Origin of the sequence: Pantoea anthophila (assembly GCF_006494375.1) — a bacterium.
Lineage (GTDB): Bacteria > Pseudomonadota > Gammaproteobacteria > Enterobacterales > Enterobacteriaceae > Pantoea > Pantoea anthophila.
In genome coordinates this window covers 1-229,224 of record NZ_VHIZ01000066.1, presented here as the reverse complement: position 1 = coordinate 229,224, position 229,224 = coordinate 1, and the positions used below count along the sequence as shown (strand labels likewise).

General features: G+C 58.3%; 209 protein-coding genes, 2 tRNA genes, 2 rRNA genes and 1 riboswitch (1 of these 214 only partly in view). Of the genes, 94 read left to right on the top strand and 119 right to left on the bottom strand.

Going from position 1 to position 229,224, the window contains the following annotated elements; all coding sequences use genetic code 11:
* Positions 1-1,169, top strand: the 3' portion of a protein-coding gene (locus FJW00_RS22180; RefSeq protein WP_140925665.1) for an ABC transporter ATP-binding protein. It extends 736 nt beyond the left edge of the window; only the last 1,169 of its 1,905 coding nucleotides appear in the window; its start codon lies off the left edge, out of view; it ends in the stop codon at positions 1,167-1,169.
* Between the two features lie 42 nt (positions 1,170-1,211).
* Here the strand turns inward: FJW00_RS22180 and tauD are convergent, their stop codons facing one another.
* The 4 genes from tauD to tauA are packed head-to-tail and all read right to left on the bottom strand — an operon-like array spanning position 1,212 to position 4,626.
* On the bottom strand, positions 1,212-2,051 hold the full coding sequence (gene tauD, locus FJW00_RS22175) for a taurine dioxygenase (protein ID WP_046100704.1): 840 nt from the start codon (positions 2,049-2,051) through the stop codon (positions 1,212-1,214).
* Positions 2,048-2,875 carry a taurine ABC transporter permease TauC gene (gene tauC, locus FJW00_RS22170; RefSeq protein ID WP_009087631.1) on the bottom strand — a complete coding sequence of 276 codons (828 nt, stop codon included), beginning with the start codon at positions 2,873-2,875 and terminating at the stop codon, positions 2,048-2,050. Before tauC ends, tauD begins: the two co-directional genes overlap by 4 nt.
* Positions 2,872-3,639 (bottom strand): taurine ABC transporter ATP-binding subunit, encoded by a 768-nt coding sequence (gene tauB / locus FJW00_RS22165; protein ID WP_009087632.1) that lies wholly within the window; start codon positions 3,637-3,639, stop codon positions 2,872-2,874. Before tauB ends, tauC begins: the two co-directional genes overlap by 4 nt.
* A 9-nt stretch (positions 3,640-3,648) precedes the next feature.
* Entirely contained in the window at positions 3,649-4,626 is a 978-nt protein-coding gene (tauA, locus tag FJW00_RS22160) for a taurine ABC transporter substrate-binding protein (RefSeq protein WP_009087634.1), read from the bottom strand.
* 238 nt (positions 4,627-4,864) lie between these two features.
* On the opposite strand from tauA, the gene FJW00_RS22155 reads away from it, so the two are divergent.
* Positions 4,865-5,845: a LacI family DNA-binding transcriptional regulator gene (locus tag FJW00_RS22155; protein ID WP_009087636.1), complete on the top strand. Its 981-nt coding sequence runs from the start codon at positions 4,865-4,867 to the stop codon at positions 5,843-5,845.
* Between the two features lies 1 nt (position 5,846).
* Here FJW00_RS22155 and FJW00_RS22150 read toward each other — a convergent pair whose 3' ends face one another.
* The gene (locus tag FJW00_RS22150) at positions 5,847-6,449 is read right to left on the bottom strand and encodes a LysE family translocator (RefSeq protein ID WP_009087637.1); all 603 of its coding nucleotides are present in this window, start codon (positions 6,447-6,449) and stop codon (positions 5,847-5,849) included.
* 58 nt (positions 6,450-6,507) lie between these two features.
* Between FJW00_RS22150 and FJW00_RS22145 the strand changes: the two genes are divergently transcribed.
* The 3 genes from FJW00_RS22145 to FJW00_RS22135 all read left to right on the top strand — a co-directional run bounded on the left by FJW00_RS22145 (position 6,508) and on the right by FJW00_RS22135 (position 8,678).
* Positions 6,508-7,524 carry a hydrolase gene (locus FJW00_RS22145; RefSeq protein ID WP_046100708.1) on the top strand — a complete coding sequence of 339 codons (1,017 nt, stop codon included), beginning with the start codon at positions 6,508-6,510 and terminating at the stop codon, positions 7,522-7,524.
* A gap of 4 nt (positions 7,525-7,528) precedes the next feature.
* Positions 7,529-7,747, top strand: coding sequence for a YheU family protein (locus FJW00_RS22140; RefSeq protein ID WP_009087640.1), 219 nt, complete (start codon positions 7,529-7,531; stop codon positions 7,745-7,747).
* A 61-nt stretch (positions 7,748-7,808) separates the two neighbouring features.
* Positions 7,809-8,678 (top strand): phosphoribulokinase, encoded by an 870-nt coding sequence (locus FJW00_RS22135; protein WP_009087643.1) that lies wholly within the window; start codon positions 7,809-7,811, stop codon positions 8,676-8,678.
* Between the two features lie 334 nt (positions 8,679-9,012).
* Here FJW00_RS22135 and FJW00_RS22130 read toward each other — a convergent pair whose 3' ends face one another.
* The gene (locus FJW00_RS22130; RefSeq protein ID WP_009087644.1) at positions 9,013-9,417 is read right to left on the bottom strand and encodes an OsmC family protein; all 405 of its coding nucleotides are present in this window, start codon (positions 9,415-9,417) and stop codon (positions 9,013-9,015) included.
* Positions 9,418-9,720: 303 nt separating this feature from the next.
* On the opposite strand from FJW00_RS22130, the gene crp reads away from it, so the two are divergent.
* Complete coding sequence (crp, locus tag FJW00_RS22125; RefSeq protein ID WP_003852956.1) at positions 9,721-10,353, top strand: cAMP-activated global transcriptional regulator CRP; 633 nt, start codon at positions 9,721-9,723, stop codon at positions 10,351-10,353.
* Positions 10,354-10,410: 57 nt separating this feature from the next.
* Entirely contained in the window at positions 10,411-12,498 is a 2,088-nt protein-coding gene (locus tag FJW00_RS22120; protein WP_009087646.1) for a YccS/YhfK family putative transporter, read from the top strand.
* Here the strand turns inward: FJW00_RS22120 and argD are convergent.
* The 5 genes from argD to ppiA all read right to left on the bottom strand — a co-directional run bounded on the left by argD (position 12,488) and on the right by ppiA (position 15,832).
* Positions 12,488-13,708: a bifunctional acetylornithine/succinyldiaminopimelate transaminase gene (gene argD, locus FJW00_RS22115; protein ID WP_140925664.1), complete on the bottom strand. Its 1,221-nt coding sequence runs from the start codon at positions 13,706-13,708 to the stop codon at positions 12,488-12,490. The genes FJW00_RS22120 and argD overlap by 11 nt on opposite strands.
* Positions 13,709-13,789: 81 nt before the next feature.
* Positions 13,790-14,365, bottom strand: a complete 576-nt coding sequence (locus FJW00_RS22110; protein ID WP_140925663.1) for an aminodeoxychorismate/anthranilate synthase component II — start codon at positions 14,363-14,365, stop codon at positions 13,790-13,792.
* 41 nt (positions 14,366-14,406) lie between these two features.
* Positions 14,407-15,000, bottom strand: a complete 594-nt coding sequence (locus FJW00_RS22105; protein WP_009087652.1) for a putative adenosine monophosphate-protein transferase Fic — start codon at positions 14,998-15,000, stop codon at positions 14,407-14,409.
* On the bottom strand, positions 14,990-15,160 hold the full coding sequence (locus FJW00_RS22100; protein WP_009087653.1) for a YhfG family protein: 171 nt from the start codon (positions 15,158-15,160) through the stop codon (positions 14,990-14,992). Before FJW00_RS22100 ends, FJW00_RS22105 begins: the two co-directional genes overlap by 11 nt.
* 99 nt (positions 15,161-15,259) lie before the next feature.
* Positions 15,260-15,832 (bottom strand): peptidylprolyl isomerase A, encoded by a 573-nt coding sequence (gene ppiA / locus FJW00_RS22095; protein WP_111207891.1) that lies wholly within the window; start codon positions 15,830-15,832, stop codon positions 15,260-15,262.
* 263 nt (positions 15,833-16,095) lie between these two features.
* Here ppiA and tsgA point away from each other — a divergent pair, with 263 nt between their 5' ends.
* Positions 16,096-17,274: an MFS transporter TsgA gene (gene tsgA, locus FJW00_RS22090; RefSeq protein ID WP_140925662.1), complete on the top strand. Its 1,179-nt coding sequence runs from the start codon at positions 16,096-16,098 to the stop codon at positions 17,272-17,274.
* 35 nt (positions 17,275-17,309) lie between these two features.
* Here tsgA and FJW00_RS22085 read toward each other — a convergent pair whose 3' ends face one another.
* Complete coding sequence (locus FJW00_RS22085) at positions 17,310-18,587, bottom strand: cytosine deaminase (RefSeq protein ID WP_140925661.1); 1,278 nt, start codon at positions 18,585-18,587, stop codon at positions 17,310-17,312.
* A 215-nt stretch (positions 18,588-18,802) separates the two neighbouring features.
* Between FJW00_RS22085 and nirB the strand changes: the two genes are divergently transcribed.
* From nirB to cysG, 3 genes are read left to right on the top strand one after another with little or no spacing between them, the layout of a single operon-like run.
* Positions 18,803-21,343: a nitrite reductase large subunit NirB gene (gene nirB / locus FJW00_RS22080; protein ID WP_140925660.1), complete on the top strand. Its 2,541-nt coding sequence runs from the start codon at positions 18,803-18,805 to the stop codon at positions 21,341-21,343.
* On the top strand, positions 21,340-21,666 hold the full coding sequence (nirD, locus tag FJW00_RS22075) for a nitrite reductase small subunit NirD (protein WP_140925659.1): 327 nt from the start codon (positions 21,340-21,342) through the stop codon (positions 21,664-21,666). The genes nirB and nirD overlap by 4 nt, the downstream gene beginning before the upstream one ends.
* A gap of 44 nt (positions 21,667-21,710) precedes the next feature.
* The gene (gene cysG / locus FJW00_RS22070) at positions 21,711-23,075 is read left to right on the top strand and encodes a siroheme synthase CysG (RefSeq protein WP_140925658.1); all 1,365 of its coding nucleotides are present in this window, start codon (positions 21,711-21,713) and stop codon (positions 23,073-23,075) included.
* A gap of 56 nt (positions 23,076-23,131) precedes the next feature.
* Here the strand turns inward: cysG and trpS are convergent, their stop codons facing one another.
* The 12 genes from trpS to pilM form a co-directional block, all read right to left on the bottom strand.
* A complete protein-coding gene (trpS, locus tag FJW00_RS22065; protein WP_009087666.1) occupies positions 23,132-24,133 on the bottom strand; it encodes a tryptophan--tRNA ligase in 1,002 nt (333 codons plus the stop codon).
* Between the two features lie 16 nt (positions 24,134-24,149).
* The gene (locus FJW00_RS22060; protein WP_140925657.1) at positions 24,150-24,827 is read right to left on the bottom strand and encodes a phosphoglycolate phosphatase; all 678 of its coding nucleotides are present in this window, start codon (positions 24,825-24,827) and stop codon (positions 24,150-24,152) included.
* Positions 24,811-25,494: a ribulose-phosphate 3-epimerase gene (gene rpe, locus FJW00_RS22055; protein ID WP_009087670.1), complete on the bottom strand. Its 684-nt coding sequence runs from the start codon at positions 25,492-25,494 to the stop codon at positions 24,811-24,813. The genes FJW00_RS22060 and rpe overlap by 17 nt, the downstream gene beginning before the upstream one ends.
* 67 nt (positions 25,495-25,561) lie before the next feature.
* Positions 25,562-26,377 carry an adenine-specific DNA-methyltransferase gene (gene dam / locus FJW00_RS22050; RefSeq protein WP_009087673.1) on the bottom strand — a complete coding sequence of 272 codons (816 nt, stop codon included), beginning with the start codon at positions 26,375-26,377 and terminating at the stop codon, positions 25,562-25,564.
* A gap of 93 nt (positions 26,378-26,470) precedes the next feature.
* The gene (locus FJW00_RS22045; protein WP_046100718.1) at positions 26,471-27,502 is read right to left on the bottom strand and encodes an SPOR domain-containing protein; all 1,032 of its coding nucleotides are present in this window, start codon (positions 27,500-27,502) and stop codon (positions 26,471-26,473) included.
* Positions 27,503-27,574: 72 nt separating this feature from the next.
* Positions 27,575-28,663 carry a 3-dehydroquinate synthase gene (aroB, locus tag FJW00_RS22040; RefSeq protein WP_009087678.1) on the bottom strand — a complete coding sequence of 363 codons (1,089 nt, stop codon included), beginning with the start codon at positions 28,661-28,663 and terminating at the stop codon, positions 27,575-27,577.
* A gap of 38 nt (positions 28,664-28,701) precedes the next feature.
* Positions 28,702-29,223: a shikimate kinase AroK gene (gene aroK / locus FJW00_RS22035; protein ID WP_003852989.1), complete on the bottom strand. Its 522-nt coding sequence runs from the start codon at positions 29,221-29,223 to the stop codon at positions 28,702-28,704.
* A gap of 363 nt (positions 29,224-29,586) precedes the next feature.
* Complete coding sequence (hofQ, locus tag FJW00_RS22025) at positions 29,587-30,855, bottom strand: DNA uptake porin HofQ (RefSeq protein ID WP_140925656.1); 1,269 nt, start codon at positions 30,853-30,855, stop codon at positions 29,587-29,589.
* The gene (locus FJW00_RS22020) at positions 30,797-31,177 is read right to left on the bottom strand and encodes a HofP DNA utilization family protein (protein ID WP_140029826.1); all 381 of its coding nucleotides are present in this window, start codon (positions 31,175-31,177) and stop codon (positions 30,797-30,799) included. Before FJW00_RS22020 ends, hofQ begins: the two co-directional genes overlap by 59 nt.
* Positions 31,167-31,655 (bottom strand): HofO family protein, encoded by a 489-nt coding sequence (locus FJW00_RS22015; RefSeq protein WP_140925655.1) that lies wholly within the window; start codon positions 31,653-31,655, stop codon positions 31,167-31,169. Before FJW00_RS22015 ends, FJW00_RS22020 begins: the two co-directional genes overlap by 11 nt.
* The gene (locus FJW00_RS22010; protein ID WP_140925654.1) at positions 31,648-32,187 is read right to left on the bottom strand and encodes a PilN domain-containing protein; all 540 of its coding nucleotides are present in this window, start codon (positions 32,185-32,187) and stop codon (positions 31,648-31,650) included. Before FJW00_RS22010 ends, FJW00_RS22015 begins: the two co-directional genes overlap by 8 nt.
* A complete protein-coding gene (pilM, locus tag FJW00_RS22005; RefSeq protein ID WP_140925653.1) occupies positions 32,178-32,996 on the bottom strand; it encodes a type IV pilus biogenesis protein PilM in 819 nt (272 codons plus the stop codon). Before pilM ends, FJW00_RS22010 begins: the two co-directional genes overlap by 10 nt.
* 116 nt (positions 32,997-33,112) lie before the next feature.
* Between pilM and mrcA the strand changes: the two genes are divergently transcribed.
* Complete coding sequence (gene mrcA / locus FJW00_RS22000; protein WP_009087693.1) at positions 33,113-35,662, top strand: peptidoglycan glycosyltransferase/peptidoglycan DD-transpeptidase MrcA; 2,550 nt, start codon at positions 33,113-33,115, stop codon at positions 35,660-35,662.
* Between the two features lie 54 nt (positions 35,663-35,716).
* Here mrcA and nudE read toward each other — a convergent pair whose 3' ends face one another.
* Positions 35,717-36,280: an ADP compounds hydrolase NudE gene (gene nudE, locus FJW00_RS21995; RefSeq protein WP_140925652.1), complete on the bottom strand. Its 564-nt coding sequence runs from the start codon at positions 36,278-36,280 to the stop codon at positions 35,717-35,719.
* 391 nt (positions 36,281-36,671) lie between these two features.
* Here nudE and FJW00_RS21990 point away from each other — a divergent pair, with 391 nt between their 5' ends.
* The 5 genes from FJW00_RS21990 (at position 36,672) to pckA (ending at position 42,829) form a co-directional block, all read left to right on the top strand.
* Positions 36,672-38,807 carry an intracellular growth attenuator family protein gene (locus FJW00_RS21990; protein ID WP_009087696.1) on the top strand — a complete coding sequence of 712 codons (2,136 nt, stop codon included), beginning with the start codon at positions 36,672-36,674 and terminating at the stop codon, positions 38,805-38,807.
* Between the two features lie 56 nt (positions 38,808-38,863).
* Positions 38,864-39,511: a GMP/IMP nucleotidase gene (yrfG, locus tag FJW00_RS21985; protein WP_140925651.1), complete on the top strand. Its 648-nt coding sequence runs from the start codon at positions 38,864-38,866 to the stop codon at positions 39,509-39,511.
* A gap of 13 nt (positions 39,512-39,524) precedes the next feature.
* Complete coding sequence (hslR, locus tag FJW00_RS21980) at positions 39,525-39,926, top strand: ribosome-associated heat shock protein Hsp15 (RefSeq protein WP_009087700.1); 402 nt, start codon at positions 39,525-39,527, stop codon at positions 39,924-39,926.
* Positions 39,927-39,975: 49 nt separating this feature from the next.
* On the top strand, positions 39,976-40,842 hold the full coding sequence (hslO, locus tag FJW00_RS21975; protein ID WP_009087701.1) for an Hsp33 family molecular chaperone HslO: 867 nt from the start codon (positions 39,976-39,978) through the stop codon (positions 40,840-40,842).
* 367 nt (positions 40,843-41,209) lie between these two features.
* Positions 41,210-42,829, top strand: a complete 1,620-nt coding sequence (pckA, locus tag FJW00_RS21970; RefSeq protein WP_009087703.1) for a phosphoenolpyruvate carboxykinase (ATP) — start codon at positions 41,210-41,212, stop codon at positions 42,827-42,829.
* Positions 42,830-42,865: 36 nt separating this feature from the next.
* Here the strand turns inward: pckA and envZ are convergent, their stop codons facing one another.
* A complete protein-coding gene (envZ, locus tag FJW00_RS21965; protein ID WP_009087704.1) occupies positions 42,866-44,236 on the bottom strand; it encodes a two-component system sensor histidine kinase EnvZ in 1,371 nt (456 codons plus the stop codon).
* Positions 44,233-44,952 (bottom strand): osmolarity response regulator transcription factor OmpR, encoded by a 720-nt coding sequence (gene ompR / locus FJW00_RS21960; RefSeq protein WP_003853014.1) that lies wholly within the window; start codon positions 44,950-44,952, stop codon positions 44,233-44,235. Before ompR ends, envZ begins: the two co-directional genes overlap by 4 nt.
* 536 nt (positions 44,953-45,488) lie before the next feature.
* Here ompR and yjbE point away from each other — a divergent pair.
* From yjbE to FJW00_RS21940, 4 genes are all read left to right on the top strand, one after another.
* Positions 45,489-45,737, top strand: a complete 249-nt coding sequence (yjbE, locus tag FJW00_RS21955; RefSeq protein ID WP_009087705.1) for an exopolysaccharide production protein YjbE — start codon at positions 45,489-45,491, stop codon at positions 45,735-45,737.
* A 179-nt stretch (positions 45,738-45,916) separates the two neighbouring features.
* Positions 45,917-46,390, top strand: coding sequence for a transcription elongation factor GreB (greB, locus tag FJW00_RS21950; RefSeq protein ID WP_009087707.1), 474 nt, complete (start codon positions 45,917-45,919; stop codon positions 46,388-46,390).
* Between the two features lie 103 nt (positions 46,391-46,493).
* Positions 46,494-48,821 (top strand): Tex family protein, encoded by a 2,328-nt coding sequence (locus tag FJW00_RS21945; protein WP_140925650.1) that lies wholly within the window; start codon positions 46,494-46,496, stop codon positions 48,819-48,821.
* Between the two features lie 128 nt (positions 48,822-48,949).
* On the top strand, positions 48,950-50,635 hold the full coding sequence (locus FJW00_RS21940) for an alpha-amylase family glycosyl hydrolase (RefSeq protein ID WP_140925649.1): 1,686 nt from the start codon (positions 48,950-48,952) through the stop codon (positions 50,633-50,635).
* Here the strand turns inward: FJW00_RS21940 and FJW00_RS21935 are convergent, their stop codons facing one another.
* Positions 50,636-50,905, bottom strand: a complete 270-nt coding sequence (locus FJW00_RS21935) for a YdgH/BhsA/McbA-like domain containing protein (protein ID WP_009087712.1) — start codon at positions 50,903-50,905, stop codon at positions 50,636-50,638. It abuts the gene before it with no gap.
* A gap of 170 nt (positions 50,906-51,075) precedes the next feature.
* Positions 51,076-51,852 (bottom strand): pimeloyl-ACP methyl ester esterase BioH, encoded by a 777-nt coding sequence (gene bioH / locus FJW00_RS21930; protein ID WP_140925648.1) that lies wholly within the window; start codon positions 51,850-51,852, stop codon positions 51,076-51,078.
* Between the two features lie 34 nt (positions 51,853-51,886).
* Here bioH and gntX point away from each other — a divergent pair, with 34 nt between their 5' ends.
* Positions 51,887-52,567 carry a DNA utilization protein GntX gene (gntX, locus tag FJW00_RS21925; RefSeq protein ID WP_140925647.1) on the top strand — a complete coding sequence of 227 codons (681 nt, stop codon included), beginning with the start codon at positions 51,887-51,889 and terminating at the stop codon, positions 52,565-52,567.
* Between the two features lie 58 nt (positions 52,568-52,625).
* Positions 52,626-53,201 carry a Fe-S biogenesis protein NfuA gene (nfuA, locus tag FJW00_RS21920; protein WP_009087718.1) on the top strand — a complete coding sequence of 192 codons (576 nt, stop codon included), beginning with the start codon at positions 52,626-52,628 and terminating at the stop codon, positions 53,199-53,201.
* 254 nt (positions 53,202-53,455) lie between these two features.
* Here the strand turns inward: nfuA and malQ are convergent, their stop codons facing one another.
* The 5 genes from malQ to glpE form a co-directional block, all read right to left on the bottom strand.
* Complete coding sequence (malQ, locus tag FJW00_RS21915; RefSeq protein WP_140925646.1) at positions 53,456-55,537, bottom strand: 4-alpha-glucanotransferase; 2,082 nt, start codon at positions 55,535-55,537, stop codon at positions 53,456-53,458.
* 9 nt (positions 55,538-55,546) lie between these two features.
* Complete coding sequence (gene malP, locus FJW00_RS21910) at positions 55,547-57,952, bottom strand: maltodextrin phosphorylase (RefSeq protein ID WP_140925645.1); 2,406 nt, start codon at positions 57,950-57,952, stop codon at positions 55,547-55,549.
* A 154-nt stretch (positions 57,953-58,106) separates the two neighbouring features.
* Positions 58,107-58,865 carry a DeoR/GlpR family transcriptional regulator gene (locus tag FJW00_RS21905; protein WP_009087722.1) on the bottom strand — a complete coding sequence of 253 codons (759 nt, stop codon included), beginning with the start codon at positions 58,863-58,865 and terminating at the stop codon, positions 58,107-58,109.
* Between the two features lie 30 nt (positions 58,866-58,895).
* On the bottom strand, positions 58,896-59,717 hold the full coding sequence (glpG, locus tag FJW00_RS21900) for a rhomboid family intramembrane serine protease GlpG (protein ID WP_009087724.1): 822 nt from the start codon (positions 59,715-59,717) through the stop codon (positions 58,896-58,898).
* A gap of 29 nt (positions 59,718-59,746) precedes the next feature.
* Positions 59,747-60,073, bottom strand: a complete 327-nt coding sequence (glpE, locus tag FJW00_RS21895) for a thiosulfate sulfurtransferase GlpE (RefSeq protein WP_140925644.1) — start codon at positions 60,071-60,073, stop codon at positions 59,747-59,749.
* A gap of 225 nt (positions 60,074-60,298) precedes the next feature.
* Between glpE and glpD the strand changes: the two genes are divergently transcribed.
* From glpD to mdcH, 9 genes are all read left to right on the top strand, one after another.
* The gene (glpD, locus tag FJW00_RS21890) at positions 60,299-61,804 is read left to right on the top strand and encodes a glycerol-3-phosphate dehydrogenase (protein WP_009087728.1); all 1,506 of its coding nucleotides are present in this window, start codon (positions 60,299-60,301) and stop codon (positions 61,802-61,804) included.
* A 302-nt stretch (positions 61,805-62,106) separates the two neighbouring features.
* Positions 62,107-63,762, top strand: coding sequence for a malonate decarboxylase subunit alpha (mdcA, locus tag FJW00_RS21885; protein ID WP_140925643.1), 1,656 nt, complete (start codon positions 62,107-62,109; stop codon positions 63,760-63,762).
* Entirely contained in the window at positions 63,763-64,623 is an 861-nt protein-coding gene (locus FJW00_RS21880) for a triphosphoribosyl-dephospho-CoA synthase (RefSeq protein ID WP_140925642.1), read from the top strand.
* Positions 64,624-64,631: 8 nt separating this feature from the next.
* A complete protein-coding gene (gene mdcC, locus FJW00_RS21875) occupies positions 64,632-64,931 on the top strand; it encodes a malonate decarboxylase acyl carrier protein (protein ID WP_009087734.1) in 300 nt (99 codons plus the stop codon).
* Entirely contained in the window at positions 64,924-65,757 is an 834-nt protein-coding gene (locus FJW00_RS21870) for a biotin-independent malonate decarboxylase subunit beta (RefSeq protein ID WP_058956977.1), read from the top strand. Before mdcC ends, FJW00_RS21870 begins: the two co-directional genes overlap by 8 nt.
* Complete coding sequence (mdcE, locus tag FJW00_RS21865) at positions 65,757-66,557, top strand: biotin-independent malonate decarboxylase subunit gamma (RefSeq protein ID WP_009087737.1); 801 nt, start codon at positions 65,757-65,759, stop codon at positions 66,555-66,557. Before FJW00_RS21870 ends, mdcE begins: the two co-directional genes overlap by 1 nt.
* Positions 66,558-66,687: 130 nt before the next feature.
* On the top strand, positions 66,688-67,647 hold the full coding sequence (locus FJW00_RS21860) for an AEC family transporter (protein ID WP_140925641.1): 960 nt from the start codon (positions 66,688-66,690) through the stop codon (positions 67,645-67,647).
* A 1-nt stretch (position 67,648) separates the two neighbouring features.
* Entirely contained in the window at positions 67,649-68,266 is a 618-nt protein-coding gene (locus FJW00_RS21855) for a malonate decarboxylase holo-ACP synthase (RefSeq protein WP_140925640.1), read from the top strand.
* Entirely contained in the window at positions 68,263-69,165 is a 903-nt protein-coding gene (gene mdcH, locus FJW00_RS21850; RefSeq protein WP_140925639.1) for a malonate decarboxylase subunit epsilon, read from the top strand. Before FJW00_RS21855 ends, mdcH begins: the two co-directional genes overlap by 4 nt.
* Here the strand turns inward: mdcH and FJW00_RS21845 are convergent.
* The 6 genes from FJW00_RS21845 to glgB all read right to left on the bottom strand — a co-directional run bounded on the left by FJW00_RS21845 (position 69,146) and on the right by glgB (position 79,710).
* Positions 69,146-70,081, bottom strand: a complete 936-nt coding sequence (locus FJW00_RS21845; protein WP_140925638.1) for a LysR family transcriptional regulator — start codon at positions 70,079-70,081, stop codon at positions 69,146-69,148. The two genes, mdcH and FJW00_RS21845, sit on opposite strands and share 20 nt — an antisense overlap.
* Before the next feature lie 199 nt (positions 70,082-70,280).
* Positions 70,281-72,728, bottom strand: coding sequence for a glycogen phosphorylase (glgP, locus tag FJW00_RS21840; protein ID WP_009087747.1), 2,448 nt, complete (start codon positions 72,726-72,728; stop codon positions 70,281-70,283).
* A 19-nt stretch (positions 72,729-72,747) separates the two neighbouring features.
* The gene (gene glgA / locus FJW00_RS21835; protein WP_009087749.1) at positions 72,748-74,181 is read right to left on the bottom strand and encodes a glycogen synthase GlgA; all 1,434 of its coding nucleotides are present in this window, start codon (positions 74,179-74,181) and stop codon (positions 72,748-72,750) included.
* Positions 74,182-74,244: 63 nt separating this feature from the next.
* Entirely contained in the window at positions 74,245-75,537 is a 1,293-nt protein-coding gene (gene glgC / locus FJW00_RS21830; RefSeq protein ID WP_009087751.1) for a glucose-1-phosphate adenylyltransferase, read from the bottom strand.
* Between the two features lie 10 nt (positions 75,538-75,547).
* Entirely contained in the window at positions 75,548-77,530 is a 1,983-nt protein-coding gene (glgX, locus tag FJW00_RS21825; RefSeq protein ID WP_140925637.1) for a glycogen debranching protein GlgX, read from the bottom strand.
* Positions 77,527-79,710, bottom strand: a complete 2,184-nt coding sequence (gene glgB, locus FJW00_RS21820; RefSeq protein ID WP_009087753.1) for a 1,4-alpha-glucan branching enzyme — start codon at positions 79,708-79,710, stop codon at positions 77,527-77,529. The genes glgX and glgB overlap by 4 nt, the downstream gene beginning before the upstream one ends.
* Before the next feature lie 118 nt (positions 79,711-79,828).
* Here glgB and FJW00_RS22410 point away from each other — a divergent pair, with 118 nt between their 5' ends.
* On the top strand, positions 79,829-79,990 hold the full coding sequence (locus FJW00_RS22410; RefSeq protein ID WP_158000247.1) for a hypothetical protein: 162 nt from the start codon (positions 79,829-79,831) through the stop codon (positions 79,988-79,990).
* Between the two features lie 80 nt (positions 79,991-80,070).
* On the opposite strand, the gene asd is transcribed toward FJW00_RS22410, so the two are convergent.
* Positions 80,071-81,180: an aspartate-semialdehyde dehydrogenase gene (gene asd / locus FJW00_RS21815; protein ID WP_009087755.1), complete on the bottom strand. Its 1,110-nt coding sequence runs from the start codon at positions 81,178-81,180 to the stop codon at positions 80,071-80,073.
* Between the two features lie 217 nt (positions 81,181-81,397).
* Between asd and FJW00_RS21810 the strand changes: the two genes are divergently transcribed.
* From FJW00_RS21810 to FJW00_RS21805, 3 genes are read left to right on the top strand one after another with little or no spacing between them, the layout of a single operon-like run.
* The gene (locus FJW00_RS21810; protein ID WP_009087757.1) at positions 81,398-81,991 is read left to right on the top strand and encodes a YhgN family NAAT transporter; all 594 of its coding nucleotides are present in this window, start codon (positions 81,398-81,400) and stop codon (positions 81,989-81,991) included.
* A 35-nt stretch (positions 81,992-82,026) separates the two neighbouring features.
* Entirely contained in the window at positions 82,027-82,158 is a 132-nt protein-coding gene (locus FJW00_RS22650; protein ID WP_258317062.1) for a hypothetical protein, read from the top strand.
* A 59-nt stretch (positions 82,159-82,217) separates the two neighbouring features.
* Positions 82,218-82,643 (top strand): hypothetical protein, encoded by a 426-nt coding sequence (locus tag FJW00_RS21805; RefSeq protein ID WP_140925636.1) that lies wholly within the window; start codon positions 82,218-82,220, stop codon positions 82,641-82,643.
* 190 nt (positions 82,644-82,833) lie between these two features.
* On the opposite strand, the gene gntU is transcribed toward FJW00_RS21805, so the two are convergent.
* From gntU to FJW00_RS21780, 4 genes are all read right to left on the bottom strand, one after another.
* Positions 82,834-84,174 (bottom strand): gluconate transporter, encoded by a 1,341-nt coding sequence (gene gntU, locus FJW00_RS21795; RefSeq protein WP_058956969.1) that lies wholly within the window; start codon positions 84,172-84,174, stop codon positions 82,834-82,836.
* Between the two features lie 2 nt (positions 84,175-84,176).
* Positions 84,177-84,713 carry a gluconokinase gene (gene gntK / locus FJW00_RS21790; RefSeq protein WP_140925635.1) on the bottom strand — a complete coding sequence of 179 codons (537 nt, stop codon included), beginning with the start codon at positions 84,711-84,713 and terminating at the stop codon, positions 84,177-84,179.
* A 140-nt stretch (positions 84,714-84,853) separates the two neighbouring features.
* On the bottom strand, positions 84,854-85,849 hold the full coding sequence (gntR, locus tag FJW00_RS21785; RefSeq protein ID WP_009087763.1) for a gluconate operon transcriptional repressor GntR: 996 nt from the start codon (positions 85,847-85,849) through the stop codon (positions 84,854-84,856).
* A gap of 103 nt (positions 85,850-85,952) precedes the next feature.
* Positions 85,953-86,648: a pirin family protein gene (locus tag FJW00_RS21780; RefSeq protein ID WP_009087765.1), complete on the bottom strand. Its 696-nt coding sequence runs from the start codon at positions 86,646-86,648 to the stop codon at positions 85,953-85,955.
* Positions 86,649-86,998: 350 nt separating this feature from the next.
* Between FJW00_RS21780 and FJW00_RS21775 the strand changes: the two genes are divergently transcribed.
* A complete protein-coding gene (locus tag FJW00_RS21775; RefSeq protein WP_111207904.1) occupies positions 86,999-87,493 on the top strand; it encodes a GNAT family N-acetyltransferase in 495 nt (164 codons plus the stop codon).
* A gap of 237 nt (positions 87,494-87,730) precedes the next feature.
* On the opposite strand, the gene ggt is transcribed toward FJW00_RS21775, so the two are convergent.
* On the bottom strand, positions 87,731-89,482 hold the full coding sequence (gene ggt, locus FJW00_RS21770) for a gamma-glutamyltransferase (protein WP_033736081.1): 1,752 nt from the start codon (positions 89,480-89,482) through the stop codon (positions 87,731-87,733).
* Positions 89,483-89,688: 206 nt separating this feature from the next.
* Between ggt and FJW00_RS21765 the strand changes: the two genes are divergently transcribed.
* Positions 89,689-89,976 (top strand): DUF2756 domain-containing protein, encoded by a 288-nt coding sequence (locus tag FJW00_RS21765; protein ID WP_009087771.1) that lies wholly within the window; start codon positions 89,689-89,691, stop codon positions 89,974-89,976.
* Here the strand turns inward: FJW00_RS21765 and ugpQ are convergent.
* From ugpQ to FJW00_RS21710, 10 genes are all read right to left on the bottom strand, one after another.
* Positions 89,973-90,716, bottom strand: coding sequence for a glycerophosphodiester phosphodiesterase (gene ugpQ / locus FJW00_RS21760; protein ID WP_140925634.1), 744 nt, complete (start codon positions 90,714-90,716; stop codon positions 89,973-89,975). The two genes, FJW00_RS21765 and ugpQ, sit on opposite strands and share 4 nt — an antisense overlap.
* Entirely contained in the window at positions 90,713-91,786 is a 1,074-nt protein-coding gene (locus FJW00_RS21755; protein ID WP_046100747.1) for a sn-glycerol-3-phosphate import ATP-binding protein UgpC, read from the bottom strand. The genes ugpQ and FJW00_RS21755 overlap by 4 nt, the downstream gene beginning before the upstream one ends.
* A 1-nt stretch (position 91,787) precedes the next feature.
* Entirely contained in the window at positions 91,788-92,633 is an 846-nt protein-coding gene (gene ugpE, locus FJW00_RS21750) for a sn-glycerol-3-phosphate ABC transporter permease UgpE (RefSeq protein ID WP_046100748.1), read from the bottom strand.
* Positions 92,630-93,517, bottom strand: coding sequence for a sn-glycerol-3-phosphate ABC transporter permease UgpA (gene ugpA / locus FJW00_RS21745; protein ID WP_009087778.1), 888 nt, complete (start codon positions 93,515-93,517; stop codon positions 92,630-92,632). Before ugpA ends, ugpE begins: the two co-directional genes overlap by 4 nt.
* Before the next feature lie 57 nt (positions 93,518-93,574).
* A complete protein-coding gene (gene ugpB / locus FJW00_RS21740) occupies positions 93,575-94,891 on the bottom strand; it encodes a sn-glycerol-3-phosphate ABC transporter substrate-binding protein UgpB (RefSeq protein ID WP_140925633.1) in 1,317 nt (438 codons plus the stop codon).
* A 578-nt stretch (positions 94,892-95,469) separates the two neighbouring features.
* The gene (gene livF / locus FJW00_RS21730; RefSeq protein WP_033736083.1) at positions 95,470-96,183 is read right to left on the bottom strand and encodes a high-affinity branched-chain amino acid ABC transporter ATP-binding protein LivF; all 714 of its coding nucleotides are present in this window, start codon (positions 96,181-96,183) and stop codon (positions 95,470-95,472) included.
* A gap of 1 nt (position 96,184) precedes the next feature.
* Positions 96,185-96,952, bottom strand: a complete 768-nt coding sequence (livG, locus tag FJW00_RS21725) for a high-affinity branched-chain amino acid ABC transporter ATP-binding protein LivG (RefSeq protein WP_009087785.1) — start codon at positions 96,950-96,952, stop codon at positions 96,185-96,187.
* Positions 96,949-98,220 carry a high-affinity branched-chain amino acid ABC transporter permease LivM gene (locus FJW00_RS21720; protein ID WP_009087787.1) on the bottom strand — a complete coding sequence of 424 codons (1,272 nt, stop codon included), beginning with the start codon at positions 98,218-98,220 and terminating at the stop codon, positions 96,949-96,951. Before FJW00_RS21720 ends, livG begins: the two co-directional genes overlap by 4 nt.
* Positions 98,217-99,143, bottom strand: coding sequence for a high-affinity branched-chain amino acid ABC transporter permease LivH (livH, locus tag FJW00_RS21715; RefSeq protein WP_009087789.1), 927 nt, complete (start codon positions 99,141-99,143; stop codon positions 98,217-98,219). The genes FJW00_RS21720 and livH overlap by 4 nt, the downstream gene beginning before the upstream one ends.
* 134 nt (positions 99,144-99,277) lie before the next feature.
* Complete coding sequence (locus tag FJW00_RS21710; RefSeq protein WP_009087791.1) at positions 99,278-100,390, bottom strand: branched-chain amino acid ABC transporter substrate-binding protein; 1,113 nt, start codon at positions 100,388-100,390, stop codon at positions 99,278-99,280.
* Between the two features lie 395 nt (positions 100,391-100,785).
* Here FJW00_RS21710 and panM point away from each other — a divergent pair, with 395 nt between their 5' ends.
* The gene (gene panM / locus FJW00_RS21705) at positions 100,786-101,208 is read left to right on the top strand and encodes an aspartate 1-decarboxylase autocleavage activator PanM (protein ID WP_009087793.1); all 423 of its coding nucleotides are present in this window, start codon (positions 100,786-100,788) and stop codon (positions 101,206-101,208) included.
* A gap of 54 nt (positions 101,209-101,262) precedes the next feature.
* On the opposite strand, the gene rpoH is transcribed toward panM, so the two are convergent.
* The 4 genes from rpoH to ftsY all read right to left on the bottom strand — a co-directional run bounded on the left by rpoH (position 101,263) and on the right by ftsY (position 105,708).
* Positions 101,263-102,120 (bottom strand): RNA polymerase sigma factor RpoH, encoded by an 858-nt coding sequence (gene rpoH / locus FJW00_RS21700; protein ID WP_009087795.1) that lies wholly within the window; start codon positions 102,118-102,120, stop codon positions 101,263-101,265.
* A gap of 240 nt (positions 102,121-102,360) precedes the next feature.
* Positions 102,361-103,344: a permease-like cell division protein FtsX gene (gene ftsX / locus FJW00_RS21695; RefSeq protein ID WP_009087796.1), complete on the bottom strand. Its 984-nt coding sequence runs from the start codon at positions 103,342-103,344 to the stop codon at positions 102,361-102,363.
* Positions 103,334-104,002, bottom strand: coding sequence for a cell division ATP-binding protein FtsE (ftsE, locus tag FJW00_RS21690; RefSeq protein ID WP_009087798.1), 669 nt, complete (start codon positions 104,000-104,002; stop codon positions 103,334-103,336). The genes ftsX and ftsE overlap by 11 nt, the downstream gene beginning before the upstream one ends.
* A 5-nt stretch (positions 104,003-104,007) precedes the next feature.
* Positions 104,008-105,708 carry a signal recognition particle-docking protein FtsY gene (gene ftsY, locus FJW00_RS21685; protein ID WP_140925632.1) on the bottom strand — a complete coding sequence of 567 codons (1,701 nt, stop codon included), beginning with the start codon at positions 105,706-105,708 and terminating at the stop codon, positions 104,008-104,010.
* A 232-nt stretch (positions 105,709-105,940) separates the two neighbouring features.
* Here ftsY and rsmD point away from each other — a divergent pair, with 232 nt between their 5' ends.
* Both rsmD and FJW00_RS21675 read left to right on the top strand, forming a co-directional pair.
* Complete coding sequence (rsmD, locus tag FJW00_RS21680) at positions 105,941-106,540, top strand: 16S rRNA (guanine(966)-N(2))-methyltransferase (protein ID WP_009087801.1); 600 nt, start codon at positions 105,941-105,943, stop codon at positions 106,538-106,540.
* Positions 106,530-106,802, top strand: a complete 273-nt coding sequence (locus FJW00_RS21675) for a DUF1145 family protein (protein ID WP_009087803.1) — start codon at positions 106,530-106,532, stop codon at positions 106,800-106,802. Before rsmD ends, FJW00_RS21675 begins: the two co-directional genes overlap by 11 nt.
* Before the next feature lie 26 nt (positions 106,803-106,828).
* Here FJW00_RS21675 and FJW00_RS21670 read toward each other — a convergent pair whose 3' ends face one another.
* The gene (locus tag FJW00_RS21670; RefSeq protein ID WP_009087805.1) at positions 106,829-107,185 is read right to left on the bottom strand and encodes a DUF2500 domain-containing protein; all 357 of its coding nucleotides are present in this window, start codon (positions 107,183-107,185) and stop codon (positions 106,829-106,831) included.
* Between the two features lie 145 nt (positions 107,186-107,330).
* Between FJW00_RS21670 and FJW00_RS21665 the strand changes: the two genes are divergently transcribed.
* Positions 107,331-107,960 (top strand): lysoplasmalogenase, encoded by a 630-nt coding sequence (locus FJW00_RS21665; RefSeq protein WP_009087807.1) that lies wholly within the window; start codon positions 107,331-107,333, stop codon positions 107,958-107,960.
* A 93-nt stretch (positions 107,961-108,053) separates the two neighbouring features.
* Positions 108,054-110,342, top strand: a complete 2,289-nt coding sequence (locus FJW00_RS21660) for a zinc/cadmium/mercury/lead-transporting ATPase (protein WP_140925631.1) — start codon at positions 108,054-108,056, stop codon at positions 110,340-110,342.
* A 52-nt stretch (positions 110,343-110,394) separates the two neighbouring features.
* On the opposite strand, the gene tusA is transcribed toward FJW00_RS21660, so the two are convergent.
* Positions 110,395-110,646 carry a sulfurtransferase TusA gene (gene tusA, locus FJW00_RS21655; RefSeq protein ID WP_009087811.1) on the bottom strand — a complete coding sequence of 84 codons (252 nt, stop codon included), beginning with the start codon at positions 110,644-110,646 and terminating at the stop codon, positions 110,395-110,397.
* Between the two features lie 204 nt (positions 110,647-110,850).
* Between tusA and FJW00_RS21650 the strand changes: the two genes are divergently transcribed.
* Together FJW00_RS21650 and FJW00_RS21645 are read left to right on the top strand one after the other, a co-directional pair.
* Positions 110,851-111,516, top strand: a complete 666-nt coding sequence (locus tag FJW00_RS21650) for a 7-cyano-7-deazaguanine/7-aminomethyl-7-deazaguanine transporter (protein ID WP_140925630.1) — start codon at positions 110,851-110,853, stop codon at positions 111,514-111,516.
* Positions 111,517-111,633: 117 nt separating this feature from the next.
* Positions 111,634-112,188: a DcrB family lipoprotein gene (locus FJW00_RS21645; protein ID WP_009087815.1), complete on the top strand. Its 555-nt coding sequence runs from the start codon at positions 111,634-111,636 to the stop codon at positions 112,186-112,188.
* Positions 112,189-112,240: 52 nt separating this feature from the next.
* On the opposite strand, the gene iolE is transcribed toward FJW00_RS21645, so the two are convergent.
* The 3 genes from iolE to iolD form a co-directional block, all read right to left on the bottom strand.
* The gene (gene iolE / locus FJW00_RS21640; protein WP_140925629.1) at positions 112,241-113,137 is read right to left on the bottom strand and encodes a myo-inosose-2 dehydratase; all 897 of its coding nucleotides are present in this window, start codon (positions 113,135-113,137) and stop codon (positions 112,241-112,243) included.
* Positions 113,138-113,184: 47 nt separating this feature from the next.
* A complete protein-coding gene (gene iolG, locus FJW00_RS21635) occupies positions 113,185-114,195 on the bottom strand; it encodes a bifunctional inositol 2-dehydrogenase/D-chiro-inositol 1-dehydrogenase (protein ID WP_140925628.1) in 1,011 nt (336 codons plus the stop codon).
* A gap of 62 nt (positions 114,196-114,257) precedes the next feature.
* Complete coding sequence (iolD, locus tag FJW00_RS21630) at positions 114,258-116,198, bottom strand: 3D-(3,5/4)-trihydroxycyclohexane-1,2-dione acylhydrolase (decyclizing) (RefSeq protein ID WP_140925627.1); 1,941 nt, start codon at positions 116,196-116,198, stop codon at positions 114,258-114,260.
* Positions 116,199-116,746: 548 nt separating this feature from the next.
* Between iolD and FJW00_RS21625 the strand changes: the two genes are divergently transcribed.
* Together FJW00_RS21625 and FJW00_RS21620 are read left to right on the top strand one after the other, a co-directional pair.
* Positions 116,747-118,660 carry a bifunctional 5-dehydro-2-deoxygluconokinase/5-dehydro-2-deoxyphosphogluconate aldolase gene (locus FJW00_RS21625; RefSeq protein WP_140925626.1) on the top strand — a complete coding sequence of 638 codons (1,914 nt, stop codon included), beginning with the start codon at positions 116,747-116,749 and terminating at the stop codon, positions 118,658-118,660.
* A gap of 399 nt (positions 118,661-119,059) precedes the next feature.
* Positions 119,060-119,902, top strand: coding sequence for a MurR/RpiR family transcriptional regulator (locus tag FJW00_RS21620; protein WP_009087824.1), 843 nt, complete (start codon positions 119,060-119,062; stop codon positions 119,900-119,902).
* Positions 119,903-119,978: 76 nt separating this feature from the next.
* Here FJW00_RS21620 and iolB read toward each other — a convergent pair whose 3' ends face one another.
* Together iolB and FJW00_RS21610 are read right to left on the bottom strand one after the other, a co-directional pair.
* Complete coding sequence (iolB, locus tag FJW00_RS21615) at positions 119,979-120,794, bottom strand: 5-deoxy-glucuronate isomerase (RefSeq protein WP_140925625.1); 816 nt, start codon at positions 120,792-120,794, stop codon at positions 119,979-119,981.
* Positions 120,795-120,921: 127 nt separating this feature from the next.
* A complete protein-coding gene (locus tag FJW00_RS21610) occupies positions 120,922-122,427 on the bottom strand; it encodes a CoA-acylating methylmalonate-semialdehyde dehydrogenase (RefSeq protein ID WP_009087827.1) in 1,506 nt (501 codons plus the stop codon).
* A gap of 420 nt (positions 122,428-122,847) precedes the next feature.
* On the opposite strand from FJW00_RS21610, the gene FJW00_RS21605 reads away from it, so the two are divergent.
* Positions 122,848-123,663 carry a TIM barrel protein gene (locus FJW00_RS21605; protein ID WP_140925624.1) on the top strand — a complete coding sequence of 272 codons (816 nt, stop codon included), beginning with the start codon at positions 122,848-122,850 and terminating at the stop codon, positions 123,661-123,663.
* A 46-nt stretch (positions 123,664-123,709) separates the two neighbouring features.
* Here the strand turns inward: FJW00_RS21605 and FJW00_RS21600 are convergent, their stop codons facing one another.
* Complete coding sequence (locus FJW00_RS21600) at positions 123,710-124,933, bottom strand: MFS transporter (RefSeq protein WP_140925623.1); 1,224 nt, start codon at positions 124,931-124,933, stop codon at positions 123,710-123,712.
* A 256-nt stretch (positions 124,934-125,189) separates the two neighbouring features.
* Here FJW00_RS21600 and FJW00_RS21595 point away from each other — a divergent pair, with 256 nt between their 5' ends.
* On the top strand, positions 125,190-126,245 hold the full coding sequence (locus FJW00_RS21595; RefSeq protein WP_009087834.1) for an AI-2E family transporter: 1,056 nt from the start codon (positions 125,190-125,192) through the stop codon (positions 126,243-126,245).
* Here FJW00_RS21595 and FJW00_RS21590 read toward each other — a convergent pair.
* The gene (locus tag FJW00_RS21590; RefSeq protein WP_140925622.1) at positions 126,234-126,917 is read right to left on the bottom strand and encodes a FadR/GntR family transcriptional regulator; all 684 of its coding nucleotides are present in this window, start codon (positions 126,915-126,917) and stop codon (positions 126,234-126,236) included. The genes FJW00_RS21595 and FJW00_RS21590 overlap by 12 nt on opposite strands.
* A 147-nt stretch (positions 126,918-127,064) precedes the next feature.
* Between FJW00_RS21590 and uxuA the strand changes: the two genes are divergently transcribed.
* The 5 genes from uxuA to FJW00_RS21565 all read left to right on the top strand — a co-directional run bounded on the left by uxuA (position 127,065) and on the right by FJW00_RS21565 (position 134,243).
* Entirely contained in the window at positions 127,065-128,249 is a 1,185-nt protein-coding gene (gene uxuA / locus FJW00_RS21585) for a mannonate dehydratase (protein ID WP_140925621.1), read from the top strand.
* A 288-nt stretch (positions 128,250-128,537) separates the two neighbouring features.
* A complete protein-coding gene (locus FJW00_RS21580) occupies positions 128,538-130,127 on the top strand; it encodes an EAL domain-containing protein (RefSeq protein ID WP_140925620.1) in 1,590 nt (529 codons plus the stop codon).
* A 435-nt stretch (positions 130,128-130,562) separates the two neighbouring features.
* Complete coding sequence (proP, locus tag FJW00_RS21575; RefSeq protein WP_009087842.1) at positions 130,563-132,068, top strand: glycine betaine/L-proline transporter ProP; 1,506 nt, start codon at positions 130,563-130,565, stop codon at positions 132,066-132,068.
* Between the two features lie 125 nt (positions 132,069-132,193).
* Positions 132,194-133,171 carry a porphobilinogen synthase gene (hemB, locus tag FJW00_RS21570; protein ID WP_009087843.1) on the top strand — a complete coding sequence of 326 codons (978 nt, stop codon included), beginning with the start codon at positions 132,194-132,196 and terminating at the stop codon, positions 133,169-133,171.
* A 103-nt stretch (positions 133,172-133,274) separates the two neighbouring features.
* Positions 133,275-134,243: a GGDEF domain-containing protein gene (locus tag FJW00_RS21565; protein WP_009087845.1), complete on the top strand. Its 969-nt coding sequence runs from the start codon at positions 133,275-133,277 to the stop codon at positions 134,241-134,243.
* A gap of 26 nt (positions 134,244-134,269) precedes the next feature.
* Here the strand turns inward: FJW00_RS21565 and FJW00_RS21560 are convergent, their stop codons facing one another.
* Complete coding sequence (locus FJW00_RS21560; RefSeq protein WP_140925619.1) at positions 134,270-135,292, bottom strand: alpha/beta fold hydrolase; 1,023 nt, start codon at positions 135,290-135,292, stop codon at positions 134,270-134,272.
* Between the two features lie 299 nt (positions 135,293-135,591).
* Between FJW00_RS21560 and FJW00_RS21555 the strand changes: the two genes are divergently transcribed.
* Positions 135,592-136,095: a helix-turn-helix domain-containing protein gene (locus FJW00_RS21555; protein WP_111207849.1), complete on the top strand. Its 504-nt coding sequence runs from the start codon at positions 135,592-135,594 to the stop codon at positions 136,093-136,095.
* On the opposite strand, the gene FJW00_RS21550 is transcribed toward FJW00_RS21555, so the two are convergent.
* A complete protein-coding gene (locus tag FJW00_RS21550) occupies positions 136,096-136,752 on the bottom strand; it encodes an epoxyqueuosine reductase QueH (protein WP_009087852.1) in 657 nt (218 codons plus the stop codon).
* Between the two features lie 261 nt (positions 136,753-137,013).
* Between FJW00_RS21550 and FJW00_RS21545 the strand changes: the two genes are divergently transcribed.
* A complete protein-coding gene (locus FJW00_RS21545) occupies positions 137,014-138,402 on the top strand; it encodes a sugar porter family MFS transporter (protein ID WP_046100768.1) in 1,389 nt (462 codons plus the stop codon).
* Between the two features lie 15 nt (positions 138,403-138,417).
* Here the strand turns inward: FJW00_RS21545 and FJW00_RS21540 are convergent, their stop codons facing one another.
* Entirely contained in the window at positions 138,418-139,095 is a 678-nt protein-coding gene (locus tag FJW00_RS21540) for an SDR family oxidoreductase (protein WP_111207848.1), read from the bottom strand.
* 509 nt (positions 139,096-139,604) lie between these two features.
* On the opposite strand from FJW00_RS21540, the gene FJW00_RS21535 reads away from it, so the two are divergent.
* Positions 139,605-140,687 carry a type I restriction endonuclease gene (locus tag FJW00_RS21535; RefSeq protein ID WP_140925618.1) on the top strand — a complete coding sequence of 361 codons (1,083 nt, stop codon included), beginning with the start codon at positions 139,605-139,607 and terminating at the stop codon, positions 140,685-140,687.
* 33 nt (positions 140,688-140,720) lie between these two features.
* Here FJW00_RS21535 and FJW00_RS21530 read toward each other — a convergent pair whose 3' ends face one another.
* A complete protein-coding gene (locus FJW00_RS21530) occupies positions 140,721-141,548 on the bottom strand; it encodes a hypothetical protein (RefSeq protein ID WP_033736088.1) in 828 nt (275 codons plus the stop codon).
* 1 nt (position 141,549) lies between these two features.
* The gene (locus FJW00_RS21525; protein ID WP_033736089.1) at positions 141,550-141,747 is read right to left on the bottom strand and encodes a hypothetical protein; all 198 of its coding nucleotides are present in this window, start codon (positions 141,745-141,747) and stop codon (positions 141,550-141,552) included.
* Positions 141,748-142,040: 293 nt separating this feature from the next.
* On the opposite strand from FJW00_RS21525, the gene FJW00_RS21520 reads away from it, so the two are divergent.
* Entirely contained in the window at positions 142,041-143,027 is a 987-nt protein-coding gene (locus tag FJW00_RS21520) for an aldo/keto reductase (RefSeq protein WP_140925617.1), read from the top strand.
* A gap of 7 nt (positions 143,028-143,034) precedes the next feature.
* Here the strand turns inward: FJW00_RS21520 and FJW00_RS21515 are convergent, their stop codons facing one another.
* Entirely contained in the window at positions 143,035-144,219 is a 1,185-nt protein-coding gene (locus FJW00_RS21515) for a BaiN/RdsA family NAD(P)/FAD-dependent oxidoreductase (protein ID WP_140029788.1), read from the bottom strand.
* Between the two features lie 243 nt (positions 144,220-144,462).
* Here FJW00_RS21515 and pitA point away from each other — a divergent pair, with 243 nt between their 5' ends.
* Positions 144,463-145,965, top strand: coding sequence for an inorganic phosphate transporter PitA (gene pitA, locus FJW00_RS21510; RefSeq protein WP_009087862.1), 1,503 nt, complete (start codon positions 144,463-144,465; stop codon positions 145,963-145,965).
* Between the two features lie 49 nt (positions 145,966-146,014).
* On the opposite strand, the gene uspB is transcribed toward pitA, so the two are convergent.
* On the bottom strand, positions 146,015-146,350 hold the full coding sequence (uspB, locus tag FJW00_RS21505) for a universal stress protein UspB (protein WP_009087864.1): 336 nt from the start codon (positions 146,348-146,350) through the stop codon (positions 146,015-146,017).
* 413 nt (positions 146,351-146,763) lie between these two features.
* Between uspB and uspA the strand changes: the two genes are divergently transcribed.
* Positions 146,764-147,201: a universal stress protein UspA gene (gene uspA / locus FJW00_RS21500; protein WP_009087866.1), complete on the top strand. Its 438-nt coding sequence runs from the start codon at positions 146,764-146,766 to the stop codon at positions 147,199-147,201.
* A gap of 304 nt (positions 147,202-147,505) precedes the next feature.
* A complete protein-coding gene (locus FJW00_RS21495; protein WP_058956944.1) occupies positions 147,506-147,748 on the top strand; it encodes a hypothetical protein in 243 nt (80 codons plus the stop codon).
* Between the two features lie 120 nt (positions 147,749-147,868).
* Here the strand turns inward: FJW00_RS21495 and rsmJ are convergent, their stop codons facing one another.
* From rsmJ to FJW00_RS21480, 3 genes are read right to left on the bottom strand one after another with little or no spacing between them, the layout of a single operon-like run.
* Positions 147,869-148,621, bottom strand: a complete 753-nt coding sequence (gene rsmJ, locus FJW00_RS21490) for a 16S rRNA (guanine(1516)-N(2))-methyltransferase RsmJ (RefSeq protein ID WP_046100774.1) — start codon at positions 148,619-148,621, stop codon at positions 147,869-147,871.
* Between the two features lie 8 nt (positions 148,622-148,629).
* Positions 148,630-150,672: an oligopeptidase A gene (prlC, locus tag FJW00_RS21485; protein ID WP_009087870.1), complete on the bottom strand. Its 2,043-nt coding sequence runs from the start codon at positions 150,670-150,672 to the stop codon at positions 148,630-148,632.
* An 11-nt stretch (positions 150,673-150,683) separates the two neighbouring features.
* The gene (locus FJW00_RS21480; RefSeq protein ID WP_058956941.1) at positions 150,684-150,866 is read right to left on the bottom strand and encodes a hypothetical protein; all 183 of its coding nucleotides are present in this window, start codon (positions 150,864-150,866) and stop codon (positions 150,684-150,686) included.
* Positions 150,867-150,978: 112 nt separating this feature from the next.
* Between FJW00_RS21480 and FJW00_RS21475 the strand changes: the two genes are divergently transcribed.
* The gene (locus FJW00_RS21475) at positions 150,979-151,821 is read left to right on the top strand and encodes a 23S rRNA (adenine(2030)-N(6))-methyltransferase RlmJ (protein WP_009087873.1); all 843 of its coding nucleotides are present in this window, start codon (positions 150,979-150,981) and stop codon (positions 151,819-151,821) included.
* A gap of 14 nt (positions 151,822-151,835) precedes the next feature.
* Positions 151,836-152,654 (top strand): CPBP family intramembrane glutamic endopeptidase, encoded by an 819-nt coding sequence (locus FJW00_RS21470; RefSeq protein ID WP_140029784.1) that lies wholly within the window; start codon positions 151,836-151,838, stop codon positions 152,652-152,654.
* Here FJW00_RS21470 and rnz read toward each other — a convergent pair.
* Positions 152,651-153,562: a ribonuclease Z gene (rnz, locus tag FJW00_RS21465; RefSeq protein ID WP_058956939.1), complete on the bottom strand. Its 912-nt coding sequence runs from the start codon at positions 153,560-153,562 to the stop codon at positions 152,651-152,653. The two genes, FJW00_RS21470 and rnz, sit on opposite strands and share 4 nt — an antisense overlap.
* 127 nt (positions 153,563-153,689) lie before the next feature.
* Between rnz and gorA the strand changes: the two genes are divergently transcribed.
* Positions 153,690-155,042: a glutathione-disulfide reductase gene (gorA, locus tag FJW00_RS21460; protein WP_009087879.1), complete on the top strand. Its 1,353-nt coding sequence runs from the start codon at positions 153,690-153,692 to the stop codon at positions 155,040-155,042.
* A gap of 63 nt (positions 155,043-155,105) precedes the next feature.
* On the opposite strand, the gene FJW00_RS21455 is transcribed toward gorA, so the two are convergent.
* Positions 155,106-156,236 (bottom strand): ROK family transcriptional regulator, encoded by a 1,131-nt coding sequence (locus FJW00_RS21455; RefSeq protein ID WP_140925616.1) that lies wholly within the window; start codon positions 156,234-156,236, stop codon positions 155,106-155,108.
* 298 nt (positions 156,237-156,534) lie between these two features.
* On the opposite strand from FJW00_RS21455, the gene FJW00_RS21450 reads away from it, so the two are divergent.
* The 7 genes from FJW00_RS21450 (at position 156,535) to FJW00_RS21420 (ending at position 163,587) form a co-directional block, all read left to right on the top strand.
* The gene (locus FJW00_RS21450; RefSeq protein WP_140925615.1) at positions 156,535-157,308 is read left to right on the top strand and encodes an inositol monophosphatase family protein; all 774 of its coding nucleotides are present in this window, start codon (positions 156,535-156,537) and stop codon (positions 157,306-157,308) included.
* A 282-nt stretch (positions 157,309-157,590) separates the two neighbouring features.
* Complete coding sequence (locus tag FJW00_RS21445; protein ID WP_140925614.1) at positions 157,591-158,691, top strand: ABC transporter ATP-binding protein; 1,101 nt, start codon at positions 157,591-157,593, stop codon at positions 158,689-158,691.
* Positions 158,688-159,554 carry an ABC transporter permease gene (locus FJW00_RS21440; protein ID WP_140925613.1) on the top strand — a complete coding sequence of 289 codons (867 nt, stop codon included), beginning with the start codon at positions 158,688-158,690 and terminating at the stop codon, positions 159,552-159,554. The genes FJW00_RS21445 and FJW00_RS21440 overlap by 4 nt, the downstream gene beginning before the upstream one ends.
* Positions 159,554-160,390, top strand: a complete 837-nt coding sequence (locus FJW00_RS21435; protein WP_140925612.1) for an ABC transporter permease — start codon at positions 159,554-159,556, stop codon at positions 160,388-160,390. Before FJW00_RS21440 ends, FJW00_RS21435 begins: the two co-directional genes overlap by 1 nt.
* A gap of 31 nt (positions 160,391-160,421) precedes the next feature.
* On the top strand, positions 160,422-161,525 hold the full coding sequence (locus FJW00_RS21430) for an extracellular solute-binding protein (RefSeq protein WP_140029777.1): 1,104 nt from the start codon (positions 160,422-160,424) through the stop codon (positions 161,523-161,525).
* Positions 161,526-161,562: 37 nt separating this feature from the next.
* The gene (locus FJW00_RS21425; protein WP_140925611.1) at positions 161,563-162,309 is read left to right on the top strand and encodes a glycerophosphodiester phosphodiesterase family protein; all 747 of its coding nucleotides are present in this window, start codon (positions 161,563-161,565) and stop codon (positions 162,307-162,309) included.
* A 198-nt stretch (positions 162,310-162,507) separates the two neighbouring features.
* Positions 162,508-163,587: a porin gene (locus FJW00_RS21420; protein ID WP_058956932.1), complete on the top strand. Its 1,080-nt coding sequence runs from the start codon at positions 162,508-162,510 to the stop codon at positions 163,585-163,587.
* Positions 163,588-163,691: 104 nt separating this feature from the next.
* Here FJW00_RS21420 and FJW00_RS21415 read toward each other — a convergent pair whose 3' ends face one another.
* From FJW00_RS21415 to FJW00_RS21400, 4 genes are all read right to left on the bottom strand, one after another.
* The gene (locus FJW00_RS21415; protein WP_033736095.1) at positions 163,692-164,609 is read right to left on the bottom strand and encodes an alpha/beta hydrolase; all 918 of its coding nucleotides are present in this window, start codon (positions 164,607-164,609) and stop codon (positions 163,692-163,694) included.
* Positions 164,610-164,776: 167 nt separating this feature from the next.
* Positions 164,777-165,121 (bottom strand): hypothetical protein, encoded by a 345-nt coding sequence (locus FJW00_RS21410; RefSeq protein ID WP_140925610.1) that lies wholly within the window; start codon positions 165,119-165,121, stop codon positions 164,777-164,779.
* A 22-nt stretch (positions 165,122-165,143) separates the two neighbouring features.
* On the bottom strand, positions 165,144-166,490 hold the full coding sequence (locus tag FJW00_RS21405; RefSeq protein ID WP_140925609.1) for a cation:proton antiporter: 1,347 nt from the start codon (positions 166,488-166,490) through the stop codon (positions 165,144-165,146).
* Positions 166,491-166,552: 62 nt separating this feature from the next.
* Positions 166,553-167,755 (bottom strand): MFS transporter, encoded by a 1,203-nt coding sequence (locus tag FJW00_RS21400; protein ID WP_009087904.1) that lies wholly within the window; start codon positions 167,753-167,755, stop codon positions 166,553-166,555.
* A gap of 93 nt (positions 167,756-167,848) precedes the next feature.
* Between FJW00_RS21400 and FJW00_RS21395 the strand changes: the two genes are divergently transcribed.
* A complete protein-coding gene (locus FJW00_RS21395; protein ID WP_140925608.1) occupies positions 167,849-168,805 on the top strand; it encodes a LysR family transcriptional regulator in 957 nt (318 codons plus the stop codon).
* A gap of 93 nt (positions 168,806-168,898) precedes the next feature.
* Here FJW00_RS21395 and FJW00_RS21390 read toward each other — a convergent pair whose 3' ends face one another.
* The 7 genes from FJW00_RS21390 to FJW00_RS21360 form a co-directional block, all read right to left on the bottom strand.
* The gene (locus FJW00_RS21390) at positions 168,899-169,396 is read right to left on the bottom strand and encodes a TIGR00645 family protein (protein WP_009087908.1); all 498 of its coding nucleotides are present in this window, start codon (positions 169,394-169,396) and stop codon (positions 168,899-168,901) included.
* A gap of 54 nt (positions 169,397-169,450) precedes the next feature.
* On the bottom strand, positions 169,451-172,126 hold the full coding sequence (gene kdpD, locus FJW00_RS21385) for a two-component system sensor histidine kinase KdpD (RefSeq protein WP_111207838.1): 2,676 nt from the start codon (positions 172,124-172,126) through the stop codon (positions 169,451-169,453).
* A 30-nt stretch (positions 172,127-172,156) separates the two neighbouring features.
* Entirely contained in the window at positions 172,157-172,723 is a 567-nt protein-coding gene (gene kdpC, locus FJW00_RS21380; protein WP_046100786.1) for a potassium-transporting ATPase subunit KdpC, read from the bottom strand.
* Positions 172,724-172,733: 10 nt separating this feature from the next.
* A complete protein-coding gene (kdpB, locus tag FJW00_RS21375) occupies positions 172,734-174,782 on the bottom strand; it encodes a potassium-transporting ATPase subunit KdpB (RefSeq protein ID WP_058956927.1) in 2,049 nt (682 codons plus the stop codon).
* The gene (gene kdpA, locus FJW00_RS21370; RefSeq protein WP_046100787.1) at positions 174,779-176,467 is read right to left on the bottom strand and encodes a potassium-transporting ATPase subunit KdpA; all 1,689 of its coding nucleotides are present in this window, start codon (positions 176,465-176,467) and stop codon (positions 174,779-174,781) included. Before kdpA ends, kdpB begins: the two co-directional genes overlap by 4 nt.
* Entirely contained in the window at positions 176,467-176,556 is a 90-nt protein-coding gene (kdpF, locus tag FJW00_RS21365; protein ID WP_009087918.1) for a K(+)-transporting ATPase subunit F, read from the bottom strand. Before kdpF ends, kdpA begins: the two co-directional genes overlap by 1 nt.
* A gap of 108 nt (positions 176,557-176,664) precedes the next feature.
* Positions 176,665-177,831 (bottom strand): HD-GYP domain-containing protein, encoded by a 1,167-nt coding sequence (locus FJW00_RS21360; protein ID WP_009087920.1) that lies wholly within the window; start codon positions 177,829-177,831, stop codon positions 176,665-176,667.
* 221 nt (positions 177,832-178,052) lie between these two features.
* Between FJW00_RS21360 and FJW00_RS21355 the strand changes: the two genes are divergently transcribed.
* The 3 genes from FJW00_RS21355 (at position 178,053) to FJW00_RS21345 (ending at position 180,066) form a co-directional block, all read left to right on the top strand.
* Positions 178,053-178,445, top strand: coding sequence for a hypothetical protein (locus FJW00_RS21355; RefSeq protein WP_258317060.1), 393 nt, complete (start codon positions 178,053-178,055; stop codon positions 178,443-178,445).
* Positions 178,446-178,535: 90 nt separating this feature from the next.
* A complete protein-coding gene (locus tag FJW00_RS21350) occupies positions 178,536-178,925 on the top strand; it encodes a hypothetical protein (RefSeq protein WP_140925607.1) in 390 nt (129 codons plus the stop codon).
* A 223-nt stretch (positions 178,926-179,148) separates the two neighbouring features.
* Positions 179,149-180,066, top strand: coding sequence for a sugar ABC transporter substrate-binding protein (locus FJW00_RS21345; RefSeq protein WP_140925606.1), 918 nt, complete (start codon positions 179,149-179,151; stop codon positions 180,064-180,066).
* Between the two features lie 35 nt (positions 180,067-180,101).
* Here FJW00_RS21345 and FJW00_RS21340 read toward each other — a convergent pair whose 3' ends face one another.
* A complete protein-coding gene (locus FJW00_RS21340) occupies positions 180,102-180,602 on the bottom strand; it encodes a GNAT family N-acetyltransferase (protein ID WP_009087926.1) in 501 nt (166 codons plus the stop codon).
* A 72-nt stretch (positions 180,603-180,674) separates the two neighbouring features.
* On the opposite strand from FJW00_RS21340, the gene FJW00_RS21335 reads away from it, so the two are divergent.
* Entirely contained in the window at positions 180,675-182,507 is a 1,833-nt protein-coding gene (locus tag FJW00_RS21335; protein WP_009087928.1) for an ABC transporter ATP-binding protein, read from the top strand.
* Here FJW00_RS21335 and FJW00_RS21330 read toward each other — a convergent pair.
* Positions 182,504-183,628: a GNAT family N-acetyltransferase gene (locus FJW00_RS21330; RefSeq protein ID WP_046100792.1), complete on the bottom strand. Its 1,125-nt coding sequence runs from the start codon at positions 183,626-183,628 to the stop codon at positions 182,504-182,506. The two genes, FJW00_RS21335 and FJW00_RS21330, sit on opposite strands and share 4 nt — an antisense overlap.
* A 140-nt stretch (positions 183,629-183,768) precedes the next feature.
* Here FJW00_RS21330 and FJW00_RS21325 point away from each other — a divergent pair, with 140 nt between their 5' ends.
* From FJW00_RS21325 to FJW00_RS21315, 3 genes are all read left to right on the top strand, one after another.
* Positions 183,769-184,668, top strand: a complete 900-nt coding sequence (locus tag FJW00_RS21325; protein WP_140029767.1) for a LysR family transcriptional regulator — start codon at positions 183,769-183,771, stop codon at positions 184,666-184,668.
* Positions 184,669-184,767: 99 nt separating this feature from the next.
* Positions 184,768-185,709 carry a glutathione S-transferase family protein gene (locus FJW00_RS21320; RefSeq protein WP_140925605.1) on the top strand — a complete coding sequence of 314 codons (942 nt, stop codon included), beginning with the start codon at positions 184,768-184,770 and terminating at the stop codon, positions 185,707-185,709.
* A 10-nt stretch (positions 185,710-185,719) separates the two neighbouring features.
* Entirely contained in the window at positions 185,720-186,325 is a 606-nt protein-coding gene (locus FJW00_RS21315; protein WP_258317059.1) for an alpha/beta hydrolase, read from the top strand.
* Here FJW00_RS21315 and FJW00_RS21310 read toward each other — a convergent pair.
* Positions 186,322-187,137, bottom strand: a complete 816-nt coding sequence (locus FJW00_RS21310) for a sugar phosphate isomerase/epimerase family protein (RefSeq protein WP_140925603.1) — start codon at positions 187,135-187,137, stop codon at positions 186,322-186,324. The two genes, FJW00_RS21315 and FJW00_RS21310, sit on opposite strands and share 4 nt — an antisense overlap.
* A 117-nt stretch (positions 187,138-187,254) precedes the next feature.
* Positions 187,255-187,632, bottom strand: a complete 378-nt coding sequence (crcB, locus tag FJW00_RS21305) for a fluoride efflux transporter CrcB (RefSeq protein WP_009087940.1) — start codon at positions 187,630-187,632, stop codon at positions 187,255-187,257.
* A gap of 87 nt (positions 187,633-187,719) precedes the next feature.
* Positions 187,720-187,795: riboswitch (Fluoride riboswitch) on the bottom strand.
* Between the two features lie 128 nt (positions 187,796-187,923).
* On the opposite strand from crcB, the gene FJW00_RS21300 reads away from it, so the two are divergent.
* Complete coding sequence (locus tag FJW00_RS21300; RefSeq protein WP_140925602.1) at positions 187,924-188,844, top strand: nucleoside hydrolase; 921 nt, start codon at positions 187,924-187,926, stop codon at positions 188,842-188,844.
* Positions 188,845-188,861: 17 nt separating this feature from the next.
* Here the strand turns inward: FJW00_RS21300 and FJW00_RS21295 are convergent, their stop codons facing one another.
* Positions 188,862-189,890 carry a zinc-binding alcohol dehydrogenase family protein gene (locus FJW00_RS21295; RefSeq protein WP_140925601.1) on the bottom strand — a complete coding sequence of 343 codons (1,029 nt, stop codon included), beginning with the start codon at positions 189,888-189,890 and terminating at the stop codon, positions 188,862-188,864.
* 137 nt (positions 189,891-190,027) lie between these two features.
* Between FJW00_RS21295 and FJW00_RS21290 the strand changes: the two genes are divergently transcribed.
* Both FJW00_RS21290 and FJW00_RS21285 read left to right on the top strand, forming a co-directional pair.
* On the top strand, positions 190,028-190,930 hold the full coding sequence (locus FJW00_RS21290) for a GntR family transcriptional regulator (protein ID WP_009087945.1): 903 nt from the start codon (positions 190,028-190,030) through the stop codon (positions 190,928-190,930).
* Positions 190,931-191,099: 169 nt separating this feature from the next.
* Positions 191,100-192,452 carry an MFS transporter gene (locus FJW00_RS21285; RefSeq protein ID WP_058956916.1) on the top strand — a complete coding sequence of 451 codons (1,353 nt, stop codon included), beginning with the start codon at positions 191,100-191,102 and terminating at the stop codon, positions 192,450-192,452.
* Between the two features lie 21 nt (positions 192,453-192,473).
* On the opposite strand, the gene FJW00_RS21280 is transcribed toward FJW00_RS21285, so the two are convergent.
* The 6 genes from FJW00_RS21280 to mntP form a co-directional block, all read right to left on the bottom strand.
* On the bottom strand, positions 192,474-193,865 hold the full coding sequence (locus FJW00_RS21280; RefSeq protein ID WP_140925600.1) for a hypothetical protein: 1,392 nt from the start codon (positions 193,863-193,865) through the stop codon (positions 192,474-192,476).
* Positions 193,858-194,769, bottom strand: a complete 912-nt coding sequence (locus tag FJW00_RS21275) for an alpha/beta fold hydrolase (protein WP_140925599.1) — start codon at positions 194,767-194,769, stop codon at positions 193,858-193,860. The genes FJW00_RS21280 and FJW00_RS21275 overlap by 8 nt, the downstream gene beginning before the upstream one ends.
* Before the next feature lie 186 nt (positions 194,770-194,955).
* Positions 194,956-196,311 (bottom strand): MFS transporter, encoded by a 1,356-nt coding sequence (locus FJW00_RS21270; RefSeq protein WP_058956913.1) that lies wholly within the window; start codon positions 196,309-196,311, stop codon positions 194,956-194,958.
* 38 nt (positions 196,312-196,349) lie between these two features.
* The gene (locus FJW00_RS21265; protein WP_140925598.1) at positions 196,350-197,282 is read right to left on the bottom strand and encodes an SMP-30/gluconolactonase/LRE family protein; all 933 of its coding nucleotides are present in this window, start codon (positions 197,280-197,282) and stop codon (positions 196,350-196,352) included.
* A gap of 613 nt (positions 197,283-197,895) precedes the next feature.
* Positions 197,896-197,973 (bottom strand): stress response protein AzuC, encoded by a 78-nt coding sequence (azuC, locus tag FJW00_RS22775; RefSeq protein ID WP_140925668.1) that lies wholly within the window; start codon positions 197,971-197,973, stop codon positions 197,896-197,898.
* 118 nt (positions 197,974-198,091) lie between these two features.
* A complete protein-coding gene (mntP, locus tag FJW00_RS21255; protein WP_046100803.1) occupies positions 198,092-198,667 on the bottom strand; it encodes a manganese efflux pump MntP in 576 nt (191 codons plus the stop codon).
* Between the two features lie 317 nt (positions 198,668-198,984).
* Between mntP and FJW00_RS21250 the strand changes: the two genes are divergently transcribed.
* Complete coding sequence (locus FJW00_RS21250) at positions 198,985-199,227, top strand: DUF1158 domain-containing protein (RefSeq protein WP_009087958.1); 243 nt, start codon at positions 198,985-198,987, stop codon at positions 199,225-199,227.
* On the opposite strand, the gene pdxR is transcribed toward FJW00_RS21250, so the two are convergent.
* Positions 199,217-200,662 carry a MocR-like pyridoxine biosynthesis transcription factor PdxR gene (gene pdxR, locus FJW00_RS21245; protein ID WP_140925597.1) on the bottom strand — a complete coding sequence of 482 codons (1,446 nt, stop codon included), beginning with the start codon at positions 200,660-200,662 and terminating at the stop codon, positions 199,217-199,219. The genes FJW00_RS21250 and pdxR overlap by 11 nt on opposite strands.
* Before the next feature lie 57 nt (positions 200,663-200,719).
* On the opposite strand from pdxR, the gene FJW00_RS21240 reads away from it, so the two are divergent.
* From FJW00_RS21240 to FJW00_RS21230, 3 genes are all read left to right on the top strand, one after another.
* Positions 200,720-201,175 carry a carboxymuconolactone decarboxylase family protein gene (locus tag FJW00_RS21240; RefSeq protein ID WP_009087962.1) on the top strand — a complete coding sequence of 152 codons (456 nt, stop codon included), beginning with the start codon at positions 200,720-200,722 and terminating at the stop codon, positions 201,173-201,175.
* A 510-nt stretch (positions 201,176-201,685) separates the two neighbouring features.
* The gene (gene mqo / locus FJW00_RS21235; RefSeq protein ID WP_140925596.1) at positions 201,686-203,299 is read left to right on the top strand and encodes a malate dehydrogenase (quinone); all 1,614 of its coding nucleotides are present in this window, start codon (positions 201,686-201,688) and stop codon (positions 203,297-203,299) included.
* A 126-nt stretch (positions 203,300-203,425) separates the two neighbouring features.
* Entirely contained in the window at positions 203,426-205,810 is a 2,385-nt protein-coding gene (locus tag FJW00_RS21230; protein ID WP_140925595.1) for a phosphoketolase family protein, read from the top strand.
* Here FJW00_RS21230 and FJW00_RS21225 read toward each other — a convergent pair.
* The gene (locus tag FJW00_RS21225; protein ID WP_140925594.1) at positions 205,807-206,394 is read right to left on the bottom strand and encodes a LysE family translocator; all 588 of its coding nucleotides are present in this window, start codon (positions 206,392-206,394) and stop codon (positions 205,807-205,809) included. The genes FJW00_RS21230 and FJW00_RS21225 overlap by 4 nt on opposite strands.
* 134 nt (positions 206,395-206,528) lie before the next feature.
* Between FJW00_RS21225 and FJW00_RS21220 the strand changes: the two genes are divergently transcribed.
* Positions 206,529-208,016, top strand: coding sequence for an aminotransferase-like domain-containing protein (locus FJW00_RS21220; protein ID WP_140925593.1), 1,488 nt, complete (start codon positions 206,529-206,531; stop codon positions 208,014-208,016).
* Here FJW00_RS21220 and FJW00_RS21215 read toward each other — a convergent pair.
* Positions 207,983-208,606: a glutathione S-transferase family protein gene (locus FJW00_RS21215; protein WP_009087970.1), complete on the bottom strand. Its 624-nt coding sequence runs from the start codon at positions 208,604-208,606 to the stop codon at positions 207,983-207,985. The genes FJW00_RS21220 and FJW00_RS21215 overlap by 34 nt on opposite strands.
* Positions 208,607-208,714: 108 nt before the next feature.
* Between FJW00_RS21215 and FJW00_RS21210 the strand changes: the two genes are divergently transcribed.
* On the top strand, positions 208,715-209,563 hold the full coding sequence (locus tag FJW00_RS21210; protein WP_140925592.1) for a PhzF family phenazine biosynthesis protein: 849 nt from the start codon (positions 208,715-208,717) through the stop codon (positions 209,561-209,563).
* A 46-nt stretch (positions 209,564-209,609) separates the two neighbouring features.
* On the opposite strand, the gene FJW00_RS21205 is transcribed toward FJW00_RS21210, so the two are convergent.
* Entirely contained in the window at positions 209,610-210,368 is a 759-nt protein-coding gene (locus tag FJW00_RS21205) for an SDR family NAD(P)-dependent oxidoreductase (RefSeq protein ID WP_046100811.1), read from the bottom strand.
* Positions 210,369-210,483: 115 nt separating this feature from the next.
* Between FJW00_RS21205 and FJW00_RS21200 the strand changes: the two genes are divergently transcribed.
* From FJW00_RS21200 to FJW00_RS21190, 3 genes are all read left to right on the top strand, one after another.
* Positions 210,484-211,383 (top strand): LysR family transcriptional regulator, encoded by a 900-nt coding sequence (locus FJW00_RS21200; protein ID WP_140925591.1) that lies wholly within the window; start codon positions 210,484-210,486, stop codon positions 211,381-211,383.
* A gap of 45 nt (positions 211,384-211,428) precedes the next feature.
* Positions 211,429-212,448 carry an inner membrane protein YhjD gene (yhjD, locus tag FJW00_RS21195; protein WP_009087977.1) on the top strand — a complete coding sequence of 340 codons (1,020 nt, stop codon included), beginning with the start codon at positions 211,429-211,431 and terminating at the stop codon, positions 212,446-212,448.
* A gap of 272 nt (positions 212,449-212,720) precedes the next feature.
* A complete protein-coding gene (locus FJW00_RS21190; protein ID WP_009087978.1) occupies positions 212,721-214,052 on the top strand; it encodes an MFS transporter in 1,332 nt (443 codons plus the stop codon).
* A 650-nt stretch (positions 214,053-214,702) separates the two neighbouring features.
* Here the strand turns inward: FJW00_RS21190 and ilvC are convergent.
* Positions 214,703-216,178: a ketol-acid reductoisomerase gene (gene ilvC / locus FJW00_RS21185; RefSeq protein ID WP_046100812.1), complete on the bottom strand. Its 1,476-nt coding sequence runs from the start codon at positions 216,176-216,178 to the stop codon at positions 214,703-214,705.
* Positions 216,179-216,339: 161 nt separating this feature from the next.
* Between ilvC and ilvY the strand changes: the two genes are divergently transcribed.
* On the top strand, positions 216,340-217,221 hold the full coding sequence (gene ilvY / locus FJW00_RS21180; RefSeq protein WP_009087982.1) for an HTH-type transcriptional activator IlvY: 882 nt from the start codon (positions 216,340-216,342) through the stop codon (positions 217,219-217,221).
* On the opposite strand, the gene ilvA is transcribed toward ilvY, so the two are convergent.
* From ilvA to ilvL, 6 genes are all read right to left on the bottom strand, one after another.
* Positions 217,222-218,769 (bottom strand): threonine ammonia-lyase, biosynthetic, encoded by a 1,548-nt coding sequence (ilvA, locus tag FJW00_RS21175; RefSeq protein ID WP_046100813.1) that lies wholly within the window; start codon positions 218,767-218,769, stop codon positions 217,222-217,224.
* Positions 218,770-218,771: 2 nt separating this feature from the next.
* Positions 218,772-220,622, bottom strand: coding sequence for a dihydroxy-acid dehydratase (ilvD, locus tag FJW00_RS21170; RefSeq protein ID WP_009087985.1), 1,851 nt, complete (start codon positions 220,620-220,622; stop codon positions 218,772-218,774).
* 62 nt (positions 220,623-220,684) lie between these two features.
* On the bottom strand, positions 220,685-221,614 hold the full coding sequence (locus tag FJW00_RS21165) for a branched-chain amino acid transaminase (protein ID WP_009087986.1): 930 nt from the start codon (positions 221,612-221,614) through the stop codon (positions 220,685-220,687).
* An 18-nt stretch (positions 221,615-221,632) separates the two neighbouring features.
* On the bottom strand, positions 221,633-221,890 hold the full coding sequence (gene ilvM / locus FJW00_RS21160) for an acetolactate synthase 2 small subunit (RefSeq protein WP_008926359.1): 258 nt from the start codon (positions 221,888-221,890) through the stop codon (positions 221,633-221,635).
* Positions 221,887-223,533, bottom strand: a complete 1,647-nt coding sequence (gene ilvG / locus FJW00_RS21155; RefSeq protein WP_058956896.1) for an acetolactate synthase 2 catalytic subunit — start codon at positions 223,531-223,533, stop codon at positions 221,887-221,889. The genes ilvM and ilvG overlap by 4 nt, the downstream gene beginning before the upstream one ends.
* Positions 223,534-223,683: 150 nt before the next feature.
* Complete coding sequence (gene ilvL / locus FJW00_RS21150) at positions 223,684-223,782, bottom strand: ilv operon leader peptide (RefSeq protein ID WP_072101316.1); 99 nt, start codon at positions 223,780-223,782, stop codon at positions 223,684-223,686.
* Positions 223,783-224,112: 330 nt separating this feature from the next.
* Between ilvL and FJW00_RS21145 the strand changes: the two genes are divergently transcribed.
* Positions 224,113-225,633 carry a YifB family Mg chelatase-like AAA ATPase gene (locus FJW00_RS21145; protein ID WP_140925590.1) on the top strand — a complete coding sequence of 507 codons (1,521 nt, stop codon included), beginning with the start codon at positions 224,113-224,115 and terminating at the stop codon, positions 225,631-225,633.
* A 24-nt stretch (positions 225,634-225,657) separates the two neighbouring features.
* On the opposite strand, the gene FJW00_RS21140 is transcribed toward FJW00_RS21145, so the two are convergent.
* Positions 225,658-225,996, bottom strand: a complete 339-nt coding sequence (locus FJW00_RS21140) for a MaoP family protein (protein WP_009087989.1) — start codon at positions 225,994-225,996, stop codon at positions 225,658-225,660.
* Between the two features lie 120 nt (positions 225,997-226,116).
* Here FJW00_RS21140 and hdfR point away from each other — a divergent pair, with 120 nt between their 5' ends.
* Entirely contained in the window at positions 226,117-226,950 is an 834-nt protein-coding gene (gene hdfR, locus FJW00_RS21135; RefSeq protein ID WP_140925589.1) for an HTH-type transcriptional regulator HdfR, read from the top strand.
* 120 nt (positions 226,951-227,070) lie between these two features.
* On the opposite strand, the gene FJW00_RS21130 is transcribed toward hdfR, so the two are convergent.
* The 4 genes from FJW00_RS21130 to FJW00_RS21115 all read right to left on the bottom strand — a co-directional run.
* A tRNA-Trp gene (locus FJW00_RS21130) sits at positions 227,071-227,146 on the bottom strand.
* Between the two features lie 8 nt (positions 227,147-227,154).
* Positions 227,155-227,231: transfer RNA gene (locus FJW00_RS21125), tRNA-Asp, on the bottom strand.
* Between the two features lie 99 nt (positions 227,232-227,330).
* Positions 227,331-227,446 (bottom strand): 5S ribosomal RNA (gene rrf / locus FJW00_RS21120).
* A 92-nt stretch (positions 227,447-227,538) separates the two neighbouring features.
* Positions 227,539-229,224 (bottom strand): 23S ribosomal RNA (locus FJW00_RS21115); the annotation flags it as partial.

Sequence of the window (229,224 nt, the reverse complement as noted above, 5' to 3'; positions counted from 1 at the left end):
AGTCGCTGTATGAGAGTCAACAGGAGAAGGTGGCGCATCTGCACAGCTACATTGACCGCTTCCGTGCCAAAGCCTCCAAGGCGAAACAGGCGCAGAGCCGCATCAAAATGCTGGAGCGCATGGAGATGATTGCGCCTGCCCATGTCGATAACCCATTCAGCTTCACCTTCCGTAAGCCGGAAAACCTGCCCAACCCGATTCTGAAGATGGAGAAGGTCACGGCGGGGTATGGCGATCGCATCATTCTCGACGCCATTAAGCTCAACCTGGTGCCGGGTTCGCGCATTGGTCTGCTGGGCCGCAACGGGGCGGGTAAATCGACCCTGATTAAGCTCCTGGCGGGCGAGCTGGAGGCGATGGAGGGCAGGATTGGCCTGGCGAAAGGGATCAAGCTCGGTTACTTCGCCCAGCATCAGCTCGAGTACCTGCGGGCCGACGAGTCCCCGCTGCAGCATCTGGCGCGCATTGCGCCGAACGTGCTGGAGCAGCAGCTGCGCGACTATCTGGGCGGCTTTGACTTCCGCGGCGATAAAGTCACGGAAATCACCGAACGCTTCTCCGGCGGTGAGAAAGCGCGCCTGGTGCTGGCACTGATTGTCTGGCAGCGCCCTAACCTGCTGCTGCTGGATGAACCGACTAACCACCTTGATCTGGATATGCGCCAGGCGCTGACGGAGGCGCTGATCGACTTCGAAGGCGCGCTGGTGGTGGTGTCGCACGATCGCCATCTGCTGCGCGCCACCACGGACGATCTCTATCTGGTGCACGACGGCAAAGTGGATGTCTTTGCCGGCGACCTCGAAGATTATCAGCAGTGGCTGAGCGATCTGCAGAAGCAGCAGGCGCAACAGGAGGCCGCGCCAAAGCAGGACAACGGCAACAGCGCCCAGGCGCGAAAAGATCAGAAGCGCCGCGATGCCGAACTGCGTGCGCAGACTCAGCCGCTGCGTAAAGAGATCGAAAAGCTGGAAAAGCAGATGAGCAAATGGCAGAGCCAGCTGGCCGATGCCGAAGCTCAGCTTTCGGACAGTGCCATTTATGATCCTGGCCGCAAAGCGGATCTGACCACCGCGCTGCAGCGTCAGGCAGAGAGTAAATCGGCGCTGGAAGAGGTGGAGATGGCGTGGCTGGAGGCGCAGGAGCAGCTCGAACAGATGATGGCGTCCTGACGGGCTGGCCTTCTCCCTGCGCGCAGGGAGAAGGCTGTGCGCTTAACGGGGTCTGTCGCCCAGGACGGTGGCCCGCTGCATAATCCGGCGCGCCGGATAGTAGTCGGCATTGGCGTAGTGCTGCGTGACCCGATTATCCCAGATAGCCAGATCGTTGGGCTGCCAGCGCCAGCGCACCTGAAACTCCGGTTTGGTGGCGTGAGCGAACAGAAAGCGCAATACCGCATCACTCTCCTTCTCACTTAACTCCACGATTCGCGTCGTGAACCCCTCATTCACAAACAGGGCTTTTTTGCCGCTGACCGGATGGGTGCGGATCACCGGATGCTGCACCGGCGGATGTTTATCGACCGCCTGCTGCCAGCGCTGATGCTCCTCCGGGGTTTTGCGGTACTTATACTCCTGAAAGGACTTTTTAAAATCGTGTTCCGCACTCAGGCCCGTCAGCAGTTGCTTAAAGGGTTCAGAGAGCGCCTCGTAAGCCGCTATCCCGCTGGTCCAGAGCGTATCGCCGCCCGCCGCCGGTAGCACCTTAGAAGCCAGCAGCGCAATCGCGGGCGGCGTGTCGATAAAGGTGACGTCGGTGTGCCAGTTATCATTATCCGGCGGGTTATCCTGGTGGGTATCCAGCACGATAATCTCCTCCACGCCTTCCGCATGCGGATAGACCGGATGAATATGCAGGTCACCGAAGCGCACTGCCAGCGCGCGATGCTGCTCCGGCGTAATCTGCTGATCGCGCAGAAACAGCACCTGATGACGCAGCAGGCCGTGATAGAGCTGCTCAAACTGCGCATCGCTCAGGGGGCGCGAGACATCCAGGTCAGAAACCTGTGCGCCAATATAGGGGCCAAGCGGGGTAAAACTGAGACGTTCACTCATGATTGTTCTCCACTCCAGGGCGTCAGACGGCGCTGCAATGCGCGGAGCCCGAGTTCTAAGCTAAAAGCGATAACGGCTATCACCGCGATACCTGCCAGCACCACATCGGTGGCAAGAAACTCTCCGGCCGACTGCACCATAAACCCCAGTCCTCGCGTGGCGGCAATCAGTTCAGCCGCCACCAGCGTCGACCAGCCCACGCCCAGACCGATGCGCAGTCCGGTCAGGATCTCCGGCAGCGCACCCGGCAGAATCACCCAGCGCAGCAGTTGCCAGCGGTTAGCCCCCAGCGAGCGGGCCGCCCGCAGCCGCACCGGCTGTGTGTTTCGTACCCCGGCCAGGGTGGAGAGCGTCACCGGTGCGAAGATGGCCAGATAGATCAGCAGAATTTTTGAGGTTTCGCCGATGCCGAACCAGATCACCATCAGGGGCAGATAGGCGAGAGGCGGAATCGGGCGATAAAGCTCAATCAGCGGATCGAGCAGTCCACGCGCAACCGGGCTGAGGCCCATCAGAATGCCGGTCGGAATACCGATGGCGGCAGCAGCGGTCAGCGCAATCAGCATGCGCGTCAGGCTGGCGGCCAGATGCTGCCAGAGCGTGGCATCCATAAACCCCTGTGCGCTGGCAATCAGCAGCAGCTTGCTGAACACCTGCTGCGGCGATGGCAGAAACAGCGGCGCGATCAGGCCCAGCGCGGTCACGCCCCACCAGAGCAGTAACAGCAGAGAGAGGCTCAGCAGGCTCAGCGTCAGGGCAGTTGAGAAAGGCCAGCGCAGCCGACGGCGCACCGGCAGAGATTTGTCGTTGATAAGCGCGCTCATGCAAATGCCTCCCGCTGATCAAACACCCGGCTCAGCACATACTCGCGCTGGGCGATAAACTGCGGATCGGATTTGATGCTGCGGCACGATTCACCCGCGGCAAAGCGCCGGCCAAAATCGGGGCGCAGCCGCTCGACAATGCGGCCCGGTCCGGGTGAGAGCAGAATCAGTTCGCTGGCGAGGAAAATCGCCTCTTCAATGTCGTGCGTAATCAGCAGGATCTGTTTACCGCTGTCACGCCACAGCGTCAGCAGCAGGGTCTGCATCTGTTCGCGGGTAAACGCATCCAGCGCACCGAAGGGTTCATCCAGCAGCAGCAGTTGCGGATCGGTCGCCAGCGCGCGTGCGATGCCTACCCGCTGACGCTGACCGCCAGAGAGCTGCCAGATGGCGCGCTTCTCCGCCCCTTCCAGCCCCACCTGTCTGATCAGGCGGCGCGCCACCGCCTCACGCGGCTGGCGGGGCATCCCGGCCAGCTGCAGGCCAAACGCGACATTATCCAGGACGTTGCGCCATGGCAGCAGCCCCTCATTCTGAAACACCACGCCGCGCTCCGCGCCCGGTCCGGTCACCGGCTGGTTATCCAGCGTAATGGAGCCCGACTCAACCGGCAGGAATCCGGCGACCAGATTCAGCAGCGTGGTTTTGCCGCAGCCGGAGGGGCCCAGTACCACCAGCAGTTCCTGGCTGTCCAGTTGCAGGTTGATATCCTGCAACACCGGCTGCCCGGCATACCGTGCATTAAGGTGAGCGATGCGCAGCATAGTGCCTCCTTACTGTTTAACGAGTGGCGCGACGAAGCGGGAAGTGACGTAGCTGCTGTAGTCGTTATCGGCCTGTGGCACTCGGCCCTGCGCTTTCAGAAACTGCGCGGTATCGACAATCGCTTTATTGACTGGCTTGCCCAGCTGCTCAACCTGCTGCTGCGCCGTCAGATAGGTATTCCCCTTCACCAGGTCCGGCACCTGCGCTTCCGGCACCCCGCTCAGGCGTGACAGTTTGCTGAGGTTTTCAGGCTGCTTCAGCCAGCTGTCGGGACTCTTCAGGTAGGCCTGTTGCGCCTCGATAGCGCTGCGGGCAAAGGCAGTGACGATCTCCGGATGCTGTTCGGCAAAATCTTTGCGTACGACCCAGACATCCAGCGTCGGTGATCCCCAGCTCCCCACCTGCGAAGAGTCGGTTAATACCCTGCCCTCTTTTTCCAGCTCATTCACCGCGGGTGCCCAGACATAGGCCCCGTCAATATCGCCGCGCTGCCAGGCAGCAATAATCGCGGGCGGCTGCAGATTGACCAGCTGAACCTGCGACGGCTTAATGCCCCAGTGTTTCAGCGCAGCCAGCAGGCTGTAGTGGGTGGTGGAGATGAACGGCACCGCGATGCGCTTGCCGATAAGATCTTTCGGGGAGGTGATGCTCTTTTTGACGACCAGGGCTTCCGAATTACCCAGCTGCGACGCGAGTAAAAAGGCTTCAATCGGCAGCTTCTGCGCCGCGGCCACTGCTAACGGACTGGAACCGATATTACCAATCTGGACGTCACCGGAGGCCAGCGCACGTAATACGCCCGCGCCGCTGTCAAACTTACGCCAGTCGACGCTGGCCCCGCTATCTTTGGCAAAACTGTTGTCCGCCTGCGCCACTTTTGCCGGTTCGGCGGAAGTCTGGTAGGCCACGGTGACATTCACCGCATCAGCCCGGAAAGCCAGCAGCGCCAGCGCGGCGGCTAAAAGTGTGAAACGTGTTGTTGCCATGATCGTTTTCCCCTGTTTTTTTATCGTGGGGGCAGTGTCTCTGCGCACTATAGTTTCATAAAGGAATTAAAAATTATCCCTAATAGAAATAAGTTCTTAGATCACTATCTGCAAACCTAAGTCAGAAATCGCAAATGCTGAAAATAGCTAAAGTAAGCAAAAATGTCAGGCGCTCACATTGTCCCTGTGATATTGATATGTGTTCCCATTCATTGCCTGTTAAGGTCTCAGTAACCCGATGTCGATTGAGAAAGTCGCTCAGCTGGCTGGCGTCTCCAAAGCCACGGTATCGCGGGTACTCAACGCGCATCCTGGCGTCAAGCCCGATACGCGTGAGAAAGTTCTGGCGGCGATCTCTGCCTGCGACTATCAGCCCAACTTACTGGCACGTCAGCTGCGTACGGCGCAAAGCCACATGCTGCTGGTGCTGATCTCAGATATCACCAATCCCTTCTGCTCTCGCGTGGTGCAGGGGATAGAGGCAGAAGCCGAGCTGCATGGCTATCACATCCTGCTCTGCAACTCCGCTTCGCAACTGCAGCGGGAAGCCGCCTATCTGAGTTTGCTGACCGGAAAAGTGGTGGATGGCGTGATTACCATGGATGCCGCGTCGGGCTTGCAGGATTTGCAGGCGCTGATCGCCGGTGCGCCGTGGGTGCAGTGCTGCGAGTTTGATCCGACGATCCCCGCCTCCTCGGTCACCATCGATCATCTTGAAGCTGCGCGTGACACCGTCCATTACCTGGCCGGTAAAGGACGTAAACGCATCGGGCTGGTGAATGGCGATATGCGCTACCTCTATTCACATCATCGTGAAAAGGGCTACCGGCAGGCACTGGAAGAGCTGGAGTATCCCTGGTCTGGCGTCGCTTATACCGATGAAATTTCCCCTGAGGCGGGCAGTCAGGCCGTGAAGGAGCTGCTGGCGCTGCCGGAACCGCCGGATGCGGTGTTTGCGGTTTCCGATGTGCTGGCGGTGGGCGTGGTGCATGCGGCACTGGAGGCAGGTCTGCGCGTACCGGAAGATCTGGCGGTGGTCGGTTTTGATGGGATTCCGTTCACCCGCAGCCTGAATCCGCCGCTGACCACCATCGAACAGCCGATGAACCAGCTGGGCGCTCGCAGCGTGCAGCTGCTGTTGCAGAAGATCCGTAATCCGAACGCGCCAGTAGTTCGCGAAGTGCTGCCCTGGACGCGCGTTGAACGCGCATCCAGTTAACTCAGTGCCAGATTAACAGCACGCAGGCGGCAGTCAGCAGCCCCATGGCGAGGTTGAAGATTTTCCAGGCGCGACGGCTGCGCAGAATGCGGCCAATCATCGCGCCGAATCCCATCCAGATTGCGCCCGACAGCAGATTGACCATAAACATGCCGATGCTTATCGCGGCAATCGAATGGCGATAAGCGTCCCCTGCCAGGCTGAAGCTGGCGACCGCACCCAGCGCCATCAGCCAGGCTTTGGGGTTGATCAGCTGCAGCACGCCCCCCTGCCAGAACGGCATCGGCGCGTCCGGGCCCTGGTCAGTTTCCAGCTTTTCATAGCTGGCTGTGGCGATTTTCCACGCCAGCCAGAGCAGATAGAGGCTGCCGGCGATTTTCAGCATCAGATGCAGTGACGGATAGAGCAGGATCAGGCCACCCACTCCAAAGGCCACCATCAGCAACATCACCTGCATGCCGATCATGATGCCAATCATCAGCGGAATGGTGCGCACAAAGCCAAAATTAGCGCCCGAGGCGGTGAGTAACATATTATTAGGGCCTGGCGTAATGGCAGCGACCCAGAGAAACCCTAACATCGATAAGAAAAGACTCAGTTCCATGGCAATCGGGTACTCCTTACCCCTGCAAGAAAAAACCTTTCGAAGCTAACAGTGTGATATGGAACAGACAAGCTTTTACCCCATGAAATTTACCGGACCCGGAAATGAGCGCTTTATCCCGCCGGGCTCACTGCGTAATGCGCATCTGCAGACCGTGCTGCCGCGCCTGTTGCGGCGCCATGTCACTCTCCAGCCCCACTGGCAGCGTCTCGATCTGCCGGATGGCGATTTTGTCGACCTCGCCTGGAGCGAAGATCCGCACACGGCGCAGCATAAACCGCGTGTGGTGCTGTTTCACGGTCTGGAGGGGAGTTTTCACAGCCCCTATATCCATGGCCTGATGGCAATCTGCCGTGCGCGCGGCTGGCTGGCGGTGGTGATGCATTTTCGCGGCTGCAGCGGCGAGCCTAACCGGCTGAACCGGATCTATCACTCCGGCGAGACTGACGATGCCCGCTTTTTCCTGCAGTGGCTGCACCGCCGCTGGGGACGCGTGCCCACCGCCGCCGTAGGCTTCTCGCTGGGCGGCAATATGCTGGGCTGCCTGCTGGGTCAGCAGGGTGCAGACGCCGGGGTTGATGCGGGCGTGATCGTCTCCGCCCCGCTGCAGCTGGAACCCTGCAGCCTGAGACTGGAGCGCGGCTTTTCCCGCGTCTATCAGTACTATCTGCTGGCGCAACTGAAGAAAAATGCCCGCCGCAAGCTACACGCCTGGCCGGATACGCTGCCGGTCAACCTGGCGCAACTGAAAGCCCTGCGGCGACTGCGTGATTTTGATGACGCGATCACGGCCCGTGCCCACGGGTTTGCGGATGCGACCGACTACTATCAGCGTGCCAGCGCCATGCCGTGGCTGAAGCAGGTCGAAACACCGCTGCTGATCATCCATGCGAAAGACGATCCCTTTATGAGCGATGAGGTGATCCCGCACAGCAGCCAATTATCTGCCACTATTACTTATCAACTGAGCCCACACGGCGGCCATGTCGGCTTTGTCGGTGGGACGTTACGTCAGCCCGAAATGTGGCTGGAACAGCGCATCCCCCAGTGGATCGCCCCTATTCTGGATAACTGATCGCGTGATTATTCCCTGGCAACAGGTCTCCCCGGAGACCCTCGAAAACCTGATTGAAACGTTTGTGCTGCGCGAAGGCACCGACTATGGCGAACAGGAGCGCAGCCTGGTCGACAAGGTCGCGGATGTGCGTCGGCAGCTGGAGTCTGGCGAAGTGGTGCTGGTATGGTCGGAACTGCATGAGTCGGTCAATATTATGCCGCGCAAAGAATTTCGCGGCTGATGCACCGGCGGGCATTTCATGATAACAATGCTCATTGCCCGACCACACAGGGAGCTTTTCTATGTCTGCTCGTCATCCCATTATCGCGGTGACCGGTTCCAGCGGCGCAGGAACCACCACCACCAGCCTCGCGTTTCGCAAAATCTTCCAGCAGCTAAATCTGCATGCGGCGGAGCTGGAAGGCGACAGCTTTCACCGCTTTACCCGCCCTGAAATGGATATGGCGATTCGTAAAGCGCGCGATTTAGGACGTCACGTCAGCTATTTCGGCCCGGAGGCCAACGACTTTGGCCTGCTGGAGCAGAGTTTCAAAGAGTATGGTCAAAGCGGACAGGGCCAGTCGCGTAAATATCTGCACACCTATGATGAGGCGGTGCCGTGGAATCAGGTGCCTGGCACCTTTACGCCGTGGCAGCCGCTGCCGCAGGACACCGATATTCTGTTCTATGAAGGCCTGCATGGCGGCGTGGTCACCGCGCAGCATAACGTCGCAGAACAGGTGGATCTGCTGGTGGGCGTGGTGCCGATTGTTAACCTTGAATGGATTCAGAAGCTGGTGCGGGACACCAGCGAGCGCGGCCACTCCCGCGAGGCAGTGATGGATTCGGTGGTGCGGTCGATGGAGGATTACATCAACTTCATTACGCCCCAGTTCTCCCGCACCCATATTAACTTTCAGCGCGTCCCGACCGTGGATACTTCGAACCCGTTTGCCGCCCGCGCTATCCCGTCACTGGATGAGAGCTTTGTGGTAATCCACTTCCAGGGATTGGAGGATATCGACTTCCCCTATCTGCTGGCGATGCTGCAGGGGTCGTTTATCTCGCACATCAATACGCTGGTAGTGCCCGGCGGTAAAATGGGGCTGGCGATGGAGCTGATCATGGGGCCGCTGGTGAAGCGGCTGATGGAAGGTAAACGGATAGAGTGAGCGGCCATAAAGGGCCTTTTCAAACGGATGACAAAACTGACACAGGGTAAATGTGGCAACCGCTGAGCAGGCTTCAGGGAGCATATAAGTTCAACACGCAGGGAACCGGGTCAGAAGAGGAAAGCGTCCCGCCGCCCGGATAAAAACGCCGGGAGCGTTTTTGAACAACGCAACGTGTTGGCCCGGCTACGGGCGCACCTCAGGGATGAGGTGCGTAATCGCGCGGGCCGAGCGGCCATGGATTGGCTCAAGCGACTTTCCGATCTGACCCGGTTTCCTGCGCAGGCACGGCCTCACACCGGACTGCCAGCAACTTTAAAAAAACCTGCGGCTATTACAGCTCAACCACCTCATAGCTATGCGTCATCGTCACACCTTTCCCCAGCATGATGGCCACCGAGCAATATTTTTCAGCAGAAAGATCCACCGCGCGTGAGACCGCTTTATCCTGGAGTGCTTTACCACTCACGATAAAATGCAGGTTGATGTGCGTAAAGATTCGCGGCGCCTCTTCACGACGTTCTGAGGTCAGTTTTACTTCACAATCAGCCACATCGTTGCGGCCTTTTTGCAGAATTGATACCACGTCGATCGCGCTGCATCCGCCCGCCGCCATCAGCACCATCTCCATTGGGCTGGGCGCTTTATCCCCTGAATTGCCATCCATCAGGATCTGATGGCCGGAGGATGACTCACCAAGGAATGTCATCCCTTCTACCCATTTCACTCTTGCCTGCATGATTTTTGCTCCGGAATACGCTGTTTTGTCGCCAGAGTACGCTTTCGCCTGATAAACAGCAATCCAGAGAAATCCGCCCTTAGCTGAAGCGAGACAACAGAAGACAGTCGGCAAAAGCTGTGCTACAAACAGAGCTGAAAATATTTTTCGTCACCCGATGGCGAAGCCGGGAAGAATGATGCGCACTGCGCCTGATGCGGCCCGAATAATTTCCTGAAAAGGAAACGCTTGAAGCTTTCACCGCCTGACAGGGAAAACTGCCCCCTGTATTTTGGGCACGATTACAACAGAGGATAATAGCGAATGGTTCTCGGCAAACCGCAAACAGACCCTACACTCGAATGGTTCCTGTCCCATTGCCATATTCACAAGTATCCATCCAAAAGTACGCTGATTCACCAAGGTGAAAAAGCTGAAACGCTTTACTACATCGTGAAAGGTTCCGTCGCGGTTCTGATCAAAGATGAAGAAGGCAAAGAGATGATTCTTTCCTACCTGAATCAGGGGGATTTCATCGGCGAGCTTGGCCTGTTTGAAGAAGGTCAGGAGCGCAGCGCCTGGGTTCGTGCTAAAAGCGCGTGCGAAGTGGCGGAGATCTCCTACAAGAAATTCCGCCAGCTGATTCAGGTGAACCCTGACATCCTGATGCGACTCTCGTCGCAGATGGCGCGTCGCCTGCAGGTAACGTCAGAAAAAGTGGGTAACCTCGCTTTCCTCGACGTGACCGGACGCATTGCACAGACTCTGCTTAACCTGGCGAAACAGCCAGATGCCATGACGCATCCCGACGGCATGCAAATTAAAATTACCCGTCAGGAAATTGGCCAGATTGTAGGTTGTTCACGCGAAACCGTGGGCCGTATTCTGAAGATGCTGGAAGATCAGAATCTGATCTCTGCACACGGCAAAACCATCGTCGTTTACGGCACCCGCTAATTCCTGTCATCCACGGCGTGATGTTCGCATCACGCCGTTATTGTTTGTGCTGAGCCGATGTGGCGTCGAATTATTTATCACCCTGAAGTGAACTATGCCCTGCGGCAAACGCTGGTGCTCTGCCTGCCGGTCGCGCTGGGCTGGCTGGCTGGCGACCTGCAAAAAGGTCTGCTGTTCTCGTTAGTTCCCGCCTGCTGCAACATTGCCGGTCTCGATACCCCGCATAAACGCTTCTTCAAACGTCTGATTGTGGGCGGCAGCCTGTTTGCGCTTGGCAGCTTCCTGATCCAATGGCTTACCCTGCATGCGGTTCCGCTGCCGCTGATCCTGTTTGCGATGCCCCTGCTGCTGGGCGTCACCGGGGAGATCAGCCCGCTGCATGGCCGCCTGCTCTCCGGCACCCTCATCGCCGCTATTTTTACCCTGAGCCTGACGGGCCGCATGCCCATCTATGTGCCACCGCTGCTCTATATCGGCGGTACCCTCTGGTATGGCGTGTTTAACTGGTTCTGGTTCTGGCTGTGGAAAGAGCAGCCGATGCGCGAAAGCCTGAGCCTGATCTACCGCGAGCTGGCGAACTACTGCGACGCCAAATATACCCTGCTGACGCAGCTGACCGATCCGGAGAAGGCCCTGCCACCGCTGCTGGCTCGGCAGCAGAAAGTGGTCGATTTGATCAACACCTGTTATCAGCAGATGCATATGCTGTCGGCGAGCCGCGACAACAGCCATAAACGGCTGACGCGCGCCTTTCAGGTGGCGCTGGATCTGCAGGAGCACATTTCGGTCAGCCTGCACCGGCCGGAAGAGGTGCAGAAACTGGTTGAGCAGAGCCATGCTGAAGCGGTGATCCGCTGGAACGCCAAAACCATCTCAGCCCGGCTGCGGGTGCTGGCCGATACCATTCTCTACCACCAGTTAGCCGATCGTTTTGCGATGGATAAACAGCTTGGCGCGCTGGAGAAGATCGCCCGTCAGCATCCCGACAATCCGGTGGGCCATTTCTGCCTTTATCACTTCAACCGCATTGCGCGGGTGCTGCGCACCCAGAAACCGCTTTACCAGCGCGACCTGATGGCTGACCGACAGCGCCGTCTGCCGCTGCTCCCGGCGCTGCGCAGCTACCTCTCATTTCGCTCCTCAGCGCTGCGCACTGCCGGTCGCTTTGCGGTCATGCTGATGCTGGGCAGCGCGCTGGCGCTCTTCTTCAACATCCCTAAGCCCTACTGGATTCTGATGACGATCATGTTCGTCAGCCAGAACGGCTACAGCGCCACCCGCGTCCGTATCCAGCACCGTGCGCTCGGCACCTTTGCCGGTCTGGTGGTCGCGGCGGCCACACTGCGTCTGGCGGTGCCGGAACCTGTCGTCCTGCTGGTGATGCTGGCGATTACCTTTATCAGCTATCGCTTTACCCGTCAGTTTTATGGCTGGTCGATGATTGGCTTTACGGTCACTGCGGTTTACTCGCTGCAGCTCCTCTCACTGAATGGCGCGCAGTTTCTGCTGCCGCGACTGATGGATACGCTGATGGGCTGTCTGATCGCCTTTGGCGGCATGATCTGGCTCTGGCCGCAGTGGCAGAGTGGCTTACTGCGGCAAAATGCCCATGACGCGCTGGAAACCTATCAGGATGCGCTGCGCCTCCTGCTGGGAGAGGAACAGGCACCCGGCAAGCTGGCTTATCAGCGCGTGCAGGTGAATCAGGCGCACAATGCGCTGTTTAACTCGCTGAATCAGGCGATGCAGGAGCCGGGTTTCAACGCCCAGTATCTGAAAGATATGCGGCTCTGGGTCACGCACAGCCAGTTTATCGTCGAGCACATCAATGCGATGACCATTCTGGCGCGTGAGCACACCATGCTGACCCCCTCGCTGGCGGAACGTTACCTGCAATCCTGTGAGATCGCGCTGCAACGCTGTCAGCAGCGGCTGGAATATGAGGGTGCCAGTTCGCAGGTTAATCTGCTGGATGAGCTGGGGAATATCAGTGAAGGACCGGTAACGGTGGTGGAGCAGCATGTGCGACGCATTCTCGATCATCTCAGCGTCATGCACACCATCTCCTCGCTGGCGTGGAGCCAGCGACCACAACATGGCCGCTGGCTGATCAGACACTTACGGAAGAAATCCGCTAGCCGTTGAGCACTTTGCCGACAGCCGTGGCAAAGCGGCTCATGCCCTCTTCGATGTCAGCAGGCTCGATGATCAGCGACGGGGCAAAACGCATCACGTCGGTGCCGGCGACCAGCACCATCACGCCTTCAGCGGCCGCGGCATTGAGGATATCGCGCGACCGTCCGGCATGCTGCGGTTTCAGCGCCGCGCCAATCAGCAGCCCCTTGCCGCGAATATCGCTGAACAGATCGTACTTCGCATCGATAGCCTGTAAGGCGTTCACAAAGTGCTGACGACGCGCCTCAACGCCTGACAGTACCTCTGGCGTATTGATGATATCGAGTGCGGTTTCGGCAATCGCACAGGCCAGCGGGTTGCCGCCGTAGGTAGTGCCATGCACGCCTGGCGCCATCGTCGAGGCGATCTCATTGGTGGTCAGCATGGCGCTGACCGGGAAACCGCCGCCCAGCGCTTTGGCTGAGGTCAGGATATCGGGCTGAACACCATAGTGCTCATAGGCGAACAGCTTGCCGCTGCGGCCCATACCGCTCTGCACTTCGTCCAGCACCAGCAGCGCCTGATGCTTATCGCACAGCTCACGCAGTCCCTGCATAAAGGCCTGCGTCGCGGGCATCACGCCGCCTTCGCCCTGAATCGGTTCCACCACGATGGCACAGGTGTGATCGTCGATAACCGCTTTTACCGCCTCCAGGTCATTGAACGGCACATGCACGATGTCCGCCGGTTTCGGGCCGAAGCCGTCTGAATATTTTGGCTGACCGCCAACCGTGACGGTAAACAGCGTCCGCCCGTGGAAGGCGTTATGAAAGGCGATGATCTTACTTTTGAAAGGGCTGTGACGTTTGCAGGCGTAGTAACGCGCCAGCTTAAAGGCGGCTTCGTTCGCTTCGGCACCGGAGTTAGCAAAGAAAACGCGCTCCGCAAAGGTGGACTGGATCAGCTTACTGGCCAGGCGCAGGGCCGGTTCGTTGGTGAAAACGTTGCTGGTATGCCACAGCGTTTCGCCCTGGCTTTTCAGCGCCTCCACCAGCGCCGGATGGCAGTGGCCCAGTGCGGTGACGGCGATCCCGCCGGAGAAATCGATATACTCTTTGCCCCGCTGATCCCATACACGACTGCCTTTGCCTTTTACCGGCACAAACTGCGCAGGTGCATAAACAGGCAAAATAACGTTATCGAACGTCTCCCGGGTAACCGCAATTTTTTCCGCCGCCATTGATGACCCCATTTGAATGATAGTTGTGCAACATTGAAATAATAATCACAAAATATGCATAAAAAATCACTCAAAGGCAACTTATTGCGTCAGGAAATTGCGCAGCAGCTGATGCCCCTGCTCGCTGAGAATGCTCTCGGGATGAAACTGCACGCCTTCCAGCGCCAGCGTTTTATGGCGGAAACCCATGATCTCGTCGGGCTCACCGTCGCGCAGACTCCAGGCGGTGACCTCGAACGTATCGGGCAGCGTCTCGCGCTGCACGATCAGCGAATGGTAACGGGTGACAGTCAGAGGATTGTTGAGATTGCGGAACACGCCTTTGCCGGTGTGCTGAATGGCGGAGGTTTTGCCGTGCATCACCTGACGGGCGCGGACCACCTGCGCACCATACGCCTGCGCGATAGCCTGATGACCCAGACAAACGCCCAGCACCGGCAGCTGCCCGGCAAAGTGGCGGATGGCCGCCAGTGAGATCCCCGACTCCGAAGGCGTACAGGGACCGGGAGAGATCACCAGATGGGTCAGCGGTAAGGCAGCCATCTGCTCCAGCGTGATGGCGTCATTGCGCACCACCTTAACCTGCGCATCCAGTTCGCAGAAATATTGATAAAGATTCCAGGTAAAGGAGTCGTAGTTGTCGATAAGCAGCAGCATGACTGATCCAGAATGATAAACCGCGCCGCTATTCTACGTGGTTAAGCCGCCTCACTCACCACTTTCGCAAAAACCGCCTCCAGCGGAGCCAGATCGCCCGCCACACCTGCCTGATTAGCCGCTTTCCAGCTCTCCGCATCGGTCTCTTCCCACGTCAGCAGATACCCGGCATGCAGCGCCAGCTGTTCGAAGAAGATGCGCTGGGCCCGCCCGTTGCCATGGCGGAACGGATGCAGCATGTTAATTTCACAATAGTAGTGGGCGATACGCGGGATAAAGGCGTCACGCGGGAGGTCAGCCAGCCCCTTCTCCTCTTCCAGCGCGGCCATCAGGGCGTTGCCCTCTTTTTCGATATATTCGAAATGACAGAACGGCGTCTCATCGCGCCAGATATCGATGGTGCGCAGTTCACCGGCCCAGCTGTAGAGATCCTGGAACAGGGTGCGGTGAATCTGACGCAGCCAGGGCAAACCGGGGTTGCGGGGCCCCAGTTCCAGCGTGGCGAGACGCGCCGCACTGAAGCTCAGCTCCGCCTTACGCAACTGGGCGGCATCGTGAATTTCGGCCAGATTTTTCAGCACATTGTCGTGCTGCCACAGGTAAGGGTCCTGGCTGACGGCGCTGTTAGAGTCCATATTGCCTCCTCAGTGACGCCAGACGCGTTTCCGCATCGTCACTCTTCACGCTGATCTCATTCGGTGTGAAGCCCTCCAGCCGACAGCTGGCCTGATAGCTGGCGCTGCGCCGCTGTTGCCACAGTGTGACCTTCTGTTTTTCGGTGAGTTTGTTCGCCATGCCGCCTCCTGCTCAGGTTTTTGCCCTAAGTATAAGAGCAAATTCTGGCTTTGCCGGAGGCGGCGGGCGATCGCCATCCGCAGATGGCGACAAAAGGCGTTAAGGCAGGACTTTCGCGGAGAGGATAACGACCGGTTTAGACGGGACATTCTGGTAAGGGCCAACATCTTTGGTCGGCACCTGAGAAATTTTTTCAACCACATCCTGGCCTTTCACAATCTTACCGAAAACGGCGTAGCCAAAATCGCGCTGTCCATGGTCAAGGAAGGCGTTATCCGCCACGTTGAGGAAGAACTGGCTGGTCGCGCTGTCTTTATCCGCAGTACGCGCCATCGAGATGGTGCCACGCAGGTTGCGCAGGCCATTATCGGCTTCATTTTTGATCGGCGCGTTGGTCTGCTTCTGCTGCATATCGGTGGTGAAACCGCCGCCCTGCACCATAAAGCCCGGGATCACGCGGTGAAAAATGGTGTTGTTGTAAAAACCGCTGTTAACGTAATCAACGAAGTTTTTTACGGTAACCGGCGCTTTCTGGTTATTCAGTTCGAGTTCGATATTACCGGCGGAGGTGGTAAGCAGAACGTGCGTGTCGCCTTTTGCGGCCAGCGCCTGGGCGGAAACAGATGAGAGCGCTAACAGGGTAATGGCCGCTGTTAAAGTACGTTTGAACATGAAAGGTTCCTTACCCTGGAGAGTGGGGATCGAAAAAAGTGATTAAGTGTAAAGAGCATGGAATACAAGAGCCAGCGTTTTACCTATATTTACGCTGCCTGCGCAAAAGCGAGACGCAAACGTTAACCCTCAGCAATTACGTGATTAAAATCACACAACACATGAAATTTGGATCTGTAGTTTCACTGCTTGTTTATTAAGATCACAGTTCCGTTTACACTTTCTGACACTTTTTGGCACCCGGTCCCTAACAGGTTCAGAACATGACAAACCGAAATCGTATTGGCCTTACCTGGATAAGCTTTTTCTCCTATGCGCTGACGGGCGCACTGGTAATCGTTACCGGCATGGTAATGGGCGATATCGCAAAAGATTTCCAGATCCCTGTCTCCAGCATGAGTAACACCTTCACCTTCCTCAACAGCGGCATCCTGGCTGCGGTCTTCCTGAATGCCTGGCTGATGGTGATTGTGCCCCTGAAGCGCCAGCTGATTTTCGGCTTCGTTCTGATGGTCCTGGCGATCGTCGGATTGATGACCAGCCGCGATCTGACCATCTTCTCGCTCTGTATGTTTGTGCTGGGCGTGGTCAGCGGCATTACCATGTCGATCGGCACCTTCCTGATCACCCATCTGTATGAGGGTCGTCAGCGTGGTTCCCGCCTGCTCTTCACGGACTCCTTCTTCAGCATGGCGGGCACGCTGTTTCCGGTCCTGGCCGGGATCCTGCTGGCGCGTCAGCTGCCGTGGTACTGGGTCTACGTCTGCATCGGCTTCATCTACGTCGCGATCTTCATCATGACGCTGTGTGTGGAGTTCCCGGTGCTGCGCAAGCCTGAAAACAGCCCGACGGTGGAAAAAGAGAAATGGGGTCTGGGCGTGCTGCTGCTGGCAGTGGCGGCTCTCTGCTACATTCTCGGCCAGCTGGGCTTCATCTCCTGGGTGCCGGAATATGCCACCAAAGTCATGGGCATGAACATCAATGATGCCGGACAGCTGGTGGGCAGCTTCTGGACAGCCTATATGGTCGGCATGTGGGTCTTCAGCTTCCTGCTGCGCTTCTTCGACCTGCAGCGCATTCTGATGGTGCTGGCGGGTCTGGCCACGGTGCTGATGTACTGGTTCGTCAGCAGCAACGATGCCGGCATGCTGAAATGGATCATCATGATTCTTGGCTTCAGCTCCAGTGCGATCTACACCACCATCATCACGCTGGGTTCGCTGCAGACCAAAGTCGCCTCACCGAAGCTGGTGAACTTTATCCTGACCTGTGGCACCGTCGGCACCATGCTGACCTTTGTGGTGACGGCGCCTATCGTTGAGAAAAGCGGAGTGCATACCGCACTGGTGACCGCCAACGCGCTTTACGCGGTGGTGTTTGTCATGTGTGCGCTGCTCGGCTTTGTCAGCCGTCATCGTACGCACGGTCACATCACGCATTAATGCTTCAGGGCGGCGATTCATCGCCGCCCTGCTCGTTAACGCCGGAAATCTATGCGCTCCCGCTCCCGCCAGTAAATTTCACTTTCCGCCGGTTTTGTTTCGGCCACGACGGTGCCACGCCGCACCGAGTAGCGCACCGGAACCTGCCTTCTCACCGCATCAAAGCCACTCTCAGCCGGCAGAATGATCAGGCTCGCCTCGTTGCCGCTCTGAATGCCATAGCCTGCAAGCTGCATCGTCTTCGCGCTGTTATGCGTAATCAGATCCAGCCCCGCATCAATCTGCTCGTAGCCCATCAGCTGACAGACATGTAAGCCCATGTGCAGCACCTGCAGCATGCTGGCAGTTCCGAGCGGATACCAGGGATCAAACACGTCGTCGTGACCGAAGCAGACGTTGATCTCCGCCTCCAGCATCTCTTTCACCCGCGTAATGCCGCGCCGCTTAGGATAGGTGTCGAAACGCCCCTGCAGATGAATATTGACCAGCGGGTTCGCGACAAAGTTAATGCCCGACAGCTTCAGCAGGCGGAACAGCCGCGAAGTGTAGGCACCGTTATAGGAGTGCATGGCGGTGGTGTGGCTGGCGGTCACGCGTGCGCCGTTGCCGTCGCGGTGGGCCAGCGCCGCCACGGTTTCCACAAAGCGCGACTGCTCATCATCGATCTCATCGCAGTGAACATCGATCAGCCGGTCGTAGCGGTTCGCCAGCGCAAAGGTCTTATGCAGCGACTCCACGCCATATTCGCGGGTAAATTCATAGTGCGGAATCGCCCCGACCACATCAGCACCCAGCCGCAGCGCCTCCTCCAGCAGCGCCTCCCCGTTGGGATAGGAGAGGATCCCCTCCTGCGGAAAGGCGACGATCTGCAGGGTTATCCAGGGGGCCACCTCCGCCTTCAGCTCCAGCATCGCTTTGAGCGCCGTCAGGGAGGGATCGGAGACGTCAACGTGGGTGCGAACAAACTGGATGCCGTTGGCGATTTGCCACTTCAGCGTCTGCATCGCCCGCTGTTTAACATCCTCGTGACTGAGCATCGCCTTGCGTTCCGCCCAGCGCTCTATGCCTTCAAACAGGGTGCCGGACTGATTCCACGCGGGCTGACCCGCGGTCTGGGTGGTATCCAGATGAATGTGTGGCTCAATAAAGGGCGCACAGGCCAGACCGCCCTCGCCGTCCAGTGACTGATCGGCCGGTGTCGCCTGCTGGGGCTGGGCCGAGAGGCGGACAATCCTGCCGTCGGCAATTTCGATCTGCCACAGACCTTCCCGCCAGGGTAAACGCACGTTGTTAATCCACTTGGGTGACCGCATTGCCAGCTCCTTATCCGGGTTTTGGTTAAAACTAGCACGAATCGTCGTCCCGGCCGCAATACCGGATTATCAGCGGGTTAGCTCTTCCGGATAAAATCAATTCAAATCAACCACCTAACTCTAAATAGGTATATGGCCGGGTGGTTGATGTACATCAATAAGCGCCAGAAAGGGCGCGCTATTGTAGCCGCAGAAATCGCAAATCTGAGGCAAAAATGAGCAAGCACAATGTCGTCGTTATCGGTAACGGCATGGTCGGCCACCGCTTCATAGAAGAGTTAATGGAGAAAGCGGAACCTGACCGGTTTTCGCTGACCGTCTTTTGTGAAGAACCGCGCGTCGCCTACGATCGTGTCCACCTCTCGGCTTACTTCTCCCACCACACCGCAGAAGAACTCTCGCTGGTGCGTAAAGGGTATTACGAGAAACATCAGGTCACGCTGCTGCTGGGCGAGCGCGCCATCGCCCTTAACCGTGATGAGAAACTGATCCACTCCAGCACCGGTCGCACGGTCCGCTACGACACGCTGATTTTTGCCACCGGCTCTTATCCCTGGGTCCCGCCGATTAAGGGAGCGGACGGCAGCGACTGCTTTGTCTACCGCACCCTTGAGGATCTTGATGCGATTGAGGCCTGCTCACGCCGCAGCTCACGTGGCGCGGTGATTGGCGGGGGTCTGCTGGGCCTGGAAGCGGCGGGTGCCCTGAAAAATCTGGGCATAGAAACCCACGTTATAGAATTTGCCCCCGTGCTGATGGCAGAACAGCTGGATCAGCAAGGCGGAGAGCAGCTCCGTCGCAGGATCGAAGAGATGGGTGTACGGGTCCACACCGGCAAAAATACCCAACAGATTGTGCATCATGCACAGGGCGGCAAAACGCTGCAGTTTGCCGATGGCAGCACGCTGGCGGTCGATTTTATCGTCTTCTCCACCGGTATCCGTCCGCAGGACGCGCTGGCGAAGCAGTGTGGCTTGACGCTGGGGCCGCGCGGCGGCATCGCGATTGATGACCAGTGTCGCACCAGCGACCCCGCTATCTACGCGATAGGTGAATGTGCCGCCTGGCAGAATCGGGCCTATGGCCTGGTGGCACCGGGGTACAAAATGGCCCAGGTTGCCAGCGACCATCTGCTGGGCCGCGACAATGCCTTTACCGGCGCGGACATGAGCGCGAAACTCAAGCTGCTCGGGGTCGATGTCGGCGGGATTGGTGATACGCGCGGCATCACGCCGGGTGCCCGCAGCGTGGTCTGGCTGGACGAAGGCAAATCGATCTATAAACGCCTGATTCTCAGTGAGGATCAGAAAACCCTGCTGGGGGCCGTGCTGGTGGGCGACACCCGCGACTTTGGCAACCTGCTGCAGCTGGTGCTGAACGCGATTCCGCTGCCAGACCAGCCGGAAGCGCTGATTCTGCCCACAGGCAGCGGTGAAAAACCGGCTATCGGCGTCGACTCTCTGCCGGAGAGCGCGCAAATCTGCTCCTGCTTCGACGTCACTAAAGGCGATATTGTGCAGGCGGTACAGGCGGGCTGCCACACCGTGGCTGCACTGAAAACCACCACCCGTGCAGGCACCGGCTGCGGCGGTTGTATTCCGCTGCTCACACAGGTGCTCAACAGTGAGCTCAGCCGCCAGGGGATTGCGGTCAGCGACCATCTTTGCGCCCATTTTGCGTATTCCCGTCAGGCGCTGTATCACCTGATTCAGGTGGAAGAGATCAAAACTTTTGATGAACTGCTGGCCCGCTATGGCCAGGGCTACGGCTGTGAAGTCTGCAAGCCCACGGTGGGTTCGCTGCTCGCCTCCTGCTGGAATGAGTATGTGCTCAAACCCCAGCACGCGCCGCTGCAGGACAGTAATGACCTCTGCCTGGGCAATATTCAGAAGGATGGCACCTACTCCGTGATCCCGCGCTCCCCCGGTGGGGAAATCACGCCGCAGGGACTGAAAGCGATAGGTGAGATCGCCGGGCGCTACCAGCTCTACACCAAAATCACCGGCTCACAGCGCATCGGCCTTTTCGGGGCGCAGAAAGACGATCTGCCCGCCATCTGGTCACAGCTGATCGACGCCGGCTTCGAAACCGGCCAGGCCTACGCTAAGGCACTGCGAATGGCGAAAACCTGCGTCGGCAGCGCCTGGTGCCGCTATGGAGTCGGCGACAGTCTCGCTCTGGGCGTGATGCTGGAGAACCGCTACAAAGGCATCCGCACCCCGCATAAGATGAAATTTGGCGTCTCCGGCTGCACCCGAGAGTGCGCGGAAGCCCAGGGGAAAGATGTCGGCATCATCGCCACCGAAAAAGGCTGGAACCTTTACGTCTGCGGCAACGGCGGCATGAAGCCGCGGCATGGCGACCTGCTGGCCGCCGATCTGGATCAGGAGACCCTGATCGCCGCGCTTGACCGCTTCATGATGTTCTATATCCGTACTGCCGATCGTCTGCAGCGCACCTCGCTGTGGCTGGAGAGCATGGAGGGCGGTATCGACTATCTGCGTTCGGTGATCATGGATGACCGGCTCGGTCTCAACAGCCAGCTGGAGCAGCAGCTGGCTGCGCTGCGCGCCACTGTCCGCTGTGAATGGAAAGTCACGCTGGAAGAGGAACCGTCCCTGTCGCGCTTCGCCCACTTTATCAACTCGCCGCAGCGCGACCCTGGCATACAGCGGGTGGCCGAACGCGACCAGCACCGTCCGGCCCGCGCCGATGAGCGTATTGCCATCACCCTGACAGAGGAGACGAAATCATGAGCCAGTGGCATCCGGTGTGCGCGCTGACGCAGATCCTGCCCGCCACGGGCGTCTGTGCGCTGGTCAGCGGCGAGCAGATCGCCATCTTCCGTCCACGCGATGATGAACAGCTCTATGCCATCAGCAATATCGACCCGTTCGCCGGGGCCAGTGTGCTGTCGCGCGGCATCATCGCGGAACATCAGGATGCGCTCTGGGTGGCCAGCCCGCTGAAAAAGCAGCGTTTTCGTCTCAGCGATGGTGTCTGTATGGAGGATGCCTCGCGCAACGTGGCCGCCTGGCCGGTGCGGGTCAATGCCGGACAGGTCGAAGTCTGCCTGTAACTCTCTTCACAGCCCGCTCCGGCGGGCTTTTTTAAGGATCGCTGATGGACTACTTCCCCCTCTTCTGCCGCCTGCAGGGCCGGCGCTGTCTGCTGGTGGGTGCGGGTGATGTGGCGGAGCGCAAAGCCCGCCTGCTGCTGGAAGCCGGTGCCGAACTCCGGGTGGGTGCCCCTGATTTTTCGCCCGCCTTCCGGGCGTGGGCACAGAAGCGTGCGGTTACGCTGCTGCCGGGACATTTCGATCCGCACTGGCTAAACGGCTGCTGGCTGGTGGTGGCCGCCACCAGCGACAACGCGGTCAATCAGCAGGTGGCGGAAGCGGCGGAAAGGCAGCAGATCTTCTGTAACCTGGTGGATGCACCGCAGCAGGCCAGCGCGATTGTGCCATCGATCATCGATCGTTCCCCGCTGATGGTGGCGGTGTCGTCCGGCGGACGGGCGCCGGTGCTGGCGCGCCTGCTGCGGGAGAAGCTGGAGGCGAGGCTGCCGCAACATCTCGGCCAGCTGGCGCAGCTGGCCGGTCACCTGCGCGCGCGGGTGAAAAAGCAGTATGGCGCGCCAGGTGCCCGCCGCCGCTTCTGGGAGCGCTTCTTTCACAGCGAGCGACTGGCGCAATCGCTGGCGAACGGCGACAGGCCGCGTGCAGAGCAGATCGCTGACGCGCTTTTTGACGCCGATCCGGCCCGCCAGGGGGAGGTGGCGCTGGTCGGTGCCGGGCCAGGCGATGCCGGACTACTGACCCTGAAAGGCTTACAGCTTATTCAGCAGGCGGACGTCATCGTCTATGACCGCCTGGTCTCCGATGCGGTCCTGGATCTGGTGCGCCGCGATGCCGAGCGTATCTTCGTGGGTAAACGCGCCGGACATCACTGCGTGCCGCAGGCGTCGATTAATCAGCTGCTCTGCGAACAGGCGCAGCGCGGAAAGCGGGTGGTACGGCTGAAAGGGGGCGATCCCTTTATCTTTGGACGGGGCGGCGAAGAGCTGGAGGCGCTGGCACAGCAGCAGATCCCTTTCAGCGTGGTGCCAGGGATCACCGCCGCGTCAGGCTGCGCGGCCTACAGCGGCATTCCCCTGACCCACCGCAATCATGCGCAGAGCGTCAGGCTGGTTACCGGCCATCTGCAGAAAACGGGCACCCTCGCCTGGCAGACGCTGGCGGCGGAACAGCAGACGCTGGTCTTTTACATGGGGCTGACGCAGGCCGCAGAGATAGCGCAGCAGCTGATCCGACACGGGATGCGCAGCGACATGCCGGTGGCGCTGGTGGAGAACGGCACCACACCGCGTCAGCGGGTGGTGACCGGCACGCTGAGCGAACTGGAGAGTCTGGCCGGACAGGTGAGCAGTCCGGGTCTGGTCATCATAGGCAGCGTGGTCAGTCTGCGCGAGACGCTGCGCTGGTTCTGAATCGACAAATAAAAACGGCGGACATCATGTCCGCCGTTTCATTGACTGCTCAGCCGTTACGGCATCGCAACGAAGCCCACCGCCTCATACACCTTTTTCAGGGTTTCCTGCGCCTGTGCGCGTGCTTTCGCCGCGCCATCACGCATCACCTGCTCCAGCAGTGCTTCGTCGTTGCGGAAGGTGTGATAACGCTCCTGCAGCTCAGAGAGCATGCCCGACACCGCATCCGCCACCGCGCCTTTCAGATGGCCATACATCTTGCCCTCAAACGCCTGCTCAAGCTCGGCGATACTCTGACCGGTCACGCCCGACAGAATATCCAGCAGGTTAGAGACGCCCGCCTTCTCTTTCACGTCGTAGCGCACCACAGGTGGCTCTTCAGAGTCGGTGACGGCGCGTTTAATCTTCTTCACCACCGCTTTCGGATCTTCCAGCAGGCCGATCACGTTGTTGCGGTTGTCGTCAGACTTGGACATCTTTTTCGTCGGTTCCAGCAGCGACATCACGCGCGCGCCAGACTTCGGAATGAACGGCTCCGGCACCTTGAAGATGTCGCCATACAGCGCATTGAAACGATGCGCGATATCACGGCTCAGCTCCAGATGCTGTTTCTGATCTTCACCGACCGGCACCTGATGGGTCTGATAGAGCAGAATGTCCGCCGCCATCAGCACCGGATAGTCGAACAGACCGGCATTGATGTTCTCTTCGTAGCGTGCGGATTTATCCTTGAACTGCGTCATGCGGCTCAGCTCACCGAAATAGGCGTAGCAGTTCAGGATCCAGCTCAGCTGCGTATGCTCCGGCACATGGGACTGAACAAAGATGGTGCTTTTTTGCGGGTCGATGCCGCAGGCAAGATAGAGCGCCAGCGTGTCCAGCGTCGCTTTACGCAGTGCGGCAGGGTCCTGACGCACGGTGATAGCATGCAGATCAACGATGCAGTAAATGCAGTGGTAATCATCCTGCATCTGCACCCACTGACGCAGCGCACCCATATAGTTGCCGATGGTCAGTTCGCCGGACGGCTGTGCGCCGCTGAAAACGATGGGTTTCATACTTAAGTCCTGATATTTACAGCCCCAGAGCGGGCAAAAGTTCGTCGAAAGAGTCGAGAGTTAAATCGGGCTGGCTGGTGGCAATCGGCTCGCCATAGTTATAGCCATAGGTCATGGCCACATTGGGCACGCCTGCCGCCTGCGCCGCCTGGATATCATTGCGGGAGTCGCCGACAAACAGCAGCTGATCCTGCAGCACCCCAAAGGTGCCAAGCACCATAAAAATGGCGGCCGGATGCGGTTTTTTAACCGGCACATCATCGCCACCAATAATCAGCGAAAACGCATCGGCAATCCCCAGCGATTCCAGCAGCGGCGCCACAAACGGCGTCGGCTTGTTGGTGACAATCGCCATCGGCAGTCCGGTCGTTTTAAGGGCTGCCAGCGTCTGCTTCACGTGCGGAAACAGCGTACTGCCCGCCTCCACGGTATCGGCGTAGTGCCGGTCAAACAGCGCCCGCGCATCGCGCTGCTCTTCCGGCTGCGGTTCGCGGCCCAGCGCAAAGGTCAGCGCGCGCGCCATCATGATATCGGCACCGTTGCCAATCCACGTGGAGACCCGCGCCAGGCCCGCCTGCGGCAGACGCAGGTCGTTCAGCGTGCGGTCGATAGCCTCGGCAAGGCCGGGTGCGCTATCCACCAGGGTGCCATCCAGATCAAACGCCAGCGCACGAATATCAGTGAAATGAGCCATTGGCCTTCTCCAGTTCGTTGCGCATGTCGTCGATGACTTTTTTATAGTCGGGATGACCGAAGATGGCGGAACCGGCAACAAACATGTCGGCACCGGCGGCGGCAATCTGGCCAATGTTGTCGATCTTCACACCGCCATCCACTTCCAGACGGATGTTGTAGCCGCTCTGATCGATACGCCGGCGCGCTTCACGCAGTTTATCCAGGGTGCCCGGGATAAATGACTGACCGCCAAAGCCCGGGTTTACAGACATCAGCAGAATGATATCCAGCTTATCCATGACGTAATCGAGGTAGCTCAGCGGGGTCGCCGGATTAAAGACCAGACCGGCTTTGCAGCCATGCTCTTTAATCAGCTGCAGGGTGCGGTCAACGTGTTCGCTGGCTTCGGGATGAAAGGTGATATAGGTGGCACCCGCTTTGGCGAATTCCGGGATCAGCGCATCGACGGGTTTCACCATCAGATGCACATCGATAGGGGCGGTGATGCCATAGTCACGCAGGGCTTTCAGCACCATCGGACCCATGGTCAGGTTTGGCACGTAGTGGTTGTCCATCACGTCGAAGTGAACCACGTCACCTCCGGCCGCCAGCGCTTTGGCTGTATCTTCGCCCAGGCGGGCAAAGTCCGCCGACAGGATTGAAGGGGCCAGCAAATATTGTTTCATCCGATTCTCCCACTGTTGTGCGCCAGCACTCAGGCTGGCGTAATGCGTTGGTCGCGGACGAAACAGACTAGCGATAAAGTGCCAGCAGTTCGTCGACCTTGGTGCGACCGGTTATGCTCCGGCTGATAGAACGCCGGGCTTTGACCACATGTAACACTGCATCCTGATACCACAGACGCGTCAGTGCAGTGTCGTGGTTAGAAATCAGTACCGGAATCCGGTGTTCCGACGCGGCCAGCTGTGCCGCCAGCATCGCCAGATTCTCCTGCTCACGCAGGCTGAAGCTGTTAGTGTGATAAGCCGTAAAGTTGGCCGTTGCCGACAGCGGCGCATAAGGGGGGTCACAATAGACCACCGAGCCTTTGCCGGCACTGGTCAGGGTAACATCGTACGATTCACAGACAAACGTCGCTTTTTGCGCTCGCTCGGCAAACCATAACAGTTCAGCTTCCGGAAAGTAGGGTTTGCGATAGCGGCCAAACGGCACGTTGAACTCACCACGCAGGTTATAACGGCAGAGGCCGTTATAACAGTGGCGGTTCAGATAGAGGAACAGCAGCGCGCGCTGGTAGGCATCCGTGCTGAGGTTAAATTCGGTGCGACGCTGGTAGTAACAGGCTTCGGTGTTCCCTTCCGGCGTGAACAGCAGTTGCGCGTCACGAATGAAATCCGCGGTGCGCAGTTTGACGATGTTATAGAGATTAATCAGGTCGCTGTTGATGTCAGCGAGATGATAGCGATCAAATTCGGTGTTCAGAAACACCGAACCCGCGCCAACAAATGGCTCGACCAGGCAGTCACCTTGCGGCAGATGGCGATGGATCTCTTCGACTAGGGGAAATTTTCCCCCTGCCCATTTCAGGAAAGCGCGATTTTTTTTCATGCTGTCGTGGTAATTACATCTTATTGTGAGGCTGTGGCTGGACCGACAGCAGATCTGCGCTTAAAACGGGGCCAGAGACTGGCCCCCTGTCCGCTATTGACTGGCTTCTTTCTTCACCTGGCTGACCGGTTTTACCCACGGGTTTTTCGCGCGTACGTCTGCAGGCAACGAGGCGACAGCGCGTTTGGCATCAGCCGGTGTGGCATAGGAGCCGCTCACCAGCACATACCACGCCTGACCATTACGGGTGGTTTTGTAGACGTGATAGCCGCTCAGATTCTGCTGCTTCGCCCAGGCATTCAGGCTTTCTGCTTTAGACGCGCCGCTCAGCTGCAGGGTGTAGCTGCCGCCTGGCAGTGATTTGCTGGCCGTGCTGCTGCCTGCTGCCGATGTAGCGGGCGCAGAACTGACGGGTGACCGTGCTGGCGTCGTGTGTGTTTTGCTGTCGCGGGTTGCCGGCTTCGCAGCCGCTTTGTGCGCGGTGTCGTGCGCCGGACGGGAGGCCGCGTTTGAGCGGGCTGGCGTCTGACGCGTCACCGGTGCGGTAACGGGATTTGCCGCCGTTCCGGCATTGCCGCTGACGGTGGCAGGCGCGGTCGGCAGTGAGCTGCCGCCCTGCGAGCCCATTGCCGCACTGTCGACCTGCTGCTGCTGATTGCTCAGCGCACTGTTCAGATCGCCTGGCAAGGTGACGCGCTGCTGATTCGCTGGGGCGTCAACCGGTGCAGCCTGGGTCGGCGTAGAGGCAACAGGCGGCATTGAGACGTCACGCGCCTGGCCGGATGCCGCCTCACCGCTGGCCGCCGCGTTATTGTCGGTGGTGGCCGGCGTGTTCTGAGCGCCAGACATGGAAGAGGAGCCGGTCAGGTCGATATTCTTCTCACTGCCGGTGCTGCCACCCGCAGCAGGCGTAGTGCCCGCTGACGCGGGTTTTTTCTCATCAGGGCCGTTCAGCGCGGAACCAATCCCCAGAACCAGTAACAGCAGAACCAGAATCCCGACGCCCATCATGATGCGCTGGCGCGAAACCGGTATTCTGGCTGCGGTAGACGACTTACGAGGGCGCGAGGGACGGCGGTCGCTGGCGTCAGGTTTTAACTCATCTTCCGGTTTAAACTCATCCATTTTGCCTCCTCCGTAAAGCGGCATTCCGCACTGCGCACCCTGCGCGCCGCGTCACCACTCAACTGCTTATTCTCAGGGTTGCTGACAATCGTTAATTGCAGCCAGCACCATATCATGTGCCACGCCGCCACGCACTTCAGAGCGGCCGATCGACAACGGCAGAACCAGCCGCAGTTCGCCCGCCAGAACTTTTTTATCGCGCATCATGTGCGGCAGGTACATCTCTGCACGCATCGCCTGTGGGCCATGCACCGGTAAACCGGCACGCTGCAACAGGGCAATGAGGCGTTCCGTCTCGTGCGGCTGGAACTGCCCCAGCCGTTCCGCCGTGCGGGCCGCCATCACCATACCTGCGGCAATCGCTTCACCGTGCAGCCAGTTGCCGTAGCCCATATGCGCTTCAATCGCATGGCCAAAAGTGTGCCCCAGATTGAGCAGCGCCCGCTGACCGTTTTCACGCTCGTCAGCCGCCACCACCTCTGCTTTCAGCTCACAGCAGCGACGAATGCAGTAGGCCAGCGCCTGTTCATCCAGCGCCAGCAACGCATCAATATTCTGCTCCAGCCACTGGAAAAAGGCGCCGTCGAGGATAACGCCATACTTGATCACTTCTGCCAGACCAGAGGCCAGCTCACGCGCCGGCAGCGTCTGCAGACAGGCGGTATCGATCACCACCGAGGCAGGCTGATAAAAGGCGCCGATCATGTTTTTGCCCAGCGGATGGTTCACAGCGGTTTTGCCACCCACCGACGAGTCGACCTGCGACAGTAAGGTGGTCGGAACCTGAATAAAGCGCACGCCACGCTGATAGCTGGCCGCAGCAAAACCGGCCAGATCGCCAATGACGCCGCCGCCTAAGGCAACCAGCGTCGTATCACGACCGTGCGGCTTCTGCAGCAGTGCGGTAAAAACCTGATCCATCACCGCCAGCGTCTTATATTGTTCGCCATCGGGTAAGATCACCTGATCAACTTTTACGCCTGCCGCCGTCAGCTGCGCCGTTATCCTGTCAAGATAGAGCGGTGCCAGCGTCTGGTTGGTCACCACCATGGCGTTTTCGCCCGCGGTCAGCGGCCAAAAAGAAGCCGGATCGTTAAACAGTCCGGCGGCGATAGTGATGGGGTAACTGCGTTCCCCCAGTGAGACGGTGATCTTCTCCATGATGCTCAATACCTGTCAGAGAGCCTTCGAACGTTGGATCAACTTTTTTCCAACATGTGGATAATCTGATTCGCCACGACTTTCGCACTTTGGTCGTCTGTACGAATGGTCACATCGGCGATCTCTTCGTAGAGCGGGTTACGTTCGCCAGCCAGCGCTTCAAGCACCTCACGCGGCGGGGAGTCCACCTGCAGCAACGGACGTTTTTTATCGCGCTGAGTGCGCGCCAGTTGCTTCTCGATCGTGGTTTCAAGATAAACCACAACACCACGGGCGGAGAGACGATTACGCGTTTCCCGGGATTTGACGGAACCACCCCCTGTCGCCAGGACGATGCCTTGCTTCTCGGTCAGTTCGTTAATGATTTTTTCTTCGCGATCGCGAAAGCCAGCTTCGCCTTCGACATCAAAAACCCAGCCCACATCCGCTCCGGTGCGTCGCTCAATTTCCTGATCGGAATCGAAGAACTCCATGTTGAGTTGCTGAGCCAACTGACGGCCAATAGTGCTTTTGCCGGCACCCATCGGCCCAACCAGAAAGATATTGCGTTTCTCTGCCATTTTGTCGGTATTACTAAGAATTCGTTAATGATACCCCGCGTTCAGCTTTTGCTGGCGGGACAGGAACTGAGACCTCATGAGCGTTAGCAAGAGTCAGATGAAAAATTATCTCAACACTCAAGGCTGTTTGGCAACCGATTATATTGCCTTCAGCACATCCATTTCTGAATTGGCCTGTGTTCGCGAAACTGTAACGCGCCAGCGCTGCGTCTTTTACCACGCTGCTTACAGAGGAGTTGTCTGATCTGTTAACCGGGATTTATCCGGTTCAGACGGTTACACCGTATTGAAAATCGCTAAACCTTGTAAGCTAATTCCTCTTCTGCGTCAACGCAGATGACCCCGAGGGCCTCATTTTCCGTTTTATCCCGTCGTAAGCGCTGCTTCCCTGACCAATCGCGGCGTAATAAAGATAACCAGCTCTCTTTTTTTGCGCTGCGCCGATTGCTGGCGAAACAGTCCGCCAATCAGCGGCACCTTTCCCAGCAGCGGCACCCTGTTCTCTCCCCGGTTTCGCTGCTGCTGAAAGATGCCGCCTAAGGCCAGCGTTTGTCCGTCGCTGACCGTGACCTGGGTCTCTATTTCCTGTTTATCGATGGATAAGATGTCGCTGTCACCGGTCCGGATGCTGCGCCCCGGCATATTCTGACTGATATGGATCTTCAGCCGGATACGGCCGTTTCCGGCGATAGTGGGCGTCACCTCCATGCCCAGCACCGCTTCTTTAAACTCAATCGAGGTGGCGCCGCTGTTGCCTGCCGACACTTCATAGGGAATTTCAGTGCCCTGCTTAATCGAGGCGGTCTGCTGGTGTGAGGTGAAAAGGCGCGGACTGGCGATGATCTCAATCTGGTTCTCCTGCTCCAGAGCGCTCAGCTCCAGATCCAGCAGGGCGCCGCCGATACGCGCCAGCGCCATCCCCGCGCTGATACCGGGTGAACTTACCGCCAGCGGAACAGCGAGCCGGGGATGATGCAGGCTCTCTGTCACCGCTGCATCTCCCGCCAGCATGCCCCACTGCACCCCCAGCTCCTGCAGATGCTCCTCACTGATGGTGACGATATGGGCAGAGAGTTCAATCTGCTCCAGTGGCCGATCCAGCCCCTGAATCCAGCGCGCCGTCTCTTTCAGTGCCGCGGCGGTATCGCGCAGAAGCAGCGCGTTGGTGCGTTTATCCACCGTCACGCTGCCACGCGGCGTCATCAGTGACTGGCGTTCACTCAGCAGGCTGGCATGAACGTCGCTGGCGCTGGCATAACGGAGTGTGACCGTGCGCTGTTGCAAAGGCGTCTGCTGTAACTGCGCCTGCCGCTCCGCCTCCCGGGCCGCGTCCTGCGCCTGCTGCCAGCGCAGCGGATAGACCAGCAGAACATTATCCTGCTCAATGATCGTCAGTTTTGCTATCCGCGCCACCAGCGCCAGCGCCTGACGCCACGGCAGGTTATCCAGCCGCAGCGATAGCGTCCCCTCAACCTCAGGCGCGATCAGCAGATTGACCTGCTGATAGTCAGCCAGCGCCTGCAGAATCTGCTCTACCGGTGCGTGGTCAAAAGCGAGGCTGAGCGGCGCCTCGTCAGCGGCGTAAGCCGGCTGCAGGCTGCTGATGAGGAGCAGGATCGCTATCCTTAACATGCGCATATCCTTTTAAATAAAATGTGGTTCGCTGAGCGTGACAGCTCGCTGGCACGGCAAGCGTGAGGCTGCGGGAGGTGATCGCCACCAGTTGCCAGGGCGTCAGCGGAAAAGGCGTGTCGCTACCCACCGTGACGCGCTCTCCCTGCGGGGTAAGCAGCCAGGCCTGATAGCGGGTTTCCCGCCCGGCAATCCCCTGCAGACGCCAGCCGGTGAGCGGGGCTACCGCCGCCTGACACAGGGAACCGGCAACAGGCCGGAAGGGATCGCGTGCCAGCACATCACCCCAGCACAACAGCAGAATCAGCAGGCTATGGCGCATCGGCTGGCTCCAGCCAGAGTTGCGCCTCCAGGTCGTGCGGCTGCGCCAGCAGCAGGAAATGCACAGGCAATGGCGAAGAGGCCTGGGCAAATTCAGCAAAGAGTGTCCGGAACGCCTGCCAGGGCAGATGCAGCGTCAGCAGGCGGGCGGGGCCATCCGGCTGCCACGCCTCCAGCTGGTGAGGGCGGCGCGCCAGAATATCGTCGATAGCCCCCTCTGATGCGGCTGCGCGAGTCAGAGCGAGCTGCATCGCTTCCCGCTGCGCCTGCAGCTGCGCGATGGCGGGATGCTGACGCCACTGCTGCTGGCGCTGCTGCAGAGTACGGGTTAACTGTGACAGCGCCGCCCGTTCAGCGGCCAGTGCCTGCTGCTGAGGCCGTAAGCCCGGCAGCCAGATAAGCAAAAGCAGACCCAACGCGAGAAGGAGCAGCAGGCCATAGCGCGGAACAGCCGCCATCTGACACCAGCGATCAATCATCGCGTCCCCCGGCTATCTGCGCCCGTAGCGAAAAATGGTAGCGGCCATCCGCCTGACGCCGGACCCCACCCTGCTGCACCTGACCCAACAGGGCGGCGGTAGCGAGCTGCTGGCGAAACTGCCGGATTGCTGCCATATCCTGCGCCTGCCCCTCCAGGATCAGGCGGTTATCACGCTTCTCCAGCCGGGTCAGCCAGGCAGTATCGGGCAGCATGCCGGGCAGATCGCGCCAGAACTGTTGCCACCCGGCCAGCTGCGCAGCCTTTTCACGCTGCTTCGCCTGCTGTTTTTGCAGAAGTGCGAGCTGTTCCAGCAGCTGCTTCTGCTGCGCTAAACGCGCAGCCATTGTCTCCAGCGCCTGCTCCTGCATCCTGCTCTCCTGGGCTATCTGCTGGCGCGCCTCATGGACCCGGTACGCCTGCTGCATCACCAGCAGCAGCAGACCGCCCATCACCAGTGCCAGCACCAGCAGGCTCTGCCGTCGCTGCCGTTGCCGCCGTTGCTGCCGCCACGGCAGCAGATTTACCGCCACGCCGGCTCATCTCCGCTGGTCAGTGCCAGCCCGGTCGCCAGTGCAAAGGCTCCCGGATTCGCGGGCAACGGGGGCTGCTGATAACGAAGCAGATCAAAAGGGGAAAACGCGACAGTGTCAGCGGGCAGCGCGGCTGGCGTGGCGGCACACCAGGCGATGGCCGTTGCATGGGGAAAGGCCTGCTGTTTCAGTGCACCCAGCGTGGTGGCGTCATCACACTCCGCTGCGGTCTGCGCATCACTCCAGAGCCAGCGCCCCTCCTGCTGCAGCACCAGCACCGTGCCGCCCGGCAGCCGCGCCTGCCGGGCCAGCCGCTTCAGCGCGTCGGTGGTCAGTTCCAGCACCTGCGGCCTGAATCCCGCCTGTAACAGGGGGATCATCCACTGGTCAACACTCTCCCGCCGGGCCGCCGTGACGCAGAGCTGACGGCTCCCGGCCTCCTCGTGATAGTCCAGCGCCAGCGTGTCAGGCTCCAGCGGAAAGAGACGACGCGCGGCCACCTGCACGTAGTGCCCCAGCGCAGGCTCTCTGAGTGACTGTGCGGGCAGCGGAAGCGGCCGCTGCAGCACCAGCCGGGCGGGGAACCCGACCCTCAGCGAGTAACGGCGCGGCAACTGCTGACGCCAGGCTGTCAGGACCGCCTGTAATTCAGGCGAAGATTGCAGCACGCCGTTTCTTAACGTATCTTGCGGCAGCCGTTGCAGCCACCAGTGGCGTAGCTGCCAGCCATCACGACGACGCTGGAGGGCCAGGCCACACATCTGCCTGTTCTGAATATCCAGCCCGATTTGCCAGGTATGAAAAGCCATGCGCGCGATCTCCTTATCGTCCGGGAAAATGGACATATCAAAGCGTCTGGCTTGCCTTTATACTACCGCGCGGTTGTTTATAAACTGCTCAAACGACAATAGATGGGAAACTCCAGGTGAAGTTCGTAAAGTATTTATTGATCCTTACAGTGTGTTGCATCCTGTTGGGAGCTGGCTCGATTTATGGCTTGTACAAGTACATCGAGCCACAGCTGCCTGACGTCAACACGCTGAAAGATGTGCGTCTGCAAACCCCTATGCAGGTTTACAGCGCCGACGGCGATCTGATCGCCCAGTATGGCGAAATGCGCCGTATTCCTTTGACCCTGCAGCAAGTGCCACCTGTGATGGTGAAAGCGTTTATTGCAACCGAAGACAGCCGTTTTTATGAGCACCACGGTGTGGACCCGGTGGGGATTTTCCGTGCGGCCAGCATCGCGCTGGTCTCCGGTCACGCCTCCCAGGGGGCAAGTACCATCACTCAGCAGCTGGCCCGTAACTTCTTCCTGAGTCCGGAACGCACCCTGATGCGTAAAATAAAGGAAGCGTTTCTGGCAATCCGCATTGAGCAGTTACTCAATAAGGATGAAATTCTTGAGCTCTACCTGAATAAGATCTACCTCGGCTACCGGGCTTATGGCATCGGTGCGGCTTCGCAGGTCTATTTTGGTAAGCCGGTTGACCAGCTGTCGCTGAGTGAAATGGCGATGATTGCCGGTCTGCCGAAAGCGCCGTCCACCTTTAACCCGCTCTACTCGCCGAGCCGCGCCCTGTCGCGTCGCAACGTGGTGCTGGCGCGTATGCTGGATCAGCACTACATCACGCAGCAGCAGTATGATGAGGCACGCAACACGCCGCTGGTGGCGAAGTATCATGGCCCGGAAATCGCCTTCTCTGCCCCTTATCTCAGCGAGATGGTGCGTCAGGAGATGGTGAAGCGCTACGGCGACAACGCCTACACCGACGGCTATAAGGTTTACACCACCGTGACCCGTCGCCTGCAGGAAGCGGCTCAGACTTCAGTGCGTAACAACGTCATCGCCTACGATATGCGTCATGGCTATCGCGGCCCGACCAGCGTGCTGTGGCGGGTGGGCGAGCCCGCCTGGGATCAGACTAAGATCGAGAAAGCGCTGAGTGCGCTGCCGGTCTATGGCCCGCTCTATCCGGCGGTGGTCACGGAAGCACGCAGTGATGAAGCAACCGTGATGATGAAAGATGGCAGCAATGTGTCGCTGGCCTTAGCGGGTGTGCGCTGGGCGCGTCCTTATAAGTCTGACACCGTGCAGGGCCCGACGCCGAAAAGCGTGACGCAGGTGCTGCAGCCAGGCCAGCAGATCTGGGTGCGCAAAGTGGGTGATGCGTGGTGGCTGGGCCAGGTACCGGATGTGAACTCGGCGCTGGTCTCACTGGATCCGAATGATGGTGCGGTGCGGGCGCTGGTAGGCGGCTTCGCCTTTAACCAGAGCATGTTTAACCGTGCAACCCAGGCACTGCGCCAGGTCGGCTCTAACATCAAGCCGTTCCTTTACACCGCCGCGATGGATCGCGGACTGACGCTGGCGTCGATCCTGAACGACGTGCCGATTTCACGCTGGGATGCCGGTGCGGGTGCCGACTGGCGTCCGAAAAACTCACCGCCCACCTACGATGGACCGATTCGCCTGCGTCAGGGACTTGGCCAGTCGAAAAACGTGGTGATGGTGCGTGCGATGCGTGCCATGGGCGTGGATTATGCCGCTGAGTATCTGCAGCGCTTTGGATTCCCGGCGCAGAACATTATTCATACCGAGTCGCTTGCCCTGGGGGCGGCCTCGTTCACCCCGTTACAGGTGGTGCGCGGCTACTCCGTGATGGCGAATGGCGGCTTCCTGATTGACCCTTACTTCATCACCCGGATTGAGAATGAACAGGGCGGCATTGTCTTTGAAGAGAAACCGAAGATCGCCTGTCCGCAGTGCAATCTGCCGGTAATCTACGGCGAAACGAAGAAAGCGCTGGCGCTGAACGAAGAGAGCGTTGAGAACGTGGCCGCGTCAGACAGCAATCAGAACCAGGCGGTGCCACAGCCGGCACTGGAGCAGGTTCCGGCCCAGGCACAGCAGGGCGAACAGCAATATGCCCCGCATGTCATCAACACCCCGCTCAGCTTCCTCATCAGGAGCGCACTGAACAGCAACATCTTCGGTGAACCGGGCTGGATGGGAACCGGCTGGCGTGCCGGTCGTGACCTGAAGCGTAATGACATTGGCGGAAAAACCGGTACCACGAACAGCTCGAAAGATGCCTGGTTCTCGGGTTATGGCCCTGGTGTCGTGACCTCCGTCTGGATCGGTTTTGATGATGCGCGCCGCAATTTAGGCCGCAGCACCCTTTCCGGCGCGATTCCCGATCAGATTTCAGGCTATGAGGGCGGCGCTAAGAGTGCGCAACCGGCATGGGATGAATATATGAAGAGTGCGCTGGAGGGGGTACCGGTGCAGCCGTTAACTCCGCCGGATGGCGTGGTCACGGTCACGATTGACCGCAGCACCGGCAAGCTGGCAAATGGCGGAGGCAATACGCGTCAGGAATACTTCATCAACGGCACCCAGCCGACCGAGTATTCCGTTCATGATGTGGGCACCACCATTATGGACAACGGCGAGAGTCACGAGCTGTTCTGATGTGACCCGCACACCTACCCTGTTAAAAGGCCGACATCAGTCGGCCTTTTTTATTCAGTAGCGCAGACGCCCCTGCTTCACCAGCCATTCGCGCGCCATAAAGAGCGCACTGACGTTGCGCGCCTCGCGAAAATCGGGCTCCTCCAGCAGCGACAGCATATCGCTCAGCGGCCAGCGGTGAACAATCAGCGGCTCCGGCTCGTCACCTTCCAGCTTATCGGGATAGAGGCTTTCTGCCACCACGATATTCATTTTGCTGGAAAAGTAGGAGGAGGCCATCGTGAGCTTGCCCAGCGGCGTGAGGTGCTCGGCCCCAAAACCGACCTCTTCTTTCAGTTCCCGCACCGCCGCCTCATTCACGGTTTCGCCTGCATCGATCAGCCCTTTGGGAAACCCGAGTTCATAGGTTTCCAGTCCGACGGCATACTCCTGAATCAGGATCAGATGGTCATCAATAATGGGCACAATCATGACCGCTTCACGTTCTGACGGCTTCATCCGCTCATAGACGCGACGCGCCCCATTACTGAAGGCGAGATCGACCGATTCGACGGTAAACAGCCGCGAACGCGCCACGGCGGTGATATTGAGGATGTCAGGTTTTTTTGGAATTTTCATATCAGCCTCAAAAGTTTCTGCGCCGGCTATCAGGAACGAATTAGCATACCTAACCCCAGGCAATTGTGCGACAGTCTCACCATAACGATATCGTTACATAGATTCCGGCAATTGAATAACAGCCTTTGGTTATCAGTTAAGACTAAATTTGCATTAGTCAATATGCTGCGATAAGTTTCAGATAATACCGATATTTAATCCAGTCTGAGCCGGTTACCATTCGGACAAGGCAGGGTTTAATAAATGCTAATCAGATATTCCCTGGCACTATTTAATCGGGTGTCTGACTCCTCAGGATTATATAATCTTCCGGAATGCCTCTTCAGAAGTGAGCATCCCCCGGAGCGTACGTTTAAAGTGAAGGCAGCATTTTGGCTGAATTGAGCAGAGCATGAGCACAATCTTTATGATCCTGGCCATAGTGCTGACCTGTTCAATCCTGGCAGGTATTGGGTTCTGGTACGCTATGCGGCATCGTCCGCCGTTGGCGAAACCGCTGCCATTTATCAGTCCGCCCTGCCGTAAGCTTTCCCCTCAGGAGCGCGAGGCGGTAGACAAATATGTCGCCGCACTGGCAAAACAGCCCCGCACCGCCGTGACGACCGACAAGCGCAGCGCGTCTGAACGTCTGACGCTGACCGCGCAGAGCAACAACGTCTATCCGGTGACCCGCGCCATTACCCGCTACGGCCTCTCAACGGACGATCCCCATAAATGGCGTTACTATCTGGATGAAGTCGAAGTTCATCTGCCGCCGCTGTGGGAGCAGTACATCACCGACGAAAACTACGTCGAGTTAATCCGCACCCAATCCATTCCGCTGGTGATTTCGCTCAACGGCCATTCGCTGGTGGATTACGCGGTGGATCAGCAGTCCCTGCCGACGCTGATGCGTCCGGTGTCGACCAACGCCTCAATCCGCAAAGCAGAAACGGAAAACGTTGAACTGCTGCAGGTGCGCAAAGAGACCCCGGAAGAGTATCGCCTGTCGCGGCCAGACGGTACGCGTGAAGGCGTCATCATCTCGCTTGCCTTCTTACTGTTCTTCTTCAGCCTGCTGGTGCCCACGACTCTGATGATCTGGCTGGTGCTGGCCGGTGCGGGAATGATCGCAGCCAGCCTGTGGCTGCTCTATCGCATTCCGGGTGAGCGCGGCCTGCGTGACATCCACTGCCTGCGCGGCGCGCCGAAGCGCTGGGGCCTGTTCAGCGAATCGAACCAGGAGCAGAGCAACATCACGCTGGGAATTATTGATCTCGCCTATCCGGCGCACTGGCAGCCCTATGTCGCGCACGACCTCGGTCAGGTGACCGACGTGGAGATCTACCTTAATCGTCAGGTGGTGCGTCAGGGCCGCTTTTTATCCCTGCAGGATGAGGTCAAAAATTTCCCGATTCAGCGCTGGCGGAAAAATGTGGTGCTGGCCTGCGGCTCGCTGCTGGTGCTGACCCTGCTGGTCACCTGGATTCCGCTCGGGATGCCGATCAAGCTCAGTCTCGCCTGGGCCAGAGGCACCGACAGCCTGGAGGTCAACAGCGTCGATAAACTCAGCAGCGTGGCCCTGAATATTGGCGACAGCCTGAAGGTGAGCGGTACTGGCATGTGTTCAGTGCCGGATAACTACCAGAGCAACCGGAGTTACGCCTTTATGCCGTTCGACTGCTCGGCCATCTACTGGAATAACGCGAAGCCGTTGCCGCAGCCGCAATCTGACATTATTGATAAAGCCGCCGCCCTGCTGGATACCACGACCCGGCAGCTGCACCCGGAAACCAATACCGATCCCAAACTGAACCCGCAGCTGGCGTCAGCGATCCAGAAGTCCGGGATGATTCTGCTGGATGACTTCTCCGATCTGGTCATGAAGACCCAGGATCTCTGTAATCAGCCGCAGGATTGCGTGCGCCTGAAAAACGCGCTGGTAAACCTGGGCAACGCCAAAGACTGGGAGGCGCTGATGCGCCGCGCCGACTCCGGCCAGCTAAACGGCATGAACGTGCTGCTGCGGCCGGTCAGTGCGGAAGCGCTGGAGAACCTGGTGAATACCGCCACCTCGACCTTCTTTTTCCGCGAAACCCGCCGTGCGGCTGAAAACCTCAACAGCCCGCCGCCGGGAGGATTCCTGATCGTCAGTGACGAGGGTCGCCAGCTGGTCAGTCAGCCTCAGCCTGCCGTGTCACTGTTCGATCTCGATCCGCCCGCTCAGTGGCATGAGCTGCAGCGCATCTCCGCCATGCTGCTGCATACGCCTTTCAGCGCCAGCGGCATCATCACCAGCATCACCACCGATGCCAACGGCACGCGTCACATCGCGCTGCACAATGAACCCGATGCCATGGCGCAGTGGCGCTATCTCGGCACCGTACTGCTGCTGATGGTGCTGCTGGCCTGCGGCGTGATCAACGGACTGCTGGCCCTGCGCCGCATGCACCGCAATCGCCAGCGCATGATCGACATCCAGCTCTATTACGACAAGTGTTTCAACCATAACCTCAGCACTTTGCAGAGCGTGCGCTCGATATTCTGAGCCCTGCCCTTCTGTGCTACCCTGTCGCCCGGTTTTTTTACAGGGTGAGAGCCACGATGCTCAACTGGTCTGAAATTGACACCGTGCTGCTCGACATGGATGGCACGCTGCTGGATCTGGCGTTTGATCGTCATTTCTGGCTGGAGCATGTGCCCGCGGTGCTCAGCCAGCAGCGCGGCATCACCCTGGCTGACGCTGACCGGATCATCACGGAAAAGTATCAGGCCGTCGCCCATACGCTAAACTGGTATTGTCTGGATTACTGGGCAGAGGCGCTGGCGCTGGACATCCGTGCTATGACCTGGGCGATGCGCAGCCGGGTCGCACTGCGTGACGATACCCTGCCCTTTTTGCAGGCGCTGCGTCGCGCTGGCAAGCGCACCATCCTGCTGACCAACGCGCATCCCTATAATCTCGACGTCAAACTGGCGCAGACAGGTTTAGCGCCACACCTTGATTTATTACTTTCCACCCATACCTTTGGGTATCCGAAAGAAGACCCGCGTCTGTGGCAGGCGGTACAACAGCACACCGGCTTTTCTGCGCCGCGCACGCTGTTTATCGACGATAGCGAAGTGATTCTGGATGCTGCGGCGTCATGGGGCATCGGCTGGTGCTTAGGCGTAAAAAATCCCGATTCGGGTCGTCCTGAGCAAATCTTTCAGCGTCACCGCGCCATCGGCGACTACCGGACGCTGATCTGAGTCAGGAGCAGCAATGAAAGAGAAAAGCAGCGAAGAGGTTCGCCTCGACAAATGGCTGTGGGCGGCGCGCTTTTACAAAACCCGGGCGATTGCGCGGGAGATGATTGAAGGCGGCAAAGTGCACTACAACGGTCAGCGCAGTAAACCCGGCAAGATCGTCGAGCTGAATGCGGAACTGACCGTGCGTCAGGGCAACGATGAACGCACCGTGGTGGTGGCGAATATCAGCGCTCAGCGCCGCCCCGCCAGCGAGGCACAGCAGCTCTACCGCGAAACCGATGCCAGTATTGAGAAACGCGAAAAAATGGCGCAGGCACGCAAACTGAATGCGCTGACTATGCCCCATCCCGATCGGCGACCTGACAAAAAAGAGCGTCGCGATTTGATGAAGTTTAAATTATCGGGCGATGAGTAATGCCGTCTTCGCGGACGCGCCATCGCCCCGTTCCAGTGAGAGAAAAAATATGTCAGTCCAGGATCAACTGCACCGTTATCTGTTTGAAAATGCCGCTGTGCGCGGCGAGCTGGTGAACGTCTCCGACACCTGGCGTGAAACCGTGAAGAACCACGACTATCCGGCTCCTGTTAAGACGCTGCTGGGTGAGATGCTGGTCGCCACCAGCCTGCTGACCGCCACGCTGAAGTTTGACGGTGAAATTACCGTGCAGCTGCAGGGTGACGGTCCGCTCTCTCTGGCGGTGATCAACGGCAACAACAATCAGGAGCTGCGTGGCGTGGCGCGCATAAAAGGCGACATCCCGGCCGACAGCACCCTGAAAAGCATGGTGGGCAACGGCTACCTGGTGATCACCATCTCTCCTGAAAAAGGTGAGCGCTATCAGGGCGTGGTGGGACTGGAAGGTGAAACGCTGGCGGAATGCCTGGAAGATTACTTCATGCGTTCTGAGCAGCTGCCTACGCGGCTCTTTATCCGCACCAGCGACCAGGGTGCCGCCGGTATCCTGCTGCAGGTTCTGCCGGCACAGGAGACAGAGAAAGAGGCGTTCGACCACCTGGCGACCCTGACGGAAACCATTAAAACCGACGAGCTGATCACCCTGCCGGCCAATGAGGTGCTGTGGCGTCTCTACCATCAGGAAGAGGTCACCCTCTATGATCCGCAGCCGGTCATCTACAAATGCACCTGTTCGCGTGAACGCTGTGGTGAAGTGCTGACCACGCTGCCGAAGGAAGAGGTGGATGAGATCATCGCGGAAGATGGCAAAATTGACATGCACTGCGATTACTGCGGTTCAGACTACGTGTTTGACGCGGTCGATATCGCGGCGATTCGCAGCCATTCTCACGGGAATGACGAGCGTCTGCACTGATTTACCGGGCGGCGTCTGCCGCCCCGTTTTCCTCTCCCCCTCCTATCCCCATAATTTCTCAGACAAATTATCTTTTTTTACTTTCATAACATCTTTAAAACGTTCGAAACATAGCCTTAACGCGCCCTGAGTCGCATTTTTAGATCGCTGCCCTTTTTCCCTCAACGCAGAAGAGTAAACTGCGCGCGATCGTGCAGCCGCCCGGAAGGCAGAGGCAGAAGCCCTGATAAGCCTGGTTGTGCCTGCAGGCTGAGGTGACGACGCGCTGTGACTTTTCAGTGCGTCGTCGCATCAGTGCAACAGCCGGCCGTACGATCCCAACCTATCTCTGCTTTGCAGAACAGACACCGATTTAAGGAGCAGTAAAATGCGCGTTAACGGCCTGACCTCGCAAGACCTTGCCGCTTTGGGCATCGTGGATACCACGGAAGTGGTTTACAACCCTGATTACGACACGCTCTTTCAGGAAGAGACGCGCCCGGACCTCGAAGGTTTTGCACGTGGCACCCTGACGCAGAGCGGTGCGATTGCAGTAGACACCGGGATTTTCACCGGGCGATCGCCAAAGGATAAGTACATTGTGCGTGACGACACCACGCGCGATACCCTGTGGTGGAACGACCAGGGCACCGGCAAAAATGACAACCAGCCCCTGTCGCAGGAGACCTGGAACGCGCTGAAAAGCTGCGTCACCCGGCAGCTCTCCGGCAAGCGCCTGTTTGTCGTGGATGCCTTCTGCGGTGCCAATGCTGACTCCCGTCTGAGCGTGCGTTTTGTCACCGAAGTGGCCTGGCAGGCCCACTTCGTCAAAAATATGTTCATCCAGCCGACCGACGCTGAGCTGGCCGACTTCACGCCCGATTTTGTGGTGATGAACGGCGCGAAATGCACCAACCCGGACTGGCAGGCGCAGGGTCTGCACTCTGAGAACTTTGTCGCCTTCAATCTGACGGAACGCATGCAGCTGATTGGCGGCACCTGGTACGGCGGCGAGATGAAGAAAGGTCTGTTCGCCATCATGAACTACCTGCTGCCGCTGAAAGGCATCGCTTCGATGCACTGCTCTGCCAACGTTGGCAAAGCGGGCGACGTGGCGGTCTTCTTTGGCCTGTCGGGCACCGGGAAAACCACCCTCTCGACCGATCCTGACCGCCAGCTGATTGGCGATGATGAACATGGCTGGGACGATGACGGCGTGTTTAACTTCGAGGGCGGCTGCTACGCCAAAACCATCAACCTCTCAGAGCAGGCTGAGCCGGAGATCTACCGCGCCATTCGCCGTAATGCGCTGCTGGAGAATGTGGTGGTACGCGAAGATGGCAGCGTGGATTACGCCGACGGCAGCAAAACCGAAAACACCCGCGTCTCTTACCCGATCAATCACATCGATAACATCGTGCAGCCGGTCTCAAAAGCGGGCCATGCGAAGAAGGTGATTTTCCTGACCGCCGATGCGTTTGGGGTGTTGCCACCGGTTTCCCGTCTGACGCCGGAGCAGACACAGTATCATTTCCTGTCCGGTTTTACCGCCAAACTGGCCGGAACCGAGCGTGGCGTGACTGAGCCGACACCGACCTTCTCTGCCTGTTTTGGCGCCGCATTCCTGACCCTGCATCCGACGCAGTATGCCGAAGTGCTGGTGAAGCGGATGGAGGCGTCCGGTGCGCAGGCGTATCTGGTCAATACCGGCTGGAACGGCAGCGGCAAGCGCATCTCGCTGAAAAATACCCGTGCCATCATCAACGCGATCCTGGCGGGTGAACTGGATGATGCGCCGGTAGAAACCCTGCCGATCTTCAATCTGCAGATGCCGGTGACACTGGGTGAGCTGGACAGTGAGACGCTCGATCCGCGTCGCAGCTGGGAGAGTGAAGAGAAGTGGACCGCCGCCGCCGAAGGGCTGGCGCAGCGCTTTATTGATAACTTCGATAAGTACACCGATAACGCAGCCGGTGCGGCGCTGGTAAAAGCGGGCCCGCAACGCTGACGGAACGGGCGCGGCAGTCACTCTGCCGCGCCGGTTTTATCCGCCTGAGACGCTGTTGCTGCCGTTGTTATGGCTCAGCGCCATATTTTCCGTTAACGGCAACCAGGCGCGAATACGCAATCCCCCGCGCTCGCTCTCGCCAATCTCCAGCGACCCCTGATGCGCATCAATAATACGCTGTACAATCGCCAGGCCGAGACCGGTTCCGCTGGTGCTGCGGGCACTGTCGCCGCGCACAAACGGCTGGAAGAGATGCGCCAGCTGATCGGGCTTAATACCCGGCCCGTCATCTTCCACCTGAAACCAGGCGCGATGCAGTTCCCGTCCGCTGCTGACTTTAATCCAGCCATTGCCGTATCGCGCGGCGTTGACCACCAGGTTAGCCAGTGCGCGCTTGATCGACAGCGGGTTGATATCCAGCATTAACTCTTCCGGCATCACCGCATTTTCGATCTCACGTTCGTAGCCACTCTCTGCGGCCACCACCTCGCCCAGCACGCTGTTCAGGTCGGCGCGCTCGGTCTGCATCTCCTGACCGGTGCGCAGGTAGTCGATGAACTGTTCGATGATGGCGTTGCACTCTTCGATATCTTTGTTAATCGATTCGGCCAGATAGCCATCCTGCTCGCTCATCATCTCGGTGGCGAGACGAATACGGGTCAGCGGCGTGCGCAGGTCGTGACTGACCCCCGCCATGAGCAGCGTGCGGTCATCCGCCAGCTGTTTTACCCCGGCCGCCATCTGGTTAAAGGCCCGGGTCACCGAGCGAACCTCGGACGCGCCATACTCGCGCAGCGGCGGCGGAATAATCCCGCGTCCGACCTGCAGAGCGGCGTGCTCCAGATCCACCAGCGGCCGGTTCTGGATGCGGATAAACAGCCAGGCGCCGCCAATCGCCAGCAGCATTATCGCCAGGGTATAGCGGAACAGCGGCGAGAAGTCGCCCTGATGGATTTCCGTCAGGGGCACCCGCACCCAGATATCAGGCGACAGCCAGGTTTTCAGCCAGACCACAGGCGAGTTTTTGTTGACCTCGACCCGCACATCGGTGGGCCCGCCCAGCTGCTGCCCCATCTGTTCACTCAGGAATTCATAGTGCTGCGCCCAACGCAATCCGCTCTCCTCTGCTGCTGCATTGGTGTAGAGCGAGATCCCCAGTTCGCGGTAGATTTCCCGGCGAAACGCCGGAGGCACTTCCAGCTGCGTACCATCCTCCAGCTGCAGCCGGTCGGTCATCAGCATACGTACTTCGTATGCCAGCACCTTATTGAACTGCTGCAGGCTGGGAAGGATGGCAAAGTTCAGCACCACCAGATAGGTCGTGACCAGGCTGACAAACAGCAGGGTCACGATCAGCAGCAGGGTGCGCGCAAACGAACTGCGTGGCGAGAAGCGCAGTCGCCTCATGCTTTACTGCCGTCCGGCACGAAGACGTAGCCCAGACCCCAGACGGTCTGGATGTAGCGTGGATGTGCCGGGTCCTCCTCCACCATGCGACGCAGGCGGGAGATCTGAACGTCAATCGAACGTTCCATGGCACTGTATTCACGGCCACGCGCCAGGTTCATCAGCTTGTCGCGCGACAGCGGCTCACGCGGGTGGCTCACCAGGGCTTTCAGCACGGCGAACTCACCGCTGGTCAGCGGCATCGGCTCATCTTCACGGAACATCTCGCGGGTGCCGAGGTTAAGTTTGAATTTACCAAAGGCGATAATCGCCTCTTCCTGCGACGGTGCGCCTGGCAGTTCATTGGCCTGACGACGCAGCACCGCGCGGATACGCGCCAGCAGTTCGCGCGGGTTAAAGGGTTTAGGAATGTAGTCGTCCGCGCCGATCTCCAGCCCGACGATACGATCGACCTCTTCACCCTTGGCCGTCACCATAATGATAGGCATCGGGTTGCTCTGACTGCGCAGACGACGGCAGATAGAGAGGCCATCTTCACCTGGCAGCATCAGGTCGAGCACCATCAGATGAAAGGATTCACGGGTTAACAGACGATCCATCTGCTCGGCATTAGCGACACTGCGCACCTGAAAGCCCTGCTCGGTGAGATAGCGTTCAAGCAGAGCACGCAGACGCATATCATCATCGACGACCAGAATTTTGTAGTTCTCTTGCATTTTCAACTCCCAAAGGCGCTATTGCCTGAGCCAACATTGTTAAAAAAAGATGCCTTATAGTGACAGTCATTAATGGTTTATATTCTAGCCAAAATTGTTACAAAGCATATTAAACAGGAGCTTATATTTAATTTCGGGCCAGTTTCGGGGCCAGGCTCACCCTTTTTACCGGCGACAGGGCAGGATACGGCAAATCTGAAAAAACGGCCCTGTTTCTCAGAATCGCTGGCGTCAGAAGCGGACCGGCATTTATTCGATGAATAAATTCAGCGGCTTAGCAGTTAATTTGGCTTAAAAGGGAGTCATCATTATGGATAAGCTCCAGATAATCTACCCTGCCCGCATTCAGACAGCATAATATTCCAGCAAAAGCGCCCGGGACGCCATCCTCATCTCGGATTAATTTCAGTGCTTCTAACAGCAAGGCCAGTTGAAATTAAAGTCCCATAAATCAATCAGTAAAGCCAACTTTTCGCCTTCTCCGTTTTCAACCAGACTGCTCAGGCACCATTCGACGTCTCAACGGGGATTACACAATGAAAAAAACGATTTTACTGCTGAGCGCGCTGGCATTAGGCAGCGTTAGCCCAGGTTATGCTGCCACAGCGACCGGTGAAGCGGCCGGTGCAGCGGCAACCTCAACCGCTAAAGGTAACTCTGACGCCATTGGCGTTGGCGCAGTCGCGGCCCTGCTGGGCGTTGCGCTGGCGACCATGGGCGGCGGCGGCGGTGACGGACATGGCACCGGCACCTCGACCACCACGGCGACTCACGCCGGAAAATAAGTCTGTTTTATTGGCCAGCGTCCTGTGACTGGCTCCAGATTACGCTTCAGCAGCACCCCTTTCGCCGCCGGGGAAGTCAACGCGGGTTTTTAGCTTTAAAAACCCCTTCCCCGACTCTTTTTTGCCGCGCCCTGTTTGCCTTACACTGTTTCTCTTTTGATTTGGCTGGCCGGATTAGCATGAAAACCCGACTGATTACCCGCGAAGGCTTCGATAAGCTGAAAGCGGAACTCGACTACCTCTGGCGTGAAGAGCGACCAGAAGTGACCAAAAAGGTGACCTGGGCTGCCAGCCTTGGCGATCGCAGTGAAAATGCCGACTATCAGTACAACAAGAAACGGCTGCGGGAAATTGATCGTCGCGTTCGCTACCTGACCAAAAGTCTTGAGCAGCTGCGCATCGTTGACTACTCGCCTCAGCAGGATGGCAAAGTCTTCTTCGGTGCCTGGGTGGAAATTGAAAACGATGCGGGTGACCTCAAACGCTTCCGCATCGTGGGCTACGATGAGATTTTTGGCCGCAAGGATTACATCTCCATCGACTCGCCGATGGCGCGGGCGCTGCTGAAAAAAGAGGTGGGCGATGCTGCCACCGTCGAGACGCCAGTGGGTCCGGCGCTCTGGTATGTCAACGCGATTGACTACCCGCAATAACGTTTCAGATTATGGCTGAAAGCCGCCCGCGTCTCTGGCAATTTTGACCATCAATCCGTATAACTGTCCGCTATTTCTCAACCCGGAAAGCAAGACAGTCCTGATGATGAACGTTCTGAGCCAGATAATAGCCAGTGAGCTGCAGGCGCGTCCCGAACAGGTTGACGCCGCCGTTCGCCTGCTGGATGAAGGGAATACCGTGCCGTTTATCGCACGCTATCGTAAAGAGGTCACCGGCGGGCTGGATGATACCCAACTGCGCCAGCTGGAAACCCGCCTCAGCTATCTGCGTGAACTTGAAGAGCGACGCCAGTCGATTCTGAAGTCGATTGACGAGCAGGGAAAACTCACCGACGACCTCGCCCGCGCGATCAACACCACCCTCAGCAAAACCGAGCTGGAAGACCTCTACCTGCCCTACAAACAGAAGCGCCGTACGCGTGGACAGATCGCGATTGAAGCGGGTCTTGAGCCGCTGGCGGACACCCTGTGGCAGGATCCGTCTCACACCCCTGAGCAGCTGGCTGCACAATATGTCGATGCCGACAAAGGGGTGGCTGACGTGCGTGCCGCGCTGGATGGCGCCCGCTACATTCTGATGGAGCGTTTCGCTGAAGATGCGGCGCTGCTGGCGAAAGTGCGTAACTATCTGTGGAAAAATGCTCACCTGGTGTCGCGCGTGGTGGAAGGGAAAGAGGAAGCGGGCGCGAAGTTCCGTGACTACTTTGACCACCATGAAGCGCTGAGCAGCGTGCCGTCACACCGTGCACTGGCGATGCTGCGCGGCCGCAACGAAGGCGTTCTGCAACTCTCGCTGAATGCCGACCCGCAGTTTGATGAAGCGCCGCGTGAAAGCCACGGCGAAACGCTGATTGCGGAACACCTGAACCTGCGCCTGAACAACGCCCCGGCAGACAGCTGGCGTAAAGCGGTCGTGAGCTGGACATGGCGCATCAAAGTGATGCTGCATCTGGAAACCGAGCTGATGGGCACGGTGCGCGAACGCGCAGAAGATGAAGCGATCAACGTGTTTGCCCGTAACCTGCACGATCTGCTGATGGCCGCGCCTGCGGGCATGCGGGCCACCATGGGACTGGACCCGGGCCTGCGCACCGGCGTTAAGGTCGCTGTCGTTGATGCCACCGGCAAGGTGGTCGCGACCGATACCGTCTATCCGCACACCGGTCAGGCCGCGAAAGCCGCCGCCGCCGTTGCGGCCCTCTGCGTTAAGCATCAGGTGGAGCTGGTGGCGATTGGTAACGGCACCGCATCCCGCGAAACTGAGCGCTTTTTCCTCGATCTGCAGAAGCAGTTCCCGCAGGTCACGGCGCAGAAAGTGATTGTCAGTGAGGCGGGCGCGTCCGTCTACTCCGCCTCTGAACTGGCGGCGCAGGAGTTTCCGGATCTGGATGTCTCTCTGCGCGGCGCGGTGTCGATTGCCCGACGTCTGCAGGACCCGCTGGCTGAGCTGGTGAAAATCGATCCGAAATCGATCGGTGTCGGTCAGTATCAGCATGATGTCAGCCAGAGCCAGCTGGCGAAGAAACTCGACGCGGTGGTGGAAGACTGTGTGAACGCCGTCGGCGTGGATCTGAATACCGCCTCGGTGCCGCTGCTGACCCGCGTCGCGGGCCTGACGCGCATGATGGCGCAGAACATTGTCGGCTGGCGGGATGAAAATGGCCGCTTCCGCAACCGCCAGCAGCTGCTGAAAGTAAGCCGCCTGGGACCAAAAGCCTTTGAACAGTGCGCGGGCTTCCTGCGTATCAATCACGGCGACAACCCGCTCGACGCCTCCACGGTCCACCCGGAAGCCTATCCGGTGGTCGAGCGCATTCTGGCCGCTACCGAGCAGGCGCTGAGCGACCTGATGGGTAATGCGGGCAGCCTGCGCAATCTCAGCCCGCGCGATTTCATCGATGACCGTTTTGGTCTGCCGACCGTAACCGACATCATGAAAGAGCTGGAGAAGCCGGGCCGCGATCCGCGTCCTGAGTTTAAGACGGCGCAGTTTGCAGAAGGCGTTGAGACGCTGAGCGACCTGACGCCGGGCCTGATTCTGGAAGGCAGCGTTACCAACGTCACTAACTTCGGGGCGTTTGTGGACATCGGCGTGCATCAGGATGGCCTGGTGCATATCTCCTCGCTCTCTGACCGCTTCGTGGAAGATCCTCATCAGGTGGTAAAAGCGGGCGATATCGTCAAAGTCAAAGTGATGGAAGTCGATCTGCAGCGCAAACGTATTGCCCTGACCATGCGTCTCGATGAGCAGCCCGGCGAAGGCAATGCGCGTGGCGGCGTGAAAAATGGCGCGCCGCGTGACGAGAAACGTCCGGCTGCCGCGAAAGGCCGTGCGCGTCCGGTCAGCGCCTCTGCGGGTAACAGCGCAATGGGTGATGCCCTGGCCGCCGCGTTCGGTAAAAAACGCTAAGCTTATCAGGGGGCCGCACGCTGGCCCCCTGTTCCCGCCGCTTTCCCCGGTTGAAAATCCCCGCCATAACGCTACGCTAAAAAGACGCCTGTCATAAAAACAACATCTGCTGTGGCATCCAACTCACGATGGAAACGATCACCGATCTGATTGATAAGATTTATGCCGGCACCTTTCCCCAGGCTACCCTGACGCGCCTGCTGAGTGAGATCGCCACCGCCCGCGACGCCATCAAGCTGCCGCGCAAGGCGCACTGGGACGAGCAGGATGTGGTGCTCATCACCTATGCCGATCAGTTTCGGGAAACCGGCAAGCCCACGCTCACGACCTTTTCCCGCTTCTATCAGCAGCATCTGCAATCCCTCTTTCCGCTGGTTCACCTGCTGCCTTTCTTTCCCTGGTCGTCTGACGACGGCTTTTCTGTTATTGATTACCATCAGGTTGATCCGCTGTGCGGTGACTGGCAGGATGTTGTCCGCCTGCATCAGGAAACCCGGCTGATGTTCGATTTTGTCTGCAACCATATGTCGTCGCGGAGCGCCTGGTTCCGTCACTTTCTGGCGCAGGACCCCGGCTGGGACGATTTCTTTATCAGCATGCCGCCCGCCACTGACCTCAGCGCCGTCACCCGTCCGCGAACCTCGCCGCTGCTGACCCCTTTTCAGATGGCCGATGGCGACACCCGCTTTATCTGGACCACCTTCAGCGCCGATCAGATCGACCTGAACTTTGCCAATCCTGAGGTGCTACTGCGCATGGTCGGGGTGCTGCTCGACTACCTGATACGCGGCGCGGACTACGTGCGGCTCGATGCGGTCGGCTACATGTGGAAAACGCCCGGCACGCGCTGTATTCACCTGGAAAAAACCCATCAGCTGGTGAAGCTGTTTCGCGCCATTGCCGACCAGGTCGCCCCTGGCACGGTGATTATCACGGAGACCAACGTGCCACATCGGGACAACATCAGTTACCTCGGCAACGGCCACGATGAGGCGCAGATGGTTTATCAGTTTTCGCTGCCGCCGCTGGTGCTGCATGCGATTCATACCGGCTCGGCGCGCGCGCTGCGGCAGTGGGCCAGCTCGCTGGATCTCAGCAGCAATGACACCACCTTTTTTAACTTTCTGGCGTCCCACGATGGTATCGGCCTGAATCCGGCGCGCGGGATTTTGTCGGAGGTGGAGATTGTGGCGCTGGTGCGCGACCTGGCGCTGGAGGGTGCGCTGGTCTCCTACAAAAATAATCCGGACGGCACCACCAGCCCGTATGAAATCAACGTCACCTATCTGGATGCGTTAAACCGTGAGGCGGACGACGACGCCACGCGGCTGAAGCGTTTTTTACTGGCCCATGCCATTCTGCTGGTGTTCCCTGGCGTGCCGGCCATCTATATCCAGAGCATTGTGGGTGGGCGAAATGATTACGATGGGGTGCGTGCCGCCGGACACAACCGGGCGATCAATCGCCAGAAGTATGATCTGCAGACGATTGAAGCGGCGCTGGCGGGGGAAGAGTGGCTGCGTCAGCAGATCTATACCCGGCTCGGTCAGCTGATCCAGCTGCGCCGTCGCCAGCCTGCTTTTCATCCCGATAATCCGATGACGATCTCAGAGAGCGAAAATGCCCTGCTGGTGCTCAGACGTCATTCGCCGGACAGCGATGAAGGATTGCTCTGCGTGTTTAATCTCAGTGGACGGCCGGTGGAGACACCGCTACCGGAGGCACGTATGTGGCAGGATCTGATAAGCGGAGAGAAGATGGATGGCACCCAGCCGGTTAAGCTGGATGCCTGGCAGTTCATGTGGCTACGCTGATTACTTGTAGACTTCAGCGGTGGCGCTGAATTTACCGTGTTCGCGACCCGCGATCACCAGGTAGTATTTACCGCCTTTCTCGTCAGCAAGCTGAGACAGCACTTTTTTAGCATCCATTGGCGAGGTGGTTTCCGCTGTGGTGTTAACAGTGCCAATCTTCTGCAGGTTCATTGATTTAACTTCTTCTTTGGTGACTTCCTTCGCTGCCATCGCAGAAAATGAAATCGCGCCCATCATCATTGAAGCCACAACCCATTTAAAAACCTTCATTATGTTTACCCTCATTCATGATCCATTGTGAGATGTAAGCAGCCGCTAAACGCGTAAGGCAGTATGGAACGGCATAGTCATTTCCGTGACTAATCACATAAATTTGCAGCGGCCTTGCTCACAGAGAGAAGTATTGCTGCTGCCAGCAATTTTGCCAACTTAAAGCCTCATTATCCCGGCAAATTACTGATAAAGTTAATAATATGCTGACAAAAAATGTCTGGATGGGAAATAAAAGGTGCATGTGCTGCCTTGTCGATAACGACTGAAGGCGAGGCTGGCAACATTTCATCAATCTCTGCAGCAATCCGGCGCGGCACCAGCCCATCGAGTGCGCCATAGAGACGCAGGAACGGCAGCCCGATCTGCGGTAACGCGCTGCGCAGATCGACCTGGCGCAGAATCTCCAGTCCGCCATCCAGCACCGCCACTTCCGGCATCGGTTGCGACAGTACCACCTCTTTCAGCTGCCGTGCATCGGCGCGCGCCGTTTCGGTGCCCAGCGTCTGCAGCGCCAGAAAGCGCTCCACCGTGCGCTGAAAATCGTTGCTGAGCATCTGCTGAAAGTTCTGCAGCGTCTCGGGTTTAATGCCGGGCCAGTGCTCTGTGGCGGTGAAACAGGGCGACGATGCAACGGTAATCAGTGCAGCCAGCTTTTCTGGCGCGTTCAGCGCCAGCTGTGTCGCCACCAGTCCGCCCAGAGACCACCCCATGACGATCGCCTGTGCGGGCAGCGCAGGCAGCAGCGCCTCTGCCATCTGTGTCAGCGTCAGGGCACCCGCATCCTGACTGCGGCCATAGCCCGGCAGATCGACCAGATGCAGGCGGTAATGCGGGCTGAGTCGCGGAATAATGCTTTGCCAGACTTCGGCATTCAGCCCCCATCCGTGCAGCAGCACAAGATCGCGTTTTCCTTCTCCGCAGGTGTGCCAGTAGAGCGAGGTCATCAGTTACTATCCCGAAAATGATAAGGAGGTCGCTATGCTAGCAATGCCTGCCCTGTGTTGGCTATGCCAGATGCCGTTACAGATCGCCCGTCACGGTCTGTGCAGCTTATGTCTGCGTGAATTACCGCCGCTGCCCCTGCTCTGTCCACGCTGCGGATTGCCCGCCGGGACGACGCGGGTCGCCTGTGGCCGCTGCCAGCGCAAACCGCCCGCCTGGCAGGCGCTGGTCTGCGTCAATGACTATCGCCCGCCGTTCAGTGAGTGGGTTAATCAGCTTAAGTTTTCTCACATAACCGCACTCAGGGTGATGCTGGCGCGGCTGCTTTTGCTAAGCTGGCTGGATGTCTGGCGGCACGGTCGTGTGGTGCGTCCCGACCTGCTGCTGCCGGTGCCGCTGCACTGGCGGCGACGCTGGCGGCGCGGCTACAACCAGAGCGCCCTGCTGGCCGCCCCGCTGGCGCACTGGCTGCGGTGCGAATGGCGTGACGGCCTCTCCCGCCAGCGAAGGGGAGCATTGCAGCATCAGCTCACTGCCCGCCAGCGCCGCACCAACTTACGGGATGCCTTCCGCCTTGAAATGGCGGTGCAGGGTCGCCATATCGCCCTGCTGGATGACGTCATCACCACCGGCAGTACGGTCGACGAAATCAGCCGTCTGTTACTGTCGCAGGGCGCGGCCAGCGTGCAGGTCTGGTGCCTGTGCCGTACCTTGTAGAGCGTCATTGATGGGCGTATTATAACCAACTAAATTAGTCAACTATTGAGCAATCGACATGATCCGAATTACTGACTCTGCCCAGGAACATTTTTCTAAACTGCTATCCAAACAAGAAGATGGCACCCAGATTCGCGTATTCGTGATTAACCCGGGTACGCCAACTGCGGAGTGCGGCGTCTCTTACTGTCCGCCTGATGCCGTTGAAGCGACTGACACCGAGCTGAAGTTCGAAAAGCTCTCTGCGTATGTTGATGAACTGAGCAAACCTTATCTGGAAGATGCGGAAATCGACTTCGTGACCGACAATCTCGGCTCACAGCTGACGCTGAAAGCGCCGAACGCCAAAATGCGGAAGGTGTCTGACGATGCGCCGATGGTAGAGCGCGTGGAGTATCTGCTGCAGGCGCAGATCAACCCACAGCTGGCCGGTCACGGCGGACGCGTGTCACTGATGGAGATCACCGATGACGGTTACGCCATTCTGCAGTTTGGCGGCGGCTGTAACGGCTGTTCGATGATCGACGTCACCCTGAAAGATGGTATCGAGAAAGAGCTGCTGGCTGCCTTCCCGGAACTGAAAGGCGTGCGGGATATTACCGAGCATCAGCGTGGCGAACACTCCTTCTACTGATGTTAACGCGGGGATGAGCAGTAATACGCTGCTCTCTTCGCTGTGAGATTGAGGCGGCTCAGGAAACACGGGCAGATCGGAAAGACGCAAAAGCCGCCATCCATGGCATGCTCTGCCCGCGCCATCCATGGCGCGAGACGCTTTCCTCCTCTGCCCATGTTCCCTTCGTGTTGAGTAGAGACGTTGCTGCCAGCTTTCCTTTGAGTCAGTTTTTAATCAGTCAGAAACGCGGCAGTCAGACTGCCGCGCTCTTGTTACTTCTCTTTCCTTCCTGACTGACGCTGCTGGCTGACCACCTTCAGCAGTGCATTCACTTCCTTATCCGCAAAGATCTCCTCCAGCGTTTTGCTCAGCTTGCGTCGCCAGTTCGGATACTGATCCACGGTGCCCGGCACGTTAACCGGCGTGGTCATGCCGAGCCAGTCCTCCGGTTGCAGGCCCAGCAGCGCACTGTCGGTGTCGGCCAGAAAACGGTGGATCGCCCGGTTCAATGCAGGCGTCATAGCCAGCTTCTCTGCCTTTTTCTGACTGCGAGCCGGCAGAGCTCCCGCCTGATGCAGGGCATCCAGCAGCGCCTGCTTCTGTGTCGCCCGCTGCTCATGCAGTGCCTTCACCGCGTCGCCCGGATAGAGACCCAGTTTCTCGCCCAGCGCCAGGTCGCCCTGCTCCCAGAAACCGGTGAGGGTGGGCAGATCGTGCGTGCTGGCGCTGGCAATCGACTGACGCGGATAGTCCTGCGGCGCGCGATAGCGCTGATCTTTCTCCTGCTCAAACCACAGCACCTTCCATGAAAAGACGCCGCTTTTGCGCAGCAGGCTGACTATCGCCTCCGGCACGGTGCCCAAGTCTTCGCCAATCACCATGCAGCGCAACCGGTGGCTCTCCAGCGCCAGAATACCCAGCAGATCGTCGACCGGATAGGCGACATAGGCCCCTTTATCCGCCGTCTCCCCGGCGGGCACCCACCACAGACGCAGCAGCGACATCACATGATCGATACGCAATGCACCGCAGTCACGCATGTTGGCTCGCAGCATGTCGATAAAGGGCTGATAGCCGCGCGCCTGCATCACATGCGGGTCCATTGGCGGCAGGCCCCAGTTCTGCCCCAGCGGACCGAGGCGGTCGGGCGGTGCGCCGACAGAGGCTTTAAGGCGGTAGAGCTCCGGGTCGTGCCAGGTTTCGGCGCTGCCTTCCGCCACGCCAACCGCCAGGTCCCGGTAGAGACCCACGCTCATGCCCAGCGCCTGGCTGTGCGCCCAGCAGCCCGAGAACTGCTGCTGCGCCAGCCATTGCAGCCACTGCCAAAAGGCAATCTCCTCTTCGTGCTCCTTACACCACTGCTGCACCTCCGGCTGCTGGCTGTTGCGCCATCCTTCCGGCCACGCGGGCCAGCCCCACTGTTTTGCATTCTCAGCCCGTCGGGCCTGCTGTATGCCGTCGTAGGCCGCCTGATAACGCAGGCTGTCACCGCCTTCACGCACAAACTCAGCCCAGGATTGCTGCTCGTCGCTGGCGCGGTCACGGGCCTGAAAGTGTGCCCAGGCGTGGCGCAGTGCAGCGAGCTTCAGCGCCATCACCGCTGCGTAATCAACATGCTCCGCCTCGCGGGCTTTGGCCAGCGCCTTCTGCGTTCTGGCACTTTTCCACCACTTCTGTGCCGCCGCGCTTTGCTGAAAATCGGCTACCTGGCTGACATCGATATAGATGCTGTTCAGCCAGCGGCGTGATGACGGACTGTAGGGACTGGCGAAATCGGCGCTGGCGGGATAGAGCGCATGCAGCGGATTCAGCCCGACGAAATCGCCTCCGCGTGCGGCCAGCTGTACCAGCAGCTGGTCGAGATCGCCGAAGTCACCGATGCCCCAGTTCTGTTCAGACCGCACGGTATAGAGCTGCACCAGTGCGCCCCAGCGTTTCTCTCCCGCCTCCAGCGCCGGCGGCAGATAGCAGCGGCGTGGGGCAACAATGACCCGCGTCTGCCAGCTTTTCTTCCCTTTGCTGAGCGTCAGCTGGTGATACCCCTGCGCCAGCGGCGTGGGCAACGTAAAGGGTTCGCCCGCGGTTAACTCGCCGCTGAGCAATTTGCCCTTCTCTGTCTGCAGCTGCCAGCGATAGACGCCACGGCCCTGCGGCGTCAGCTGACGTTTGCCTCTGCCGCTGAAGACGGCGACTGGCGGCAGCGGCGATTTACCCGCCTCCTGCGGATCGCCCATCACCGCCAGCAGTGCACGTTTGGTTTCGTCGCTGATCGCCTCTTTCTCGCCGTTAACGTTGATGTAATCCAGTGAAATACCCGCAGCACGGGCGGCCTGATCAAGTGAATCCTGTTTCATTGCTGCTCCTTAGCGGGGTGCCTGCCAGATACGTTGCTGATAGTCACGAATGGACCGGTCCGAACTGAACATGCCGGTCCGGGCCGTGTTGAGGATGGCGGCGCGGGTCCAGCCTTCCGGGTCGCGCCACAGGGCTTCCACCCGTTGCTGCGCCTCGATGTAAGGCTGGAAATCGGCCAGCACCAGCCAGGGATCGCCGTGTTTCGTCAGGCTCTCCAGCATCAGGTCAAACGCATGCTTGTCCCCGTCGCTGAATTTGCCCTTCTCCAGCGATTTCAGTAAATCATCCAGCGCCTTGTTCTGCCTGCGCACCTTTTTCGGGTTGTAGCCTTTGGCCTTCAGCGCTTTCACCTCCTCCACGGTGTGACCGAAGATAAAGATATTCTCCTCGCCCACCTGCTCAGCGATTTCGACATTGGCCCCATCCAGCGTGCCGATGGTCAGCGCGCCGTTCAGCGCCAGCTTCATGTTGCCGGTGCCCGAGGCTTCATAACCGGCGGTAGAGATCTGCTCAGAGAGGTCGGCCGCCGGGATCATCATTTCGGCGACGGTGATGCGGTAGTCGGGGAGAAAAACCACTTTCAGCCGGTCGCCGATGCGGGGATCGTTGTTCACCACCTCCGCCACCCGGTTAATCGCGTAGATAATGTTTTTCGCCAGGTAGTAACCCGGTGCGGCTTTTGCCCCGAACAGGAAGACCCGCGGCGTGAAGGTGACATCCTCCGGGTTATTGCAGAGCTGCTGATAGCAGTAGAGGATATGCAGCAGGCTGAGGTGCTGGCGCTTGTACTCATGCAGTCGCTTGATCTGCACATCGAACAGGGCCGCCGGGTTGACGATAATCCCGGTGTGCCGGGCGATATAGTCGGTCAGCTGCACTTTGTTCTGCTGCTTGATGCTGCGATAGCGCTGACGAAACGCCGGGTCGTCGGCGTAAGGTTCCAGGCCGATCAGCGCGTCGAGATTGCTGGCCCATTCGGTTTTCAGCGTCTCATCAATCAGCCCGGCCAGCGCCGGATTGCACTGCTTCAGCCAGCGGCGCGGGGTAATGCCGTTGGTGACGTTATGGAATTTTTGCGGCCACAGCTGGTGATATTCCGGGAAGAGATCGCTGACCACCAGCCGGGAGTGCAGCGCCGCGACGCCGTTGACCGCAAACCCGCTGACGACGCAGAGATTCGCCATCCGCACCTGACCGTCCGCAATCACCGCCAGCTTATGCCACATCGCTTTGTCATCCGGCCAGCGCTGCTTCACCACCTTTTTCAGCCGCTGATTGATCGTTTTGATGATCAGCAGATGACGCGGCAGCAGCGCGCGCATCAGCTTCTCATCCCAGCGCTCCAGCGCCTCCGGCATCAGGGTGTGGTTGGTGTAAGCAAACAGCCGACTGGTGATCTGCCACGCCTCATCCCAGCCGAGCTGGTGCTCATCCAGCAGCACGCGCAGCATCTCCGGGATGGCGATGGTGGGATGGGTATCGTTGAGCTGAATCACTTCGAAATCGGGCAGGCTGTGAATGCTGCGTCCCGCCTGATGGTGGCGGCGCAGAATATCGGCCACCGCACAGGCGCACTGAAAATATTGCTGCATCAGGCGCAGCCGCTTGCCCGCCTGATGATTGTCGTTGGGATAGAGCACTTTGGTCAGCTTTGCCGCCTCGATGCCGGGCTGCTCCGCCTGCAGGAAGTGACCGTCGTTAAACGCCGTCAGGTCAAAAGGGTGCGCACTCACCGCCTGCCACAGACGCAGCGGCAGTGTGACGCCATTGCGGTAGCCGGTGACCGGCAAATCCCAGGCTTCACCGCGCAGCGTAAACCCGGGCTGCCAGCGCACCTCGCCGTTCTCCTGCTTTTCGACCCGACCGCCCATCGCCACCTCCACATCCAGCGCCGCGTTGTGGCGGAACCAGGGATAGTGCTCGCGCTGCCAGTCGTCGGGCGCCTCCTTCTGCTGGCCCGCCTGAAAAGACTGGCGGAACAGGCCGTACTGGTAGTTAAGTCCGTGACCGGTTGCAGACTGACCGACCGTGGCCATCGAATCCATGTAGCAGGCAGCCAGTCGCCCCAGTCCGCCATTGCCGAGTGCCGGATCGACCTCCTGCTCCAGCAGCGCCGTTAAATCGAACTGCTGCTCTGCCAGCGCCGCCTGCACCTCGTCATACCAGCCGAGATTAAGCAGATTGTTGCCGGTCAGCCGGCCAATCAGAAACTCCATCGAGAGATAGTTAACGTGACGCTGCTGCTGCGCCGGACGCGGGGCCGGTTGCGCGGCCAGCAGTTCCGCCAGGGCCGCACTGACCGCCTGCCACGCCTGGTGCGGGGTCATCTGCTGAGCGGAAGAGAGGCCGAGATGTTGCCACTGGCGGGTAAAGGCGGCGTTAAAACGGGCTTTATTGAATTTCTGCTGTGGCATATCACTCCCTTCTGTTACGCAATGAGGTGAAGCAAAAATGGCAAGCGCACGGGCTGGCAGGCGGGGCCAGCAATCGTTAAGTAAAGACGGGAGTGGGGAAAAAAGCGACAGCAATCAAATAAAAACGCCAGCCCGGAGGCTGGCGTGGCAGGAATCAGCAGAGTTCGAGGTGCACCTCATGCTGCTCAATCACCTTCATGACGCTGGCGGGCGGCATCTTGTCGGTGTAGATGTAATCCAGCAGACTCATATTGCCGAGGTTAACCATGGCGTTGCGGCCAAACTTCGAGTGGTCCACGACCAGCAGCGCACAGCGGGAGTTTTCGATAATCGCGCGCTTGGTCCGCACTTCGTGATAGTCAAACTCCAGCAGCGAGCCATCCATATCGATGCCGCTGATGCCGAGAATGCCGTAATCCAGCCGGAACTGCGAAATGAAGTCGAGCGTCGCCTCTCCCATTACCGCCCCATCGCGGGTGCGCACTTCGCCCCCGGCAATAATCACCCGAAAATCGGGTTTGCCCATCAGCAGCATCGCCACGTTGAGATTGTTCGTCACCACACGCAGATCGCTGTGGTTGAGCAGCGCATGCGCCACCGCTTCCGGCGTGGTGCCGATGTCGATAAACAGCGTGGCCCCATCCGGGATCTGGCTGGCGACCCGCTGAGCAATGCGCGCTTTCTCCGCCGACCACATCATTTTACGATCGTGCCAGGCGGTGTTCTCAGAGCTGGAGGGGAGCGCCGCGCCGCCGTGGTGGCGCTGAATTTTGTTCTGATCGGCCAGATCGTTGAGATCGCGACGGATGGTCTGCGGGCTGACCTCAAAATGATCCACCAGCTCCTCAGTACTGACATATCCCTGACGACGGACCAAATCGATAATCGCGTCATGACGTTGCGTCTGCTTCACATTCCTCTCCTGTTAACCCGCAAAATCTCTTTACCGACGCGTAACGTTACGCGTATCCACCAGCGCCATCGCCAGCCCGACCAGCAGACCGGCGACGTGCGCTGCGTTGGCAATGGCCAGGCCAAAGACGCCGAACCAGCCAATCACCAGCCAGACCAGCGCAAAACCGATCAGGCCACGTTCAAGATAGACGCCGCTGTCGGGATCGCGCTCGCCGCGCAGCCAGCAGTAGCCCATCAGGGCATACACTACGCCCGACAGGCCGCCAAACCAGATGCCGCTGAATTTCGCCTGCAGCCAGCCGCTGAGCAGCGCGGAAATCAGCATAATGACAAAGAGTTTGCCGCTGCCGAGCCGCTTCTCAACCGCCCCGCCCAGATACCACCACCACATCAGGTTAAACAGAATGTGCAGCAGCGAGAAGTGCAGCAGCGCATGGCTGAACCAGCGCCAGACCTGAAAATGCTGGTCATCGTCCGGCCAGGCGAGCCAGGCCATCACGGTCTGATCGCCCATCACCTGCATCAGGATAAAAACGGCGATACAGAGCACCATCACCGTCATTGTCAGCGGCCCGGCGCGCTCACGAATGTTTGCCCAGATGTTACTGCGCTCATAGCGCAGCCCGCTGTCGGTTTTGCCGCTGTGCCAGCTGGCCGCCTGATAGCGTGGGTGATTAGGGTCATGCAGAAACTGCTGAAGTTCGTTTTCGACCACGGAAAACTGGCTCTCATCATCCAGCATGATGACATAGTGCTGGTCATGCTCAATACGCAGCGTCACGCCGCGCGTTGCCATGTAGTCCACAAACGCCTGCGCCATGCGCGGCTGATTAAATTGGGTAATGCGCATCAGTAACTCTCCGTGTGACAGGCGGCCACTTACTCACTGCCCAGGGCAACCTGCTGCGGAAAGGCCGCGCGCCAGGCATCGAAACCGCCATCAATACTGTAGGCCGCACTGAAGCCCTGCCCCAGCAGATATTGTGCTGCACTTTTACTGCTGTTGCCGTGATAGCACATCACCAGCACCGGCAGGTTGTGGTCTGCACGACTGATAAAGTCGCTGAGGTTGGTGTTGGTCAGATGCAGCGCACCCGCCGCATGGCCCATCGCAAAGCTTTGCGGATCGCGGATATCGACCAGCAGTGCCCCCTGCGCCAGACGCGCCTGCGCCTGCTGCACATCAATACATTCGAACGTTTCCATGGGATCTCTCAAAGTCGTCACAATAGCGCGTAGTGTAACCCGAGAAGCCACGCCGATAACCTGACAATCGTTACGGGTATCTGTTTTTTTGGTGGACATAATGTTAGCTATATCACGCAAAAATGTTTTTAGCGGGTTAAAAGCTGGCGCTAATGTTGGTTTGCGACTATGATAATGCTCGAAAACGAACATTAGTGAACTATTCCGAACATCGGAGGAGATGACGTGGAAACCAAAGACCTGATCGTGATCGGCGGCGGCATCAACGGTGCCGGCATTGCAGCAGACGCTGCAGGACGCGGACTGTCGGTGTTAATGCTGGAGGCGCGGGATCTGGCTTGCGCGACCTCCTCTGCCAGCTCGAAACTGATTCACGGCGGCCTGCGCTACCTTGAACATTATGAATTCCGTCTGGTCAGCGAAGCGCTGGCTGAGCGTGAAGTCCTGCTGAAGATGGCACCGCACCTGGCCTTCCCGATGCGCTTCCGTCTGCCGCACCGTCCGCACCTGCGTCCGGCGTGGATGATCCGCACCGGCCTGTTTATGTATGACCATCTGGGCAAACGCACCAGCCTGCCAGGCAGTAAAAGTCTGCGCTTTGGCGCGGATTCGGCCCTGAAGCCGGAGATCACGCGCGGATTCGAATATTCTGACTGCTGGGTCGATGACGCCCGTATGGTCGTGCTCAACGCGCAGGAAGTGGTGAAGCGCGGCGGCGAAGTGCGGACCCGCACCCGCGTGACCCGTGCCTGGCGTGAAGGCGGCCTGTGGAAGGTGGAAGCGGAAGATGTCGACAGCGGCAAAACCTACACCTGGCAGGCGAAAGGCCTTGTCAACGCTGCAGGCCCGTGGGTTAAGCAGCTGTTTGACGACAGCCTGAAGCTCAAATCCCCTTACGGTATCCGCCTGATCAAAGGCAGCCACATCGTGGTGCCGCGCGTCCACACCGAAAAGCAGGCTTACATCCTGCAGAACGAAGATAATCGCATCGTGTTTGTGATTCCGTGGATGGATGAGTTCTCCATCATCGGCACCACCGACGTGGAGTACAAAGGCGATCCGAAAAACGTCAACATTGATGACAGCGAAACCGACTACCTGCTGAAAGTGTTCAACGCCCACTTCAAAAAGCAGCTGACCGCTGACGACATCGTCTGGTCTTACTCCGGTGTGCGTCCTCTGTGTGATGATGAATCGGACTCACCGCAGGCGATCACCCGCGATTACACGCTGGATGTCCGTGATGACAACGGCCAGGCGCCACTGCTGTCGGTGTTTGGCGGCAAGCTGACCACCTATCGCAAGCTGGCCGAGCACGCGCTGGAAAAACTGGCGAAGTACTATCCCAACGCCGGTCCGGCCTGGACGAAGAACTGCGTGTTGCCAGGCGGGAACATCTCCGGCACCCGTGAGGATTATGCGGCCAGCCTGCGTCGTCGCTATCCGTTCATCAGTGAAAACATGGCGCGTCACTTCTCACGCACCTACGGCAGCAGCACTGAAACTCTGTTAGCCGGGGCGAAAAGCCTGAACGATCTGGGTGAGAACTTCGGTCACGAGTTTTACGAAGCGGAGCTGCGCTACCTGGTGCAGCATGAGTGGGTTCGCGAGCTGGATGATGCTATCTGGCGTCGTACCAAACAGGGTATGTGGCTGACGAAAGAGCAGCAGGCCCGCGTGGCAGAGTGGCTGGCTGCGAAAGCAAAACCGGCACTCTCGCTGGCCTCTTAAGCAGGCCGCAGTAAGCAGAAAGCAGGCTCCGGCCTGCTTTTTTTATGGGTGGCCGACCGCGAACTGAACCGGTTAAATCGTGCCGCGGCCCTTTCCCCTCGCACGCTCTCCTCCTGTCACCCTGCCGTTTCCCCCTCCCCGCCAGCCTGCAGCGCCTCGGGTTTCGCCTGCCGCCAGGCCGCTCATCATCGTTACCTTAAATCTAACGTTTCGCTTTTTTGCTTAATTGAACGCCGTATGCAGAACGCGCAGACTTTGTTCAGCAAAAACGTCAGTACCGCGATTTTAATCAGGAGGTTGAAATGAACACAGGCCAAACGCCTGCCCGGGAGTGGAACACACGCCGCAGTGAAAAAGCGCGTCGTATGGCCGCCTTCCCCCTCGATGGCAAAGTCATTCCTGTTGAACGAGCCACAGAAGCCCTCGAACACTTAATTGCCCCAGGCGACCGCGTGGTGCTGGAGGGGAATAACCAGAAACAGGCTGACTTCTTATCCCGCACCCTGGCGCAGGTGAATCCGGCAAAGATTCACGACCTGCACATGATTATGCCCAGCGTCGGCCGCAGTGAGCATCTCGATATTTTTGAAAAAGGCATTGCCCGCAAACTCGACTTCGCTTTTTCCGGTCCGCAGAGTCTGCGCATGTCGCAGCTGCTGCAGGATGGCCAGCTGGAAATCGGCGCTATCCACACCTATATCGAACTCTACTCCCGCCTTTATGTTGACCTCTGCCCGAATGTGGCGCTGATTGCCGGTTACAAAGCTGACCGCAAAGGCAACCTCTACACCGGTCCGGGCACCGAAGATACTCCGGCGCTGGTGGAAGCCGCCGCGTTCCGTGACGGTATCGTGATAGCCCAGGTCAATGAACTGGTCGATGACGAAACCGACCTGCCGCGCGTCGATATTCCCGGCTCCTGGATCGACTACATTGTCGTTGCTGACAAACCGTTCTTTATCGAACCGCTGTTTACCCGCGATCCGCGCCTGATTAAGCAGGAACATATCCTGATGGCGATGATGGCGATTAAAGGCATCTACGCCGAACACCAGGTGCAGTCACTCAACCACGGCATCGGTTTTAACACCGCCGCGATTGAGCTGCTGCTGCCCACCTACGGCGAACAGCTCGGCCTGAAAGGCAAAATATGTAAACACTGGGCGCTGAACCCTCATCCGACGCTGATCCCGGCAATTGAGAGTGGCTGGGTGGAGAGCGTGCACTGCTTCGGCGGCGAGCTGGGGATGGAAGAGTATATCCGCGCCCGTCCCGACATCTTCTTTACCGGCAGCGACGGCTCGATGCGCTCTAACCGTGCCTTCTGTCAGCTGGCCGGCCAGTACGCAGTCGACATGTTTATCGGGGCCACCCTGCAGGTGGACGGGCTGGCCAACTCCTCGACCGTGACCCGTGGCCGCCTCTCCGGCTTTGGTGGCGCGCCGAATATGGGCCACGATCCGCACGGCCGCCGTCACGCGACCCCCGCCTGGCTGAATATGATCACCGAGCCAGACCCGATGCAGCGCGGGAAAAAACTGGTGGTGCAGATGGTCGAGACCTTCCAGGCTGGCGCAAAACCCACCTTCGTTGAAACCCTTGATGCGGTTGATGTTGCCAAAACCTCGGGTATGCCGCTGGCTCCGGTGATGATCTACGGCGATGACGTGACTCATGTGCTGACCGAGGAAGGTATCGCCTATCTCTATCGCGCAGAGAGCCTGGAAGAGCGTCGCGCCATGGTCGCCGCCGTGGCGGGCATTACCGACATCGGTCTGGGTGTGGATGCGGCACGCGTCGCGGCCCTGCGTAAAAGCGGCAAAGTGGTCTATCCGGAAGATATGGGCATCCGCCGTTCCGACGCCACCCGTTCACTGCTGGCCGCGGGCAGCGTGGCTGACCTGGTCGAATGGTCCGGTGGTCTGTACAACCCGCCTGCTAAATTCCGGAGCTGGTAAATGAAACTCCTGTCACAGACTCAAGCCGAGGCGCAGGCCAGCCAGCTGGCGACGCTGGCGCGCGATTGCCTGATCGATGAAGCACGTCTGAGCCCCAAGCCGGGTCTGGTCGACAGTCGCGGAAACGGCGCGCATCAGGATCTGACGCTGGCGCTGATGGAGCGCTCCGCTCACAGCCTGGCACCGACCTTTCTGGCGCTGGCCCGTCACAGCTGGCAGCGTCCCGCCGATATCGCCCTGCGCGAAACGGTCGGGCGTCTGGGCCGCGACGGCGAGCAGCAGATGATGGCGGCCACCGGTGGCGTGAATACCCATCGGGGAGCGATCTGGGCGCTGGGCTTACTGGTAAGTGCCGCCGCCATGCATGGCGGTGCTGCCAGTGCCGACCCGCTGACCCGCACCGCCGCCGCCCTGGCCAGCCTGCCCGACCGGGCAGCGCCGAAACTGTTCAGCAAAGGGTTAAAAGCGACGCACCGCTATCGGGTGCCCGGCGCACGCGAAGAGGCGCAACAGGCGTTTCCTCACGTGATGAAGCTGGCGCTGCCGCAGCTGCTGATCAGCCGGGCGGTGGGGGCCAGCGAAAGCGAAGCCCGCCTGGATGCGCTGATGGCGATCATGACCTCGCTCAGCGATACCTGCGTGCTGTCACGGGCAGGGATGGCGGGGCTGACGGCGATGCAGCACGGGGCACAGGCCGTACTGCTGGCGGGCGGCTGCCGCACCGCAGGCGGAAAGCTGGCGCTGGCGCAGCTTGATCGCCGGATGCTGGCCCTCAACGCCTCGCCGGGCGGAGCCGCCGATTTGCTCGCGGCGACGCTGTTTATCGATCGGGTCTGTTCGCCTGAACACACATATTTTTAGAGGCCATTATGGAACACATCACATTATCTTTACCCGCTAACCGCCTGCTCAGTGGCAGAGCGCTGGCCGGGGTCGTGGGTTCCGGTGATATGGAAGTACTGTACACCGCAACCCAGGGCGACACGCTGAACGTTGATATCACCACCTCACTGGATAACAGCGACGCCCGCTGGAAGGCGCTGTTTGACCGTCTGAATTTGATCAACGGCCTGCCGGCCGGCGAACTGATTATCCACGATTTCGGTGCCACACCCGGTGTAGCACGTATCCGTCTTGAACAGGTTTTTGAAGAGGTGAGCCATGCGTAACGACGCCAGTTTTATTGAATTACGGGCGCGTGAACGCGCCCGTACGCTGCTGGATGCCGGCAGCTATCGCGAACTTCTTGACCCCTTTGAAGGCATCATGTCGCCGTGGCTCGCGCCGCAGGGCGTGGTGCCGCAGTCCGATGATGGCATGGTCGTGGCACGCGGCACGCTGAACGGTCAGCCTGCGGTGGTTATCGCCATCGAAGGCACCTTCCAGGGCGGCAGCATGGGCGAAGTCTCCGGGGCGAAAATGGCGGCGGCGCTGGAGCTGGCGGCGGAAGACAACCGCAACGGCATCCCGACGCAGGCGGTACTCTGCCTGGAAACCGGTGGCGTGCGGCTGCAGGAGGCCAACCTGGGGCTGGCAGCAATCGCCGATATTCATGCGGCGATTGTCGATCTGCGTCGCTACACCCCGGTGATCGGCATCATCAGCGGCACCGTTGGCTGCTTCGGCGGAATGTCGATTGCCGCCGCGCTGTGCAGCTACCTGATCGTGACACGGGAAGCGCGCCTGGGCCTGAACGGCCCGCAGGTCATTGAGCAGGAGGCGGGCATTGAAGAGTATGACTCGCGCGATCGGCCCTTTATCTGGAGCATGACCGGCGGCGAAATCCGCTACGCCAGTGGACTGGTGGATGCACTGGTGGATGACGGCATCAACGCCGTAAAAACCGCGATGCATGACTTCATTGCCAGAGGCGTACCGGCGCAGCACCGCAGCGACAACTATGCCGACTTCCTGTCACGTCTGACGCAGTTCGACACCCGCCAGCAGGCGGACACCGCCCAGATCAAACAGCTTTTCGCCCGGGAGGAGAAATAATGACCCAGACAAGCAGCCGCGGTGCAACCTGGCTGGAAAAACTCGCACCTCATGCACAGCGTCTCAGTGGCCTGTGCGCCTCTGTTCAGGTGGCTGACGGCCAGCTGAATGGCGAAAACGTCCGCTTCATCGCCGTGGTGCCCGATGCACAGAACCACTATCCGCGCGCCGCGCAGGGGGAAGTGGGTCTGCTGGAGGGCTGGACGCTGGCAAAAGTGGTGAATGAAACGCGGGAAGAGGATAAAAACAGCGCCGTGAAACGCCCGATTGTGGCGGTCATCGATGTGCCGAGTCAGGCCTATGGTCGCCGTGAAGAGGCATTTGGTATTCATCAGGCGCTGGCGGGCGCAGCGGGTGCTTATGCTAACGCGCGCCTGGCCGGCCATCCGGTCATCGGACTGATTGTCGGCAAGGCGATGTCCGGTGCGTTCCTGGCACACGGCTATCAGGCTAACCGCCTGATTGCGCTTAACGATCAGGGCGTGCTGGTTCACGCCATGGGCAAAGCGTCGGCGGCACGTATTACGCTGCGTTCGGTGGAGTCGCTGGAGAAACTGGCCGCCACCATCCCCCCCATGGCCTATGACGTGAGCAACTTCGCCACGCTGGGTCTGCTCTCCGATCTGCTGAACGTGGGCAATCCCGATGCGCCGTCTGACGCCGACGTGGCGATGGTGGAAATCGCGCTGCACAAGGCGATCGGCGATGCCCGTCAGGACCCGAGCCTGAAAAACCGTCTGGGTGCCTCCAACCGTCACAGCTCTTCCCTGGTGCGCGAGCGTATGCGCGCGACCTGGTAAACCGATAAAAAAATAAACCTGCCGAATCCGGTCTGACGGGGCGTGTCACAGCGCCCCGGCGCAGTGGCCGTGTTCAGAATTATAAACATCGCTGTTTTTTGGAAAATTCTTTCTTAATAACAGGTGATTTATGATTTATATAATTGTGCATGCCCTTGCGCCTATTTTTGTCATTATGCTGCTGGGTTTCTGGGCCGGTAAGTGCGGAATGGTCAATAACAAAGACGTTTCGCTGCTGAATATTTTCGTGATGGATTTTGCGCTGCCCGCCGCGCTGTTCAGCGCCACGGTGCAGACACCCTGGTCGGGGATTGTGGCGCAGTCGCCGCTGATTGTGGTCCTGACCGGGGCGATGTGGATCACCTATGCGGCGATCTATTTCCTGGCCACCGGCGTATTTAAAAAGTCGCCACAGGATGCAGCGGTGCTGACGCTGACCGTCGCCTTACCCAATTACGCGGCGCTGGGCCTGCCGATTCTGGGCAGCGTGCTGGGCGAAGGCTCATCCACCTCGCTCTCGGTCGCTGTCTCTATCGCCTGCGGTTCGGTGCTGATGACGCCCTTCTGCCTGCTGATTCTGGAGCGGGAAAAAGCGCGCAGTGCGGGTGAGAATGTGGGGTCGACGCTGACCATGCTGCCGGTGCTCATGTGGCGCTCCGTTAAAAAACCGATCGTCTGGGGTCCGCTGCTGGGCGCGGTGCTCTCTGCGCTGGGCGTCAGAATGCCGGAGCTGGTGCTTTCAGCTATTAAGCCGCTGGGCCTGGCCGCCACCGCGGCGGCGCTGTTCCTGACCGGTGTGATCCTTTCTGCCCGTCAGCTGAAACTCAACGCCGTCGTGGGCGTCGGCACGGTGGCGAAACTGCTGATTCAGCCCGTGATTGCCTGGGGTCTGGTGCTGGCGCTGGGGCTGAACGGCTCAGTGGCGATCACCGCGATCCTGATGATTGCGCTGTCGGCCGGTTTCTTTGGTGTGGTGTTCGGCAACCGCTTTGGCGTTCAGTCGCCCGATGCTGAAGCCGTGCTGCTGTTAAGTTCGGTGCTCTCTATTCTGTCGTTGCCCCTGTTCATTACGCTGACATCAGGAATGTAATATGACCGCGCCCTGCCCCCACGATCTGCTCTGGCTGCGTGACCGCAGCGCATTAGCCACGATCTCAGCGTGCTGGGTCGGGACGTTCTGGCATCCCGGCCTGCCGGTGGTGGTGCGGCGCGATCATCGCGAATCCGGCCTGATCCCGATTGGAGTGCGCGGTGAACGGCGGGAGCAGCGTGCCGCCGGATGGGTTCATCCGGACGATATTGTCCGGGTGATAACGCCGGAGAGGCTGGCCGATCGCACCCTGCTGCAGGCTTCCCCTTTCAGCGCCTTTGCCCCGGTTCGCGCGGCGATCGTGCTGAGTGAGGCGGAGTGGCCGTGGCGCTGGGGGATCACCGGCAGCACCGGTTATGCGCTGGCGACGCAGCAGCCCACGCTGCACGCTGCCAGCGATCTCGATCTGGTGATCCGCGCCCCGCAGCCTCTGGACCGGGCTGCGCTGCAACGGTGGCAGAATCAGACCGACGCGCTGGCGTGCCGAGTGGATACCCAGGTGGAAACGCCTGCCGGTGCGTTTGCCCTCAACGAGTGGCTGCGCGAGGAACAGGTGCTGCTGAAAACCGACACCGGCCCCCTGCTGACCGCTTCACCCTGGAGCAGAGAAACCTCATGAAAATACTCTTTACCTTTCCCGGCCAGGGCACCCAGCGAGCCGGCATGCTGCAGCATCTGCCTGACGGCGAGGCGCTGTTAGCCCGCGTGCGGGCGGTACTGGGCGACGAAACTGACAGGCTCGACAGCGATGACGCCCTGCAGCACACCCGCGCCGTCCAGCTCAGCCTGCTGATCAGCGGGGTCGCCTGGGCGCACGAGCTGATACGTCGCGGGGTGAAGCCGGATATTGTCAGCGGTCTGTCGATTGGCGCATTTCCGGCGGCAGTGGTGTCAGGTGCGCTCGATTTCAGCGACGCCCTGCGGCTGGTGGCATTGCGCGGCGACCTGATGGAGCAGGCTTATCCGCAGGGATATGGCCTGACGGCGATCACCGGCCTGACGCTGACGCATCTGGAAACGCTGCTGCCTGGCAGCCACACTTACATTGCCAATCTCAATGCCGAAACGCAGATAGTGATTGCCGGTCGTGATGAGGATATGGCGAGGGTGGCGCAAAAGGCGCTGGAGGCAGGTGCCAGTAAGGCGATCAGACTGGCGGTTAGCGTGCCGTCGCACTGCGCGCTGCTGGACAAACCGGCGGCAGAACTGGCGCGTGCGTTTGAATCCGTGCGCCTCTCCCGTCCCGATTGTGCTTACCTCAGCGGCTCAACCGCACGGGTGATCCACGACCCGGAGAAGATCGCGGAGGATCTGGCGTTCAATATGGCACGGACCGTGCAGTGGTATGACACCATGGTCTCGGCTAACCAGCGCGATGCCCGTCTGGCGATTGAGATGCCGCCAGGCAATGTGCTGACCGGCCTGACCCTGCAGGCGGGCTGGCAGGGCGATGCAATCAGCCTGGAACGCAACGGCGTCGATGTGGCAGGTCATCTGGCTAAACGGCTGGAACGGTAAGGTTACGGGCATACATGCGCCCTTCTGCCGCCAGGGCCAGCAGGTCATTGTCGCGTTCGCGGCGATGCGAATAGACAATCGCAACCTGCTGCCGCATCTGGTAAGGCGCTGCGAGCGTCAGCAGCTGGATATTGTTTTCATAGACTTTCCGCATCCTTCCCGGGATCAGCGCCAGGCCGACGCCCGCCTGCACCAGACTGATCATGGAGAAGATGTCATTCACCTTCGTCACCATGCGTGGTTCAAATCCCGCGATCTGAAACGCCTCCTGCGAACCGGCATAGGTGGCAAATCCCTCGGCCAGTGAGACAAAATCGCGGTCGGCATAGTCACGCAGATTGACCGGTGCGTCGCCGCTGCCCGTTTCGCCAGCCGGCGCCGCCAGACAGATCGTGTCCTCGAACAGCGGGATCACATCAAACCGGGCCTCGCTGAGTTCGCCCTCATGGGTGGCAATCAGGATCGCGTCCAGCGCATCATCCTCCAGCATATTCAGCAGCATCTGGTTAGAGCCCATGGTCAGATCCAGTTCCAGCGTCGGCCGGCGCAGTTTCATGCCCATGATCAGCCGGGGAATGGTCTCCAGGGTCAGCGAGTAGAGTGTGCCAAGCCGCAGCCGCCCTCCGCCAATACCCGCCACTTTGCGGGCCTCCTCAATGCCTTTGCCCATCAGGGCCGTGACGTCGCGACAATAGTCCAGCAGCGTCCAGGCGGCGGGCAGCGGCACCAGATTGCGCCCTTTGTGGATAAACAGCGGGCAGTCGATGCCCTCTTCCAGCGTGTGCAGCGCGCGGTGCACGCTGACGCTGCTCAGCTCCAGCGCTTCCGCCGTGCGGGCGATATTGCCTTTCGTCATAAACATCATGAAGACGCTTAGCTTCCGGAAGGTAATTTCCTGATTGATATTGTCACTCATGGGCTGCTGTTGCCTGTAAGGTCATTTTGCTTTTCCGCATAGTAGCGATTCTCCGCCAGCCTGTAATGATCTGGCTCGCAGCCGGATGATTTACTGCGGCTGAAGGCGGAATCTGCGGAGGTCAGGGAGGAGCGGAACGGGCAGAAAAAAGTGCGGCCGGTTTCCCGGCCGCAGAGCAGATGAATTGACGGCGCGCGCCTTACAGCCTTATCGGTGAAATGTTCCAGATCTCATCGGCATACTCCTGAATCGTCCGGTCAGACGAGAAGTAACCCATGCCGGCGATATTTTTCGCCGCACGGCGCTGCCACTCTTCCGGCTTACGGTAGAGCGCATCCACCTTGTCCTGGGTATCCACATAGCTGCGATAATCGGCCAGTAACTGGTAGTGGTCGCCGAAGTTCACCAGCGAATCGAACAGATTGCGGTAGCGACCCGGATCCTGCGGGCTGAAGACGCCCGACGCGATCTGCGTCAGCACCTGATGCAGCTCTTCATCGCCTTCGTAATAGTCACGCGGGTTGTAGCCTCCCTGACGCAGGGCTTCTACCTGCGGCGTGGTATTGCCGAAGATGAAGATGTTCTCTTCGCCGACGTGATCCAGCATCTCCACGTTGGCACCATCCAGCGTGCCGATCGTCAGGGCACCATTCAGGGCAAACTTCATGTTACTGGTGCCGGACGCTTCCGTTCCGGCGGTCGAGATCTGCTCAGAGAGATCGGCGGCCGGAATGATGATCTGCGCCAGACTCACGCTGTAGTTCGGGATGAAGACCACTTTCAGTTTGTTCTTCACCTGCGGATCATTGTTGATGATGTTGGCGACATCGTTGATCAGATGGATGATGTGTTTGGCAACGTAGTAGGCGGAGGCCGCTTTACCGGCAAAAATATTGACGCGCGGCACCCAGTCCGCCTGCGGATCGGCCTTGATACGGTTGTATCGGGTGATCACATGCAGCACGTTGAGCAGCTGACGCTTGTACTCGTGAATACGCTTGATCTGCACATCAAACAGCGCATTCGGGTCGAGCACCACATCCAGGTTTTTTGCCACCCACTCGGCCAGCCGGCGCTTGTTCTGATGCTTGGCAATCGCCACTTTCTCGATAAACGCCGGGTAGTCGATCTGCGCTTTCAGCTCATCCAGCTGGCTGAGATCGGTGCGCCAGTTGCGGCCAATCTCCTCATCCAGCACCTCTGACAGCGCCGGGTTAGCCAGCGCCAGCCAGCGACGCGGAGTGACGCCGTTGGTTTTGTTGCAGAAGCGGCCCGGGAACAGGCGGGAGAAGTCTGCAAACAGCGACTGCACCATCAGGTTGGAGTGCAGCTCTGAGACGCCATTCACTTTATGGCTGACCACCACCGCCAGCCAGGCCATGCGTACCCGGCGGCCGTCGTTCTCGTCGATGATCGAAATACGCGACAGCAGATCCAGATCGTCAGGATAGTGATCCTGAATCGTCTTGAGGAAGAAGTCGTTAATTTCAAAAATAATGCTGAGATGACGCGGCAGAATCTTGCCGATCATATCCACCGGCCAGGTCTCCAGCGCTTCGGTCATCAGCGTATGGTTGGTATAGGAGAAGACCTGACAGCAGACGTCAAAGGCGCTGTCCCAGCTGAATTTATGCTCGTCGATCAGCAGGCGCATCAGTTCGGGGATCGCCAGCACCGGGTGCGTGTCATTCAGGTGGATGGCGATCTTGTCCGCCAGGTTGTCCCAGGTCTGATGCATGCGCCAGTGACGATTCAGAATGTCCTGCACCGTGGCGGATACCAGGAAGTACTCCTGACGCAGACGCAACTCGCGCCCGGAATAGGTGGAGTCATCGGGATAGAGGACGCGTGAGACGTTTTCGGAGTGGTTTTTATCTTCCACCGCCGCAAAGTAGTCGCCCTGGTTGAACTTACCGAGGTTGATTTCGTTACTGGCCTGCGCGCCCCAGAGGCGCAGCGTATTGGTGGCGTCGGTGTCGAAGCCCGGGATGATCTGGTCATAGGCCATCGCCAGGATCTCTTCGGTCTCCAGCCAGCGCACTTTCGCCCCTTCGTGCTGGACGCGGCCGCCGAAACGCACCTTGTAGCGGGTGTTGAATCGCTGAAATTCCCACGGATTGCCATACTCGAGCCAGTAATCGGGCGACTCTTTCTGCTCACCTTCCACAATGTTCTGTTTGAACATGCCGTAATCGTAACGGATGCCATAGCCGCGGCCCGGCATACCCAGCGTCGCCAGCGAATCGAGGAAACAGGCCGCCAGACGGCCCAGACCGCCGTTGCCCAGGCCCGGATCGTTCTCCTCCTCCATCAGCTCGGCCAGATCCAGCCCCATTTCGTCGAGGGCCTGGTTGAGATCGTCATAGATCCCCATCGCCAGCAGCGCATTCCCCAGAGTGCGCCCCATCAGGAACTCCATCGACAGGTAGTAAACCTGCCGCACATCCTGCGACAGCTGAGCGCGGCTGGAGCGCAGCCAGCGCTCGACCATCCGATCGCGAACCGCCAGCAGTGCAGCGTTCAGCCACTCATGCTTGTTGGCAATAGAGGGGTCTTTGCCGATGGTAAACATCAGTTTGTACGCAATCGAATGCTTTAAAGCATCAACCGTCAGCGTGGGTGAAGCGTAAGTGAAAGGTGCATTCATATCCGGTTTTCCCCATCCGTTACATCAGACGCTGGTAGAGATCGCGGTAGGCCTGTGCGGCCACCTGCCAGCTGAAATCCATGCCCATCGCCTGTCGCTGAACATAACGCCACAGTGAAGGGCGAGACCACAACACAAACGCGCGGCGAATCGCCCGCAACAGCGACCAGGCGTTAGCATCTTCAAAGCTGAAGCCACTGGCAATCCCATCCGCCAGGTTTTCCAGCGAGCTGTCGTTAACCGTATCCGCCAGTCCGCCGGTGCGGCGCACCAGCGGCAGCGTGCCATATTTCAGGCCATACAGCTGCGTCAGGCCGCAGGGCTCAAAGCGGCTCGGCACCACGATCACATCGGCACCACCGACGATGCGGTGTGAAAACGCCTCGTGATAGCCAATCTGCACACCCACGCTGCCCGGATGCTCTGCTGCCGCGGCCAGGAAGCCCTGCTGCAGTTCGGCATCGCCCTGTCCCAGCAGCACCAGCTGACCGCCCTGCGCCAGCAGGCCCGGGAGCGCCTCCAGCACCAGGTCCAGGCCTTTCTGTTTGGTCAGGCGGCTGATCACGCAGAACACCGGCGCTTTGTCATCAACCTTCAGCCCCATCGCCACCTGCAGCTGCCGTTTGTTTTCCGCTTTGGCTTCCAGCGTGTCGCGGTTGTAGCGCGCGCTGAGCAGCAGGTCGTGGGCCGGGTCCCAGATGGTCGGGTCGACACCGTTGAGGATCCCGCTCAGCCGCCCTTCCCGCATCCGCTGCGCCAGCAGCGTTTCCATGCCGTAACCAAACTCCGCAGAGGTAATCTCATGGGCGTAGGTCGGGCTGACCGCCGTCACGTGATCGGCGTAGAAGAGTCCCGCCTTCAGGAAGGAGATCTGCCCGTAAAACTCCAGCCCATGCATGTTAAAGAACGACCACGGCAGGCCAATCTGATCCATGTGGTGCGCCGAGAACAGTCCCTGATAGGCCAGGTTGTGCACGGTAAACACCGATTTGGCCGGCCGGCCGCGCGCTTCCAGATAGGCGCAGGTAAGGCCTGCGTGCCAGTCATGGGCATGGACGATATCGGGACGCCACATCGAATCCATACCGCACGCCAGTTCGCAACCGACCCAGCCCAGCAGCGCGAAGCGCAGGTAGTTATCGACATAGGCAAACTGCGACTCGTCATGATAAGGGCTACCGGGACGGTCGTAGAGGTCAGGGGCATCGATCAGATAGATGCCCACACCGTTAAATTCACCATATAACAGACGTATATGACCGGCAAATGTCTCTCGCTCTGTCACCATCTGGAGATCAGGTATGCCTTTGCGCAATGCAGGAAACGCCGGCAGCAGCACCCGCGTGTCTGTGCCGCCCGCAATCTGCGCCTGAGGTAATGCCCCGACTACATCAGCCAGTCCGCCCGTTTTAAGCAGCGGGAAAAGTTCTGAACAGACATGTAAAACCTGCATCCTCGACCTCATTAAGTTATCCGGCACGCTCCGCGTGCCGATTGCGTAAGTTCCGCTTATCGCTTACAGCCCCGCTTTGGCCAGCCTGGCCAGCATGGCGCGGGTGACCAGTACGATCCCTTCATCCGAACGGTGAAACCGGCGACTGTCTTCATCCGGATTTTCACCAATCACCATGCCTTCCGGTAACTCACAGGCGCGATCAATCACGCAGCGGCGCAGACGACACGAGCGACCCACCACCACATCCGGCAGCAGAACGGTTGAATCAATATTGCAAAACGAGTTAACCCGAACCCGGGGGAACAGCACCGAGTTGACCACGACCGAACCGGAGATAATGCAGCCGCCCGACACCAGCGAGTTCATCGTCATCCCGTGACTGCCGGAACGATCCTGAACAAATTTCGCGGGGGGCAGCGGCTCCATGTGGGTACGGATAGGCCAGGTGACGTCATACATATCCAGCTCAGGCATCACCGAGGCCAGATCGAGATTGGCGCGCCAGTAAGCTTCCAGCGTCCCGACGTCGCGCCAGTAAGGCGGCGCGTTGTCATCGTTCTGGACGCAGGAGAGCGCAAAGGAGTGCGCATAGCCTTCGCCGCTTGCCACCACTTTCGGCAGGATATCTTTGCCGAAGTCGTGGTTAGAGCCTGGCGTCTGCAGATCCGCTTCCAGCAGTTCATAGAGATAATCCGCGTTGAAGACGTAGATCCCCATGCTGGCGAGCGACTGCGTGTCATCACCTGGCATGGTGGGCGGTTTCGCGGGTTTCTCCACGAAGTCGATCACCATGTTCTCCTCATTCACCGCCATCACGCCAAACGCCGTGGCTTCATGCACCGGTACCGGTAAACAGGCGATGGTACATTTCGCCTCGTTCACCACGTGGTCCAGCAGCATGCGTGAATAATCCATCTTATAAATGTGGTCCCCGGCAAGGATCACGATGTACTGCGCCTGATAGCGGCGAATCACATCAAGGTTCTGCGTAACGGCATCGGCCGTGCCGCGATACCACTGTTCGGTCGAAAAGCGCTGCTGCGCTGGCAGCAAATCGACAAACTCATTCATCTCTTCATTGAAGATCGACCAGCCACGCTGGATATGCTGAGTCAGGGTATGGGACTGATACTGCGTAATGACGCCAATCCGCCGGATACCGGAGTTGACGCAGTTGGAGAGGGCAAAGTCGATAATGCGGAACTTGCCGCCGAAATGCACCGCCGGTTTGGCACGTTTGGCCGTTAAATCGACCAGCCGCGTGCCGCGTCCGCCGGCGAGGATCAGAGCAACCGTCTGTGTAGGGAGCTGGCGGGCCAGCATCAGGTGTTCTGTTCTATCTAACTTAACCATGTCTGACTCCTTATGATTGCTTTTGGAACACGCACACACCGTGTGCGGGACCATGCCAGACAGTTAGCAGGATGGGGTTGTCGTCCCCGGCGAAAGGAGGAAGGGCACGCCATTCTCCGTCTGGTAACACGATGTCATTCACCGTATCCGTGGCGTTTATTGTTATTAACCAGCGGCCAGACAGCAGGATCTGCAATCTGTGCAGCCCCTGTGCCCATTCATCGTGCTGCAGTGGCTGGCCACCGGCATTGAGCCACTGCACATTGCCATCACCCTCCTGCCACCAGCGATCCGCGGTCAGCGCCGGTATGCGCTGGCGCAGACGAATCAGTGCGGCGGTGAATCCGACCAATCCCTTCTCATCCGCCTGCCAGTCAAGCCAGCTGAGGGCATTGTCCTGACAGTAAGCATTATTATTGCCGCGCTGCGTGTGGCCACGCTCATCGCCCGCCAGCAGCATCGGCGTGCCCTGTGACAGCAGCAGCGTGGTGAGCAGTGCCCGCACGCTACGGCGGCGACGTTCCGTGACGTCAAAACTGACGTTCAGCCCCTCTTTGCCGTGATTGTGGCTGTAGTTATCGCCGTGACCGTCGCGGTTATCTTCCCCGTTGGCTTCGTTGTGTTTGCGTTCGAAGCTCACCACATCCCACAGCGTAAAGCCGTCATGCGCGGTGATCAGGTTAACCGTGGCGTGGGGCAGACGGTCATCGTGCTGGTAGAGATCGCTGGAGGCGGCAAAGCGACGGACAAACTCGCCGTTGCTGAGTGCGCCATGCAGCCAGTAGCGACGCGCGGTGTCGCGAAACTGATCGTTCCATTCGGCAAAGGGTGGCGGAAAACGGCCAACCTGATAGCCGTCAGGGCCGATATCCCAGGGTTCCGCAATCAGCTTGACCTGAGAGAGTAGCGGACAGGCGCGTATTGCATCGAAAAAAGGGGCATCACGCCGGTAATCGGGTGTGCGGCCCAGCACCGGCGCAAGGTCAAAGCGGAAGCCATCAACGTGACAGACCCGCACCCAGTAGCGCAGCGCCTCTAAGGTCCACGCCATCACCTGCGGATGGTGGATATTCAGCGTGTTGCCGCAGCCGGTCCAGTTCTGATAGCCGCCCTGCTCATTCAGCCAGTAGTAGCTGGCGTTGTCGATGCCGCGCATCGAGATCGTCGGGCCGATCTCATCCAGTTCGGCGGTGTGGTTGAAGACCACATCCAGCAGCACTTCGATACCGGCGGCGTGCAGGTTTTTTACCGCCTGCTGAAACTCCTGCAGCGGCGTGACGCCTGGCTGACCAGAGGCGTAACGCGGATCGACCGCCCAGAGCGCAAAGGGGTTGTAGCCCCAGTAGTTACTCAGGCCGAGCTGGAGCAGGCGCGGCTCGCTGGCAAAATGGGCCACCGGCAGCAGTTCCAGCGCCGTAATGCCCAGATCGCGCAGGTAGTTCACCATAACAGGATGACCCAGCGCCGCGTAAGTCCCGCGCAGCGTTTCCGGAATTTCCGGATGCTGCTTCGTCAGCCCGCGAACGTGCGCTTCGTAAATCACCGTGTTACCCCACGGCGTGCGCGGGGCGACATCGTCCTGCCAGTCGAAATCTTCCGCCACCACCCGTGACTTCGGCGCGATGGCCGCGTTGTCATGCGGATCGGGCTGCGCCTCGCCGCCCTGAAACAGCGGGTCATCCGGGACGTCACCCTCAACCGCGCGGGCGCAGGGATCGACCAGCAGCTTCGCCGGATTAAAGCGGTGTCCCTGCTGCGGCGCCCAGGGGCCATGCACCCGGTAGCCGTAACGCTGCCCCGGCTTCAGCGCCGGAACATAACCATGCCAGATATCCCCGCTGCGGCCAGGCAGATCAAGACGCTGTTCACGCCCCTCGTCATCAAACAGGCAGAGCTCGACGCGCCCGGCATGCTGAGAAAACAGGGTGAAATTGACGCCTTTACCATCGTAACTGGCACCCAGCGGTTCGGGATCCCCGGCAGTAATGGTCATTCCCCCTCCCGCACCAGCCATACCGTTGCCAGCGGTGGCAGATTGAGGCTCAGCGACTGTGGTCGTCCGTGACTCTCCTGCTCATCGGTATGCACCCGGTGATTACGCACATCACTGCCGTGATACTCATGCTGGTCGGTGTTCAGCACTTCGCGCCAGGTGCCAGGCTGATTGACCCCAAAGCGGTAGCCCGGACGCGGCACCGGCGTAAAGTTACTGACGACGATGATTTCGTTACCTTCGCGATCACGACGTACAAAGGCGAAGACCGAATGTTCCGCATCGTTGACCACCAGCCACTCAAAACCTGCCGGATCGAAGTCGAGCTGATGCAGCGGCGTGTAGTACTGATAGGTGTGGTTGAGATCGCGCACCAGACGCTGCACGCCGTGATGCCAGTTATCGCCGCCTTCCAGCAGATGCCAGTCCAGGCTGACATCGTGGTTCCACTCGCGGCCCTGAGCAAACTCGTTGCCCATAAACAGCAGTTTCTTGCCGGGGAAGCCCCACATCCAGCCGTAATAGGCGCGCAGATTGGCGAACTTCTGCCAGGCATCGCCCGGCATGCGGTCGAGAATGGAGCGCTTGCCGTGCACCACTTCGTCGTGCGACAGCGGCAGCACAAAGTTTTCGGTGTAGTTGTACATCATGCCGAAGCTCATCAGGTTGTGATGATGCTTGCGGTAGATAGGATCGACCTGCATGTAGTCGAGCGTGTCGTGCATCCAGCCCAAGTTCCATTTGAACCAGAAGCCCAGCCCGCCGCCCTCGGTCGGACGCGTTACGCCCGGGTAGTCCGTCGACTCTTCCGCCATCGTGACCGCGCCGGACGCCACGGTACCGAGCGTGCGGTTGGTGTGTTGCAGGAACTCAATCGCCTCAAGGTTCTCGCGGCCACCATACTGATTCGGCACCCACTGCCCTTCAACGCGGCTGTAGTCGCGGTAGATCATGGAGGCGACGGCATCCACGCGCAGGCCATCGATGCCAAAGCGTTCTGTCCAGTAGAGCGCATTGCCCGACAGGTAGTTACTCACTTCCCGGCGGCCAAAGTTGTAGATCAGGGTGTTCCAGTCCTGATGGTAGCCTTCTCGCGGGTCGCTGTGCTCATAGAGCTCGGTGCCGTCAAAGCGCGCCAGCCCGAAGTCATCGTTGGGGAAGTGACCCGGTACCCAGTCGAGCAGGACGTTGAGGCCGGCAGCATGGGCGCTGTCGATAAAGGCGCGGAAGTCGTCACGGGTTCCGAAACGGCGAGTCGGTGCATACATGCCCAGCGGCTGATAGCCCCAGCTGCCGTCAAACGGATGTTCGTTAATCGGCAGCAGTTCGATATGGGTAAAGCCCATCTCTTTGACGTAGGGCACCAGCTGTTCAGCCAGCTCTTTGTAGCTCAGCCAGAAATTGTTGTCGGTATGACGACGCCAGGAGCCCAGATGCACTTCATAGATGGAGATCGGCGCATCGAAACCGTTGGCGGCCTTGCGCTCCGCTTTCATCTCAACGGGCGCAGGCAGGCCGCAGATCATCGACGCGCTCTCCGGGCGCATCTGCGCTTCGAAGGCGTAAGGGTCCGCTTTGATACGCAGATCACCATTGGCGTCGATGATTTCATATTTGTAGAGCTGACCGTTGACCGCACCCGGCACAAACAGCTCCCAGATGCCCAGCTCCTGGCGCAGACGCATCGGGTGACGGCGGCCATCCCAGAAATTGAAATCGCCGACGACGGAAACACGACGGGCGTTGGGCGCCCAGACGCAGAAGCGGGTGCCGGTCACGCCATCAATCACGTCACCATGCGCGCCCAGGGTTTCGTACGGACGCAGGTGGGTGCCTTCCGCCAGCAGCCACAGATCCATCTCCTGCAGCAGCGGGCCAAAGCGATAGGCATCGTCGACCAGGTTTTGCTGGCCGTGCCAGTTCACCGCCAGCTGATAGCGGAACGGATTTTTGCGGCGGGGGATCACGCCGCTGAAGAAGCCGCGTGCGTCTTCACACGCCAGTTGAGCCAGCTTGCGCCCGGTAGAGGTCTCAATGACCCACACCTCAAGCGCTTCGGGGAGCAACGCCCTGACTTCAAGGCCTTGTGGCGTTCGGTGCATCCCTAGTAACGAAAAAGGATCGGCATAATTACCCGCAAACAGGGCATTGATCGCCTCGCGATCGGGAAGCTCTGACATGACTTTCTTCCTGTGATAACTGGCAGCCGAGATGCTCGCGACACGGCCTGTCGCGCGTCATCTGCGCTGCTCTTCATTGAGCCATACGTACGACGGCAAAAAAGTGTCAGGCCATTCCATGGAAAAAGTGTTTTGCCGTGTACCACAACCATTTAATCCGGAAAGCAAAAGCGAAACCTGTGGCACATCATGGTTAAATCATAGCTTGGTCGCAGCAGTTGCCATGGCTGAAAGCAAAATATTCTTTGCCGGCCGCCAAAAAGGGGAAGCTGATCACTGAGTAAGCGAACCGGCAGGTTGTTTCACGTACTGCAAAGCAAAAAAAAGGCCGGATAAATCCGGCCTTTGGCGATATTTTTCTTAGTCGATTAACAACCGCAGCATGCGACGCAGCGGTTCGGCTGCGCCCCATAACAGCTGGTCGCCTACCGTGAAGGCGGAGAGATACTCCGGCCCCATATTCAGTTTGCGCAGACGGCCAACCGGCGTGGTCAGCGTACCGGTCACGGCCGCGGGGGTCAGTTCACGCATCGTCAGCTCGCGGTCATTCGGCACCACCTTGACCCACTCGTTATGAGAGGCCAGCAGCTGTTCAATTTCAGACAGCGGCAGATCGCGTTTCAGCTTCAGGGTAAACGCCTGACTGTGGCAGCGCAGTGCACCCACACGCACGCACAAGCCATCAACCGGAATGACGTTGCGGGTCGCGAGGATCTTGTTGGTCTCCGCCTGGCCTTTCCACTCTTCGCGGCTCTGGCCATTCTCCAGCTGTTTGTCGATCCACGGAATCAGACTGCCTGCCAGCGGCACGCCGAAGTTATCGGTCGGCAGGGTGCCGGAACGGGTGAAGTCGGTCACGCTGCGCTCGATGTCGAGAATTGCTGAGGCCGGATTCTGCAGCGCAGGCGCAACGTGGTCGTGCAGCATGCCCATCTGGGTCAGCAGTTCACGCATGTGGCGCGCGCCGCCGCCTGACGCCGCCTGATAGGTGGCGACAGAAGCCCACTCCACCAGGTCCTGCGCGAACAGGCCGCCCAGCGACATCAGCATCAGGCTGACGGTGCAGTTACCGCCAACGAAGGTTTTGATACCCTGGTCGATGCCCTGACGGATCACCGCGTGGTTGACCGGATCGAGGATGATGATGGCATCGTCCTGCATGCGCAGCGTCGAGGCCGCATCGATCCAGTAGCCCTGCCAGCCGCTGGCGCGCAGCTTAGGATAGACATCGCTGGTGTAGTCGCCGCCCTGACAGGTGATAATGATGTCCAGCGCACGCAGCGCCTCAAGATCAAAGGCATCCTGCAGTGCGCCCTGCTGCTTGCCCGCAAACGACGGAGCCGCCTGACCATGCTGCGACGTCGAGAAGAAGACCGGATTGATTGCATCAAAATCGCGCTCTTCGCTCATGCGGGACATCAGCACGGAGCCGACCATACCGCGCCAACCAACAAAACCTACATTCTTCATGTCGTGTCCGTCTCAGGCAGATTTCACCTGCTTTCATTTCAGTGGAGAGAGCGGCGTGCTATGTTCACGCCGCTCTGCGTAATAATAGGATTTACCTCTGTCTGCTCACTCTACAAAATGCAGGCCTGGTGGCAAGTGAATTAATTCGATTACGCTAACTTTTTCAGCAGCGTAACTAATAACTCCGCTTTCTGGCGGACGGGATGGCGTTAAACCAATGACTGAAATGATTTCGGCGACAATATTATTGTTGTTAATTATGGATCCGCTGGGCAATCTGCCGATTTTTATGTCGGTTTTAAAGCATCTGGAGCCGAAACGGCGGCGGGTAGTGCTGATCCGCGAAATGCTGATCGCCCTGATTATCATGCTGCTGTTTCTGTTTACCGGCGAGCGCATTCTGGCCTTTTTAAATCTGCGCACCGAGACGGTGTCGATTTCCGGCGGCGTCATTCTGTTTCTTATCGCCATCAAGATGATTTTCCCGTCGGCCGAGAGCAGCAGCTCTGGTTTACCGGCAGGGGAAGAGCCGTTCCTGGTGCCGCTGGCGATTCCGCTGGTCGCCGGGCCGTCGCTGCTGGCGACGCTGATGCTGCTGTCGCATCAGTATCCACATCAGATGTCCCACCTGGTAGGTGCGCTGTTGATCGCCTGGGGCGTGACGGTCGGCATTCTGCTGATGTCAGGTCTGTTCCTGCGTCTGCTGGGTGATAAAGGGGTCAACGCGCTGGAGCGTCTGATGGGATTGATACTGATTATGCTGGCGACCCAGATGTTCCTGGACGGCATCCGCGCGTATCTGAAGTTGTAAGCGCACCGTTATCCTTTTACCCCGACAGGCCGACCATGCAGCCTGTTCAGGCAGCGATTCCGGTCGGTCGTTATGGCCATTCAGATGCCCGTTTTGTGGTGTCTGAGGGCGATAAAGGTGACGCGATCGCCACCAGAAAGTACGATGCAAAAAGTAAACAGGGGTGAGGGTGCCCGGAAAAAGCTGCCGCAGCGGATGCAGCATCAAAAACCCGGAGGGAGATACCATGAGGTTGTTATTACAGTTTTTTTTCGGCGCGCTCTATCTGATAACGGGTTACGTCTCTTTTCAGGCTGTCCTGCACTATGCCAGCTGCGGCCATTCAGGGGTGATCACAGGGATGCGCAGTTATCTGGTTGCCCCGCTACTCTGCGCGCTGTTCTGGCTGCTGTTTTATCTGGTCGCCTGGTGGAGCTTCAGGAAAATTGCCTTGCTGTCCGTGGCTAAAGAAACCGCCTTTCAGTCGCTATTCTTTCTGGCAAATAACGTTTGCTTAGCTGGCCTGACCTTATTCTCTGTCCCGGGCAGGAAAGCGGCGTTAAATACTGTGCAGTTGATGAAGATTGACGTCACTGATTTTGCCTGGATTTACCTGGCTTCCGCCGCCATCACGCTGGTTGTTTTTGCTCTGATAAGAAGAAGATGGGCATGAATCCGGTTTAATCCCGCTGCTGCTGTTTATTTTGCCGGTTTTTTCCTGCGCGGTGAGGAGAATAAATGACGCTGGCTATTCACGCGGCGTCATTCTCCTTCTGCTGGTGGCGCCTTATCTGCTGTTCCCGTTTTTACTCTTCCCCTGCTCGCGGGAAAAAACCTGACGGGCAGAGAGCCCGTCAGGCTGGTCAGGAAAGCAGTGCGAAAGCAATCATACCGACGATAGCCCCGGTCGTGCCGAGAATCGTCTCCATCAGCGTCCATGTTTTCAGCGTTTCCGCTTCGCTGGCCCCGGTAAAGCGGCCAAACAGCCAGAAACCGGCATCGTTCACATGACTGATGATGATGGAGCCGCCGCCGATACAGATCGACAGCGCCGCCAGCTGCGCGCCGCTGTAGTGCAGCGGTTCAATCACCGGCATGATCAGCCCGACCGTGGTCAGACAGGCAACCGTTGCCGACCCCTGAATGACCCGTACCGCACCTGACAGGATAAAGCAGGCCAGCGCAATCGGCAGGCCAGCGCCGGTCAGCGCGTTGCCCAGCACCGGACCCACACCGGAGTCCACCAGCACCTGCTTGAACACGCCGCCCGCGCCAATCACCAGCAGGATAATCCCCGCCGGTTGCAGCGCGCTGCCGCACACCTGCATCACCCGCTCTTTATCCATGCCCTGACGATAAGCCAGACCATAAATCGCCACCAGCAGCGCCAGCAGGATCGCGGTGAAAGGATGGCCGATAAATTCCAGCCACGCATACAGCGAGGTCCCTTCGGTGGTGAAGCGGGCGCCAATGGTTTTCAGGCCGACCAGCACCAGCGGAAACAGGATCAGAGAGAGGCTGAAGCCAAATGAGGGCAGCTGGTTCTCATCGACATCCGGCTGATGATCTTCCGGCGGGGCGCTGAAGGAGACGTGCTTCGCAATGAAATTGCCAAACAGCGGCCCGGCAATCAGCATCCCGGGTATCGCCGCACACAGCCCCAGCAGGATCATCCAGCCAAAGTCAGCGTGCATCTGTGAAGCCAGCAGCATCGGAGCCGGTCCCGGCAGCAGAAACGCGGCAGCAGCAGCCACCCCGGCAAAGAGCGGGATAACCAGCTTCACCAGATTGCCCCCGGTTCGCCGCGCCACGGCAAAAGCGATGCTGATCAACAGCACGACAGCCACCTCAAAGAAGAGCGGTAGCGCGCAGATCAGACCGGCAATCCCCATGGCGTAGTGGGCGCGGCTCTGACCAAAGGTTTTCAGCATCCGGATAGCAATCTGGTCCACGGCCCCGGTTTCATGCAGGATTTTGCCGAACATCGCGCCCAGCGCCACCACGATAGCGAGGAAGCCGAGCGTGCCGCCCATCCCCTTCTGCATGGTGTCCGCAATCTTATCCAGAGGCATGCCGGAGAACAGTCCGGCACCGATTGACACTAACATGAGTGCGACAAAGGCGTGCATACGCGCCTTCATCACCAGAAAAAGCAGCAGCAGGACGGAGCCTGCTGCGGTCAAAACGAGTGTTGCGGTATTCATCTCTAACCCTGGCTGATAGCGTCCCGGATAGTCGCAACCGTAGCCGCCACAACCTCATCCAGTGAATGCGTAATATCCACTTCCAGTACATCCGGCTCGTCGCTGCCTGGCGCTTCCAGCGTTGCAAACTGCGTCACCAGCATCTGCGGCTTGAAGAAGTGCCCTTTGCGCGCTTTCAGGCGGGCTTCAATGGTGTCGAAGTCCCCTTTCAGGTAGATGAAACGCAGGTTGTCATTTCCCTGACGCAGAATGTCGCGATAACGCTTCTTCAGGGCCGAACAGACAATGATGGAGATCGCCTGGGTGCGCTGCATGGCAAAAGCGGCATCGTTCAGGGCCTGTAACCACGGCTGACGATCGTTGTCATCCAGCGGGTGACCATCGGCCATCTTCAGAATGTTGGAACGGGGGTGGAGAAAATCGCCGTCAAGAAAGGCTGTATTCAGCTGGTGAGAGACCTGATTGGCGACGGCAGACTTTCCGCTGCCTGAAACGCCCATCAGGATAAAAACGTGATGCGACGGGGATTGCGTTGTCATTTTTCTGCTCCGGCAGGTGAGAATTTGCCAATGTTACCGATAACAATGTCGTTTCTCATTCTCCTGGCCGCTTAACAGCGTGGCAACCTTTTTACCCGGAAAAGCCTCAAAGTGTGAGCTGACTCATAAAAACGCCACAATCAGATGCTGCCGCCTTCACTGATCGCAAAACCGGTGTCGAGCATGCGCGTTTCGCGGCTTTCCCCGGCGATGCGCGCCAGCAGCAGCGCTGCGGCTTCGCGCCCGATGCGATCACGCGGCGTCAGTACCGTAGCCAGCTGAGGCGTCACCACCTGACTGATATCGTGACCATGGAAACCGGCAATCGCCATCTGATCGGGCACCCGCAATCCCTGGCGCTGGCACTCAAACATCGCGCCGACCGCCAGGTCGTCGTTGGTACAGAAGAGGCTGTCGGTTTCAGGATAGAGACGCTGCGCCTCACGCAGCAGATCGCCACCGGCACTGAATGAAGAGGCATCTTCCATCATGACGCTGCGCGGCGTTAGCCCGGCTTCGCGCATCGCGATTTCGTAACCACGCTGTTTCTGCAGGGTACGCTCATCCAGGCGTGCGCCAAGATAAACGGTGTGACGATGTCCTTTGCCGAGGATCGCCTGAGTCATCTGCCGGGCCGCTTCGACGTTATCAAAGCCGACCGCCATATCCAGGCAGGGCGTAACGCTGTCCATCATCTCGATGACCGGGATGCCCGCCACTTCCAGCATGCGCAGCGTGCCCGGGGTATGGGTGCGTTCGGTGAGGATCACCCCATCAATATTCCAGCCCAGCAGCGAGCGCAGTTGCAGCTCCTCTTTCTGTGGGTTGTAACCAAAGTGGGCGACGAGCGTCTGGTAGTTCGCTTCATCCGTGACGGCTTCAATGCCGCGCAGAACGTCAGCAAAGACCTGGTTGGTCAGTGACGGCAGCAGCACGCCAATCGCACGGCTGGTGGCGTTCGAGAGCATATCGGGGGCGCGATTAGGGATATAACCCAGCTCATCCAGTGCCACCGCGATCTTATCCCGCAGGGCAACAGAAACCTGCTCAGGATTGCGCAGGTAGCGGCTGACGGTCATCTTGGTAATGCCGACGCGATCGGCAACGTCCTGTAATACCGGTCTTTTCTTCTTCATCGTAGCGCCTGGGATCGCCCTGAAAGCTAAAGTACGATGAGTCTATCACTTTTCTGTCACAAAATTGCCAGCGGGGCGCACCGGGGTGCGCCCGTCAGTTTTCTCAGACCGGTGGCAGATCAAACAGCAGAACTTCTGCGGCCGTGCTGGCCTCCAGCGTAAGCGCGCTTTCATCCCAGATGGCAAGGGCATCGCTGGTGGTCACCGCGTTACCGTTTACGCTCACATTGCCTTTGACGACCTGGATCCAGATGCGACGACCGGGTTCAATCGCCACGTTATCCTGTTCACCGGCACCCAGTACCCAGCGCGACAGAGTCATGTCCTGATAGACTTTCAGCGACCCTTCACGGGCGTCCGGGCTGAGCACCAGCTGACGTCCCTGCACATCCGGGAAGCGGCGCTGATCGTAGCGCGGCTCAATGCCGGTACGCTCAGGAATGATCCAGATCTGATAGAGGTGCAACGGTTCGCTTTCGCTGGCGTTGTACTCCGAGTGACGCACGCCAGTACCGGCGCTCATGATCTGAAACTCCCCTGCCGGGATCTGCTCTTTGTTACCCATGCTGTCCTGATGCTCAACCGTACCGGAGAGCACGTAGGTCAGGATTTCCATATCTTTATGCGGGTGAGTACCAAACCCCTGACCGCCGTCGATCACGTCTTCATTAATTACCCGCAGCGCGGAGAAGCCCATGAAGTTCGCGTCGTAATAGTTGGCGAATGAGAAGGTGTGCCAGCTATCGAGCCAGCCGTGGTTTGCGTGACCGCGTTCTTCAGCTTTGCGTACATAAATCATTTTCAGATCTCCTCAATGTTTTTTCATAGTCTGTGCCTGAGACGGTCTGATTGATAGCTGAAAAACTTCACTCCTCTGTTCAAAATAGTTGAACAAGGGTTGCGCAGTGGCTGAAAAAGGCTGAAGGAGAGCGGGCAAAAAAAAAGCCAGCGCCCTGGCTGGCTAAATAATACTGGAAGCAATGTGAGCAATGTCGTGCTTTCTCAGGCTGTCGGGCGACCTCCCGGGAACGCATGACAATAATAATCATTATCATTCGCGTCTGTAAAGCGGTTTTCGCACTTTTTCACTTGATTAACGGATTGAATACCTTGATGTTTAAAAGGTTTTTAACGGCGAAAGGAGCGACCATGAGTGAAATCGTTGTCCGGCACGTTATACCCGAAGATGCCGCTGCACTGCACCGGATTTACAGCCAGCCCGATACCCAGGCCGGCACCCTCCACCTGCCCCATTCATCCCTGCAGGGGTGGCATACGCGCCTCGCCACGCCTCCGCCCCATTCATACCTGCTGGCTGCCTGCATTGATGATGAGGTTGTCGGGCAAAGCGCGTTAAAGGTGGAAGAGCGTCCCAGACGCCGTCACGCCGCTTCACTGGGAATGGGGGTGGATGCGCGTTACCGGCAGCGTGGCGTCGGCAGCGCACTGATGCGTGAAATGGTCGCCATGTGCGATAACTGGCTTCAGGTGAGCCGAATGGAGCTGACGGTGTTCGTCGACAACGCGCCGGCCATCGCCCTTTATCAGCGATTTGGTTTTGAGATTGAGGGAACGGCGCGCGGGTTCGCTATACGGGACGGTGAACTCATTGATACGTACTATATGGCGCGGATTAAACCCTGACCTGTAATGATGAAAAAGGGCACCTGCTGGTGCCCTTTGTGCTGAAAACCCTGGCACGTTTCGCTGTCAGTCAGCGCCTGCACAGGAAACGGGGTCAGATCGGAAAGACGCAAAAGCCGTCATCCATGACACGCTCGGCCCGCGCCGTCCTGGCGCGGGACGCTTTCCTCTTCTGACCCCGTTCCCTGCGCGTTAAGCTTATTTATTGCTGTCAGATTCACCTGGGTCAGGTTTGTATCAGTAACCCGCACTTAAATCATCGATGCTGCGCGGGTCAGACGCGCCATACAGCATGCCATCCGGCCCAATCATGATGCTCTGGGTACTGCCCATCGCAGGCAGCACCTTCACATGCTGACCTCTGGCTTCCAGCAGACGCAGCGTGTCCGGACTGAAGCCCTTCTCTACCCGCAACTGATCCGGCAGCCACTGATGGTGGAACCGCGGTGCGTTAGTCGCTTCTGCCACGTTCATGCCAAAATCGATGCTGTTAACCACCATCTGCAGCACGGTGGTGATAATGCGGCTGCCGCCCGGGCTGCCGGTCACCAGCCAGGTTTTGCCCCCTTTGGCCACGATAGTCGGCGACATCGACGACAGCGGACGTTTCGCTGGCTGCACCGCATTCGCTTCACCGCCCACCAGCCCATAGACATTAGGCGTTCCGGGTTTAGCAGAGAAATCATCCATCTCGTTGTTCATCAGAATGCCGCTCTTGCCTGCCACAATGCCGCTGCCGAAATAGGTGTTCAGCGTATAGGTCACCGCAACCGCATTCCCCTGCTTATCCACCACCGAGAAGTGGGTAGTCTGGTTGCTTTCATAGGGGTCGAGTTTACCCGGCTTGATCTCGCTGGAGGGGCGCGCTTTCGCCACATCGATCTGCTGCGCCAGCGTCTTAGCGTAGGCTTTACTGGTCAGCGCCTGCCACGGCACCTTCACGAAATCGGGATCGCCGAGATACTCTGAGCGGTCGGCGTAGGCATATTTTTCCGCTTCCGCCATCACCTGCATGGCATCCGCACTGCCAAAGCCCATCTTCGCCAGATCGAAATTCTCAAGAATATTGAGGATCTGCACGATGTGAATGCCCCCGGATGACGGCGGTGGCATGGAGAAGACCTCATAGCCACGGTAAGTGCCGCTAATCGGCTTGCGCTCGACGGCACGATAGGCCGCCAGGTCCGCTTTGGTGATCAGCCCGCCGTGCTGTGCCATCTCTCCGGCGATCTCATCCGCAATTTCGCCTTTATAAAAGGCATCCGGCCCCTGACGGGCGATCAGTTGCAGGCTGTGAGCGAGATTTTTCTGCACCAGCCGATCGCCCTTCTGCCACGGTGTGCCGTCTGGCTTGTAGAAGATCGCCTTGCTGTTGGGATGGGTGATCAGCACCTCTTTGCCGTAGGTTTTCAGGTCATCGGCCAGCGCATCGTTAACCGGAATGCCGTCCCGCGCCAGCCGGATGGCCGGAGCCAGCAGGGTGCTCAGCGGCAGAGTGCCATATTTGTGTGCGGCCAGCGCCAGACCCGCTACGGTGCCGGGGGTACCGGACGCGAGATGTGAGGTCAGCGACAGCTTGCTGTCGGCATTGCCCTGCTTATCCAGAAACATATCGCGCGATGCCCGTCCCGGTGCCATTTCACGGAAATCGATGGCGGTGGCACGGCCCGAGGCGGTGCGCAGCAGCATAAAGCCGCCTCCGCCAAGGTTGCCCGCCTGCGGATGGGTGACCGCCAGCGCAAAACCCACGGCGACGGCGGCGTCAACGGCATTGCCGCCCTGACGCAGAATCTCTACGCCGACCTGGGTCGCCATCGCGTCTACCGACGCCACCATACCGTGCTGCGCTTTGACCGGGTGAAACGTGTCGCTGTCCACGCCATAGGAGACGGGCGGCGCCTGCGTCGGCGCGGCATTAGCACCCGCCACGACGGTAAAGCTCATCACCAGCGACCAGCTAAGCTGACGCACCGTTTGCTGCATTTTCATCCTGTCACCATCCCGTGTTGTTATTTACATTTTTTTATCATTTCTGCAAGTGCTTACAAATACAGCAAAAGTGTCAGGGTTAAGTCAAATCAGGAATACATCTGAAAGTCAGGTCTGTGATATCGGGTAAACTTATGGATGCGACCCAGAAGCCGGTGTGCGCCGTTGTGCACCCATAACCCTGTCGCGTTCAGAAAGGAGGAGTGATGAAAAAGTGGATGATTGTTTTAGCCGCCCTGCTGCCTTTCGCCAGTCAGGCGAACACGCTGAACAGCACTAATGATCCGAACCGGCCGGGCTATAATCCCAGCCAGCAGCGGATGCAGTCACAGATGCAGACCCAGCAGCAGCAGCAACAGCTGAAGCTGCGCCAGGATCAGCAGCGTCAGACTCAGGATATGCAGCGTAAAATGCAGGAACAGCGCGACAGCGCCCGGCAGCGGGTAATCACCACGCAGCCGGGGCAGCAGAATCAGAATTCAAATCAGAACTAACCGAAGTCGGGGCCGATGATGTCGATTGCGTCGGTACAGATGGCATCGACGCCCCATTTCAGCAACTCCCGCGCCCGATCCGGACTGTTCACGGTGTAGACCAGAATCTTCAGGTCCGCGCTTTTCAGCTCTGCAACCCGCTCTGCGGTCAGCACTTTATGGTTGAGGTGGATGGAGACGCACGCCAGCGCCGTGGTCTTTTCCCGCCACTGCGGGTCCCAGCTGTGGGACAGCAGCCCTCGCGGCAGCTGCGGCTCTGCCTGCATGGCGGCTTCCAGCGCCTCAAAAGAGAACGACGAGAGCAGCGGCGCGGTCTGATCCTGCCACAGCATCGCCGCGGCCTGCGCCACGGCACGGCCGGTTTCGGTCTCGCTGCCGGTGGTGGGTTTGATTTCGATGTTGGCCATCATCTGATGCTGACGGCAGCGCGCCGCCACCTGATCCAGCCGCGCCAGCTTTTCGCCTGAGAAGGCGTTGCCAAACCAGCCACCCGCATCAAGCTGTGATAACTTTTCCCACGGCAGCTGACCCGCCACGCCCCAGCCGTTACTGGTGCGATCCAGCGTGTCGTCGTGCAGCAGAAAAATCTGCGCATCGGCCGAGAGTTTGACATCAAATTCAATCATCTGATGTCCAAACTTCGCGCCAGTGTCGATGGCTGCCAGAGTATTTTCGGGTGCCAGTTTACCGCCGCCGCGGTGGGCGACGATGCGGGGATAGGGCCAGTGTTGTGTGCTCATTCCAGACGCTTTCCATGGGTTGAATCGAAGAAGTGTAACGCATCTGACGGCAGATGCAGCCACAGCGTCGTGCCGGGTTCCGGCCGTTCACTGTGGGCTAAGCGTACCACCAGCGGCGTGTCGCCGATGCGGCCATGGGCCAGATTATCGGCACCCAGCATCTCCAGCGTGTCCACCCGCAGCGGGATGCCGCCCTGCTCGCGGCTGCTTTGCCGGATATGCTCTGGCCGGATGCCCAGCACCACCGGCCGGCCGGCCCATTTCGCCTTGCTCTCGCTCAGCGGCAGCGCGTGCGAGGCGTCGAGGTTAAAGCGCGACCCGTCGCTGCTGAACTGCCCTTTCAGCAGGTTCATGGCGGGAGCGCCGATAAACGCGGCGACGAACTGGCTGGCGGGACGCTCATAGATCTCCACCGGGGTGCCGAGCTGCTCGACCACCCCTTTATTCATGACCATCACCCGCTGCGCCAGCGTCATCGCCTCAACCTGGTCGTGCGTTACATAGAGGCTGGTGGTCTGCAGGCGGCGATGCAGCTGCTGCAACTCCAGCCGCATCTGCACCCGCAGACGGGCGTCGAGATTCGACAGCGGCTCATCAAACAGAAAGACCGCCGGTTCGCGCACGATAGCGCGGCCCATCGCCACGCGCTGACGCTGTCCGCCGGAGAGCTCCCGCGGCCGCCGCGTCAGCAGATGATCCAGCTCCAGACTGCGCGCCGCGTCGAGCACCCGCTGACGAATCTGCTCTTTGCCCATGCCGCGAATTTTGAGGCCATACGCCATGTTCTCCTCTACCGACATGTGGGGATAGAGCGCATAGTTCTGGAACACCATCGCGATGCCGCGATCTTTCGGCTCCTCCTGGGTGACGCGCCGGTTATCGATGTAGATATCGCCGGAGCTGACCCGCTCCAGACCGGCCACCATGCGCAGCAGGGTCGATTTTCCGCAGCCGGAAGGGCCGACCATCACCATAAATTCGCCGTCGTGGATGGTGACGTTCAGCGGCTGAATGATCTGATTTTTACCGTCATAGGATTTGGTCACTGCCTGAAGGGTTACGCCTGCCATCTTATTTCTCACTCTCAACCAGACCGCGCACAAAGGCACGCTGCATGACCAATACCACCACCAGCGGTGGGATCAGGGTTAATAACATTGCTGCCATCACTTCGTTCCACTGGGTCGGCGAACCGCTGCTGGAGATCATGCTTTTAATCCCCGCCACCGCCGTGCCGAGGCTGGCGTCATTGATAATCAGCAGCGGCCAGAGATACTGGTTCCAGCCGTAGATAAAGGTGATCACGAATAACGCCGCCAGATTGGTTCTGGAGAGCGGCAGCACGATGTCGATAAAGAAGCGCATCGCGCTGGCCCCATCGATGCGCGCCGCTTCGACCAGCTCATCCGGCAGCGACATAAAAAACTGACGAAACAGGAAGGTGGCGGTTGCTGAAGCCATCAGTGGCAGGGTCAGTCCGCTGTAGCTGTCGAGCAGATTGAGATCGGCAATCACCTGCACCGTCGGGAAAATACGCACCTCCACCGGCAGCATCAGGGTGATAAAGATCAGCCAGAAGAAGAGCGTGCGCAGCGGAAAGCGAAACCAGACCAGCGCAAACGCCGACAGCATCGACACGGTGATTTTGCCGAAGGTGATGCCGAGCGCCATGATCATGCTGTTAAGCAGCATCAGACCAAATGCCGGGCCGCTGCCGTTGACGCCGTGAGTCCAGATGCGTGAGACGTTCTCCCAGAGATGGGTGCCGGGCACCAGCGTCATCGGCACCTGATAGACCGCCTCGTTATCCAGCGTTGCGGCGACAAAGGCGACGTAGAGCGGAAACAGGATGGTGAGCACGCCCAGTACCAGCACGAGGTGGCTGAAGAGATCCAGCCCGCGTCGATTCTCAATCATTGGTATTGCACCTTACGTTCAACAAAGCGGAACTGGATGACCGTCAGCCCGATGACCAGCAGCATCAGCACCACCGACTGCGCCGCCGACGAGGAGAGGTCCAGACCGGTGAAGCCTTCGCGGTAGATTTTGTAAATCAGCGTGGTGGTCGCCTGCACCGGCCCGCCGCCGGTAGCCGCGTCGATCACCGGGAAGGTGTCGAAAAAGGCATAGATCAGATTCACCACCAGCAGAAAGAAGCTCACCGGCGCAATCAGCGGCAGGGAAAGGTTGAAGAAGCGTCGCACCGGCCCGGCACCGTCAATCGCGGCGGCTTCCACCAGCGATTTCGGGATCGACTGCAGAGCAGCGAAGAAGAACAGGAAGTTGTAGCTCATCTGTTGCCAGATCGACGCCAGAACAATCAGGAACATCGCCTGACCGCTGTTCTGCGCATAGTTCCACTCATAGCCGATGTGGTGCAGCAGGTAGCTGAAGAGGCCCAGACCGGGATTGAACAGAAACATCCACAGCACCGCGGCCACTACCGGCGCAACGGCGTAGGGCAGCAGCAGCAGGGTCTGATAGAGGCGGCGCAGCCGCACGACATAATCGACCAGCGCCGCCAGCAGCAGCGAAAACAGCATGCCGAACCCCGTGACCATGCCGCTGAATGTCAGGGTGGTCCAGAACGAATCGAGATAGTAGGGATCGGCAAACAGGCGTCTGAAATTTTCCAGTCCGACAAAGCGGCTGGAGAGGCCAAAGGGATCGAGGCTTTGCAGCGAGTACCACAGCGCTTCACCGGCAGGCCAGAGAAAGAAGACCGCGGTGATCAGTAACTGCGGCAGCACCAGCAGATAAGGCAGCAGGCTGGTGCGAAAAACCGGGCGAGAAGAAGACATAGCGCACTCTGATTCAGAAAGAGAGAGGGCCAGCCTGCACTGGCCCTGTCGGGCAGATTACTTCACCTGCTGCTGGAAGCGACGCAGCAGTTCGTTGCCGCGTTTGACCGCGTTATCCAGCGCGCTTTGCGGCGACTGTTTACCGGTCCAGACGCTCTCCAGCTCTTCGTCAATCACGGCACGGATCTGCGGCATATTGCCCAGACGTATGCCTTTGGTGAACGGCAGCGGCGGTTTGTTCATCATCTGACGGGTGGCGATATCTGCACCCGGATTTTTGTCGTAGAAGCCCTGCTGTTTCGTCAGCTCATAGGCGGCAGTGGTAATCGGCAGGTAGCCGGTTTTCTGGTGCCATTCCGCCGCGATTTCCGGTTTCGCGAGGAACTGCATGAACTCCGCGACGCCTTTATACGTTGCTGCATCTTTGCCTTTCATCACCCACAGACTGGCTCCGCCGATCAGGGCGTTCTGCGGCGCACCTTTTACGGTGTCGTCATAGGGCATCATGCCGACGCCGAAGTTGAATTTTGCGTAGTGACGGATATCGGCCAGCGAACCGGAGGAGGCGGTAGTGATGCCGCAGTCGCCGTTGTAGAACTTCGCCGTCGGCTCATCTTTGCGGCCAAAGTAGGTGAAGTCCCCTTTTTTGTTCATCGCTTCCAGCATTTCGATGTGACGCACCTGCACCGGTTTGTTGAACTCCAGCACCGCATCCAGGCCGTCAAAGCCGTTATTTTCCGTGGCGACCGGCAGCGCATGCCAGGCGCTGAAGTTTTCGATCTGAATCCAGCCCTGCCAGCCGCTGGCGTAGCCGCAGCTCATGCCCGACTTGCGCAGCGCGGCGGCATCCGTGGCCAGCTCCTGCCAGGTTTTCGGGGGCTGATCGGGATTCAGACCCGCTTTCTTAAAGGCATCTTTGTTGTAGTAGAGCACCGGGGTAGAGCTGTTGAACGGCTGAGAGATCAGCTGGCCTTTGCTGTCGCTGTAGTAGCCCGCAACCGTCGGTACGAACTGCTTTTCATCAAAGGGGATACCGGCATCTTTGAAGATCTGATGCACCGGCACAATCGCCTGTGAAGCCATCATGGTGGCCGTGCCCACTTCATAAACCTGCAGCACCGCAGGCGCTTTGCCGCTGCGCACTGCCGCGATCCCGGCCGCCAGGCTCTGCTCGTAGTTACCTTTGTAGGTCGGAACGATTTTGTAATCGGGATGGGTCTGGTTAAAGCGCTGAGCCAGCGAATCGACTTCTTTGCCTAACTCGCCTTCCATGGAGTGCCAGAAAGGGATCTCAGTGGCGGCGATGGCATGGCCGCTGAGGGTCAGACCGAGCAGCGCGCTCATCAGGCTACGGCGAAAGGTAACGACGGACATAGAATTTTCCTGTGCAGGTAAATACGCGTGAAATCACGGATTTCTGGTTCGCGAAGTAACATGACACGGGAAAATGACGGATTAATAACAGGCAGATGACAGGCGGGTGACAGGCGAAAGGGAAGAAAGGCGGAGCAGCTAACGACTTTGTTGACACAATCTGGCCAGGTTGCTGTAAGACTGAGCATGCACAAGGAACAAGGTCAGATCGGAAAGACGCTAAATCTGTCATCCATGACACGCTCGGCCCGCGCCGTCCATGGCGCGGGACGCTTTCCTCTTCTGACCATGTTCCCTGCGCGTTGAGTATATTTGTTGCGGCCAGATTCACACTGATTTGGGTTTGTCAGCAGTCTGAGCAGCTATAACATCATTACTACGTCGGATTGATTACCATAAGCTGAAACGGCCTCTGGCAAAGGCCATCGGAACTACCCTTCACACCAGTGCTCCAGGCCGTCGGCGGCGCAGGCAGGTTGCGGGCGGACAGCGCGCAGCCACCGGAGCGTACACGTAGTACGTGAGGATGGCGAGCACTGCCCAACCGGAACCTGGCAAGCAAGCCAGGCCGTGCCCCATCAGGCACCTAAGTAAGCGCTGCGGACGGCTTCGTTGGAGAGTAATGCTGCACCAGTGTCTTCCAGCACCACATGCCCGTTCTCCAGCACATAGCCCCGGTCCGCCAGCTTCAGCGCCTGATTGGCATTCTGCTCCACCAGGAAGATGGTCATCCCCTCGCTGCGCAGCTGCTCAATGGTGTCGAAGATCTGCTGAATAATGATCGGTGCCAGTCCCAGCGACGGCTCATCCAGCAGCAGCAGGCGCGGCTGGCTCATCAGGGCACGGCCAATGGCCAGCATCTGCTGCTCACCGCCGGACATGGTGCCGGCGCGCTGGATTTTACGCTCCGCCAGACGCGGGAAGAGTTCATACACGCGCTTAATCCGCGACAGGTAGTCCGGGCGGCTGGCAAAAAAGCCGCCCATCGCCAGATTCTCCTCCACCGTCATGCGCGAAAAGACCCGCCGCCCCTCTGGCACGATGGCAATCGCTTCACGCATGATGCGCGCCGTCTGCCAGTCGGTGATGGTTTTGCCATCAAAGGTAATGGTGCCCTGGGTCGCGCGCGGTTCGCCGCACAGCGTGCCGAGCAGCGTGGTTTTCCCGGCGCCGTTGGCACCAATCAGGGTGACGATTTCGCCCTGGTTGATGTAAAGACTGACGTTGTGCAGCGCCTGAATTTTGCCGTAATGCGCACTGACGTTCTCAATGGTTAACATCGCATTTGCCATCTCAGGCCTCTCCTAAATAGGCGCGAATGACATCCGGGTTATTACGAATCTCTTCCGGCGTTCCGTTAGCCAGCGGCGTTCCCTGATTGACCACGTAAATGCGGTCAGAGATGCCCATTACCAGCTTCATATCATGTTCGATCAGCAGCACCGAAACCTTGTGTTCGCCACGCAGTTCCGCAATCAGCGCATCCAGCTCGTGGGTCTCTTTGGGGTTGAGGCCCGCTGCCGGCTCATCCAGCATCAGGATCTCCGGGCGCGTCACCATGCAGCGCGCGATCTCCAGCCGGCGCTGCTGACCATAGGCCAGATTGCCCGCCTGACGGTTAGCCAGGTCGAGTAAGCCGACCCGCTCCAGCCAGGTCGCCGCGCGATCCAGCGCTTCGCTCTCACTGCGGCGAAACGCGGGCGTTTTCAGCAGGCCGGAAAACAGGCCGCTCTTCAGGTGCTGATGCTGTGCCACCAGCAGGTTCTCAATCACCGTCATCTCACGGAACAGGCGTACGTGCTGGAAGGTTCGCACAATGCCCATGCGCGCAATCTTCTGACCCGGCAGGCCTTCCAGATGCTGGTCACGCAATGTGATGCTGCCGCCGGTTGGCTTGTAAAAGCCGGTCAGGCAGTTGAACACCGTGGTTTTCCCGGCACCGTTAGGGCCAATCAGCGAAACGATCTCCTGCGGACGCAGCTCCAGCGCCACATTATTTACGGCTAACAGACCGCCGAAGCGCATCATCAGGCCTTCAACGGCTAATAAAGGCTGACTCATGCCTCTTCTCCTTGTTTACCGGTTCTGAGCTTCAGATGCGGACGCTTCATCGGCAGCAGGCCCTGCGGACGCCAGATCATCATCAGCACCATCAGGCCACCCAGCACCAGCATGCTGTACTCATTGAGATCGCGCATCAGCTCGCGGGAAACCACCAGCAGAATGGCAGCCAGAATCACCGCGAACTGCGATCCCATACCACCCAGTACCACAATCGCCAGCACAAAGGCGGACTCGACAAAGGTAAAGGATTCCGGGCTGACAAAGCCCTGGCGCGCCGCGAACAGGCTGCCGGCGAATCCGGCAAAGGCGGCACTGATAGTAAAGGCGGTCAGCTTGATGCGGGTCGGGCTGAGGCCCAGAGAGCGACAGGCGATCTCATCTTCACGCAGGGCTTCCCAGGCGCGGCCCAGCGGCATCCGCAGCAGCCGGTTGATCACAAACAGCGTCACCACCACCAGCAGCAGCGCCACCAGATAGAGGAAGATGATACGGTCGCTGGGGTCGTACTTCAGGCCAAAGAAGTTGTGGAAGGTATCCCAGCCGCCTTCGCGCGGGGTACGCCCGAACTCCAGGCCAAACAGGGTCGGTTTAGGGATCTGGCTGATGCCGTTAGGTCCGCCGGTCAGCGCGGTATTGTTCAGCAGCAGGATACGCACAATCTCACCGAAGCCCAGCGTCACAATGGCCAGATAATCGCCGCGCAGTCGCAGCACCGGGAAGCCCAGCAGCAGACCAAACAGCGCAGCCACGATGCCGGAGAGCGGCAGACACTGCCAGAAGCCAAGGCCGTAGTAGTGGTTCAGCAGCGCAAAGGTGTAGGCACCGATGGCGTAGAAGCCACCGTAGCCCAGCACCAGCAGGCCCGACAGTCCCACCACCACGTTCAGGCCCAGGCCGAGCATCACGTAGATCAGCGTCATCGTGGCGATATCCACGGTGCCGCGCGACACCAGGAAAGGCCAGGCGACGGCGGCGATAATCAGCACCGCCATCACCAGCTTCTGCTTCGGCGTTGAGCCATCAAAGCCCGGCAACACCAGCGACGGACCGGAGACTTTCTTCAGGCTGCTCTGCCAGACCGGACGCAGCAGCTGGAACAGAAACACCACCGCACAGCCTGCGGCGATCCAGTTCCAGCGCACGCTGCCCGCGTTCTGTACCACCAGATTTGTGCCATCCAGCGTCAGGCGCAGTCCCATAAAGAAGGTGGCCAGCACCAGCAGCATTACCGAGGCGATCAGGGCGTTGATAAACGAGGTCTTCATACTTTCTCAACCTCCGGACGACCCAGAATCCCGGTCGGCATCACCAGCAGCACCACAATCAGCAGGGCAAACGAAACCACATCTTTATATTCCGTGCTGAGATAGGCTGACGTCAGCGCTTCAGCGATACCCAGCACCAGTCCGCCAATCATCGCGCCCGGAATACTGCCGATCCCGCCCAGCACGGCGGCGGTGAACGCTTTCATCCCCGCCATAAAGCCGATGAAGGGGTTGATCGAGCCGTAGAACTGGCCCAGCAGCACGCCTGCTACCGCGGCCATCGCGGCCCCAATCACGAAGGTCAGCGAGATCACGCGGTCGGTGTTTATGCCCAGCAGACTGGCCATTTTCAGATCTTCAGCGCAGGCGCGACAGGCGCGGCCCATGCGGGAGTAGCGGATAAAGGTGGTCAGCGCCAGCATCGCCAGGAAGGTCACCACCCAGATAACAATCTGCATGGTTGAGATGGTGGCGGCAAACCCGTTGCTCTCCCCCACCGTCCACTGTCCGGTGATCAGGCTCGGCAGCGCCAGGTCGCGTGAGCCCTGGGTCAGGCTGACGTAGTTTTGCAGGAAGATCGACATCCCGATGGCGGAGATGAGCGCAATCAGGCGCTTAGAGGAACGTACGGGCCGGTAGGCCACGCGTTCAATGCTCCAGCCGTAAGCGCTGGAGATAATGACTGCCATCACAAAGCCAGCCGCAATCATCAGCCAGGTGGTGTCGATGCCCATCATCATCAGGGCGGCAATCACGATAAAGGAGACATAGCTACCGATCATGTACACCTCGCCGTGGGCGAAGTTGATCATGCCGATAATGCCGTAAACCATGGTGTAACCGATGGCGATCAGCGCATAGGTGCTCCCAAGGGTGACACCGTTAAACATCTGCTGAATAAAATAGAGGAACTGCTCGGACATACCTTAACCCTTACTTATCCGATCGCAGGCGATCGGGGTACAAAAAACGCCTGGCAGCAGCGTGCCAGGCGTTCGTGTCGCCGGTCAGTGGAGACCGCTTAGCTGGCCTCCGGCTCACCAGAAAACCGCCTGGTTTACTTCACTGCGGTCGAGGTACCATCGGCATGCCATTTGAAGATGCCGAATTCAAAGCCCTTGAGATCGCCCTTTTCATCCCAGTTCAGGTTGCCCATGACGGTTGGCACCGCAGCCCCTTCTTTAAGGTTCTTCACGATAGCGTCCGGCTCTTCGCTCTTGCTACGTTCCATGCCGGTGGTCAGCGATTGCAGCGCGGCATAGGTGGTCCAGACGAACGGACCGGTCGGATCAAGTTTCTTCGCCTTCAGCGCGTCAACGATCGGTTTGTTGGTTTCAACCTGATCGTAGCGTTTCGGCAGCGTGACCAGCATGCCCTCAGACGCCGCACCGGCAATGTTCGACAGGGAGGCGTTGCCCACCCCTTCTGGTCCCATAAACTGCGTTTTCAGACCGGCCGCGCGCGCCTGACGCAGGATCTGGCCCATCTCCGGGTAGTAGCCGCCGAAATAGACGAAATCGACGTTCTCTTTCTTAAAGCGCGCCACCAGCGTAGAGAAATCTTTGTCGCCTGCGGTGATCCCTTCAAACATGACGATGTTCGCGCCCTGCTTTTTCAGGCTCTCCTGTACGGAGCGCGCCAGGCCTTCACCATATTGCTGTTTGTCGTGCACCACGGCGATACGCTGCGGCTTCAGCTCGCTCATAATGTATTTGGCTGCGGTCGGCCCCTGGTCAGAGTCCAGACCGGTGGTGCGCATAATTAGTTTATAGCCGCGGGAAGTCAGGTCAGGTGCGGTCGCCGCCGGGGTAATCATCAGCACGCCTTCATCTTCATAGATGTCAGACGCAGGCTGGGTCGAAGAGGAGCAGAGATGGCCGATAACATAACGGATACCGTCGTTAATCACTTTGTTCGCGACCGCAACGGCCTGTTTCGGGTCACAGGCGTCATCATATTTCACCGCAACCAGTTTGTTGCCGTTAACGCCGCCTTTGGCGTTGATATCTTCAATCGCCTGAGTAGCGCCCGCGAACTGCATGTCGCCGTACTGCGCCACCGGACCTGACATTGCGCCAACAATCGCCACTTTAATATCTTCAGCCAGCGCCGCATGGCTCATCGCCAGTGCTACACATCCCGCCAGTAATGCGCGACCTTTCATTTTCATCCTGACTACCCCATCTGTTTTGTCGTGTATGTTGTGAGTGCGTGCATTGCCAGATAAAGTCGAAAACTGATTGATCATGAAGGAGTTAGCGTACTTTTCTGGCATTTTTTAGTAATAAGGCTTTATTTTTCAGGTTATTAAACAGGATGTTTCTTCTGTAAATCAACTGACATATTCAGAATTGACTGAGTGAAACAGCATAATACACTGGAGGCAATGGCCGGTTTTTCACCACTTTTCCAGCGCATTATGCTGGGTTGATCGCAGGCTTAACCTGTTTACACCTATTATCCTGGCACCCAGGCCATCTTTTGACCTGTTTTATTGATGAAAATGTGGTGGCGCTCTGGTTGTATACTTTCGCTGCACTTTCCCCTTTTTTAGAGGTTTTTGTTATGAAGCTGACTATCCAGCGTTTAACCACGCTGACGCCGCAGGACCACATCGATCTGGGCAAGGTCTGGCCCGATCTGAACATTCAGGAACTGGAACAGCGGCTGGATGAGCGCCATCGTCTCTATGCGGCGCGCTTCAACGATCGGCTGCTGGCGGGGTTACAGCTGGAAATCTCCGGTACGCACGGCAAGATCCACCGGCTGGCGGTGCGTGACGTGACGCGGCGACGCGGTGTGGGCCACTATCTGCTGGAAGAGACGATTGCGCAGAACGGATCGATAGCGGACTGGTGGATTGCCGATGATGGCAGTGACGATCAGCAGGTGCGGGCGGCATTTATGCAGGCGTGCGGTTTTCGGGCGCAGAGTGACGGCTGGATACGGGCAACAGATGACGCAGAGGGGATGGCGGAAGAGGCGTGACAGTCCGGGGTGACAGAAAGCAGCAGGGGCGACATGCTGTCGCCCCTGTGGGTATTACGCTTCGATCGCCATACGCAGTTTTTTCATGGCGTTCTTCTCCAGCTGCCGGACTCGTTCGGCTGAGACGCCATACTGATCGGCCAGCTCCTGCAGCGTGGTTTTGTTATCTTCGTCCAGCCAGCGGGCGCGGATGATGTGCTGACTGCGCTCATCCAGGCCTTCCATCGCATAGCTCAGCTTGTCAGCGGCGTGTGCGTCCCAGTTATCCTCTTCAATGCCATCAGCAAAGTCAGAGGTCTTATCCTGGAGATAGAGCACCGGGGCCATGGAGCGGCCTTCACTGCTCTCATCGTCGGCAGACATATCAAAGGTCATATCCTGCGCAGCCATACGCGATTCCATTTCACGTACGTCTTTGCTGCTTACGCCCAGCTCACGCGCAACCATCTCAACTTCGTCCTGATTGAACCAGCCCAGACGCTGCTTGGTTTTACGCAGGTTAAAGAACAGCTTACGCTGTGCTTTGGTGGTCGCGACTTTCACGATACGCCAGTTACGCAGCACGTACTCGTGAATCTCGGCTTTAATCCAGTGCACGGCGAATGAAACCAGGCGCACGCCAACTTCCGGGTTGAAGCGGCGCACCGCTTTCATCAGGCCGATATTACCTTCCTGAACCAGGTCAGCCTGTGGCAAGCCGTAACCGGAGTAATTACGAGCGATATGAACTACAAAGCGTAGGTGTGACAGGATCAGCGTCTTAGCTGCATCCAGATCGCCCTGGTAATGCAGCCGTTCAGCTAACGCTTTTTCCTCTTCTGCCGACAGCATCGGCCAGGTGTTGGCAGCCCGGACGTAAGAATCCAGGGTACCCGGAGAAGCAATAGCTAAAGTTTGCATTTCTTTGGTCATTCAAACCCTCACAAATTCAATGGAATTGCCGCACATTTCCCTGCGCAGACGATACAGTAAGTCAACGTCGCGCGAAATCCGAAAGCAATCTGTGCTACTTAGAGTGTGAAAGTTATCCACAAGTTCAATTATAGCAGTGAATATTTTACACACAGATGACAGGAAGGGAAGAGGGGAAAGGTCCTCTGCATACACTGTCGGTAGCAGAGGACCATTATAACAAAAAAATGTTGCAGGCGTTTACTGTGGCGTAAATCGGCGTAAATGTTGTACCGTGGCCAGCCAGGCCGCCACCCAGCCGATGATCGCCGCAATCAGCAGCAGCAGCAGCGCTTCATCCCAGGAGAAGCCTTCCAGCGAGAAGGTGGTGCCGAAGACGGTCGCCACGCTGGCAACCACCGACTGCAGGCGCAGCACCAGCACTTCTGACAACAGCAGTGACAGCACCGCGCCGCTGAAGCCCAGCAGCGCCCCGCCATAGAGGAAAGGCCGCAGGATGAAGCCATCCGTCGCGCCGATCAGCTTCTGAACGTTAATGGTGTCACGCCGGGCGAAGATGCTGAGCCGGACGCTGTTGCCGATCACCAGGAACACCGCCACGATCATCAGTACGCCAATCATCGACGCGATCTGCCCCACCAGCCCGGTCAGCGCGGCCAGTCGTGCAAACCAGCTGTCATCCATCCGGACTTCATCCACGCCCTGCACTTTCGTCACGCGGTCGCGCAGGCTTTGCATGGTGTCGGAGTTCTGGAAATTAAGCTTCGGCGTAATAATCGCGACGGCGGGCAGCGGATTCTGCTCCAGCATATCCATCGCGCCGCCAAAGCCTGACCAGTTACGGAACTCGTTCAGCGCCTCTTCGCGCGTCAGGTAGTTGACGTTATCCACCCCTTCCACCTGTTTGAGCTGCGCCACCACATTTTCGGCCGCGCTGTCATCCAGGGTCTTGGAGAGATAGACGGTTAACTGCGGTGCCGGATACCACTGGGTCGCCGCCTGGCTGACGTTTTTCCACACCATGTAGCAGACGCTGGGCAGCGTCAGGGATATAGCGATCACCATCACCGTCAGCAGCGTAGCCAGCGGCTGACGCCACATATCAGAGAGGGTGCCGCGCAGCGCATAGCGCCACTGCTCCTGCCAGCCACCCTTCAGCGCTTTACTCTTCGACGGCTGCTTTGCTTTCGGTGCCGCCGGACGTTTAATGCGTTTATTGACCATCGTGGCCTCCGTGCAGGCGTCCCTGATTCAGCGTCATCATCCGGTAGTTGCGTCGGGCGATCAGGCCGCTGTCATGCGTTGCCATCAGGACGGTGACGCCGACGCGGTTGAACTCTTCGAACAGGCGCAGAATATCTTCTGACAGCGCGTCGTCGAGGTTACCGGTCGGTTCATCCGCCAGCAGCACCGACGGTTTGTTCACTACCGCACGGGCGATGCCGACACGCTGCTGTTCACCACCAGAAAGCTGAATCGGATAACTTTTCGCTTTGTCGAGCAGACCCACCTTATCCAGCGCGGCCGACACGCGACGACGGATATCTTCGCCACTGGCGCCCGAGATAATCAGCGGGATCGCCACGTTGTCATAGACCGAGCGATCCATCAGCAGGTGGTGGTCCTGGAAGATCATGCCGATCTGACGACGCAGAAACGGCACTTCACTGTTCCGCAGACGGGAAATGTCATGGCCACTGAACCAGATTTTTCCGGCACTCGGGCGCTCAATGCCACAAATCAGCTTCAGCAGGGTACTCTTACCGGCACCGGAGTGGCCGGTGAGAAACGCCATTTCGCCGGGGCGCAGATGGAAATCTACCCCCTGCAGCGCCTGACGTCCGCCGAGATATGCCTTACTGACCTCTTCAAAGCGAATCATCCTAATTAGTCCTCTCGGGCAAACAGTGCCTCAATAAAATCGTCCGCCTTAAACGGTCGTAAATCTTCAATGCCTTCACCGACACCAATGTAGCGAATCGGAATACCGAACTGATCGGCCACCGAGAAGATCACGCCGCCTTTAGCGGTGCCATCCAGTTTGGTGAGCGCAATACCGGTCAGGCCGACCGCTTCGTTAAACAGCCGGGCCTGGCTGACCGCATTCTGTCCGGTGCTGGCGTCCAGCGTCAGCATCACTTCGTGAGGCGCGGACTCATCCAGCTTTTTCATCACGCGGGTGATTTTTTTCAGCTCTTCCATCAGGTGCGATTTGTTCTGCAGACGCCCGGCGGTGTCGGCAATCAGCACATCCACGCCACGCGATTTCGCCGCCTGAATCGCATCGAAGATCACCGAGGCGGAATCTGCGCCGGTGTGCTGGGCAATCACCGGAATGTTGTTGCGCTGGCCCCACACCTGCAGCTGCTCAACCGCCGCCGCACGGAAGGTATCACCCGCCGCTAACATCACGGATTTGCCTTCGGCCTGATACTGGCGCGCCAGCTTACCGATGGTGGTGGTTTTCCCCACACCATTGACGCCCACCATCAGGATCACAAACGGTGTTTTGCCTGAAACGTCCAGCGGCGCATCGACTTTGGCGAGAATCGACGCCATCTCCGCCTTCAGCAGGCCATAGAGCGCTTCCGCGTCGCGCAGCTGCTTGCGGTTTGCCTGCTGGGTCAGATGCGTAATGATGCGGCGCGTGGTATCCACACCCACATCCGCAATCAGCAGCTGCTCTTCCAGCTCATCAAACAGATCGTCATCAATCTTTTTGCCCCGGAACAGGCTGATAAAACCGGAACCGAGGTTCTGACGGGTTTTTACCAGGCTGCGTTTCAGGCGGGCAAAGAAGCCCTCTTTGGCGGGACGCTCCTGCTCCTGGGCGATAAATGGCGCAGCAGCCAGCGGCAGATCGCTGACGGTATCAGAGGCGCTCTCGTCCGCCGGTTCCTCAGCGATCACCTCCGCGTCGGCCAGCGCCAGCGCGGTCAGCTCCTCCTCGCTCAGCGGCGCGTCGGCGTCGCCAGGCAGGATTTCCGTATCTGCATCGTCCTCTGCCCGTGCGGCAGAATCCTGCTCGCTGTGCGGGGCATCCGCGTCGCTGTGCGGCGTGTCGATAATCTCTGCGTCACCCAGCGCCAGCGCGGTCAGCTCCGCTTCGCTCAGCGGAGCCACGGCGTCATCCGGTGTCGTTTCAACGACGGCGGCATCGCCCAGTGCCAGCGCCGTCAGCTCCTCTTCACTTAACGGTGCGTCTGAGGGGACGGCATCTTCAACCGGCATGACCACGGCGTCGGCGTCAATGACCGGCGCGTCGTCATGTTCAGGTGCAGCAGATTCAGTGATAGCGTCAGATTCAGTAACGACAGATTCAGCGTCATCCAGCGCCGCCGGTGCCGCTTCAGATGGCGCGGCCGCGGTTACGTCCGCCTCATGCTGCTCGCTGGCTACCGTTTCGGTAATGGCAACCGTCTCTTCCGCCTGTGCTTCTGCCTGACTTAAAGCCGGGGCTTCCTGTTCTGGCTGCTGCTGAGCGGGTTCTGCGACCTGTTGTGTCTGCTCTTCCGCTGCAGGTTGTTTCTCTTCCTCTTTGCCAAATCCCAGCCAGGAAAAAAAGCCACGTTTTTTCTCTTTTGCCATTGTGTGACTACACTCCTCGATGGCTTTGTCCCGGTCGCGCAGGGTTTCCAGGGGTAAATCAATGAAAGTTGGTCATCGCCAGACCGGCGTAAACCGCAGAATAATGCATGACTTCAGCAACTCAGTAGTCTAACACTTTCCAGCCAGCTCACCACAGCACCCTTTTTTAACGTTTCTTCTCACCGATTCGCCCGTTAAACTACGCAACAAATTATGACGAGTTGTGAGCAAGATGAATAAAAACCCCCGCAGTACAGGCGGAACCGGGCAGATCCGCATCATTGGCGGCCAGTGGCGCGGACGTAAATTGCCGGTGCCGGACAGTGCCGGACTGCGCCCCACCACCGACCGGGTGCGAGAGACGCTGTTTAACTGGCTGGCCCCGGTGCTGCCCGAGGCGCGCTGCCTCGACTGCTTTGCCGGAAGCGGCGCATTAGGCCTGGAAGCGCTGTCACGCTATGCTGGATCGGCGACCCTGCTGGAGCTGGAACGTCCGGTGGCGCAGCAGCTGACAAAAAATCTGCAGACCCTGCGCGCCAGCAACGGCACCGTCATCCAGACCAATACGCTAAACTGGCTGGCGCAGCCGGGCGAACCCTTCGATGTGGTGTTTATCGACCCGCCGTTTCGTCAGGGATTGCTGGCGCAGACGCTGCAGTTGCTGGAGCAGAATCACTGGCTGGCCGATCAGGCGCTGATTTATGTTGAGAGCGAAGTGGAAAATGGCGCACCGCCGGTGCCGCCAGCGTGGGATCTTTATCGCGAGAAAATAGCCGGACAGGTGGCTTATCGTTTGTATCAACGTCAACAGGAGACGCAGGATGTTACTTAATTTGGGGCGTCTGTTGATGCTTTGCGTGTGGGGATTTTTACTGGCTAACGTGGTACATCCCTACCCGAAACCGCTGACTTACTTTATCAACGTGGCGCTGTTCTTCATGATCATGATGCACGGTCTGCAGCTGGTATTGCTGCGCGCCACGCAGACTAAAGATGCGCCGCCTATCGATCGCGTCACCCAGATCAAAGTCTTTCTGTTCGGGGTTTTCGAGCTGGTCGCCTGGCAGAAGAAACATTTCCCGCGCAAAAAATAGTGCCGGGCGGGCGTCACGCCCGCCAGTTACTGCACGGGCGTGAAGCTGATAAAGCGCGTGCCCTGCATCTTCAGTTCGCCCCTCGCCCCTTTATCCAGCTGATGGTACTCCGCCTCTTTAATCTGCACCTTAATATCGCTGGCCCCGTTCAGCGGATGAAACAGGGCCTCATACCGCATCTCTTCGCCGGCGATCACTTCCCGCTGCCGTGAACGGCGATTGGGCGCCGGAAATTCCCGTTTGGTTCTGACTTCAGCCTGCAACGCCCGCACCGGTGACGCGTCATTGACCGCGCCTTCACGGCGTTGCTTGATGAACTGACGCGTGGCCAGCACGGCGATAACCGCCAGGACGATAATAAAAATCAGCGGGGGTTTACTCATGGTGAATCTGTGCCTGAAGAGAAGATGAAACAGGGGGCAAAGGATACAACCAGAGTTGCCTGATTGTCACATCTCTGAGGCGTAACCTAAACTGGAAGGGATATTTTGGGATCTTTCATCATTCTGAATAAAAAAGGGAGAAACAATGCTCTGGTCTTTCCTCGCTGTCCTTTTCTCCGGCTGGCTCTATGTCGATGCCACCTATCGCGGCCCGCAGTGGCAACGCTGGCTGTTTAAACCGGTCACCCTGCTGCTGCTGGTGGGTCTGGCCTGGCAGGCACCGGTGCTGCAGACCACGGACTACCTGATTCTGGCGGGGCTGATCGCAACCCTGATCGGTGATGCGTTGACGCTGCTGCCGCGTCAGCAGATGCTCTACGCCGTAGGGGCCTTTTTCCTGTCGCATCTGCTCTATACGCTCTGCTTCGCCGCCAGCATGACTATGACCTTCTTCTGGCCGATCCCGCTGACGCTGCTGATCATCGGTGTCGCCCTGATAGGCGTGCTGTGGAGCCGACTGGAAGATCTGCGCTGGCCCGTCTGCACCTTCATCGGCATGACCCTGGTCATGACCTGGATCGCCACCGAGCAGTACTTCTTCCGTCCGACGGATTACAGCTTCTCCATCATGGTGGGTTCAGCGCTGCTGCTGCTGGCAAACATCATCTGGTTTGTCTCTCACTACCGTCGTCGCTTCACCGCCGACAGCGCCATCGTCGCCGCCTGCTATTTTGCCGGTCACTTTATGATCGTGCGCTCCTTGTGGGTGGTGTGATAAAAGCGGCTTGACTCTGGAGTCCACTCCAGAGTGTAGGATAAGGGATGAGCTGCATGGCTCATCCCGCTCTTCTTACGCTCCGGAGGTCATATGCACCAACATCACGCCTGTGGCTGCGGCAAATCCCGTGCCAGTCACGCTGCAGCAAAACCGCTGTGCCAGGTTCGCCAGACCCGCCCCCTCTCCCTTTCTGTTCATGCTGCGACACCCGTAACGGCTGATACGGCAGGCTGCTGCTGTGAAAGCAACAGCAGCCCCGGCACGGAGGCCGACGTCGCAGAGGAAAGCGACCGGCGAGACGCCGGTTACCCCTTCAGCTGGCAGGTCAGCGGGATGGATTGCCCCGGCTGCGCCCGCACCATTGAGACGGCCGTGCGCCAGATAAGCGGCGTCACCGACGCCCGCGTCCTGTTCAGCAGTGAGAAGCTCGTCGTCAGCGCCAGCCAGGATGTCCGGAACGCTGTCGAACAGGCGGTCAGAAAAGCCGGATTTGAGCTGACGGCCTCATCAGCCTCCTCAGTCACTCCCGCCGCCCGTCCGGGCTGGCAGCAAAACCGGATGCTGCTTTTACTGGCGCTGCTGGTGCTGCTCAGCAGCGTTCTCGGCCAGTTCGCACCCGCCTGGGGCGATCGGCTGTTTGTGCTGACCACGCTCATCGGGCTGGCCCCGGTAGCCCGCGGCGCCTGGCAGCGCCTGCGCAGCGGTTCGCCGTTTACCATCGAAACATTAATGACGCTGGCGTCGGCGGGCGCGCTGATCATTGGCGCCCACGCCGAAGCGGCGATGGTGCTGCTGCTGTTTCAGCTGGGTGAACAGCTGGAAGGCTATGCCGCCGCCAGAGCGCGCAGTGGGGTGACCCGCCTGATGGCGTTACGGCCTGAATCTGCGATCCGCCTGCAACAGGGTCAGCGCACGGAAGTTCCCCTCGCGGCGCTGCGCCCCGGCGATCGGATTGAAGTGGCGGCGGGCAGCCGACTGCCGGTCGACGGCCGGTTAATCAGCCCGCTCGCCAGCTTCGATGAGAGCGCGCTGACCGGTGAGTCACTGCCGGTCACGCGAGCCAGCGGCGAAACGATTCCTGCCGGTGCCACCAGCGTGGATCGCCAGGTGGAGCTGGAAGTGGTGTCGGAACCGGGTGAAAGCGCTATTGACCGTATCCTGCAGCTGATTGAAGAGGCGGAGACACACCGTGCCCCGGTCGAGCGCTTTATCGACCAGTTCAGCCGTCTCTACACGCCGCTGGTGATGCTGCTGTCGCTGCTGGTGATGGTGGTGCCGCCCCTGCTCGGCGCAGGCGACTGGCAGCCGTGGATCTACAAAGGCCTGACCCTGCTGCTGATCGGCTGTCCCTGTGCGCTGGTGATCTCCACCCCTGCGGCCATTACCTCCGGGCTGGCGGCAGCAGCACGGCAGGGTGCGCTGATCAAAGGCGGCGCGGCGCTGGAGCGGCTGAGTTCGCTGCGCAGAGTCGCGTTTGATAAAACCGGCACCCTGACGCCGGGCAAGCCGCAGCTGACGCAGATCCTGCGGTTTGGCGCGGCCAGTGAAGCGGAGATGCTGGCGCTGAGCGCCGCAGCCGAACAGGGAGCGACCCATCCGCTGGCCAGCGCCATTGTGGCGGCCGCCCAGGCGCGTCATCTGCCGATGCCGGATGCACGGGATCAGCAGGTTCTGGCCGGACGCGGCATCCGGGCCCGGGTAGCAGAGCAGCAGATTGAACTGCTGACGCCCGCTCATGCGCCAGGGCTGACCGCACAGCAGCGCAGGCAGATTTCACAGCAGGAGGAGGAAGGTAACACCATGGTGGTGCTGATGCGCGACGGTGAGGCGCTGGGTGCGCTGGCATTGCGCGATCGGCTGCGCAGCGATGCAGTGGCGGCCATTCAGGGGCTGAACCGGCTCGGCATTGAGAGCCTGATGCTGACCGGCGATAACCCGCGCGCCGCCGCGACGCTCGCCCGCGAGCTGGGGATCGATTATCGCGCCAGCCTGCTGCCCGCCGATAAAGTGGCCGCTATCCGTGAGCTGAGTCAGCAGCAGCCGCTGGCGATGGTCGGGGATGGCATCAATGATGCACCGGCAATGAAAGCAGCAACGCTGGGCATTGCCATGGGCAGCGGCACCGATGTGGCACTGGAGGCGGCCGATGCGGCGCTGACGCGGAATCAGCTCACGCAGCTGGCCCCGATGATTGCGCTGGCGCGCCGGACACGCCGCATTATCCGTCAGAATATCGGCATTGCGCTGGGCCTGAAGGCGATTTTTCTGGTCACGACCCTGCTGGGCCTGACCGGACTCTGGCTGGCGGTGCTGGCGGATTCCGGTGCGACCGCGCTGGTGACGGCCAACGCGCTGCGCCTGCTGCGCCACCGTGACTGAGCGCGCGGCGCCGGCCAGGGGCCGGGGATAACAGCGGCCGGTGCGGCTGGGGTTATCCCGCCATCCCTTTGCGGATCAGAAACTGATAGGGCAGCGTCTCCGTCTGCTGCGCCAGCAGACCATGTTCCATAAAGCGGCAAAAGCCGGGAATATCGCGGGTTGTGGCGGGATCGTCGGCGATGATCAGCAAGGTCTCACCCTCCTGCAGGCCACGTACGGTTTTGCGCACCATCATCACCGGCTCCGGGCAACGCAGGCCGCGGGCATCCAGCTGATGGTCGGCAGAGGAAAAAAGATCGCTCATATTCAACTCGCTTCAGGTCAGGGGCGCTCATTCTAGCGCGTGCTGACCGTGACGCAAGGCGATAACGATTGCGCTAAAATTAACCATTGCATAAAAAGCACAACGCGGTAATATGCCGCCGCTTTTTGCTCATAAAACTGCCTGGCACCGCCCGAACGGTGTCCCGCAATGGGTTCCCTCACCCCAACATTAAAAAGGTTGACTATGCTCGCATTTTCTTCGCGTCAGCGCATGTATGCGCTTTTCTGGTTGTCGCTGTTTCACCTGCTGGTGATCACATCGAGCAACTACCTGGTTCAGCTGCCTGTTTCTGTCTTTGGCTTCCACACCACGTGGGGCGCGTTCAGCTTCCCGTTTATCTTCCTGGCGACCGATCTCACCGTGCGTATTTTTGGCGCACCGCTGGCCCGTCGTATTATCCTGGCGGTGATGATCCCGGCGCTGTTTATCTCGTACGGCGTTTCGTCGCTGTTTTATCAGGGAGAGTGGCAGGGCTGGCAGGCACTGAAAGAGATGAACCTGTTCGTGGCCCGCATCGCCTGCGCCAGCTTTATGGCCTACGCGCTGGGGCAGATCCTCGACGTTCACGTCTTCAACCGGCTGCGCCGCCTGCCGCAGTGGTGGGTCGCACCGGGCAGTGCCATGTTCCTGGGGAATATCAGCGATACGCTGGCCTTCTTCTTTATCGCCTTCTATAAAAGTCCCGATGCGTTTATGGCGCAGCACTGGGTGGAGATTGCGCTGGTGGATTACAGCTTCAAGGTGCTGATCTGCATGGTCTTCTTCCTGCCCGCTTACGGTGTGCTGCTTAACGCCGCGCTGAAACGTCTGGCTGAACGCCAGAGTGCCCGCCAGGTAAATTTCGGCTAATCCGCCATACATTTTTCCGCCATTACCCGCTAAGATCTTCTGACAATCATCAGGTTGCGTTTGCAGCCTGATTCCTGTTGTACTGATGCCTGACCGGAAATTTAAAAAGGGATTCTGATGCGTAACCTGGTGAAATATGTAGGAATGGGCTTACTGGTTCTGGGCTTAGCAGCCTGCGATCAGAAGAAAGATGACGCGGCGAATGACAACGGCGTCAGCGCCAGTCAGTCGGCGCAAACCGTGACGCTGATGGATGGCAAACTGAGCTTCTCACTGCCGCCAGGCATGTCAGACAAAAGCGGCAAACTGGGTTCGCAGACGACCAATATGCATGTCTATGCGGATGAAACCGGTGCCCGCGCCATCATCGTGATTGCCGGTGAGCCGACCAGCGAAGCGCTGGATGTGCTGTCGCAGCGTATGGAGCAGCAGCAGCGTAACCGCGACCCGCAGCTGCAGGTGGTGTCGAACAAAGCGGTAACGCTGAAAGATCAGCCTGCTCAGCAGCTGGATACGGTGATCTCTGCCAACAACCAGACCTCCTGGTCTTCGGTGGTGCTGGCGAAGGTCGACGGCAAGCTGGTGACGCTGCAGATTACGCTGCCAGGCGATAATCAGCAGCAGGCGCAGAGCGATGCTGACAACATCGTGAAGAGCATCTCGCTGAAATAAGCCGATCGCTGGCCTCTCTGCATTGCAGGGAGGCCAGCATTCTCAGAGCTGTTTATAACCCCGCATTCTCACGAATATATTTTCGCGCTTTGACCGCATATTCAAACGGATTGGCCAGTGCCGGGTCCTGCTCCGCTTCCACGACCATCCAGCCCTGATAGCCATACTCATCCAGAATTTTAAACACCGGCTTAAAGTCGATTACGCCATCGCCCGGAACGGTGAAGGTGCCCTTTTTCACCCCCTCCAGGAAGGAGAGATGATTCTCGCGAACCGCCGCGACCACCTTATCACGTACATCCTTGAGATGAACATGGAAGATGCGCGGCAGATAGTTCTCCAGCACCGCCAGCATCTGCTGCTGTGACCCCTCGGAGTAGTAGATGTGGCCGGTATCATAGAGCAATCCGACCCGATCGTCAGTCATGGCCATAAAGCGGTCAATCTCTTCGGTGGTCTGAATGCCGGTGCCCATATGGTGATGCAGCGTGACGCGCATCCCCTTCTCTGCTGCGAGGCGTGCCAGTTCGTTGTAGCCGTCGGCCGTTAACTGCCACTCCTCATCACTGAAAATGGGTTTCTGCTCAAACACCGCCAGCGGGGTGCCCTGAATACTTTTACTCTGCTCAGAACAGCCAATCACCCGCGCCCCCATTGCATGGAGAAAGTTCATGTGATTGATGAACTCATCGATGGTTTTTGCTTTATCGCCGTTGGCGAAGAAGGTACTGAACCAGGCGTTGCAGATTTCAATGCCGCGGATATCGAGCATCGGCTTCAGGATCGCCGGATCGCGCGGGTATTTGCTGCCCACTTCGCTGCCGGTAAAGCCCGCCAGCGCCATCTCACTGACGGTCTGCTGAAAGGTGTTTTCATGGCCGAGATCCGGCATGTCATCGTTGGTCCAGCCAATCGGCGCGATCGCCAGTTTTACATTTTCTTTGTTCATCATCTTATTCCCGGACGGAGCGCGGCGAGGCCGCATACAGGGCTGAATCAGCGATAAAAATCAGGACGTGGCGGCATCTCTACCGGCTCAATCGCCCCGCTGTTCTGCGCTTTGATGCAGGCATCGGCGGCTACCGAGGCGGCAAAACCATCCCAGGCCGAAGGACCGGTCAGCTGGCCCACTCTGATATCATTAATAAAGGCCTGCAGCTCCACGTCATACGCCTCGATAAAACGATCTTTCCAGTCGACCAGGATCGTGTTCGACAGGCGCGCCTCTTTGCGCAGCTGCACGGAGGAGGGTTCGGGCAGACGCGCAATGCCCTCCTCCCCCACCACTTCACACTGGATGTCGTAGCCGTAGGCGCAGTTCACAAAAATCTCGACGTCGATGCGCACCCCTTTCCGGGTTTCGAACAGAACAATCTGTGGATCTTTCAGCTGCCCATGCGTCTTCGATGTGACGCGCGGGAAGACCACCTGCACCGTTTTGTAGTCATCATTTGTCAGCCAGCGCAGCACATCCAGCTCATGGATCAGGGTGTTGGTGATCGCCATCGGCGTGGTGTAGTTCTCCGGCACCGTTGGGTTGCGGTGCGCGCAGTGCAGCATCAGCGGCTCACCAATATCGCCATCGGTGATCACTTTTTTCAGCGCGCGGTAGCCTGCATCGTAAGGCCGCATAAAGCCGACCTGCACCAGCCGTTTTCCCGCCTTCATCTCCGCTTCCACCACCCGGCGGCAGCCTTCGGCACTCATCGCCAGCGGCTTCTCGCAGAACACCGGCTTTCCGGCGGCAATCGCCGCCAGGGTGAACTCTTCATGGGTGGGGTCCCATGAGGTGACCAGCACCGCCTCGACATCCGGTGACTGAATCACGTCGTGACCGTTCTGGAAAACCTCCGCTTCAATGTTCAGGCGCTGCAGGGCGGCACGCGCACCCTCGACATTAATGTCAGAGACCGCCACCACCTGTGCCCCCTGCAGCACATGGCTGCAGCGACGAATATGTTCCTGACCGATTGCACCTGTACCGATGACGCCAAGTTTCAAAGTCATAATTACACCTGTGTAGGGTTCGTACGGAGAAGAGGAAAACGGGCCGCGATACGGCCCTGAAATTAATATTTTCGCGCCTGGCCGAGATGCGTGTTGAGCTTGTCCGCTACCGCCTGGGCGCGTTCGGTCTGCGAAGCCTGCGCTACCCCGACATGCCACCAGCTGAAATATTTGTGGATCATGGTTTTTGGCAGCACTTTGATGTCGATAAGGGTAGAAATCGTCTGGGTGCGGGCATCTTCCAGCGCCGCCCTGAGCTCTTCAAGCGTGGTAACCCGGTAGGTTTTACAGCCATAGCCTGCGGCAATCGCAGCGAAATCGACCGGGATAAAGCCGCCATCGAGCCTGCCCCCTTCCGGGTTGCGGAAGCGGAACTCGGTGGTGAAGCTGTCCATGCCATGTTCCATCTGCAGGTTATTGATGCAGCCGTTGGTCATGTTATCCAGCAGTACCACGTTGATCTTCGCCCCCTCCTGAATGGAGGTAACCAGTTCGGAGTGCAGCATCATGAAGGAGCCATCCCCGACCAGCGCATAGACCTCACGCTGCGGCTGAGCGAGCTTCACGCCCAGCGCGGCATTGACCTCATAGCCCATGCAGGAGTAGCCATATTCGACGTGGTAGGCGTTGTAATCTTTGGTGCGCCAGACGCGCTGCAGGTCACCCGGCAGGCTGCCCGCCGCCGCCACCACCACCGCCTCTTTGGGCAGCTGTTCATTCAGGGTGCCAAGCACGCTGCTCTGCGTCAGCCAGGAGTGGGTCAGCTGGTTAAACTCAGCAAACACCGCGTCGCGGTCGAGATGATCCGCAATCTCCGGCACAAAGTCGCCATCATGCCATGCCACCTGATAGACGCGCTGCGTCTCTTTCAGCAGCTGGCTCTGCGCCTCTTCAATCTGGCTGCCCCAGTCGTTACTGTAGTGCTGTGATGCCAGCCCGGCGGTGAGCGCCGTCAGCCCCTCACGGGCATCGGCCAGCAGCTGCACGCCATCCAGCTTGTAGCTGTCGAAGTTGCTGACGTTGATGTTCAGGAAGCTGACATCAGGATGGCGGAAAATCCATTTGGAGGCGGTGGTGAAGTCGGTATAGCGAGTGCCGATGCCGATCACCAGATCGGCCTCTTTCGCCAGCAGGTTAGCGGCCAGCGAGCCGGTTTCACCGACGCCGCCGACATTCAGCGGATGGTCAGAAACCAGCGTGCCCTTGCCCGCCTGGGTTTCCGCAAAGGGGATCTGATAGCGCTCGGCAAACTGGCGCAGCGCCTCACCCGCCTCAGAATATTTCACCCCGCCGCCGCAGATAATGAGCGGTTTTCGCTTGCGGGAAATCAGGGTCAGCGCATCCGCCAGCTGCGCGGCGACGGGCAGGCGGCGATCGAGCCGGTGCACCCGTTTCTGGAAGAAGTAGTCGGGGTAATCCCAGGCTTCGCCCTGCACATCCTGCGGCAGCGACAGGGTAACCGCACCGGTTTCAGCGGGATCGGTCAGCACCCGCATGGCGTTAATACAGGCGGACATCAGCTGCTCCGGACGGCTGACGCGGTCCCAGTATTTGCTGACCGCGCGGAACGCATCGTTGGTGCTGATGCTGAGGTCGTAGCTCTGTTCAATCTGTTGCAGCACCGGATCGGGCTGGCGCGTGGCGAAGACGTCGCCGGGCAGCAGCAGCAGAGGAATGCGGTTGGCCGTCGCGGTGCCCGCAGCGGTGATCATGTTGGCTGCACCCGGTCCCACTGACGAACTACAGGCGATAATCTGCCGGCGCAGCGACTGACGGGCAAAGCCCGTAGCGGCATGGGCCATCCCCTGCTCATTACGCCCCTGCCAGACCACCAGATCGCCGCTATCCTGTTCCAGCGCCTGGCCCAGCCCCAGCACGTTGCCATGACCGAAGATGGCGAAAATGCCTTTGACGAATTTCGTCTCAGTGCCATCAACATCGATGAACTGGTTATCCAGAAATTTAACCAGCGCCTGTGCCGTGGTCAGTCTGATTGTGCCCATATGCTTTTCCTTTACATGCTGGCGGACCCCGACTCCCGTAACACCGCGCCAGGCGCTGTCATCGGCGGAAAAGGCGACCGGAATAACTGAAACGTGAGGCGATTATAAACAAATATATTTTTCATAAAACACGCTTACAGAAGAAACATTTCATTTTGCGAGTGAGATCAAATTTAGCCGCTGCGACAGCCCCGGCGGGCTGTCGCGAGGGTGAAAAGCGGAACGTTTAGCCATGAGCCGGGTACGATAAAAAAATTCATTCCGTTTCCACCGCCTGGCTGAACGGCAAGCCAGCAGGTGCGTTCGCCTTCATACCCCTGCTGCAGCGGGCATCATCCTCTCAGCAAGCAGGCGGAGAGAGGAGATTCAGGATTTTTACCTGGTTCACAAATTTGCGATGGATATTTCATTTCACATTGAATGTGGAATTTTTATTCCTCATACTGCCCTCATCGCCAGTCAGGCTCTTACAGACCCGAACGCAGCGCGCATCTGACGTCGCGCGTTTTGCCCGCCGGCTCTGCCAGTCACAGAAGGAAACCACAGGTATGAATGCACAACAGAAGCCGCTTGATGTGATTTGTATCGGGCGTATTGCCGTTGATTTTTATGGTCAGCAGATTGGAGCACGGCTGGAAGATGTCACCTCCTTTGCGAAGTATCTGGGCGGATCGTCAGGCAACGTCGCCTATGGCACCGCGATTCAGGGGCTGAAATCGGCCATGCTGGCGCGGGTCGGGGATGAGCACAATGGTCGCTTTCTGCGTGAAGAACTGCAGCGCGTCGGCTGTAACACGGATGCGCTGATTACCGATCCGCGGCGCCTGACCGCGCTGGTGATCCTCGGCATCAAAGATGAAGAGACTTTTCCGCTGATTTTCTACCGCGATAACTGCGCGGATATGGGCCTGGTGCCGGATGACGTGGATGAGGCTTTCATTACCTCAGCCCGCGCCGTGGCGGTGACCGGAACCCACCTCTCCCATCCGCAGACCCGTGAAGCGGTGCTGAAAGCGCTGCAGATTGCCCGCCAGAACGGCCTTCGCACCGCGCTGGATATCGATTACCGCCCGGTATTATGGGGGCTGACCTCGCCGGGTGACGGTGAAACGCGTTTCATTGAATCCTCCCAGGTGACGCAGCAGTTGCAGGAAGTGGTGCACTATTTCGATCTGATCGTGGGCACCGAAGAGGAGTTTCACATCGCCGGTGGCAGCACGAACACCCTGACCGCGCTGAAAAATGTGCGTCAGGCGAGTCAGGCGACGCTGGTCTGCAAACGCGGTCCGCTGGGTTGCGTGGTGTTTGAGGGAGCGATCCCGGATAGCTGGGAAGAGACCCGCCTGCACACCGGCGTGCGCGTCGACGTACTCAACGTGCTGGGTGCAGGTGACGCCTTTATGTCGGGACTGCTGCGCGGCTGGCTGAATGATGAAGGCTGGGAGCAGGCGTGCCGTTACGCCAATGCCTGTGGGGCGCTGGTGGTCTCACGCCACGGTTGTGCACCCGCCATGCCGACCAAAGCCGAACTGGATGATTTCCTGAGCCGCGACGATGCGGTGAAGCGCCCCGATCTCGACAGCCGTCTGAATCATCTGCACCGGGTCACCACCCGCAAACAGCAGTGGCCGGAGCTGAATGTTTTTGCCTTTGACCACCGCAAGCAGCTGGCAGAGATGGCACAGGAGGCGGGCGTGGATGCCAGCCGGATCCCGCCGCTGAAGCTGCTGCTGCTGAAAGCCGCTCAGCAGGCTGCCGAAGAGGCGGGGTTAGAGAATAAAAGCGGGATTCTGGCGGATACCACCTACGGGCAGAAAGCGCTAAATGCGATTACCGGTAAGCAGTGGTGGATTGGCCGTCCGATTGAGCAGCCCGGCTCACGTCCGCTGCGTCTGGAGCATGGCAATATCGGTTCGCAGCTGATCGACTGGCCCGCCGAGCATGTGGTGAAGTGTCTGGTGTTTTACCATCCTCACGACAGCGCAGAACTGCGCAAAGAGCAGGATGATCTGATACTCGACGTCTGGCAGGGCTGTAACAAAAGCGGCCATGAGCTGCTGCTGGAAGTGATCCTGCCTGAGAGCAATCCGGACAGGAATGAAGCGCATTACGTGGACATTCTGCGCCATTTTTACTCTCTGGGCATCCAGCCTGACTGGTGGAAACTGCCGCCGCTGTCCGCAGCGTGCTGGGAGGCGATCGGGACGCTGATTGAGCAGCAGGACCCGTACTGTCGCGGCATTCTGCTACTGGGTCTGGATGCGCCCGAAGAGACGCTGAAAGCGGGTTTTGCCGCAGCGGCCAGCGCGCCCTGGGTAAAAGGCTTTGCGGTGGGCCGGACTATTTTTGGTCAGCCTTCACGCGAGTGGCTGCAGGGGGAACTGGACGATCAGGCGCTGATTGCGCGCGTCAAAGGAAACTATCTGCGGCTGATTGAATACTGGCGCGCGGCGCGCGCCTGATGCTGTTCTGCTAAAAGCCGCTTTGAGAAAGTGCAGACGCCGGGAACACGGTCAGATCGGAAAGACGCGACACCCGCCATCCATGGCATGCTCGGCCCGCGTCATCCCTGACGCGGGACGCTTTCCTCTTCTGACCGTGTTCCCTGCTCATCTGGCTGATGCGTTGTTGCCAGATAGATCCTGACCGCATTTCTCAACCGCCACAGATATTTAACGCCGGTTTTTACCCGCTTATCGCCTGTGAAGAGGCGCGTACCGGGCTCTCAAGCCAATCTGTGAACCATTTCATAAAGCCATGAAATAAACCGCGCGATTGACGCAAACAAATGAAATTTTCCATCCATCTGATACTATAGCGCTCATTATACAGCCATTATTCTAATTATTCGGGCAGAAGTGATGAACAATAATCCCACCCAACTTTCTCTGTTGCAGGACGATATTCGTCGCCGCTACGAAACGCTGAGCAAACGTCTTAAACAGGTTGCGCGCTACATTCTTGATAACAGTAACAGTATTGCGTTTGATACCGTCGCCTCGATTGCCCAGCAGGCCGATGTGCCCCCCTCTACCCTGATTCGCTTTGCTAATGCTTTTGGCTTCAGCGGTTTCAACGAAATGAAACAGGTTTTTCGTCAGCACCTGATGGAAGAGACGGTCAACTACACCGAGCGTGCGCGTCTGTTCCGTCAGACATCCACCGATGACAACGCCAGCGCCCCTGAGAGTCCGTCAGAGATCCTCAACGTTTTTACGATGGTAAACAGCCAGGCGCTGCAGCAGCTGGCGATGCAGGTGAATCCTGAACAGCTGAACAAGGCGGTAAAACTGCTGAGCGAGGCAGAGAACATCTATGTGATTGGCCTGCGCCGCTCCTTCAGCGTCGCCTCCTATCTGGTCTACGCGCTGCGTCATCTGGAGCGGCGCGCGTTTTTGATTGATGGCCTGGGCGGGATGTTTACCGAGCAGCTCAGCCTCGTTAACCCTAAAGATGTGGTGATTGCCATCAGCTATTCACCCTATGCGCGTGAAGCGGTCGAAGTGGTGGAGATGGGCGCCCGACGCGGCGCACATCAGATTGCGATTACCGACAGCCAGGTCAGTCCGCTGGCCGCCTTCAGCGACGTCTGCTTTGTGGTGCGTGAAGCCCAGGTGGATGGCTTCCGTTCGCAGGTTGCCTCTCTCTGCCTGGCGCAGACGCTGGCGGTGTCGCTGGCGCTCAACAACGCCGGCACCAGCTGATTTCAGGGCGCAAAAAAGGGCAGCGTGACCCGCTGCCCTTATAGCTGAGAGACTGCTTTTCTGACGCCGCCGTAGGCTAGGTGTTACGCGGATAATTCTCGCTGTTCACCCAGGCGTGATCTTTCTCCCAGGTAAACTTCCACAGCCGCACAGGCCCCGCCATCACGTTCAGATAGTAGTTGTTGTATCCCGCCAGCGTCGCAACCGGGTGATAGCCGCGCGGCACCATCACCACATCGCGATTGTAAGGTGCCATACAGGCATCCAGTGAGCGATCGTCGGTATAAACGCGCTGCATGGCGAAGCCGGGTTCCGGATCGAAACGGTGATAGTAGGTCTCTTCCAGAAGGGTTTCGTTTTCACTCTCTTCATCATGCTTGTGGCTGGGGTAAGAGCTGGTGTCGCCCTCATTGGTATAAACCTCGACCACCAGCAGGCTGTCAGCCGGTTTGTCATCGGGCAGAATATTGTGCACCAGACGCTGATTGCGCCCTTTGCCGCGATGCTCAACGCCCACGTCTGCGGGCGTAATCAGTCGTGCGGGCAGATGCCCGTGACCGGGCGCGCTGCAGACCGCCAGCTCCAGATCGCTGTCCGCGTAAACCACTACCTCATCATCGTGCGGCACATAAACGGAGTAAGGCGGCACGCGCTCAAAGGGCGACATACGCTGACCAATCCCGGGAAACGCCGCGTGACGGGTTTTCACCGAGGCGAGTCCGGCCACCAGCACCAGACAGAGCTCTTTATCCCCGGTGGTAAGGTGCAGGGTTTCCCCTTTTTTCAGCAGATAAGCATCAAACCCGACATAGCGCCAGCCGGCGCGTTCAGGCGTCACATGCTGAATACGACCCTGCGCATCAGGGGCCTGGGCTTTCGACAGTAAAGACATCCTGATCCTCCTCTCTGTCACGGTTGTCGCTGCAGTTGCCGCGCGGGCGTGACGTGCAGCCCGCCTGCGAACAGAAAGACCGGCAGAGTGATCTGCCGGTCGCGCATCCTGCCAGCGTGGAAATAAATCAGCCTAAGGTCGGCATACTGAATTCAGACACGGTCTGCTGACCGGATGGCCAGCGCACGGTGGCGGTTTTCATGCGGGTGTAGAAGCGCACGCCATCCGGCCCGTGCACGTTGAGCGCGCCAAACACCGAGCGCTTCCAGCCGCCAAAGCTGTGGAATGCCATCGGCACCGGAACCGGCACGTTGACGCCCACCATGCCCGCTTCAACGTTCTGCACAAAGTCTCGCGCGGTGTGACCGTTGCTGGTAAAAATGGCGCTGCCGTTGCCAAACTCATGGCTGTTAACCAGCTGCAGCGCACTGTCGTAATCCGCTGCGCGCATGATGCTCAGCACCGGACCAAAAATCTCTTCACGCCAGATCACCATGTCAGAGGTGACGTTATCAAACAGCGTGCCGCCGACGTAGTATCCTTCAGCATGCCCTTCGACCTGGACATGACGCCCATCGACCACCAGCTTCGCGCCTTCCTGTTCGCCTTTGTCGATGTAGCCCAGCACCTTTTTCTGGTGCGCCGCTGAAACCACCGGCCCCATCTCATTCTCCAGAGCCCCCTGATTCATACCGGGGCCGATGCGCAGTGCCTGCACCAGCGGGGTCAGGCGGGCAATCAGCTTGTCGGCGGTATCATCGCCCACGGCGACCACGACCGGCAGCGCCATGCAGCGTTCACCGGCAGAACCAAAGGCACCGCCCATGATGGCGTTGACGGTGGCATCCAGATCGGCATCCGGCATCACGATGGCGTGGTTTTTCGCCGCGCCAAACGCCTGCACCCGTTTGCCATGCGCGCTGGCGGTTTTGTAGATGTGCTCAGCCACGCCGGAGGAACCGACAAAGCTGACGGCGGCGATACGCGGATCTTTGTAGAGCTGCTCCGCGTCTTCATTTGAGCTGTGCACCACGTTGAAAACCCCATCAGGCAGGCCCGCCTCGGTCAGCAGTTCAGCCATCCGCACAGACGCCGAGGGGTCCAGTGCCGGTGGCTTGAGGACAAAGGTGTTGCCGCAGGCCAGGGCGATCGGGAACATCCAGAGCGGCACCATCGCCGGGAAGTTAAACGGCGTAATGCCCGCCACGACGCCGACCGGCTGCATCAGCGAATAGCTGTCAACGCCGCCGCCGACGTTAGGGGAGTATTCGCCTTTCAGCAGGTGCGGGATGCCGCAGGCAAACTCGATCACTTCAATGCCACGCGTCAGTTCACCCAGCGCATCAGACCAGACTTTGCCATGCTCAGACACAATCAGCGCCGCCAGCTCGTCACGATGCTGCTCCATCAGGGCCTTAAAGTTGAACAGGACACGGGCACGGCGCAGGGGCGAGGTTTTTGACCATTCGGCAAAGGCCGCATGCGCGACGCCAATCGCCTGAGCCACTTCATCGGCGGTACTCTGCGTCAGTTCACGTACCACTTTGCCGGTTGCCGGGTCGTAAACAGGAATGGTTTCGTTGCTGGCGCTGAACGTAATTTTGCCGCCAATAAAGTTACCTGTGATTGTCATGATGTTGCCTCTTTAGATGGTTAAGTTCCCTGCAGACGAACCATGCGACCTGCCGCGCTGCCTGACCAGGCAAAGCTGAAAGCGTGCTATGAAGCTATTGCATTGGAATAAATTTTTCAAATAATTCTTTTTGGAAGATTTGCTTTTAGCGGCACAGATCGCATTTTCTCCGTCGGCTTGCGCCTGGTGCGCTCCTGACGTCCGGAGAGCGCCCGTTGCCGCAATCCTCAGCCCGGCAGGCGCGGTTTAGGCCGATCACGGCGCGGTTCTCTGCGGGATAAACCCCGCGAGACAGCACCCGGCTGAAACGAAATATGAAATTAATGCGAGGCAGATCCAATAATCTCCATTTCATAATTCACTATTAATGAAATAAATGTTTTCTTTAGTCACAATCTTCTTCCGTTTCGGGGTAATCACATGGCTATCGATCCGACCCGTTTCTGTATCAACCGCAAAATTGCTCCCCGGCTCTCGCTGGAGGCCTTTTTTCAGCTGGTTCATCGCCTGGGGCTGAGCAAGGTTGAGTTGCGTAATGACATGCCGGGTGGCAGCGTGACAGACGATCTGACGCCCGAGCAGCTGCGCGCCCTGACCGACAGATATCAGATTGATATCGTCACCATTAATGCGCTCTATCCGTTTAACCGTATCGATGACGATCTGCTGACCCGCGCAGAGCTGTTGCTGCAGACCGCACAGCAGACGGGTGCGAAGGCGCTGGTGATGTGTCCACTGAATGAGGGGATTGCCCTGTCGCCTCAGGAGACGCAGGCGGCGATGCAGCAGCTGGCGCCGCGCTTTGAACATTATGGCATTCAGGGGCTGGTGGAGCCGCTGGGATTCCCGGTCAGCTCACTGCGCTCGGCCGCAGAGGCGCAGCGACTCATCGCCGCCGCCGGCGTACCCTTTAAGCTGGTGCTGGATACCTTCCATCACCATCTCTATGAAAAGGCGGAAGAGGAGTTCCTCACGGGTGTCGACGTGCAACAGATTGGGCTGGTGCACCTGTCGGGCGTGGAAGATCGGCGGCCCACCGCTGAGCTGACCGATGAGGAGCGCATTATGCTGAGTGACAGCGATGTGCTGAACAGCGTCGTGCAGGTTAAACGGCTGGAGATGCTGGGCTATAAGGGGATCTACGCCTTTGAGCCCTTCTCAAGCCAGCTCAACAGCTGGACACCGGATGAAACGGAACGGCAGATCCGCCACAGTATCGAACTGCTGCAGGCCTGAAGCCGGTGTTGGCAGGCGCTGAAAACATGGCCCGCCCGGGCGCGTTTTACGGCGCAGTCTCGTCGGCTGCCGGTGACAGCGCCTGACGCCGTTGCAGGCGCAGCGTGCAGACAAACGCAACGCAGACCAGCAGCGCTGTGAGCAGATACACCTGCGACACGCCTGCATAGTTCATGATAAATCCGGCGATCGGCCCGGTAATGCCCAGCGACAGATCCATAAACGCGGTGTAAGTCGCCAGCGCACTGCCCTGATTCTGCTGCGGCACCACCTTCACCGCGACGACTCCCAGCGCCGGGAAGACCAGCGAAAAACCGGTGCCGGTCAGAAACGCGCCCGCTTTTGCCATCCAGGGGTCGCCCGCCGCCGCGACCAGAAAGAGTCCGGCAGCTTCCGCCGCCAGGCAGAGGCTGGCAACGCGCAGGCCGCCGTGGCGGTTAATCGCGTTCGGGAACAGCAGGCGCGTGCCAACAAAGGCGGCACTGAACAGGGAGAGGGCAAAGGCGGCACCTTCCCAGCCTTTATCCTGATAGAACAGCGTTATAAAGGTGGCGATAACCCCGAACCCCGCCGATCCCATCGCCAGTATCGCGCCAAAGCCGGCAATTTTTCCCAGCACCGCACGAAACGGCAGCGGCCTGGCCCGGCTGGCTTTGACGGCCGGACGCGGCACGGCGCAGACAATGCCCGCCACGCAGATAGCGACAATGACCAGCGACAGCCAGAGCAGGCCACCCGCCCGGAAGATCACCACGCCGAGCGGCGCGCCAATCGCCATCGCGCCATAGGTAACGATGCCATTCCAGGAGATGACCTGGCCAATATGCAGCGAACCGACCCGCGCAACGCCCCACAACGAGGTGCCGGTGCCGGTAAAGCTCTGGCCCAGCCCCAGAATCACCCGCCCCACACAGAGCAGCGTCAGGCTTGTCATCGGCGAGTCGCTCAGCGCCGCCAGCAGAATACAGAGACCGCTGATCAGGCAGCCCACCAGCCCGATCACCACGACCTTCTTTGGCCCCCAGAGGTCGGCGTAACGCCCGGCGTGGGGGCGACTCAGCAGCGTCGCCACATACTGCAGGCTGATCACCACACCCGCCCAGAAGGCGCTGAATCCCAGCTGGTCATGTACCCATCCCGGCAGCACCGCCAGCGGCAGACCGATAGTGAGATAGCTGGCAAAGTTATAGGCCACAATAGAGAGGATCAGCAGCGTGAGACGGAGGTTGCCGGTTGGGGTGGCCGGTGCCACTGTAGGCTGTTCAGGCATGAGAGATCCCGCTCGTATTAGACTGAATGATAAGGTTTATCCGTCGACTATACCCGCTTTCACCGCTGACGTATCGGCGCTGCGCCGTCAACCGGCCGCAGCGTGCCGGACAAAACCCCTGCCGCGAAAGTGGAGTGTGGTGGCGCTGATTAAGACGCCCTTCTGCCGCCGCGCTTTACCGTTTCTCTGATAAATCAGATTGTTAATTTTCTTTCAGCTACACTGTCAACAGCCAATTTACGTCACGGGAGAGGGAATGAGCGAGCTGCAACGGGAAAAGATCGGACAAAATATTCTGATCAAACTGGCAATGCTGGTCATTATCCTCGCCGGGGTGCGGGCAGCGTCCGACATTCTGGTCCCGCTGCTGCTGGCGGCTTTCTTTGCCATTGTACTCAACCCGCTGGTGACGATGCTGATGCGGCGTGGCTTCCGCCGCGGGCTGGCGATCGGGCTGGTGATCACGGTGATCTTCTGCGTCATGGTGCTGCTGGGCGCCATCATCGCCAGCTCAATGAGCGAGTTTTCCGATCTCTACCCGCAGCTGCGCGCCACCATGGAGCAGAAAATGACGGTGCTGCAGCATCTGGCCGCAGGCTTTCATCTCAACATCTCAACCGACGTCCTGATCAAACATTTCGACCCCAACACCATGATGAATCTGGCCACAGTGGCGCTGAGCGGCTTTTCCGGCGCGATGACTAACACCGTGCTGCTGGTGCTGACCGTCGTCTTTATGCTGTTTGAGGTCCATCACCTGCCCTACAAAATGCGTAACGCGCTGGTGAATCCTAAGATTCGCATCGCCGGGCTGCACAAAGCGCTGAAAGGGGTGACCCACTATCTGGCGCTGAAAACCCTGGTGAGCCTGATCACCGGCGTGGCGGTCTGGCTGACGCTCTTTCTGCTGGATGTGAAGTTCGCGCTGCTGTGGGGTGTGGTGGCGTTTATCCTCAACTTCATTCCCAACATCGGCCCGATCATTGCCGGTATCCCGCCCTTTCTGCAGGCGCTGCTGCTGAACAGCCTGTTTGATGCTGCGATGGTGGCCGCCCTGTTTACGGCCATTCATATGGTGTTTGGCAATATGCTGGAACCGCGCCTGATGGGCCGGGGTCTGGGCCTGTCGACGCTGGTGGTGTTCCTCTCCCTGGTCTTCTGGGGCTGGCTGCTGGGCCCGGTTGGCATGCTGCTGTCGGTGCCGCTTACCAGCATCACGAAAATCCTGATGGAAACCACCCCCGGCGGCAGCCGTCTGGCCATTCTGCTGGGCACCGGGCGACCTAAACGGGTGCGGGGCTTAACCAAGTAAGCGCTGCTGGACGTGCCGCAGATGGTTCTCCATGGCCTGACGGGCAGCCGCCTCATCCCCCGCCACGATCACGCTGGCAATCTGCTGATGGTCAGCGTTCATCTCCAGCGCAAAGCTGTTATCAGCAAAATGGCGCTCCAGCCGCTCGACATGGGGGCTGTGGCGCTTGTTCCAGAGCTGTTCCAGCAGGTCGCGCAGCACATCATTGCCACTCATCTCGCTGATCAGCAGGTGGAAACGTTTGTCCTTAGCCAGAAAGGCGGCATCGTTTTCCTGATGCTGCTGCAGCTCAGCGGCCAGCGCCAGCAGGGCCGCCCGCTGTTCCGGCGTGCCGTTTCGGGCGGCAAATCCCGCCAGCATCCCTTCGAAGGCTTCACGGGCCTGCAACAGATCCTGCAGACTGCAGGCCTCACTCTCCTGCGTGTCCCCGGCCTGCGGCAGCGGCTGGGCGACAAACACCCCGGTGCCGGTGCGGATATCGACCCAGCCGGTCATCTCCAGCGCAATCAGCGCTTCACGCACGGATGATCGGCTGACGCCCAGCTGTTTTGCCAGCTCGCGCTCCGGCGGCAGCAGCCCGCCAGCGACAAAGTCACCACGCGTGATACCGGCCATAATGGCGTTGGCTATCTGACGGTAGAGCCGCTCCGTTTTAATGGCTGCCAGGGTCATTGTCCTCTCCTCCTGTCCTGCTCAATCGGCCCGCTGGCCGATGCAGTTTATGATGCTGCGATCCGGATCACGGCCTTGTTTTGCACACTATCATACTCTTGGTCCAGCGGCCTGACCACTGGGCCACATCACAGTTAAGGAGCAAACATGGAACATACCTGGCGATGGTACGGCCCGAACGATCCGGTTTCACTGGATGATGCGCGTCAGGCAGGCGCGACCGGCATCGTTACCGCACTGCATCACATTCCCAACGGCGAGATCTGGCCGGTTGAGGAGATCAAAGCCCGGCAGGCCCTGCTGGCGGAAAAAGGGCTGGTCTGGTCAGTCGTGGAGAGCATTCCGGTTCATGAGGCGATTAAAACCCAGCGCGGCGACTACCTGCGCTATATCGCCAATTATCAGCAGTCGATCCGCAATCTGGCCGCCTGCGGCATTGATACCGTCTGCTATAACTTCATGCCGGTGCTGGACTGGACGCGGACCGACCTCGCCTGGACGCTGCCCGATGGCGCTAAGGCGCTGCGCTTCGATGCCGACGCGTTCGCCGCGTTTGAACTCTGCCTGTTAAAACGTCCGGGTGCAGAGCAGGACTACAGCGCGGCCGAGCAGCAGGCGGCCAGAGCGCGCTTTGCCGCGATGAGCGAGGAAGAGAAAAACACGCTGGTGCGCAATATCATCGCGGGCCTGCCCGGCGCCGAAGAGGGGTACACACTGGAGCAGTTTCAGGCGCAGCTGGCGCAGTATGACGGCATCGACAAAGCAAAACTGCGTGAACATATGGCGACCTTCCTGCGCGCCATCGTGCCGGTGGCGGAAGAGGCTGGCGTAAAACTGGCGGTGCACCCGGACGATCCACCGCGTCCTATCCTGGGCCTGCCGCGCATTATCTCCACGCAGGAAGATATGCAGTGGCTGAAGGAAACCGTCGACAGCCTGCACAACGGATTCTGTTTCTGCACCGGCTCCTACGGCGTGCGGGCCGACAATGCGCTGGTTGAGATGGCGGAAACCTACGCCGACCGCATCAACTTTGTCCATCTGCGCGCCACGAAGCGTGAAGAGAATCCCGCCAGTTTCCATGAGGCGGCGCATCTGGCGGGGGATGTCGATATGGTGGGGGTGATCAGGGTCATTCTGGCCGAAGAGCAGCGCCGTCGTCGGGCGGGCAACCTGCGGGCCATTCCTATGCGCCCCGACCACGGCCATCAGATGCTGGATGACCTGCATAAACGCACCAACCCCGGCTATTCCGCCATTGGCCGCCTGAAAGGACTGGCTGAACTGCGCGGGGTGGAAGTGGCGCTGAAGCAGATCTTTTTTACTGATTAATTCTTCATTCACGCGCCCGCCCTGCGACCGTCCCGTGACGGCGCAGGGCCTTTCGCCCACCGCTGCGCATCGCCCGTTATCCCCCGCGTCCTGCCTGCTGAATTTGTGTCGCTGAATCGCAATAAAGACAAAACAAACGTCACATAAATGACACGCACTGTTCGATAATTGACCTGAGTCAGTCTGATTGATTGCAAAAACGCTAATCTGCTCCGCCCGGAGAGATGTTATTCTGCGCAGCGGATTAGCGCCTCCTGATAACACCAATAATATTCAGAGGATTTTGCGGTGCCGCTACTGAAACGAAAACGCGACTACGCCAGGCTGGTGATTATTATCTCCGGCCTGCTGCCTCTGGTTATTGGCCTGTTTTTTACCGCACTGGATGCGCGCCACACCGTTCATCAGCAGCAGATGAGCGCGGCAGAAACCCTGCTATCCCAGGCGGAGAGAATGAGCGACAGCGCCTGGAATATGATTACCGAGCTGCGCCAGTTTGATCAGGTGCCCTGCAGCCAGATTGAAAACCAGCTGCAGCGCATCGGCTCACTTAATCCCTATTTTCGCGCTATCGGTAAAATGGAGCAGGGAAAAATTGCCTGTTCATCGGTGTATGGTTCACGTCCTGCCCCGCTGAAAGCGATGATCCTGCGTGATGCCCCGGTCACCGGTAAAGCCTGGTGGAGCCTGTCGATTGCCGGTACCGCCGGTGTGCCGACGCGTCCCGCCGTGATTTTTGTGCGCGACCTGCCTGATGGCGAAAGTTTCTGGGCGGTGATCGATGGGCAGTATCTGATCGATTTTATGCGCGCCATCAGCAGCACCCATCGCTACCATTTCAGCATGGATTTCAGTGATGGTGCGCCCATCTCCTATGGCGATCCGCAAATCGCCGCCGACAGCTGGTTCAAACCGTCGATTTATCAGGCATCCTCCCAGCGCTATCCGCTGACGGTCACGCTGATAGCCTCGCCCACGGAGCTGATTTCGGCCTGGCGTCAGGTGATGTTTATCATTATGCCGATGGCGGCAATCTTCTCTATTCTGCTGATGATGATAATGGCGAACTGGCTGCAGCGACGTATTTCCTGGCGCGATGAGATCCGGCGCGCTATCGCCAGCGGCCAGTTCAGGGCGCACTATCAGCCGGTCTATGACAACCGGCTGCAGCGCTGCGTCGGTGTTGAGGCGCTGCTGCGCTGGACAACCCCGGACGGCAACGGCGTGCGGCCGGATATTTTTATCGGTGCCGCAGAAGCGGAAGGCATGATTGTGCCGCTGACCCGCCACCTGCTGGCGTTGGTCGCAGAAGATGTCCGGAGCTGGCAGGTAGAGCCCCATTTCCACCTGGGAATTAACGTGGCGGCGGAGCACCTGCAGCATCCTGACTTTGTCGACGATATGCTGCACTTCGCTGAACAGGTCAGGGATAAGCAGTTCCTGATCACGCTGGAGCTGACCGAGCGCAGCCTGATCAAAGAGGGCGCGGCAGTGGCACGCAAACTGGAACACCTGCGTCACTGCGGCATGAAAGTCGCGATTGACGATTTTGGCACGGGTCACTGTTCGCTGAGCTATTTACAGACCTTCACGCTGGATTATCTCAAGATTGATCGGGGCTTTATCAACACCATCGAGTCGCTTGAGGGCAGAACACCCGTTCTGGATGCCATTATCCAGCTCAGTCATGAGCTGGAGCTGGAAGTCCTGGGCGAAGGGGTCGAAACCGCCTTGCAGTTCCGTTATCTGCAACAGCGCGGCGTGGTCTTTATTCAGGGCTACTATTACGCGCGCCCGCTGGACAATGCGGGACTGATCGCCTGGCTGGCCGAACAGGGCGACCAGCCCGTGGAGCCGGACCTGGCCCTTACGACCTGACCGGCTACCGGCGTCTGACGACAGAACGCCGATAGCCGATCGGCCCGTCGCGGTTCTCCCTTTTGTCAGGGTCATCTCCTTCGCGCTCCCTCCCTCCTCCAGCCCGTCATTTCTCCCGTCCGGAAAAGCGTGAGGACCGCCGCTCAAGTGCTGAAAAAAGCGGCGATTGTCACGCAGAGTGATAATTTTTTTGCGGAGAGAAATAGCCTTATCAGTGGCAAAAAGAGGCTACATGTAGCCCAAACATGACAGATATCACACAAAAACGGTATACTCTGTCGCTGTTCGCAATAATCACAACAGTAATTATTGTGTTAACGGGCGCTAAAACAGCGCGTATTTACGGCTATGCTTAAATTTCTCAACGTGGCGGTCTGTACGATTCATCCGGCTCGCGCCGTTGAGAACTTTCGTGTTCCATTACAGGGTAATTCTATGAAATTGCGTAGGAAGCGTGTAAAACCAATTGGGATCAATGATGTCACCATCATTGATGATGCCCGTTTACGTAAAGCCATCACGGCGGCCTCTCTGGGTAACGCGATGGAGTGGTTTGACTTCGGCGTTTACGGCTTTGTGGCCTATGCGCTGGGTAAAGTCTTCTTCCCGGATGCGTCGCCAGGCGTTCAGATGATCGCGGCGCTGGGTACCTTTTCTGTGCCCTTCCTGATCCGACCGCTGGGTGGTCTGTTCTTCGGTATGCTGGGCGACAAATATGGTCGTCAGAAAATTCTTTCCATCACCATTATCATCATGTCGGTCAGTACCTTCTGTATCGGCCTGATTCCCTCCTATGCCTCCATCGGCATCTGGGCGCCGATTCTGCTGCTGTTAGCGAAGATGGCACAGGGCTTCTCGGTGGGCGGTGAATATACCGGTGCCTCGATCTTCGTGGCCGAATATTCGCCTGACCGCAAACGCGGCTTCATGGGAAGCTGGCTCGACTTTGGCTCCATTGCCGGCTTCGTGCTGGGTGCGGGTCTGGTCGTGCTGATCTCTTCCATTATCGGGGAAGCGAACTTCCTTGAGTGGGGCTGGCGTCTGCCGTTCTTCGTTGCGCTGCCGCTGGGCATCATCGGTCTTTACCTGCGTCATGCGCTGGAAGAAACCCCGGCATTCCAGCAGCACGTGGACAAGCTGGAACAGGGTGACCGCGAAGGTCTGCAGGATGGCCCGAAAGTCTCCTTCAAAGAGATTGCGACCAAACACTGGCGCAGCCTGCTCTCCTGTATCGGTCTGGTCATCGCCACAAACGTCACCTACTACATGTTGCTGACGTACATGCCGAGCTACCTGTCGCATAACCTGCACTACAGCGAAGATCACGGTGTGATGATTATTATCGCCATCATGATCGGGATGCTGTTTGTTCAGCCGATGATCGGCATGATGAGTGACCGTTTTGGCCGCCGCCCGTTTGTTATCATCGGCAGTCTCGCCCTGATGGTCTTCTCGATCCCTGCCTTCATGATGATCAACAGTGGCGTGCTGGGCATGATTTTTGGTGGTCTGCTGCTGATGGCGGTGATCCTGAACTCCTTCACCGGTGTGATGGCTTCGTCACTGCCTGCCATGTTCCCGACCCACATCCGCTACAGTGCGCTGGCCAGTGCCTTTAACATCTCGGTACTGGTTGCCGGTCTGACCCCTACGCTGGCCGCCTGGCTGGTTGAGTCAACCGACAACCTCTACATGCCTGCCTACTATCTGATGGTCGTGGCCGTGATTGGTCTGATTACCGGTCTGTTCATGAAAGAGACCGCGAACAAGCCACTGAAAGGGGCAACACCGGCCGCGTCAGATATGGAAGAAGCGCGCGAGATTCTGCAGGAGCATCACGATAACATCGAGAATAAAATCGAAGATATCGACGCAGAGATCGCCCGTCTGGAAGCGAAACGTAAAAATCTGGTGCAGCAGCATCCGGATATCAACGAGTAATCGTTCTGCTCTCCCGCCGCCCGGCGGGAGAGCATTTTCCCCCTCCCTACCGCACACAATCCTTCATGCCCTGCGGGCAAAGGGAGTAAACTGTTGTCACTTTTTTCACCTGCGTAAGAATGAAAATGTCTGATTATTCCCTTATCCAGCGCCCAAGAAGATTGCGCGCCAGCGCGTCAATGCGTGAAATGTTCCAGGAGTCATCCCTGAGCCTGAACGATCTGGCTCTGCCCATTTTTGTTGAAGAAGAGGTCGACGACTACAAACCGATTCAGGCGATGCCTGGCGTGATGCGTATTCCGGAAAAACGTCTCGCTTATGAGATTGAGCGTATCGCCAAAGCCGGTATCCGCTCGGTCATGACCTTTGGTATTTCGCACCACACCGATGCCACCGGCAGCGATGCGTGGAACGAAAACGGTCTGGTGGCCCGCATGTCGCGCATCTGCAAAGAGACCGTGCCGGAGATGATCGTCATGTCTGACACCTGCTTCTGTGAATACACCAGCCACGGCCACTGTGGCGTGCTCTGCGATCACGGTGTCGACAACGATGCCACCCTGGAAAACCTGGGTAAGCAGGCGGTCGTTGCTGCCGCAGCCGGAGCCGATTTTATCGCCCCGTCGGCGGCGATGGATGGGCAGGTTGAGGCGATTCGTCGCGCGCTGGACGCGGCGGGCTTCACTCAGACCGCAATCATGTCCTACTCCACCAAGTTTGCCTCCTCCTTCTACGGCCCGTTCCGTGAAGCCGCGGGCACGGCGCTGAAAGGCGATCGTAAAACGTATCAGATGAACCCGATGAACCGCCGTGAAGCGATTCGTGAATCACTGCTCGACGCGGCTCAGGGCGCAGATTCACTGATGGTGAAACCGGCAGGTGCCTATCTGGATATCCTGCGTGACATCCGTGAGCGCACCGAACTGCCTCTGGCGGCTTATCAGGTGAGTGGCGAATACGCGATGATCAAGTTTGCCGCTGCGGCCGGTGCCATTGACGAGCGTAATGTGGTGCTGGAAAGCCTCGGGGCGATCAAACGTGCCGGTGCAGACCTGATTTTCAGCTATTTCGCTCTTGATCTCGCCGAACAAAAGGTGCTCTGATCCCCTCCTCATAAAGAGCGTGATCGCGATGTCACGCTCTTCTTCTCCGCCAAAAGGCAAACACCAGAACCTGGCTTCGGCTAAACCAACAAAGGTCTCTGTGATGAAAGCACCTGACATTCCTGCCGACGAGGCACAACGTTTATCGCAGCTGCGTGCGCTGAACATCATGAACACCACCGCGGAGGAACGTTTTGATCGTTTAACCCGTCTGGCCCGCCGCCTGTTTGACGTGCCTATCGCGTTAGTCAGCCTGCTGGAAGCTGACCATCAATGGTTTAAATCGGCTCAGGGCTTTGCACCGCCGGGATCGCCGCGCAATATCTCCTTCTGCGGACACGCTATCCTGCAGGATGAGATCATGATTGTTGAAGATGCGCATAAAGATGAGCGTTTTCACGACAACCCGCTCGTCACCGGCGATCCACACATCCGTTTTTATGCCGGCTGTCCGCTGCGTGCACCGGGCGGCGCCAAACTGGGTACGCTCTGCATCATTGGACGCGAACCGCGCCAGTTTGATGAAGAGGATCAGGCTACCATGCGTGACCTGGCCGCGATGGCAGAAGCGGAGCTGGTCGCCTTTCAGACCGCCACCTGCGACGAACTGACGCAGATAACCAATCGCCGCGGCTTTATGACCCTGGGACAGATGGTGCTGAACGAGTGCCGGATGAAAAACCGGCCAGCCTCACTGACGTTTCTCGACCTCGACAAGTTCAAGCAGATCAATGACTCGCTGGGCCATCGCGAAGGCGACCGTGCGCTGATGGACTTTGCCGACGCGATGAAGGTGGTGTTTAAACACTCCGATCTCTTTGCCCGACTGGGCGGCGACGAGTTTGTGGTGCTGCTCAATGGCATGTCGCAGCAGCAGAGCGAAGCGCTGTTACAGCAGTTCGCCTGCTATCTGCGTCAGCAGTCGATCAGCCTGAATCGTCGTTACCACCTGCAGTTCTCTTCCGGCATCGTTGAGTTTGATCCGGCGCAGCCGCAGTCGCTGGAACAGCTGCTGCACGACAGCGATGAGCGGATGTACCAGCGTAAAAAGCAGAAGCGTGTCGCGGTGTAACCTCAGCCGCCGCCGCGGCTGAAGGGTCAGGGACGCGCCAGATCGTCGAGCAGGGTCTGATTAAACTTTGCAGGCTCTTCCATTTGCGGCGCGTGCCCCAGGCCCGGAAACTCAATCAGCCGCGCCCCCGGAATGCGTTTTGCGACCGCTTTACCGAGCACCCTGTAATCGCCCAGCCGCGCTTTCACCGCCGGCGGGGCGATATCGCTGCCGATAGCCGTGGTGTCAGACATGCCGATCATCAGCGTGGTCGGCACCTTCAGATCGCCGAACTCATAAAACACCGGCTGCGTGAAAATCATGTCGTAGATTAAGGCGGAGTTCCACGCCACCTTCTCATGCCCCGGCCCGCTGTTGAGTCCGGCCAGCATATCGACCCATTTGTCATATTCAGGTTTCCAGCGGCCCGCGTAGTAGGTCTGCTGCTCATACTTCTTAATGCCCTCTGCGCTGAGCCTGAGTTCCCGCTGATACCACTGATCGACGGAACGCCACGGCGCCCCTTTCGCTTTCCAGTCTTCCAGCCCTATCGGATTAACCAGCACCAGCTTCTGCGTCTGCTGCGGGTACATCAGCGCATAGCGCGTCGCCAGCATCCCGCCGGTGGAGTGACCCACAATTACCGCCTTCTCCACACCCAGCCGGGCAAGCAGCTGATGCGTATTGTCGGCCAGCTGCTGAAAGCTGTACTGATAGCGGGCGGGTTTGGTGGCGCTACAGAAGCCAATCTGATCGGGCGCGATAACGCGGTATCCCTGCTGACTGAGGGCACGGATGGTCTCTTCCCAGGTGGCACCACAGAAGTTTTTACCGTGCATCAGCACCACGGTTTTCCCGTTGGCACGCGCGACGGGTTTCACATCCATATAGCCCATGCTGAGCGACTGCTGCTGCGATAAAAAATCAAAATGGTGCAGAGGATAAGGGTATTGAAAGCCTTCCAGCTGTTCGCCATAGGTTGTGGCGGCACGGGTGGGGAGAGAGGTCAGCAAGGCCAGCGAGGTCAGCAGCACAGCAAGCGGTTTCTTCAGCAGAAATGTCGGGCCCATCCGGGATTCTCCAGGTTAAAGGTGAGTCGTAAGCCTGGCAGGTCGCGGAAAAAAATCTATTGATGCGCTGTGCGGTGGCGAAGTGCTCATCCGGGCTGGCGCTGCATCCGCGCCGGTTGCCGCCTTATTCCGCCAAAAAAACCAACAGATTAATTACATCTCATCTTATTTATTAATAAGCACCGTTTAAATGAACCTCATGAGAGGTTGCGATTCAAATCCTGAAGAATCTTTACGCAAAGAATAAGCACATTAAGATAAATAATTCAGAATGCCCGCACGTTAAACGGGGGGTGCCTATGAACGACAATAAATATAATGAAAGCGTAATTGTCTCCATCACTGAGTGGATTAATCACAATCTCGATCAGCGTTTAAGTATTGATGATATTTCGGAAAAGGCGGGTTATTCCAAATGGTATCTGCAGAAACTTTTTGCCCGCTATCATAATGAAACACTGGCGCGCTATATCCGCAGAAAAAAGCTTAACGCCTGTATTCATGATTTAAAAAACAGCCGTACACCCATTATCAGCCTGGCGCTGAAATACCATTTTGAAAGCCAGCAATCCTTTACCCGCTCTTTCAAACAGATGATGGGCTGCACGCCGAGCGCCTGCCGCAAGCGTCCGCTGAGTAATGGGAGCAGCACAGCGCTGGCAGACGCGCAGAATCCCTGTGCCCTGTGCGGCTACGCGCGGCCCGACGCGGAGATTCAGCCGCGCTGTGCCGTCACGGTGCGCCCTGTTACGCGCCCGGCACGCGGTTATGCGCAGGCCGACACTTTCCGCGATGCCGGTTAATCACTCATCCGGCTGATAATACTGCACACCAATCTGAATCCGCTCACGTCCCTGAGCAACGCGATGACGATTGGTGTCGCGCAGTGAATAGACACAGCCGCAATATTCCTGCTGATAGAAACTTTCGCGCTTGCTGATTTCAATCATGCGGGCCGACCCGCCACCTTTACGCCAGTTAAATTCCCAGTAGAGCAGATCGGGATAAGCGGCCGCTGCACGGACACCGCAGCTGTTAATCTGCTTCATGTCTTTCCAGCGTGAAATCCCCAGACAGCTGGTCATAACGGGAAAGCCATTTTCATGCGCATAGAGCGCGGTTCGCTCAAAGCGCATATCAAAGCACATGGTGCAGCGTTCACCGCGCTCCGGCGACCACTCCAGACCGCGCGCCCGCTCAAACCAGTTATCCCGGTCGTAGTCAGCATCAACAAACGGCACGCCAAATTTTTCAGCAAAACGAATATTCTCCTCTTTGCGCAGCTCATACTCTTTGAGCGGATGAATATTCGGGTTGTAGAAATAGATCGTGTAATCAATGCCGGATGCCAGCATCGCTTCCATCACTTCACCCGAACAGGGGGCGCAGCAGGAGTGCAGCAGGACTTTATTGTGACCGCCCGGCAGAGGCAGCGGCTGACGCTGGAAAGGTTCAGACATAAACACCTTCAATCAATAGCAGGAAAGCGGCAGTGTAATGCCGCCGGTGACGAGTTGCAAAATCTGCGCGGCTTTGTGTAATCGTGCCCCTGCCCCTGTTTTGCCTTCGTCGCCACCCCGTTGATATCTCATGCTTTATTTTGCGGCTCTGTCTGACTGAGCGGTAACAGTGGTCGGAAGTGTGATCGGCAACACACTGACGTCGACTATGTTTACATAACATTAACAATGTTGACACTGGACTACCGCAAGGAGACTCGCATGGGCGCGGCAAAAAAATCGGGAAGTACGCAGAACCGTTTTACCTGGTTCGTCTGTTTTATGGCTGCGCTGTCCGGCCTGCTGTTTGGCCTGGATATTGGCGTCATCGCCGGTGCCCTGCCTTTTCTGGCGAAGGATTTGCAGATCACCAACCATCAGCAGGAGTGGGTGGTCAGTTCGATGATGTTTGGCGCGGCGCTGGGTGCGCTGGCGGCGGGCTGGATGTCATCAAAGCTGGGACGCAAGAAAAGTATGCTGGCAGGCGCGACGCTGTTTGTGATTGGCTCGCTCTGGTCAGCCTTCTCACCGGATGTGACCTCGCTGGTCTGTGCGCGCGTGATTCTGGGCCTGGCGGTAGGCATCGCCTCCTACACCGCGCCGCTCTATCTGGCCGAGATTGCGCCTGAGCGTATTCGCGGCTCAATGATCTCCATGTATCAGCTGATGCTGACCACCGGCATCGTGGTGGCCTATCTCTCCGACACGGCTTTCAGCTACAGCGGTAACTGGCGCGGCATGCTCGGGGTCATCGCGATTCCGGCGGTGATCCTGTTTATCGGCGTGCTTTTTCTGCCCAACAGCCCGCGCTGGCTGGCGGCACACGGTCGGTTTAATGAGGCGCAGCGGGTTCTGGACCGGCTGCGTAACAGCAGCGAGCAGGCCCGTGAGGAGCTGGAGGAGATCCGGGAAAGCCTGCAGGTGAAGCAGCGCGGCTGGTCACTGTTCCGCTCGAATGGCAATTTCCGCCGCGCGGTGTGGCTCGGCATGCTGTTGCAGGTGATGCAGCAGTTTACCGGCATGAACGTCGTGATGTATTACGCCCCTAAAATCTTCAACATCGCCGGGTTCTCCAGCACCAGTGAGCAGATGTGGGGCACGGTGATTGTCGGGCTGGTCAACATGCTGGCGACGCTGATTGCCATCTTCTTTGTGGATCGCTGGGGCCGCAAACCCATGCTTACCACCAGCTTTCTGGTGATGGCCGTGGGGATGGGGGTGCTGGGCACGCTGCTGCACATCGGCGTTGAGACCGACTTCCGCAAATATTTTGCGGTGGCGATGCTGCTGATGTTTATCGTGGGCTTTGCGATGGCAGCCGGTCCGGTTGTCTGGCTGCTCTGTTCCGAGATCCAGCCGCTGAAAGGGCGTGACTTCGGGATTACCGCCTCCACGACCACCAACTGGGTCGGCAACATGATTGTAGGGGCAACCTTCCTCACCCTGCTCGATCAACTGGGGAATGCCAACACCTTCTGGTTCTACGGCGCGCTGAATCTGGTGTTTATCGTGCTGACGATGATGCTGGTGCCGGAGACCAAACATGTGACGCTGGAGCACATCGAACGCAATCTGATGAAGGGCAAAGCGCTGCGTGATATCGGGGCGTAACCGCCCCGACGCGGCTTACCACTGCAATGACTGGCCGGCGTAATCGACGTAGTGATGTCCTCCACGACCGCGCCAGTGGGTCAGCTGCCGGACGATACCTTCTGCGCTCTCTTCTGCCGTCAGGGGCGCGCTTTCGCCACCCATGTCGGTTTTTACCCAGCCGGGATGCAGCGTCAGCAGCGTTCCGCCCTGCGCGTCCACAGCAGCGGTCAGGGTGCGGCTTAACATGTTCAGTGCCGCTTTGCTGGCAGCATAAATCGGCATCTGCGCATCCGGGTTTTCATTCAGGCTGCCGAGCTGGGAGGAGGTCAGTGCCAGCACACCACTCGGCTTCAGCAGTGGCAGTAATATTTCTGCGCTGCGTACCGGCGCGATGGCATTGGTCAGGAAGAGCTGCGCCAGTTCCTGATCGTCACTCTGCGACAGGGTCTGGTGCGACGGCCCGGAAATGCCGGCATTAATCAGAATGGCATCGAACCCCTCACCGGTGAGCTGCCCAGCCAGCTCTTCCACCGCTGATGCCTGGGTCATATCCAGCGCGTGCCAGCGGATTTCGGGCCGGTTGCCCTGCGCCGGGATGCCGCTGCGATGGGTGGCCGTAACCTGCCAGCCCTGTCCGGCGAACGCCTGCGCCACCGCCAGGCCGATACCGCGTGAGGCGCCGATAATCAGTACCTTATTTTGCTGAGCCATATTCACTCCTCGTTAGTGGTCTCATCACAAGCTTAACGGCAAATCGGCGCAGAGCGCGGCCCGCCGTGCTTTTTCGCCGGGCCACCGCACGTCAGGTAACTTTTCACTGCTGGCAGAGGAGGTTGCCTCTGTCAAAAAAGTATTGCTACGCATATTGCAATGCGCATCAAGCCGCCATCGGGTAGCGGCTGAGTGTATGTTTTAGTGGGGACTGAATGAAGGCCTGGCACTTATACTGGATCAATCCGGCAAATCCTCCATTCATCTCAACAACTCTTGCGAAAAAACCTCGTTTCGATGATCACTAAATAGCCAACTTCATTTTTTTCTGATAATTTTTTCTTACTTTATTCTGAAGTTAAGGAAAGGCTCGACATAACCTAACTTTATCAACAATCTGATTAATATAAGAAAAAACAAACCCAATCCTTTTACATCCCGGCAACTTCATTACACAAGCTAATGAAGTCCAAACACACGGCTCAGGCCGAACAGAAACAGGGTGAGCAATGGATATTTTCAATAACCTCAATGGTCTATCAGCTAAGATTCAGCAACAGGCAGCAATTATTCAGACAGAAGAAGCTACTAAAAGCGCTTTTGTCATGCCCTTCATCAGCCAGATACTGGGATATGATGTTTTTGATCCCACAGAAGTTATACCTGAGTTCATTTGTGATGTCGGAACAAAAAAAGGTGAGAAGATTGATTACGCCATTTCTAAGGGCGGTGAAATTCAAATCCTGATTGAATGTAAAAAAATTGGCGAGCCTTTGAATGTTAAACATGCTTCGCAGCTGTTCCGTTACTTTCATGTGACTAATGCCCGGATTTCTATCTTAACAAATGGCCAGCTTTATAAATTCTTTACCGATCTCGATGCACCAAACAAAATGGACGAGAAGCCTTTTTTAGAACTGGATTTGTTGGATATTGACGAACACGTAGTGCCAGAACTGGTTAAACTAACTAAAACGGCTTTTGATGTTGATTCGATTGTCAGTGCAGCCGGTGAGCTTAAATTCATCAGCCAGATAAAAAAGATGATTTCCAGTCAATTCAGCGAACCCGATGAGGACTTCGTTAAGCTTTTTGCCTCACGTGTTTATGACGGCATACTCACACAAAAAGTCAGAGAACAATTTTCTGTTCTGACTAAAAAGGCTGCTACACAGTGGCTCAATGATCAGGTGAACGAACGACTCAAGTCGGCAATTAGTGGCGGAACCATGGTATCAACTCAATCCAGTGCCGATATTTCCAAAAGCAGTACTGACGAAAAAAGTGAGGCAGACAGTAGTAACATCGTTACTACTGAAATGGAAATTGAGGGATTTCATATCGTAAAATCGATAATCAGAAAAGTTATTGAACCTCAACGTATCACTTTTCGCGATACCCAAAGCTATTTTGGCATTTTGATTGACGACAATAATCGTAAGCCGATTTGCCGCCTTCATTTCAATCGGAGCCAGCTTTATATCGGGTTGTTTGATGGCGAGAAGAAAGAGACCCGCCATCCGATAACATTGCTAAACGATATCTACAACTTTACCGATCTGTTAAGAGAGACCGCACAGCAATACAGTTAACCTCAGGAAGCCAGGATGTTTTCCTGGCTTTACTTATCCCTGTGTGTCCCGGCTTTTATCATCCGGACTGTCGCCGTTCTCGTTCCCCTGGCTCTTCTCCACTTCCTGGGGATGGCCCATTGAGAGCGCCGTGGCGCTGGCCGGATCGAACAGTGACAGGCTTTCAATCTGATCAACCATGATCACCTTACGAAACGACATCGCATCTTTCGGTGTCGAGTCGAGCGTAATGCCATGCTCGGCATACCATTTGCTGTAGTTGTGCTCCACCGCCAGCTTCAGCGTCTTGCTGTCGCGATAGCCGCTCAGCATCGGAATCAGCACAATGTTTTTGGTGCTCTCATATTCGAACGTGGAGGCGTGAACCATGCCGATGTAGATGCGGCGGGACTTCAGCGTGATCCACGCCAGTTCACCCTCTTCCATGCACTGAAACAGCAGTTGCTCCACACCGTTAGATCGGGAGAGCCGCTGATAGAGATCTTTACGGCCTGAAACGTTCAGCCGTGCGCTGCCCGCCCAGTTGGAGCGGTAGAGACAGAGCAGGATCGCGAAGGCCAGCATAATGACAACCGGAGCCTGGATGCCGAGAAAGCTCCAGTTCATGAACTCCACCTGCCACTTCAGATGGGCGCCCGGTATGACCTGAACAGCATTTGCCAGCGCGGAGATGCCCAGCAGCAGCAGCCAGACAAGGCCGGTGGCAAAGACCCCCTGCAGGACAAAAATACAGCCATACAGCGCGACCAGGAAATAGACGTCCCAGCCTGATGAGCGGCGGATTTTAAAACGGCTGTTGAGATCGCGGCTGGTGTACCAGTAACCACTCACCATCAGGACCATGAATATTGCGGTACCCACCTCAGACTCCCTTTAACGCGTTCACATGGCGGGAAAAATCTTCGTGGACTTCCTCGCTCAGCGTGTTGACCGAGATATTGCCGTTTTCATCAATGATGATGCGTTCACCTTCGGCAATCGAGTCGTTGATATCCTGGCGGGTCATGATCTGCAGAAATTTCTCGGGACTGGCAAAGACCGACTTAATAAACCTGAACATAGCGATCCACTTGTGAGTCAAAAAAAGAAGTATGTGACTGAATCCACACTCTCGCCCAATTAATTTCAGGGGAAATTTCTTAAAATCAGCTAATTAGCGAAGCGGCAAGGCGTTGTTTCCGGCGATTTTTTCCTGAAAACCTCAACGTTACCAGCGGCCTGGCGTCGCAGACGCCTCCTGCTCTGTTGGATTGAGCTGCGGGGACGCGGCGCGCTCTCCCGGCCAGGAAAGACTAAGCTCAAGGGTCATCCACGTACTCTTACCCTGTCTGAAACGCATCGAGGAAAGTTTGCATGAAACTACGAACACTGGGCCGTACCGGTCAGCGCGTCTCTGAAATTGGCTTTGGCGCCTGGGCTATCGGCGGAACCTGGGGAGAGGTCAGCCTGGAGGATGCCAGAGCCGCACTGCATGCCGCGCTGGATGCGGGCGTCACCTTTATCGATACCGCCGACGTCTATGGCGATGGCCGCTCCGAAAAAATCATTGCCGAGGTGCTGAAACAGCGCGGCGGCGAACGCCCTTTCGTGGCTACCAAACTGGGGCGGCGCCTCTCTCCCAATGTGGCTGAAGGCTACAATGCGAAAAACCTCAACGATTTCATTGACCGCTCGCGGGATAATCTGCAAACCGACACGCTGGATCTGGTCCAGTTGCACTGCCCGCCCACCGAGGTCTATTACAGCCCGGAGGTGTTTGCGGTGATGGATGAGATGGTGGCCGCCGGAAAAATCCGTCACTACGGCGTATCCGTTGAGAAAGTCGAAGAGGGTCTGAAGGCGCTGGAGTTTCCCAACGTCGCGTCCATTCAGCTGATTTACAACATTTTCCGCCAGCGTCCGGCTGAACGGCTTTTGCATGAGGCGAAAAGCCGTGATGTGGCTATCATCGCCCGTGTGCCGCTGGCATCAGGCCTGCTGACCGGCAAAATGCATGCCGACAGCGTGTTTGCCGCTGACGATCACCGCACTTTTAACCGTCATGGCGAAGCGTTTGATAAAGGAGAGACCTTTTCCGGCGTGCCTTATGAGGTGGCGCTGGAGGCGGTTGAGGAGATTCGCCGCTTTGTTCCGGGCGACATCACGATGGCCCTGTTCGCGCTGCGCTGGATCCTGATGAACGACGATGTCAGCGTGGTCATTCCCGGTGCGAAAAACCGCGAGCAGGCGGAAGCAAATGCGCGTGCCAGCGGCGTTGACGCGCTCTCTGCGGAAACGATGGCGGCGCTGAAGCAGCTCTATCAGGAGAAGATCGCGCCCCACGTGCATCAGCGCTGGTAAACGGGCGTTACAACGCCTGGGCGCAGGCCCAGGCGGAACTCCAGGCCCACTGGAAGTTATATCCCCCCAGCCAGCCGGTCACGTCCGCCACTTCACCAATAAAGTAGAGTCCCGGCACCGCGCGCGCCTCCATGGTTTTTGAGGAGAGCTGCGTGGTGTCCACGCCGCCCAGCGTCACTTCGGCGGTGCGATATCCCTCGGTGCCGTTTGGCTGGATGCGCCAGGCGTGCAGGGTCTGCGCCAGTTCCGTTTGCTGTCGGCTGTTGAGCTGCTTCAGCGTGACATCCGGCACCACGTTCAGCGCCTGCAGCACTTCCACCAGCCGTTTCGGCAGGATTTTGGCCAGACTGTTTTTCAGGCTGAGGTTAGGATGGGCGTCGCGCTGCGCCGTCAGAAACGGTGCCAGCGGGGTGGCGGGCGACAGATCGACCGTCACGAACTCACCCGGCTGCCAGTAGCTGGAGATCTGCAACACCGCCGGGCCGGATAGCCCGCGATGGGTGAAGAGCATCGCCTCTTTAAAGCGGGTACCATCCTGGGCATCGATGGTGGTGTCCAGCGCGACGCCAGAGAGCGTCTGCAACTGCTCCAGCAACGGTTTATGCAGGGTAAAGGGCACCAGTGCGGCCCGCGTCGGGAAGACGCTCAGCCCGAACTGCTCCGCAATTTTGTAGCCAAACGGCGAGGCACCCAGACCCGGCATCGACAGGCCGCCGCTGGCGATCACCAGCTTTTCAGCCTGCACCGTGCTGCCGTTGAGTTGCAGCGTATAACCGCGCTCATCGCGCGTGACGCTGAGCACTTCACTGCGCAGCCGCAGAGTGACATTGCCCCTGTCACACTCGGCCATCAGCAGATCGACAATCTGCTGCGCAGAGTCGTCGCAGAAGAGCTGGCCCAGGGTTTTCTCGTGCCAGGCGATGCCGTGGCGATTAACCAGATCGATGAAATCCCACTGGGTATATCTGGCCAGCGCCGACTTGCAGAAGTGGGGATTGTGCGACAGATAAGCCGCCGGTTCCGTGTAGAGATTGGTGAAGTTGCAGCGCCCGCCGCCAGACATCAGAATTTTGCGGCCTGGCTTCTTGCCATTATCCAGCAGTAATACGCGGCGTCCCCGCTGTCCGGCCTGGGCGGCACAGAACAGGCCTGCGGCCCCGGCACCAATGATGATAACGTCAAACTGTTCCACTGCAGCTCACTCATATAACAGGAAAGGCGCAGATTGTAGTGATCTGCTCACTGAGACGCCAGCGTCAAAAAATTGCCGTAAATGTGTCATAATGTATCTGCTTAATATCTAACCCTTTTTCGCTGACTTACGCGTCAGGCTTACAACGAAAGGTCAAATTAGGGCTATATTTTCCTTTCCCATACAGCACGTTGTCGCGGATAATGCGCCGCGTTCATGTCCTCCAAAAATGGCGTAACGTTTATGCTACATCTGTTTGCTGGTCTAGACCTCAGTACGAGTCTGTTATTGGTTCTTGCCCTGCTGTTTGTATTGTTTTACGAAGCGATCAACGGTTTCCACGACACGGCCAACGCGGTTGCGACGGTCATCTATACCCGTGCCATGCGTGCCCAGCTTGCTGTGGTCATGGCAGGCGTATTCAACTTCCTTGGCGTGCTGCTCGGTGGATTGAGTGTCGCTTACGCTATTGTTCATATGCTTCCCACCGACCTGCTGTTAAATGTGGGATCGGCACACGGTCTCGCCATGGTGTTTTCTATGCTGCTGGCGGCGATTATCTGGAACCTCGGCACCTGGTATCTCGGTCTGCCGGCCTCCAGCTCCCATACGCTGATCGGCGCCATTATCGGTATCGGTCTGACCAACGCCCTGATGAGCGGCACCTCGGTCGTTGATGCCCTCAACATCCCGAAAGTGCTGAATATCTTCCTCTCTCTGATCCTGTCGCCGATCATCGGCCTGGTGATTGCGGGTGGCTTAATCTTTATTCTGCGCCGCTACTGGAGCAGCACCAAAAAGCGTGCGCGTATTCATATGACGCCTGCTGACCGTGAGAAGATCGACGGCAAGAAGAAGCCGCCGTTCTGGACCCGTATTGCCCTGATTGTATCGGCAATCGGCGTCAGCTACTCGCACGGGGCAAACGACGGCCAGAAAGGCATTGGTCTGATCATGCTGGTCCTGATTGGTGTGGCTCCGGCGGGATTCGTGGTCAACATGAATGCCTCCGGTTACGACATCACGCGCACCCGCGATGCGGTCAATCACCTGGAGCAATATTATCAGCAGCATAGCGCCTCGCTGACGCATATCATCCAGATGGCACCGCCAAAGCTGCCGACACCGGAAGAAGTGCCGGCCACCAGCCCGCAGGAGTTCCACTGTGACAGCGCCCGCGCGCTGCAGGCGGTTCAGCGTGCTCAGGGGCTGCTGAATAACCTGCAGAGCTACGATCAGCTGACGGTTGAACAGCGCGGTCAGATGCGTCGTCTGCTGCTCTGCATCTCCGACACTGCCGACAAGGCGGCGAAACTGCCGGAGACCACGCCCGATGACAAACGCTTCCTTGGTAAGCTGAAAAGCGACCTGCTCGGCACCATTGAGTATGCGCCGATCTGGATCATCATGGCTGTGGCGCTGGCGCTGGGCACCGGCACCATGATTGGCTGGCGTCGTGTCGCCACCACCATTGGTGAAAAAATCGGTAAAAAAGGCATGACCTATGCGCAGGGCATGTCAGCTCAGGTGACGGCCGCGCTGTCGATTGGCGTCGCCAGCTACACCGGTATGCCGGTTTCGACCACGCACATCCTCTCCTCATCCGTTGCCGGTACCATGCTGGTTGACGGTGGCGGATTGCAGAGCCGGACCATCAAGAACATCGCGATGGCGTGGGTCTTCACCCTGCCGGTCTGTATTGTGCTGTCAGGTTCGCTCTACTGGATTGCGCTAAAACTGGTGTAATGCAACTGGTGTAATGCCAGCTAAAAAGGGCGACTCCGGTCGCCCTTTTTTAATGCCAGATCGCCAGCGCCACCAGGCTGATAATGACCAGTCCGCACAGCGCGCTGGTCAGAATAAACTGCCCCCGCACCCGCTCGCAGCGCCGGATAAACTCATCGTCATGATGGTCGAGATAGCGCTTAGCCCAGATATAGGTCACCAGCCTCACCTGCTTGCTCGGCTGACCGTGAGAGGTAAAAAAGCCCGCGCCGTCGACATACTGATAGAGCAGTGGATCGCACCCCCGTAATACCGCCAGCAGTGCGCGCAGAGATGAAAAATAGCGCGCCATATTCACGATGCATACCACACAAAGCGCCCAGAAAAGCGCAACCGTGCTGATCATATTCTCCCCCTCCCGACTGGCGGCGCAGTCGCTGACCCAGCGATAAATCCCTGAGCAAACCTGCCGTCATCACCAGCCACTGAATCACCGGACTGCGAAAGTTTTCGACCCCCTGAGCGGTTGCGAATCGGACCGCCTTTTTTCAGTGTAGGAGAAATCTTTACGTTTTTTCCAACGATGATTTTCGTTCAGCGCGAGTAAATCCGGCACAGCCTTGATCTTATTCACAAGCCAGACGGCAACCACAGCATTTACGGTGAGAGAAGACTATACTCAGGGCATAACAACATCACCTGCAACGCAGGCAGATACTTTGGTGGCGCTCATCGCCCGCTCGCGCAAGGGATTTCGCTCAGCTGTGACGCGGCAGGAACACCGGATGCCATCCTTAATCTCGCGAAAGGAGTTTTATCATGGCTTATAAACATATCCTGATTGCAGTAGACCTTTCCCCCGAAAGTCAGTTACTGGTGGATAAGGCCGTTTCGCTGGCTCGCCCGTACGATGCCCGCATTTCCCTGATTCACGTCGACGTGAACTACTCCGACCTTTACACCGGTCTGATCGACGTTAACCTGGGGGATATGCAGAAGCGTATCTCGGAAGAGACGCACACTGCCCTGAAAGGATTATCAGAGGCGGCCGGTTATCCGATCAGTGAAACCCTGAGCGGCAGCGGCGACCTGGGTCAGGTTCTGGTCGATGCCATTAAGAAGTATGACGTTGACCTGGTGGTCTGCGGTCATCATCAGGATTTCTGGAGCAAGCTGATGTCTTCGGCCCGTCAGCTGATTAACACGGTGCATATCGATATGCTGATTGTGCCGCTGCGCGATGCCGACGACGAATAAATCCTTTTCTGAAAGCCGGCGTCAGCCGGCTTTTCTCTGCCGTCTCTTTCAGGTTCGGCCCGGCCCCCGCATTTATCCGCTTCGTTCCGCTTATCTGAACATCATATTAAAACCGGCGTTACATTAATGAATTATTGATTCGCTAATGCGAATCGTTTTATTACAGGCAGCGCGCTGTTTATCACAATTTTACTATGGGCAACCTTTTCCCATTCGCTATCTTTCGCCTGCTCTCTGACCTGTTTACATCAGAGAGAGCAGGAAAAAGATAAGCTGATCTATTTAATCAATAAGGACATTAACAATGAGAGAAATTAACGAGAAAGAAATTGCGGCGGTAAGCGGTGCTGGCCTGCCTGAATTTCTGGGTGACGTGAACAGCGCACTGACGGACGTTTCGGGCTTACTGGACAGCACCCTGACGTCGCTGAAGGAAAGCACCACATTCGGAGAGCGACTGAGTCTGACCTTCAGAGCCCTCGGCCTGAATGTGGCCAAAAGCTTTCTGACCGCCTTTTCCGGCTTCCTGACGACAATATCGGCCTGATTTATTTACCCTGTTTGTACGATTGCGCAAACAGGAGAGGCTGAAGCATGCCTGAAACGTTATCAGGCATGCTCTTTAAGCAAAAACAGAAAACGAAATAGCCACTCGCGCTGACATACGTTATTCGCTGAGCGGGGGATAAATATCAAAGCGATGGCTTTTAGTCACTACGGCGGCCTGCGTCACCACACCCGCCAGCGGCGGCGCATAGTCTGGCCGTTTTACCACAATGCGTTTTCTTGCCAGCCGGCGGGCAGGTTCCAGTAACGCATCCGCATCCTCATCCGGCCCCACCAGCGACTGAAAGACCCGCATCTCCTTTTTCACCAACGCACTTTTCTGGCGATGGGGATACATCGGATCGAGATACACGACATCAGGCGGTGGCGTGATATCACCCAGTGCCTGGGCACTGGCCGCATGAATCAGCGTCAGCCGCTCGCGCAGCCAGGGACCGATTTCCGCATCCTGATAGCCACGCTGCAGACCATCTTCCAGCAGTGCTGCCACCACCGGGTGGCGCTCCAGCATCCGTACCCGGCAGCCCAGCGCCGCCAGCACAAACGCATCGCGTCCCAGACCGGCGGTCGCATCGACCACATCCGGCAGGTAACTGCCTTTGATGCCGACCGCTTTGGCGACGGCTTCACCGCGTCCTCCGCCGAAACGACGGCGATGGGCCATGGCGCCGGTGACGAAATCAACAAAAATACCGCCCAGCTTTGGCTCATCCCGCTTGCGCAGTTCAAGATGGGTCGCGGTCTGCACCAGCGCCAGCAGCGCGGTGTCATCCTGCTCCAGCTGCCAGCGCTGCGCTAAACGTGACAAAGCGCCGTCTCCGGCGCCTGATTCATCGAGCAAACAGATTTTCACGAACCGACTTATCCCTGAATGCCGTAATGTTCCAGCATCGCATCGAGCTGCGGCTCACGGCCACGGAAGCGCTTAAACAGCTCCATTGGCTCTTCCGAACCGCCGCGCGTCAGGATGTTATCCAGGAAAGACTGGCCGGTTTCGCGGTTGAAGATCCCCTCCTCTTCAAAACGGGAATAGGCATCCGCCGCCAGCACGTCCGCCCACAGATAGCTGTAGTAACCTGCCGCATAGCCGCCCGCAAAAATGTGGCTGAAGGCGTGCGGGAAACGGCCCCATTCCGGACCAGGCACCACCGCCACGCGGCTTTTCACTTCACGCAGGGTTTCCAGAATCTGCGCGCCTTTTTCCGGGTTGAACTCGGTATGCAGACGGAAATCGAACAGGCCGAACTCCAGCTGACGCAGGATAAACAGCGCGGCCTGATAGTTCTTCGCGGCCAGCATTTTATCCAGCAGGGCTTTCGGCAGCGGTTCGCCGGTCTCATAGTGTCCGGAGATAAACGCCAGCGCATCCGGCTCCCAGCACCAGTTTTCCATAAACTGGCTTGGCAGTTCGACCGCATCCCATGGCACACCGCTGATACCGGAAACACCAGGCGCTTCGATGCGGGTCAGCATGTGGTGCAGACCATGACCGAACTCATGGAACAGGGTAATCACTTCGTCATGGGTGAAGAGCGCAGGTTTCCCCTTCACCGGACGGTTAAAGTTACAGGTCAGATAGGCGACCGGCTTCTGCAGGGTGCCATCGGCTTTACGCATCTGACCCACGCAGTCATCCATCCAGGCGCCGCCACGTTTGTGTTCGCGGGCATAGAGGTCGAGATAGAAGCTGCCGCGCAGTTCGCCGGTTTCATCGAACAGATCGTAGAACTTCACGTCAGGATGATAGACCTCAACGTCGTTACGCTGCTTCGCACTGATGCCGTAGATGCGTTTGACCACTTCAAACAGGCCAGCGACCGCACGCGCTTCCGGGAAGTATGGGCGCAGCTGCTCATCGCTGATGGTATAGAGATGCTGCTTCTGCTTTTCCCCGTAATAGGTGAGATCCCACGGATTCAGCTCTTCAACGCCATGCTCTTTTTTCGCGAAGGCGCGCAGCTGCTCCAGCTCTTTTTCCCCCTGCGGACGGGCGCGTTCGGCCAGGTCATTCAGGAAGTCGATCACCTGAGACGGGCTCTGGGCCATTTTGGTCGCCAGCGATTTGTCGGCGTAAGAGTCAAAGCCCAGCAGTTGTGCCAGCTCGTGACGCAGCGCCAGCTCTTCCGCCATGATCGGGCCGTTATCCCATTTCCCGGCGTTTGGCCCCTGATCGGAGGCGCGTGTCGCATAGGCGCGATACATCTCTTCACGCAGCGCCGCGTTATCGCAGTAAGTCATCACCGGCAGATAGCTTGGGATATCCAGCGTCAGCAGCCAGCCCTCCTGCTCTTTGGCTTCGGCCTGCGCTTTCGCCGCCGCCAGCGCACTTTCTGGCATACCGGCCAGCTCATTTTCGTCGGTGATCAGTTTGCTCCAGCCCATGGTAGCATCCAGCACGTTGTTGCTGTACGCCGAGCCCAGCTCGGAGAGACGCGCGGCGATTTCGCCATAGCGCTGCTGCTTCTCTTTCGGCAGACCGATACCGGAAAGCTCAAAATCGCGCAGGGCGTTATCTACCGCTTTCTTCTGCGCCAGATCCAGGGTCGCGTATTGATCGCCCTCTTTCAGGTCGCGATACGCCTGATACAGTCCCTCATGCTGACCCACCCAGGTGCTGTACTCCGACAGCAGCGGCAGCGTCTGCTCATAGGCTTCGCGCAGCTCCGGGCTGTTCTTCACGGCATTGAGATGGCTGACCGGCGAGAAGATACGGCTCAGGCGGTCATCCGTTTCAGCCAGCGGCTGAACCAGGTTATCCCAGGTGTAAGGCGCGCCGTGCGCCACGACCTTTTCAACTTCTGCGCGACACTGACTGAGCACTTCAGTCACGGCAGGCACCACATGTTCAGGCTGGATGGCAGAAAAAGGGGGAAGCGTAAAAGATGTCAGTAGCGGATTGGTCATAGCACAGTCCTTTATGGATGTATGGGGCGCAGCGGGTCGCGCAACGCAATCTCAATAACATGCGGCTTAGTGTAGCGAAAATCAATGGCAGGCAGGATGAGGTGAGGAAGAAACCGCCGGATGGCGCGCCCCGATTTGTTGTCACGCTTCTGGCACATCGCCCGCCCATCCCTGATATAATCGCGGATTCTCATGCTTTTCCTGCGTCGGGTGCTGTGCGTCGTTCTGTGGGTAATACGTGAGGTAATAATTGGTACAAATTGATTTCCCATCGATTAAAACCTTATACATTCAACAGGATAAACAATGCTGAGTTATCGCCATAGCTTCCATGCTGGCAACCACGCCGACGTACTGAAGCACACCGTGCTGAGTCTGATCATTACGGCGCTGAAAGAGAAAGAGAAACCGTTCTTCTACCTGGATACCCACGCAGGCGCGGGCCGCTATCAGCTCAGCGGTGAACACGCCGAGCGCACCGGCGAATATCTGGAAGGCATCTCCCGCATCTGGCAGCAGCCCGATGCGCCTGAACTGCTGCAACCTTACTTTGATGCGATTGCGGCGCTGAACCGCAGTGGCACGCTGCGCTACTATCCCGGCTCGCCGCTGATTGCCCGTCACCTGCTGCGTGAAGATGACAAACTGCAGCTTACGGAACTGCACTCCAGCGACTACCCGCTGCTGCGTAACGAGTTCAGCAAAGATAAGCGCGCGCGCGTCGATCGTGCCGACGGCTATCAGCAGCTGAAAGCGAAGCTGCCCCCGCTGTCGCGTCGTGGTCTGGTGCTGATCGACCCGCCATACGAGATGAAAAGCGATTATCAGGCGGTGGTGAAAGGCATTCAGGAAGGCCATAAGCGTTTCAGCACCGGCGTTTTTGCGCTGTGGTATCCGGTGGTGTTACGTCAGCAGATCAAACACATGCTGCGCGATCTGGAAGCCACCGGTATCCGCAATATCCTGCAGATTGAACTGGCGACCCGTCCTGACAGCGATCAGCGCGGCATGACCGCTTCCGGCATGATCGTGATTAACCCGCCGTGGAAGCTGGCGCAACAGATGGAAACTCTGCTGCCGTGGCTGCATCAGAAGCTGGTGCCCGCCGGAACCGGCCACGCGGTCGTGAACCAGATCGTACCTGAATAAGTGCGTCCGGCCTGATGTGGCTCCTGCTGGCCGGTGCGCTGGCCGCGTTGCAACCCGCCCGACGGCTGGCTCTCCTGCTGTTAGCGTTCGCCGTCGGAGTGGGGTTCTATCAGCATGTTCTGACGTGGCCGGTGCTGCCGCTGCTGGCCGGCACCGGGGTGCTGGCCGGGGTGCGTCTCTGGCATCCGGCCCCTTCCCGGCGGCACCGCCTCAGCGAAGCCCTGCTGGTTGTGATTGCCGTGGGGTTATTTCTCCATCTGTTCCCCGGCTTTGCTAATCCCCGCCAGGTGGATGAGGTGCGTGCTGGCGCGCAGAGCGTGCCTTTCAGTTTTTCCTTTAACTTCGATAAAGCCCTGGTTCCCTTTGTGCTGCTGGCCGCGCTGCCCACCCTCTTCCGCGCCCCTGCCCACCCGCCGCGCTTTCGCTGGCTCAGTGCGCTGGCGTTAATCGCCGCGGTTCCGCTGCTGCTCGGTAGCGCCGTGCTGCCGGGCGGCCTGGCGATTGAGCCTCACTTTCCGCCGTGGCTGGGGGCGTTTGTGCTGGCGAATCTCTTCTTTGTTTCGCTGGCCGAAGAGGCGCTGTTCCGGGGTTATCTGCAACAGCGGCTGAGAGAGGCGCTGGGGGGGATGCCCGCGCTGCTGCTCAGCGCACTGCTGTTCGGACTGGCGCACGCCCCCGGCGGCGTGCTGCTGGTGATTTTTGCCACCCTGGCGGGAGGATTGTACGGCCTGGCGTGGCACTGGAGCGGCCGCTTATGGCTGGCGACCCTCCTGCACTTTGCCCTGAATCTTACCCATCTGCTGCTGTTCACCTATCCCGCGCTGCAACACTAGACGGTGAAGACCGCCAGGTCGCTCGCCAGCTCGGTGCGGGGGAAAATCGTCTGGCACTCGGCCAGCAGGCGGCTCATATCCTTTGCCAGATAGCGGGAGCTGAAGTGAGTGGCGATCAGCCGTTTGGCTCCGGCGCGCTTTGCCACGTCGGCCGCCTGCAGGGTAGTAGAGTGTCCGCGTCCGTTGGCTTTCTCCTCCATCGCCGCCTCCAGCGTGGTTTCATGCACCATCAGGTCAACATCCGCCGCCAGCTGCAACGCGACATCGGTCGGCGCCGTATCGCCAAAGATGGCCAGCTTCTTGCCCGGCGTCGACGGGCCGAGATAATCCGCGCCATTGACCACCCGCCCATCTTCCAGCGTCACGCATTCTCCCTGTTTCAGCTGCTGAAACCATGGCCCGCGCGGAACCCCTTCCGCTTTCAGCCGCGCGGCATCGAGCAGGCCGGGTTTGTCGTGCTGCTCAATGCGATAACCAAAACACGCAACCGGATGGTTCAGCGGCCAGGCACTGATCCGGAACTCGCCATCATCCAGCGTCCAGCCCGCCTCAATCTCAACAATGTTCAGCGGATAGTCGGTGTAGGAGCCGCTGATCGCCAGCGCCGTTTCAACAAAGGTCTTTAGGCCTTTCGGGCCATAGACCGTCATCGGGGTGGTTAACCCGGCCATTGAGCGGCTGGTGAGCAGCCCCGGCAGACCAAAAATATGGTCGCCATGCAGATGGGTGATAAAAATCTTATCCAGCTTGCCCGGTTTCAGGCTGGAGCGCATAAACTGTAACTGCGTGCCCTCGCCGCAGTCGAACAGCCAGGTTTCCCCGCTCAGTGCGCGGGTGAAGGCGATGGCGGTGACGTTGCGTTGCAGGCTGGGCGCACCGCCGCCGGTGCCGAGAAAAGTAAGGTGCATGGTATGCTTCCCTGAAAGCGATGAAAAAACAGAACCCTATTACAATCATAGGCGCAATCTTTGCGTCATTTCGACCGACAGCGTTACACTCAACCCCAAATTTTTATGCAACCGGATGGATACTTCAATGACCCGACATTTCGACTATCTCGCCATTGGCGGCGGCAGCGGCGGCATCGCTTCAATTAACCGTGCGGCCATGTATGGCCAGAAATGTGCCCTGATTGAAGCCAAAGAGCTGGGCGGCACCTGCGTGAACGTAGGTTGTGTGCCGAAGAAAATCATGTGGCACGCCGCGCAAATCGCCGAAGCTATCCATCTGTACGGGCCGGATTATGGCTTTGACACCACCGTGAATCGTTTCGACTGGGCCACGCTGGTCAAAAACCGCAGCGCCTATATCGATCGTATCCACAACTCCTATGACAACGTGCTGGGTAAAAACAAAGTCGAAGTGATTAAAGGCTTTGCCCGCTTTGTCGATGCGCATAGCGTGGAAGTCAACGGCGAGATTATCACAGCCAGCCATATTCTGATCGCCACGGGCGGCCGCCCGGTTCACCCTTCGATTCCGGGTGCGGAGTACGGTATTGATTCTGATGGTTTCTTCGAGCTGGACGCCCTGCCAAAGCGCACCGCGGTGATCGGTGCGGGCTACATCGCGGTGGAGCTGGCCGGTGTGGTGAACGCGCTGGGATCGGAAACCCATCTGTTCGTGCGTAAACACGCGCCGCTGCGCAGCTTTGATCCCCTGCTGAGCGAGACGCTGGTAGAAGTGATGAACAGCGAAGGGCCGATGCTGCATACCGAAGCCGTTCCGAAAGCCGTGATTAAAAACGAAGATGGCAGCCTGACGCTGCAGCTGGAAAACGGCAGCGACTACACCGTGGACTGCCTGGTCTGGGCGATTGGCCGTGAGCCTGAAACGGACAATCTCAATATTCAGGCCGCGGGCGTGGCGCTGGATGAGAAAGGCTACATCCGCGTCGATAAGTTCCAGAACACCAATGTGTCAGGCGTTTACGCCGTGGGTGATAACACCGGTGCGGTTGAACTGACCCCGGTAGCGGTGGCCGCGGGCCGTCGCCTCTCTGAGCGCCTGTTTAACAACAAGCCGGACGAGCATCTCGATTACAGCAATGTCCCGACCGTGGTGTTCAGCCATCCGCCGATTGGCACCGTCGGTCTGACAGAGCCGCAGGCGCGTGAACAGTATGGCGACGATCAGGTGAAGGTCTACAAATCGTCGTTTACGGCGATGTACACCGCCGTGACGCAGCACCGTCAGCCGTGCCGCATGAAGCTGGTCTGTGTGGGTGCCGATGAGAAGATTGTCGGGATTCACGGTATCGGATTCGGCATGGATGAGATGCTGCAGGGCTTCGCCGTGGCGCTGAAAATGGGTGCGACGAAGAAAGACTTCGACAACACCGTAGCGATCCACCCGACCGCAGCGGAAGAGTTTGTGACCATGCGCTAGCAAGCTCCCCCCTGCGCATGACTGACCGTTACCCGCTGACACGTTGCTCTGCGGGTAACGGCTTTAATTAAAATAGGTTTCCCGCAACGGCGTTAATGCCGCACCCAGTGCCGAGCTGTCCCCCTCAATGGCGCTGAGCAGAATATCCGGATATTCCGCAGAAATGCCCCAGCGTTCACCCGAGCTCGTGCGCGGCATGGCTAAAAACATCTCGCCCAGCTGACGGGGAATTTCACCCCCTAATATGATGGCGCCGGGATCGATCACCGCATTCATGGCATCCATTGCCCGATGCAGATTTGGCGTTACGTCTTCTACCCACTGTTGCGCAATCGGCCAGGCCGGATCGAATTTATGATTGAGATCGTGTATATCTTTGATTTCAATACCGCCATCACGTAACCGATCGATCAGGATCCCCAGGGCCGGGCGTAGCTTGCCCTCTTCCGGCGTAAAAATACGGCTGATCTCCCCCGCATTCCCGAATGCCCCCTGGAACGGTTTGCCGTTAATCACGATGCCACCGCCAAAACCATAATTAAAAGAGAGATAGCCAAACGTATCGTATTTCAGCCCGGCGCCTAAAAAGGCTTCAGCGTGCGCCGCTGTTGTGGCGTTATTTTCAATCCATACCGGTCGGTCAAATAACATGGTAATTTCACGATGCAGATCGATGCCCATCCACGCTTTTAAAGGTTCAGGCGGATTGAAATACTTTCGTGATTCATAAAGAAAGCCCGCCATGCTGTATCCCACCCCACAGACTTTTTCTGGCGAAATACCATATTGTTTTAAGGTATCCAGATAGTGATGTCTGATATTCAGTAAGGTCCGGGCAGGATCGCGCGGGTGCGTATCCAGTACGCAGTATTCTGTAATGCCGCCCCGGAAATTAATCAGGCTGGCGGCCACGCTGTCTGAGTTAATCGAGATGCCGTAACCATAACGCGCGTTCGCATTGAGGGATAACGACGGGCTGGGCTTGCCTCTTCCCTGGGAGGGCGATTCCCCCAGGCTGAGAAAGCCGTTTTCGGTCAGCGTATCAACAATGCGGTGAACAGATGACTGATTCAGAATGGTTTGCGAAACCAGCGAGGAGCGGGAAATGCCATCGTTGCGGCGGACAAGCTCAAGAATGAGTTTTTCACTGCGATTAAGTTCGACTTCATGACCAGCGGAATATCCATAAACCACAGCGTTCTCCTCACCCTGTTTAATCATGCCTTCTGTTAACAACCTAGCATGCTTTTATGCATAGCGAATAGTTAAAGACCCTGCCTTTGCGTTTTCGTTAAATGTGCCGATATTCAGCCTCTCCTGCCCTGCCTTACACGATCATAAAAGCGTCATAATAGTGAAACATTACGAGGGGAGACTTCAATATCATGCAATGAGCATGATATTAAAACGTGCCTTATGTACGGACTGGCACTTTCACCGTGCACAGGGCTCTGCCTTCATTTACACACTTTTTTTGTGCATCAGGTGAACAATGGAAACGCGCTTAAAGGTTGCTGAACGCATCGCGCAGGAGGCCTCGCTTTTGGCTCTGGACTATTTCAGACGGCTAAGTGAGTCAGAGATCGGCGAAAAAAGGCCGCAGGATCTCTTCAGTGAAGCCAATCGGGAAGTGGAAAATCTGATTCGGCAGCGCCTGGAACATCACTTCCCACAGGATGCCATTATCGGGGAAGAGCATGGTGGTGAGCCCGGCGCCAGCTACTGGTCTGTTGATCCGATTGATGGTACGAGTCACTTCCTGCGCGGCTCATCCCTGTGGGGGATTTCTGTTGGCTATGTGATCGATGGCGAGCCGGTGATGGGCGTGATCGTCCATCCGGTTTTAAACCTCATGCTGAGCGGCGGCAAAGAGACAGGGGTTTATCTGAATGGCGAACCCTTTCAACGTCCTGTGGTCGCTGAAGCGCTGAAAACCGTGGCGATTGGCGACAGTCCATCATGGGATTTCACCCATCAGCTCTGTATTGAAAAGGCGTATCGGGACGACGGCTGGAATGTGGTGCGCTACCGCTGTACCACCGCAGGTTTAAGCTTTAGCGTGCTGGGTTACGTCGACGGTTATCAGGAATGTTTTAGCAGCATGTGGGACGTTTCTGCGGGTTATGCGCTCTGTAAGGCAGCGGGACTGGATGCACATCTTGCCGGTTCAGAGGAAAAGAGCAGAACACATGTTAGTGTCGGGACGGCCGAAATGAATCGCCTTTCCGCCCGGTTTATCCCTTACCCGCGTTTTACGCCCGCCTGACCACGCATTGCCTCCGGCTTACCTCATCACGGCATTTCAGGACAGCCTTTCCCCGCTGTCCTGCCCGCTATGCATGTTCACCCGGCCCTCTGCCCCGAATATTAATTACAATGCATGAAAATGGTTAGCGTGTTAAACGTACGATTCTAAAGTAAACGCCTAAGCAACTATTATATATAGGTTTTAAAAAGTTAATAAATTCTTAACCCGCCTGAAATTGCTTAACTCCGATACGCCAAATTATTATGCGCCTCGCATTAATTAAAAATTCCCTGGCACTCTATGACGGAGCCGCTCAACGTGAATACGCTAGAAATTCACAATGCCATGCTGACGTTCGACGATTTTGTCGCGCTGAACGGCATTTCCCTGCAGGCCAGAAAAGGGCAATTTGTTTCTCTGCTTGGCCCCTCTGGCTGTGGCAAAACCACGCTGCTTAAAGTTATTGCCGGCTTCTACACGCTTGATAGTGGCAACGTCCTGATCCACCAGCAGGACATGCATCATGTCAAACCTGAACATCGCGACACAGCGATGTGCTTCCAGTCCTATGCGCTGTTTCCTCACCTCTCCGTTGCTGAAAATATCGGGTTCGGCCTCAGGCAAAGGAAAATGGAAAAAACAGACATTCACGTTCGCGTCGCGCAGACCGCCGCGCAGGTTTCGCTGAATGCGCATTTGTCTAAACTGCCAGCGCAGTTATCCGGCGGCCAGCAGCAGCGCGTGGCGCTTGCCAGAGCGCTGGCCGTGCGTCCGGAAATCGTGTTGTTTGATGAGCCGCTGTCAAATCTGGATGCCAGATTACGCGACAAGGTACGACTGGAGATCAGACAGCTTCAGCGCGTCCATGGGTTTACCGCCATTTATGTTACCCACGACCGTGCAGAAGCCCTGTCGATGTCTGACATTGTGGTGGTCATGAATGCCGGAAAGATTGAGCAAACCGGAACGCCGGATGAGATCTACTATTCCCCGGTAAACCGCTTTGTCGCCGGTTTCGTCGGTCAGGCTAACGTCATGAAAGCCCGCGTACTGGAGAGCGACAGCAGCACCGGTATTTATCGCATTGCGTGCGTACTGGGCGAAATGGAAGTCCATAGCCCTGTACCGCCCGTATCGGACGAGGTCTATACCTTCTGGCGCCCTGAGGATGCCGTACTCAGCGAACAGCGTGCCGGAAAAAATACGCGGGCCTTTGAAATCGGCGCAGTGAGTTTTCTGGGCAACCTTTCTGAACTCCAGGTTCATCCGCTGGGCCATGAAGAAACGGAATATCAGTGGTGCATCCAGCTGGTCGGTAAAAGCGCCATCCGCGAAGGGGACAACGTTAATTTCTCTCTTCCGCCAGACAAGATCCGCTTTTTACGGGAAAGCTATTCATGAAAACGCGCACCCGGAACAGGCTCTGCTGGTTGCTGGTTCTGCCTGCGGTCGCGCCGGTCGTCATCACGCTGATGCTGATTGTGATCATGGCACTGGCGCAATCCGTTGGCCTGTTTAATTTTGGCGCCCCGGCGCGCTTTACGCTTCACTACTGGCAAACCATTCTGAATGACAGCCAGCTGTGGCGCGCGACAGGCTACTCGCTCAGAATCGGCGTGATCAGTGCGGTACTGTCCGTTGCCCTGGCGCTTCCGCTGGCACTCTGGCTGAGAAAGCCTTTCCCCGGCTCAATGCTGATGAGCGGCTTACTCAAAGCCCCGCTGATGGTACACGGGCTGGTGGCTGCGCTGCTGTTTATCAACCTGATTTCCTGGCAGGGCTTTATTAACCTGGGCCTGGTCCGGCTGGGGATCCTCTCTCATCCCATCAGAATGCAGAATGACCGCTGGGGCATTGGCGTGATTATTTTGCAGGTCTGGAAACAGCTTCCCTATGCGCTGCTGATCATGACCGGCAGCCTGCGCGCGATTGGCGATGAAATTTTCAATGCCGCGCGGGATTTAGGTGCCGGCAAGCGTGCCCGGTTGTTACAGATCATCCTGCCCTTATCTGTCAGATCCGTTCAGGTATCGCTGGTGCTGATCTTCATCGGCGCCCTGGGTGACTTTTCCTTCCAGGTCGTTGCGGGGCCAACCAGCGTATTCTCTCTTTCGCAATACATGCTGCGCTTCCCTGAAATCAGCGCACAGGGCTGGAATCTTGCGGCCGTTGTCGCGGTGATTTTAATGCTGGCGGCTTTTGTCGGTGCAGTCGTGCTTGCCGCCCTGGCGAAGTGGCTGCAACAAGCCGGAGAACAGAGATAATGAGAGCCAGAGAGACCTTATCCCCGCTGCGTATCGTCATGATGACCCTTATCGCCGCCCTGTTTATGCTGTGGCTGGTTATTCCCTTTATGCTGACCGTGCTGTGGTCCCTGGTCGATAAAACCCATCCGTGGGCATGGCCAGATGCCCTGCCGCCGGTTCTCTCACTGGGACGCTGGGTGGAGGTCTGGACTACGACCGCGTTACCGCAGGCGCTCAGGAACAGCTATTTACTGGCGGCAGCCGTCTCCGTCTGTACGCTGATGTTGTCTCTGCCTGCCGCGTGGGCGTTTGGCAGAATGTCGTTTACGGGCAAACACCTTTTACAGAATGCGATCTTATTGCCGCTTATCGTTCCGGGCTTTGTCGTCGCGCTGTTTTTTTCCATGTTGCTCAACGTAGTGGGCATTCACAGCCGGTTTGGCGGCATTTTGCTGGGGCATATGATTATCCTAATGCCTTATGCCGTGCGCATTCTGACCCTGTCGTTTTCGCAGATACGCCAGGACACGCTCGATGCGGCACGAGATATGGGCGCTTCGGCGATGAACCGGTTTTTAGTGGCCTGCCTGCCCACCCTCAGACCAGGAATATTTGCCGCATTAATTATTGTCTTTACATTATCCATAGAAGAGTTCGCCATAAGTTTTATTGTGGGCTCACCCGATTTTATTACCGTCCCTGCCATTCTCTATTCTTATCTGGGTTATAACTTTATCCGACCCAATGCGGCGGTCATTTCTTTAATGCTGGTTGTACCGAATGTCATTTTAATGTTGATTGCAGAAAAATTACTGACAAAAAATCCTGTCGCTTCCTTTGCGGGAAAAGGCTGACACTCTTTAATACGCGTTATTGGGGAAACATATGTTCAGACTCGCTGCTGCAATATTATTGCTGGCCGGGGCTTTCTGTAGCCCGGCTCAGGATTTAAACACAATGAACTGGGAACAGATTGTCGGACAGGCGAAAAAGGAGGGGAAACTGACCTGGTATCAATGGTATTACCAGGATCGGTTAAAAGAGCAGGTCAGCCTGTTTGAAAAACAGTACGGCATTAACGTTACCCTGTCTGAAGGCACACTTCAGGGCAACATTAATAAGCTCATGGCTGACCGCGGACGGGAAACGGGCGATATCGATCTGTTTTCGATTGGCGGGGGCGCATTCGGAACCGTCTCGCCTGAGCAGACGTTTTTTGGCCCGATTAACAGACTGCTGCCGGAAGGCAAAACCCTGAACTACACCATTGAGGGAACGGACAGTAAAGGCTATGGCGTGGCATTCTGGGGCAACCAGACCGGTCTGGCCTACGATTCGCGCCGCCTGAAAGAAAGTGAGTTGCCGCGAACTTTGCCGCAGCTCACGGCCTTCCTGCAGGCTCATCCTCAGGAATTTGGCTTTAACGTTGAAAACGGCGGTTCCGGCCCGGCCTTTATTGAATCGGTGACGCGCACGCAGGTGCCGGGTTTTGATTTCACCAAAGGCGACGCGGATGTAAAAAGCCTGACGGCTCTGCAGCCCGCCTGGAACTGGTTCAGACAGCAGCGTCCCAACTACATCATTACGGCCTCCAACGCCGACAGCGTCACCCGACTGGTCAGCGGTGAATTCCTGCTGGTTCCCGCCTGGGAAGATTACCTGGTGGGATTAGAAAACCACGGTGAAGTCCCGAAAACCATCCGGCTCTATGTCCCCGATTTCGGCATGCCCGGCGGCGGAAATATGGTGGCGATACCGCAAAATGCCCCCCATAAAGCGGCAGCGTTGCTGTTTATCCACTGGCTGACGCTGCCCACTACCCAGCGGCTGTTCCAGCAGGTTTATGGCATTACGCCGCAGAACAGAGAAGTGAATCGTGATGCCGGGCTGATCGACAGCAAAGAGCGCGTTCATGGCACCCAGTTCATGCCTAAACCGCTGGGTGATGAAGTCAGAACCGAATTCTCTAACCAGGTTTTGCTCAGGTAGACCTGCGATAAAACCCTAACAGAAGGTAAAGCCAGGAATGTCGACAAAAAAAACCCCTGCACGCGTAGTGAATTCACGCCTGATTGCCCATCGGGGAGCACCGCTGCTGGCACCGGAAAACACGCTGCCTTCGTTTCAGGCGGCTGTTAAACATGGAGCGACGTGGATAGAGGTGGATGTCAAACTCACCAAAGACAGACACCCGGTCATTATTCATGACGATTCCGTGGACCGGACAACAAATGGCAAAGGCTATGTGGCGAACTTAACCCTGGATGAGATCCGATCGCTGGAGGCGGGCGTGTGTTATGGCCACCTTTTCAGAGGCGTAAAAGTGCCGACGCTGGCTGAAACAGTGGCGTTTGTTCTGGATAAAGGCGTCGGGCTGCAACTGGAGATCAAACCCACCTCCGGACAGGAAGTGGAAACGGCGGAGATTGCTATCGCTCAGCTGAAGTCACTGTGGCCTGCAGGTGAGAAGAAGCTGTTTATCAGCAGCTTCTCGGAGATTTCGCTGCAGGTTGCCGCACAGCTTATGCCTGACGTCCCGCGCGGCCTGGCAGTTTGCGTCCCGCCCAAAGACCCCGAGGCGCTCCTCGCCAGAACGGGTTGCCAGATCCTGCATTTCCTGGGTGACTTCGCGACGGACGAAGACCTGACGCGACTGGCTCGTTCAGGTATTGAATTTGCGATTGCCACGATCAATGACCCGGTTCTTGCCAGAAAATATATTGATGCGGGTGCGCAAACGGTATTAAGCGATATACCCGACTTAGCATTCTGAATAAAAAATTGTTCAGGACGTTCTCAGCCACAAACCCGTAACACCAGGGAAATTCATTATAAAAATGGCCATAAACTTTATGGCCGCTATAACGCCTTTATTATTTAGCCATTCTGGAAGACGAAAGTCATAGTGAAATAAATGCCGCTCTGAGCGGTTACCTCCTCATGCTTAAGTTAACGGATAAGGGTAGATGATATGCACAATAAAATAAAAGCCGCCGCGCCGTATGCAATCTGTTTTCTGGCCTCATTTTCTGCATACTCCGCTGAGATTTATAATAAAGATGGAAATAAACTCGACCTGTACGGTAAAGTCGATGCGCGTCATGTTTTCTCAGATAATATTGCAGAAGATGGCGACAACTCTTACGCACGCCTGGGTTTTAAAGGTGAGACGCAAATTAACGATCGGCTTAGCGGTTATGGTCAATGGGAATATAACTTCCCGCTGAATCACAGTGAAGGCGGTAGCGACGCGCAAACGGGTAATGCCACCCGCTTAGGGTTTGCCGGTCTGAAACTGGCCGACTTCGGCTCGTTCGATTATGGCCGTAGCTTTGGGGTGCTGTACGTTGCCTCTGCCTATACGGATATGGCACCGGTCTACGGTTCCGGCACCATGACTACCAACGATAACTTCCTGTCAAAACGCTCAACCGGCCTCGCGACCTGGCACTCTCCGGCGTGGGGTGGGTTAAAGCTGACCCTGCAGTATCAGGGAAAAAATGACCGCGCCACCGCTAAAGTGGCTAACGGGGATGGCTACGGTGCTGGCGTGACTTACAGCATTACCGATGGGCTGAGCATTGCGGCGGCAGGGATGAAAGCAAAACGGACGCTGATCCAGCAAGCTGACGGTCAGGGAGACGATGCCACCGCCTGGGTCACCTCTGCAAAATATGATGCCAGCCAGCTCTATCTGGCCGCCATGTATGGCGAAGCCAGTGACGTTACGCCTTATGGACAGCTGGCACAGGTCGCCGACAAAACCCATAACGTTGAGGCGATTGCGCAGTACCAGTTCCTGAACGGTTTGCGCCCTTCTGTCGGTTTTGTCATGCAGCGTGGCGAAAACCTGCAGGGCGCAGGGAATTTTGCCGGAGGCAGCCAGACGATGCAGAAATATATTGCAGTGGGCACCTATTACTATTTCAACAAGAACATGCTGACCTACGTGGACTACCGCATTAACCTGCTGAAGGACAACGACTTTACGCGTGCCACCGGCATTACGACGAAAAACAGTATCGGTCTGGGCCTGACCTATCAGTTCTGACCCGGCTGCTCATGTTTTGTGCAGCATGGCTTCATACCTGACAACGCGCACTTAGCGAGGCTGGCTCATGCCAGCTTTTTTTACGTCAGCCGCAGGGGGAATTATTACAGGGCCGGGGACGCAGCCTGATGAGGGGTTTCCAGCCACTTAACATAGGCCTGATCCCATAACGCCGCCGGCGTTCCCGCTTTGCCCAGACCAAACCCATGCCCGCCTTTGCTGATCTGAATCAGCTCAACCGGCACACGATTACGCCGACAGGTGTCGCGCATCAGCTCGGTGTTAAACGGGTTGGAGGTGTGATCGTCTTCCGCCTGCGCCAGGAAGGTTGGCGGATAGCGCCGGGTCACAAAGTTCTGCACTGACCAGTTTGCCTCATCCTGTGGGGTGGCATTTTTGCCGACCATCATCAGATGCGTGCTGGTGTGCTGATAGGGCGCTTCCAGGGTAATGACCGGATAGATCAGGCCCACGCTGTCGACGGCGGGCACCACTTCATCCAGCGGGTCGATGGCCGGATAGGATTCAAAGTCCGGGCGCGCCGCCGCCAGCCCCAGCAGATGGCCACCGGCCGAGAAGCCCAGCACATGCACCCTGCGCTCAAACGATCGCACCAGCCGGATAGCACGCTGCGCATCCTGCAGCGGAGCCAGCCGCCCCGCCTGCCACTTCTCATGCGGCAGCCGGTAGCTGAGCACGTAGGCGGTGTAGCCATTGGCGTTCAGCCAGCGCGCCACCGGCCAGGCTTCGCGCCCCATGCCGATCCAGCGATAGCCGCCGCCTGCGGCGATCAGCACCGCTTCGCCGTTGGGATTTTCCGGTTTGAAACGCTGGATCGCCGGGCTGACGATATTGGACCACGAACCGCTGCTGTTAATGTGCAGCTGGCCCGACGGACCACCGCCGCCGGGCGGGTCGTCCGGCCAGAGGGGAATAATGTCATCGCGGGCAAATAATTTGCCGGTGGTCATGGAGAGCCCAAGCGCTCCCGTGCCGAGAATAAAGCGTCGACGCGTAATCATAGTGCCTGTTAAGTGATGCCAGTAAGAGAGCAGCCCGTTGCGGTGTGCTGCAAAAGAATCAACAGATGCAAGTCTGGTGCCAGACGCTGGCGATTATGTACGCAATGCCGGGTGAAAAGCCATAAAAAAACGCGCCCCGCAGGCGCGTTTTATACCGTGCGGCCCGGTTAATCTTCCTGCTGGAACTGCGCCATCACAGCCTGCTCACACTGCTGTTCGTTGACGCGCAGTTTAGCGCGTTCATCGTCACCCAGCTGCAGCCAGGCACTGGCAACTTCCCGCGCCGATTCTTCATCAAATTCGGGCTGATTTATCGCCGATGAGGATTTACTGCGCGCCACGTCAGATTTCATCTGCTCCACATACTGATCCGCGCTGGCGACCTTTTTTTCACTGCTGACGATGTGACACAGCTGACTGGCGTAGACATTCTGTTCAGTGTCAGCGTCGTCCGCCGCCAGCGCGCTGCCGGAGGCGAGCAGGCTCAGCAGGATAATCTGGGTTACTTTCATTCTTCACTCCTGTTTGTTCGGATTAAACTTTGCGCTGAAGGGCTTCGATGCGCTTCTGACGCCAGTTCAGCAGCGGCGACACGGTGGTGCCGTGGACAACCACGCTGCAGACCACCAGCGTTAACGCCATATTCGTCATGATTTCCATCTGCGGGCCTTCCATGCCGTGCGTCCAGGCATAGGCAATATAGTTCAGGCTGCCGATTCCGCGGATGCCCAGCCAGCCAATCAGCAGACGCTGACCCAGCGGCAGCCCGGCGCGCAGCGTGACCAGCCAGACGGCCAGCGGTCGCACCACCACAAACAGCACCAGGCCCAGCAGCACGCCGTAGATATTCCAGTGCTGTGCCAGCGTCACGCCCAGCACCACCATCATGCCAGCCGCCAGCAGACGTTCAATAGTATCGCCAAAAGAGAGGGCGTCGCCTACTACAAACCCAATCGACTTCACCATATTGTTATTGCCCTGATGCGCCAGCCGCTTATTGGGATTGACCAGCGCCTCAGAGGGGAGAACCCGTTCATCATCAGAGAGATCCTCCGGCTGATGACGACGAAACACCCCCAGCTCGGCGCGGCGTAGCCCCAGTCCGGCGGCAAAGGCGGCCAGGAAGCCGGAGGCGCCCAGCCACTCCACCAGCGAATAACTCAGCGCGATCAGCGCCAGCGCGAGGAAATCGTTGGGGGCCACATCGCCATTGGCATTGCGCAACCGGGTCGTCAGCACACCGATCATCTGCCCCATGACAAAGCCGATAAGCAGGCCGGCGCCAATCGCCCAGATCACCTCGACCGCGCCCCAGTGAGCCAGCATCCCCCCGCTCAGGCTCTCGCCATTGAACAGCAGCAGCGCCAGCACCAGCAGCGGCAGCGCGGAGCCGTCGTTCATGCCCGCTTCGCTGGAGATTGCCACCCGCAGCGAGTCATCATCCTGCGCATCGTTTACCGAGATGAGGCTGGCCAGCACCGGATCTGTCGGCGCGACAATAGCACCAAACGCCAGCGCAACCGGCCAGTCTAATCCCACCAGGAAATGGGCCAGCAGGGTCATTGCCGCCACGGTCAGCAGCATGGCGGGAAAGGCGAGTTTCAGCCCGGTGTGCCAGCAGTTATTCTGTAACGGCAGACGCAGCTTGAGTCCGGTGATAAACAGCGAGGCGGCCATGGTGATTTCGGTAATGTGGGCCACGGCTTCGGAATGGGTGACGATATCGATGTGGACCACATCAAACGCCCACGGGCCGCACAGTATGCCCGTGATAAGAAACAGACCAAATGAGGTGACTGGCCCCCGGTGAATCCAACCGGAAGCCAGCGACATCAGCAGCAGAAGGCCGCCCGTCGCTGCTGTCCAGGCTAAAAAGTTCATAATGCTCCAGCTTATTTCGGGTTTATCAATAAGCCTGGCACATTTTTTGAAGGGCGAGACGATCAGTTTTTCAGGTGGCGACTGGCGAAGCGCACCGCCAGCGCGGCCGCCCCGGCTAAGGTAGAGAGTGCAACCACCCCATTCCAGCCCCAGTGCGCCAGCGCCAGGCTGCCCAGTGCCGCCCCGCTGGCCATACCGATAAACACCACGGTGAACAGCAGCGCATTGAGGCGACTGCGTGCTTCAGGTGCCAGGCCATAGACCAGCGTCTGGTGCGCGACCAGCGTGGCCTGCACGCCCAGATCAAAGCCGATGGTACAGATCACAATCAGCGCCAGCTGCGCCGGGACAGGCAGCACGGGCAGCAGGAACATCAGCGCAAAAGAGAGCGTCACCAGGGCGGCACCGGCCTGGGTGACCCGCGCCGGGCCGATGCGATCGGCAAAGCTGCCCGCCAGCGGGGCCGCCATCGCCCCCGCTGCCCCGGCTAAGCCAAAGGCCCCGGCCACGGCGCTGTCCAGATGAAAGCGATCGCTGAGCATTAACGCCAGCGTCGACCAGAAGGCGCTGAAGCCTACCGACAGCAGTCCCTGAGCCAGAGCGGCACGGCGCAGCGTCTGGTGGTGACGCCACAGATGCACCAGCGACAGCAACAGGCGCGGATAGCTTACGGTGGTGCCCGGCGTAAAGCGTGGCAGCACCCGCCTGAGCGTCAGCGTAATCAGCAGCACCGACAGCGCCGCAATCAGATACATGGTGCGCCAGCCGAAATACTCCGCCACCACGCCACTGACGACCCGTGACAGCAGAATCCCCACCAGCAGGCCGGTCATCACCGTACCAACCGTTTTACCCCGGCTGCGTTCCGGGGCCAGCGCCGCCGACGCCGGGACAATATCCTGCGCCACGGTGGCGGTCAGGCCGGTCACAAAGCTGGCGATCAGCAGCGCGCTGAGCCCCGCGGAAAAGCCACACAGCAGCAGTGCGGCGACCAGCAGCAGGCCCTTGATAAAGATAATCGTGCGCCGGTCATGGCGATCGCCCAGCGGGGCCAGCAGCAGGATGCCCAGCGCATAGCCCGCCTGCGTCAGCATCGGCACCATGCCGACCGCGCCGATGCCCGCACTGAACTGCTTACTGATGATATCCAGCATCGGCTGACTGTAGTAAATCGACGCCACGCTGAGCCCGGCCCCGGCGGCCAGGGTGAAGACCAGCGGAGCGGAGAGCGGTTCGTTTCGGGTTGGGTTTTCTATTGCTGACATGGTGTCATCCTCATCATTTCGTGCCGCTATTTAAGCGCATTGCGGTTATACGCGGTAGACTGACGTCAGGCAAAACCGTTATGCGTGGAGCGTATGAATCATTCCAGTGGCAGCGACCGCATCGAACTGATGCAGACTTTTATCCGTATTGTTGAGAGCGGCAGCCTCTCCGCCGCGGCGGCACAGCTCGGCACCACCCAGCCTACCGTCAGCCGGCGGCTGCAAATCCTGGAGCAGCGGCTCGGCCTGAAGCTCATTCTGCGCACGACCCATGCGCTGAAGCTCACCGATGATGGCGAACGCTGCTACGCCCAGGCGCGGCAGCTGCTGGCCACGTGGCATGCGCTGGAAGATGAGCTGACCGGGGCCAGTGACGATCCCATCGGCACGCTGCGGGTTCGCGCCCCGCACGCCTTTGGTCAGGATCAGCTGATCGATCCCCTGGTGGACTATCTGCACCGCTTTCCCCGACTCAATATAGAGTGGATGCTGAATGACCGCACACCCGACTTCATCGCGGAGAATGTGGACTGTGCCATTCAGGTCGGCGCGCCCAGCGATCCGTCGGTCGTGGCGGTCCTGCTGGCAGAAGTGCCGCGTTTCGTGGTGGCGGCGCCGCGCCTGCTGGACCAGTTTCCGCCGATTGAGCGGGTGGAACAGCTGGGCGATCTGCCGTGGCTGGCGCTCACCAGCTTTTACCGTAATGAAGTGGCGTTGCAGAAAATAGATGACGGCCAGCCGCTGAACCTGCCGATTATGCCGCGGCTGAGCAGCGACAGCCTTTACGCCGTGCGTAAAGCGGCACTGGCCGGCATGGGGGCGGCGATTGTCTCATCGTGGGCGGTGCAGGAGGATCTGGCGGAGGGCAAACTGATTCAGCTGATGCCCGCGTGGCAGGCCCCGCCGCTGCCGGTGTGGCTGACCTATCCGTGGGCGAGTTACTACCCGGCCAGGCTGCAACACTTCTTTGCCATGATCAAAGAGGTGATGCCGCAGCTGACCGGCACCCGTCCGGCCTCACAACCGGCTCACTCAGACAGGGCGGAGTAACAACGGAGACAGCTAGCGGATTTGGGTAGAGAGACGCGGGAGGAGGAGGCAGAGCAGGCGCCCGCATTAGCGGCGCGCCGGAAAGGGAATGCGTTACTTTTTATCGTAGCGTGACAGCTTATCGAGCCAGCCCATGACAAAGGCGGAGAGCACGAAGGTCAGGTGGATAATTACGTACCACATCAGCTTATCATTATCGACGTTGCGCGCTTCCATAAACACCCGCAGCAGGTGAATCGAAGAGATGGCGACGATAGAGGCGGCTACTTTGTTCTTCAGTGAGCCGGAGTCCATCTTGCCCAGCCAGCTCAGCTTCTCTTTGTCTTCGTCGATATCGAGCTTCGAGATAAAGTTCTCATAGCCTGACAGCATCACCATCACCAGCAGACCGCCAACCAGCGTCATATCGACCAGCGACAACAGCAGCAGGATCAGATCGTTTTCCGCAATGCTGAAAATGTTGGGCAGCAGGTGGACTATTTCCTGGAAAAATTTAATCGTCAGCGCCAGCAATCCCAGCGAAAGTCCAATGTAAACCGGGGCCAGCAACCAGCGCGATGCATACATCAGGTTTTCGGTAAAACGTTCCATACAATCCCACACGTAATCAGACAGGTCCGGGAGTATAACCGATTCACTGTGAAGTTATTTCAGCTCGTCGTCAGAAATTTCCGGAACCGGCGGCAGGGGGAGCGAGAGACGAAAGGCCGCGCCGCCTTCGGTCCGATTCTCTGCCCAGATCTGGCCGCCGTGGCTCTCAATGATGGTTTTACAGATCGCCAGCCCCAGCCCGACGCCCGGTACGGCAGACTCCTTATCACCGCGCGAAAACTTATCGAATATCCGGCTTAAGTCCCCTTCAGCGATTCCCGGCCCGCCATCCCAGACCGAGATCTCCAGCCGGTTTGCGGCACGCCACGCCCGGATGCCGCGCGGCGCACAGTTACCGGCATACTTCAGGCTGTTTTCAATCAGATTAGTGAAGACCCGCTCCAGCAGTGTGCTGTCGCCTTTGATCAGCACGATATCGTCCGGCAGGTCGAGCTGCACCTCATGCCCTTTCAGCGACGGCGCCATGCTGCTCAGCGCCCCGCCAATCACCTCCTCCAGCGCCAGCCACTCTTCACGCAGATTGAGGCCGCCCGACTGAATGCGCGCCATATCCAGCATATTGCTGACCAGCCGGATGGTACTCAGCGTCTGCTCGCGGATCTGGCTGGCCTGCGGCACATATTTTGAGTTGTCGCTGGCCAGGTCGAGCATCAGCATTTCCGCCTGACCAAACAGCACGGTCAGCGGGGTGCGCAGATCGTGTGACAGGGCGGACAGCAGTGCATTACGCAGCTGTTCCCGCTCCGCCGAGAGCCGCGATGCCGCCTCGCTGTGCGACAGCGCCATCCGCTCCAGCGCGTTAGCAATCAGCACCGTGAAGGTTTCCACCAGCCGCTGCTGTTCAGGGATCATCAGCTGACGCAGATTCTGCGGCTCCACCACCAGCAGGCCCCGGCAGTGCCCGCCGCTTTTCAGCGGCAGGATCTGATAAGGCACCGCCGGTAACGTATCGGTGCCCGCCCCCGCCGGCTGGCCTTTGCTGTAGCTCCACTTCGCGATAGCGCGGTCCGGTTCGCTGGCCGGTAACGCCTCACCGACCGGCTGCAGTTCGCCCTGCTCATCCGGCAGCAGCAGCAGGCAGCGCGCCTGCAGGGTGGCATCCAGCACCCGCTGGCTGGTCGCCGCGATATCCTGCGGCGTTAAGGCGCTGCCCAGCGATTTCGCCATCTCATAGAGCTGTCGCGCACGCTGTTCGCGGTAGCGTGCCACCCGCGCCTGATAGCGGACGCCCGCCGTGAGGTTGCCGACGATGACTCCTACCGCCAGCATCACACCAAAGGTGACCAGATATTGCAGGTCGGAGACCGCCACCGTGCCGGTGGGGGCCACAAAGAAGAGGTCGAAGGCGACGATATTCATCACCGTGGCGATCACCGACGGCCAGCGCCCGTAGCGCAGCGCCACGATCACCACCGCCAGCAGGTAGATCATCACGCAGTTGGCGGGATCGAAGTTGATCAGCACCGACTGCCCGGCGGCGGTGACGGCGATGCAGAGCACCAGCGCCATCATCACGCCACGCAGCTGAATCCGCCATTTATCGCTGGTCGGGCGGCCATCCGGCAGCGGATGCGGCGCATCCTTCAGCGGTTCATCCAGCGCCACCACCAGCAGGTCGAGATCCGGCCCCAGCTGGCCGAGCCGCTCGGCAAAACTGTCACGCCGCCAGCGCCGCAGCGGACGGCGGCCGGTGACGATTTTGCCCAGATTATGTTCGCGCGCGTAGCCCAGCACCGCTTCGGCTTCATCCGGCTCGGAGAGGGTGGCGGTTTCCGCCCCCAGCTCCTGCGCCAGCTGCAGCGTGCGCAGAATCGCCCGCCGCCGTCCTTCCGGCAGCCGGTGAAGACGGGGCGTTTCAACATAGACCGCATGCCATTCACTGCCGAGCCGCGCCGCCAGCCGGGCGGCCGTGCGCACCAGCTTCTCACTGCCGCTGTCGTCACCGATGCAGAGCAGAATGGCGTCGCGGGTGTGCCAGACGCGATCCCGCCCCTGCTGATCGCGCCAGGCGCGCATCTGGTCATCCACCCGATCGGCGGTGCGGCGCAGGGCCAGCTCACGCAGCGCGAACAGGTTACCTTTGCGGAAAAAGTTTTCGATAGCGCGCTCTGCCCGGTCACCGATGTAGACCTTGCCCTCTTTCAGCCGCTGACGCAGATCGTCGGGCGGCAGATCGACCAGCACCACCTCATCGGCGCTGTCGAAAAAGGGATCGGGCACGGTTTCGCGCACCTGAATGCCGGTGACACCCCCGACCACATCGTTGAGGCTCTCAAGATGCTGCACGTTGACGGTGGTCAGCACGTCAATGCCCGCTTCAAGCAGCTCTTCGATGTCCTGCCAGCGCTTGGGATGGCGCGAGCCCTGCACGTTGGTGTGCGCCAGCTCATCCATCAGGATCACCGCCGGATGGCGAGCCAGTGCCGCATCGAGATCGAACTCCGCATGACGCGAGCGACCGGTCGCACGACGCGGCAACAGGGGTAATCCCGTCAGCAGCTGCGCGGTTTCCGGCCGTTCATGGGTCTCCACCACGCCGATCAGCACATCCAGACCCTGCGCGCGCAGCCGCTGCGCCTCCTGCAGCATGGCGTAGGTTTTGCCCACACCGGCACAGGCACCAAAGTAGATTTTCAGCTGACCGCGATGGGTTTCGCGGTTAGCCTGCAGCAGCGCGTCGGGATCGGGACGCTGGGGTTCGTGATTCATAGCTTCCTTAATGGCATAACAGAAACACCCTTACAGATCGTTGAGCGCCATATTGAGCTGCAGCACATTGACCGTCGGCGAGCCGAGGAATGGCATCAGCGGACGGTGCGTCTGCTGGTCGATCAGCGCCTCGACCTGCGCTAACGGCAGCTTCCGGCTGGCGGCGATGCGCGGCGCCTGCCATAACGCGGCGTCAGTTGAGATATCCGGGTCCAGCCCGCTGGCTGAGGTGGTGACCAGCTCAACCGGCACCGCGGCGGGCGCCTGCGGATTGGCGGCCCGCAGCGCCGCGACGCGCTCCGCGACGGCTTTGTCCAGCGCCGGGTTACTGGCTGCCAGATTGCTGCCCCCTGAGGCCAGCGGATTATCGGGTTTGTCGCTGGTGGCTGAAGGGCGGCCCCAGAAATAACCGGGCTGCGTGAAGTTCTGACCAATCAGCGCGGATCCGCGCACCACGCCATCCTCCTCCAGCAGCGATCCATTCGCCTGCGCCGGAAACAGCCACTGCGCCAGGCTGGTCGTGAGGAAAGGATAAACCACGCCGGTGACCAGGGTAAGCAGTAACAACAGTAAAATTGCCGGACGTAACTGACTCATTTTTTGCTCCTCAGGCCATGCCTGATAACACTAACAGCAGATCGATAGCTTTGATGCCGACAAACGGCACCAGCAGGCCGCCCAGCCCATAAATCAGCAGGTTGCGGCGCAGCAGCGCAGCGGCACTCAGTGGCCGGTAGCTGACGCCTTTCAGAGCCAGCGGGATCAGAAAGACAATCACCAGAGCGTTGAAGATCACCGCTGAGAGGATTGCGCTGGCGGGCGAGTGCAGCTGCATGACGTTGAGCATGTTGAGCTGCGGATAGGTCGCCGCAAACGCCGCCGGGATGATCGCAAAATATTTCGCCACGTCGTTGGCGATACTGAAGGTGGTCAGCGAACCGCGCGTCATCAGCATCTGTTTACCGATGTGCACCACTTCCAGCAGCTTGGTCGGGTTCGAGTCGAGGTCGACCATGTTGCCCGCCTCTTTCGCCGCCTGCGTACCGGAGTTCATCGCCACCGCCACATCGGCCTGTGCCAGCGCAGGCGCATCGTTGGTGCCGTCGCCGGTCATCGCGACCAGACGCCCTTCCGCCTGATACTGGCGGATCAGCGCCAGCTTCGCTTCCGGCGTCGCCTCAGAGAGAAAATCATCCACGCCCGCTTCCGCCGCAATCGCTGCCGCCGTCAGCGGGTTATCGCCGGTGATCATCACGGTTTTGATGCCCATCTTGCGCAGCTCGGCAAAGCGCTCTTTGATGCCGCCTTTTACGATATCCTTCAGCGCCACCACGCCCAGCACGTTTGCGCCCTCGGCGACGACCAGCGGGGTGCCCCCGGTGCGCGCCACCTCTTCGACCTGAGCATTCACCTCGGCCGGGAAACGGCCATGACTGGCTTCGATGTGGCGACGCACAGCATCCACCGCCCCTTTACGGATCAGCCGGTCCTGCACGTTGACGCCGCTCATGCGGGTCTGCGCCGAGAAGGGAATAAAGGTGGCTCCCATGCTGCTGAGATCGCGTTCACGCAGGTTAAACTGCTGTTTGGCCAGCACCACGATGCTGCGGCCCTCCGGCGTCTCATCGGCCAGCGACGCCAGCTGCGCCGCGTCGGCCAGCTGCTCTTCGCTGACGCCCGGCGCGGGCAGGAACTGCGTCGCCTGACGGTTACCCAGGGTGATGGTGCCGGTTTTATCCAGCATCAGCACATCCACATCGCCTGCGGCCTCGACGGCACGGCCGCTGGTGGCGATGACGTTAGCGCCCAGCATCCGGCTCATCCCCGCTACCCCAATCGCTGACAGCAGGCCACCAATCGTGGTCGGGATCAGACAGACCAGCAGGGCCACCAGCACCGTAACGCTGACCGGCGTTCCGCCCCAGGCCGAGAAAGGCCAGAGCGTCACGGTCGCCAGCAGGAAGACGATAGTCAGCGAAACCAGCAGGATGGTCAGGGCAATCTCGTTTGGCGTTTTGCGACGCTTCGCACCTTCCACCATGGCGATCATCCGGTCGAGGAAGGTTTCACCCGGGTTGGCGCTGCAGGTGATCACCAGCCAGTCAGAGAGAATGCGGGTCCCGCCAGTCACGGAGGCAAAGTCCCCGCCCGACTCGCGGATCACCGGGGCGGACTCGCCGGTAATGGCGCTCTCATCCACCGAGGCCCCACCCTCCAGCACTTCACCGTCGCAGGGAATGATGTCGCCTGCTTCCACCAGCACCGCGTCGCCTTTGCGCAGCTGATCGGCGGCCACCTGCTGCCACTCTGCGCCATAGCGCGCCGCTGACAGTTTTTTGGCAAAGCTGGTCTTTTTCACCCCTTTCAGGCTGCTCGCCTGGGCCTTACTGCGCCCCTCTGCCAGCGCCTCCGCCAGATTGGCGAACAGCACGGTAAACCAGAGCCAGAGCGCAATCGCTCCGGTAAAACTGGCGCTGCCGTCGATCCGGCCCGCCAGCATCGCCAGCGCCAGCAGCGAGGTCAGGATGCTGCCGAGGTAGACCACAAACATCACCGGGTTACGGAACTGCACCCGGGGATCGAGCTTTTTCACCGCATCCCAGGCTGAGGTGCGCAGCAGCGCTGCGTCAAATAACGCCTGTTGTTGACGACTCATGAGGATTGTCCCTGAACAAGTTGCAGATGCTCAGCCACCGGGCCCAGCGCCAGAGCAGGAATAAAGGTCAGTGCGCCGACCAGCAGCACCGTACCGATCAGCAGTGCGATAAACAGCGGGCCGTGGGTAGGCAGCGTGCCATTGCCCACCGGCTGCACTTTTTTCGCCGCCATCGCCCCGGCAATCGCCATCACCGGAATGATGATGCCGAAGCGGCCCAGCAGCATGCAGACGGCCAGTAACAGGTTCCAGAACGGCGTGTTGGCGCTGAGTCCGGCAAAGGCACTGCCGTTGTTGTTGGCCGCGGATGAGACGGCGTAAAGCACTTCGCTGAAGCCGTGAATGCCCGGGTTTGCCATAGCGCTGCGTCCGGCGTCGGTCATCATCGCCAGAGCGGTGCCGATCAGCACCAGCGCCGGGGTGACCAGAATCGCCAGGGCGGTCATTTTCATCTCCCAGACATCGACTTTTTTACCCAGAAACTCCGGCGTGCGGCCAATCATCAGCCCGGCGATAAACACCGCCAGCAGCACGAACAGCAGCATGCCATAGAGGCCGGCTCCGACACCGCCGAACACCACTTCGCCCAGCTGCATCAGCCACATCGGCACCATCCCGCCCAGCGCGGTAAAGGAGTCGTGCATGGCATTGACCGCACCGCACGAGGCTGCCGTCGTGATCACGGCGAACAGGCTGCTGTTAAGAATGCCAAAGCGCGTCTCTTTGCCTTCCATATTGACGGCGCTGTCAGCCCCCAGCTGGAGGAAATGCGGGTTGCCCTGCAGTTCGGCCCACATCACCACCGCCACCGCCGCCACAAACATCAGCGTCATCGCCCACAGCAGCATGTGGCCCTGACGACGGTCACGCACGCTTTCGCCAAACGCGAAGCAGAGCGCCGCCGGGATCAGGAAGATGCTCAGCATCTGCACGAAGTTGGTGAGCACATTCGGGTTTTCAAACGGATGGGCGGAGTTGGCGTTAAAGAAGCCGCCACCGTTGGTGCCCAGCATTTTGATCGCCTCCTGCGACGCCACCGGCCCCATCGACAGCGTCTGCTGCGCGCCTTCCAGCGTGGAGAGGCTGTGATAAGGCAGGACGTTCTGAATGCTGCCCTGACTGACAAAGAACAGCGCCATCAGCAGGCTGATGGGCAGTAAGACGTAGAGCGTGATGCGCGTCAGGTCGCGCCAGGCGTTGCCCAGCGTGGCGATGCTGCGATTCGCGAAGCCACGGATCAGGGCAAATGCCACCGCAATGCCGGTCGCGGCAGAGAGGAAGTTCTGCACCGTCAGGCCCACCATCTGACTGAAATAGCTCAGGGTGCTCTCACCGCTGTAGGACTGCCAGTTAGTGTTGGTAACAAAGCTGATGGCGGTGTTGAGCGCCAGATGCCAGCTCAGGCCAGGCAGCTGCTGTGGATTGAGCGGCAGCGCCCCCTGCATCAGCAGAATCGCCAGCAGCACGACAAAACCCAGCGCATTAAACAGCAGAATGGCCAGCAGATAGTGCGGCCAGCGCATGTCAGATTGCTGTGCCCCCAGCAGTCGCCACAGCGGCGCTTCAAGGCGGGCAAACACCGGCTTATCCGCCACTAACGACGCCAGACCCCGGCCGAGCGGCTGCGCCAGCACCATCAGCAGCAGCAGATAAACGGCGATAAGTAAGAAAGCATTGGCCGCCATCAGAAGGCCTCCGCATTTAACAGGGCATAGATCAGATAGCCCAGTAACAACACCACCAGCAGAATGCCGGTTATTACGCCCACGCTCACAGGAACCTCCAGAGGTTTGGATTTAGGGCATAGCTTGCGCGGAGGCGTATAAAGAAGGGGTTAAAATGCAGCGGGCGGGCGTAAAAATAGTGTAAAAATGGCGAAATATCAGGCGACTTCCAGCGCCCAGATACGATTAAGATCGACATTACCCCACAGCGTGCTGTCCTCTGCGCCGACAATGCTGTCAGTGCAGAAACTGTCGCCAAGGTCGAGCTCCTCCGGTTTGACTTCACGCTGGGCGTGCAGCGACCAGAACACATGCACACAGGGACGCATCAGCGACTTTTCACCCGCTCTGACTACCAGTGCCACCCGTCCGGAGGCGAGACGCACCAGCGATCCCACCGGATAGATGCCGATGGTGCGCACAAAGGTGTGCAGCAGGCCGGGGTCAAAATGGCCGCGCCAGCTCAGCATCTGATGCATCGCCTCAGCAGGGGTCCAGCCGTTGCGATAGGCACGGGTTGAGGTCACAGCATCATAGACGTCACACACCGCCGCCATGCGGGCATAGAGCGAAATCGCCTCCCCTTTCAGGCCGTGCGGGTAGCCGCTGCCATCATATTTCTCATGATGATGCAGCGCGATATCCAGCAGATCGTCATCGGCGTCAGCTTCTATCAGCATCTGCGTGCCAACCACCGGATGCTCGCGCATCACCCTGAACTCTTCGTCAGTCAGTTTGCCGGCTTTGTTGAGGATCGCCAGTGGCACGGCCGCTTTACCGACATCATGCAGTAAACCGCCCATGCCCACCCGCCGCAGCTGCTGGTCGTTCAGCCCGAGTGTTTTACCCAGCGCAATCATCAGCCCGCAGACCGCCATGGAGTGCAGGTAGGTATAGTCATCATGATTCTTCAGCCGCGCCACGCTCAGCATGGCGGAAGGTTCACGCGTGATCGATCCGGCGATTTCATCCACCAGATTCATCATATAGTCGAGCTTCAGGCCGTTACCCAGCCGCGCTTCGTTGAACATCGCCAGGACTTTCGGTTTGCCCTGCTGGAAGATCTGCTGGGCCTGATCGAGTTCCTGAAAAAAGGGGGTGCGACCAATGGTTTTTTTCGCGACCACGGTGGCGATCGGGGCCTGCACTGAACGATCGAGATCGATCCAGAGCTGGCGGATCCCTTCACTGCGTAACAGGGCGATTTGTCGTGGATCGGCGATCAGCATCTCATTACGAATGCGCTGGTCTTTGATCCACCAGACTTCCAGCTTGTGGATAAACATCCCCGGGCGCAGTTCATCAATGGTAATCAGCTTTATCACGCTATCACTCCTTAAGCTCAGCGAGGGAGATAAGGTGATATCGGCAGCTGGACAAATTTTCTTCAGGCTGTTTTGTGCGGCGGCGGTGTTCAGGAGAGTGGTCAGAGGAGAGGCGATTGCGCTTACTTACGCAAGCAGCAGGTTTTTTGCCTGGCCCGGCAGAATTATTTATATTTGCTCCGGGACGTTGACTTAACGGTGATATGGAAAGGGTCATAAACATGATGAAAACCGGCATATTACTGGCTGATACAGCGTTATTTTTTGGTGGGCTGGGCTGCTGCCTTCTGGTGCTGTCGCTTATTCTTTTTTTGATCAAAAGACAGGATTATTATGGTCTTGTTTCCTCTTATCGGGAAAAATATACCTTGCCTGGCCCCTGCGCCTTTTATTACACGACGGGCTTTTTCGGCGTATTTCCGCTTATACGATTTTTTATAAAATTAAGCCAAAGAAAGAAAATACGATTTATTTCCCTTAACGACCCCGGTTATGCCTTTTTTGATGACAAAAAACATCAGATTCATTCCTGGATGAAACTTTATTCGCTGCTGTGGTTTGCCGCTACGGCATGTTATATCCTGTTCGCTGTTTTTGGCCTGCTTTTGCCTTAAAGCCCGTACTCGCGTCAGCGTGACTCCCTGCGCAGCGCCTGCCGGGGAAGGCACAGCAGACAGAGGCCCCGAAAAGTGGTTAATCATTTTATGATGACAAATAAAATAATAGCGGAAATGGGACTTTTTTTTGCATTATCAGGCAGTGCAATGATATTGCTTTCTTTAACTATTTATCTCTTAAAAAGAGAAGAATATTATTATCTGATAGCACGATATAAAGAAAAATATCTTTTTCCTGCTCCGGCCTCGTTTCATCATATGACGGGATTTTTTGGTGCCATTATAGTGATACGCTTTTTTATCAGGCTATCGCATAAAAAAAGAATCTTATTTATGCGCCATGATGATCCTGCCTGCTCTTTCTTCAATGAACCTGATGTATACCTCCAGGCCTGGATGGTCTTTTTCTATTACCTTTGGGTTACCGCGACGGCATTTTTTGTTGCTGCCGGAATGTTGAGTCTGCTGCTGCCTTAATTCAGACAGGGCGCTGCACAAAAGCGCGAAAACCCTGTCTCTCTGCCGCAGTGCGCGCAGCAATAACGCCACGCTTTTCCGGCAAAGTGTGGCGGCGCCAGCAAGAGTGAAAAGAGGCGGTTGTCAAAGCTGGCTCTCCTTCATAAGCTGCAAATGATCTTATTTGTCCATTCTCAGAATAAATGAAAAATCCATTCCATCCGGTTAACCTCGGGAGTCCGCAATGAAAAAATGTGCATGGGCAATTCTCTGTCTGCTCGCTCTTTCCACGTCGGCGCTGGCAGAGAAAATTGGCGTGTCAATGGCCTATTTCGACCAGAACTTTCTCACCCTTATCCGCCAGGCGATCGACAAGGAGGCAAAAGCGCAAAAGCTGGATGCGCAGTTTGAAGATGCGCGCGGCGATGTGGGCCGTCAGACCGATCAGGTGCAGAGCTTTATCAGCGCCGGAGTGGATGCGATTATCGTCGATCCGGTCGACTCCGCCAGCACCCCTGCCCTGACCCGCCTGGCGCAGCAGGCTCACATTCCGCTGGTTTACGTTAACCGCACGCCGGGCGATAAAACCCTGCCTCCAGGCGTGGTATTTGTCGGCTCAGATGAGAGCGAATCGGGCACGCTGCAGATGGAGGCGCTGGCAAAACAGGCCGGCTATCGTGGCCGGGTCGCCATTATGATCGGTAACCTCAGCGATGCGGGTGCGTTGCAGCGCACCCGGGATGTGGAGCAGGTGGTCGCAAAGTATCCCGGAATGAAAGTGGTGCTGAAACAGACCGCCAACTATGCGCGCAACGAGGGAATGGATTTAATGCTTAGCTGGCTGTCGAACGGCGAAGACATCGATATTGTCGCCGCCAACAACGATGAAATGGCGATTGGTGCCACCATGGCGATCACGCAGGCGAAGCCGAAGAAAACCATTCTGGTGGGCGGTATTGATGCCACGCCGGATGGCCTGAAAGCGCTGGCGAGCGGCAAACTGGCGGTCACGGTTTTCCAGGATGCCGTGGGTCAGGGCAGAAAATCGGTTGAGGTGGCGCAGCAGATGATTAAAGGCCAGAAGGTAGCGTCCCATCAGTGGATCCCGTTTGAGCTGGTCACGCAGCAGAATATGCAGCAATACAGCATGAAGAACCCGTGACGCAGACTGGCGCGGCCGCGTGACCGCGCCGTTTATTACGCGTCGTTCAGCAGCTTCGCCATCATCACAACATCGCGCAGCTGCCCGTCACGCAGGGCGGCCTGGCGCTTCATCCCTTCCCGTTCAAAGCCCAGCCGCTGGTAGAGCCGCAGCGCCCGTTCGTTGTCGTGAAACACCTCCAGCTCCATCCGGGTAATGCCCAGCCAGTTACGGGCATAGTTCATCGCGGTGCGGATCAGACGCTCACCGACGCCGCGTCCGGCAAAGTCAGGATGTACCCCCAGCCCAAAGCTGATGCAGTGGCGGGTGCGCGGCTTACTGTCGACGAACAGCGTCAGCTCACCGGCCAGCACGCCGTCGATTTCGGCGACAAACGCAACAAAACCCTCTGCATCCATCCTGGCGAATTTTTTCTCCCAGAGGGCGACGCTGGGAAACGGCAGTTGCAGTGTCCAGGGGTAAACATCGGGGTGGCTGTAAAGCCGCTGATAGGCGGCGGCATCCTGCGGTTCCCGTGCCCGTATGACAATTTCCATATTTTCTCCTGTTAGCCGGATGGGGTTCATGCACTAAGCTGTAGCTCTTTACCGGATGAAAAGAGCCTCGCTATGTTGTATCGCCGTTTTGAGCGTTTTATCAATATTTTTCATGACGCGCCGACCGATTCACCGCCCTCCACGGTCTGGCCCTTTTACCTCTACTATCTGCGCCAGGTCTGGCCCAGTTTTGCGGCGCTGCTGCTGGTAGGCCTGGTCTCCGCGCTGATCGAGGTGTCGCTGTTTGGCTATCTGAGCCGCCTCATTGATATGGTCAATCACGCCACGCCCGCCACGCTATTCCGGGATAACTGGCCGCTGCTGCTCTGGATGGGGGCGGTGGCGCTGATTCTGCGGCCGATCTTTATCGGCCTGCACGACATGCTGGTGCACCAGAGTATCAGCCCGAGCATGACCAGTATGATCCGCTGGCAGCATCACAACTACGTGCTGCGTCAGAGTCTCAACTTCTTTCAGAACGATTTTGCCGGTCGTATCGCCCAGCGCATCATGCAGACCGGCAATTCACTGCGCGACTCGGCGGTGCAGCTGGTGGATGCCATCTGGCATGTCCTGATCTACGCCGTGACCTCGCTGATCCTGTTTGCCGATGCCGACTGGCGGCTGATGATCCCGCTGATCCTCTGGATGGTGGCCTACAGCGCCTCACTGCGTTTCTTTGTGCCGCGCGTCAAGGCGCGTTCGGTGGTCTCCTCAGAAGCACGCTCTAAGCTGATGGGCACCATCGTTGACGGCTATACCAATATCGCCACCATCAAGCTGTTCGCCCACAGCGATCTGGAACGTCAGTATGCGCGCGAGGCCATTCAGGAGCAGACCGATAAAACCCAGCACGCCAGCCGCATGGTCACCAGCATGGATCTGACGCTGTCAGCGCTGAACGGCCTGCTGATTGTCTCCACCTCCGGGCTGGCGCTCTGGCTATGGAGCCAGTCGCTGATCAGCGTCGGGGCGATTGCCCTGGCGACCGGACTGGTGATCCGCCTGGTGAACATGTCCGGCTGGATCATGTGGGTCGTCAACGGCATCTTTGAAAATATCGGCATGGTGCAGGATGGCCTGAACACCATCGCCCAGCCGCTGAGCGTGCAGGATGCGCCGCAGGCGAAGCAGCTGAAGGTGACGCGCGGCCAGATTCGCTATGAAGATGTGCGCTTCGACTATGGTGGCGGTCGTCAGGTCATCAACCACCTTAACCTCACCATTCAGCCCGGCGAGAAGATTGGTCTGATTGGTCCCTCGGGTGCCGGCAAGTCGACGCTGGTCAACCTGCTGCTGCGGCTCTATGACCTGAACGGTGGCCGGATTGTGATCGACGATCAGGATATCGCCAGCGTGACGCAGGAAAGCCTGCGCAGCCAGATTGGCATGATCACCCAGGACACCTCGCTGCTGCACCGCTCAATCCGCGAAAACCTGCTTTATGGCCGTCCCGACGCCAGTGAAGAGGCGCTCCAGCTTGCGATCCGCCGCGCCCGCGCCGACGAGTTTATTCCCCTGCTCTCCGACCCGCAGGGCCGCACCGGACTGGACGCCCACGTGGGCGAACGCGGGGTGAAGCTGTCGGGCGGTCAGCGTCAGCGTGTGGCGATCGCCCGCGTGCTGCTGAAAGATGCCCCGATTCTGATCATGGATGAGGCCACCTCGGCGCTCGACTCAGAAGTGGAAGCCGCGATTCAGGAGAGTCTGGAGTCGCTGATGCAGGGTAAAACCGTCATCGCCATCGCGCACCGCCTGTCGACCATCGCGAAGATGGATCGGCTGGTGGTGCTGGATAAGGGCGGCATCGCCGAGATGGGCAGCCATCAGGAACTGCTGGCGCAAAACGGCCTCTATGCCCGGCTGTGGCAGCATCAGACCGGGGGGTTTGTCGGCGTCGATTAATCGCCACGCCGATAGGGTAAGGCGTCGCGCGCTTCTTCCGCCCAGCCGCGCACGCCTTCCCGCTCCTGCTGCAGAAAATCGGCGACGGCATCGCGCAGGCCGGGATGCAGCAGATAGTGCCAGGAGTGGGTGATCTGCGGCTCAAAGCCGCGCACCAGCTTGTGCTCACCCTGCGCACCCGCATCAAACCGCGCCAGCCCTTCATCCAGAGCCAGATCCATCCCCTGATAGAAACAGGTTTCGAAGTGCAGCCGGTCAAACTCCGCCAGACAGCCCCAGTAGCGGCCATAGAGCGTGTTGCTGTCGCGCAGATAAAAGGCCATCGCCGCCGGTTGCTGCTGTAAGCGGGCGATCACCACCACAATATTCTGCGGCATCCGCTCCGCCAGCAGGCTGAAGAAATCCCGCGTCAGGTAGGGGCGCTGGCCGCGCACCGCATAGGTGTTGGCGTAACAGGTATAGACAAAATCCCACTGATCTTCCCGCAGCTGATGGCCCGGATAGCGGTCAAATTCGAAGCCGCTCTGCGCCACCTGTTCACGCTCTTTGCGCAGCTGTTTGCGCTTGCGCGACATCAGCGTATCGAGGAAATCCTGAAAATCACGGTAGCCCCGGTTGTGCCAGTGATACTGACAGCCGAGCCGCGACAGCCAGTCGGGCTGCTCAGCCAGCAGGGTATTGGCCTGCGCATCGGTAAAGTTGATATGCGCGCCGCTTAAGCCCTGCTGCAACAGGTGCTCAGGCAGGGCCGCCAGCAGGTGTGCGGCGGCAGAGGGATCACCCAGCAGACGGGCACCGCTGACGGGGCTGAAGGGAATCGCCCCCAGCCATTTCGGGTAGTAGCGAATCCCGGCGCGCTGGCTGGCATCCGCCCAGGCGTGATCAAAGACATACTCGCCCTGGGAATGGCGTTTGCGGTAGCCCGGCAGCGCGGCGCGGGTCACGCCATTTTCCTGCCACAGCAGATGATCAGGCTGCCAGCCCGATGCAGGCCGCACGCTGCCGCTCTCTTCTAACGTGAGCAGAAAGGCGTGGCGCAGAAACGGCTGGTCATCCGGCAACAGGGCATCCCACTCAGCGGCGGGAATCGCCGTCAGCGAGTTCAGGTGAATCAGCGACATGAATTACTCCAGACAACGGCGGGCAGAGATGCAGTCAAGCAGGTTTTGCGCGTCAGCGAAAGGGCTAAGGCACGCAAAGTGAAGGCTGCATCCGCTGAGCACAGCCTCTATACTGCGACTTTATCCCACAGGACATCGCCATGGATCGACTCGATTGTGACCGGATGTTTGTCACAGTGCTGGAAACCGGCAGCTTTTCTGCGGCGGCGTTACGTCTCGGCACCAGCAGCAGTCAGGCGTCAAAGCTGGTATCGAAGCTGGAGCAGCAGCTCGGTGTGCAGCTGTTTAAGCGCAGCACCCGCGCCCTGTCGCCGACCGATGTCGGGCGTGCCTATTACGAACGGGTCAAACACCTGCTCGACGCGTTTGAGACGCTGGATGCCAGCGTGCGCGAAAGCGCCATGACGCCGACCGGCCGGCTGAAAATCAGCGCGCCCGGCTCCTTTGGCACGGCGGTGCTCTCTCAGGTGCTGGTTGCCTTTGCCCGCCGCTATCCGCTGATTGAGCTGGACGTCAGCTTTTCAGATCGGGCCGTGAACATTGTCGATGAAGGATTTGATATGGCGATCCGCATCGGCAACCTGAGCGACAGCAGCCTGGTGGCGCGCAGGCTGGGCGAGGTTCATGTGCGCTTCGCCGCCTCACCGGCCTATCTTGAACAGTTCGGCCCCCCGCAGCACTGGCAGGAGATCGCTCAGCATCAGTGCATTATCGACACCAATTTTCGCGACCCCCGGCACTGGCCGTTTGCCGGTTCCGACGGTGAGGTCGTGACCGTGCCTGTGCAGGGCCGTCTGCGCTTCGCCAACACCGAAGCCTGTCTGCAGGCGGCTATCGCGGGCCTGGGCATCGCGCGTCTGCCCGGATTTATCGCGGCCCCTGCGCTGCAACGCGGTGATATCGTCCGGCTGCTGGAGAACTTCGAGACGCCGCCACTGGGTCTGTTTGCGGTTTATCCGCCCGCCCGCCATCTGCCCCACCGGGCGCGCCTGCTTATCGACTTCCTGGTCACCCATTTCATTCATTTTCCACCCGTTTGATTTCTTCCAATATGGAAGAAATGATTGTCTTCAGGGCCGGATTATCAGCCTTTTAGTCATCAGTTATGCTGCTTCTCATCTCAACAGAGGAGTCGCACAATGTTAGTAGAAGGCAAGTGGAGTAGTGACTGGCATCCGGTGCAGGCTACCGATAAACAGGGCGGTTTCGTCCGCCAGACATCCGGTTTCCGGGACTTCATCAGCAGCGATGGCTCAACACCATTCCCGGCAGAGCCCGACCGCTACCATCTCTATGTGGCGCTGATCTGCCCGTGGGCATCACGTGCGCTGATCGCCCGCAGGCTCAAAGGGCTGGAGTCGCTCGTCGGCGTCACGGTGGTGGAGCCGCAGCTCGGTGCTCAGGGCTGGCGCTTCGGTGATTTTCCCGGCGCGCAGCAGGACCCGCTGAATAACGCGCAGTACCTGCATGAGATCTATACCCGCGTGGCACCCGATTACACGGGCCGGGCCACCGTGCCGGTGCTGTGGGACAAGAAAACCGGCACCATTGTCAGCAACGAGTCGGCAGACATCGTGCGCATGTTCAACAGCGGCTTTGGCGATCTGGCCGATAACCGCATCGACCTCTATCCCGCCGCACTGCGCGCTGAGATTGATGCGCTCAATGAGAGCCTCTATCCGCGCCTGAATAACGGGGTTTACCGCGCCGGATTTGCCACTACCGCCATCAGCTATCAGCAGGCGTTTAACGACGTCTTCAGCCAGCTGGATGAGCTGGAGGCGCTATTGAGCGATGGCCGCACGTTTCTGCTGGGGGAACGGCTGACCGAAACCGACATTCGCCTGTTTGTGACCCTGGTCCGCTTTGACGTGGCCTATCACGGCCTGTTCAAATGCAACCTGCGCCGCATACGCGACTATACGCTGCTCAACCGCTATCTTAAGAGCATGCTGTCGGTCTCCGGCGTGCGTGAGACGGTCAACATCGATCACATCAAACAGGGTTACTACTCGATCAAGGCGCTCAACCCGAACGGCATCGTGCCGGCGGGCCCGGATATGAGCGAATACGGTTTTTAAAGGAGCAATGATGGCAAAGGCACTGGTGATTTTTCTGCATGGCGTGGGGAGTAACGGCGATGACCTGGCTCCGCTGGGCCACCACTGGGCGACGCTGTTGCCGGATGTGATTTTTGCCGCGCCCAATGCGCCTGAACGTTTTGCCGCAGGGTTTGGCTGGCAGTGGTTCAGCCTGACCGACGTGACGCCAGAAAATCGGCCAGGCCGGGTGCGGGCAGCGCGCGCCGCGTTTGACGCAACCCTGAACGCTATCGTTGCGCAGCATGGCTTCGCCGACCGCTGGCAGGATGTGGTGCTGGTCGGCTTTTCACAGGGGTCGATTATGGCGCTGGACGCGCTCGCCTCGGGCCGTTATCCGCTGGCAGGCGTGGTCGCCTTTTCCGGTCGTCTGGCCGTTGAGGGGCAATTAACTCCGCAGGCTCATGTGCCCGCGCTGCTGATCCACGGCCAGGCCGATGAGGTGATCCCGTGGCAGGAGAGCGAATCGGCCGCGACACGACTCAGAGCCGCCGGGGTGCCGGTCGACGCGCGCTTTGAACCGGTCACCGGCCACACCATTTCAGGTCCGGGCGCGATGCACGCCGCCGCCTTTATCGGACAGTGCCTGCAGGATTAACGCCGGTAGCGATCTAACGCCTGCCAGGCCTGCGCTGCCGCCACCTCAGGCGGCAGGCGTTTCAGTCTGTCGTTGAAGACTTCAATACCCAGCGGGCCCTGATAGCCTGCGCTTTCGAGCTTATCGACAAAGCGATCCACGTCGATAATGCCGTCGCCAGGCAGCAGACGCTGATGCTTCGCCATTGCCATCAGGCTCTGTTTGTCCTGCGCAGGAACGGCGGCCATATCACACAGCTGCACCTCATAAATGCGGTCGGCCGGAATGCCATCCAGATGGGCGGCGTCGCCCCCGCGCGCGCAGATATGGAACAGGTCGACCACCAGACCGATATTCGGCTGGTCGAGCCGCTGCAACCGCTGCCACGCCAGCGGCAACGTGTTATCCACACTGCACCAGGCCATCGGCTCATACATAATGCGCATGTTGTAGCGCGCGGCTTCAGAGGCCATCCAGCGCAGGTCATCATCGATCAATTCGGCACAGCAATCTTCCCGGGTGCTGGCCGGAGCCTGAAGGGTATCGCAGCCCAGCGCCTGGGCGATCTGAATAAACTGACGCAGCTCTTCGCGCTTCTGTGCGCGCAGTGCCATGGGTGCGCCGGTGAAATCGCGCAGCACCTGGAGGTTGGTAAAGCCGGGTCCCTGCCGGGCCGCGATCTCAGCCAGCGCCGCCGCACCGCCCTCGCACGCCTCAACATCCTCGCGCCAGATCTCCACCTGATCGAAACCGGCGTCACGCGCCGCCTGGAGTTTCTGGCCGGGTTCACCGTTTAACAACACCAGGTTAAGGAAGGTGGGGTTGGTTCGCATTGCTCGGCTCCTTAATCGTCCGGAATAATCGGTGATGTTCAGGTCATGCCCCCGGTGAGTGACGGGCGTGACCTGAACCCCTCTGTTTCTCTGGCGCACAGGGGCCGGTTAACCGGCTCAGCCCAGCAGCGTCACCAGCGCAAAACCGGCAAACGCCATCAGCAGTGAACCGATCACATGCACCAGCGCGCTGGCCATCGCCCAGAGATACTTACCTGATTGTAGCAACACCATTAATTCTGCCGTGAAGGAGGAGAAGGTGGTCAGCCCGCCGCACAGGCCGGTGACGATCAGCAGTTTCCAGATCGGGTCGATGTCGGGGTGGCGAACAAACCAGGCCATCGCACCGCCAATCACCAGCCCGCCGATCAGATTCACCAGCAGCGTGCCGGGTGGCAGATTGGGAAAGAGCGCATTAAAGCGCATCGCGAACAGCCAGCGCAGCACACAGCCGGCCGAGCCGCCGATCATCACCGCCAGTAACGGTTTCAACATAACTTGCTCCTGTTTGCAGATTAACGCCGGGCTGAGAGGAGAGGCAGAGATAAACTGCGCCTGACGCCTCAACTCCCGCGAAAGGATTGAGTGTCAGGCGTCATCAGCCGGTGTTAAGCCCACCGGCGGTTGGGAAAGGTGGCACGCCATCACCTTGAGCCGGTGATAATACGACGCCCGTTTCAGGCTGGCAACCTTGCGCCGGGAAACCGGCCCGGCTGGCGTAAATGCTTGACGCCCACGCCGCGGGCGGGGTAATGCTGAGGGATGAGAGTTGGTGACGGAGAGGCGATGCGAACCCTGATTTTTGATACTGATATCGGCGTGGATGATGCTTTTGCGCTGGCTTATGCGGCGCGCACCCAGCATCTGCTGGGCATTACCACCGTTTTCGGCAACGTGGCGGTGGGTCAGGCGGTGAAAAATGCCCGGCTGTTCTGCCAGAAGATGGCGATCGACGCAGAGGTTTATCGCGGCTGCGCGCGACCGCTGGCGCAGGCCCCGTCGGCCCCCGCCACCCTGCACGGCCAGGACGGGCTGGGTGATGCGTTTGAAAACAGCTGTAGCGATCAGGCCCCCGGCGCGGTGCAGTTTATTATCGACAGCGTGCGGGCACAGCCGCATCAGATCACCCTGGTGGCGATCGGTCCGCTGACCAACATCGCCTCGGCCATTAATCAGGCACCCGACATCATTCCGCTGGTGAAAGAGCTGGTGATCATGGGCGGTGCGTTCGGCAGCGGGGGACACAGTGGCAACGTGACGCCCTTCAGCGAATTTAATATCTGGAAAGATCCCCATGCTGCCGATCAGGTGCTTACCTCGGCGCTGAACGTGGTGGTGATCCCGCTGGATGTTACCCACAAGGTCCTGATCACCGGCGAAGAAGTTCAGCGGCTGAATCAGCCGGTGCTGAGCGCCATCTGTCGCCCTTACCTGGCTTACAGTCTGGCGAAAGAGGGATTTAACGGCATGGCGCTGCACGACACCCTGGCGGTGGCATGGCTGAGTCTGCCAGAGGCGTTTACCCTGGCCGAAAGCCCGCTGCGGGTGATCACCGAAGGGATCGCCTGCGGTCAGACGGTGCGCAGGCTGAGCGCACTGGCCTCCCGGCAGGACCCGTTTGCCGGTCTGCCCGCCCAGCGCATCGCGCTCGGCGTGGATGCTGACGCGGTGCGGGCGCACTTCTTTAACACCCTCACCGCGCCCTGACGCGCTGGCTGGCCGCGTTAGCGATCGAAATGAATCACGCCTTTGATCAGTTCGCGATTGTTGATGACCTGCGGTTCAAAGGTTTCATCCAGCGTGGAGAACGCCAGAGAGTGATTCAGCATCATGCTGGCGCGCAGCTGACCGCTGGCCATCAGGGAGCAGACCCGATCAAAATCTTCGCGGGTGGCGTTGCGGCTCCCGAGCAGGGTGGCCTCTTTTTTGTGAAACTCACTGTCCGGGATCACCAGATCGCCTTTGTGCAGGCCGACATAGACGACCGTGCCGCCGTGCCGTATCAGGCTGACCGCGTTGTTCATGGCCGCCGGGTTGCCGGTGGCGTCGATCACTTTCAGCGGCAGCCGCCCGCCCGATTGCTCGCGCAGCGCCGCATCGAATGCCGCGTCTGCCGGGTTCAGCGCCACCAGGCCAAGCTGGTCAGCGACATGCTGACGACGAAATGCGCTGGTGTCCGCCACAATCACCTGCGCACCGCTGGCAGCGGCAATGGCAGCCACACCCAGGCCAATCGGCCCTGCACCCACCACCAGCACCTGCTCATCAGCGGTCACGCCAGCCCGACGCACCGCATGCGCGCTGATGGCAAACGGCTCAATCAGCGCAGCCGCCTCCGGTGTCACTTCATCCACCGCCAGCAGCGTGCTGACCGGCACGCTTAAGTAGTCACTGAATCCCCCATCCTGATGGACGCCAATCACGGAGATCTGCTCACAGCAGTTGGTTTTACCGCTCTGGCAGGCGTCGCAGTGCAGGCAGGCGATGTAGGGCATAAGCGCCACCCGCTGGCCCGGCTCAACACCTTCAGCGCCACGGCCCAGCGCGACCACCTCCGCACAGATTTCATGGCCCAGCACCCGGGGATAGCTGAAAAAGGGCTGATTGCCGGACCAGGCGTGAATATCTGTTCCGCAGATCCCGGCGGTGAGAATTTTAATCAGCGCCTCGCCCGCGGCGGGCGCTGGCCTGTCGCGGGTGGCCCAGACCATTCTGCGTGGTTCAGCGATGACCAGTGCTTTCATTGTTGTCATGGTGAGTCTCCGGTTGTCCTGCAGGCAGTTATGCCGAATCCGGCAGCGGACGCGGGTCTCGCTTGCCGGAAGTGTGAAGCACCACGGTTTTTTTGGGCTCTGAATGGTTTTTAATGCATAAAAAACCGGAGAGTGCGATGAGCCGCAGCCAGAATTTGCGTCAGAACGTGGTTAACCAGATGCTGGAAAGTATTGCTCAGCGCCATATTCGCTCCCCGCTGCCGCCACAGGCGGCGCTGGCGGAGATGTTCAATATCAGCCGGACCACGGTGCGCCATACCCTGCACTACCTGCACCAGTGCGGCGTACTGGATAAGGTTGAACAGACCTGGGTTATCGTGCGCGAGCCGCGCGAAGAGGACAGTTTCAGCGCCGTCACGCCGCCGATTGAGCAGCAGGCCAGCCACGTAGAGCAGATGTTTTTTAATCTGATTAACCAGCGGCAGCTGGTGCCGGGTGACACGTTCAGCGAACTGCAGCTGGCGCAGCAGGTGAAGGTCAGTCCGGTCGTGGTGCGTGAATTTCTGCTGCGTTTTATGCGCTATGACCTGCTGGAGCCGGTTAAACGCGGCCAGTGGCGGATGAAGAAATTCACCCAGGACTACGCGGAGAAGCTGTTTGAACTGCGCGAGATGCTGGAAACCCACGCCCTGAGCCGCTTCCTGAATCTGCCCGCCAGTGATGAGCGCTGGGTTCAGGCGCGGGATCTGCTGGATCGCCATCGATCGATGCGCGACACCATCGCCAGCAACTATCGCCACTTTGCCGCGCTGGATCGGCAGATGCATTCCCTGATCTTATCCGCCGCCAGCAATCCGTTCTTTAATCAGTCGCTGGAGATCATCTCGGTGATCTTTCATTCGCACTATCAGTGGGATGAGAGCGATCTTAAGCAGCGCAATATCGTGGCGCTGGAGGAGCATATGGCGATTCTGACCGCGCTGATTGGCCGTCAGGATGTCGACGCGCTCTGCGCCCTGCACAACCATCTGGCCACCGCAAAAACCTCCATGGTGCGATCAATCAGCCAGTACAATTAAAAACCGATTAAAAACCACAAAGCATTAGCTCCCGCACGCTTCAGAAACATCTTTGCAACATCCTTTTCCCTTTGCTCTTAGTCTCGACGGTAACGTCACGGCGGCCTTTTGCCGCTGCGCGCAGACCCTTCTCACCATAACGATAACCAGCCAGTTTCGGGAGAGTGCAATGGAAAAGACCTCAGTATCCGGCCGTGATCGCGCGTCCGGTGAGATGACACCAGACCAGGATTTCGTGCCCATGCGCAGCGACGTGGTGCGCTCACCGCGCATCCGTAAGATTCAGATCACCGCGATGCTGCTGTTGCTGTTTGCGGCCGTCATCAACTATCTGGATCGCAGCTCGCTGTCGGTGGCCAATATGACTATCCGTGAGGAGATGGGACTGAGCGCCACCGAAATCGGCGTTCTGCTCTCCGCTTTTTCGCTGGCTTATGGTCTGGCGCAGCTGCCGTGCGGTGCGCTGCTGGATCGCAAAGGGCCGCGCATCATGCTCGGCATCGGCATGTTCATCTGGTCACTGTTTCAGGCGGCCTCCGGCCTGGTCCACAACTTCACCCAGTTTGTGCTGGTGCGTATCGGCCTCGGCATTGGCGAAGCGCCGATGAACCCGTGCGGCGTCAAAGTGATCAACGACTGGTTCAATATCAAAGATCGCGGCATGCCGATGGGGATGTTTAACGCCGCCTCGATGATAGGGCTGTCGGTTGCACCGCCGATTCTGGCGGCGATGATGCTGGTGATGGGCTGGCGGGGGATGTTTGTCACCATCGGCATCCTCGGCATCTTCCTCGCCATTGGCTGGTACATGGTCTATCGCGACCGCGATAACCGCACCCTGAGCGCCGAAGAGATCCACTATCTGCAGGCGGGCAGCGTGGCGTCACGCAAAGAGCCGATCAGCTTCAGGGAGTGGCGCGGCCTGTTTAAGCAGCGCACCATGTGGGGCATGATGATTGGCTTCAGCGGCATCAACTATACCGCCTGGCTCTATATCGCCTGGCTGCCGGGCTATCTGCAGTCGACTTATCACCTCGATCTCAAAAGCACGGGCCTGCTGGCGGCGATTCCGTTCCTGTTTGGCGCGGCGGGCATGCTGCTGAATGGCTATGTGGTCGATACGCTGGTACGCCGCGGGTTTAACGCGGTGAAAACCCGCAAAGTCTGCATCGTCAGCGGCATGCTGCTGTCAGCCGGATTTACCGCCGTTGTCACCCGTGCGACCGACACTACCAGCGCCGTGACGCTGATCGGCATGGCGCTGTTCTGTATTCACTTTGCCGGTACGTCGTGCTGGGGGCTGATCCACGCCAACGTTACCGCGCGCATGACCGCCTCGGTCGGCAGCATTCAGAACTTCGCCAGCTTTATCTTTGCCTCGTTTGCGCCGGTCATTACCGGCTGGGTGCTCGACACCACCCAATCGTTCAGCCTGGCGCTGATGATTTGCGCCTGTGTTACGCTCATCGGCGCCCTCGCCTATCTGCTGCTGGTGCGTAAGCCGATCACCGACGGCGAATAACCCCCGCTGACGGCGCGGCGGTCAGCTCAGCGTCGTCAGCGTAACCCCATGTTTCGCCCCGTAACGCTGAATACCGGCGATCACCTTCTCCGTGCTGAGCGGCGGTGGCGGCGGCAGCAGCGGTGCTCTTTCACGCAGCGCCGAGTCGAAGCGGGCAAAGGTAGCAAAATCGCGCGGGAACCGCTCTTCATCCACGCCGATGAAAACCCCCTCATCACGGGCATGGGCCAGCAGCGCCCGCCAGCGATCAATCTCCGCCAGCCCGATGCTGTCGGTGCCGTGAGAAAAGAGCATCATGTCGATATTGCGGAACGGCGGCTGTTTTTCCAGGAAGCGTTGCAGAGCCGCCGCTGACGGCTCAGTGCAGAACACCAGCCAGAACGGGATAGCCTGCTGCCGGATGCTGCTCCACGGGTCCATCAGCAGGAAACTGTCCACCGTCAGACGGGTCGGCAAAATACCGGCAGCCAGATACCAGTCACGATAGATCTCTGCCACCACATAACTCATCGCTTCCGGATCTTCATAGCGAATCTCCATCAGCCGCCAGTTCTGAGCTTCCGCCAGCTTTTTCAGCGGCGATATCAGATAACCATCCAGCCCCCACTCCGCTTCCGGCACCCGATCGGTGATGGCGGGCGGTGTCCAGCGCTCGCGGTCAACGCCATAACGTGCCAGATACTCCGCAACCCGCGGACCACCCTGTAAATACTCCTGCTCGGTTGCCCCGCCGAGCGCGCCAAACTGAAAGAAGGAGCGATCGCTGGTGCGCGTGACCGGCCACTGGCGGGTACAGTGATTAATGAACAGGGTGGATCCGGCAGGCAGGCTGCCCATCAGAAACTCGTTAAAGGCCAGCGGCAGATCGCGCAGTTTCAGCCGGAAATAGCGCATCTGGTCCAGCATCAGCCGATCCTGATTGGGGTCCTGCATATGGTGAACCGCCAGCCGCGGCCAGGCGGAGAGCAGCGCAGCGGCAATCTCTTTACCCTCCTCAAAACCTGCCTGCGCATCATCGGGATCGCTGCTGGTTGCCCGCACCGGGCAGAGAAAGGTTTGTGGCAGCCAGGGCACGCCCATCGCCGCCGCCAGATGCATCAGCGCACCGTTCGACGAGCCAATAAAGGCGGCAGGATAATCCTGCTGAGGATACTCACTGACCATCCATTCGGCGATGCCCTCCACATCCAGCTCCCCCGCCTGGCGCAGGCTGATGCCCTCCGCCATCCCGCCCAGCGCGTAGCCCCACTCCCGCAGTCCGGTCGGCAGCCGGTTCAGCGACGGCAGCAGCCGATCCAGCGTCGGAGACTGGCTGGGACTGGCAAAGGGTCGATCGTGCAGCGCATTCGCCAGCGCCAGCAGCATCGCTGCGGCGGAGTCAAATCGGGCAATACCTTTAGGGGGTTTACTCATGCTGATTCTCCTGCTGAATGCGCGCCAGGAACGGGCGAATGGCGTGACAGAAACTCCACGGATAGACGTAATGCAGGGTGTGCGTGCCGTCGCGCAGTGTAATCAGTTCGCTGTGCGGCATCAGCGCGGCAAGCTCATCCAGCCAGCGTGCCGGACAGACCGGATCGCGCGAGCCGCGCAGCAGCAGCGTGGGCGCATTGATGTAGGTGAGGCGATGCTCGATGTGGTCGCGCATCATCTCACGCATCGTGCCAAAGGCGCGGCGCAGACCCGCTTTAGCGTAATCGATGCGGGCCAGCGGCCCCGGCGGTCGCCGGGTTTCCAGCCGGCCATTGCGCCAGTCGCGCCACAGCTGACGCGGCAGGCTGCGGGCATGGCGGTCCACCGTCGGACCCTGCAGCACCAGTCCCGCCACCGCCTGCGGATGCTTCACCGCCAGCGCGGCCAGAATCTGACAGCCAAACGAGTTACCGACCCAGATTGCGCGCTGAAAGCCGTTGTGCTGCAGCCACAACCAGAGCGCCTCCGCCTGCTGGTCGACTGACATCACCGGCGCAGAAGCGGGCAGCGTACTGGCTCCGAAACCAGGCAGGTCGGGCACCAGCACGTGATAATCGCGGCTCAGCGCCAGCGCCAGCGGCTCCATCGCCCGGCCTGACATCACCAGTCCGTGGATCAGCACCACCGGCAGTCCCTTATCCTCATTGGGCGTGACCCGGGTGAACATCCGCCAGTCGCCCACCTGCTGAAAGTAACCGGCCATGCCGGCATAGTGGCTGCGCGGTGACACCGGCGGTGTCTGTTTCAGCTGCTGCCAGCGTTTCATGCCCCACAGGGTGGCCGCCACACCTAATCCCACGCCTGCCACTATCGCTGCCTGTTTTCGTCGCTGCTTCTGGCTCATCCACTGCTCCTGTTTCGGGGAGAATAATTCAGTGTAGGCCGGGATCGGATGGGAGGCGGTTTATCGGTGTCATGGCGAAGAAAAGTTCAGCGTGTCTCTTGCGGGGAGGCGGGACGCCGGAAAGCGTGTCTTCAGCCCCGGGATTCGCGGAGAGGGAAAAGGCGCCAGCGCGCCTTTTCCCTCTTTTTACTGTGCTTTGCGATAGGGATCTTTGATTAATGCCACGGAGAACGCCCCAATCAGTAGCACGGCAGAGACCGCCAGCAGTGCCCAGGTAAATCCCCCGCTGCTCTGGCGGATATAGCCAATCAGGGAGGGGCCGACAAAGCCGCCCAGATTCCCGACAGAGACGATCATGGCTAATCCGCCTGCGGCTGCGCTGCCGGTAAGAAAGCCCGAAGGGAGAGCCCAGAATGAGGCCTGAAAAGCGAGAATGCCGCTGACGGTAAAGCAGAGTGCCAGCATCTTCAGAACGGGCTCATTCACGACGGCGCTGCAGGCCAGCGCAAAGGCGGCGATAACGAGTGCACCACTGATCCAGCGAATGCGATGTCCGGAGGCATTGGCCCGCCGGGCCCAGAACAGCATGCTGAACGCGGCACAAATGTAGGGTAACGCGGTCAGGAAACCGGTGGTGGTGTGGCTGACGCCAAGCTGGCGGATGATCTGCGGCATCCACAGGCCCACCCCGATCGAACCGACAATCCCGCAGAAGTTAATAAACGCCAGCAGATAAAGCAGCGGATTCCGCAGCGCATCGCGCAGGCTGGAGCCGTGTGCTTTTTCAATCTGCTGTTGCTCGTTCTTCAGTCGTCTGCTCAGCAGGGACTTTTCCGTGTCGCTCAGCCAGTTTGCCTTCTCCGGGCGGTCGTTAAGGAAGAAGAGGCACAGCACGCCGAGGATCACCGCCGGGAACCCTTCCAGCAGCAGCAGCCACTGCCAGTTACGGATATGTTCATGCCCGGTGATTTGCATCAGCATCCCCGACAGGGGAGCGCCGATGATATTGGCCACGGGGATCCCGACTAAAAAGGCGGCCGTAATTTTTGCGCGCCAGCTTCCGGGGAACCAGTATGTGAAGAACAGGTAAATACCGGGCGTGAATCCGGCTTCGGCCACCCCCAGACAAAAGCGGGCAAAGGCAAAACTCAGGGGGCCGGACACGAAGGCGGTCGCCATGGAGATGAGTCCCCATGAGATCATGATGCGGGCAATCCAGATACGGGCGCCCACTTTTTGCATGATCAGGTTGCTGGGCACTTCAAACAGAAAATAGCCGATAAAAAACATCCCGGCGCCGAATCCGAACTGCTCAGCCGTGATGCCCAGATCGGCATTCATGCCCAGCGCCGCGAAGCTGACGTTGGTGCGATCCAGATAACTGACGACATAACAGATGAAAATAAAAGGCAGGATGCGGCGAAACGCTTTACCGGCTGCCTGTTCACTTTGTTCAAAATCCTTTTGATTCATCTCTTCACGATCGCCGGACACGGTTTCCGGCTCCGCAGGTGAGCCGGTGCTTACAGTATGCAGATTCATGAGTGCCTCCGCTGCGTTCAGAGAACGCAGAGTTGTTCTTAGAGAAATGCAGTGGACATAAAGGACAGTGGATGGCCGGGCGTCTTCATTGAACAGGTAAGAATGCTGCCGCTGACCGATTCGGTAATAAACAGTTGCTGTAAATTTTCGCCACCAAAGCAGAGGTTGGTGGTGGAGCGCCCGGCGGGACTGGTGAGGATTTCGGCAGGCTCAGCCAGATCGTTTAGCAGCCAGACGCGACCCAGCCCCGGATTGGCAATCAGTAGCTCACCCTGCGCGTTGATGGCCAGTCCATCGGGACCGCTGGGCCCGTGCGAGGTAAAATATTGACTCACTTTGCTGACCGACCCATCACGCTGAAGCGGCACGCGCCAGATGGCATTGCCGCGCGTCATCGCGACATAAAGCACTTTTTCATCTGGCGACAGAACCAGCCCGTTTGGGCTTGGACAGTTATCCAGCAGGATATCCAGTCGTCCGTCCTGGCTGAGACGATAAACACGGCCAGTCGGATCGTGAAGTCCCGTCTGACCCTGATCGGTGAAATAGAGGTTGCCCCGGCTGTCGGGCGTTAAATCGTTCACACCGCGAAAGCTCTCACTGTGGCGGCGAGGCAGCCACGGCGTCACGTCCTGCGTTTTAAGCGAGAGCTTCATTAACCCGTGATGATAATCCGTAATCAGAAGGGTATCCGGATCGACGAGTTTCATGCCGTTCGGTTCGCCATCATATTGCACGACGAGATCCCAGTTGCCTGCCATATCGACCCGGAATATCCGGCCATACGGGATATCGGTCAGGTACAGACAACCGGAAGGGTGCCAGACCGGCCCTTCCAGGAAGGAGTCGGTAAGCTGTCCTCCACGATTGGCGGCAGCCCAGGCATTGTTGCGGTCAGGGGAACGAAAGTGGTCGGGCAGCCGGGTAAAAATTGATGTCTCCCTGACATCCGCCTGCGTCAGATAAGTCATAGAATGGTGTCCTTTTCAGTGAATTCCTTAACCCGGCTGATACAATCCGTGCGCATGTGTGCGTCTCTGCGGTGAATCAGCGGTGTCTCATCAGCGAACATAGCCTGCCTCACAGTCTGTTTTACTAAGTAAAACTCAGGTGTACATGATGAAATCACTATATCGACGACACTGGCGCTGATGCCAGTGTTATGAGCTTGTTTATTATGTAAACAAGATATCACTCACAAATTATGCCGACATGTACCGGCCAGCTCATGAACTGCAGACGGGCGAAAAGCGAGAAAGGCTGAAGCCGCTTTTTAAAATGATGATGAAAAAGGGTTGAAGTCATATATAAAAAATAAAATTTTCAATCTTTTATACCCGGAGGAAAATGATCACCTGTCACGTCAAATACGTTATCGATCCCTGTCAGATACGCGAAATTGAAAATTATGCTTCGGAATGGAACCGATTCAGGGTTTAAGAAAGAGAACGGAGAAACGGGGGCGGCAACCTGAACAGACCTCAGGCGCAGAAAAAGGGAATTAAATCAGCGGAAGCAAAACAGAGAGGTGATAATCACCGGTCGATCCCTGACCGCGATTATCGAGGGTTTCCTGCGGGGTGCTCAGGACATGGCACCCGGCGGTACGTATTTGAACGTCTCAACGTAAGCACGGAACACGTATTTGAAAATGCGTTTCATGGAGCACCTGATTCAAATTAAGTTGAAGATATACTGAAAAAGTATAACTTCTGTGCGTTTTAACAGCAAATAAATTTGAACCCGATCACAAAACTACGGCTTCTCGCTTCATAAAAAACTATGCGGTGTAGCCGAGATGCTGCAGCAGAATGGTGGAACCAACGGCAATTAAGACGAGGCCACCGAGCACTTCCGCCCATTTACCCAGCACCGGACCAATAAAGCGCCCGACCAGGACACCGGTCGTCGCCATTACCGTGGTCGCGGCACCAATCGTCAGCGCGGTGGTGATGATGTTCACCTGTAAAAAGGCCAGGCCAACGCCGACCGCCAGCGCATCAAGGCTGGTGGCTACCGCGGTGGTCGCCAGTACCACAAAGCCGTGGCTTTTTGGCGCTTCACAGGGTTCGGCGACCGCGGTCTGACGGAAGCCTTCCATCATCATACGGCCACCCAGGAACGCCAGCAGTGCAAAAGCAACCCAGTGGTCCCACGCCATGATGTAACGGCTGGCTGCCAGGCCGAGTGCCCAGCCAATCAGCGGGGTCAGTGCTTCAATAGAGCCGAAAATCAGACCGGTGCGCAGCGCTTCTTTAAAACCAGGACGATGCAGCGTCGCACCTTTGCCCAGCGCAGCAGCAAATGCGTCCATCGACATACCCAGCGCAAGAATTAACGTAGCAATAAAGGTCATGATTTATTCACCTGGGGCGAAAAAGCGGCTATTCACGCTGAATTCACCACACAAAGTGTTCAGTTATGAAAAAGTGCGCGCAGTCTACCATGCAAACCCGCAGATAAAAAGACAGCAAAATCAGGGATTTAAGTATAGCAAAGGCTATAACTCTTATCTTCCGCTATGAATGGACCTAAGTCGATGGTGGCAAAGCGTTTTCTGGCCACTCTGAGTGCCTGAATCCCCGCTCCCTTCGCCTTTGCGCCCGATGCCGCCATTGAACCGCGCGGCCAATTACCGGAAAATGCCGGGCTGATAATGATGGGATACCGGTAATGAATAACCCTTTTGAAACGTTGATCGTGCCTGGTGGCATTCTGCTGCTGGGTTTTCTCTCGGCGCTGCTGCTGCCCGCCCCCGCCTTCAGCCTGACCGTGGCGCAGCATCTGCTGCAGCTATTCCATCTGCAGGATCTCAATCAGCTTTACACGGTCGTGTTCTGCATCTGGTTTTTACTGCTGGGCGCGCTGGAGTTTTTCGTTATCCGCTTTGTCTGGCGTCGCTGGTTCAGGGCCTGACGGCACAATGTGCGTCCACCAGCGCTTTTAGTTGTCCGGCGCTGCGGGCATAGCCTTCGCGCGGCAGATGTGCCGCGCCCAGCAACAGGCCTGCGTAGCGCTGATCCGCATCCTGATACCAGAGTGACAGCGGCGAGGGTGCCATCCCCCACTCTGCCGCCTGCTGAGCAATAAGCTGGTCCGGGGAACCGGAGGGCAGGCGAACGATCACCGCCAGCCCGGCGCGCTGCAGGTCCGGAAAATGGGGGTGCAGCGCAGCAACCATCTGCTCCAGCCGCTCGTGATACACACGCTTCATCCGCCGCAGATGCCGCATGAAGTGACCTTCCCGCAGAAACTCTGCGACCGCATTGTGCAGCAATCCTGCCGATGCCGGTGCCAGTAACGCGCACACCTCACCGAACCGGGCAGCCAGTGCGGGCGGCACCACCATAAAACCGAGCCGCAGCTGTGGCGTCAGCGTCTTGCTGAACGTGCCGATATGCAGGACCCGTCCCTGGCTGTCGAGGGCGGCCAGCGCTGGCGCGGCGCGATGACCAGGCTGGAGCTCACCCAGGTAGTCATCTTCAATAATCCAGCGCTGTTCGCGGCTGGCCCACTCAAGCAGGGCATGGCGGCGCGCCAGGCTCATCGTCATGCCAAGCGGTGCCTGCTGGCCCGGCGTCACCAGCGCAAAAGCGGCGTCCGGCGCACGCGTCACCCCGGCAGCGACCTGCATCCCCTCCTCGTCGACCGGCACCGCAACCGGCCTGACCCGCAACGCTTCCACCGCGCCGCGCGCCAGCCAGAGTCCGGGATCTTCCAGCCAGGCGGTTTTGCCCTGAAAATTCATCGCCAGGCCAATCAGCCCCATCGCGCCTGCATAGCCACTGGTAATGATGATCTGCTCCGCCTGACAGCGCAGACCGCGCGCCACCGCCAGATAGGCCACCAGCGCCTGACGCAGTGCCAGACTGCCACGCGGATCGGGATAGCTGGCTGGCCGGCTGACCTGCATTCGCGCCTGCCGCTGCAGGATGCGCAGCCAGACTTTGGCCGGGAATGCATCGCTGGCGGGCGTCCCCATCTGGAAGGTCAGCGGCGGCGCGTCAAACGCCTCGATCCCTTCAGAGTGCGGCGGAAGGCACCCGGCATCGGAGCGGGCCGGTTTTAATGGCGGCAGGGTGCTGACGAAGGTGCCCGCCGCGCCCCGGGTCTCCAGAAACTGACCATCGGCCAGCATGTCATAACTGGCACGGACGGTGCCGCGGGCAACACCGAGCTGCGCGGCCAGATCGCGACAGGAAGGCAGACGCGCCCCCGGCTGTAAACGGCCTTCACCAATCGCCTGCTCAATCAGCTGGCGCAGCTGTTCGCTCAGCCCACGCGACGTACCGCGCTGCAGCGTCAGCGAGAAAAGGGGGGATGGACCAGTCAGACTCTCATTTTTTGGCACTTTATCTGCTCCATTCAAAGGCCGAAAATCGCCTCATCAATCCCAGGAGGCAATAAGATGAGCGAACGTATCGATTTTCACCAGGCAGCACCGGCAGGCATGAAAGCACTGAGCGGCGTATACGGTTATCTGTCACAAACCGATTTGCCGCTCACTTTACTGGAACTGCTGTTCCTGCGCATATCGCAGATTAACGGCTGCGCTTACTGCATTGATATGCATACAAAAGCGCTGAACAAGGCGGGGATCGGCTGGGATAAAATTGTACTGACGTCCGTCTGGCACGAATCCGGTACTCTGTTCAGTGAAAAAGAGAAAGCGGCCCTGCAGTGGGCGGAGTGCCTGACGCTGATTGCACAGCATGGCGCGCCAGAAGCAAGTTATACCGCGCTGAGGGAGCACTTCAGTGACAAAGCGATTGTCGATCTGAACATCGCCATTGGCCTGATGAACACCTACAACCGCATGGCGATAAGTCTGAAAAAGCTGCCTGCCAGTGCGAATGCGTCATAAGTGAAACCGATGCGTGCGCCGCTGCGCGCGCATTTTCAGACTCACAAAAATGTAACATTATTTTTACACAAGAGCCTGTCCGGCTGCTTTATCAACAATTCAAACTATTCCGCATTGCATAATAAATCGCTAAAATTCAGATAATTAAATAATTCCGCACCGTTCATATCGATTCTGCCGTTGCACCATCATGGCGCTTTTCCGCAACATCCTTTCCGGGTTAACCCTCTGACTTAACAATAAAAAATCCCTAATCACGCAACCGTGCTGATGATTAATTCTTATGCTGAATCATTTCTGCATTTAAAAAATAAACAAATGTTTAATTCAGGGGTGAGAATGTTATATTCGGATGACAAAGCATAACGTGCAGTTAACCCGTTATCACCGCTTTAACCTATACCTGAGACTTAACCTTTGAGAAATAGCGCAACGCGCTCGCAAGAAGCGTGACTATTTCGCCTGCAAAACTGTTGGGCTTCAGGTCAACAGAAGAGGAGATGTCGCCTCATGTGCAATTCAGCTGTAAACCTTGCGCTCGCGATGAGTGCCATGGCAAAGGACACCACTAACGCGCAGGAGCGCAAAGACGTTGACGTGCTGCTGATTGGCGCAGGTGTGATGAGCGCTACCCTCGGTGCATGGCTGCAGGATTTAGCGCCGGACTGGTCCATCGAAATGGTGGAGCGGCTGGACAGCGTGGCCGAGGAGTCGTCCAACGGCTGGAATAACGCCGGCACCGGTCATGCCGCCCTGGCCGAGCTGAACTATACGCCGCAGCAGGCGGATGGCAGCATCGACATCTCTAAAGCGGTGACGATCAACGAATCGTTCCAGATTTCCCGCCAGTTCTGGGCCTATCAGGTCCAGAAAGGCAACCTGCGCAATCCCAGAAGCTTTATTCACAGCACGCCACACATGAGTTTTGTCTGGGGAGACGACAACGTCGAATTCCTGCGCAAACGCTATCAGGCGTTGCAGAAAAGCACCCTGTTCCGGGGCATGGCCTACTCCGAAGATCCGCAGCAGATTGCGCGCTGGATCCCGCTGGTCATGAATGGCCGCGATCGCCGTCAGAAAGTGGCCGCGACCTGGACGGAGATGGGCACCGATGTGAACTTCGGTGAAGTAACACGTCAGCTGATCGCCTCCTTAGAGAAGAAGGCGAACTTCCGCCTGCGTCTGCGTCAGGAAGTGCGTGACCTGAAACAGCTTGCTGACGGGCGCTGGCAGGTGACGCTGCAGTGTCTGAACAGCGGCAACCGCCGCACGCTGACAGCGGGCAAAATCTTTATCGGCGCTGGCGGCGCGGCATTGCCGCTGCTGCAGAAGGCCGGTATCCCGGAAGCGAACGGCTACGCCGGATTCCCGGTAGGGGGTTCGTTCCTGGTGACGGAAAATCCGCAGGTGGTGGCCCAGCATATGGCCAAGGTCTACGGCAAAGCCAGCGTCGGCGCACCGCCGATGTCCGTGCCGCACGTTGACACCCGCGTACTGGATGGCAAGCAGGTGCTGCTGTTTGGCCCGTTCGCCACCTTCTCCACCAAGTTCCTGAAGCAGGGTTCACTGATGGATATGTTCACCTCTCTGAACAGCAGCAACATGCTGCCGATGGTGAAAGTGGGGCTGAAAAGTTTCGATCTGGTGAAATACCTGATGGATCAGGTGCTGCAAAGCGATCGCGACCGTATGGACGCCCTGCGCGCCTATGTGCCGCAGGCGAAGCAGGAGGACTGGCGGTTAGTGACGGCCGGTCAGCGTGTGCAGATCATCAAGAAGGATGAGAAAGAGGGTGCTGTATTGCGCCTCGGCACCGAAGTAGTCGCCTCACAGGATGGGACGATTTCAGCACTGCTGGGCGCCTCACCAGGCGCCTCAACAGCGGCACCGATCATGCTGGAACTACTGCATAAGGTCTGTCCTGAGCAGATGGCCACGCCGGAATGGCAGAATAAAATCCGCGCCGTCATCCCTTCCTGGGGTCGTAAGCTGAACGGTGACGTGGCCCTGACAGAGAAAGTGTTGGCCGAAACCAGCCGTATTCTGCAGCTCGACTACTCGCCGGTGACACCGATGGCGGCAAACGATGAAGGACGTGAAACCGCGTTCGTTGTCGGCAAGTAATTCCGCACCGCTGATAAAAAGGCTCCGCACAGCGGGGCCTTTTTTATTGGCCGGTTGCCTGGTCGTCCTGGGGTTTCTCTATTAGGGTTAAGAGATCTTTTAGCTGAACACTCAGGAGGAAAAGGCATGTCTTACTCCCCTGCTTCACCGGAATTCACGCTGCTTGACCGCTACTGGCGGGCGGCGAACTACCTCTCCGTCGGGCAGATCTACCTGATGGATAACCCGCTGTTGCGCGAGCCACTCAGGCCGGAACATATCAAACCGCGCCTGCTGGGCCACTGGGGCACCACGCCAGGGCTGAATTTTATCTATGCCCACCTCAACCGGATTATCCGGCAGCAAAATCTGAATATGATCTACATCTGCGGACCCGGGCACGGCGGCCCCGGCATGGTGGCAAACACCTGGCTGGAGGGCAGCTACAGCGAAATTTATCCGCACATCAGCCAGGATGCGGCGGGCATGCAGCGCCTGTTTAAACAGTTCTCCTTCCCGGGCGGCATTCCCAGCCACGCGGCCCCGGAGACGCCCGGCTCAATTCATGAAGGGGGGGAGCTGGGCTATTCGCTCTCTCATGCATTTGGCGCGGCTTTCGATAATCCCGACCTGGTGGTGCCCTGCGTCATCGGCGACGGCGAAGCGGAAACCGGACCGCTGGCATCCAGCTGGCACGGCATCAAATTCCTCAATCCGCAACGTGATGGCGCGGTATTACCTATTCTGCATCTCAACGGCTACAAGATTGCTAACCCGACGCTGCTGGGTCGCAGCAGCGATGAAGATCTGCGTCAGCTGTTCAGCGGTTACGGCTATGAACCGCTGTTTGTCAGCGGGCATGAGCCGGAGAAAATGCATCCGCTGATGGCGGAAGCGCTGGACAATGCTCTGGCAAAAATCACCGCCTTCCAGCGTGAGGCGCGCCAGGGCAACGCCACGACCGATGTGCCGCGCTGGCCGATGATTATCCTGCGCAGCCCCAAAGGCTGGACCGGCCCCAAAACGGTCGACGGCAAAAAAGTAGAGGATTTCTGGCGGGCGCATCAGGTGCCGGTCGCCGCCTGTCGTGAAGATAAAGGTCATCGTCAGATTCTGGAAACGTGGATGCGGAGCTATCAGCCGGATGATCTGTTCGATGAACAGGGTCGCCTGAAGCCGGAGCTGCAGGCGCTGGCGCCGGAGGGCGACAAGCGCATGGGGGCTTCGCCTTATGCTAATGGCGGCCTGCTGCGCCGTGAGCTGGAGACGCCGGAGCTCGCCGCGTTTGCCTGCGAGGTCGGCGAACCGGGTTCACAGATGGCGCAGGCCACCGAGCATCTGGGACGCTACCTCAGCGTGCTGTTTCAGCGAAACCGCGACAACTTCCGGCTGTTTGGCCCGGATGAAACCGCTTCAAACCGCCTGACGCCGGTCTTCGACGTGACCAGCCGCACCTGGCTGGAAAGAACAGAGCCCTACGACGAGCAGCTGGCGCGCGATGGCCGCGTCATGGAAATTCTCAGTGAGCATCAGTGTCAGGGCTGGCTGGAGGGCTATCTCCTGACCGGCCGTCACGGGCTGTTCAACTGCTATGAAGCCTTTATCCACATTATCGATTCCATGTTTAACCAGCATGCCAAGTGGCTGAAAGTCACGCGTAAGCTGGGCTGGCGTAAGCCCATCTCCTCACTCAACTATCTGCTCTCTTCGCACGTCTGGCGCCAGGACCACAATGGCTACAGCCATCAGGACCCCGGCTTTATCGATCACGTTGCCAATAAGAAAGCGGACATCGTGCGTATCTATCTGCCGCCCGATGCCAATACGCTGCTCTGGGTAGGCGACCACTGCCTGCGCACCTGGGACCGCATTAATGTCATTGTGGCGGGCAAACAGCCTGCGCCGCAGTGGCTCGACATGGCCAGTGCCATAACCCACTGCGAAGCGGGCATGGGCGAATGGCGCTGGGCAGGCACCACGCCCGATAATGCACAGCCGGATGTGGTGATGGCCTGTGCCGGTGATGTGCCCACCATGGAAACCCTGGCGGCCGTCGATCTGCTGCGCGAGATGCTGCCTGAACTGCGGATTCGGGTGGTAAACGTGGTCGATTTAATGGCGCTGCAGACGCAGGATCAGCACCCGCATGGCAAATCCGACGCGGAATTTGATGCGCTGTTTACGCAGGATAAACCGGTGATTTTTGCCTTCCACGGCTATCCGACGCTGGTGCATCGCCTGACCTATCAGCGCACCAATCATCGCAACTTCCACGTGCGTGGCTTCAATGAAGAGGGCACCACCACCACGCCATTTGATATGACGGTGCTCAACGAGCTGGACCGCTATCATCTGGCGCAGGAGGCGATTCTGCGCGTGCCCGGGCTGGCGGATGCTCATCCCGCGCTGCTGGAGGATTTGCAGCAGCGTCTGGCCGCGCATCACCAATATGTCCGCGAACATGGCGAAGATCTGCCGGAGGTGCAGAACTGGAAATGGCCATCCGCCACTGCACCAGGCGCGCCTGACTAAGCGGCCTGCAGCGCGTCGGTCATCATCCAGACGGTGGTCGCCACCAGCGACAGCGCCATCAGGCTGTTAAACAGCTGGCGCTTCCAGGCAATCTGCAGATGGCTGCGCAGGCGGTCGCCCAGCGCAGCCCAGATCAGGATGCAGGGCAGATTGAGCAGCATGAAGCAGATCATCACCGTGACGACGCCGCTGCTGGCGCTGTAGAGCAGTGCCACGTTGCTGGCCATCAGCCAGGCTTTGGGGTTAATCGCCTGGAAACAGGCGCCTCCCAGCAGCGTCATCGGCTGCGGCCGGGTGCGCGTTTCGGGGGCGGCAGCACGAAAAATCTTCCAGGAGAGCCACAACAGATAGGTGCAGCCTGCCAGCGTCAGCGGCAGGCGTATGGCCGACATCCAGTGCAGCAGTACCTCCAGCGCCATTCCGGCAATCACCGTTTGCACCGCACAGCCCAGTAAAATGCCGAACATCATCGGCAGGGTGCGCCGCATGCCAAAATTGACCCCGGAGGTCGCCAGCAACAGATTGTTCGGGCCTGGCGTAATCGACATGACGGTGACGTAACTGAAGAAAGAGGGATCAAGCATAGTGGCGCTCCTGAAAGTGGACAGAACTCTATGCTACGGCGCGGAAAAGGATGGTAACAGTGACACAAAATCACTATTGTGATGGTTACAGTTTACGTTTGCAGCAATTGTACCCATCCAATTCGGAGGCTACTGTGTCTCTTGCTCCCTCTTCCGATCAGCGTCTTTATCAGCAGCTGGCGGACAGCTTCGCTGAGGCTATCCACCAGGGCACGCTGAAACCTGGCAAACGCCTGCCAGCGATCCGGCGTGTCGCTCAGTCCCATCAGGTCAGTGTGAATACGGTGCTGAATGCCTGGCAGCTGCTGGAAGATCGCGGTCTGATTGAGGCCCGGCCGCAGTCGGGCTACTACGTGCGCGGCGTGCTGCCCGCCGTGACCCGTCACGGTGAGCATAAAACCCGGGTACGCGACCCCGGCAGCGGTAAACTCGACCTGATTGATAAGGTGTTTGCCGCACAGAACCATCCCGACTACATCAATATCTCGCTGGCCTGCCCGCAGGACAGTGAACTTTTCCCTGCGACCCGCATCGCCCGGATCACGGCTTCACTGCTGCGCCGTCATCCCAATCTGATCGGGCGCTATGCGCTTCCACCCGGTAGTGAGCGCTTACGGGAGGAGATTGCGCGCCGGGCGCTGCACGCCGGACAGCGGCTGACTGCCGATGAGATCACCCTGACCCACGGCTGCATGGAAGCCCTGCAGCTGGCATTACGTGCGGTCACGCAGCCCGGCGACTGTGTCGGGCTGGAATCGCCGACCTACTTCTTCCTGTTTCCACTACTGGCGTCGCTGGGCCTTAAAGCGCTGGAAATCCCCACCGATCCGCAGCATGGCCTGTCGCTGGATGCGCTGGAGATGCTGCTGCAGGAGCAGCGCATCAAGGCACTGATTGCCATGCCCGGTGTGCAGAACCCGCTGGGCTGCGGCATGTCGCTGGCAAACAAGAAGCGGCTGGCAAAGTTAGTGAATACTTACCACATTCCGCTGATCGAAGATGGACTGTATGACGAGTTGCAGTTCGACTGGCCCCTCTCGCCCGCTGTGAAAGCGTTTGATCGCGATGGCTGGGTGATCTACTGCACCAGCTTCACCAAAACCGTGGCACCCGACTTCCGGATTGGCTGGACCGCTGCCGGTCGTTTTCACGACGCAATTGCCCGGCTCAAAGCGGTTTCGTCGATGGCTGAATCGGCCCTGCTGTCAGAAACACTGGCGGAGTTTCTTGCGTCCGGCGGTTACGATCACCACCTGCGCACCCTGCGCCGTCGCTACGCAGCCAATCTGGATGAGGCGCGGGGACTGATCGCCCGCTACTTCCCGCAGGGCACCCGCGCCACGCTGCCGCGCGGAGGATTCGTCTTCTGGGTCGAGTTACCCGGCAACGTGAAGACCACGGAGATGTTTGACCGGCTGCTGCAGGAGCAGATCTGCGTCACGCCTGGCGCGCTCTATTCCCTGAGCGAGCGTTACAACCATGCGCTGCGTCTCTCCTGCTGTTATCCGTTTGATGCGCGCTATAGCCGGGCGATTCAGCGCGCCGGAGAGATTGCCTGTGAACTGTCAGGACTCCCGGCTGGCGAGGCTCAGGGCGTCCCGTTGCGGCCCCAGACGGTGTAACCACGCCGTTCGGTCAGGCGCTCGTAATAGGTGCGAACCGCCGGATAATCGGGATGCTCAAGCGGCGTCTCAAACCAGCGGTTTACCGCCAGACCAATCGGAATATCGGCCAGGGTGAAATTGCGTCCGGCAACGTAGCGACCGGTTTTTTCCAGCTGCTGATTAAGGATGCTCATGGTGTGCGCCCAGCCTTTGCAGGCCGCTGCCAGCAGGCGCGGATCCTGATGAGCCGGAGAGTTTCTTACCAGCGACATGAAAGCGTAGCGCCAGGAGGTATTCAGTTCTGTGGCCTGCCAGTCCATCCACTGATCGACCGGTGCACGCGCCTGCGGATTAGGCGGATAAAGCCACTCGCCGCCATAGGCATTCGCCAGATAGCGCAGGATGGCGTTAGATTCCCAGATGACTAAGTCATCATCTTTCAGCACCGGCACCATCGCATTCGGATTGAGTGCCATGAATTCCGGCAGATGAGTGGAGCGGAAACCGTCGCCCCACTCTTCGCGCTGGTAATCCAGATCCAGCTCGTCACACAGCCATAATACTTTGCGCACGTTGATTGAGGAGGCGCGTCCCAGGATCGTTAGCATGCAGAGTCTCCGGTAGAATCTTTAACTTATTGATAACGCTGTTAGCTGTTATAAGCAATCATCTGGCAGAGAAAAGGCCACCCTGAACACCCTCAGCAAGGAGTCACCATGCAGGTCGCGTTTAAGCAAGTCGATGTGTTTACCTCATCAGCCTTTAACGGCAATCCGCTGGCGGTCATCATGGATGCGCAGGGGTTAAGCGACAGCCAGCTGGCCGCCATTGCCCGCTGGACTAACCTGTCGGAGACCACCTTTGTGCTGCCGCCTGAGCATGCGGAAGCCGACTATCGGGTGCGCATTTTTACCGTTGAAGGCGAGCTGCCGTTTGCCGGTCATCCCACACTGGGTACGGCGCACGCCCTGCTGGAGGCCGGCTGGCCAACCCGCACACCCGGCGAGATTGTGCAGGAGTGCGGCGTCGGTAACGTCACGGTGAAGATTAATGAGACGGGTGAACTGGCGTTTGCCGCCCCGGCTGCCACGCTGACACCCTGGCAGGATGCGCTGATGGCGAAAGCGTTAAACAGCGAGGCTTTCGATCTGACGCAAAGCCCGACGGTGGTTGATATGGGTATCCGCTGGCTGCTGGTGCCGATGACCAGCGCCGACGCGGTGCTGGCGCTGCAGCCCAGCGTCAGCGAACTCGAGCGTCTGCTTAAACAGGCGGACGTATCGGGGATAATGGTATTTGGTCGCCTGCCGCAGGGAGAAGAGGAGCAGTATGAAGTACGCGCCCTGCTGGTCGAGAATGGCAGCCTGACCGAAGATCCGGTGACGGGCAGTGCCAACGCCTGTCTGGCACGTTATTTTGCCATGGCGGGACAGACCACAGGCTATCGTGTGCGTCAGGGCACGGCGCTGCAGCGTGCCGGTCGGGTAAAGGTGACCTTCGATAGTGGCACGATCTGGATTGGCGGCCATACCGTCACCGTCATCGACGGCACGATCGCGCTGTAAGGCTGGCGGCATCGGCGGGCCGGTCTGCCGCGATGCCACCGGGGGGTTAAATGCCCTGCCCGCCTGAGGCTTCGATGCGCTGCGCGGTGATCCAGCCGGTTTCATCACTGAGAATCGCGCTGATGGCATCGCCGATGTCGTCCGGTAATCCCACCCGGCCCAGCGCCGTCAGTGCAGCAATCTGATCGTTAATCTCCCGGGTGTCACGAACCCGGCCTCCGCCGAAGTCCGTTTCTATCGCCCCGGGTGCCAGAATATTGACCCGAATCCGTCTCGCCCCCAGCTCCTTCGCCTGATAGCGGGTCAGCACCTCCATCGCCCCTTTCATCGATGCATAGGTCGCAGAGCCCGGATAGACCAGCCGGGTCAGACCGCTGGAGATGTTCAGGATGCGGCCTCCGTCGTTGATCAGCGGCAGCAGCTTCTGGGTCAGAAAATAGGGACCTTTGAAATGGACATTCACCAGGGCGTCAAATTCCGCCTCCGTGGTATCGGTAAACGGCTTATAGTGACCGTGCCCGGCGTTGTTCACTAAATAGTCAAAGCGATCCCGCTGCCACTGCTGCTGCAGGGCCTCTTTCACCTGCCCGACAAAGCGATCGAACTGACCGGTGTCGCCGACATCCAGCGCCAGCGCCACTGCACGCCGTCCCATCGCCTCAATCTCTTTGACAACCGCCTGCGCCTCATCGGCATGAGTGCGGTAGGTCAGAATGATATCGGTGCCTCTGGCAGCCAGTTTTAACGCGCCGTTACGGCCTAAACCGCGATTTGCACCGGTAATTAACGCAACTTTCTGATTCATCTCTCACACCTGTTGAAAAGTTGAACACGTGTTAAGGATATTCGCGAATTATTGATCTATAAACAGTATAAAAAGCGCATCACTGTTTCAATAAAAACAACAATCGGTGAACAACATGGACAAAATTCACGCAATGCAGGTTTTTGTGCGGGTGGCCGAAATGGGCAGTTTTACCCGCGCGGCGGAGAGTTTAGGCGTGCCTAAAGGCAGCGTATCGCGGCAGATACAGGCGCTGGAGAATCAAATGGCAACCCGTTTGCTGCATCGCACCACGCGCCGGGTGCAACTGACTCAGGATGGACTGGTCTATTACGATCGCTGTCTGGACCTGCTGTCGATGATTGACGATATGGACAGTCTGTTCCAGCACGATCCCGCCACGCTCAGCGGCAAGCTGCGGGTCGATATGTCCGTCGCGATGGCGACCGGTTTTATCCTTCCCCGCCTGCCGGAATTTTTGCAGCACTACCCTGGCGTAGAGATTGAACTGAGCAGCAGTGACCGTCAGGTGGATGTAATCCGGGAAGGCTTTGACTGTGTTATCCGGGTCGGCGAGCTGAAGGATTCGGGACTGATCGCGCAAAAAATTGGCACCCACACCTTGATCAACTGCGCCAGCCCTGGCTACCTTTCGCGTTTCGGGATGCCGGTCCGGCTGGAGGAGCTGTCGCAGCATGCGATGGTCCACTACAGCCAGCAGCTGGGCCAGGCCGCACCGGGCTTTGAATATTTTGATGGCAGGCAGTGCCACTATGTTCACACCGGCGGCGCGGTGACCGTGAACAGCACCGAAACCTATCGCGCCGCCTGTCTGGCAGGATTAGGCATTATTCAGGTGCCGGCGGCCGGCATTCAGCCCCTGCTGGAAAATGGCGAGCTGGTCGAGGTGCTGCATCGCTTCCCCGCCAGGCCCATGCCGATCCACCTGCTCTATCCGCACCGGCGCAATGTGGCGCGTCGCGTGCGGGTTTTTATGGAGTGGCTGAGTCAGGTGCTGCAGGAGTACGTCACCTGAGCGACTATACTCTGATTTTAATGACAAACAGGACAGTGAAGGTCTATGACAGACAAGCAGGAACATTCGCAGGATACACAGCCAGAGAAACCGCTTATCGACATTAAAACCGGCAATCAAACCGTGGACCAGTCGATTGTCCGCGTGTCGCGTTTTGCCGCCTGGTTTCAGGCCATTCCGGCGGTGGCGCATTTTATCCGTGCCCTTGAGCGCTTTAACGACCGGCTAGGCAGCCAGTTTGGTGCGGCCATTACCTATTTCTCATTTTTATCGCTGATCCCGATTCTGATGGTGTCGTTTGCCGCCGTGGGTTTTGTACTCGCCTCCAATCCGGATCTGCTGACCGATATCATCAATAAAATCGTCAGCAGCATCAGCGACCCGACGCTGGCGACCACGCTGAAAAATACGGTGAATACCGCCATTCAGCAGCGCGCCACGGTGGGGATCTCCGGTTTACTGCTGGCGCTCTATTCCGGTCTGAACTGGATGGGGAATCTGCGGGAAGCCATTCGTGCCCAGTCGCGCGACGTCTGGGAACGCAATCCTGATGACCAGGAGAAGATCTGGAAACGCTACATCCGCGATTTCCTGTCACTGACCGGCCTGATGCTGGCCCTGATCATTACGCTTTCGCTGACCTCAGTGGCGGGGTCTGCCCAGGCGACCATCGTGAGCGCCCTGGGGCTGGATGGCATCGACTGGCTGCGGCCTGCGATGACCATTATCGCCACCTCGATTTCTGTGCTGGCTAACTACCTGCTGTTTCTCTGGATTTTCTGGATCCTGCCACGACATAAGCCACGCAAGAAGGCGCTGTTCCGCGGGACGCTGCTGGCGGCCATCGGTTTTGAGGTGATCAAGTTTGTCATGACGCTGACTCTGCCAAAGCTGGCAACCTCCCCTTCAGGAGCAGCCTTTGGTTCCGTGCTCGGCCTGATGGCGTTCTTCTACTTCTTCGCCCGTCTGACGCTGTTCTGTGCGGCATGGATCGCCACAGCTAAATATAAAGACGATCCGCAGATGCCTGAAGCGGGCAGCGCAGCACGACGCAAAACGTCCTGATCTGTTAACAACAGCGGAAAACACCTCCCCTCGGCTATTTTTTATTCAGATAACAGGATGAATATCTGAGGGGTCACTTTTATTTAGCCCTTTCACAGAGTATCCCGCCAGATATCGTCCGGTTTACCCCGGTATCACCCGGCATTCGCCGCACCACAGAAATTATCCTCTTTTTGCCCGCTGAAGCCAGGCGCGGCGCGGGTTTTCGCCATTGAATGCGCTCAGTCAGGTGCGTAAGATTCTTTGTCTGTATTTACAAATAAGAAACAGTTATGCAAGCCTCCCTCTCAGACACACTCGACAAACAGCAGGACCCCGCACCGGTTAACTCACGCAGTAAAGTGGTGATAGCCTCACTGGTCGGCACGGCCATCGAATTCTTCGACTTTTATATTTATGCCACGGCTGCGGTGATTGTTTTTCCCCATATTTTCTTCCCGCAGGGTGATGCCACCGTCGCCACGCTACAGTCGCTCGCCACCTTCGCTATCGCCTTTATTGCGCGTCCGATTGGCTCTGCCCTGTTTGGTCACTTTGGCGACCGCGTGGGCCGTAAGGCCACCCTGGTTGCCTCGCTGCTGACCATGGGGATCTCCACCGTGGTGATTGGCCTGCTGCCGGGCTATGAAACCATTGGTGTGATGGCGCCGCTGCTGCTGGCGCTGGCGCGTTTTGGTCAGGGGCTGGGCCTGGGCGGCGAATGGGGTGGCGCAGCGCTGCTGGCAACGGAAAACGCTCCGGCGAAGAAGCGTGCGCTCTATGGCTCCTTCCCGCAGTTGGGCGCGCCGATCGGCTTTTTCTTTGCTAACGGCACCTTTCTGCTGCTCTCATGGCTGCTGACTGACGAGCAGTTTATGCAGTGGGGCTGGCGCGTTCCCTTCATTCTCTCTGCCGTACTGGTGCTGATTGGCCTCTATGTGCGCGTTTCGCTGCATGAAAGTCCGGTGTTTGCCAAAGTGCAGAAAGAGCAGAAGCAGGTTCGGGTGCCGATTGCGGCGCTGCTGAGCAGGCACCTGACTGCCACCATTCTCGGCACCTTTATCATGCTGGCGACCTATACGCTGTTCTATATCATGACGGTCTATTCAATGAGTTACGGCACCACGCCAGCGCCAGCGGGTCTGGGCATTCCGCGTAACAGTATGCTGTGGATGCTGATGCTGGCGGTCATTGGCTTTGGCGTGATGGTGCCGATTGCGGGCGTGCTGGCGGATCGCTTTGGTCGTCGCAAGACCATGATTACCATCACGCTCATGATTATCGCGTTTTCGTTCCTGTTCCCGGCGATGCTCGGTTCGGGTTCACAGGCGCTGGTGATGGCGTTCCTGCTGCTGGGTCTGAGCATTATGGGGCTGACGTTTGGCCCGATGGGCGCACTGCTGCCGGAGCTGTTTCCGACCGAAGTGCGTTATACCGGTGCCTCGTTCTCCTACAATCTCTCCTCGATTCTGGGTGCCTCGGTTGCGCCTTACATCGCGACCTGGCTGAATGCCAGTTATGGCTTACAGGCGGTAGGGTTCTATCTGGCGTCGATGGCGGTGCTGACACTGATTGCGTTGCTCGCCTGTAAAGAGACGCGTCACCAGACGCTGTATGACGTGTAGTCCGGTGGGATGAAAGTCAGTAAAACCCGGCAGATGCCGGGTTTTTTTATGGGTTGGGTTTAGTAAATAAAGGGAGGTTCAGGGAGCATACATCTACTCCGCAGGGTTTAAAGTGTCGCCTTGAGGTTAGCCGACTGGCTCAGGGAGCATACGCCCTCCGCAAAGACGCAAAAGACGCCATCCCTGGCGGGCTCAGCGCGGGCCATCCCTGGCCCGCTATGCTTTGACTACAGGCGTATGCTCCCATCGCTTTAAGTTGATTGGCTGTCTGTTTGAAGATCCTGCATCGTGCTGATGGGCAGGGTTATTCTGGCAGCAATGCAGAAGCTTAAGGGCACAGGGAACACGGTCAGAAGAGGAAAGCGTCCCGCCGCCCGGATAAAAACGCCGGGAGCGTTTTTGAACAACGCAACGCGTTGGCCCGTTTACGGGCGCACCTCAGGGATGAGGTGCGTAATCGCGCGGGCCGAGCGGCCAGGGATTGGCTTAAGCGCCTTTCCGATCTGACCGTGTTGCCTGTGCAGGCTCGGTCTCATAGCGAAGCAGGCAGTGCAGGCGCCATTCCACCAGCGAACTTCTCAGGCAGTGTTCCCAAACAAAAAACCCCGGCAAGCCGGGGTTTGTTTTGCTGAAAACGGGGGTGCCGCTTATCAGCCTGCGACAGCGATACGCTTCATGTCGGTCATGTAGCCACGCAGTTTGCGGCCCACGATTTCAATCGGATGCTGGCGAACCGCTTCGTTGACGTCACGCAGCTGCGCGTTGTCTACCTGCGTTCCCTCAATGGCTTTACCCAGGTCGCCTGGCTGCAGCGTGGTCATGAACTCTTTCAGCAGCGGTACAGCCGCGAAGGAGAACAGGTAGTTACCATATTCGGCGGTATCCGAGATAACCACGTTCATTTCGTACAAACGCTTACGGGCAATGGTGTTAGCAATCAGCGGCAGCTCGTGCAGGGATTCGTAGTAAGCAGACTCTTCGATGATGCCCGCATCAACCATGGTTTCAAACGCCAGCTCCACGCCCGCTTTGACCATAGCGACCATAACGACACCTTTGTCGTAGTACTCCTGCTCGTCGATCTTACCTTCAAACTGCGGCGCATTTTCGAACGCAGTTTTACCGGTCTCTTCACGCCAGGTGAGCAGGTTTTTGTCGTCGTTCGCCCAGTCGGCCATCATACCGGAAGAGAATTCACCTGAGATGATGTCATCCATGTGCTTCTGGAACAGCGGAGCCATGATGGTTTTCAGCTGCTCAGACAGCGCGTATGCACGGATTTTTGCCGGATTTGAGAGGCGATCCATCATCAGGGTGATGCCGCCGAACTTCAGCGATTCGGTGATGGTTTCCCAGCCGAACTGAATCAGTTTTTCGGTATAAGCCGCGTCATGACCTTCCGCCACCAGCTTGTCGAAGCAGAGCAGTGAACCAGCCTGCAGCATGCCACACAGAATGGTCTGCTCACCCATCAGGTCAGATTTGACCTCTGCCACGAAAGAGGATTCCAGTACGCCAGCACGATCGCCACCGGTTGCGGCTGCCCAGGCTTTAGCAATCGCCATGCCTTCGCCTTTTGGATCATTTTCCGGGTGAACAGCGATCAGGGTCGGAACACCGAAGCCACGCTTATACTCTTCACGCACTTCTGTACCCGGACACTTCGGTGCCACCATGACGACGGTGATATCTTTACGAATGCTCTCGCCCACTTCAACGATGTTGAAGCCGTGTGAGTAGCCCAGTGCAGCGCCATCTTTCATCAGCGGCTGAACAGCCTGAACCACCGCAGAGTGCTGTTTGTCTGGCGTCAGGTTTACCACCAGGTCCGCCTGCGGGATCAGCTCTTCGTAGGTGCCCACTTTGAAACCGTTATCGGTCGCTTTGCGCCATGAAGGGCGTTTCTCAGCAATCGCTTCAGCACGCAGTGCATAGGCGACATCCAGACCGGAATCACGCATGTTCAGACCCTGGTTCAGGCCCTGTGCGCCACAGCCAACGATAACGACTTTTTTGCCCTTCAGGAAACTCGCACCATCTGCGAACTCATCGCGCGCCATGAAACGACATTTGCCTAATTGCGCCAGCTGATTGCGCAGATTCAGTGTGTTGAAATAGTTAGCCATGGGTACTCCGGTAAGTTGTGTTTGCTTTTTTTGTTCAGGAACGGCGTGTCATGCAGCGCCGCGAATGACCCCATCATATGACAGGAATTCTGTTGCTTAAATTGATATATTAACAACGTCACATTGCAATAAATGCAACACCACCCAGAGGCGACGCGCACATGGATTTACGGGATCTGAAACTGTTTCTTCATCTGGCAGAAAGCTGCCACTTCGGGCGCAGCGCGCGTGCTATGCACGTCAGCCCTTCCACGCTGTCACGCCAGATCCAGCGGCTTGAAGAGGATGTCGGCCATGCGCTGTTTCTGCGTGATAACCGTACCGTCACGCTGACGGAGGCGGGTGAACGCCTGCGTCAGTTTGCCCAGCAGACGCTGCTGCAGTATCAGCAACTGCGTCATGTCATGGATCTTAATGGTCCGTCACTCAGCGGCGAGCTGCGGCTGTTCTGCTCGGTAACGGCGGCCTACAGCCATCTGCCGCCTATCCTCGACCGCTTTCGCGCCGAACATCCGCAGGTGGAAATTAAACTGAATACCGGCGATGCCGCAGATGCGCTGGAAAAAGTTCACTCCGGTGATGCCGATCTGGCGATTGCCGGACGCCCTGAAACGCTGCCAGCCAGCATTGATTTTATGCCACTGGGGCTGATCCCGCTGGTCCTGATTGCGCCCGCCTTACCCTGTGCCGTTCGCACTCAGGCTACACAGCCACAGCCAGACTGGGCACAGATTCCGTTTATTCTGCCGGACCAGGGCCCGGCACGGCGGCGTATCGATCTCTGGTTCCGCCGCCATCGCATTCCTAACCCGCTGATTTACGCCACGGTGTCGGGGCATGAAGCGATTGTCTCGATGGTGGCGCTGGGATGCGGCATCGCGTTGCTGCCGCATGTGGTGCTGGAAAACAGCCCGGAACCGGTGCGTAACCGCGTGATGATGCTGGAAAATGTTGAATCGGTCGCGCCGTTTGAACTCGGCATCTGCGTACAAAAAAAGCGGCTCGGTGAGCCGCTGATCAGTGCCTTCTGGAGCCAGCTGTAATCAGCTGCCTGACAGGAAGAAGCGGAACGCCGGGTTCTGGCTTTCATCATGAAAGTCATAGCCCAGATCGGTGAGATGCTCTTCGAAACGCGGCTCATCGCTGCCCAGTTCAAAGGCCGCCAGCACGCGGCCATAGTCAGTGCCGTGGCTGCGGTAGTGAAACAGCGAGATATTCCAGTGCGTGCCAAGCGTCTGCAGAAACTTCAGCAACGCACCGGGTGCCTCCGGAAATTCAAAGCTGAAAAGCCGTTCACGCAGCGGTTTGGAAGGTCGTCCGCCCACCATGTAACGCACGTGCAGCTTTGCCATTTCATCATCAGAGAGATCGACCACCTGATAGCCGCCGTGGGTCAGTTCGCTGATAATCTCGCTGCGCTCCTCGACGCCACGGGTCAGCCTGACACCAACAAAGATGCAGGCTTTATCTGCGTCAGCGTAGCGGTAGTTGAACTCCGTGATGGCACGTCCGCCCAGCGTCTGGCAGAAGCGTAAAAAGCTCCCCTGCTGTTCCGGGATTGTCACAGCCAGCAGCGCCTCTCGCTGTTCGCCCAGCTCGCAGCGCTCAGAGACATATCGCAGGCCGTGAAAATTGACGTTGGCCCCGGATAAGACATGCGCCAGCCGTTCGCCTTTGATCTCATGCTGCTGGATATACTTCTTCATGCCCGCCAGCGCCAGCGCCCCGGAAGGCTCCGCCACGGCACGGACATCTTCGAACAGGTCCTTCATTGCTGCGCAGATGGCATCGCTGTCGACGGTGATGATGTCATCGATGTAGGCCTGACAGAGCCGGAAGGTTTCGCTGCCGATACGCTTCACCGCCACGCCTTCGGCAAACAGCCCGACGCGGGGCAGATCGACCGGATGCCCTGCCTCCAGCGCCGCCTTCAGACAGGCTGAATCTTCTGACTCCACCGCAATCACTTTGATTTGCGGCATCAGCTGTTTAATCAGCACCGCCACACCGGCTGCCAGACCGCCCCCGCCAACCGGGACAAAGACCCGATCCAGATGAGCATCCTGCTGCAGCAGCTCCATCGCCAGCGTGCCCTGTCCGGCAATCACTGCCGGATGGTCAAACGGTGGCACAAAGGTGTAGCCGCGCTGTTCCGACAGTTCGATCGCTTTGGCTTTCGCCTCATCAAAGTTGGCACCAAACAGGTAAGCCTCACCGCCAAACGCGCGCACCGCATCTACCTTGATATCGGCTGTCGCCAGCGGCATCACGATCAGTGACTTAATGCCCAGCTTGCTAGCGGAGAGCGCCACGCCCTGTGCATGGTTACCGGCGGAGGCCGTTACCACGCCGCGCGCTTTCTGCTCTTCGTTCAGGCCGGCAATCATCGCGTAAGCACCGCGCAGCTTGAAGCTGTGCACCGGCTGGCGATCTTCCCGCTTCACCAGAATGGTGTTGCCAAGACGCGATGAGATTTTTTCCATCTTCTGCAGCGGCGTTACCTGTGCGACTTCGTACACCGGTGAACGCAACACTGCGCGCAAATACTCGGCGCCGCAGGGTGCGTCGGGTAGCGGTTGAGACTCGGCCATGGTCAGCCTCCCAGCTTGCTCTTATCGCGGACAGCGCCTTTATCAGCACTGGTCGCAAGTGAGGCGTAAGCACGCAGCGCGAACGAGACTTCACGCTGACGATTGATCGGCGTATAGGCCGCATCGCCACGTGCCTGCTGCTCTTCACGGCGGGCGTGCAGTTCATTATCCGGCACGGCAAGTCTGATGCCGCGGTTCGGGATGTCGATCTCAATGGTGTCGCCATCTTTCACCAGCGCAATGGTGCCGCCGTTTGCCGCTTCAGGTGAGGCATGACCGATAGAGAGACCAGAGGTGCCACCAGAGAAACGACCGTCGGTGATCAGGGCGCAGCTTTTGCCCAGTCCCATCGATTTCAGATAGGTGGTCGGATAAAGCATCTCCTGCATACCCGGCCCGCCTTTTGGCCCTTCGTAGCGGATCACGACCACGTCGCCCGCCACCACTTTGCCGCCCAGGATCGCTTCAACAGCATCATCCTGACTTTCGTAGACTTTAGCCGGGCCGGTGAAGGTCAGGATCTCTTTGTCTACGCCTGCGGTTTTAACGATACAGCCATCTTCTGCGATGTTGCCGTAGAGTACGGCCAGACCACCATCCTGCGAATAGGCGTTTTCGCGGGTACGGATACAGCCTTCAGCACGGTCATCATCCAGCGTGTCCCAGCGGCAGCTCTGCGAGAATGCCTGGGTGGTACGGATGCCTGCCGGACCGGCACGGAACATCTCTTTTACCGCCTGATCGCTGGTCAGCATGATGTCATACTGATCCAGCGTTTCACGCATCGTCTGCTGCAGGATATTTCGGGCGCTGCTGTCGAACAGACCTGCGCGATCCAGCTCGCCGAGAATCGCGTAAACACCACCCGCGCGATGCACATCTTCCATGTGGTATTTCGGGGTACTTGGCGCGACTTTACAGAGCTGAGGCACTTTGCGTGACAGGCGATCGATGTCAGAGATATTGAAGTCGATATCGCCTTCCTGCGCGGCTGCCAGCAGGTGCAGTACGGTGTTAGTGGAACCGCCCATGGCGATATCCAGCGTCATGGCGTTTTCGAAAGCGGCCTTGTTGGCGATGCTCCGCGGCAGCACGTTGACGTCATCCTGTTCATAGTAACGTTTGGTCAGGCTGACGATGCGCTTACCGGCGTTGATGAACAGCTCTTTACGATCGGCGTGGGTGGCCAGCAGGGAGCCGTTGCCTGGCTGCGACAGGCCGAGTGCTTCGGTCAGGCAGTTCATTGAGTTCGCGGTAAACATGCCGGAGCAGGAGCCGCAGGTCGGACAGGCAGAGCGTTCGATCTGCTCACTGTCGGCGTCGCTGACGTTCGGGTTGGCGCCCTGAATCATCGCATCCACCAGATCCAGTTTGATAATCTGGTCAGAAAGCTTGGTTTTACCGGCTTCCATCGGTCCGCCTGAAACGAAGATCACCGGGATATTGAGGCGCAGTGACGCCATCAGCATCCCCGGCGTGATTTTGTCGCAGTTGGAGATACAGACCATGGCGTCGGCGCAGTGTGCGTTCACCATGTACTCGACCGAGTCAGCAATCAGTTCGCGCGAAGGCAGTGAATACAGCATGCCGCCATGACCCATGGCAATACCGTCATCCACCGCGATCGTGTTGAACTCTTTAGCCACACCGCCTGATGCTTCGATCTGCTCGGCGACCAGTTTACCAAGGTCACGCAGGTGAACGTGGCCCGGGACAAATTGGGTGAATGAGTTAACCACAGCGATAATCGGCTTACCGAAATCGTCATCGGTCATTCCTGTCGCGCGCCATAAGGCACGGGCACCCGCCATATTACGGCCGTGGGTGGTGGTGGCGGAACGGTACTTAGGCATGCTCTATTTACTCCAGTAAGAAAAAGCTCGCGGACGTCAGATGACGTCCGCGCTGTATCTGATTATGGATTAACCGGATCTAACCAGCCCCATTTGTCTTCGGTTTCGCCGGTGAACAGACCAAAGAAGGCCTGCTGGATGCGTTTGGTCACCGGACCACATTTGCCTTCGCCCACCTGAATGCGGTCAACGCTGCGCACCGGGGTAATTTCTGCAGCGGTACCAGACATAAACACTTCATCAGCCAGATAGAGGGATTCACGCGACAGGGTCTGCTCGCGCACTTCAATGCCCATATCACGCGCCAGGGTGATGATGGCATCGCGGGTGATGCCCGGCAGAGCTGAAGAGGTGAATGGCGGGGTAAAGAGCACGCCATCTTTCACTTCAAACAGGTTTTCGCCCGCACCTTCTGAGATCAGGCCATTGGTATCCAGCGCGATACCTTCCTGATAGCCGTGACGACGGGCTTCGCTGCCCACCAGCAGTGAGGAGAGGTAGTTACCGCCCGCTTTTGCGGCAGTTGGCAGGGTATTCGGTGCCACACGGCTCCAGGAGGAGACCATCGCATCAATGCCGTTTTCCAGAGCTTCCGCACCCAGGTACGCGCCCCACGGGAAGGCTGCAATGATCACGTCGGTGGTAAAGCCATCTGGCGGGTTCACGCCCAGGCCCACATCGCCCACGAAGGCCAGCGGACGGATATAAGCACTTTTCAGTTTGTTCACGCGGATGACTTCGCGGCACGCTTCCATCAGCTCATCAACGCTGCTTTTAATCGGGAAACGGTAGATTTTGGCGGAGTCGTGCAGACGTTGCATGTGTTCACGGTGGCGGAACACAACCGGTCCTTTGTGAGAGTCGTAGCAGCGGACGCCTTCAAACACCGACGTGCCATAGTGCAACGCGTGGGACATGACGCTGACCTTCGCCTCTTCCCACTTGACCATCTCGCCATTGAACCAAATAAAGTCTGCTTTCTTCGTGCTCATTGTTATTCCCTCTCGCGGCTAGGCGCGGATTTGTTGTGTTGTCTGTTGTTGAATCTGAACGCATGCAACGTCAATCAATTTACTTAACTGCGAAGACAGTAAATCGACGGAGCGCTGGCTGGCAACGGTCATTTCAATATTAATGTTTTCCGCGTTGGCGACTGAGGCCATGTTCATAGAACAGACCTGAAAACCGCGGTGGCGCACGACGCGTAAAATGCGCTCCAATATTTCAGGGCGGAAGCGGGCTTCGATAGACAATTGATGCTGGTTCATACGGTTTTCTCCATCATGTTTGCATTGCTGGCACCCGGCGGTACCAGTGGCCAGACGTTTTCATGCTCATCAATTGCAACATGCAGGAAGTAAGGACCTTCGCTGTTCAGCAGAGCATCAAGTGCGGCGTCGACCTGATCTTTACGGGTAATGCGCTGGCCGGGAATATTGAAAGCGCTGGCCAGCGTGAGGAAGTCGGGATTGTCAGAGAGATTGGTTTCGCTGTAGCGACCGTCGAAGAAGAGCTGCTGCCACTGACGCACCATGCCCAGACGCTGGTTATCCAGCAGCACGATTTTGACCGGCAGCTTTCCACGCTTAATGGTGCCCAGCTCCTGAATATTCATCATGATTGAGCCGTCGCCCGAGACGCAGATCACCGTATCTTCCGGACGGGCGACCTGTGCACCGATGGCGGCAGGCAAACCAAAGCCCATCGTGCCTAAGCCGCTGGAGGTGATGAAGTTCTCCGGCGCGCTGAAGGCCATATGCTGGGCCGTCCACATCTGATGCTGTCCGACATCGGTGGTGACCACCGCGCTGTCCGGTTTGCGCTCGGAGAGCTGCTTCAGCAGCAGCGGTGCATAGATTGCCTCGCCTGGATGATCGTAGCGCCAGGCGTGACTGGCCTTGAGTGCCTTCACCTCGTCGCGCCAGGCGTCGATGTGCAAAGGCTGACTCAGCGCGGGCAGCAGCGCGTTGAGATCGCCCTGCAGTGAGACGTGCGCGCGACGTAACTTATTTAACTCTGCGGGGTCGATGTCAAGATGAATCACGCTGGCGTGCGGCGCAAAGGTATCCAGCTTGCCGGTCACCCGATCGTCAAAACGGGCACCGACCGCAATCAGCAGGTCACACGCCTGAACAGCATAGTTAGCGGCTTTGGTGCCATGCATCCCCAGCATGCCCAGATAAACCTCGCTCTGCGCATCGACGCTGCCCAGACCTTTCAGGGTCGCAACGGCAGGGATGCCGGTTTCTTCTGCGAATGCACGCAGTGCCGGAACCGCCTGCGCCATGCCCACGCCTCCGCCAACATAGAGCATCGGTTTTCTGGCCTGGGTCATTATTGCCCGCGCCTCGCGGATGGCATGATGCGGCAGCGACTCTTCCTCCTCAACCGAAACCAGATGCGGTGCGGGTTCACCCTGCGCAATCTGAATATCTTTGGGAATATCAACCAGTACCGGACCCGGACGCCCTGACTGCGCCATGGCAAAAGCCTCAGCCATGATAGCGGGCAGCTCATCCAGCGACTCAACCAGGAAGCTATGTTTGGTGCAGGCCAGGGACAGTCCCAGCACGTCGATCTCCTGGAAAGCGTCAGTACCGATAAACGCAGACGAGACCTGACCGGTTACCGCAACGATCGGCACGGAGTCCATCATGGCATCAGCCAGACCGGTGATCAGGTTGGTAGCGCCAGGACCAGAGGTGGCAATACAGACACCGGTTTTGCCGGTGGAGCGCGCATAGCCAATCGCGGCCATAACCGCACCCTGCTCATGACGGCACAGTAGGTGTTCCACGCCGCCATCGTATAGCGCGTCGTAAACCGGCATGATGGCGCCGCCAGGGTAACCAAATACGGTATCAACACCCTGCGCGCGTAAAGCCTGAACTACCCACTGAGCACCTGTCATCGCTATTCTCCTGTGTCCTGACGGGAACAACAGAATTTTATGCTACTGTTCATTGTTTGTTCCTTGCAGATTTACTGATATTTCCCCGGGTCGAAAAAAAACCCCCGGACCTTTCGGTGCGGGGGTTTTTTCGGATTCGAGGCTTGATTTTTAAGCCTTTCTTTCTCCAAGCGTTGCCCCGCACGGTAGGTTAATAACCACCACCACGCTAATCACGACCAGGCTAATCACTTGTAGAAGGGCTTTCATGTGTTGTTCAATTCTTTTACGTGTTCGAAGTAATGCCTACAGAGTTATCATAGTCAGGGGCTATAACACAACTTTTTTTGCAGGTTTTTTTTAGCGCGGGAGATTAAATCCCGTCCTATCGATTTGTAATACAAGTAATAATTACAAGATGATAAATATTCATCACTTTACTGACGTAATGATGTTCTGCTGAATTTACGTGCAGTTTCGCGGGACGATGAGAGTCAGTGAAAGTGACCTCACTTTCTTGTGCAGTGCGTCGGAATCGTCAGAAGGCGTACTCGCTTTCCTTTTGGGTGCTGATCAGACTGATGGCAACAAGGAGTGAGTATGTCATTGTCTAAAGTTCTGACCCGTGCAGCATTAGGCGTGGAAGCGCCGCTGGTGACCATTGAGGCTCACATCAGTAATGGCCTGCCTGCACTGACGCTGGTGGGTCTGCCTGAAACCACGGTCAAAGAGGCGCGTGAGCGGGTTCGCAGCGCCATTATCAACAGCGGTTTTACCTTCCCGGCCAGACGGGTCACCATCAATCTGGCACCAGCGGATTTACCCAAAGAGGGCGGGCGCTATGACCTGCCCATGGCAATTGCCATTCTGGTCGCCTCAGAGCAGCTTCCTGCGGATAAGCTGATGCACTTTGAGTTTCTGGGTGAACTGGCGCTGGATGGCGCGCTATGTGCCGTTCAGGGGGCAATTCCTGCAGCCATGATGGCCCTTCAGGCTGGACGACAGCTGGTTCTCTCTGCGGAAAATCAGCGTGACGCCGGGCTGATTCGTGAGGGAGCGTCACTGGTCGCCGCTCACCTCAGTGAGGTCTGCGCTTTTCTCCGTGATGCGCTGACATTATCACCGGCTCCCTACCCTGAGCATCAGCATGCCACGCCTGGGGACGATCTCGCGGATATCATCGGTCAGCAGCAGGGGCGCAGAGCACTGGAGATCACCGCGGCGGGCGGGCATAACCTGTTGCTGATTGGGCCGCCTGGCACCGGCAAAACGATGCTCGCAACCCGTCTGCCTGGCATCATGCCCGCCTTAAGCGACCAGGAAACGCTGGAGTGTGCGGCGATAGCCAGCCTGATAAACAGCACTGCCCTGCACCGACAGTGGCGCAGCCGGCCTTTCAGGTCGCCTCATCACAGCGCGTCTCTCCATGCTCTGGTTGGCGGAGGGTCACTGCCGCGGCCCGGAGAGATCTCCCTTGCGCATAATGGCGTGCTGTTTCTGGATGAATTACCGGAATTTGACCGCAGGGTGCTGGATTCACTGCGTGAGCCACTGGAGTCAGGCCTCATCGCCATTTCGCGAGCCCGGGCAAAGGTCACGTTCCCGGCACGGTTTCAGCTGATTGCTGCCATGAATCCCGGGCCAACCGGGCATTATCAGGGACAGCACAATCGCTGCTCGCCTCAGCAGATCCTGCGTTATCTCAGTAAGTTATCAGGGCCGTTTCTGGATCGCTTTGATCTTTCACTGGAGGTGCCGCTGTTGCCCGGTGGCATGCTCAGTGGCCAGCGACCGGCCGCAGAAAGCTCTGAGCAGGTTCGTCAGCGGGTCGTTGCAGCGCGAGCGCTCCAGCTCGCCCGCGCAGGTAAAATTAACGCGCATCTGAATAATGCGGAAATCCTGCGCTGGTGCCAGCCTGAAAAAGAGGATGCCGAATGGCTGGAGTCTGTGCTGGAGAAACTGGGGTTATCTGTGCGAGCCTGGCAGCGAATTTTAAAGGTGGCGCGCACCGTGGCCGATCTGGCCGGAGAGAAAGAGATTACCCGCCTCCATCTGCAGGAGGCGGTCAGCTATCGCGCGATTGATCGATTAATGATCCATCTGCATAACAGCCTGCAATAAAAAAGGGGCTCTCGCCCCTTTCTGTTAATCGTCGCTGTCGCTGTAGTCTTCAACGGTGTCCATCTGCGGCTTACCGCCAGACAGCGTGTGAAAACGCTTAGGACGCTTGATGCGGGTCATATACTTTGACCATACACGCTCAGCTTCCGTCTGCGGCTCACGCACGCCACGACACACTTCGATAAACAAACGTTCTTCTTCTGTTGCAGGCTCACGCTTCGATAAATCCAGCTCATTAAAGGCGAAACCGTGGCGTTCCAGAAGCTGGGCTTCTTTAATAGTAAAGTCACCGTGGCGTGAGAAACCACGCGGGTAATGTTTGTTATCAAAGAAACGATTCTCTGTTAAGAAGCTTTCCGCCATGTTACACGCTCCTGATTCTCTAATGCCGTGCTGTTAATGGCGCGGAGTATTAGATAGGCTTGACAGAGTGTAAAACAAAACATTTAAATCTATACGACAAACAATTTTTGGGAGCGCGTTGTGGATACGGAATTACTGAAAACTTTCCTTGAAGTGAGCAGAACACGTCATTTCGGGCGTGCTGCTGAAGCCCTTTACCTTACGCAATCTGCTGTCAGTTTTCGCATCCGTCAGCTGGAGAATCAGCTCGGCGTTAACCTTTTTACCCGGCATCGCAACAACATACGTCTGACTGCCGCCGGGGAGCGACTGCTTCCTTATGCGGAAAGCCTGATGAGCACCTGGATAATGGCGAAGAAGGAGGTTTCTCATACTGAGCAGCACCATGAGCTCTCGATAGGTGCCAGCGCATCGCTCTGGGAGGCCTATCTGACGCCCTGGCTTCAGACGCTGTATGAGAATCGTGAGAGCCTGCATTTAGAAGCACGCGTGGCGCAGCGGCATCTGCTGGTTAAGCAGCTTCATGAGCGTCAGCTGGATCTGTTGATTACCACTGAAGCGCCTAAGATGGATGAATTAACCAGCCAGCAGATTGGCCATATTTCGCTGGCACTGTTCTGTGCCCGCCAGAGCGAAAAGCGCGAAAAGTATGACTACATCAAGCTGGAGTGGGGAGCCGATTTCCATCAGCATCAGAGCTACCTCTCTGGCGCTGATGATGTGCCGGTGCTGACCACGACATCGGCACATGTCACCCGTGAACTGCTCTACACTACGGGTGCATGCGCGTTTCTGCCAGACTTCTGGCAAAGCGTATACAGTGAACTGATGGTAATGCCGGACGCACCGGTCGCCGTTCGTCCGCTTTATGCGGTCTGGTTGCAGAACAGCGATCAGCAGGCGCATATCCGTCAGCTGCTTAAATTTCCGATTCTGGTCAGGCAAAACAGCTGAATTAGCAGGCAGGCGTGCAGAAAGAAGAGAGATCAGAGACCAGTTAGATTTAGCTGGTTTTTCTTTTTTGCTTTTTTATAAGCAAAAAAAAATCCTTTGCCGAAGCAAAGGATCGTTTTCTGGCAGGGGCGGAGGGACTCGAACCCCCAACACCCGGTTTTGGAGACCGGTGCTCTACCAATTGAACTACGCCCCTAAATAGGGTGGCGGAACGGACGGGGCTCGAACCCGCGACCCCCTGCGTGACAGGCAGGTATTCTAACCAACTGAACTACCGCTCCACCGATTCTGTACTGAGGTCCGCTTGCGCTGACTTCAGGTATTTCGCCCGCTCCGCGTCACCGGAGTGGTCACGACCAGCGTACTGGTCTTAAATTGATGCCTGGCAGTTCCCTACTCTCGCATGGGGAGGCCCCACACTACCATCGGCGCTACGGCGTTTCACTTCTGAGTTCGGCATGGGGTCAGGTGGGACCACCGCGCTAAAGCCGCCAGGCAGATTCTGTTTTCCGCGCCGCCACAGGGGCCGCGCAGACGTATCCGTCACAAACTGAAAATCGCGTCTCTCAAAAACGCCTCTGGCGTTGTAAGGTTAAGCCTCACGGGTCATTAGTACCGGTTAGCTCAACGCATCGCTGCGCTTACACACCCGGCCTATCAACGTCGTCGTCTTCAACGTCCCTTCAGGACCCTCAAGGGGTCAGGGAGAACTCATCTCGGGGCAAGTTTCGTGCTTAGATGCTTTCAGCACTTATCTTTTCCGCACTTAGCTACCGGGCAGTGCCATTGGCATGACAACCCGAACACCAGTGGTGCGTTCACTCCGGTCCTCTCGTACTAGGAGCAACCCCCCTCAATTCTCCAGCGCCCACGGCAGATAGGGACCGAACTGTCTCACGACGTTCTAAACCCAGCTCGCGTACCACTTTAAACGGCGAACAGCCGTACCCTTGGGACCTACTTCAGCCCCAGGATGTGATGAGCCGACATCGAGGTGCCAAACACCGCCGTCGATATGAACTCTTGGGCGGTATCAGCCTGTTATCCCCGGAGTACCTTTTATCCGTTGAGCGATGGCCCTTCCATTCAGAACCACCGGATCACTATGACCTGCTTTCGCACCTGCTCGAGCCGTCACTCTCGCAGTCAAGCCAGCTTATGCCATTGCACTAACCTCACGATGTCCGACCGTGATTAGCTGACCTTCGTGCTCCTCCGTTACTCTTTGGGAGGAGACCGCCCCAGTCAAACTACCCACCAGACACTGTCCGCACCCCGGATCACGGGGCCACGTTAGAACATCAAACATTAAAGGGTGGTATTTCAAGGATGGCTCCACGCAGACTGGCGTCCGCGCTTCAAAGCCTCCCACCTATCCTACACATCAAGGCTCAATGTTCAGTGTCAAGCTGTAGTAAAGGTTCACGGGGTCTTTCCGTCTTGCCGCGGGTACACTGCATCTTCACAGCGAGTTCAATTTCACTGAGTCTCGGGTGGAGACAGCCTGGCCATCATTACGCCATTCGTGCAGGTCGGAACTTACCCGACAAGGAATTTCGCTACCTTAGGACCGTTATAGTTACGGCCGCCGTTTACCGGGGCTTCGATCAAGAGCTTCTCCTTGCGGATAACCCCATCAATTAACCTTCCGGCACCGGGCAGGCGTCACACCGTATACGTCCACTTTCGTGTTTGCACAGTGCTGTGTTTTTAATAAACAGTTGCAGCCAGCTGGTATCTTCGACTGGCTTCAGCTCCGGGAGCAAGTCCCTTCACCTACGCGCCAGCGTGCCTTCTCCCGAAGTTACGGCACCATTTTGCCTAGTTCCTTCACCCGAGTTCTCTCAAGCGCCTTGGTATTCTCTACCTGACCACCTGTGTCGGTTTGGGGTACGATTCTGTGTTACCTGATGCTTAGAGGCTTTTCCTGGAAGCAGGGCATTTATCACTTCAGCACCGTAGTGCCTCGTCGTCACGCCTCAGCGTTAAAAGAGTCCGGATTTACCTGGACCCTCCGCCTACACGCTTAAACCGGGACAACCGTCGCCCGGCTGATATAGCCTTCTCCGTCCCCCCTTCGCAGTAACACCGAGTACAGGAATATTAACCTGTTTCCCATCGACTACGCCTTTCGGCCTCGCCTTAGGGGTCGACTCACCCTGCTCCGATTAACGTTGAACAGGAACCCTTGGTCTTCCGGCGAGCGGGCTTTTCACCCGCTTTATCGTTACTTATGTCAGCATTCGCACTTCTGATACCTCCAGCATGCCTCAC

Coding starts and splice junctions, on each gene's coding strand:
- tauD (WP_046100704.1), bottom strand. CDS start 2,051: ATGAGTGAACGTCTCAGTTTTACCCCGCTTGGCCCCTATATTGGCGCA.
- tauC (WP_009087631.1), bottom strand. CDS start 2,875: ATGAGCGCGCTTATCAACGACAAATCTCTGCCGGTGCGCCGTCGGCTG.
- tauB (WP_009087632.1), bottom strand. CDS start 3,639: ATGCTGCGCATCGCTCACCTTAATGCACGGTATGCCGGGCAGCCGGTG.
- tauA (WP_009087634.1), bottom strand. CDS start 4,626: ATGGCAACAACACGTTTCACACTTTTAGCCGCCGCGCTGGCGCTGCTG.
- FJW00_RS22155 (WP_009087636.1), top strand. CDS start 4,865: ATGTCGATTGAGAAAGTCGCTCAGCTGGCTGGCGTCTCCAAAGCCACG.
- FJW00_RS22150 (WP_009087637.1), bottom strand. CDS start 6,449: ATGGAACTGAGTCTTTTCTTATCGATGTTAGGGTTTCTCTGGGTCGCT.
- FJW00_RS22145 (WP_046100708.1), top strand. CDS start 6,508: ATGGAACAGACAAGCTTTTACCCCATGAAATTTACCGGACCCGGAAAT.
- FJW00_RS22135 (WP_009087643.1), top strand. CDS start 7,809: ATGTCTGCTCGTCATCCCATTATCGCGGTGACCGGTTCCAGCGGCGCA.
- FJW00_RS22130 (WP_009087644.1), bottom strand. CDS start 9,417: ATGCAGGCAAGAGTGAAATGGGTAGAAGGGATGACATTCCTTGGTGAG.
- crp (WP_003852956.1), top strand. CDS start 9,721: ATGGTTCTCGGCAAACCGCAAACAGACCCTACACTCGAATGGTTCCTG.
- FJW00_RS22120 (WP_009087646.1), top strand. CDS start 10,411: ATGTGGCGTCGAATTATTTATCACCCTGAAGTGAACTATGCCCTGCGG.
- argD (WP_140925664.1), bottom strand. CDS start 13,708: ATGGCGGCGGAAAAAATTGCGGTTACCCGGGAGACGTTCGATAACGTT.
- FJW00_RS22110 (WP_140925663.1), bottom strand. CDS start 14,365: ATGCTGCTGCTTATCGACAACTACGACTCCTTTACCTGGAATCTTTAT.
- FJW00_RS22105 (WP_009087652.1), bottom strand. CDS start 15,000: ATGGACTCTAACAGCGCCGTCAGCCAGGACCCTTACCTGTGGCAGCAC.
- FJW00_RS22100 (WP_009087653.1), bottom strand. CDS start 15,160: ATGGCGAACAAACTCACCGAAAAACAGAAGGTCACACTGTGGCAACAG.
- ppiA (WP_111207891.1), bottom strand. CDS start 15,832: ATGTTCAAACGTACTTTAACAGCGGCCATTACCCTGTTAGCGCTCTCA.
- tsgA (WP_140925662.1), top strand. CDS start 16,096: ATGACAAACCGAAATCGTATTGGCCTTACCTGGATAAGCTTTTTCTCC.
- FJW00_RS22085 (WP_140925661.1), bottom strand. CDS start 18,587: ATGCGGTCACCCAAGTGGATTAACAACGTGCGTTTACCCTGGCGGGAA.
- nirB (WP_140925660.1), top strand. CDS start 18,803: ATGAGCAAGCACAATGTCGTCGTTATCGGTAACGGCATGGTCGGCCAC.
- nirD (WP_140925659.1), top strand. CDS start 21,340: ATGAGCCAGTGGCATCCGGTGTGCGCGCTGACGCAGATCCTGCCCGCC.
- cysG (WP_140925658.1), top strand. CDS start 21,711: ATGGACTACTTCCCCCTCTTCTGCCGCCTGCAGGGCCGGCGCTGTCTG.
- trpS (WP_009087666.1), bottom strand. CDS start 24,133: ATGAAACCCATCGTTTTCAGCGGCGCACAGCCGTCCGGCGAACTGACC.
- FJW00_RS22060 (WP_140925657.1), bottom strand. CDS start 24,827: ATGGCTCATTTCACTGATATTCGTGCGCTGGCGTTTGATCTGGATGGC.
- rpe (WP_009087670.1), bottom strand. CDS start 25,494: ATGAAACAATATTTGCTGGCCCCTTCAATCCTGTCGGCGGACTTTGCC.
- dam (WP_009087673.1), bottom strand. CDS start 26,377: ATGAAAAAAAATCGCGCTTTCCTGAAATGGGCAGGGGGAAAATTTCCC.
- FJW00_RS22045 (WP_046100718.1), bottom strand. CDS start 27,502: ATGGATGAGTTTAAACCGGAAGATGAGTTAAAACCTGACGCCAGCGAC.
- aroB (WP_009087678.1), bottom strand. CDS start 28,663: ATGGAGAAGATCACCGTCTCACTGGGGGAACGCAGTTACCCCATCACT.
- aroK (WP_003852989.1), bottom strand. CDS start 29,223: ATGGCAGAGAAACGCAATATCTTTCTGGTTGGGCCGATGGGTGCCGGC.
- hofQ (WP_140925656.1), bottom strand. CDS start 30,855: ATGTTAAGGATAGCGATCCTGCTCCTCATCAGCAGCCTGCAGCCGGCT.
- FJW00_RS22020 (WP_140029826.1), bottom strand. CDS start 31,177: ATGCGCCATAGCCTGCTGATTCTGCTGTTGTGCTGGGGTGATGTGCTG.
- FJW00_RS22015 (WP_140925655.1), bottom strand. CDS start 31,655: ATGATTGATCGCTGGTGTCAGATGGCGGCTGTTCCGCGCTATGGCCTG.
- pilM (WP_140925653.1), bottom strand. CDS start 32,996: ATGGCTTTTCATACCTGGCAAATCGGGCTGGATATTCAGAACAGGCAG.
- nudE (WP_140925652.1), bottom strand. CDS start 36,280: ATGAAAATTCCAAAAAAACCTGACATCCTCAATATCACCGCCGTGGCG.
- FJW00_RS21990 (WP_009087696.1), top strand. CDS start 36,672: ATGAGCACAATCTTTATGATCCTGGCCATAGTGCTGACCTGTTCAATC.
- yrfG (WP_140925651.1), top strand. CDS start 38,864: ATGCTCAACTGGTCTGAAATTGACACCGTGCTGCTCGACATGGATGGC.
- hslR (WP_009087700.1), top strand. CDS start 39,525: ATGAAAGAGAAAAGCAGCGAAGAGGTTCGCCTCGACAAATGGCTGTGG.
- hslO (WP_009087701.1), top strand. CDS start 39,976: ATGTCAGTCCAGGATCAACTGCACCGTTATCTGTTTGAAAATGCCGCT.
- pckA (WP_009087703.1), top strand. CDS start 41,210: ATGCGCGTTAACGGCCTGACCTCGCAAGACCTTGCCGCTTTGGGCATC.
- envZ (WP_009087704.1), bottom strand. CDS start 44,236: ATGAGGCGACTGCGCTTCTCGCCACGCAGTTCGTTTGCGCGCACCCTG.
- ompR (WP_003853014.1), bottom strand. CDS start 44,952: ATGCAAGAGAACTACAAAATTCTGGTCGTCGATGATGATATGCGTCTG.
- yjbE (WP_009087705.1), top strand. CDS start 45,489: ATGAAAAAAACGATTTTACTGCTGAGCGCGCTGGCATTAGGCAGCGTT.
- greB (WP_009087707.1), top strand. CDS start 45,917: ATGAAAACCCGACTGATTACCCGCGAAGGCTTCGATAAGCTGAAAGCG.
- FJW00_RS21945 (WP_140925650.1), top strand. CDS start 46,494: ATGATGAACGTTCTGAGCCAGATAATAGCCAGTGAGCTGCAGGCGCGT.
- FJW00_RS21940 (WP_140925649.1), top strand. CDS start 48,950: ATGGAAACGATCACCGATCTGATTGATAAGATTTATGCCGGCACCTTT.
- FJW00_RS21935 (WP_009087712.1), bottom strand. CDS start 50,905: ATGAAGGTTTTTAAATGGGTTGTGGCTTCAATGATGATGGGCGCGATT.
- bioH (WP_140925648.1), bottom strand. CDS start 51,852: ATGACCTCGCTCTACTGGCACACCTGCGGAGAAGGAAAACGCGATCTT.
- gntX (WP_140925647.1), top strand. CDS start 51,887: ATGCTAGCAATGCCTGCCCTGTGTTGGCTATGCCAGATGCCGTTACAG.
- nfuA (WP_009087718.1), top strand. CDS start 52,626: ATGATCCGAATTACTGACTCTGCCCAGGAACATTTTTCTAAACTGCTA.
- malQ (WP_140925646.1), bottom strand. CDS start 55,537: ATGAAACAGGATTCACTTGATCAGGCCGCCCGTGCTGCGGGTATTTCA.
- malP (WP_140925645.1), bottom strand. CDS start 57,952: ATGCCACAGCAGAAATTCAATAAAGCCCGTTTTAACGCCGCCTTTACC.
- glpG (WP_009087724.1), bottom strand. CDS start 59,717: ATGCGCATTACCCAATTTAATCAGCCGCGCATGGCGCAGGCGTTTGTG.
- glpE (WP_140925644.1), bottom strand. CDS start 60,073: ATGGAAACGTTCGAATGTATTGATGTGCAGCAGGCGCAGGCGCGTCTG.
- mdcA (WP_140925643.1), top strand. CDS start 62,107: ATGAACACAGGCCAAACGCCTGCCCGGGAGTGGAACACACGCCGCAGT.
- FJW00_RS21880 (WP_140925642.1), top strand. CDS start 63,763: ATGAAACTCCTGTCACAGACTCAAGCCGAGGCGCAGGCCAGCCAGCTG.
- mdcC (WP_009087734.1), top strand. CDS start 64,632: ATGGAACACATCACATTATCTTTACCCGCTAACCGCCTGCTCAGTGGC.
- FJW00_RS21870 (WP_058956977.1), top strand. CDS start 64,924: ATGCGTAACGACGCCAGTTTTATTGAATTACGGGCGCGTGAACGCGCC.
- mdcE (WP_009087737.1), top strand. CDS start 65,757: ATGACCCAGACAAGCAGCCGCGGTGCAACCTGGCTGGAAAAACTCGCA.
- FJW00_RS21860 (WP_140925641.1), top strand. CDS start 66,688: ATGATTTATATAATTGTGCATGCCCTTGCGCCTATTTTTGTCATTATG.
- FJW00_RS21855 (WP_140925640.1), top strand. CDS start 67,649: ATGACCGCGCCCTGCCCCCACGATCTGCTCTGGCTGCGTGACCGCAGC.
- mdcH (WP_140925639.1), top strand. CDS start 68,263: ATGAAAATACTCTTTACCTTTCCCGGCCAGGGCACCCAGCGAGCCGGC.
- FJW00_RS21845 (WP_140925638.1), bottom strand. CDS start 70,081: ATGAGTGACAATATCAATCAGGAAATTACCTTCCGGAAGCTAAGCGTC.
- glgP (WP_009087747.1), bottom strand. CDS start 72,728: ATGAATGCACCTTTCACTTACGCTTCACCCACGCTGACGGTTGATGCT.
- glgA (WP_009087749.1), bottom strand. CDS start 74,181: ATGCAGGTTTTACATGTCTGTTCAGAACTTTTCCCGCTGCTTAAAACG.
- glgC (WP_009087751.1), bottom strand. CDS start 75,537: ATGGTTAAGTTAGATAGAACAGAACACCTGATGCTGGCCCGCCAGCTC.
- glgX (WP_140925637.1), bottom strand. CDS start 77,530: ATGACCATTACTGCCGGGGATCCCGAACCGCTGGGTGCCAGTTACGAT.
- glgB (WP_009087753.1), bottom strand. CDS start 79,710: ATGTCAGAGCTTCCCGATCGCGAGGCGATCAATGCCCTGTTTGCGGGT.
- FJW00_RS22410 (WP_158000247.1), top strand. CDS start 79,829: ATGGAAAAAGTGTTTTGCCGTGTACCACAACCATTTAATCCGGAAAGC.
- asd (WP_009087755.1), bottom strand. CDS start 81,180: ATGAAGAATGTAGGTTTTGTTGGTTGGCGCGGTATGGTCGGCTCCGTG.
- FJW00_RS21810 (WP_009087757.1), top strand. CDS start 81,398: ATGACTGAAATGATTTCGGCGACAATATTATTGTTGTTAATTATGGAT.
- FJW00_RS22650 (WP_258317062.1), top strand. CDS start 82,027: ATGCAGCCTGTTCAGGCAGCGATTCCGGTCGGTCGTTATGGCCATTCA.
- FJW00_RS21805 (WP_140925636.1), top strand. CDS start 82,218: ATGAGGTTGTTATTACAGTTTTTTTTCGGCGCGCTCTATCTGATAACG.
- gntU (WP_058956969.1), bottom strand. CDS start 84,174: ATGAATACCGCAACACTCGTTTTGACCGCAGCAGGCTCCGTCCTGCTG.
- gntK (WP_140925635.1), bottom strand. CDS start 84,713: ATGACAACGCAATCCCCGTCGCATCACGTTTTTATCCTGATGGGCGTT.
- gntR (WP_009087763.1), bottom strand. CDS start 85,849: ATGAAGAAGAAAAGACCGGTATTACAGGACGTTGCCGATCGCGTCGGC.
- FJW00_RS21780 (WP_009087765.1), bottom strand. CDS start 86,648: ATGATTTATGTACGCAAAGCTGAAGAACGCGGTCACGCAAACCACGGC.
- FJW00_RS21775 (WP_111207904.1), top strand. CDS start 86,999: ATGAGTGAAATCGTTGTCCGGCACGTTATACCCGAAGATGCCGCTGCA.
- ggt (WP_033736081.1), bottom strand. CDS start 89,482: ATGAAAATGCAGCAAACGGTGCGTCAGCTTAGCTGGTCGCTGGTGATG.
- FJW00_RS21765 (WP_009087771.1), top strand. CDS start 89,689: ATGAAAAAGTGGATGATTGTTTTAGCCGCCCTGCTGCCTTTCGCCAGT.
- ugpQ (WP_140925634.1), bottom strand. CDS start 90,716: ATGAGCACACAACACTGGCCCTATCCCCGCATCGTCGCCCACCGCGGC.
- FJW00_RS21755 (WP_046100747.1), bottom strand. CDS start 91,786: ATGGCAGGCGTAACCCTTCAGGCAGTGACCAAATCCTATGACGGTAAA.
- ugpE (WP_046100748.1), bottom strand. CDS start 92,633: ATGATTGAGAATCGACGCGGGCTGGATCTCTTCAGCCACCTCGTGCTG.
- ugpA (WP_009087778.1), bottom strand. CDS start 93,517: ATGTCTTCTTCTCGCCCGGTTTTTCGCACCAGCCTGCTGCCTTATCTG.
- ugpB (WP_140925633.1), bottom strand. CDS start 94,891: ATGTCCGTCGTTACCTTTCGCCGTAGCCTGATGAGCGCGCTGCTCGGT.
- livF (WP_033736083.1), bottom strand. CDS start 96,183: ATGGCAAATGCGATGTTAACCATTGAGAACGTCAGTGCGCATTACGGC.
- livG (WP_009087785.1), bottom strand. CDS start 96,952: ATGAGTCAGCCTTTATTAGCCGTTGAAGGCCTGATGATGCGCTTCGGC.
- FJW00_RS21720 (WP_009087787.1), bottom strand. CDS start 98,220: ATGAAGACCTCGTTTATCAACGCCCTGATCGCCTCGGTAATGCTGCTG.
- livH (WP_009087789.1), bottom strand. CDS start 99,143: ATGTCCGAGCAGTTCCTCTATTTTATTCAGCAGATGTTTAACGGTGTC.
- FJW00_RS21710 (WP_009087791.1), bottom strand. CDS start 100,390: ATGAAAATGAAAGGTCGCGCATTACTGGCGGGATGTGTAGCACTGGCG.
- panM (WP_009087793.1), top strand. CDS start 100,786: ATGAAGCTGACTATCCAGCGTTTAACCACGCTGACGCCGCAGGACCAC.
- rpoH (WP_009087795.1), bottom strand. CDS start 102,120: ATGACCAAAGAAATGCAAACTTTAGCTATTGCTTCTCCGGGTACCCTG.
- ftsX (WP_009087796.1), bottom strand. CDS start 103,344: ATGGTCAATAAACGCATTAAACGTCCGGCGGCACCGAAAGCAAAGCAG.
- ftsE (WP_009087798.1), bottom strand. CDS start 104,002: ATGATTCGCTTTGAAGAGGTCAGTAAGGCATATCTCGGCGGACGTCAG.
- ftsY (WP_140925632.1), bottom strand. CDS start 105,708: ATGGCAAAAGAGAAAAAACGTGGCTTTTTTTCCTGGCTGGGATTTGGC.
- rsmD (WP_009087801.1), top strand. CDS start 105,941: ATGAATAAAAACCCCCGCAGTACAGGCGGAACCGGGCAGATCCGCATC.
- FJW00_RS21675 (WP_009087803.1), top strand. CDS start 106,530: ATGTTACTTAATTTGGGGCGTCTGTTGATGCTTTGCGTGTGGGGATTT.
- FJW00_RS21670 (WP_009087805.1), bottom strand. CDS start 107,185: ATGAGTAAACCCCCGCTGATTTTTATTATCGTCCTGGCGGTTATCGCC.
- FJW00_RS21665 (WP_009087807.1), top strand. CDS start 107,331: ATGCTCTGGTCTTTCCTCGCTGTCCTTTTCTCCGGCTGGCTCTATGTC.
- FJW00_RS21660 (WP_140925631.1), top strand. CDS start 108,054: ATGCACCAACATCACGCCTGTGGCTGCGGCAAATCCCGTGCCAGTCAC.
- tusA (WP_009087811.1), bottom strand. CDS start 110,646: ATGAGCGATCTTTTTTCCTCTGCCGACCATCAGCTGGATGCCCGCGGC.
- FJW00_RS21650 (WP_140925630.1), top strand. CDS start 110,851: ATGCTCGCATTTTCTTCGCGTCAGCGCATGTATGCGCTTTTCTGGTTG.
- FJW00_RS21645 (WP_009087815.1), top strand. CDS start 111,634: ATGCGTAACCTGGTGAAATATGTAGGAATGGGCTTACTGGTTCTGGGC.
- iolE (WP_140925629.1), bottom strand. CDS start 113,137: ATGAACAAAGAAAATGTAAAACTGGCGATCGCGCCGATTGGCTGGACC.
- iolG (WP_140925628.1), bottom strand. CDS start 114,195: ATGACTTTGAAACTTGGCGTCATCGGTACAGGTGCAATCGGTCAGGAA.
- iolD (WP_140925627.1), bottom strand. CDS start 116,198: ATGGGCACAATCAGACTGACCACGGCACAGGCGCTGGTTAAATTTCTG.
- FJW00_RS21625 (WP_140925626.1), top strand. CDS start 116,747: ATGAATGCACAACAGAAGCCGCTTGATGTGATTTGTATCGGGCGTATT.
- FJW00_RS21620 (WP_009087824.1), top strand. CDS start 119,060: ATGAACAATAATCCCACCCAACTTTCTCTGTTGCAGGACGATATTCGT.
- iolB (WP_140925625.1), bottom strand. CDS start 120,794: ATGTCTTTACTGTCGAAAGCCCAGGCCCCTGATGCGCAGGGTCGTATT.
- FJW00_RS21610 (WP_009087827.1), bottom strand. CDS start 122,427: ATGACAATCACAGGTAACTTTATTGGCGGCAAAATTACGTTCAGCGCC.
- FJW00_RS21605 (WP_140925624.1), top strand. CDS start 122,848: ATGGCTATCGATCCGACCCGTTTCTGTATCAACCGCAAAATTGCTCCC.
- FJW00_RS21600 (WP_140925623.1), bottom strand. CDS start 124,933: ATGCCTGAACAGCCTACAGTGGCACCGGCCACCCCAACCGGCAACCTC.
- FJW00_RS21595 (WP_009087834.1), top strand. CDS start 125,190: ATGAGCGAGCTGCAACGGGAAAAGATCGGACAAAATATTCTGATCAAA.
- FJW00_RS21590 (WP_140925622.1), bottom strand. CDS start 126,917: ATGACCCTGGCAGCCATTAAAACGGAGCGGCTCTACCGTCAGATAGCC.
- uxuA (WP_140925621.1), top strand. CDS start 127,065: ATGGAACATACCTGGCGATGGTACGGCCCGAACGATCCGGTTTCACTG.
- proP (WP_009087842.1), top strand. CDS start 130,563: ATGAAATTGCGTAGGAAGCGTGTAAAACCAATTGGGATCAATGATGTC.
- hemB (WP_009087843.1), top strand. CDS start 132,194: ATGTCTGATTATTCCCTTATCCAGCGCCCAAGAAGATTGCGCGCCAGC.
- FJW00_RS21565 (WP_009087845.1), top strand. CDS start 133,275: ATGAAAGCACCTGACATTCCTGCCGACGAGGCACAACGTTTATCGCAG.
- FJW00_RS21560 (WP_140925619.1), bottom strand. CDS start 135,292: ATGGGCCCGACATTTCTGCTGAAGAAACCGCTTGCTGTGCTGCTGACC.
- FJW00_RS21555 (WP_111207849.1), top strand. CDS start 135,592: ATGAACGACAATAAATATAATGAAAGCGTAATTGTCTCCATCACTGAG.
- FJW00_RS21550 (WP_009087852.1), bottom strand. CDS start 136,752: ATGTCTGAACCTTTCCAGCGTCAGCCGCTGCCTCTGCCGGGCGGTCAC.
- FJW00_RS21545 (WP_046100768.1), top strand. CDS start 137,014: ATGGGCGCGGCAAAAAAATCGGGAAGTACGCAGAACCGTTTTACCTGG.
- FJW00_RS21540 (WP_111207848.1), bottom strand. CDS start 139,095: ATGGCTCAGCAAAATAAGGTACTGATTATCGGCGCCTCACGCGGTATC.
- FJW00_RS21535 (WP_140925618.1), top strand. CDS start 139,605: ATGGATATTTTCAATAACCTCAATGGTCTATCAGCTAAGATTCAGCAA.
- FJW00_RS21525 (WP_033736089.1), bottom strand. CDS start 141,747: ATGTTCAGGTTTATTAAGTCGGTCTTTGCCAGTCCCGAGAAATTTCTG.
- FJW00_RS21520 (WP_140925617.1), top strand. CDS start 142,041: ATGAAACTACGAACACTGGGCCGTACCGGTCAGCGCGTCTCTGAAATT.
- pitA (WP_009087862.1), top strand. CDS start 144,463: ATGCTACATCTGTTTGCTGGTCTAGACCTCAGTACGAGTCTGTTATTG.
- uspB (WP_009087864.1), bottom strand. CDS start 146,350: ATGATCAGCACGGTTGCGCTTTTCTGGGCGCTTTGTGTGGTATGCATC.
- uspA (WP_009087866.1), top strand. CDS start 146,764: ATGGCTTATAAACATATCCTGATTGCAGTAGACCTTTCCCCCGAAAGT.
- FJW00_RS21495 (WP_058956944.1), top strand. CDS start 147,506: ATGAGAGAAATTAACGAGAAAGAAATTGCGGCGGTAAGCGGTGCTGGC.
- prlC (WP_009087870.1), bottom strand. CDS start 150,672: ATGACCAATCCGCTACTGACATCTTTTACGCTTCCCCCTTTTTCTGCC.
- FJW00_RS21480 (WP_058956941.1), bottom strand. CDS start 150,866: ATGAGAATCCGCGATTATATCAGGGATGGGCGGGCGATGTGCCAGAAG.
- FJW00_RS21475 (WP_009087873.1), top strand. CDS start 150,979: ATGCTGAGTTATCGCCATAGCTTCCATGCTGGCAACCACGCCGACGTA.
- FJW00_RS21470 (WP_140029784.1), top strand. CDS start 151,836: ATGTGGCTCCTGCTGGCCGGTGCGCTGGCCGCGTTGCAACCCGCCCGA.
- rnz (WP_058956939.1), bottom strand. CDS start 153,562: ATGCACCTTACTTTTCTCGGCACCGGCGGCGGTGCGCCCAGCCTGCAA.
- gorA (WP_009087879.1), top strand. CDS start 153,690: ATGACCCGACATTTCGACTATCTCGCCATTGGCGGCGGCAGCGGCGGC.
- FJW00_RS21450 (WP_140925615.1), top strand. CDS start 156,535: ATGGAAACGCGCTTAAAGGTTGCTGAACGCATCGCGCAGGAGGCCTCG.
- FJW00_RS21445 (WP_140925614.1), top strand. CDS start 157,591: ATGACGGAGCCGCTCAACGTGAATACGCTAGAAATTCACAATGCCATG.
- FJW00_RS21440 (WP_140925613.1), top strand. CDS start 158,688: ATGAAAACGCGCACCCGGAACAGGCTCTGCTGGTTGCTGGTTCTGCCT.
- FJW00_RS21435 (WP_140925612.1), top strand. CDS start 159,554: ATGAGAGCCAGAGAGACCTTATCCCCGCTGCGTATCGTCATGATGACC.
- FJW00_RS21430 (WP_140029777.1), top strand. CDS start 160,422: ATGTTCAGACTCGCTGCTGCAATATTATTGCTGGCCGGGGCTTTCTGT.
- FJW00_RS21425 (WP_140925611.1), top strand. CDS start 161,563: ATGTCGACAAAAAAAACCCCTGCACGCGTAGTGAATTCACGCCTGATT.
- FJW00_RS21420 (WP_058956932.1), top strand. CDS start 162,508: ATGCACAATAAAATAAAAGCCGCCGCGCCGTATGCAATCTGTTTTCTG.
- FJW00_RS21415 (WP_033736095.1), bottom strand. CDS start 164,609: ATGATTACGCGTCGACGCTTTATTCTCGGCACGGGAGCGCTTGGGCTC.
- FJW00_RS21410 (WP_140925610.1), bottom strand. CDS start 165,121: ATGAAAGTAACCCAGATTATCCTGCTGAGCCTGCTCGCCTCCGGCAGC.
- FJW00_RS21405 (WP_140925609.1), bottom strand. CDS start 166,490: ATGAACTTTTTAGCCTGGACAGCAGCGACGGGCGGCCTTCTGCTGCTG.
- FJW00_RS21400 (WP_009087904.1), bottom strand. CDS start 167,755: ATGTCAGCAATAGAAAACCCAACCCGAAACGAACCGCTCTCCGCTCCG.
- FJW00_RS21395 (WP_140925608.1), top strand. CDS start 167,849: ATGAATCATTCCAGTGGCAGCGACCGCATCGAACTGATGCAGACTTTT.
- FJW00_RS21390 (WP_009087908.1), bottom strand. CDS start 169,396: ATGGAACGTTTTACCGAAAACCTGATGTATGCATCGCGCTGGTTGCTG.
- kdpD (WP_111207838.1), bottom strand. CDS start 172,126: ATGAATCACGAACCCCAGCGTCCCGATCCCGACGCGCTGCTGCAGGCT.
- kdpC (WP_046100786.1), bottom strand. CDS start 172,723: ATGAGTCAGTTACGTCCGGCAATTTTACTGTTGTTACTGCTTACCCTG.
- kdpB (WP_058956927.1), bottom strand. CDS start 174,782: ATGAGTCGTCAACAACAGGCGTTATTTGACGCAGCGCTGCTGCGCACC.
- kdpA (WP_046100787.1), bottom strand. CDS start 176,467: ATGGCGGCCAATGCTTTCTTACTTATCGCCGTTTATCTGCTGCTGCTG.
- FJW00_RS21355 (WP_258317060.1), top strand. CDS start 178,053: ATGATGAAAACCGGCATATTACTGGCTGATACAGCGTTATTTTTTGGT.
- FJW00_RS21350 (WP_140925607.1), top strand. CDS start 178,536: ATGATGACAAATAAAATAATAGCGGAAATGGGACTTTTTTTTGCATTA.
- FJW00_RS21345 (WP_140925606.1), top strand. CDS start 179,149: ATGAAAAAATGTGCATGGGCAATTCTCTGTCTGCTCGCTCTTTCCACG.
- FJW00_RS21340 (WP_009087926.1), bottom strand. CDS start 180,602: ATGGAAATTGTCATACGGGCACGGGAACCGCAGGATGCCGCCGCCTAT.
- FJW00_RS21335 (WP_009087928.1), top strand. CDS start 180,675: ATGTTGTATCGCCGTTTTGAGCGTTTTATCAATATTTTTCATGACGCG.
- FJW00_RS21330 (WP_046100792.1), bottom strand. CDS start 183,628: ATGTCGCTGATTCACCTGAACTCGCTGACGGCGATTCCCGCCGCTGAG.
- FJW00_RS21325 (WP_140029767.1), top strand. CDS start 183,769: ATGGATCGACTCGATTGTGACCGGATGTTTGTCACAGTGCTGGAAACC.
- FJW00_RS21320 (WP_140925605.1), top strand. CDS start 184,768: ATGTTAGTAGAAGGCAAGTGGAGTAGTGACTGGCATCCGGTGCAGGCT.
- FJW00_RS21315 (WP_258317059.1), top strand. CDS start 185,720: ATGGCAAAGGCACTGGTGATTTTTCTGCATGGCGTGGGGAGTAACGGC.
- FJW00_RS21310 (WP_140925603.1), bottom strand. CDS start 187,137: ATGCGAACCAACCCCACCTTCCTTAACCTGGTGTTGTTAAACGGTGAA.
- crcB (WP_009087940.1), bottom strand. CDS start 187,632: ATGTTGAAACCGTTACTGGCGGTGATGATCGGCGGCTCGGCCGGCTGT.
- FJW00_RS21300 (WP_140925602.1), top strand. CDS start 187,924: ATGCGAACCCTGATTTTTGATACTGATATCGGCGTGGATGATGCTTTT.
- FJW00_RS21295 (WP_140925601.1), bottom strand. CDS start 189,890: ATGACAACAATGAAAGCACTGGTCATCGCTGAACCACGCAGAATGGTC.
- FJW00_RS21290 (WP_009087945.1), top strand. CDS start 190,028: ATGAGCCGCAGCCAGAATTTGCGTCAGAACGTGGTTAACCAGATGCTG.
- FJW00_RS21285 (WP_058956916.1), top strand. CDS start 191,100: ATGGAAAAGACCTCAGTATCCGGCCGTGATCGCGCGTCCGGTGAGATG.
- FJW00_RS21280 (WP_140925600.1), bottom strand. CDS start 193,865: ATGAGTAAACCCCCTAAAGGTATTGCCCGATTTGACTCCGCCGCAGCG.
- FJW00_RS21275 (WP_140925599.1), bottom strand. CDS start 194,769: ATGAGCCAGAAGCAGCGACGAAAACAGGCAGCGATAGTGGCAGGCGTG.
- FJW00_RS21270 (WP_058956913.1), bottom strand. CDS start 196,311: ATGAATCTGCATACTGTAAGCACCGGCTCACCTGCGGAGCCGGAAACC.
- FJW00_RS21265 (WP_140925598.1), bottom strand. CDS start 197,282: ATGACTTATCTGACGCAGGCGGATGTCAGGGAGACATCAATTTTTACC.
- azuC (WP_140925668.1), bottom strand. CDS start 197,973: ATGAAACGCATTTTCAAATACGTGTTCCGTGCTTACGTTGAGACGTTC.
- mntP (WP_046100803.1), bottom strand. CDS start 198,667: ATGACCTTTATTGCTACGTTAATTCTTGCGCTGGGTATGTCGATGGAC.
- FJW00_RS21250 (WP_009087958.1), top strand. CDS start 198,985: ATGAATAACCCTTTTGAAACGTTGATCGTGCCTGGTGGCATTCTGCTG.
- FJW00_RS21240 (WP_009087962.1), top strand. CDS start 200,720: ATGAGCGAACGTATCGATTTTCACCAGGCAGCACCGGCAGGCATGAAA.
- mqo (WP_140925596.1), top strand. CDS start 201,686: ATGTGCAATTCAGCTGTAAACCTTGCGCTCGCGATGAGTGCCATGGCA.
- FJW00_RS21230 (WP_140925595.1), top strand. CDS start 203,426: ATGTCTTACTCCCCTGCTTCACCGGAATTCACGCTGCTTGACCGCTAC.
- FJW00_RS21225 (WP_140925594.1), bottom strand. CDS start 206,394: ATGCTTGATCCCTCTTTCTTCAGTTACGTCACCGTCATGTCGATTACG.
- FJW00_RS21215 (WP_009087970.1), bottom strand. CDS start 208,606: ATGCTAACGATCCTGGGACGCGCCTCCTCAATCAACGTGCGCAAAGTA.
- FJW00_RS21210 (WP_140925592.1), top strand. CDS start 208,715: ATGCAGGTCGCGTTTAAGCAAGTCGATGTGTTTACCTCATCAGCCTTT.
- FJW00_RS21205 (WP_046100811.1), bottom strand. CDS start 210,368: ATGAATCAGAAAGTTGCGTTAATTACCGGTGCAAATCGCGGTTTAGGC.
- FJW00_RS21200 (WP_140925591.1), top strand. CDS start 210,484: ATGGACAAAATTCACGCAATGCAGGTTTTTGTGCGGGTGGCCGAAATG.
- yhjD (WP_009087977.1), top strand. CDS start 211,429: ATGACAGACAAGCAGGAACATTCGCAGGATACACAGCCAGAGAAACCG.
- FJW00_RS21190 (WP_009087978.1), top strand. CDS start 212,721: ATGCAAGCCTCCCTCTCAGACACACTCGACAAACAGCAGGACCCCGCA.
- ilvC (WP_046100812.1), bottom strand. CDS start 216,178: ATGGCTAACTATTTCAACACACTGAATCTGCGCAATCAGCTGGCGCAA.
- ilvY (WP_009087982.1), top strand. CDS start 216,340: ATGGATTTACGGGATCTGAAACTGTTTCTTCATCTGGCAGAAAGCTGC.
- ilvA (WP_046100813.1), bottom strand. CDS start 218,769: ATGGCCGAGTCTCAACCGCTACCCGACGCACCCTGCGGCGCCGAGTAT.
- ilvD (WP_009087985.1), bottom strand. CDS start 220,622: ATGCCTAAGTACCGTTCCGCCACCACCACCCACGGCCGTAATATGGCG.
- FJW00_RS21165 (WP_009087986.1), bottom strand. CDS start 221,614: ATGAGCACGAAGAAAGCAGACTTTATTTGGTTCAATGGCGAGATGGTC.
- ilvM (WP_008926359.1), bottom strand. CDS start 221,890: ATGAACCAGCATCAATTGTCTATCGAAGCCCGCTTCCGCCCTGAAATA.
- ilvG (WP_058956896.1), bottom strand. CDS start 223,533: ATGACAGGTGCTCAGTGGGTAGTTCAGGCTTTACGCGCGCAGGGTGTT.
- ilvL (WP_072101316.1), bottom strand. CDS start 223,782: ATGAAAGCCCTTCTACAAGTGATTAGCCTGGTCGTGATTAGCGTGGTG.
- FJW00_RS21145 (WP_140925590.1), top strand. CDS start 224,113: ATGTCATTGTCTAAAGTTCTGACCCGTGCAGCATTAGGCGTGGAAGCG.
- FJW00_RS21140 (WP_009087989.1), bottom strand. CDS start 225,996: ATGGCGGAAAGCTTCTTAACAGAGAATCGTTTCTTTGATAACAAACAT.